The organism is Chitinophaga eiseniae (assembly GCF_900167135.1).
Classification (GTDB): Bacteria; Bacteroidota; Bacteroidia; order Chitinophagales; family Chitinophagaceae; genus Chitinophaga; species Chitinophaga eiseniae.
Window position 1 is genome coordinate 584,651 of record NZ_FUWZ01000002.1, and the last position, 230,686, is coordinate 815,336.

Sequence of the window (230,686 nt, forward strand, 5' to 3'; positions counted from 1 at the left end):
TCATCCTCATCCTCATCCTCATCCTCATCCTCATCCTCATCCTCATCCTCATCCTCATCCTCATCCTCATCCTCATCCTCATCCTCATCGTCGTCGTCATCCAATCCGGCTTCATCATCTTCTGAAGGCACTTCCAGGGCGTCTTCCATTATTCCGTCAGGATCTTCGTCGCCGTGTTCGTCTTCAGTTGTTTCCGTATCTCCGGTGGCTTCATCGTCAATGGCGGGAGTTTCTTCCGGTTCATCCGTTTCCGGGGCTATTTCCTCGTCGGTAGACATATCTGTTTCTTCCCCGGTAATTTGGGCGCCTTCAGCCGCCACGTCTTCGCCGGTGGGTGTTTCGTCCTGTTCCTCATCGGTTACTTCGGGAACGGCGGCATCTTCCGGGACCGGAGCGTCTTCGGTGACCTCTTCTGTGGTATAGGTATTAAAGGCGATGATTTCATCGTCCGGTTCGACTTCTTCGTCTTCCGCTGCGGGCAGTTCTCCGGTGGACTCCAGCTGGTCCAGCTCATGGTCCGGGTCCAGCAGTTCACCGTCTTCGGAGACCATCATAGTGTGAGTAGTTTCCGCTTCAGCCTGGTCTCCGCGGCCGATGGTGGCGGTATCGTCGTTAATCAGCGTGGGCTGCACGAGATCTTCTTCGAAGAGTTCTTTGAGCTTGGGCAAATCGGCAGCGGAATTGATACCGAAATAATCCATAAAAGAACGGGAAACAGTATATAGTAAGGGTTTACCGGGCAGATCTTCACTACGCCCGGAGATAACGATCAGTTCTTTCTCCAGTAGTTTCTGGATGGAATAGTCTGTGCTGACGCCGCGGATATATTCGATTTCCCCTTTGGAAATCGGCTGACGGTAAGCGATGATGGCCAGCGTTTCGAGAGCGGCGGTGGACAGGCGTTTCAGGAATTTATCCCCGTTGAGCTGGGCCACGGTCTGATAATATTCCTTTTTGGTCATGAATTGGTATCCGCCGCCGCTGCTGCGGATCTCGAAGGCGTAGAATTCAGAGCTGTATTTTTCCCTGATGGCTTCCATGGCTGCTTCTACCTGCTCCAGCGTGGCGCGGTCTTCCAGGAATGCCAGCGCGTTATTGAGCAACTCCACTATTTCCAGCAGGGGTAAGGGGCGATCGGCTGCAAAAATAAGTGCTTCCACATGTGGGATGAGCTGTGATATTTCCATGTTGCTATCAGAGGTGTGAATGACAAAAAAAGGTCAAAGACTAAAAATACAGTCTTTGACCCTAATCTGAAAATATTTCAATATTCAGTATTGACGTAGTGTTATCAACCTGCCAGTGCAGCGGCGCCGCTCACGATTTCTGTCAGCTCGGTGGTAATGGCGGCCTGACGGGCACGGTTGTAGGAAATCTTCAGTGTACGCAGCAGTTCCTGGGCGTTTTCAGTAGCCTTGTCCATGGCAGTCATACGAGCGCCGTGTTCAGAAGCGTGGGAGTCCAGTACCGCTTTGAAGAACTGGGTGTTCAGGATTTTCGGCATCAGTTCTGCGATCAGCACTTCTTTTTGTGGTTCAAAGATGAAATCTGCTTTCAGTTTGCTGTTTTCGTCGTTTTCCACTTTGGCGATGGGCAGGAACTGTTCGGAAACATATACCTGTGTGGCAGCGTTTTTGAATTCGCTGTAGATGATTTCCACCGCATCGTAAGTACCATCAACGAAACCGTTCAATGCTACAGAAGCTGCCTCTTTCACGTTTTCGAAGGTGAGGCTGCCGAACAGCTGCCAGTATTTGTCGATTACTCTGTAACCGTTCTGGGCAAAATGCTCATACCCTTTTTTACCGATAGGCAGTATTTCTACTTTACCTTCTTCAAACTGCTCCTGGTACTTCTCGCGGATCACGCGTTTAGCCGTTTTGATCAGATTGGAATTGAAGGCGCCGCACAGGCCTCTGTCTGAAGTGATCACCACAATCAGTACTTTTTCAACCGCACGCTGTGCCGCCAGGGGGGTGCTGATATTGCCTTCGCTGTTGGAAACAATATTCTGCAGCATTTCCTGGAGTTTCAAGGCGTAAGGACGCATCAGTAAAATGGCATCCTGTGCACGTCTTAATTTCGCAGCACTCACCATTTTCATGGCTTTTGTGATCTGCTGACCAGATTGAATAGATTTGATTCGGTTACGAACTTCTTTAAGCTGTCCGGACATATATTTTAATCAATTACGGAATGACAAATTACTTTGACGATCATGCATTCAGGCTGTTGATTTCCTGAATTTGGCTGCAAAGGTAAGCAATGAAGGTATAATTTGAAAATCCGTGAGGAAGATAATTAGACCTTTCTTTTAAGATCTAATTATCAATTATATATAAATATAAAAATATTCGACTAAATATTATAGGGTGATCGTGGTGCCCAGTACCTGCAGAAATGCTGCAATCCACTGGGGATGGGCGGGCCATGCCGGTGCGGTTACCAGTTTACCGTCTACCACCGCTTCGGTCACGTTAACAGACACGTAGGTGCCGCCTGCCGCGGTTACCTCCGGCGCCACCGCTGGGTAAGCCGTCAGTTTCTTGCCGCGCACCACATCGGCAGCGGTCAGGATCTGGATACCATGGCAAACAGCGGCCACCGGCTTATCTTCTGTAAAGAAGTGCCGGGTCAGCTCGATCACGTTCTTATTGAGCCGCAGGTATTCGGGCGCCCGTCCACCGGCAATCACCAGCGCATCATACTCACCGACTGAGATATCGGCAAAAGTAGCGTTCAGCACAAAACCGTGACCGGGCTTCTCGGTATAGGTCTGGTCCCCCTCGAAATCGTGGATAGCTGTTTTTATCTTATCGCCGGCAGCCTTGTCAGGGCATACCGCGTGTACCTCGTGCCCAATCATTTGCAGCATCTGGAAAGGTACCATGGTCTCATAATCTTCCGCAAAATCTCCTGTCAGCAATAAAATCTTCTTCTGTGCCATATGGTTACTTTTTTAAGTGCTTCAAGATACACAAAATAACGGGATAAAAGCAGGCGCTCCGGACGTATTGCCCGGAGCGCCTGTTAAGAAATCATGAAGTGATGGTTAGTAACCTTTGTTCTGCGGGAAGGGGGTAGACGATCTGTCTATCTGGTCCTGCGGAATAGGGCGCAGCAAATGATGTTCATCGATATTGGCGGATGCTTCCGGGTTGTGCTTCCTTACTCTTTCCAGCAGTTTACCGGTCCGTTTCAGGTCAAACCAGGCCAGTTGCTCCCCGATCAGTTCCCGACCTCTTTCGTCCAGCAGGAAATCGATATTGATATCGGTGGCGGCTATTTTCATGGCCAGCTGGTGGGCCTGGGTTTCTGCGGGCGTAGTGCCCTGGCGGGCAGCTCTCATGCGCACGGCATTCACCATATCAGCGGCCCCCTGTGCATTGCCCAGTTTGTACAGGGCTTCGGCTGCAATCAGGTAAGTTTCTGCCAGGCGGAAGGCGATGAAAGGCCTTACGCCGGATGCCTGGTTGTCGGGCCGCAGGGCGTCGGCAAATTTATTGAGCGACGGATACAGCTTCTCCGTGTATTTATCGGAGCCCACCAGCAGGTAATGTTTGCTGGCTACTTCCGCCGGCGTTACCGGACGGCCCGGCATGTATACGGCGGTATCGCCCATTTTCATCATCCATGGGGTGGTGACCGGCTTGTTTACAAACCAAACGGTGGTGAACCATTTTTCGTAGCGGGTATCATGCACTCTTTCCTTGTAGAGGGTATCGATCAGGAAACCGGTTGGCTTAAAGCGTTTCCAGGGCGTACCATTGGGCAGGTCGCGCTGCATACCGGCCAGCACATCGTACTGCATGAGGAAGAAACGGCAGGCGTTATTGTCCGGCGACGCATACAGCGGATCGGTGGTGTATTGCGCAGCGAAGATGGTCTCTGTATTCTTTTCATTACCCTGCGCCCATACTTTTCCGGGATCGTCCAGCAGTTTTAAGTCATAATTTTTGATCACGCCTTCTGCGTATTTGTCGGCATTGGCATAATCATCCGGTTTGGCATCGGGCGAAGATGCACGGGTAAGGTATACCCTTGCCAGCAGATGCTCTGCAGCAGGTTTGGTGGCGCGCCCCCAGTCGCTCTGCGTAGGTGGCAGGTATTGTGCCGCCCTCGTCAGATCAGCGATAATGGCCTCGTATACTTTGGTGGTGGAATCGCGGGTGGCTTCGGTATTGATCACTTTATTTTCGTGCAGCCGTAAGGGTATGTTACCGAAAGTCTGCATCAACAGGAAATGGTACTGCGCTCTGCAGAACAGCGCTTCTCCCACGCCTTTGGTTTTGGTGGCGGAGTCGATGCCCTGTACCAGGTCTGCGCGGTCCACTGCCACGTTACAGTTATTGATCGCCTGGTATAAACCGTTCCACAAGTCCCTCACGTGGTCGTAACGGGCATCCAGCTGTGAGGTATACTGGTTGGCGAACTTGAAGTTCCCGTCGGAGCCGTTGGTGTAAGTGTCTGTTCCGGCAACGGTGAGGGTCATGCCTCTTTCGGTGCTGTAGAAGATGCGCATACCGGCGTAACCCGCATTTACGGCGGTGGTGAAGCCGTTGCGCGTATTATAGAAATCGTCGGTTGCGTTGGAAACCACATCTTCCTCCAGCATTTTGTTACACCCGGTACCGGCGAGTGCGGTTAATGCTAATGCCCACAAGATATTTTTCATGTTGAATGTTTTTGATTGAAAAAATTAGAACCGTGCATTCACACCAAACTGCAGCATCCAGGTGGCGGGAGCGTCAATACCGATAACGTTCACATCTTCAGGATCTACTCCTTTGTATTTCTGCCTGTATGGCGCCAGGATGAGCGGTTGTTTTACGCTTACGTTGAAGCGCAGGCCCTGCATCTGCATCCGTTTAACGGTGGCTTCAGGCAACGCATAGCTGAGGGATATGTTCCTGATTTTAAAGAAGGAGCCGTCGAAATAGCTGAGTGACTGGTAGTTGACCGGGCGTTCCTGGTTGGCGTTGGGCCTCGGGAAGTCGTTGGTCGGATTGGAGGGCGTCCAGTAGTTGATGTTCAGGTTATTGAAACGGCCGAACAGGGTATTGGTATTTTGGTAGAAATCACTTTTCACCATACCGCCTATTCGAGCAAAAGCTACGACGGACAATTCGAAGTTTTTATACGAGAGCCGCTGGGTCATGCCGGCAGTCCAGTCGGGCTGCGGTGTACCGAGTATTTTACGATCGCTGGCGTCGATTTTCTTATCGCCGTTGGTGTCTTCTACTTTGATTTCTCCCGGTTTGGGCTTATAGTTCAAACCATCGTATTTATCACCTGTCTGCCAGATGCCGATTTTGTTATAATCGTAATACACGTAGGTAGGCTGACCAACAAACCAGCCATTGCCGATATCTTCTTTTTTACCGCCCATCAGTTCCAGGATTTTAGACCGGTTGCGGGAGAAGTTCACGTCCATGCTCCAGTTAAATCCATTGGGATTGTCGATGATGATACCGGTCAGTGCAGCTTCCCAGCCGGTGTTGCTGGTAGCGCCTACGTTCTGCAGCACGCTGTTAAACCCGTTGCTGTAGGGCAGCAGGAAAGGCATGAGCAGGTCGGTGGTTTTCTGTTTATAGAAATCGATGGTACCGGTCAACCGGTCTTTAAAGAAGCCGAAATCCAGCCCTGCGTCGAAGGAGGTGGTCGTTTCCCAGGTGAGGTTGGGGTTACGCAGCATTTGCGGCGTATAGCCCAGTACGCCTTTTCCGCCGAAGGAGTATGGGATGCGGGCCAGCAGACCTTGTGTAGCATACGGATCGATACCGGTGTTACCGATGCGGCCGAAGCTGGCGCGCAGCTTCAGGTGGCTGACGTTACGGCTGCTTTTCAGGAATTGTTCGTTGCTCATATTCCAGGCGGCGGCGATGGAGGGGAAATACCCCCATTTCTGTCCGGGAGCGAAGCGGGAGGAACCGTCCGCACGCATGGTGAGGGTAACGAGGTAACGGTCGTCGTAGCCGTAGTTGAGGCGTCCCATGTAAGACAGGATGGTCCAGGTGCCGAGGCTGCTGCCTACGCCGGTCACGTTCATGGCCTGACCAAGGTTGTAATATTCCTGTGCTTCCACCATTACGCCGCGTACATTGGCGGTGGAGCTGTCGCCTCTTTGTCTTTGTACGCTGTATAAACCGGTGAAGCCGATGTTGTGTTTCTTATTAAATGTTTTGTTGTAGGTGACAACGTTTTCCACGGTGTATGCAATCGTTTCGCCGCTGGTTTTGGAGGCGGTAGCATCCCCACCGCCAATGAGGAGGTCGAAGTTATTCTTACCCTGGAACCGGCCGTAGTTGAATTGAGAGATATCCGGGCCAACGTTGAGCCGGTATTTCAGTCCGTCGATAATTTCCACTTCACCATACAGACTGGTAAAAAGGCGAAAACGTTTGCGGTTTTCGACACGGTTACCGTTTTCATAGTCGAGCAACGGGTTGGGCAGGTTGCTGTCATTGTTCGGGAAGGTGATGAGGTTACCGTTGTCATCGTAGGGAGAGGAGATAGGAAGCATACGGATGGCGTTATTGATACCATTGTAGGTTTCTCCTTTGCGGTTGCTGTAGGATGCCAGCATGGTGGCGCCGACTTTCACGCGGGAGCCGATCATCTGATCGAGGCTGATATTGATGTTATAGCGCTCATAGCTTTGCAGTTTCAGAACGCCCTGGTCTTTGAAGTAGCCAAGGCCGACGGCGTATTTGGTTTTCTCCGTGCCACCGTTCACCCCGATGGAGTGGTTGGTTTGGTAGCCGGTAGAGAGGAGCAGTTTTTGCCAGTCGGTGCTGGTCCCTTTCTGGATGCCGGCGTATTCCTGGGGAACAAAGATGGCTTTGTCAGACGAGTCGCGGTTGTTGTCATTATATCTGCCGATGGTGCGGTAGGCTTCGCGGCGCATTTCTGCGAACTGTGCGCCATTCATCAGGTCTGTCTGTCCGAGGTTTTTCACCATGCCGTAAGAGCCGGAATAGGTCACTACCGGCCGGCTGGTTTTACCGCGGGTGGTGGTGATCAGCACTACGCCGTTAGCGCCGCGGGAGCCATAGATGGCGGTAGCGGAGGCGTCTTTGAGGATCTCCATGGACTGGATCGTACCAGGACCGATATCGTTCAGGCTGCCGGAATAGGGGATGCCGTCTATCACGTAGAGCGGATCGTTACCGGCGGAGAGAGAACGGGTACCGCGGATGCGGACGGTGGGTTCATCTCCGGGCTTGGCGCTGTTGCTGACCACGTCCACGCCTGGTGTGCGGCCTTGCAGCGCCTGCTGGGCGTTGGTTACCGGCACTTCCTGTATTGCTTTACTGCTGACAGAGGCGATGGAGCCGGTCACATCTTTTTTCTTTTGCTGTCCGTAGCCTACCACTACAATTTCTTCCAGCTTTTTCTGGTCTTCTTCCAGCACGATGCTGATAACACCGCGGCCGGTGACAGGCTCTTCATGCCGGGTATAGCCGATGAAGGAAAAAACAAGGACCGCACCGGAGGCGTTGGGGACCTGCAATTTAAAGTGTCCATTGGCGTCGGTCTGTGTACCGGAAGTACCGCCTTTAACGGCGACTGTAACGCCTACCAGGGGGGACTTATCTTTTGCCAGTACATTCCCCTCCACTTGTTTGGATTGTGCTTGAGCGAGCTGATGGCATAGCAGCAGGCATAACGCTGCAAAACATAAGCGTGAAATCCTATTCATAACGTTTATCAGTTTTTCAAAAATGGAAATTGGGTACTAACTTATCCAGCCCAAAATAGTAATTATTTGCAGAGATGCAAACGATTGCAATTTTGGAGCAGTATTTTTTTTAGATTGAAAAGTGGAAGGAAGGGAGAGAAATGATTCTCAGTATAGGAGACAGGAAGTTTTTTCGGGCGCAGGATTTTTTAAAAAAATTTTCCGGTAGCGTTTCTGAAACGAGCCTGGTACATGGCATAACAAGCACTAATCCAGTTTAAAACACTTTTTCAATTGCGAAAACAAAGTATCAGGTTTTACGTGCTGCAATCCCATGCTTTTAATCATAGTACTGTCTGGTAAGTCATTCTTTATCAGCTCGATAAAATATTGTAAATCGTCAAAAATGGTGGGAGGAAGTTCAAAATTATCATTGTCCGTCAACAGCGCGCTTAACCGGAAAATATCTGCTTTATGCTTTTTGATATTTTTTGTGTCAATATTTTCGCCTTGCTCCTTCCTTTTTATCATATCCAGGTATGCTCTGGCCTTGAGACATATTAACGCCTCGATATTGGCCCTGTGAAGTTCAGACTCCCTGGAACAATGTTGCAACGTATAATAATAGTAGTCATCATTCATTAAAATAGCCGACAAGCTAGATAGCTCCTTATCGTCAACAGGTATCGCCGTGAGATGGGAGTTCGGTCGGACATCAAGCAAATCCGGCACTCTCGAGAAAAGCTCTATCTGAAAGGGATAGTCTGAGTTTTCAGGTTCCCTGAACCGATAATATTTGCGGTCTGTTTCACTTTTTTCCGCTTTTTTGTAACCAGCCTCCCGGACAAAGAGCCAGAACTGTGCTACAAATTCGGGTGTCAATGCCTCAACGACAAGTATAATATCGATATCCCTCGTTGCCCGGGCAGTAAGTCCGGCGCTACTAATGACAATATCACAAGCGGTGCCACCTATGATGATGTAATTATCTGTATACGCGTTAAAATAGTTTCTAAACGCCGTGATGCCGTCTACCATATAAATTTTTCAATTATTTGATCAAGTGCCATTTCAATACGTTCGTCCTCATTGTCCTTCAAACTGAGAAATAGCGACAGCGGGTCTACATTTGAATCTTCCGTGATACCATATGTGAGTACATACGGATCATACTTCCATACTTCAAGACAAATCTGCCCTTCATCCGGGTTTTCGTTTACCAGTGCTCCGGCTGCCCTCAAATGATAGTAGTGCTTCTTTTCGATGGCATAGTATTGTTGCGCTCCGGGGTTCATGTCGCTATATTCGGGAAGCGCAGAAACATTACTGGCCAGCACTCGTTTATCAGGTATTTTATCTATAAAAACCTCTTTTAACACTGGCGTTACAAGATGTTTCTGTGCCATATGCCAAAGCGCAGGCCTGTCTTCTTTAAAAACGATGTTCTTCTCCTTAGACCCTTTTATATCACACAAATCGAACTTCTTTAGATTTTCTGCTGCCATGGAAATTGCTGTGGGTGTATAATTAAACTTTTTGGCAATTTCCTTCAGGGTCAAATCTGTTAGTTGAATTTTGCTATGCCGATGTAACATATAGTAGAGAAAAAGTTGCTGTGCCGAGGGAATAAGTGTATCCGTCTTATTTCCATAATTCCTGGAAAATCGTTCTCGCAAATCAATTAACAACTCAGGCAGAAACAACTGCTTACCCGGAACAATAAAGTTTATTTTTTTCTCAATAAGGCGGCGCCTGGTATAGCTTTGCATCTCTTCCATTACCAGTACAACTTTCCTTTGGAAAATGTCCGCGATAGTCTGTAAGTGTTTCTCTGTCCGCTGGGTATGGAAGTCCAGGTCCTGTTTTAATGCCATCAATATGACCGGATAGCCCCAAAACTCCCCCTGACTTATGTGATATTCTTCTTTTATATATAAGGGTAGTAAAGCCAGTGCCTCTTTGGGTACATCGGCCAGCGTAAAGTGATTACCCAATATATCTTTTATGTATCTTTCAAGCTCCATTTACAGGCGATAATAAAGTTATTTTTATCTAATAAAGTTACTTACTTTATTACAAAAAACTAACTTTATTGTTCTTTTTTACCCTACCGTGTCATCAAAGTTCGTTAGTTTACCTTCCTGAAGCAGCACAAGCATTTTAGGAAAGATTTATTTTGCAATCGGTTGTAAAAATCATTTTCATTGTTTATTTTGACGTCCTCATTCCAGTATAAAAGTTATGAAAAAGACGATTTTATTATGTGGCAGCCTGCTTTGTATGTACGGCAGCATGTTTGCACAAAAGGGCCAGTGGCAGACACTTTTTAATGGTAAAGATCTGAACGGCTGGAAACAGCTCGGTGGCAAAGCCGTATACAATGTAGAGGACGGGCAGATCGTCGGTACCACGGTTACCGGCACGCCCAACTCCTTCCTGGCTACCAATAAGGAATACGGCGATTTCATCCTCGAGCTGGAATTTAAACTGGGCGCCCCTTTTAACTCCGGCATCCAGTTCCGCAGCCAGAGCCGCGACGACTATCAGAACGGCCGCGTATTTGGCTACCAGATGGAAATAGACCCGTCTGACCGCAAATGGAGCGGCGGCGTCTACGAAGAAGGCCGCCGGGGCTGGCAATACCCGCTGGAATTAAACCCTGCCGGGCAAAATGCCTTCAAACCGACCGACTGGAACAAATACCGCATCGAATGCCGCGGCCATGAAATCCGTACCTGGGTAAACGGCGTTCCGACCGCACACCTGGTAGATACGGCGCTGCCGAAAGGCTTCATCGCACTGCAGGTACATGGCATCGGTAAAAATACGGCCGACGAAAACAAACATATCTACTGGAAAAATATCCGTATCATCGACAAGCCGACGGCTTCCCAATATTCTCCATATGACAATATCTATGTGGTGAATAATGTGGATAACACCGTTTCCGGTCAACAGAAAAAGAACGGTTTCCAGCTGCTGTGGGACGGTAAAACTACCAAAGGCTGGAGAGGCGCCTACCGGAAGGACTTCCCCGCCAAAGGCTGGCATATCCAGGACGGTGTGCTGACCATTATGCACTCTAACGGCGATGAAGAAGGCAGCGGCGGCGATATCGTGACCGAAAAGGAATATGGCGCTTTTGAACTGGAATTTACCTTCAAACTCACGCCTGGCGCAAATAGCGGGGTCAAATATTTCGTAAATGAATCATATGAAACCGGCGGCAAATCGGCGATCGGGCTGGAATACCAGGTCCTGGATGACGAAAAGCACCCGGACGCCAAACTGGGACGTGACGGAAACCGGACGCTGGCCTCACTTTACGACCTCATGACAAGAAAACAGGAAAAACGTGCCCTGCTACCTATTGGAGATTGGAACAAAGGTCGTATTATTGTGTATCCAAATAACCACGTAGAGCACTGGCTGAACGGTTTTAAAGTATTGGAATATGAACGGGGCTCCCAAGCCTTCAAAGACCTGGTGGCGATCAGCAAATACAAAAACTGGAAGAATTTTGGTTTATGGCCGGTAGGACACATCCTGTTACAGGACCATGGTAATGAGGTGTCCTTTAAAAACATCAGAATTAAAGTATTGAAATAAACATATTTTTTATCTTTTTTTTCATTGTTCACTGTTCTAAATAAGCATTCCGATTCTTCGGAATGCTTTTTTGTTTTGGGGATTTGATTAAATTGTTTCCTTAATCCATACACAACATGAAATACGCCTCTTTATTGTTAGCGGGCAGTTTGCTGACGGCCGCCGCCTGTCAGCAGCAAGGTTCCCGCAACAGCCAACAAGCCCCGGGGGACTCCCTTCATCAGCTGGTGGAGCGCTACTACGACAGCAATATGGCCCTGCAACCACTTCAGGCCACTTTCAACGGTGACATGAGATACAATGACCAGCTGCCGGTAGATATTGGCGCAGACTTCCGTCATCGTGCCGATTCCTTTTATGCCGCCTATCAACAGGCTCTGAAAGGCATCGATACCGCTGGGCTGTCGGGCAACGACCGCATTACTTACGATATGCTGCAACGGGAGCTCGGACTCAACCGGGAAGCACTCACGTATCACGACTACCTGATGCCGGTACAGCAGTTCACCTGTCTGCCCATCACCCTGGCGCAACTGGGCTCCGGCTCCGCAGCGCAGCCATTCAAAACAAAGAAGGACTACGAAAACTTCATGCATCGCATGGAAGGCTTTGCTGCCTGGGCGGATACCGCTATAGCCAATATGCGGCAAGGCATCGCCACCGGTTATGTACTGCCGGAGAAACTGGTGATCAAAACACTGCCGCAACTGAAAGACCTGGCAAAAAAAGATACCGCCAACGTTTATTACGCACCACTCAAAACACTGCCGGACTCCCTCGATGCGGCCGCCAAACAGCAGCTGACAACCGATTATACGGCCGCCATCGAAAAATACATCCTCCCCGCATACGGGAAACTATATACTTTCATGCAAACCGAATACCTGCCCAAAGCCCGCAAAACCAGTGGCATTGAAGGTATTCCGGATGGCAGAAAATACTACGAGTATCTCGTGCGGTCCTGGACTTCCACCAACAGAACACCGGATGAAATCTATGCCCTCGGCGAACGCGAAGTAGCCCGCATCCGTGGGGAAATGGAAGAAGTGAAAAACAACGTCGGCTTCAAAGGCGACCTGGCCGCGTTCTTCACGGAAGTACGCAATGATAAAAAACTGCGCATCTTCAAAACACCCGGCGCCATCCTCGATTCCTTCAAGGCCATCGAAAATAAAATCATGCCCGGTGTCAAAAAAATGTATGGTCATCTCCCGAAATCCAAATTCGAGATCAGACAAACTGAAGCCTTCCGCGCCGCCTCTGCTTCCGCAGAATACCAGCCCGGTAATCCCGACGGCTCCCGTCCGGGCATCTTCTATGTGCCGATCCTGAATGCAGCTGAGTTCCCGTACCCCGGTATGGAAAGCCTCTTCCTGCATGAAGCAATTCCCGGTCACCATTTCCAGTTCTCCCTGCAACAGGAAAACGACTCCCTGCCTAAGTTCCGCCGCTTCACCTGGGTGGGCGCCTTCGGCGAAGGATACGCCCTGTACTGCGAAAGCCTCGGCAAAGAACTGGGCCTGTACACCGATCCGTATATGTACTTCGGCCGGCTGACCGACGAAATACATCGCGCTATTCGTTTAGTCGTTGACGTTGGTATGCACCATAAAGGCTGGTCACGCGAACAAGCCATCAAATATATGATGGACAACGAACCGGTGTCTGAACATGACGCCACCGCTGAAATAGAACGTTATATGGCCATCCCCGGCCAGGCACTCTCCTACAAAATAGGAGAACTGAAAATCCGTGAACTGCGGGAAAAATATACTAAGGCGCTGGGCGATAAATTCAGCCTCCCCGCCTTCCATGATGAACTGCTGAAAGACGGTTGCGTGCCGCTTTCTGTACTCGAACAGAAAATGACGCGGTTTTACGGTCAATAGGCATTTCTTTCTTACTGCACGAACGCCGTCCGACTACCTTAGCCGGGCGGCGTTGCTTTTACGATACCCACGGTTTCGTTTGCAACGTTCGTTGAGGACACATTGTTGTCCCGGAACTCGCACGCCGGGCCACAATGTTGTCCAAAGCCGTCAGTAGTTCGTTTTTTCCGTTGTGGGCAGCGCATTCCTCTCTTTTCAATGTTCCTCGACGCTATTTCCGTTTCTCTCAATGCAGGCCATTGACTAAATCAACTACGCGACCCTTCATCAAAATTTTATATCCTCCCTGAAATATTCTTGTTATTTTACCTCTGCAACCGATTGCTAAAAACATATTATTTCAATTGGAGAGATACGTTATGAAAAGAAGAGACTTTATCAAAACCACTTCCATGGCCGGAGTAGGGGCCGGGTTGACGATCCTGAACTTCCCGGTATTTGGCAAACAGGCGCCGAGCAATAAAATAGTATTGGGTGTGATGGGGGTTAACTCCCGCGGCAACTGGCTGGCCCAGGTGGCGGCCAAACTGCCGGGCGCAGCAATCGGCTACATCTGTGATGTGGAAGACGGCGCCATCGAAAAAGGCCTGAAAGCTGTCGCCGGCGCACAGGACCGCAAACCTGCGGTGATAAAAGATATCCGCAAACTGCTGGAACAAAAAGATTTCGACGCGCTGATAGTAGCGGCGCCCGACCACTGGCACGCTCCCGCCGCCATCATGGGCACTGCTGCCGGTAAACACGTATATGTAGAAAAACCCTGCTCCCATAATCCCCATGAAGGTGAATTACTGGTAGCAGCAGCGAAAAAATATAACCGCCTCGTGCAAATGGGCAACCAGCGCCGCTCCTGGCCCAATCTGCAACAGGCCGTCAAAGAAGTAAAAGAACAGGGCATCCTCGGTAAAGTACACTACGGACGCGGATGGTACGTCAACGACCGTCAACCTATCGGCGTGGGCAAAAAAATCCCGGTGCCTTCCACCCTCAACTGGGACTTGTGGCAGGGCCCTGCGCCACGTAAAGACTACCTGGATAACATTGTACACTACAACTGGCACTGGCGCTGGCATTGGGGCACCTCCGAAACCTGTAATAACGCTACCCACGAACTGGACTGTCTTCGCTGGTTCATGGACCTGGAATACCCCACGAAAGTCACCTCCGCCGGCGGCCGTTACTCATTTTCGGGAGACGACTGGGAGACGCCTGATACCCAGACCCTGAACTTCGAATTTGAAGGCAATAAAGCCGTTGCCTGGGAAGGCCGCAGCTGCGACCCCTTCACCCTGGAAGGCAGTGGCCGCGGATTCGCCATCTTCGGCGAACAGGGCGCACTGTACAATTCCGGCGGCGACAGCTATAAAATCGTGGACAATAAAAACAAAGTGGTAAAAGAAGTGAAGCAGGCCGCTAATCCTAACCAAAGCGTGACCAACACGGTAAGTCCTGCCGGCGAATTCTATGACGCCGTTCACATCAACAACTTCCTCGAAAGTATCCGCGGAAAAGCCACCCTCAACTCTGAAATCAATACCGGTTATAAAAGCACGCTCCTTTGCCTGCTGGGCAACATTGCACAGCGCACAGGAAGGGTATTGCACACCGATCCCTCCAATGGCCGCATCCTCAACGATGCCGAAGCCATGAAACTATGGAGCAGGGAATATGAAAAAGGCTGGACGCCTAAAATATAATCAGTGGTCCGCCCCCGTTTTGGGCAGCAGGTATTTGGCGATGTCGAAACTGGGCGGGGGCGGATCTTCTATATAGGCGCTTTCAATGGCTTCCCGGGAAGGATACAGCTTAAACCCCTTCTGCCACACCGGCTGGGTACGGTCTTCTTCTTCCAGTCCCGGTGTCACTTCCAGCTTCAGCTTATGAAATACGGCAGCCAGGCAGTTTTCCAGCCGCGGCGCATTCAGCTCCGCCAGCCCTATCTGCCATTTATAGTTATCTGCATCATCCTGTACCACCGGCACCCAGATGTTTTTGGTGGTAGCGATCTTAAAACTTCTCTCGGTAAACCGCAGGTCTGCCACCTGCACCATGTCTTTCAGCACCGCTTCTTCCCCGTTGGGTAATTTCACGATCCCGTGGCCATAAACAGACAGTTTCTGCTTTACCACCCGGGACCGCACCCATTGCCGTATCTCCGCCACAATATCATCGATACCTGTACCGGAAAACTCAAACTTCCTGGACCGGTTCAGGTTAGTGGGTATTAACAACTGTGCCGTCTGCAATATCTCCAATACACGGTGGATATCCTCAAAAATCCGCTCGTCGGGAACGCCGATCGTGTTGTAATCTTCATAGATATGCTGGTCCGGGTCCTTGTACAACCATTGCAAGGAGTAATCAGCATTGGGGAAATCCACTTTCTTTGTCATATCACAATTTAACTGCTATACGTTAGCGGTATGAAAATAACGAATATTCAGTTCATTAGCTTTATAGACTATCAATAAATATAATATATTGTTATCTCCCATAACTTTTAGTTATCGTTATAATTAATCAATGCCCCCTACTTTTGATGAACCTGTAATTGAGACAAACCAACCACCAACCATTAGTTTGCACGTTCCCGAAGGAGGGATGATTAAATGGAGTATTTACAACAATCCAACTACCTGCCAGTATTGGTCATAGGGGTAGTAGTCGGTTATTTATCGGGCCTTTTAGGCAAAGGCGGCAGTGCCATCAGTACTCCTGCGCTACAGATTTTTGCGGGTGTAAATCCATTTTTTGCCCTCGCATCCCCGTTACCGGCATCTATTTCCAGTACCCTTTCCGCCACGGCGGTATATAGCCGGGAAAAGCTGTTCAACAAACGGGTGGTGGTATTGGGAGCGGCCTTCGGGGTACCGGCCACCATATTGGGCTCCTGGTGCAGCAGCTATCTGCCGGGGAAAACGCTGATGATCATGACGGCGCTTTTCATCGTAACACTGGGTGGTTCTCTGCTATACTCCTACCTTCGCCACAAGGGGGCTTCTGTGGAAACACCGGTCAACAGCAACGATATTAAGGCTTCTCAAATTGTGGGAGCTGCTTTGTTTATAGGGTTTCTTTCGGGCCTGCTGGCCAATGCGGGAGGTATCCTGTTCAGCACTTTCTTTATCCGCCGGCTGAAAATGCCTATCAAACAGGCGCTGGCATGTGCGGTCATCCTTTCTGCGGTGCTTTCCGTTCCCGGCGCCATCACACACTGGTGCCTCGGGCATATCGACTGGAACATTGCACTACTGCTTTCCCTGACCGCCTTCCCGGCCTCCTACCTGGGCGCCAGAACGGCAGTAAAAATGAAGACCCCGCTACTCGAAAAGTTATTTGCGGGCACACTCGTTGTCTTCGGCCTGTACGACATCTTCTTCACACTCTGGAAATAAACCATCAGGCATTCAGCTTGCGGAGCTTTTCAATGGCCTCCTGCTCATACGGCGGTAAAGTCCCAAGGATAAGATCATAGGCATCATGCAGGAAATGCTCCAGCTCCGGGCCCGGCATAATATCCTCCTGTTGCAGCTGCACCCAGTGGTAGCGCGCCAGATACGGCGCCGGCACAATACCCCGTTTCGCTATCAGCTGATGATACTGGTTAGGCGTGCATTTGAAAGAAATGCGGTGCGGCGGGTCGAGAGAAATCATACAAAATAACTTCTCGCCTACAAAAAATCGCAGTTCGTTGTCCCACTTTTTCTCAGTGGTAACGGCCGGTAAAGACTGGCAATAATCAAGGGCATTGTCAAACATAGCAGCAGGTTTAAACATAGTTTATATTCCCGTTTTTGAACGGATACCACAATTAGAATCTCACCACAAACAGGCATAAAAATATGCCAAGTGTGGAATGGGTGTTTGCTGTAAATAGAGATGAAACTGCCTTATAAAAATAACGAATTAATTGCAGAAAATAACGCGTCAAAAGCGTGCAGAAGCAGGGAATTAACCAGATTTTAATACGATTTGCGTCCCGGTGCGGCTACCGTCGTTTGGATGACGGCTGTCCGGTGCGGGTGGAATATCACCGGGGGTAACGGCCCCTGTAGCCTGCTGCTGAATGGTAACAGGCTACAGTTCAGTGTCTTGTCACATTTATACTTACAGAGGGAATTTAGTTCACCAACTGGTTCCATATTACCTCATACACGTCGATCGCCTGCAGCTGGTTTTGCCGGAAGGGTTGTTTGCTGATCACCACAGCGTGATTGGCCGGGTTTTCCTCCAGGCGGCCATGCGAACCCTTGATCAGCGTGGCATCCAGCGGGATCACGTTCATCAGGTACCGGAACCCGAGCTTTTTCTTCAGCAGCTTGGCGGCGGCTTTCAGCTTGATCAGCGGGTCGGCAGGATTCATAAACATCTCCACCGGGTCATATCCCGGTTTACGGTGAATGTCCACAATACGGGCAAAATCGGGCGCCTTATTATCATCCAGCCAGTAGTAGTAGGTAAACCAGCTGTTGGCATCGGCCACCAGCACCAGGTCGCCGCTGCGTTCATGGTGCAAATGGTGCTGCCGTTTCCCTTCCCGGTCCAGCACCAGCTCTACGCCGGGCACTTTTTGAACGAGATCGCGCACCTGCTTGTAACAGGAGGGGTCGTTGACGTAAATATGCGCTATCTGGTGATCTGATACGGCAAAAGCTTTGGAAGCGCCGGCATCCAGCAGTTCCAGCCCCCTCTCCACACGCACGGCAATCAGCCCTGCTTCGCGCAGCACCCGGTTGATATGCACCGGATGACTCACATTGGTGATACCATACTCCGACAAAACGATCGGGTCGCAACCTTTCTGCTGGTAATGGGTGATCAGCTGCCGGCACACGCCATCGATCTCCTGCAGCTCTTTGGCAATGCCTGCCGGGTCCTGCCCGAATTTCTGCAGACAGTAGTCGAGATGCGGCAGGTAAATAAAGGTCAGCGTGGGATCATAACGCTTGTCTGTCAGGATAGTAGCGTCGGCAATCCATTGGGAAGACCTGATATTGGCAGTAGGCCCCCAGTAGTTGAACAACGGGAAAGGCCCCAGTTCCTGCGTCAGGTAATCGCGCAGTGTATCCGGAGTAGTATAGCAGTCGGGGATCTTACGGCCGTCTGACAGGTAATTGGGACGGGGCGTCAGGGAGTAGTCCACATTGGCGTACATGTTGTACCACCAGCACATTTGTGCCACGGTAAAAGAAGGGTCCAGGCGGCGGGCCTTGTCCCATATCTTGGATGCCTCCACCAGCCTGTTGGACTGTTTCCAGAATTTGATCTCACAGTCGGTACGATCATACCATCCATTCCCTACGATACCATGTTCGCTGGGCCACTTACCGGTCAGATAGGTACTCTGCACCGACGTGGTGACGGCCGGTAACATAGGGGCTACAGTAGCCACATGCCTTTGCTCCGCATATGCTTTCAGAAAAGGCATATGTTCCAGCAAGGAGGAAGATAGTCCTACAACATCTAATACGACTGTTTTTCTCATAGATACAACCAACGTTTCTTTTTCCGGTATAAAGCTATTAAAACAATTAGGAATTACGAATTTGCGATGACTTTTTTGATCCAGTTAAGCTCTCTCGACACAGACGCCGCCATTTCTTCTTTCAGGCCTGGCGGCAGCACGTCCCAGGTATAGGTTTCCGCCTCCATATGCGCGGTGAACGGTTGTTGCCGTTGTAATTCCAACACCCTCACAATATCCGGTTGTGTGGAACGCAGTACCTCATAACTTTCGGCAAACAGCGGTACATGGAAATGAGAGCGCCATTCCATTACGGCCGGGTTGTCCGCGTCTTCCAAAGCCTGTGGCAGGTCGGGGTAGCGTACCAGGGCGCCGTCGGCCTTTCTGCCGATCACCTGGTGCAGGTACACAGGCTCGTTGAACTGGCGGAAGGCGTCGATCACTTTTTTACGTTGATCTGCATCCGCAGGCAGGTCGGCCTTCAGCGCGGCGCTGATTTGCAGTTTACCCACTTTAAGGCCGTATTGCCGCAGCTGCTCCAGCACCCGCTCCGGCGCTTCATATTCCAGCGCGAAGTGACAAACATCATAACAAAGCTGCACGTGGTTTTTGATGATGGCGGCTGCTTCGGCTTCGTCCACCCGCAGCTTGTCCATGATAAACGGGATACCGGCCGGCAGCAGGGCCCCCATATACCAGCCGATATATTCGGCGGTATCTTCCAGCAGGCCATCCGGCTCGGGTTCCACATCGAGGTGCATCAGCGGGCCGCCGCCACGATGGATGCGGGCCAGCTGTTCCACCACCAGCAGCATATTCAGGGTGGCGCTTTCGGTGAAGGAATTCTTTTCTTCTTCACAGCGGTTGCACCAGTACTTGTAGGATAAGGGAGAAGTGGAGATACCGCCTTCCATTCCCTCCGGCAGCAACGCCGCCAGCAGGCGAAACAGGCGGATAGTATACGCTACTCTGTCAGCTTGTGTCCAGTCGGGCGCGTGCACCTGGTCTTTCACCACGGTATGGTGAAAACCGCCATAGGGGAAACCATTCATCGTAAATACGTAACAGTTCTCCTGTTGCAGCCACGCTTTGAAAGCCTGCAGGTTTTCTTCCTTTGTCAGCTCCAGGCTGGCAGTATTCGCCAGGCGCAGGCCGATGCCAAAGGGCTGGTCCGGCGCCACCTGTTGCTTAACGGCGGGTATATATTTCCGGAGCTGTGCAAAATGGTCTTCCCATTTCTCTCCGGGATGAATATTGGTACAATAGGTCAGATGTCCGTATGCTGTTTTCATGACTGTAGTTTTTGGCAGATGTCTGCTGCCTTGTACAGCATATCCAGGTCTATATGATGTATTTCCGCGCCTCTTCCGATAGCCCGCAACAAGGAGATCGTGAGCTGTCCGCCGAGATGCTCGCGGAACTCCTCCAGGCCGGCAATCACCGGAGATGGTTCGTTATCCTGCTTTTGCAGCAGCGGGTGCCAGATGGGCAGCTGCATAGCTTTGAGCACATGGATAATACGGAGCATCGCCGCTTCGTCGATCCATCCTAACAGGAAGGAATACACGCTATCGAGTGCAATACCGATAGATACTGCTTCTCCGTGCCGCAGGGAGAACGCTGTGAGCTGTTCCAGCTTGTGTGCGCTCCAGTGGCCGAAGTCCAGCGGGCGGGCGGAGCCGCTTTCAAACGGATCGCCGCCACCACCGATATGGGCCATATGCAATGCGGCACAACGGCAGATCAGTTCTTCCATGGCCGGCATATCGCCGTTGGTAAGGGCTTCCGCTTTTTTCTCCATCCATTCAAAGAAGGGCGCGTCGCGGATAAGCGCCACTTTCACCGCTTCCACCATGCCGGAGCGCCAGTCGCGCCCGTCCAGCGTAGTCAGGAAAGTGCTGTCATTAAACACGGCTGCCGGTGGGGCGAATGAGCCGAGGAAGTTTTTCTTGCCTTTGTAATTGATCCCGTTTTTCACCCCTACGCCGGAATCATTTTGTGATAATACGGTGGTAGGGATACGGATGTGTTTCACGCCCCTGTGGGAGATAGCGGCCGCAAAACCGACAAGGTCCAGCAGGGACCCGCCACCGATGCCGATTACATAGGAATGGCGGTCGATACCATGCTGATCGATGGCATCCACCAGGGAGAACAGCTGTGACAGGTCGTTTTTCACACTTTCTCCGCCGGTGAGCGTAATCATTTCCGGTGCCAGCCGGAAGCCGCGCACCTGCATCAGGTAGCGGGAAATCTTTTCGGCGAGGCCGGGGTGACTGGCAGCTACGCCTCCGTCGAGGACCACCAGTAATTTCTTTTGAAACGCTGCATCCGCTTTAGACTCGAGGAAGGCTGACAAACAGGTGTTGGTCGGATCAAATAAATTTCCTGAAAAAAAGACCCTGAAAGAAAAGTTAACGTCGAATTGTTGTTGAATGTACTCCATGGCTTAGTTCCGCTTGCATCAATCTTAAAAAATTCAATAGCCTTTAAAAGTACACATAAAAATGAGATATTTCCATAAAGAATAAGGCTCCGGGAACGGAGCCTTTTTTGGGGTTCTACCTGTTTGTTGTTATCGGTATGCAATAGAGAAATGGTTCATTACTGGTTGCAAAGAAACCCGCTTTCAAGGGCGTATTTAACGGTACAAACCATTATTTTAAAAATTGCGTATTTCTACGGAGTCGCCCGCTGCCACGGCAAAACCTTACCAGCAGGCCGCTGCCATGCCGTACAGGGGTAAATACGGTCAGCTGCTGTTTCCGCTCATCCAGCTACCTGTTGTGTATGACCGGGGAAATGAAGATATTTACCTTTCGATGCAACCGCCTCCGGGCTTGTTGCTGGCCAACATATTTTGTTTGTTTGGATAGATTTCCGGCGGAAGCCCCCCAATGTTGTTAGCCCTGTAACTCGGATAGTTTTCATACTTCTCTTGTTGCACATAATAGATCTGATTGTTAACAGGTAAGCGCATTAAGCGATGTTTAAAAAAATATTGTTTGCTGTCTGTCTGATGGCCGGGCTTTGCTCATCTGCCCGGGCTTTCAATACAGCAGCGCAGGACAGCCTTTTCAGGGTACTGCAGCACCAAAAAGCTGATACCGGCCGGGTAAATACCCTGATTGCTTACGCCATGAGTTACATGCCGGACAGCATACAGAAGGCGGATGGAATTTTCAAAGAAGCCCTCCGGTTAAGCCGGCAGCTTGGTTATGCCAAAGGCGTAGCCGATTTCGCCTGTTACTATATGTTCATACAGGACATGCAGGGCCGGTATGAAGAATCGTTGTTCATGGTAGACAATGCGGTAAAGATCTATGCAGCCCTCCGGGATACCGTCAGCCTGATGCGTGCGCTCAGCTTCAGCGGCAATGAACATCACCAGCTGGGCCATTTTACGGCGGCGGCCAGCCGTTACCTCGAAGCCCTCAAATTGTCCGACGCCACTAAAGACAGCCTTTTCTCCGGTCTGATGAACAACAATCTGGCGACTGTTTTTATTGTACTGAAAGACTACAACAAAGCATTTCAATATGCCGAAAAGGCTTACCACAACGGGATCTCCATCGGCAACCAGCGCCGCACCACCTCCTCCCTGATCACGATGGGTTCCTGCATGTTAGTCCAGAAACGCTACCAGGAAAGCGAACAGTATTACTTAAAATCGCTGGAAGTTGGACGGGGGCTGGACGACAGCGCCTATGTGCTGAAAGCGTACGTGAACCTGGGCAACCTGTATTTTGAACAGGACAAAAGGCCGCAGGCCTACCAGTACTATACCCGGTCGCTGGAGCTGTCCGGCAAGTACCCCGATCAGGAACTGCTGACCTATATCTACCTGGGTTATAGCCGGGAGTTATTTAACCTCAAAAGATACAGCGAAGCATTGTCTTACGTGGAGCAGGCCATCACGATGGCTCGCCGGTACAAAGCCACCAACGAGCTGAGATGGGGGTATCTGGTGGCTTCCAACCTGAAGGCCACCCTGGGGCATTATGAGCAGGCTTTCGCCCTGCGCGAACAATTTGAAGAGCTCAACGATTCGCTCTCCGGCGAAGCCGCCCGCAACAATGTGGCGCTGCTGGAAATGCAATACCAGTCAGAGAAAAAAGACCGTGAGCTCACGGCCAAAGAACTGCAACTGGCCCGTAAGGACCTGCAGTTACAACAAAAGAACAGATGGATTTTCGTCTTCCTCATTTTTGCCGTGGCGCTGCTGGCGCTGGTGATCGTCATCTGGCAGCGGTTAAGGCACCGCCATCATCTGCAGGAACAGCAGTTGCATACCATGGAAGCGGAGAAAACGGTACAGGTGCTGGAAGCCATGATACAGGGCGAAGAAAAGGAACGCACCCGGCTGTCGAAAGATCTGCATGATGGTGTAGGCGGATTACTGTCTGCCGTAAAAATGCATTTCGGCGCCCTGAAACACGATCGCCCCTCTTTAAAGACAGACACCAGTTTCAGTCATGCCATGGGCATGCTGGACGACGCCATCGGTGAGGTGCGTAAAACAGCCCATAACCTGATGCCGGAACTACTGGCCAGAATGGGACTGGCAGAAGCGGTCCGCTTTTATTGCCGCAACGTTAGCCATTCAAAACATTTGGCTATTTCGTGTTATGCGCCGGATAACATTGGCCGCTTCAAAGCCAACTTTGAACTGTCTGTATACCGGATCGTGCAGGAACTGGTCAATAATATCATCAAACATTCCCAGGCCACCGAAGCGCTTGTGCAGCTCACCCGGCAGGACCAGCTGCTGACCATTACTGTGGAAGACAACGGTATCGGGATGCAGGAAATACAGGAGACACAGCCCGGCATGGGACTCAACAGCCTGCAATCGAGGATCAGGGCGCTGAACGGCAACCTGGAGATTGCGGCCGCGAACGGACAAGGGACTACCGCTTATATAGAATTTAATATCGCGATTATGCAACTGGCAGAAATAGGATAGCTGCCCCAATTACTCTTTATGAAGATAAAATTAGCCATTACAGACGATCATCTGTTGGTCATCAATGGTTTAAAAGCCATGCTGGCGCCTTATCCGCACATTACGATCGTATATGAAAGCAATGCAGCCACCACACTGATGGAAGCATTACCCGCCGCACAACCCGATGTCCTGTTGTTAGACATACAAATGCCTGATATTGACGGACTGGAACTGTGCAAACTGGTGCATAAAAATCACCCGGACATCAAAATCATTGCGCTTACCAACTTCATGGAATCGCATTATATCAAGCAGATGCTGCGCAATGGCGCCAGCGGCTACCTGCTGAAAAACACCGACCAGGAAGCACTGGTAGCCGCTATAGAGCAGGTATACAACGGAGAGCAGTTCCTGGATGCCGGCATCAAACAGCAGTTACTCCATGAAATGCTGACGGGGCAACGGTCTTCCGGTTATGAGATTCCGCTTACCCGCAGGGAGAAAGAGATTTTACAACTGATCGCGGAAGAACATTCCAATCAACAGATAGCAGAGAAACTATTTATCAGTCTCCGTACCGTAGAAACCCACCGGCTTAACCTCACGCAGAAGCTGGCCGTGAAGAACACTGCCGGGCTGGTGAAGGAAGCGATCAAAAGGGGGCTGGTAGATTGATAACGAATCAGCATGTCCCTGACGAGTGGGCGGCTCAGGTAACAGCAAAAGCTTTACCCAGCGACATAGAGATGGGCAGTAGCAGCAGTACCGCCAGTGCATAGCTGAGTGCATCGAACGCCGCCACCCAGGAGGCATTCATGACGATCAGCGCTACTATACCGGCTTTCACTGCCTTTCCGATATTAGGTCCGGCCGGGTTTTTCCAGGCGTTGCGCAGTGGTTTAAAAATCATCCAGGCGAACAAAAGCAGGAAGGGTAGCACTTTCCAGCCGTTGTGGTGGAAGATGGCCACGGTGCCGATGGTCAGCAATACGATGGCATAACAGACGGCTGTAATGCGGATGCTGTTGGCGGTGCCTCCATACACTTCTCCCCGGCTGATGTTGGTCACCGCTGCAATGTAGAGGATAGGTACCAGGCCCACCCACCACCATGTGGCGACAGCTCCCGGCACGATGGAAATACCGAGGAGGAGATTGAGACCACGACACAGGCCCATATTCACGGGGCCCAGGAAACGGTGGTGTTTTCCCCATTTATCATATACGAGTGCAGCTATTCCGGTGGCGATGGCCAGCCAGCCGGTGAGGCCGTTGACACCTCCCACTGAAAAGGCCGCGAGGACACCGACGAGCAGCAGGTAACTGCCCAGGATGATAGCCTGGGTCAGCGAAATAACACCGCTGGGGATGGGCCTTTCCGGCCGTTCTGTACTGTCCAGCTCAGCGTCAAAAACGTCATTGAATACTACGCCGCCGCCGTAAAGGCCGGCAGTGGCAAGACACAGGCATACCACGGGAAGGGTCTGGTCCAGTGTCAGCGTTTCAAAGGTCACTTTCAGGAAATAGCCGGAAATGGCCACGCCCGCCAGGATATCCGCAATAGCGGTGACAATATTGGCCGGGCGCATCAGGCGCAGGTATCCGATTACTTTGCTAACAATATAACTCACCGAATAACAGGTTTTCATGGTTCATTGCCAGCAGTAACGAAACTGCCAGGCTTTTACCGGATGATGGTTGTATTTTTATTGATTCTTGGCTGCTGGCCTCCGCGTAAAACGGTGCTTCCATTAAATTTCTCACTTTGGTCAATATTTCCGGCAATGTCAAAATCCGCTTCATTTATCTGACCGCTCTGCGCAAACGCCTTTACAGCATTTACGTAAGTTACCAAATGAATGTCATTCAAGTCAATACCACTTTCGTGCATCAGGGCTGCTGTCTTCGGCACAGCGAGCGGATCGCTGATGCCCCAGTCGGCCGCTGAATTGACCATAATTCTTTCGCTGCCGTATTGTTTTACCACTTCCACCATTCTTTCATTGCCCATTTTGGTAAAGGGGTAGATGGTGAAGGCCGCCCAGAAGCCACGGTCCAGCACTTCTTTCACGGTTTCTTCGTTGTTGTGGTCTACAATTACCATGTGAGGCGGCAGGCCATGCTCGATGGCGATGTCCATGCTGCGCTGCGTACCTTTTTTCTTGTCACGGTGGGGAGTGTGTATCTGTACCGGCAGACCGGCTTCCTTAGCCAGTTCCAGCTGGGCGCGATAGTATTTTTCCTCCAGGGGTGTCTGGTCGTCGAAGCCGATTTCGCCGACGCCTACTACGCCTTCTTTATAGATAAACTGTGGCATTATTTCCATCACCGCTTCCGCCAGCGCTTCGTTGTTGGCTTCCTTGGAATTGAGGCCGATGGTACAATAATGTTTAATACCGAACTGAGACGCGCGAAAACGTTCCCAGCCGAGGAGGCTATTGAAATAATCGCGGAAGGTATCTATCCCGGTACGGGGTTGTCCCAGCCAGAAAGCCGGTTCAATGAGGGCTACCACGCCTGCATCGGCCATCGCCTGGTAGTCGTCGGTCGTACGGGAGGTCATATGCACATGCGGGTCAAAAAAGCGCATGCCTTTTATTTTATCGAGATAAGCCGGCGTAAAAGTCAGCGGTTGGAGGTCTTTTTCAGTCAGTTCATGAATACCACACATAATTTTCAGATTTAGTTCCGGGTTAATTTAGCAGCGATGACGTCCCAGGAGAGGGCGCCACTTTGTATTTCAGCGGTCAGCGCCGGGTCTGACGCCAGCAGTGTTTTAGCCGGTCCATAAGATGTCCCGGAAAATACGAGGGCGGCGGCGGCTTTTTCCACCTGGTCGGCGGAGTGCCAGACGCGGGTAAGATCGGCCATATTATCATCCGTTACAAAAGCAGTCAGCAGCCGCCATTGCATAGGCGATACTTTTCTGCCGGCGGCCCACCGTTCGTGTGCGAAGTCCGTCAGGATAGCCGCCAATGCAGCATTACTGCGCTGATCGAGGCCGGAAATAAGATGCAGCGGCTTATCCGTAAAAATGGCTTTCATCACCAGCTGGTTCCAGGCGGGCTCGTCCAGGTAGCGGGCCGGATAGGGATTCTGCAGCATAATGGCTTCCTGTACCACCCCGATATTGGACCGAACGCCTTCGGCTGTACGAAATATCCATGCTTCCGGGTAGGCGAGCAACGGCAGGGCGCTGTAAAGCGCTGCCAGTTCGTTCATTTCGGCCGACAGGAACAGCTTTTCCACGGTATCCAGGTAGGCGGTTTTATCGGCAGCATCCAGCTGCAGCAACCACCACACCCTTATCAGGCGGTCTAACGTCCACCCGTGTACGAAGAATCCGGGCACCAGCTGATGCAACACTGCAGCCTGTTCAGGGGATACAGTGATCATATTTTTTCCGGTGAATCTGGGAATCGCGGTAAAGGTTTGGTTAAACTGCGGTATGGAAGCGGCTTTCTCCAGCCGCTGCTGTAGCCATTCTCTGGCTGCCTCACTACTATTGCCGGCAATAATGGCGGTCAGCCCTTCGCTCATTTTCTGCCTGTCATATACATATTGCGCCACTTGAAGATTCCTGTTTAGAATAGGTGAACACTGATTTCTGATTAAAAATAAACAGGATTGTGCAGATTTTCCGTATTACAGGGCTAATATTTGATAGGTGGTTATTAAAATAAAAGAGAGGCATTGCTGCCTCTCCTTCCGCCATTCTAAAACCTGATTATGCATCAGGATATCTTTATACATGCTGCCCGGCGATAGCACCATGAAAATATCTCTTTGTTATAATGAACTGAATTGAAAGAGCAAAGGTACGTTACATCCGTAACAATTAATGCATTTATTTGCAGTGTGACCCGACACATGTAAGTACCCGTTCGTGGAAATATTTACCGGCTGTAATATACATATTATTCTACTTCTTCTCCAAATAAACCATCGATTTTTACGTTACCGTTTTTTACTTCCGTTTATTCTCCAGCACTATAAAGGGTTGATATTCCTTCCAATCAGGCGTATATCCATCCAGTATATTAAATCCCTTTCCATAGTTTCCTAGTATGATATCCTGATCACCATCACCATCCATATCGTTTACGTCCATACAAATCCAGCGCCCTTCCTTTTCCACAGGAGGCGCATGGGGCGTGAAGTTCAGCCGATGGTCCTTTCCTTCAAACAAAATAAATTTTTCTGCAGGATTATTTTTCATGTCTGCGAAAAAAGCAATCGCCGCAATATCTGTTATGCCATCGAGGTTAAAATCCGCTGCTACAGCCTTTGTACAGCCATTCACGGGATAAAACCATGCCTGGCGGTAGCTGTTGTTACCTTCGTTCCTATAGACATACAAACCGTGAAAAGGTTTAAGCACCATCGAAAAATCTGCATTATCTCCGCAGGTATATAGTATGTCGAGTTGACCATCTCCGTTAAAATCTACCAGCTGAAAGCTCGTAGAACCATTGAGCGGCGGGAACCGCAGCAGGTTGGTTGATTTAAAACCACCCTTCCGGTCGTTTTCATACAACCAGATACCTTCGTCTGCCGCTGCGAAAAGCACCATCGCGTCCGGCCATCCGTCGCCGTTGAAATCTCCCACTGCGGCCTGTATGGCACCCGGCACTTCTGTGATGGCCTTTTGTTCGTAACGGTGATCGGGCAATTGTTTCAGCCAGTACAATCCGCCCTGGTTATGCCCGAAGGCGCAAACCAACAGGTCAACAAGACTGTCTTTATCAAAGTCCGCCTGCAGCGTTTGCACGGGGCGCTTCAGGAAAGGCATGAGATCAGTCTGTTTGCTGCGCGGATCGTTAATGTTGAGTCTGCTTATAATGCCCGACGGTTCATCCACGGCCCTCATATTACCGATCTGGGTGATGATAGCAGGTGATGATTTTCCATTGTCCCGGGCGTACAGGATATTTACGACCGGGGAAGGCAGTTTCCACGCGTGTTTTTTACGCAGGGAACTATCCCAGGCGTCGAGGGTACTGGTATAGGTATCGCTGGTAAAAATGCGTGCTGCGGCGGTATCAAAGGAAACCATGGTGGTTCCCGCCACACCGGACGAATCTCCTACCGGACGTTTAATGGAGAATCCGAACCAATCGTGCAGCAGCGGTACCGGTGGTTTTGCCGGTTCCAACTTCACCGGCGCCTGCTGTTCATAATATTTTACCAGTTCCACCCACTCCTGAAAAGATATCTGCCCGGGCTGCCGCTGCCCTTCCACAGGATAATACTGATCGCCGGACCATACCCGGATACCCAGTTTGGGCGCCATAGCCGGCAATACATGTTTTGTCCACGTTTCTTTATCCAGCATGGCAGGATCCACAGGCAGATGACAGGAAGTACAGTATTTGTCGGCCAGCGTCTTCCCCTTCTCCCTGGCCGACGGGGCAAAACAACTGTTAAGCAGGGCAAGACCGATTGATACGATACCTGACGTGGAAAAAACGGATCTCATTGAATGACACATGAAGCGTTACGAATTACGAAGTATAAAATAAATATAAAAGATGAATTACAAATTTTGAATTACCATTTACGCGTCAGGGGCCCCCTGGATGGGAGCCCCTGATACGTTATTCGTCACTCGTATTGTATGTTAGTATCCTGTATTCTGTTTCAATACCGGTTGACCGTTCTTCAGCGTCAGGTCAATCTGGCGTTGGGGAACAGGGAAGTATTCATTTCTGCCTTTTGTAAAGTGACCGCCTTTCACATCGTCGGTAATGGCGCTTTCAAAGGCGAAATAAGCATTCATCACCTGGTCAGCAATGCCCCAGCGGGAAATATCGAAGAAGCGGTGCCCTTCCATTGCCAGTTCCAGCTTCCGCTCAAAGCGGATCGCTTTACGGGCGAAGTTTACGTCACCAAAAGCGGTGTATAAACCTATCTTATAATAAGGCAGTGGTTTGTTGGGATCGAAGCCCTGGATAGGATTAGCCGGGTCTTTGTAATCATGCACCCAGCCTTCCGGATGGTCTTTCATACGGCCGCGCACCGTATTTACATAGGTGAGCGCTGTTCCGAGGTCGCCGGTTTCGGCAGCACATTCCGCGGCCATCAGCAGCACGTCGGAGAAGCGGATCAGCAGTACATTGATCGCGCTGCCGGGCGCCCAGGAGTTATTGTCCATGTATTTGTCCTTGTTATAATTCCAGTATACCATTTTTTTAGTGGCATACGGACCGGCATAACGTTGGGTCTGATCACGGATCCAGGAGGAACCCGCGAAGTAACCCCAGTCATGATAAGGTACACCGCGGCGGCCTACAGTCCAGTCCAGGCGAGGGTCAACCGGTCCGGCATCGGGGGTGAACGGCTGGGTGGCCCTGATACCCATATCGGATTTCACCGCATGCTGGTTGTAATCGTCCAGGTAAGGCAGTCCATTGGCATCTACCCGGTAGGAGTTCACCAGATCGAAAGACGGCTGGTAGAAACCACAGCATTTGAAGTTGGCGGGGAAGTTCAGCATTTCGCCCATGTTAGCGTTACCGATGCCGTTGGTACCATCGTTCGCAGACATCTGGATGGCAAATACAGACTCCGAATTGTTCTTTTTGGACGCGTCGAAGTTATCCTCGAAGTTATCGGTCAGTTTGTATTTGAGGCCATTGGACGTTACACCGTTGGTGATGGCGTCTTTGAAGAGCGGCAGGGCTTCTGCATACTTTTTCTGATAGAGATAGGTTTTCGCCAGATATATCTGCGCCGCCCATTTGTTGGCGCGGGCTACCTGTGGTTGTGTAGGCGGCAGATTCGCCTGGGCATACTTAAAGTCAGCTTCGATATTAGGCCAGATATCCACATCGTTGGGTACCAACGGATCAACGGTCGCTTCAGTGACATAGGGCACGTTATTGAACATTTTCTTCAGTTCAAAGTAATAATGCCCTCTGAGAAACCGTGCTTCCGCCTGTACCTTTGTTCTATCCGCATCAGACATATCTTTGGCCTGCGCCATCAGTCTCAGGGTGTTATTACAACGGGCAACGCCTTCATACACCGCTCTCCATTTAGTGTTGAAGAAAGAGTTGGACACGTTCGGTTGCCAGATGGCAATTTCATTGATAGGGGTCTGGTCAGTTCCTTCACTGCCTTTGTGAGCGTCGCCACCGGCCACACTGCCATATACCCAGTTGGTGGCCGCAGCCTCCCAGGGATTACCGCCGCCGAGCGCACCAATGGGATTACCGCCACCATCGAGCGCTGCATAGGCGCCTACCAGCAGATAATTCACCCCATCCTTGTTGGCCACAATCTCTTCCGACAATGAACTATAGGGCGGCTTTTCGAGGAAGTTTTTTCCGCAGCCACTGCTGAGCAGCGCCGCTACCAGCAATATTCCACTTGTATACCTTAATGTTTTCATTTTTCTCAGTTTAACAATTCAGATAATCAGATCAGAAATTCAGTGTAACGCCTACCAGGTATTGACGCTGGTTAGGATAGGCGCCTTCGTCGATCCCGAAGGAGTCTGTGTTACCGGTGATTTCAGGATCAAGGCCAGTATATTTGGTAATGGTGAATACGTTAGCAGCCTGTACATATACCCTGAATTTTTCTACCCCCACTCTTTTCAGCATATAGGCCGGGAAAGTATATCCCAGCATCATGTTTTTAGCGCGGAGATATGAACCGTTTTCTACATAATAGGATGTTGGAGGATCGGAGGTACTGAAATTAGGTTTCAGCTCCTGGATGGGTGCGGTGGCATTTTTGCGGTCGGGCAGCCAGGAATCGTACAATGCTGTTTTGCTCTTGGCGCCGTTGAAGGAACCGTAGATATCGGTCCACCATCTTACCTGGTTCCAGATCTTGTTACCATGTACACCATAGAGGAACATGGAGAAGTCCCAGTTTTTGTAGGTAAGGCCGATATTAAGGCCGTAGGTAAAGTCCGGATTAGGACTGCCGAGGTAAGTACGGTCCTGTATGTCGATTTTACCATCGCCGTTCACGTCTTTATAGCGGAAGCGGCCGGGGGCAGCGGCCTGCTGATACTCGCTGATATTGGGGTACTTCGCTTTGGCGGCATTGTTAGCCGCATCCACTTCTTCTTTGCTATCCCAAAACTTTTCGATTTGGTAGCCGAAAAACTCACTGATACTGTGCCCCACCGCGTTGCGGATGATCGCTACACCATAGCGGCGGTTTTCTCTTTCGAAATAGGGAGCGGATTCTGATATTTTAAGGATTTCGTTTTTATAGCTGGTAAACGTACCGGTAAGTGTGAGCTTCAGTTTGGAAGCCAGCTGTATGTTACCGGTGGCAGAGAAATCCCATCCATGGTTTTTCATTTCTGCTACGTTGGCAAAGGGGGGAGCTGCAACACCGTATACGCCTGGCAGTTCGGGGTTGAACAGCAGGTCTTTGATACGTTTGCTGTAATAGTCCACTGAGAACTCCAGGGCGCCTTTAAACAGTGTCGCATCGATACCAATGTTGGAATTAGTATTGCTTTCCCACTTGGCGTTGGGGTTGCCGATCCGTCCCTGCATAAAACCGGTGGCAATGGTGCTGGTGCTGCCGGTCAGGTCATAGAAAGAAGTAGCTTTGTTAAATGTAAATGTAGTAAACGCGTTGGCCGGATCAACATTGATCTGATTGCCCATAATCCCCCAGCCGCCACGCAATTTCAGATCGGAGATCCAGGAAATTCCTTTCATGAATTCCTCCTGTGAAATACGCCAGGCGGCGCTCACGGCGGGGAAGTTACCGTAGCGGTTGCTGGCACCGAAACGGGATGAACCGTCACGGCGTATCAGTGCGCCTAACAGGTATTTATCTTTAAAGGAATAATCCAGTCTGGCGAACAGGGAGAACAGCGTATTGGAGCCATAGCCGCTACCATTTACCGGTGTTCCGAAGCCGGAGGTAAGGGTGGTAAAGTTCGGATCGAAAGAAAAATAATTGGTAGTGCTGCCTGTCAGCGTGCGGTCTACCTGCTGGAAGGCTTCCGTACCGATCATCACTTTCAGGTCGTGATCACGGGCTATTTTTTTGTGATAGCTGAGCGTGTTGGTCCAGGTCCAGTCATAACCGTTGCCGGTTGTTTCTGTATAGGTGTTCACGCTGGTATTTTCCTTGTTTTCATATTCCGGATAAGTGAAGCTGTGGTTGTTGAAAGAGTAGATTTCACCGCCGAAGGAGGTACGCAGGGTAAAATCTTTCAGGATGTCAGCTTCCGCGTATACGTTGCCCAGCAACCTGCTGGCCAGCGCTTTGGTGCTGCCGAAGCGGTCCTGGATAGCTACCGGGTTGCGCGCATTGCCCAGGGCGCCGCCCCAGGTACCGGCGTAGTTACCTTTGATATCATATACCGGGATAATGCTTTGCTCACGGAAAGCCATACCGATACCGCTGCCTTCTGTGAGGATACCTATCTGTGGGTTTTGGATGATGGAATACTCCATGTTTTCACCTACGCGGATATGGTCAGTGATATTGAAACTGGAATTAGCCCTTACCGCATAACGTTTGTTATAGGTATTTTTCAGCGTACCCTGCTGATTAAAATAATACATGGAGAAGAAGTAGCTGCCGATATCGCTGCCGCCGGCCACAGAGATATTATGGCTGGTGATGGGCGCAGGTTTGAATATTTCATGGTACCAGTCGGTGCCTTGTTTGTTGGCTTTGTTGATACGATAGAAGCTGTTCAGCATCCCTGCATCTTTATAGTCCGGTATCAGGAAATATTTAGAGGGATCTACGCGGGGATCTCCTTCCATGGCGCCTTCCGGGAAGATATAATCCGGCAGCACTGGTTTATCGCCTTTACCATAGAGCACATCATCGAATACAGGCGTACCGTTGGTGCTGTTGCGGGTAGCCATCCACAGGAGGTCTGCCTGTTCCTGCGGATTCAGGATATGGAAGGGGTTGCCACCCTGCGGCCTTTGTGTACCGTAGTAACCGTCGTACTGTACTTTTACTTTGCCGGTACCTCTTTTGGTGGTGATGATGATAACGCCATTGGCTGCGCGGGCGCCGTAGATAGAGGCGGCGCCTGCATCTTTCAGTACCTGCATGGTCTGTACGTCGTTGGGGTTCACATCGGCGAGGTTGGAAATCGGCACACCGTCCACGATATATAACGGGGTGTTGTTGCCGAAGGTGTTTTTACCACGTACAGACACCTGTGGTTCCTGGCCTGGCTGGCCGGTGCCTACGATGGTGATACCGGAAACCTGTCCCTGCAGCTGATTAGCTATCTGGGACGTGGGTTGCCGGGTGAGGTTTTCCACCTTTACAACAGCGACGGCGCCGGTCAGATCTTTTTTCTTCTGGCTGGCATAACCGGTCACCACCACTTCTTCGAGTGAACCTACTTTTTCGGCCAGCTGTACGTTAACAGTGCCCGAGCTTACGACGGCTTCCTGCGGGTCGTAGCCTACAAAGGAGAACACCAGTGTTTCTCCCGATTTGGCCTGAATGGTAAAACCTCCATTGGGATCGGTAGCGGTACCGCGGTTGGTACCTTTTACATATACCGAAACGCCTGGCAGCGGGTTGCCTGATGCTTTGTCAGACACCTTACCCGTAACTTTCGTTTGTGCGAATACGTTACTACTGCCCAGTAATAGCAGTATGCCGCATAGGAGAACGGCCAGTCCTTGGTAAAAATGTTTTTTCATAACGTGGTTGAAGGGTAACGTTTTAGAAAAATCGATGAAAAAATAGAGTACCTGTCTTGTATGTTCCTTTGTCCGGCAGACAGTTGAAGACATAAGCATCCTGTTGCAGGCGATGAGTGCGGGCGCCGGCAGCAAACAGGTGTCATGTACAGGCATTAGTTACCCCGGCTTCTGTATGATGCATTACAGCAGCGACGGCGCAAACAATAACTGTCTGTTCAACAATTAAAAACCACAAATTTGAAGATGCAAGACATGGATGCGTACATGTTTACACCAATATTCAACTACATGGAATAAAGCAAAGGTTTTTAGTAAACAATTGATTTGCTAACAATGAACTTGTGAGAATCGGCTCAATTTAGTATTACACTTACCTACTTCCAGATTTTGGTTCTCACGTGGAATTTTTCTTACAATAAGTCGAATATATGACAATAAATTAGCTCAGACAAGTGTTCTTTTAACATTTCTCTAAATAAAAAAATTTTGGGGGGCCAGTCTTACAGTAATCCGCACTCGCGGGATAAAAAAGTATAATACTTTATGGATAAAAAAGTACAAGCAGGTGATCTTTTATGTATGTTTAACGTCTCAATTATTCCGGGCCATGAAAGTATTCAACATTATTTTTTGTTTCCTTTTTATTGTTTTCGCGGGGCTGCAGTACAATGATCCTGACCCTTATGTATGGATGCCTATTTACCTGTTTTCCGCCGTATGCTGTGGCATGGCGGCGCGGCAGCGGTTCTATCCCCGTTTGTACCTGACGGGCATAGCCGTTTATTTTGTATATGCGATCTATTTGTTCTTCACCAAAGACGGGGTGGCAGACTGGGTATCGCAGCATCAGGCAGAGAATATTGCACAGACCATGAAAGCGGAGAAGCCATGGATAGAAGACACCCGTGAATTTTTCGGGTTATTTATATGTATCGTAGCTTTGGGCATCAATTATTTTTACGCCAAAAAGAAAACATCACATGAGAAAGCAGGCTATTAATCCTGACCCCGAATATTTCAGCCGGTACATCGACCAGGTGCCGGACGTTCCGATTATGGAAGCGCTGGAACAGTCGCTGCGCGACCTGCAAACACTGGACAAAGGCAAGCTGGCCGAAAAGGGCGACTATGCGTACGCCCCCGGCAAGTGGACCGTCAAAGACGTGTTGCAGCATATTGCTGATACAGAGCGGATTTTTACCTACCGTGCGCTTGTATTTGCACGTAACGACAAAAACGCCACGCCCGGCTTCGATCAGGACCTGTATGCCGACGAGGCGTTTACGGCCCACCGTTCATTTGAAGATGTGCTACAGGAACTGATAGCGATCAGGCAGGCGACCATCGCGTTTTTCCGCAGTCTTCCCGACGAAGCGCTGCTGAGAGTCGGCACCTCCTGGAAATACCAGATGTGTGTGCTGGCCATGGGCTTTACGATGGTAGGCCACCAGATACACCATCTCCGTATTCTCCACGAAAGATATTTATGATGTTGAGGACTAACATTTATGTTAGTCCTTAACAATTACATCTCCTCTTCTTTAATCCCCGCGCCCCATCTAGCTTTGCAGGCATAAAATCAATTTTGTATGAAACGTCTGGAAAACAAGATAGCCCTGGTAACAGGAGGCAGCCGCGGCATGGGCGCCGCCATTGTGCAACAACTGGCTGATGAGGGTGCAACCGTCGCATTTACTTATAACAGGGGCGCTGACAAAGCGGCCGGTGTAGCGGCAGCACTGACCCAAAAAGGACAGCGCAGCCTGGCCATTGCGGCCGACAGTGCAGATCCGTCTGCAGTGGTGGCGGCAGTGGAAAAAACCGCCGCCGAATTTGGCCGTATAGACATACTCGTTAACAACGCCGGTATTGCCGTGATGAAGCCTTTTGAAGATTACACGCTCGAAGAATACAATCAGACCATGGACATCAATACCAGGGCGGTATTTGTAGGAACGCAGGCAGCAGCCAAACATATGGGCAAAGGCGCGCGTATTATCACCATCGGCAGCTGCATGGCGGACCGGGTAACCGGACCGTACGGCACGCTTTACGCCATGAGCAAATCGGCGCTGACCGCCTTTAATAAGGGGCTTTCCCGCGACCTGGGGCCCAGGGGCATTACGGTCAATCTCGTACAACCCGGCCCTGTCGACACCGACATGAACCCCGCTGATGGTGAACATGCCGATGCTCAAAGGAAAAATATTTCACTGGGAGAATATGGTAAGGTAGAAGACATCGCGTCACTGGTCACTTTCCTCGCCTCACCGGAAAGCGGTTATATTACCGGCACCGCCATCACGATAGACGGCGGGACCAACAGTTAATATCTTTTTTCTCCCACCAGCAGGTAAAACATGTAGTCAGTCATGGGAGCATCGGTAAAACCAAGGTGGCGTCCCATGGTTACTACCTGTCCGCGATGATAGGTGGTATGATGCGTGATCTGCGACAACATTTCATAAGCCGGGAGGTTGAAATCGCCGGTGAATGGGATGGTAACGGGATAAGCCTGTTCCAGTTGTTCCGCTGTCATGGCACTCACCAGTTCCATCAGTTCTTCTGCCTGTTTTACTATTCCCTCCAATACCTCCGCGACGGATTCTCTGCACTCCAACGGGCCAAACGTGAGTGACGGATGTTCGCCGCGGAGGTTTTTTGTCCACCAGGCGGAAGTGCTCCACATATGTTTCAGCGTCTCTTTAACAGACCCGAAGCTGGAGGTCACCGGGGCTTCCAGCAGCGCCGCATCTTTCGTTTTTAACCAATCCGCTATCGTTTTGTTAGCCCATAATTCATAAGCAGCAAAGCCTTTAGCGTAGTCAACCAGGTTAGTAGCAGGAGCAATAGTAGTGTTTATCATAGCGTTGTTTGTTTTGTAATACAAAGAAAACACCCTCTTGTGACAACCCTTTGTCAGTAGCTTTTTACTTTTTCTAAAAAAAATTTGCCGGAATGAAAAATACATTTACCTTTGTTGTATATACAACAGTAGTAATTGTAGTTATGAGACTGGAAGATGAAATAAAACAGGTAAAATTTGCTAACGACTATCAGCGGGCCATGTTAAATATTATGTTTACGGCCAACTGGCTGGAAGTGGGCGTTTCGCAGCTACTGAAGAAGTATGACATGTCTTCCCAACAATATAATGTACTGCGTATCCTGAGGGGCAGCCGGCCTAACCCGCTGAACCTGCTGGATATACAGGAGCGGATGATGGATAAGATGAGCAACGCAACGAGGCTGGTGGAAAAACTGCGCCAGAAGGGCTTGCTAACGCGTATCCAATGCCCAACCAATCGACGCAAGGTAGAGATTGAAATTACCGATAAGGGCATGGAAGTGCTGAAAGAGCTGGACCCCGCCATGGACCAGAACGATCAACTGCTGGCCACCAAACTGACGACAGATGAAGTAAAGTTGTTAGGCGATATGCTTGACAGGTTACGCGACTAAACTGTGATGCATATGATGAGTGCAGATTCTCCTGATTCCGGGGATTATTTTTTGCCTTAATAATTGTATATACAATATTTGTTTACACCTATACAAATTTATATACCTAAACACTATAACAACAAAAACACCCTTTTATGTTAAAGCGCTTATTGCAAACAGACGAAAACCTTACTTCGTTTATTATTCGTGTAACAGTAGCCATTGTCATGCTGCCGCACGGCTTACAGAAACTCCTCGGTATGTTTGGCGGTCATGGTTTCAAAGCCACCATGAACTTCTTCACCTCCAACGGCACCCCGGCCTTCCTCGCTTTCCTGGTGATCATTTCTGAAAGCATTGGTTCCCTGCTGATCCTGTTTGGTTTCACCACCCGCCTGTGGGCGCTGATGCTGACCATCATCATGCTGGTAGCTGCTTCCATGCATACCGGCAATGGTTTCTTTATGAACTGGGGCGGTACACAGGCCGGCGAAGGTTTTGAATTCCATATCCTGACGCTGGGCATCCTGGTGGCACTGTTAATCAAAGGTGCAGGCCGCTGGTCCGTAGATCGTCAACTGACTAAATAATTTTAATTTCTTTGCATACAACAACAACAACAAAACATGAAAAAAGCGTTTTTTTCTACCGTCCTCCTGGTATTGGCCAGCATTGCCTCTTTTGCACAGGTGAAATGGAATGCCGACCCGGCCCATACCGCCATCATTTTTAGCGTGAAGCACCTCGGCATCAACTATGTGCAGGGCCATTTCGCTAAATTCAGCGGCGCCATTGAAACCGCCGACAGCACTAACTTCCAGAATGCCAAAGTAGACTTCTCCGCCGACGTGAACAGTATCAATACCGGCATTGAACAACGTGACGGCCACCTGAAAAGCGATGACTTCTTCAACGCCGCACAGTTCCCCGATATCAAGGTAAAAAGCGTGTCTTTCAAAAAAGTGACCGGCAACAAGTACATCATGCTGGCTGATGTGACCATCCGCAACACCACCAAACGTGTACCCTTCGACGTTACCTATAACGGTGTCGTAAGAGACCCATGGGGTCTGTGGAGAGCAGGCTTCACCGCCAAAGCCACCATTAACCGCCTGGACTTCGGCGTGAAATATGCAGACAAGCTGCCTTCCGGCGTATATGCAGTAGCACCGTCCGTTGACATCCTGGTAAACGCAGAAATCGTTAAAAAATAAAGATTTCGGGATTTTGAAATTTCGGGATTTTGTGAAGATATAAAACGGAGACCAAAGCGGGTTTTAAACTGCTATGGTCTCCTTTCTTTTTGATCCCCGACATTCCAAAATCGTAAATCAAAAAATCTCCAAATATTCATAGATTTGTCTGTATCCTTAAAACCCGTTCTTACATGGCCATTGGCAGCATTTTCCTCGGCGCAGTCAAAAAATTCAACCACCAGCAAATAGAAACCAGGTTCACCCTGGTGATCCTTCCCCTGAAGCCGCTTTATTCCATGGTGATCGTGGGGAAGCAGGGGCAGGAAAGAGAAGGTTTCCGGATCAAACTGAACCGGCAAAGCGTTGTTGCCGGATACCTGCGTTCTCCCCTGATCGTTGGCAGCATTGCCGCTATCCTCATCGCGGGCGACCGGCCGGGGCAGGTATCTATAGCCGTTGCCGTTATCCTTACACTGGCGGCTTTATACATGGTCGTGTTTTATGGCCGCTCACGTCCGGAAGAGCAGGAAGAACGCGCCCTTATGGAGGAGCTGACCGGCATAGCCGCCATGGCCGGATGGTTTGACGAAGAGAGTTGCCAGGTACAATATGACGCCATGGAGGCAACCTATAAGGACAACTATGGCGGCAACAACTGGAAAAACGATCTTTCCGGCAATAATATCAACTTCCAGAAGGCGCCGCTGATATACGGCCTGGCTCTTCTGAACACAGCGCTGCATCCCTCTTCGGAGAGCCGGGCCATGCGTAATAAAGCGCAGATGTTCTATCGCGGCATGAAAAAAGTATATGGGTGAGCGTTATTACTTTTTTTTCTTCTTTTTCTTGCCCAGTTTGGCCATTTCTTCGTGATGCTGATCAATCAGCAACTGCCAGTTGTCATTGGGTGCTTCTTCTGAGAAACGGATGGTGTCTTCGTAATCTCCTTTATTGATTTTCATTTCTGTGATTTCCTTGCCCAGGAATTTCTGGATGGCGTCGAGGAGTGGTTTTTCTTCGGTGCTGCAGAAAGAGACTGCGCGGCCTTTCTGTACGCCACGGCCGGTACGGCCTACGCGGTGCACATAGTTTTCCGGCACGTCCGGCAGGTCGTAATTGACTACATAATCCACATTAGGGATATCAATACCGCGGGCGTTCACATCGGTCGTCACCAGTAACCGGACATCGCCTTTTTTGAATTCTTCCATTACCTGCAGTCGGTCGTCCTGTTCTTTGCCACCGTGCATGGCAAGGGCATTGATTTCTACGCGGGCCATGGCAGCCACCACTCTTTCGGCGCGTACTTTCGTCCGTACGAACACCAGTATTTTTTTATCCGGGAATTCCCGTACCAGCCGTTCGAGGAAAAAGCGTTTATCGTCCATTTCCACGTACGCCACGGAGTGGGTCACGTTTTTAGACACCGGGTCTTCGGGGGAGATCTGTATACGGATAGGGTTGTTGACCACGGAGTAAGCGAGATCTTTAATGTCTTTATCGAGTGTGGCGGAGAAAAACAGGGTTTGGTGCTGGCGGGGGATGCGTCTGATCACATCGCGTATATCGCGGATAAAGCCCAGGTCCAGCATATGGTCGGCTTCATCGAGGATCAGCGTTTGTACTTTGCTGAGGTCCAGGTTTTGCTGGTTCAGCTGGTCAAACATACGGCCGGGGGTGGCGATGAGCACGTCCACGCCCTTTTCCAGGAATTTGATCTGCGGCTCCTGGTCTACGCCGCCTACGAGGGCGAGAATACGGAGTTCCGTATACTGACCGATCTGCTGGAACACTTCAGCGATCTGGATGGCCAGTTCGCGGGTAGGTACCATTACCAGGCATTTCACCTCATATTTGTCTTTCCGGTAGCGGCGGTCCTGTTGCTGGAGCCGGTGCAGTACCGGAATGGCAAAAGCGGCCGTTTTGCCCGTACCTGTCTGGGCAATGGCCATTACATCGTCTCCCTTCAGAATGGAGGGGATGGCTTTGAACTGAATGTCCGTAGGACGTTTAAAGCCCAGTTCAGCCAGGCTATCCTTAATTTCAGGAGATATATTGTATTGTTCAAATTTCATTTGCGCTGGTTATCTGCGGCGAAGATAAACCAATTACGGCACGCAAAGAAGAACAGACGCCGGCACGGGGCATATCTGTTGCCCTATACCGTGCGTCTGCCGGAGGATATGATCAGGATTTGACCAATTGTATTTCCATATTGAGTTTTACCTCGTCGCTGAGGACGATGCCGCCGGCTTCGGTGGTGGCGTTCCAGCGCAGGCCATAGTCAGTGCGGTGGAGGCGGCCTTTCAGGGCAAAACCGGCTTTGTGCTGGCCCCAGGGGTCTACGGTGATGCCGCTGTGTTCCACATCCAGTTCAATCGGATGGGTTTGACCTTTAATCGTGAGATTTCCCAGCAGTTTATATTTTTCGCTGTCTATCTTTTTCACTTTGGTAGAGACAAAGCTGATTTTCGGGTGGTTTGTTGAATCGAAGAACTCACCATTACGCAGGTGTTCATCCCTTTGGGAGTTCTGTGTGTCGATACTGTCAGCTGCAGCTTCGAAGGAGATCGTTGCGTCGTGAAAATCCTCGCTTTCTGTCTGGATACTGCCCGAGAAGCGGGTAAAATAACCGCTTACGTTGGTGATCATGAGATGTTTTACTTTGAATCCTATTTCGCTGTGTGATTCATCAATTTTCCAGTTAGTCATAGCACATTGTTTTTTTATGTTTCAAAGACCTGACAAATTTAGTTCCCGTCTTTCTTTTATGCATTGGATTAAATACCGGAAATGATGGACATTTTGTACTTAAGGGATAATTTAACTTTTCGAATTTTAACATAATATCTACATATGCGTTAAATTTAGTCACAACTATGCCGCTATGCCTTTTACGATCTCTCATATAGCCATTGTTTTGCCGCTTGCCTGCAGACAGCGGTCCTTCCTTTCCGTGACCGGCCTGATGATAGGCGCTATGGTACCTGACTTTTTCTATTTTGTGTTGTTTGATCCTTATTTCGACGATGGCCACGAATGGTGGGGTATTTTCGCATATGACCTGCCTCTTGCGCTGCTGCTGGCGTTCTTATATCACGAGGTGGCCAAACCTGCGCTGATCCGTTATCTGCCGGCATGGGCAGCCGCGCGGCTGCATTACTTCCGGTATTTTCACTGGGGCAGTTATTTCCGCAAAAACTATGGGGTGGTGATACTATCTGTTATTGCGGGCACGCTTACCCATTTTTTCCTTGATGCTTTTACGCATGGGAACGGGTATTTCGTACAGTTGTTTTCTTTTTTACAGGGGGAAGTGATGGTTTTGGGTGCGCCGATGGAGACCTGGTACCTGATGCAATATCTTACGTCCGCAGCGGGGCTGTTGCTGCTGTCCTGGTTTTTCCTGCAGTTGCCGCGGCCTTTCCTGCCGCAGGAGGTACAGGGCCGTCATAAGCCCGTTTTCTGGCTGCTAATGATCGTTGCCGCCAGCGCCATCTTACTGTTTTACCGGCAGCAGCCGCATGTTTTCAGGAAAAGCATGGACTATCTCGCCATTGTGATGGGCGCTCTTTTTTATGGATTCTTTGCCGTAGTATTGGGACAAAAACTAACGAGGTTATGACCAGGTACGTTGCATTCCTGCGGGCCGTCAATGTAGGTGGGCGGCAGGTAAAAATGGAGATATTAAGAGCGCTGTTTGAGCAGGCGGGGTTTAAAAATGTGAAGACCTACATTCAAAGCGGCAATGTTATCTTCGATGCCGGCAGTAGCGCCGCCGCGCTGGAGCCCAAAATAGAGCGGCTGCTGGCCCAAAACCTCGGTTTTGAGGTACCGGCCTGTATCCGGAGCGTTGCCGAAATACAGGCCGTGCTGGACAATAATCCTTATCCCCGCGTAGTTCCGGACAAAGACCTGCAGATATACATTGCTTTTCTGCAAACGCTCCCTGGCGAAAAGGCAGCGGTGGTCCTGGAAAGTATGCAAAGCGATATTGAGACCTACCGGATGAACGGGAAAGAGGTGTATGTGCTGATGAAAAAGAATGTGGGCGCCCCGCCTTTCTCCAATAACTACCTCGAAAAGAAGCTGGGCCTTGTGGCCACTACCCGCAATTTAGCGACCGTGCAAAAAGTATCCGTATGTTGATTTTTTAGTTGCCGCGGCCCAACAGCCTTTCCATCATTCAATGCCCGCATCCGAAAAATTTTTACGCGATCTGTAAGTTTTTTTGCTTCCGCAGCAACTAATATCCCCAAACAGCTGCTGTTCATGAACCAGGAAACATTTTTAGGTCTGCTGCGGCAGCATGAGGGCATTCTCCACAAGATATGCCGCTTGTACCGCGACACGCCGGAAGACAGGGAAGACCTTTTTCAGGAAATCGTTTATCAGCTCTGGAAGTCGTATCCGTCGTTCCAGGGCCAGGCGAAGCTGTCTTCCTGGATCTACCGGATTGCGCTGAATACGGCGCTGGCATCCTTCCGTAAAAAGGGGCTTCGGGTGAGTTATCCGGATACGCTGCCCGATCATGTGGCTATTCCTGCCCCGGTGCTGACGGAGCAGCAGGAGCAGCTCTTTCTGGCGCTGCAGCAGCTCTCCGACGCGGAGAAAGCCATTATCACCCTTTACCTTGAAGATCTTACCTATCAGGAGATAGCCGCTATTACCGGTATTGACGTGAATTACGTAGGGGTAAAGCTCAATCGTATTAAAACCAAACTGAAGACCATTCTAAAATCATGACCCATGACAAATGATCCTTTAAAGGCAGCCTGGCAACAGGCAAAGCTACCAGCGCACGACGACCTGTCGGGGCTGATGCGTACCAGGGGCGGGCACCCCGTCATGTCCCGTATCCGCCGGCAGCTGATACTGGAAGGCGGTTGCTACATCCTGTTCCTGCTGGTGTATTATGACTTTTTTGACGGCCACAACAGGCCGCTGTACCTGAATATTATACTGGTACTGTCGGTAGCCTGTATGCTGGTGCAGCATGTCAATGGCTACCTGCTGGCTGCCGGGCAACTGAAAGCACCGGACATCGTACAATCCCTGCAGCAAAAAGTGCGGCAGTTAAAACAATATGCCTGGCTATCGGTAGGTTCACGCATCCTGGGTTGGTGCGGCATACTGCTATTCTTTTGTAGCGGCATCAGGTGGACTACGCCCAAATACTGGCTGCTGGCCGGTGCCGGCATTATTATGGCGATACAAATGGTGCTGTTATGGCAATTGTGGCAGCGGCGGATTAACCGGATCAATGATACCCTACTGGCACTGAAGGAGTAAGTCAGCGGCAATAGCCGGTATCCTTCCGGATGCTGCCGCTACTGCATAAAGAGGTCCACGTCCGGCCACACCAGCTGGCGGTCGTTGACGACCTTCCATACCAGCCCGTCAAGATCATTGAAAAAAGATTTATCAGTGCGGGTATTGCATAGTATTACCCAGTTAAAACCGTTGGCCGCACGTACGATCTCGCTGGCGGTACCGGGCAGAGAGCCGGCATGCCACCAGTTGTTCCAGGCATTCACGGCCCATCCGAGCGCATAGCCGGCATTTGCTTCCGAGCCGGTTGTCATCGCCTTAACAGTCGCGGGAGACAAGATATCCGGGCGGGAGGAGAAACCGTCCACGACAGTGAGGAAACGGGCGAGGCCGGTGGCCGATGCTATCCAGCCGCCATGGGCGTCCATTCTGGAGAGATTGAAACTGTAGGGACGTTGGCCGAGCTGCCCGTAGTATACCACTTCTCCGGGTTTTCTGTCTGCCAGCGTGTTGCCGCCGATCTCCATGTGCCGGATGCCGGCTGGTTGCAACACTGCTTCCTGTACATAGGCAGCGTAGCTTTTGCCCGTTACCCTCTCTATGATACGTCCCAGGACACAGTATCCGAAATTGGAATAGGCATATACCGCACCGGGATCGTTTTCCAGTGGCTGCTGGTCAATCGTGTGGGCCAGCAAGGTATCTGCCGGCCATTCGGGGTGGCTGAACATAGGATCGTTGGCATTATTGGACCAGCCACCGGCGGTATGCTGCAGCAGGTGTTGCACGGTGATAGCCTGTAGCCGGCTGCTGTAGGGCTTGCTGCCGTACGTGGTGCCCAACAGGCCGCCGGGACCAAATACTTTATCCCCCAGGGAGAGCTTTTGGGCTTCTACCAGTTTAAGTATAGCCACTGCCGTTATCGTTTTAGACACACTGGCGATACGGAAACGGCTCTCTGCCGTTACCTGTTCACCGGTACTACGGTCGGCCGTACCAAACCCTCTGGCATACACCAATTTACCCTTGCGGGTAATGGCCACAGCCATCCCCGGCACCTGGTATTGCGCCATAAAAGCCCGGATAATGCTGTCTGCTTTCTGCAGGGTGTGAGGTGATATCATACTGTCTGCCGCAGCGGATGCGCAGATCGCAGGATGTGGCATGATGACCGGCGCACAGCCATTACCGGCCGCCATTGCGACTGTTGCCGGTGAGTATATCAAGAGGCCCGTGGCCAACATTATGCTGCAAAACATCGTTTCTTTTTATCATACCAAGATAATGAAAGCGGGATGTACGGTTAAATTTAGTTTATGATTCCCATCTGTCATGCTGATAGGCTATTATCGGGGAAACGAATATTGTATCTTGGGGCAGATTCAAAAAAATCATGACAGATATGAAACGTATCCTTGTTTTATTGCTGGGAGGAAGTCTTCTCGGAATTCACAGCAACGCCCAACAGAAAACGGATGTACAGGCCCACCGCGGTGGTATGGGACTGATGCCGGAAAATACGATTCCGGCCATGCTCAACGCTGTTAAACTGGGCGCCCGTACCCTGGAGCTGGACTGCGTCATCTCGGCAGACAATAAGGTAGTGGTATCACACGATGCCTACATGTCAGCAGATTTTATGCGGAAGCCCGATGGCAGCGATATCACAAAAGCAGAACAGAAAAAACTGGCGCTGTTTTCCATGACCTACGACAGTATCCGTCAGTACGATGCTGGTACGAAACCGCATCCCCGGTTTCCGCAGCAGCAGAAAATGAATGTGCACCGTCCGCTGCTGGCTGATCTGATTGACAGTGTGGAAACTTATGTAAAACAGCATGGGCTGAAACCAGTGTATTATAACATGGAAACCAAGTCATCCCCCGATGGCGATGGCATATATAATCCGGCGCCGGACGTATTTGTTGAGCAGGTGATGGCAGTACTTCAGCAGAAAAAGATCGCCCGCAGGGTGACTATTCAATCTTTCGACATCAGAACCTTACAGGCATTACATAAAAAATGGCCTAGACAACAAACAGCACTGCTCATTGGCAACCAGCAGTCTTTCGCGGCCAACATCGCCGAACTGGGTTTCGTGCCTGATATCTACAGCCCCAATTTTAAACTGGTGACACCGGAATTAATAAAAGAAGCGCATACAAAAAAAGTAAAGGTGCTGCCATGGACAGTAGACGAAGAAACTGACCTGCTGCAGATGCTATCCCTGGGCGTTGATGGCATCATCACCAACTATCCTGACCGGTTGATTAAAATCGCTGGCAGCTATCAACGCTGATTGTTTTCTTCGGAAACGCGGAAAGCTTCGGGTCCCGATCATAATATAGGCTAATGTCCCGACACGGACATTAGCCTATTGCCATCAGGGGAAGCCATGCTCACTTATCCGGCTCCCGCCGTTGGCGGGTGTGCCTGAAAGCAGGCAATCCCCCCGCTCTGCCGGCCCAACATAAGCAAATGTCCTCCGGAGCGGGCGACCTCAACAGCCTGGTAAACAACGTATGTCTGTTGTAAACACACATGAACGTCTTCCAACGCAAGTATCATCTTCTTACAGCCGCACACCTGGCGGCTGCAAACAAAATGCTCACAAATATTGTTATACCCACACATTTAATACCCAAACCGGGAGCCATCTGCCTGGCACAAGAGAACTTCGAACAAACAGGTTATCCGGAAACCATTCATAAGAACCGGTAAACAATTTGCTTACATATATTTTTATTTAGATATTATAGATAATCATCACAACAAGTTGATAATCTGAAATTTAGATACCTTTGCAGCCAAATAAACAGGATATGAAAAGAATGTTAATGACCTCACGTTACTGGGTATACGCTTTGCTGGCCGTTACTTTTATGGCTTCCTGCGCCTCATCAAAGAAAAGCGCCAGTCCGCATGCATATATGACTAAACAGTACAAGGAACTGAAAAATGTGCTGAACGAAGCGGAAGTAAGCATTATCAGAGACAGCCTGAAAGTAATTTTCCCCAACAACGTACTGTTCGCCTCTTCTTCTGACGAACTGAAACCCGAGATTAAACCCACCTTTGAACATTTTGCCGATGTGTTGAACAAATACAACAAAACCAAGATCCTTATAACGGGGCACACGGACAGCACCGGCTCTTCCAGCTATAACCGTGAACTGTCGGAGAACCGTGCTAAACGTGCCAAAGACCTGCTGAGCGAGTTCAAAGTAAACGACGACCGTATGTTTACCTGGGGCCTGGCAGACCGTCATCCCATTGCCACCAACAACACCGAAGAGGGTAAAGCTAAAAACAGGAGGGTGGAATTTGTGATCCTCTATGAAGTAAAGGAATAAACGATATATCGATCGATACCAGGGCCGTATCCGCAAGGATGCGGCCCTTTTTTATGCCTTTAAGGGAAAGGCAAGAAACGGGTTTCTACGGCAGGCGCAAAGCGCCAACTTTGACGGATAAATGAATTTGCCATGCATGTAGACAGCCATACCGCTATCCTGTATTTCGGTACCCCCGTCGTATTGGTCAGCACTGTTAATGAAGACGGCAGTTACAACCTAGCCCCCATGTCATCCGCCTTCTGGCTGGGATGGCGCTGTATGATCGGATTGGGAAGTACCTCACTGACTGCACAAAACCTGTTACGCACCCGCGAGTGTGTACTGAACCTTCCTTCCGTGGCCGAAGCTGCTGCGGTAGACCGCCTCGCACTGACCACAGGGGCAGATCCGGTACCAGAGAAGAAACAGCAACGGGGCTACCGGTATGTAAAAGATAAATTTGCCTTAGCCGGATTAACCCCCATCGCTCCGGGAACCGTAGCCGCACCCCGTGCAGCAGAATGCCCTGTGCAGCTGGAAGCCACGGTGACGGCCGTTCACCGCCTTGGCCAGGACGACCCGGCGCAATACGGAAGGATTATCACTTTTGAACTGAAAATCCGCCAGGTACACCTCGACACAACCATTCTGCTGGATGGTGATCCCGACCGGGTAGACCCTGACAAATGGCGCCCGCTCATCATGAGCTTTCAGCATTTTTACGGACTGGGCGACAAAGTACACCCGTCCACGCTGGCGCAGATACCCGAGCGTTTATACAAATAAGCGCGAAACAGTACCGGTGTGCCTGCGGTCTGTTGTATTATCTTGGGGAACCATAGCAGACAGCGCTATGGTTCCCTTTTTACAGGGCAACAATATCCGCCGTCCGTCTGTTAAATAAGGGCTCCCTGATCATCTTTAAATAACTGGTCACCATGAAAAAACAATTGCTCCTACTGTTAATGCTAATGCCAGCTTTCAGCATTGCGCAGCAAAATGATAAACTTTTATATGGTTATGCCTACGGCATGATACATGATGGCGCCTTCGGCGGTGGCCTTGCCGGCAATGTGGAACTCTGGAACCTTGTCAACATCGGCCCGGCGGTGGAACTCACGTCCTTTGATGGTCATACCATGATTCCTGTATTCCTCGATCTAAAAATCAAATACCGGCTGGAAAACTGGTCCCCATATGCATCGGGACAATTTGGCTACAACAATTACAACGTAAAAAAAGTACAGAATCTGACGGCTCCGTCCGGCATAGAGCAAATGACCACCTTCAATGAAACCGGCAAACATTTTTATGGGGTGGGAGCCGGTATCATCCGGCATTTCAATAAGTTCGGCATATATGCATCCTATTTATACCGTGGGTACACCTATAAATATCCCCGCGATATTAAAATCAATGATGAGATCGTGAATTTGGACAACAAGCAGGTGAGTACCAACGTGTTCATTCTCGGCGTCACATTTTAATCGATGACAGGCTGTCAACAGGCTGCAATTGATGTCAGATAGCAGTTTTAGTTTGTAGCATTGTGTGATTTTTGAAACCCACTTGCCTGGCCCGTTCAGGCAAGTTTAAAACTTCACCCAAAATCTTACCAATGAGACACACCAAAACCCTGGTTAAGTCAGCTATTGCCCTGCTGTTAACCATCACCATCCAGTATGGTTGTAAAAAAGCAGATCAACCTGCTGTAGCCCCGGAAAAACCCGTCGAGCAACTTGTTGAAGACCACCTTACCATCACACCAGAACGGCAAAAGATTATCGACCTCTTCAACAAAAACAAAAATGCCAAAGGTGAAGCCACCGGCATGGTAGCAGCTGCCAGCTACCGTTCATTTAACGTTAACTATTACGGTACTGTGCCTAATGACATCAAGGCACTGGTCAATGGCGAAATCGATCAACTGTACACCACCAGCACTACTTCCACCACCAAATCCAGGATGACCGGCGCGGTTATCAACGTGTATAACGCCCCGGGGCAGGGAGACCTGTTCTATACTAACGGGAACGTATATATCGTAAACTTCAGTGTTTACCGTAACGTACACACCGGTCCCGGTAATGTTATCTTCCACGAACTGATCCACTATCTGCATGACAGGTGGATATCCGGCGGTTTCAACAATGGCACTATTTACAATCTGTGGCAGAACTGCCGCTACTCTAATGTCTACCCGGCAGGATCTTATGTATTGAGCAACCAGGCAGAATATCTTGCAGTATCAGCAGAAGCTAAATACTGCAATACCAGCCGTCCTCCTTACAACGCCGGTACATTATCCAGCTCCGATCCTAACTGCAATAACTATCTGTCGACTAATTTCTAAGCACACAGTTATTTGCTGGCCCCCGCCGCGGCTCACAGGCAGCAGCCGTGGCGGGGGCCTTTTTTATTACGGTCACCGCCTACCGGCGGCTATATTGCAGATTTACAGGAATCGGCGTTGGATTTTTGGCCTGGATGGCACTCGGAATAACATAACTCAGTCTTAAACCAAAATCTTCGTTTTTATGCAGGTATTCCAGCCGGAACGGATAAAAGCCTTTTTTCAGCGGTAAAATATAAGACGATGTCTTATTGGCGGAAGAACCAACCCATCGTATCAGCAGCTGGTCATTCAGATATAACCTGGAATCTGTGTCAGCATCGAGCACAAAAATGTAGTAACCTTCTTCTTTGGCCTCCAGCCATCCATCGACCAGTAGCGCATAGTTATTTTTCCGGGGAAATTCTCCCGGGTTGAAAGTACTGTCCGTGATACCTGTTCGTTGCGGTGTCAACCCCTTCAGTTGCTCAAACTGAGAAGAGTCTACTTCATAGTAAGCATACCGAAAGCCTCCAGGCTGTATATGGGCAGGCTTCGATACCGGCTGCAGCGTTTTTCCCACCACGAAAGCTCCGGATTTCACCTTGTCATAACGGGCACGGTGGGTGAACTGCTTTATAGTAACCGTAGCGGCATCTGTCAGCAGCATTTCCGGCTGTACTATCTCCGATGCCAGCGTCGGTTCTGATCCATTGAGCGTATACCGAACGTTGGCAGTATCGCCGAAATACCAAAGCTTTATAGTGTCGTTCTTGCGGATGATACCGCTCCGCGGATGGAAGTCAATGTTCCCATTTTGCCATCCGTACGAGAACTTCAGTCCATCGTATATACTTTTCAGCCTCACGGAGCTATGCGTTTCATCCGGATAGGCGATGCTTTTCCAGCTCAGTGCTGCCGGGGCAGCCTGCTGCAGGACAAGATTCATGCTATCGATTTTCATGCCAGCGCCATCCTTTCCTTCCCGACCGCTAATGAACAACGTAGTATTTGAACCTGCCACCGCGGGCAGTTTACCGGGTGCTATCTTTTGGATGTAACAGTGATCCCACCAAAGGCTGGGATCAACAGCGATGTAGGATTTAAATGTCTGCGGGGCATTTAGCAGCGCATTGATTACAAACAAGCCTCCCAACGAATGGCCCCACAGCGTATTATCCCCATTAGAAGGGTAGTTTTTATTGATATGAGGAATCAGTTCGTCCCTGATAAAAGCGAGGAAGTTTGCGGCCCCGCCGGAGGTCCTCCAACCTTCGAGCCGGGTAGGTGTGAGGTCTTTGTTACGGTCTATTCCCATGATACTGACGATAATCATGGGTGGTATATAGCGTTCGTCTTCCAGGAACCGGCGTATTTTCAGGATCAATCCCGTGTTCCAGTTACCGCCATCCAGTACATACAGCACATCATATTTATCAGCGCTACCGGGCTTATAGGCTGGCGGGACAAATACCTGAATCAACCTTTTTTCTTTTAAGATGGTGGAATTCAGTGAATCAAGTCTTCCGCTGTCAAATACTCTCCATACCGTGTCTTGTGCGTGCAGGACAGCCGGGCCAAACATTAATATCAAAAAGGCAGAAAATAAAAACAGTTTACTTTTCATGTGGGTGGTGTTTAATGCCTGTTAAGGCATTCCGTCGCCAACAGGACAAGCTGGTAGGGATTTTGCCTGTCTTATTCGCTTAAACTTAAGCATATCTGTTCAATCATTTATAAGATTTTTTCGATTGCTTTTACCTTATCCGTAGCATTTTCAGCAATTATATTTCTGCTGCTTTCTCTTCCTTCTGCCGGCAAATGTAGCAAAGCATACCGTCTCCTAACGTGATAGTATACACGCTATCTCATCGCGGAACTGTCCGGACGAGGGCGCCGAATCGCTTGCCAGCTTAGCCGCTTTTTCCGCGGCCAGCGCTTCACGGACCACCTGGCTCATGTCCTTCTTACAACCCATCACGCAGCAAATACCCGGTACTACCGCTAAAAAACAAAGGGGATATCTCATGGAAAAGTCGTTTACAAAGGTAAACAGCAGACATCAACAGAAAGGTTGGGTCAACATAGAAAAAAATAAACGTAGATAAGTTGAGACGACAGTAATTACATCAGCTTGTAGATATACTCTTCTATCTCCGCCTGCCGGGCATTGGCAAAACCTTTGTCTTCTCCTATTCTTATAAAACCACATTTCTCCATTACCTTCTGCGATCCCAGGTTATCAAATGCCACACGACCCAAAATAGGCCTGGCCGGCTCATTAGCTAAAAGGGCTTTCAGCGCACTGGTGGCCACTCCTTGTCCCCAGTATTTTTTGTCGATCCAATAGGTTATTTCCGCCTGGCCTTCTATTTCAAACTTGGCGATGCTGCCCACGATAACATCATCCATGAAGATCGTACACATGTTGATCGTTGGGTCTTGTGCATGTTTAGTGTATTTCTGAATGTAAGCGGCTTTGTCTGTCGGATCTTTCGAAGTAAATGCAGCCAGGTGATTGGCTTCCTGGTCGAGCTGAAAGACGAAGAAAATTTCTAAATCAGCAAGAACTGTTTTGCGGAGAGTGATGTTGGGATGCTCTGGCATAATACTTACCTTGATTTGTTTACCACTAATAACAGTATTAAGGTACAGTTTTTCAACAACAATTTCTATTACCAGAAAATGTAATAACAAAGGACAAAAGAAAACATTTCCGCGAAGTTGATAAAACATTTAGCAGCAGCTTTAGAAGACCCGACAAAGGACATTATTTTTCCCTGCATTATACCTTCCTATCCCAATTCCTACTTTTAGTAGGTTGTTTCCTGTTATCCCGGCAATTTTAATCATCGTACAACCCGCTTACCCTAACTATTCATCAATGAGTTAAATCTACATCCCATGAAAAAAACAATACCCGTTCCTTTCTTACTCCTGAAGAGTACAGTCATCACTATATTCATGTCTGTATGCTTTTACATTCCAGCGGTTTCCCAAACTAAAATATACGCCAGTTCACAGACCGTTGAACAGGTGAGCGGCTGCGGAAGCTGCCAGGTACTCAATCCTCAGGGCAGCGTTGGCAGCAATGAAAATGATTATGCGACCATAGTGATCAATACCAGCGCATTGGGAGGTTCCATTACGCAGCTGCTCGGCTTTCCGCAAATGCAGACAGCCCCCTTTTCCAAAATCGTGGTCGGTCTGGGCCGGGGCAAAGGATTTTCCCTAAAGTTACTGGGGCGTGTTAGTATTGCAACATTTCAAGGCGCTAATATCAATGGGGATTCCCGCACCATTGACAGTACCAGTATCGGTTACAATGCAGACTCTACCCGGTTTACCTACACCTTCTTTACCACTAAGAACTTTGACCATGTGGGCATCGAGCTCAATGGTGGCTTGCTATCGCTGGGTGATAGCTTAAGAATATACTACGCCTATTATCAAACGCTCCCCACCAATCACTGTACTACACCTCCCCCCAATCCATTAGCCTATTACCCATTGGACCTGAACACCAATGATGTTTCTCCCAATCGTTTCAATGCTGTTAATCACCGTCTTGCGTATACCGACAATGCTATCTGCAAAATAGCGGTAGCAGATACTAGTCTTACCAACGCCGCCCTTACAATGCCTACCTTGCCAAGAAAGAGTGAGGAATTTACCATTGCCTATTGGACCAAAAGTATACATGACGGATCCTCTATAGAGATAATCTATGATTATTGGCTAATCCAACAACGATCCGATAATAATAAAATAGCAACCGCTGTAATATATCAGCCGCCAGTTACAGGCCATCACGTTGTCATTCCTGATGCCGCGGCACCTCCTCCGAATGCCGATAAATATTATCATACAGTCCTTACGTTCAAAAACGACGTCATGTCATACTACCTTAACGGATCTCTCCGGTTAAATGGCGACAGGCCTCCAAAGGATAGTTTCGAGATCCCGGTCATGGCCTCTGTAACACTCAATAAACAATACCTGGACGATCTGGTTTTTTATGACCGCGCCTTAACAGACCAGGAAGTAGCCACTTACTGGAGCTCCTATCAGGTCCCCGACTCTACAGGCCAGCTATTGTCAAACATTCATCCGGTAGGTTTAACCGCTGGTGTAAAGAAAAAACAGTCGCTCCAACTGTACCCTAATCCAACAACCGGCCTGATCATCATTAAAACCAAACTCGATCCCGGCAGTAATCTCATCACGCTAACGGATATATCCGGAAAAGAAGTCTTCAAAATCAACACGGCCAACCCGGTAATAAACTTGCCGTCTTCCGTATCATCTGGAAATTATATTCTACAGGTAATGACGAAAGATGGAAAAATCTATAAAGAGAAAGTTGTCATACATCGTAATTAACACCCTGCGCCGCGATATACAGGGATACGATTTGGAGGACAAGAAGTCATATCAGCTTAAATAAAAAGAGCCATCTGAATATTCAGATGGCTCTTTTATCCGTCGGGGCGGCAAGATTCGAACTTGCGACCTCCTGCTCCCAAAGCAGGCGCGATAACCGGGCTACGCTACGCCCCGTTCCGACGGAATACCGTTTCCGGTAAATCGGGATGCAAATGTAGGTATAAATTTCACAAAACCAAATTCTTCGAAAAAAAATCCGCTCAGGCCTCTTTTCGCAGGCAGGCTGCAATTGCGATAACGGTAGCTAAAATACCGGCATAGGTACGGATGGTATGCCACATGTTCCACGGCCCTGCAAACTGTTCGCGGGCGGCATGCAGCTGCTCTGCGGAAGCGCCGGACACGGATACTTTCGCCAGCGCGTCGTTCAGCGGCACATTGCAGACGGAGGTGATGCCCAGTACAAAGATGATATATAGCGCAGCGGCGATCCATAACAGCCCCTTCCTCCGGCCCCGTTGCTGAAAAGCAGCTACCGGCAGGAAGATGGCGGCGCCGAGGAAAACGAAGATAAACACCGGGTTAACGATCACATCGTTGATAGCCTGCATAGCGGTGATGTACGCCGCATCATTCAGACGGGCAAATGCCGGGTTAATGGAGACTTCAAATCCGAAAAATATACCGGTCAGCAGTCCGGTGGTCAGCACAGCGAGTACGAGTACGATCTGTTTTGCGTTCATAGCATGAATGATTTATACCCCAAAGCTAGGGCAGGCAGGATTGTTAAAATTGAACAAAACCGACAAGGGGCTATTTAAGCCTCAGCATTTCTTCCCCGGTTTCATCAAGCAACTTCTGGAACTGATAGGGGGAGCAGCCGGTAAATTCTTTAAAAGAGCGGATAAAATGGGATTGGTCGGCATAATCGTTTTCAAAGGCGATGTCTGACAGTTTGTTGTAGTCGCTGCTTTTCAGCTGGTGCAGAGAGGCCTGGTACTGGCAAATACGGGAAAATAATTTGGGGGTGATGCCCACCTGTTCTTTAAACCGCCTTTCAAAAGTACGTTCTGTCAGCTGCAGCTTCTCCTGCAGATCGCGGAGGGAAATGGCGCCGTTGGCAGCGGCTATCTGCGCCACGGCATAGTCTACCTGCGGATCAGTGGACACGCCGTTACCGGTGATCCTGTTGTGCAGCCAGGCGGAAAGGATGTCTACCTGCGTGGTGGTGGAACCAGCAGCCGTCAGCTGTTCCGGCAGGTGGTGATGGCCGGGCAGCAGGTGTACGTCCACACAATCGTTGGTCAGTTCACCTGCGTTGAGGCCGAATACAGACTTCAGGCCGTTAGGCTGAAAGATGACGCCGGTAGCTTTGGCAGCCCCCAACGACGCAAGTTCCACGTTTTTGGTGGTCTGGCCGTACAGGAACATTTCCGGCAATTTTTTACTTTCCCGGATAAAAGCGCCGGCATCAGGGCGCTGAAAAATCAGGCCCGGACAACCATCCACCAGCGAGCCAAATGCTTTGGCCAGCGCCTGCGGATCGTCGCCTTCCAGCGTCCAGAAATAACGGATGTAAGCCTGCAGGTGTGCAGGCGCCGGAATGAGTTCGTACCGGATATGGGTATCTGCGATTTTCATCTCCCTAAAATTACACAAAAAGAAAGATAGCTTAAATGCGCCGGAAAATTATCTGTAAAGCTGATAACATCCTTAACTTTAAGGCATGTATCAACAGGTTATCCAGGCTATCGAAAACATCATACCGCTGGACACGGCGGAAAAGGCTTTTATCACTTCGCTTTTTACGTTCAAAAAGTATAACAAACAGGATTATTTTCTGCGGGAAGGCCAGGTATGCAGGGCCGTGGGCTTTATCAACAGCGGACTCGTACGTTATTATGCCACAGACGCCAACGGAGAGGAACAGCTATATGATTTCGGTAAAGAAAACGACTTCATGTGTAATTACAGCAGCTTCCTGGACCATTCCCCTTCGGCCAGCAATATCCAGTTTATGGAAGACAGCGAAGTGCTCTCTATTTCCCATGAAGACCTGCAACGGCTATACGCCGGCGTAAAACAGGGCGAACGTTTCGGCCGCCTGGTATGCGAGCAGCTCTACGTATATGCCATCAAAAAAATAGCCTCTCTTTACGCAGATTCGCCTGAGCAACGGTACCTGCAGTTCCTGGCCGACTACCCCGGCTTGCAGCATCGTATCCCGCAGTACTACGTTTCCTCTTTTGTAGGTGTAAAACCGCCGTCCCTGAGCCGTATCCGCAAAAGAATGGCTTCCCGGCAGATTTATTAACCCAGGTGAACGGACAGGTTTCAGCGTCGTCATAGCTTTGCTTCAACATTCAACGACAAAGCATATGAAACAGTTATTCTATTACCTTACCCTGCTCACCGGCCTGCTCCTGGTCTTTATCGGCGCCCGTTTCCTGCTGCTGCCCATGCCGGCCGAAACCGCCTTTGGCATCCACACCGCTACCGGCGGCGATTATTCCTTTCATTACATCAAAGGCATCCGTGACCTGTTTACCGGCGTCATCATCGTGATCCTGCTACTGGCGCGGGAATTCCGGGCAGCCGGCTTCCTGTTGCTCGCCGGCAGCATCATTCCCATGGTAGATTTCTCCATCGTAATGAGCCATGCGGACTATGAAACGGCCCGCCTGTACCCGCACGCCATCGCCGTAGTACTCTGCCTGATACTCGGCTTCCATTATATCCGCACGACCGCTAAATCCTGATCCATGCTGCTTTTCAATATCCTGCTGTTAATACACTTCGGCGCTTTCGCCGGCTACCTCTTTATCCTCGCCTCTTTATGGAAAGATGTCACCATTCCGCGGAACAAAACCGGGTTAATACTGGGCATCATAATCCTGCTCACCGGCATCGCGCTGGCGGCGCTGAAATACCCGGCCATCAACTATTACAAGGTAGTGCCCAAGCTGCTGATATTCGGGGTGATCACGGTGCTGAACGGCCGCTACGCAGACAAGCCTTTTACGCGGACGGCCTATTACTGGCTGACAGGCCTCACCTTGCTGGCGGCACTCATTGCAGTCGTCCGGGTGTAAATACCGGTAAAACACCGTATCTATGTAAAACCGGACGTACTACTGTATCAAAACCGGACGTACTACTGTTTTCATAGCGCTGTAACTACCTGACAATCAACAGAACGGCAAAATGGCACCATCCTAGTGGCAGCACTGTCTAAATTTTCCATCATGCTTCGGAGTCATTTCAGGATCGCCACCAGGAATCTGTGGAAACACAAAGGATTTTCCATTATCAATATTGCCGGGCTCACACTGGGCATCGCCTGCAGCCTGCTGATTTTCCTGTGGGTGCAGGACGAAAGGAGCGTTGATGCTTTCCATGCCAACAGCACACAGATCTACAGTGTGTACAAAAGACTATACCACGAGGGTTCCATTGACGGCGGCTACCAGACGCCCGGCCTGCTGGCGGAAGAGCTGAAGCGCACCATGCCGGAAATAGAAAAAGCTTCCGGCCTGGGATGGGCCAGCACCAAAGCTTTTGCCTCCGGCGATAAAATACAGCGGGAAGAAGGACGGGCAGCCGGCGCCGATTTCTTCGAGATATTCAGCTATCCTTTGCTGGAAGGCTCTGCCCGCGAAGCGCTGAACGCCCCGGAAAATATCGCTATCTCCCGGAAAATGGCCACCGCTTTCTTCGGCAGCCCGGAGAAAGCCATGCATCAAACAATCCGGTATGATAACCGTACGGACTTTACCGTGAGCGCAGTATTTGAAGACCTGCCGGCGAATGCGTCGCAGCGGTTTGACTTCCTGCTCAACTGGGAGGCCATGAAAAAGGAAAACAGCTGGTTGCTCGACTGGGGCAACAACGGCCCCGAAACCATCATCATGCTGCGCCCGGGCGCCAGTGCCGCACTGCTGGAGCAAAAGATTGTCAGCTTCCTGCGCACCTATAACCGTGAGAATCCCGGTTACCACGCTGAACTGGGCCTCCAACGCTATGATGAACGTTATCTGCATTCCCGGTTTGAAAACGGGAAAATCAGCGGCGGCCGCATCACCTATGTCAAACTGTTTAGCCTGGTGGCGGTGTTTATCCTGCTGATCGCCTGTATTAATTTTATGAACCTGACCACCGCCCGCTCTGCCAACCGGCTAAAGGAGATAGGTGTGCGCAAAGCGATGGGTGCCGTGCGCGGCCAACTGGTACGCCAGTTCATCGGAGAGGCGGTATTGATCGCTTTTCTGGCAGGCATACTGGCGTTGCTGCTGGTCATACTCGTACTGCCGGCATTCAACCAGCTGACCAGCAAAGCCATTGTGCTACCGCTGCGGCAGCCGCTTTTCTGGATTTCTCTCGCAGGACTCACGCTGTTCACCGGCGTTATTGCCGGCAGCTACCCGGCCCTGTTCCTGTCGTCCTTTAATCCTGTCAAAGTGCTGAAGGGGCAGTTGCAGCAAAAAGGCAGCAGTCTGTGGTTGAGAAAAGGGCTGGTCACCTTTCAGTTTACCCTGTCTATCATCCTCATTATCTCCACCATTCTGGTGTCCCGTCAGATACATTTCATACAGGCCGCCAAGCTGGGATACGACCGGGAAAACCTTGTCTACATTCCTGTAGAAGGCGATCTGGCAGCCCAGAAAACGGTATTTAAACAGGAGGCGCTTCAACTGCCGGGCGTGATGGCCGTCAGCCAGATGCTGGGGAGCCCCACCGATCTGAGCCTTCAGACCAACGGTGTTGAGTGGGAGGGCCGCGACCCCAATGTAAAATCCTATTTCAATCACTCCACCGTGGGATATGATTTTGTGAAGACCATGCATTTGCAATTAACGGCTGGCAGAGATTTCTCCCGGGATTTTGCTACCGATTCCGTGAGTTATGTGCTGAATGAAACCGCCGCCAAAAAAATCGGATTCAAAGAGCCGGTCGGGCAGCAGCTCAGTTTCTGGGGTAAAAAAGGACAGATCATTGGTGTGGTCAAAGACTTCCATTTCCAGTCGCTGCACAAGCAGATAGAACCGCTGATCTTACGGTTGGACCACAGCCGCGTCAGCGGTATTTTCGGCACTTTCCAGGCAGGCAGTTTCCTGGTGCGGATACAACCGGGCAAAACACGGCAGGCATTGAGCGCCCTGGAAAAATTACACCAACAGCTAAACCCAAGGTATCCATTCAGTTATCAGTTTTCCGACCTTGAATATGACCGGCTGTATAAAAGTGAGCAGGTAATTGGCCGGTTGTCCGTTATCTTCGCAGTACTGGCAATTTTTATTTCCTGTCTGGGATTATTGGGATTATCTGTTTTCACCGCCGAACAGAAAACCAAAGAAATCAGTATCCGGAAGGTGCTGGGCGCCAGCAGTCTTTCCCTGTTCCGCGTCCTGTCTGCCGACTTCATGTCGCTGGTGGGTATCGCCTTCCTGATTGCCGTGCCGCTGGCCTGGTATGCCATGCATCAGTGGTTACAGCAATTTGCCTACAAGACCAGCATCAGCTGGTGGACGTTTGCACTGTCGGGCCTGCTGGCCGTGATGATTGCCCTTGGCACTGTGAGTATTCAGGCAATCCGCACCATCAACATCAATCTTATCAAAAGCCTGAGAGGCGAGTAAAAATATTGCGTTAAAAAGCGAACGCAGGTATGTTAGAAGTATTATACAGCAGGGTGTCTTTTACAGGCGCCCTTTTTTATGACGGCCACTGTTGCCGCCAGAGCACTGACAAGCCCGTTAACATTGCGCTTCCCGATCTCTAATGATCATAAAAAAGGCCGGCGCACCGCACCGGCCTTTTTCCGTATATCCTTCAGCGTTAGTTAACGCTGCCCAATATTGTATTACCGCTACCTGCCGGCATGTCATACAGCTTGTTCAGATTCCGGCCGTCGATGTCGCAGGAATAAAGATCTTCCTTATAGGTTTCGTTACTGCCTGATGACACGATGAAAAAAAGTTTTCTGCCATCCGGTGAAAGGCGCACTTCGTCATTGATAGACTGGCCCGCGCTCAGTGCAACATTTACTTTTACCTTTCCGGTGCCGTCATAGTTCATCATCCAGATTTCAGTTCCTACATTATGACGGTACTGTAGGAAAACGACTTTGTTGTTTAACGGTACCACAGGTGTTTCCGCTTCTGCAGACTTTTTACAACTGATCTGGAATATCAGCATGGAAGCTGAAAACATCAACAGGGCGAAAGAACCAAGGATGAGCTTTTTCATATTATAAGTTTGCATTTTAGGTTGAACCCACAATATATATAATGAAAATTTTACATTATAAAATATTTTAAATCAACTTCTCATGTAATCCTTTTACGATTTTTCCGTAAAAATTGTAAGTTCGTTGAAACAGCATTCCCAAGATGGAGACATTGCAAACCGAACGACTATTCATACAACCCATCACGACTCATGAAGCTGCCTTTATATTTGTACTGGTGAATACCCCTGCCTGGAAACAGTTTATCGGCGACCGGCATGTACATCATATCGACGATGCCATTGGTTACATACAACGGGTGATCGACAATCCCGACACGGATTTCAGGGTGGTATGCCGGCAACACGACCAGCAGCCGCTGGGGATTGTTACCGTCATCAAGCGGGCCTACCTGCCGCATCACGATATCGGCTTCGCCTTCCTGCCCGAACATGCCAGCCAGGGTTATGCCTTTGAAGCCGCATCAGCCTTACTGGAGGATTTAAAACAAGACAAGACGCACAGCCATATCCTGGCAACTACTTTGCCGGACAACAAACGTTCTATCCACTTACTTGAAAAGCTGGGATTACATTACAGCGAAACAATTCAGTACAACGGCGAAGAACTGCTGTTGTTTGAAAAGTTGCTGACTTAAGTATGTCTATCACATTGAAAATCTTCTACGCTCATGCTACTCAGGAACAAAAATGCTGTTATTTATGGCGCAGGCGGCTCATTGGGCGGCGCTGTAGCAGCGGCACAGGCCGACGCACGTGTATTTTTAACCGGCCATCGGCTGGCTTCTGTCCAACAAACAGCAGACCGGATAAAAGCCGCAGGCTGATGGAAGACATCACGCAAATGGCCGTATTCCTGGCGTCCGGTATGGCCGGTAAATCAGCGGCGTTGCCATCGATGTGACTTCCGGCACCACCGCCGCGCTCAACTACAGGGTATCACAACAATAATATTCTTCGTCTGACAACTACATAAAAAAAGCAGCCGGTATGGCTGCTTTTCCTGTATGCTATAATTGATATAACGGTTTGTAAAGCCCGTCCGACAGCTGTACCACTTCCTGGTGCAGCGCCTTCAGCCGCTCCACATTTGCTGTGATCGTCGCCCTGGATACGCATAAAGCGGCTTCCACTTTTTCCTGCAAATCAACCGGCAGCTTGCCGGCACCCTGTAATTGCGCCATCACTCTCTTATCTCCCAGCGGATAACGTTCGTTGATCGCAAACAATGCCGCCATTATATTTTTCATCGCACGGGCCAGGCAACCAACCGTATTATACACATCCTGTTTCTCCGCAAAGCCGGCGGTTTGCCAGAGGGTGAAATCGGCCGACCACAGCGATTCCCGGATGATCGTTTCCTTCAACGCCGGCGGGTACACCGATACCATTTCCTTCCACGCCGCCAATACGCCGGCAGGATCATATAAGGGCCGGCAAATATTGACTTCCGCCAGGTAGATGACAGAAGAAAAACCATAAGGAGGCTGCTGCTCAAAATGATTTTCCCACACGCCCCGCAGTGCTTTGTCAATGGTTTCCTGCACCTGCTGTATATTCCGGTATAAAAAATCCACCTTCCCCGCAGTTGTCATCGTCCATGCGCCACCATTCACCCAGGGCCCCCACTCGTAGAAGCCAGTCACCGTGGCAGGACTCACCGCATACCGCGCTACTGTGCTCCTGATATCTTCTATGCTATACGGCTTATCTGCATGATAGTAAATCCCGATATCCAGATCAGACTGATCTGATGCCATCCCTGCGGCATAAGAACCACCCAGCACAATAGCTGCCACCCCCTCCACCTTTTGCAGATCATTGGCGATTTGTGTTAATAGTTGTTGTTTATTTTCCGGTAAATGCATGATTACTGGTTAATTAATTAACTGACCGGACAGCCAACATTCCACCTGGATGATCTCACCAATTACCGGCGGCTTTTCGAAAAATCCGGCATCCGCCACCACATCTATCCCTCCGCCGAGTGTGTCTACCAGCAGCACATAGAAGATTTGCCCCGTCAGGGCATTCCTCCTGCCTTCCACCTGTTGGATAGTACCCGTAAAAAAACCAAACGCCTCCGGAGTGGCAGGTTTTCCTTCGTCAGATCCCGAAAACAATCCGCTGGGAATAAATGACTGTACCGCAAACCTGGGTTCTTTTGTTTGTGCAGCGTCGAAGGCCGCTTCGTCTTCATACAGCTGCACATCCTGTGCAAAAGCAGTCAGCTGAATTTCAACATCGGCAGGAAAGGACACCGGCTCCAGCGCTTTGAAATCAGGCACGTCGAATACAAAAGGATAAAGCCCGCTTTCCGGCTGCTGTTGCTCCGCCGGTGCAGCCCAGGCGTAAAAACCACCGTCCAGCGGGTTCTCCGGCCTTTCTACAGTGGCGGTCAGACAAACCTTCCTCCGGCTGTTTCCTTTGTAGTGCGGATTTGCGCCAATACATTCGTTCGCGTTATTGAGCTGAATCCACAGCTCCGCACCCGATTCATCCGCATACACGGCATAAGTCCCGCCATTCACCCTGATGAGCGTGCTTTCATGATACGTCTTCTCCAGCAAGTCCTGAAATTCTTCTTCCGTGTTAATATCAAAACCGATGTCTGAAAAGTTGCTCATAATAATTTCCGTTTAAAGCGGGAAAGGTACAAAGTAGCACACAATCCCGGAAGACAATTTTGCTGTAACGCTGTTTTAAATTTTTAATTAATTATTGTTTTACAATAATTAATTATTATTTTTGGTGTATCAATTTAAATTCCCGGTAAAATGCGTCGTACCAAAATCATCTCGAAAATATTGTTCTACATCAGCAGGGCGCTGGCCCTGGGCTACCTGTTAATGATCATCTATGCCGTTATTTGTTTGCTGACCGGATGGAATGTACGGCCCACAGCAGGGAGAGCGGCGTTCGTTGACATCCTGTTTCCCTTTACCAGCAGCCCCTTTCTGATCATTGATACCGCCCCCACCTACATCATTTTTTCTTTCCTGTTGCCACTGGTGCTCTACAGCCTTTTTTTCTGGCTGGCATCGGAAGTATTCAAAGTATTTCACCAGCCCAGGCTGTTTTCTTCACAGAACGTCATCCACCTGCGGCGATTTTATATTTTCAATGTGTTCATACCCGGTGCGGCGGCCTTGCTGTCAAGGCCTTTCACAGAAATAGGAAAAGACGTCTGGTTGTTGGTCATCGTTCATTTTTTCCTGGGCATCTTCATCTATTTCCTGGCCGCGATCTTCACACAGGGCTTACAATTACAAAAAGAACAGGACTTATTTATATAGTTATGCCAATTATCGTAAACATCGACGTAATGCTTGCCAAACGAAAAATGCAAAGCAAAGAATTGGCAGAGAGGCTGGGCATCACCCCGGCAAATTTATCGATACTGAAAACCGGAAAGGCCAAAGGCATCCGTTTTGACACCCTCGAAGCGATCTGCCAGATCCTCGACTGTCAGCCCGGCGACATCCTGGAATACAGACCAGAAGCATAATGCATCCATATCATACGCTCAAAAAAGGCAATGAAGTTCATTGCCCGGAATTGTATTGCCCAAACATTTATGTCATGAACAGACTTAATATCGATCAGTTGTCCGTCACCTATGCCAACGGGGTAAAAGCGTTGCAAAACATTTCGCTGGATGTATCCAATGGTATGTTTGGACTGTTGGGCCCCAATGGCGCAGGCAAATCCACCCTGATGAAAACCATTGTGGGCCTGCAACGGCCCCATCACGGAAAAATCACTTTCAATGGTGAAGACGCTGTAGACAACCCGGCTTCCCTCAGAAAACAGACCGGCTTTTTACCGCAGGACTTCGGTGTATATCCCAAAGTGTCCGCCTATGACCTGTTACAGCATCTTGCTGTATTGAAAGGCGTGAACGATGCAAGGCAACGGAAAACACAAATACTGGACCTGCTGGCGAAAGTGAACCTCTATGATATGCGGCACAAAGCCGTACATACTTTTTCCGGCGGCATGAAGCAACGGTTTGGCGTGGCGCAGACGCTGCTCGGTCACCCGCAGATGATCATTGTAGACGAGCCTACGGCGGGCCTGGACCCCGAAGAGCGGAACCGTTTCAATACCCTGCTCAGCGACATCAGCGGGGAGATGATCGTTATTCTCTCCACGCACCTGGTGGAAGATGTGCGGAATCTCTGTTCCCGGATGGCCATCATCCGGCAGGGAAGACTGCTGGCCACCGGCGCGCCGGAAGCCATGATCGCCGACCTGCAGGGAAAAGTATGGACGAAGATCATTCCGGCCGCTACGTTGCCTGCGTACCGGGAACATTACCCGATTATCGGACAACAGCTGATCGCCCGGGAGATGCATATCTCCGTGTACGCAGACCATCAGCCGGCGGGCTTTTCAGCCGCCACCCCCACCCTCGAACATGTTTACTTTCACACCTTATGCCGCTCTGCATGAATGCTGTTTTTTTGTTTGATGTCCTTCGGTCTTTCAAAAGCGTGGCAACCTATGCTGCCACCGCGCTGCTGTTGCTCTCAGGAATATTTGCCGGCTATCATTTCAATCTCTATGCCGGCGAAGGCGTTGGCCCCAACGCCCCCTACAGTATTGGTTTCATATTGGGCATACTCAGCCTCTCCGTCATCTTTATCGCCACCGTATGTGCGTCTGCGTTACTATTCAGGGAATGGGACAACCGTTTCGACACCTTGTTGTTCAGTACCCCTTTGAGCAAAGGGCGCTACCTATCCGGCCGGCTCCTCGCGTTGTATGCCTTTACTGCTACCGGTTTTCTGTGGATAACGATCGGTTTTGCGGCAGGACAGTACCTGCGGACAGGCAGCGTGGTGGCTTTACATTATTACGGTTACGCCTATATTCTTTTTGGAGGGACCAACAGTTTGTTCGTATGCAGTGTGCTTTTTTTTCTGGCATGGCAAACAAAAAACAAGCTGATGATGGCGCTGGGCGGCCTGCTCTTGTATATACTGTATATGGTGGCGTTGCTTTTTTCAGGAGCACCCTTCATGGCCCAGGTATCGCCACAGTCGCTGTCCGCCCAGCAAATATCTGCGCTGGCAGATCCTTTCGGTCTGTCTGCTTACTTTTACATGAGCCGTGATTTCACGGTTATACAGCGCAAAACCCAGCTGGTGCCGCTGTCAGGCTATTTGCTCATCAACAGGATCGGCACGGTGGTTTTATCCGCCCTGTTGATAGTCATCGGTTACAAACGGTTCAGCTACACCTTTCGGCGGCCGCCGAAAGTAAGCACTGTTCCCTATGCAGGCAGTTGCACTACCAGTACCTACGCTCCGGCAGCCACCGAGCACAACCTACGTACACGGGCACACGCCATATGGTCTTTCACCCGCATGGATATCCGGCAGACGCTCAAAAGCATCCCCTTTGCCGCCAGCGTGGCCCTCCTGCTTTTTTATATGGGCATGGAATTTTTCGGCGCCGTAGAAAGCGGGATCCGTTTGCCGCAACAATTCGCCAGTTCCGGGCTGCTGGCCGGCACTATCTTAAAAAACTTCCATCTGCCAGGCGTGATATTGCTGGTGTACTTTATACAGGAGCTGTACTGGAAAAGTAGCATAGTCAGGCTGGCGCCACTGGAACAAACAACTATTCACGGTGCTGTCAAACTATGGGGGCACTGGTGCAGTTGCCTGTTGTTGCTGAGCGGTTACACCGGCATACTCATTTTACAGGCTATCTTATTCCAGCTGGCATATGGTTATCCTCATATCGACGGGGCTGCCTATGGCGGCATCGTATTGTTCAATACCTGTCCGTTGCTGCTGCTTGCAGCCCTGCTACTGCTGCTGCATCAATGGGCCCGCCATTACTATATAGCGTTGGGACTATGCATGTTAACAGCACTCATTCCCGCAGGTCCTTTATCACGTTATGTGCTAACGACACCTTTATTGCGGTTCCTGACAGGATACAGCGGCGCCTACAGTGATTTTAACGGCTATGGCAGTTATACTCTTTTCTTTGCGCAAAGGCTTCTCTTCGGCGCCTGCGTAGTAGCGCTACTATGGTTAGTGAGGGACCTTTCAAAAGGCAGGCGATGGGGCCTGGCCGCCGTGTTGCTGGGGATCGGCGCCTTCTCCGCCGTGAGTTTGATGAAAGCATATCATCCCCGGGACGACAAGACACAGCAGGCAGCAGCGGCCCGCTACGAAAAACAGTACCGTCATTATCAATCCATTCCACAACCGGTAATTACCGCCGTCACAACACAGATCCACCTCTATCCTGCACAACAGCGTTATAGGATAACCGGAAGCTACGTTATAAAAAATAAGGCCAGCGTACCGATTAATAAGGTGTTACTCAATTTTGATGAAGCGCCGGACATTGTACAGGCAGACTACATTTCCGCAGCGGACACCATCCCTATCCTTCCGCACGTAACTGAACTGGCATTAAAACGCCCACTGGCATCAGGCGACAGTGCAGCCATTCATTTTGAGCTATCTTATCACTGGTCAGCCATTAACGGGCATCAGCCGTTTAATGCTATTATTGAAAACGGTTCCTTTATGCGCCTCAGCCGCTATTATCCGGGAATCGGCTACCAGGCAGACCGTGAACTGACCGACACCTTACTGCGGCAACAATATGCATTAGGCGCGGCTACGGCAGTACCGAAGCTGGAAGATACCGTCAGGGCGCCGCAGGACTTTATCCGGTTGGATATGGTTATTTCCACAGACTCCTCCCAAACCGCCATTGGTACCGGCGAGCTGACCTCTCAATGGAAAGCTGGCGGCAGGAATTACTTCCGTTATCAACCCCCGGTACCGGTGCCGTTCCGCTTCGCTGTATCATCGGCGAGGTATCGTATCCAACGGGAACGGCACAACGGCGTTGACATCGTGGTTTGTTACCATCCCCGGCACGCAGAAAATGTGACACGACTGATCACCGGCGCACGGCAAACACTGGACTACTGCCGGGAAAATTTCGGGCCCTATCCTTTTAGCAGCATCACGTTTGCCGAAGTATCCTCTTTTACACGGGGTTTCGCCGGTACTGCTTACCCCGGCGTTATTTACATGACGGAAGACATGCTGTTTCATGCCAGGGTTGGCGCAGACGGGCAGCAGGACGTAGTTCATGAGATCGCTGCGCATGAACTGTCGCACCAGTGGTGGGGTAACAGCCAGATAGACCCGGACTACCGGGAAGGAGCCGTTATGCTCACCGAAACACTGGCCATGTACACGGAAATGATGTTATACAAGAAAAAATATGGGAAAGAAAAGATGCGGGAAAGGCTGAAAATACATCAGCAAATTTATGAGGCGGAGAAAGGATTAACCATTAATCAGCCCTTATATAAGGTATCAGGACAAAACACCCATATCGCTTATTCAAAAGGCGCACTGGTGATGGTCGCACTGAGTGAACTAATCGGGGAAGAGAAGGTAAATCTGGCGTTGAGGCGATTGCTGCAGCAGCACCGGTACCCGCTCCCCAAACCGGTTTCCACGGACCTGATACAGCTATTTCTGGCAGTCAGCGAAACCAGCTATCATACACAGATCAGAAAAATGTTTATGGAGATATAAGAAACGGCCCCCGGCATAATCCCCGGGGGCCGTTTTACTATATTTTTTCAATGAGTGAAATTTTGATACCGCTGAAACAATCATCCGCGCAGTTATCCGGTACAAATCCGCAGCTGGAAATCAAGCCGTTGTTGTTTGCTTCAAAATACACCTTGGCGTCACTTCTTTTCTTCAACCACTCTTCGCGGGCTTTCTCGTATATTTCATCCAGCGTGAGTGAAGTTCCGAAATCCGCGTGGGAATTGAGGCTTGTTTCGTCTTCTTCCCACTGTGCGTATATCTCCAGCTTCGGAGGTTGCGTATTGCGGTTAAGCCGTTTGGCAACATAAGAGCGGTGAACCACCTTCCCGGACTTTACGGTAACAGTTACTTCTGTGCTGGTACCTGTCCAGGAGTCCCAATTTTGTTTGTAACGGTAGGAATTGCCACTGGAAGCCTTGAATTCTTCCCAGGCCCGGTAACTCCTGTTAAAGTCGTTTTTGTATTCAATTTTGTCTTTTTTACATGCTGCAAACAAGATAGCAGTGAGTAACAGAACAAGGGTGTAAATGTTGTTTTTCATGCACGTAGATTTAGAGATAGAACGGGCTGAAAGACAAAAAAGTTACAACACATTATTCTTATCATGTCTGAAGTAATGGGCAAAACCTTCAGGACAGTCGTAGTTGCCAATACTGCGCCAGAGGAGCAGATGTTCCCAATCGTTGTGATGCATGACCAAAATGATGCGAATGTCGTTATCGTATTTTACCGCAACCATCTGTTCATCTATGCCATGTACCGGCGAGGTTAAAAAGAAATAATCTCCGCTTGTTTCTACACAGGCACTGCCTCCCAGGTAAGCCATTCCGGTTAAATGGTTATCAATTTTATCTTCCAGCCAGGAGGGGAAAGGCAGTGGCGGCAGCAGGGCAGGCACCTCCGTCAGTTGCATCCTATGGGTTACGAAAAAAGTGATTATCCAATCCTTCCTTCCGTTGTAACCGGGTTCCCATGAAACGCTGGTAATGTTTCCATAGCAAAGCGACACCTGTTCTATTTGTCCGGCCTCATAATAATTATCAGACTGGTCACATGCAAGCCAGCAGGAGGATGGCGCCGTGGGTTCAGATTCACCAAACCATTCAATGATATAACTCATATTGACTTCCGGCCCCCTTTCCATTTGGGTTCCATCCGCTTTTTTCCAGCGGCCGCGATGAAGATCGATCGTACGGGTATTTTCAGGTATCATCGGTAGTTAATTTAGGTATAGGTGAATCTAAAATAGCCGAAAAAAATGATACCTTTCAATAACTTCCTGCGGTTATTTATTGCGATTATTTATTGCCGTTTTTCATCGTGGTCTGGCGGTGTCCCAGCCCCCAGGTGATCATCGCATCAAACACCGGCTTAATGTCTTTTCCGGATTTTGTCAGTTCATACTCAACAACGACCGGCAAGCTATCATGTACCGTCCGGGAAATGATACCGTTCACTTCCAGCTCCTTTAACTCTTTAGACAACATCCGCGGGTTGATCTCCGGGATAAAACGTTCTATTTCGCTGAAGCGTTTTTTTCCGGTCGTCAGGGCACCGATAACATGAAGCTTCCATTTGCCGGTCAGCACGTTCAGCGCGTCATTTAAAGCGAGCATATACTCTTTGGGGCAGTCCTGCGGCGACAGGCGGAAATCGACCCAGGAATCGTATGGCTTTTTCATATGTAACAATTGAAGGCTCCTATACTAAAGTATAGGGCTATACTACTGTATAGCACTTACTATTTTATAGTAAAGCTACCCTAATTTTATGGCATCAAAAATCAATTTTATGCAACAACAAAAGTCGGTACCTAACATACTGATCTGGACAGTTCAATTACTGCTGGCAGCGCTGTTCCTGCTATCAGGCGTCATGAAGCTGGGTTATCCTATTGCTAAACTGGCGGCGATGTACCCGTGGACCGGACAGGTATCACCGGTATATGTACGTTTACTGGGGATCGTAGACCTTGCAGGAGGATTGGGGCTGCTACTGCCGTCATTACTGCGTATCCGGCCGACACTCACCGTGTGGGCCGCTATTGGTATTATTGTACTGATGGTACTGGCCACCTTATTCCATATTTCACGGGGAGAAGCGTCCGTGACAGGGTTCAATATGATCGTCACCTTACTGGCCGGGGTAGTGGTGTGGGGAAGAACACGCAAATATCCTGTCTATCCCAAAGCACACTGCCGGCAGGCCTGATCACCAGATACGCTGCTACAACTGAATAGGCTTATAGGCCAGCGCCTTATCCACGATCTCTTCCGGCGTTAAATCGTCGCAGAATATATAGTTGGCCACATCCGGGTCCGGAACGTTTTGCATCAACAGGTCCAGCAGGCGGTCCTGCTCCTTTTCGGACCCTTCGGCATTCGCTATCTTTCTGACGATATTTATCAGTTCACTTCTTGTCATAGCATTAAGGTAGCATTTTATTGCTATTTTAGTTTTATGAAGATGACGACCGGATATGAGCCCATCCTGCAGAATGTAGCCAAACATATTGCACTTTCCGAAGGAGAAACCACCTTCTTTTGTTCGCTGTTGCAGGAGCGGCAGTACCACAAAAAGGAATACCTTCTCCGGGAAGGCGGCATCTGTAATCAGCTGGCCTTTCTCACCAGCGGCTGTGTAAAAAGCTATCTGCTCGATCAGAAAAGCAACGAGCATATTTTAACCATCGCCATCGCCGACTGGTGGGTAGCCGACTATCAAAGCCTGGTTTTTGATACGCCTTCGGAATTGTTTATCGAAGCGGTGGAACCCACCACAGCATTGCTGTTGACGAAACCCGACCGGGAAATTCTTTTTACCCGGATACCCCGCTTTGAACAGTACTTCCGGATACTTACCGAAAGGGCGTTTGCTGTGAGCCAGCAACGGATCACCGATATCCTGAGCTTACCGGCGGCAGCACGATATGAACAGTTCCTCCGGCGCTACCAGCGCATTGCGGCTTCCTTCAGCCAGCAACAGATTGCCTCTTTCATAGGTGTAACGCCGGCCTTCTTCAGCCGTATGCTAAAGTCGAAGCGCTCTTCTTAAAATTTTTCCTGCCACTTGACCTATGTCAAGTGGCATTTTTTTGTTTCTCCCCACCTTTGTCCTGTAAAGCGCTTTACTTCTTTTCTGTTATTAAAATTTTCTCAGCTCATGAACATACACCGCCTGCGGGTGTCCGTACTGGCACTCGTTTTACTGTTTCTTACAGGAAACGTATTCGCACAAAACAAAAAATCAGATATGAAAAAACAAGCGCTCCTGATCATCGACGTACAAAATGATTATTTCAAAGGTGGTAAAATGGAGCTGGTGGGCCCCGATGCCGCCGCTGCCAACATCCGCCTGATAGCCGACAAGTGCCGCCAGGAAGGTATCCCGGTGATTTACATTCAACACAAAGCAGATCCCTCCGGCGGTTTCCTCATCGCCAATACGCCCGGCGCGGACATATACTCCGCGGTACAACCGCTCGCAGGTGAGAAAATCGTTGTAAAACATTATCCTAACAGTTTCCGGGAAACGGAGCTGCTGGCACACCTGCAGCAGACCGGCATTACAGACCTGATCATTACCGGTATGATGACCCATGCCTGTGTAGACGCTACCACCCGGGCAGCCAAAGACTACGGGTTTAACTGCACCGTGGTTACCGACGCCTGTGCCACCAGGGACCTGGAAGTTAACCGGCAGACCGTTCCTGCCGCAGAAGTACAGCGGTCCCTGATGGGCGCCCTGGGCTTCTTTTACGCCAGCATCGTCAACACACAGGCTTATTTACAATAAGTCCTCCTTCAAAAAACAAGCAGCGTTATACGGGTATAACGTTGCTTATTTTTACATTTACAGCAGAAATATGCTATTATGATTCCCGATAACTTCACAAACGAACAACGCCCCAGAGAGTTTGATAAGCCCCCTAAAAACCAACAATGCTGCTATCCGGAATATGTTCATGGTGGCCGATCTTGAAAAATGCTTCGATCACATTGGAGAGCAAAGGGGGATCAATGAAATATTCAGCCTGAAGGAGGAACTGGAAAAAATCCTACCTTAAGTTCACTTTTCAAAAATCAGCACCACGGCCGGCCAGGTAAGCACCACCGTGGTACCGTTTTTTGCTGCACTATGTGTTTACATGCTAATGCTGTTATGCATTACCGGCGGCATTGTACTTTTCTTCATCTGTTGTCATCGGTCTTCCGGTTTTATTTGGCTGGCCTTTTCCTGTAGTGATAAGGCTGTGCAGGCTTTCCTGTATATAATGCTTCCAGCCGTTGATGCAAACGTCGTAGCATTCATAGTCAGGTACCAACCCATCGTGTACGAAGTGTAGTTTAGTCTTCCCGTTTTCTTTTGTAATATCGAAGACAATGCGGGTATTCACCCATTCTGCTTTATCGTTTTCGGACCCGTTATGTATAACATGCTCTCCGAAGAGACCGGGCCTGAATTGATTTTCCAGCACCAGCCAGACAACTTTTCTGTCAGGGACCGATTCTATTAACTCCATTCTTGAACGATGGATGTCCTCAAAATGATAATCGAAGACGTCTCCTGCCTTGCTTGTACCTCCTTTTATTTCCTCCGACCACCAGGCGCGGGGATCTGTAACGGCTTTATATACTTCGGAAGGAGATTGATCTACCAGCAGGGTGGTAGCGAAATTCTGATCTGCCATAATGCATGATTTTGTTTTGTTAGACGGATGATGTTACAATTAAGTAACCGATCGGTTACTTAATTTTCGATTCGAAGGTATCATCTTAACAGCATTTACAACCAGTGCGTAATGGACATTCTTACGGGGCAATTTTGACATTCTTTTATTCCTGCTGACATAACGCTGTCACCATCCGTGTTTTTCTTCGCACTACTAAAAACATTGATTATGAATTTTTCTTCAGCCCGTATTATCACCGCTGATATCAAGCGACTCGTTCAGTTTTATGAGCATGTTACCGGAACACCCGCGAACTGGTATACAGATGACTTCGCTGAACTACGCACTTCTTTAGCCACGCTGGCTATCGGAAGCACCAGAACATTACAATTATTCGGGGGAGACGAGGTGGCTACGGCTGCCAGCAACCGATCTGTTATCATCGAATTCAGGGTAACAGATGTTGATAAAAATTATGAAGCGTTGGCTGCCTTCATGGGTAATGCGGTTGTACAGCCACCAACAACGATGCCCTGGGGTAACCGGTCATTGTTATTCAGAGACCCGGATGGCAATCTTATTAACTTTTTTACACCGGTGACAGCAGAAGCGAAGAAAAGGTAGGAGAAGCAGATTAACAGCGATGGGATGAGCAATTTGTATTTGTCCGGAAGCGGCTTGCTGCCATGGGGCGTGATGGCCGCAGCTCGCAAGCCGCTTTTTTTATGCAACAGGTTTTCGAAAATTTACTCTTCTCCTTCAACAACCGGTTGTTTTGTTTTTTTATCAATAGCTATCGTCTTCGAATCCGGCAAGGTAATACGAAGCAGCTCTTCGCTGTTATCAACGACCATTGAGCCTTTGGGGATAATATAGCTCCCAATTACATGTTCAGTGGACAATGTCCCGGAGACAAACCGGCCATCCTTCGTAAGGACGATATATCCTGTACAGGGCCATCCAAGCACCTGCTGGTCACGGGCCAGCAAAATGTCCCATCCATAATAGGCATTTTCTGCTATACGCTTCACCTCCAGATTTAAAAAGCGGGCAGGCTTCGATAAATTGGCTCCCTGAATATCTGTTAGCTGTGCCTGCTGCCTGTTGCCCATATCAAAATCAAAATTATAAAAAACGGTATCTCCTGCCGACAGGGCGATACCGGCAACGGTCTCCGGCTGTTTTAAAATAACCGTGTGTTCCTTTTCCTTTTGCCGGTACTCCCGGTTCGCTATGCTGTCATTGATAGCTTCTTTCACCGATACCCATCCAAATACGAGAAATGGAAACAGGAGTGGCGCCGCGCCAATACCTGACATCCATCTCAGCCAGGGCTTGTTCTTGCGGCGGAGACAGACCCAGAGCAGCAAAAGCCCTGCCGGCAGGGTGATGTACCAGAGGATGAAAGCGGTAAAAATTAAATAGTTGCCGAAAGGCCCAAATTTAAAGTCCATAAGATTTGTTTTACCCGGCTGCTCCCCGGGGAGATGTTAACAGACTATCACCAACACTATCAGGCTGGTATTGTCAGTGCTATAACAAAACCACTGTCTGCCATATATGTTATTTCTACAGGTCTTCCGATCAGCTGCTTATAGTTAGATGGAGTTACACTCGTTATCCCGGCTGGATGTCCCCAGCTATGATATACCATAAAGGTATCCGTTTGTATATAGGACGCAGGTATTTCGTCCGGCGCCAGCATAATCCGGACCGTAGTAGTCTTTGTTCTATGCCCTGAATGCTCCAGCATTGCATTCACCACCGTGTTTCGCCTGATAATTTTCATGTTGCCCTTTATCGCGGCCGTTCGTGGCGGTATGACATTAACAATGAAAAATACAATGGTAACAGAATAGCACCTATTGCTACCTCTATCTGGCCGCATATAAGGCCAAAGACCAACGCTCCCAGCATCATTACAAGGCAGATATCCCGGAAGTTGTTGGCTATTTTTTTCTTTATCTTTTGTAATTCCCTTTCCGTAATTGTTTCAACAACTATCATTTTACAATTTTATCCGTCGATGCACTATAAAAATAGGCAGATTACGCAGGCTGTATATACCTGAATACAGGGATTTTTGCCGTATAGGGCCGACAATACCCCCATAAACGGGGATATTATCGGGATAAAACCTAAACTTTCAGCACTATCTTTCCAAACACCCGGCCAGACTCCAGTCTTTTGTGGGCGTCCGCAGCTGCTGAAAGCGGGTACACATTGTCAATCACCGCGGTGATCTTACCCTGTACTGCCAGGGCAAATATGGCTGCAATAGCTGTCATCAGCTGGTTGTCTGCAACCGCATGGAGGCTGAGGAAGGAAATTGCCAGCGATTTTTGGAACAATGTCACCAGCGGCATCGCAAAATCGGGCAGGGGAAAGCCTCCTGCAACGCCATTGAGCACATACCGGCCATTAGGTTTCAGCCTGTGAAGGAAAGAGGCGACGTCATTCCCGGCAACAGCATCAATGATCAGATCATATTCCTGGTCGCCGTTATCAAAATGCTGCACCCCTAATGCCGACAGCATAGCGCGCTTTTCAGGCGAGGACGTAGCGGCCGTCACCCGTGCGCCGTTCACCATGGCCAGTTGGACCGTCATCGTACCTATTCCGCCGCCGGCGCCTCTCACCAATATTTGTTCTCCTTTCCCATAGTGGCCGCGTAACAGGGAAAAATGCGCTACCAACGCATTAATACCTAATGCCACGGCATCTGCTGAAGACAGCGCATCCGGTATTTCAGCAATGCTGGTCACGTCAGCCACCACCTGCGTTGCATAACCGCCATTATTTACTTTGGCAAATACCCGTTTCCCTATCCATTCCGCCGCTCCGCCAGTAACGGTCCCTGCCACCTCCACACCGGGCACAAACCCTACAGGGGACAATCCAGGTATTACCCCCTTCCTGAGGAGTACGTCCACTAATCCAACACCACAGGCTTCTACGGCAACAAGTACCTGTCCGGCGCCGGCAAGGGGAAGCTCCACGGTTTCAACATGCAGCTCCTCCGGCCCGCCAAACGCGTTAATACTGATTACTTTAACTGACATATAATTGGGTTTTAATGCAGCCAAAGGTATTTCGACGGGTGCTTCGCCAGGGCATTGATTACCTGCAGGCAACTGATTGCCGATTGGTAACCGGTCAGAATAATGAGTAACTTACCTGTTATATGAAGAAGAAAGACAGTATTGAACCCATCGCCGAATGTTCCTACAACCGGCTAGCCATTATGGATGCCGTAGCGATGCTGTCCGGCAAATGGAAAATACCGGTTTTATGTGCGTTGATGCAGCATGGCAACCTTTGTTTCCTGGATATTGTTAGGCATGTCCATGGTATATCCGCCAAAACGCTGACGAAGGAATTACGCGAAATGGAATCCAACCAGCTGGTAACGCGAACAGTATTGAACACACGTCCTGTAACAGTGGAATATGCCCTAACAGATTATGGCAGAACACTGGACAAAACAATCTTCGAACTCCTGGCCTGGGGACTGGTCCACCGTAAACGCCTGATGGGAAAAGATACCCTGGGCGAAAAAAGCGCCCTGAGCTATTTCGCGGAAATGCAGCAGGACTGGCCGGTGAACCGGGGCCGGGAGAAAGTCGTTAAGGTTGGTTAAACCTCGTTATGGTATTACCATCATAACGATACACGCCATCTACAGCACCAAACCAGATATTCCCATTATCATCTTCCAAGATCCCGAAAAACATGGGTTGATATGTTAATTCAGTAGCCGCCGGCTTTTTATCAGACAGCGACTTCTCATCATATCGGGAAAGTGCCCAGGCTCGATTGTACAGGAACTTCCCGTCATACCCGGGAAGCGCCAAAGCCTGACTGCTTTTCCTTTCTGCACTGGTCCAGATATTCCCTTTTTTATCCTCCATTACATAACCAACGAACTTCTGTATGAAATTGGTAAATGTACTGCCATCATAGCGCCAAAGACCATCCGCGCCACCCAGCCAGATATTGCCTTTTTTATCCTCGATAATAGAACGAACATTTTTAAAAGGTTTGCTCTCATGGGCGAAAACGGCAAATGTTTTTCCGTCATAGATGAAGGTATTGCCTCTCGTGGCAAACCAGAACCTGCCCCTTTTGTCTTCAATGATAGCATTCACTTCATAAGCGGGCCTTTTAGAAAAGGTTTTCCCTGACCGGTCCTCATTCATCGCATCTCCATGGATGATATAATTCCTGAAGGACTTCCCGTCGTAACAGCTGACGCCTCCAAAAACACCGAACCAGACATTCCCTTTTTTATCTTCATAAATGCTAACTACATCATTATTAAGCAGTCCGTCGCCGATGGTGAAGTGTTGAAAGGATTTCCCGTCGTAATAATAGACACCTGAACCAATGGAGCCGAACCAATAATTTCCTTTACTATCTTCCAGAACAGAAAAAAAACGGGCCGAACTCACTTTACCGGTAATATTGGTAAAAGATTTTCCGTCATACCGAAAAATACCATCAAAGGCAGCCATCCAAATATTCCCCTTCCTGTCTTGTATAATGTTTCGGGTGATCTTTTGAGGTCCGTGGTTGGTAGTTGCCCCTTGGGTTCCGGCGTTCTTTCCTGCTGGTTGACTTTGGGCACGGGAGAAGGCAAAAACAGTCATTAAGAATAAAACACAAGCATTAATATACCTCATAATATATTTATTTAATATTAATAATTACTGAACGGTTCCTTTAAGTATTTTTGGTAAACACCAGAACATTTTTTTACTTTTCATAGCCTATCAACGTTGATCCATCGAAATTACTTTGAGATCTTCAGCGCGGAGAATCCAGACTGTAAATAGAATTGTAAACTTTGTAAATAAAAGCTTGACACTATGCATCTTAGTCAACATTTCTTCACCGGGAAACGCAAATACCTGTTGGGGCTGGTCCTCTTCCTGGTGAGCGCCGGCATCTGCGTGGCTTTCAGTATGGAGGACAGTGATGATTTTGATATCTCCAGAAGGGAAGTACTACTCCGCAGGATCGGACATGAATTGCTTTTACAGTCGGGTGATAGTACGTCGAGGGTACTCCCGGTAAAAAAGATCACAGCCAATGAATACCAGATCAGGTTTGAAAATGATCTTACATTTCAACCGGACTCGCTGGTAAATACTACCCGGCGTTTATTGGCCCGGGACCCACTGGCACATAATTATGTGGTTAATGTGCTGAACTGCAGCAATGCCAGCGTCGTCTACGGATATGCTATCGCCCAAAACAGGAAAGATGATATTGTGGCCTGCACAGGCAGAAAGCAACCCACAGCCTGTTACATGATTAACATTAAATTTAAGTCGCAGGGCATAAACATCGCCAACAGCCGGTATCTTTTAGGAAGCCTGCCATTTTTAGCACTTCTTGGTTTTCTTTTTTGGAGACCGGTTAAGCCACGGAAAGTGGTACCAGAGAATAGTCAGCCTACAGGCATGATTACTTTAGGTGCAGTTTCGTTTGACGCACCGCACCGCAAGCTGATCATCCATGGAAAGACTATAGATTTAACCGGAACCGAAACCCGTGTGCTGCATATTTTCGCCTTGTCACCCAATGAAATTATCGAGAGAAGTCGTCTGCAAAAAGAGATATGGGAAGATGAAGGCGTTATCGTAGGACGTAGCCTGGATATGTTCATATCAAAACTCAGGAAAAAACTGGAACCAGATCCGGGTGTCAGGATTGTTGTGGTACGTGGGAAAGGGTATAGGCTGGAAGTTGGTGGGGCGTAAACAAATGATTCAAACCAAACCCAAAAGGACAGGATGGTATAACCGTTCTGTCCTTTTTGTTATCGCCCAGCCTCCCCCGGGAGGAGATTTCGGCTATCTTATATTACTGTTTACTATTTATTTACAAAGGTTACATTTCTATTTACAGTCCAAATCCCCGCACCGAAAAATATCAAAGTAATATTGCCGGATCAATTTTGATAGGATATAAAAATTAAAGAAATGATGAAACACGTACACGTATATATTTTTCTATTAATATCTATTTTTCACCCTTCCTGTGGACAAAACCACCCAAACGCACCACAGGATCATGTCAAGTCCGGATTGCTACCGGGGATGGGCCTTGCTTTTATGATGGAAAAACATTTACCGTTTTAAAAAATAAGGATGGCAAAGCATTTAAAAACGTTTGGTCAATCATCGAAGATAAAAAAGGAAATATTTGGTTTGGTGACGTTGATGGTCTTTGGCGCTATGACGGCAGCACCTTTACAAAGGTGTCGCAGCGGGGGGCTTATGCTATTCTCGAAGATAAAAAAGGAAACATCTGGACTTCTGGTGAAGTAAACGTTCACGTCTGGGCACTTTCTCGTTATGACGCAAAATCCTTGTACAATGAAAAGCCTGCCGTAACAGAAATTAAATCAGGAGGAAGAATGGATTTTCTGGGGATATTGGAAGATAACGATGGCAGTATCTGGTTTGGATCCGGCGGCGGGGTGCATCGTTATGATGGAAAGACCTTTACAGACTTCTTTGTTCCCATTGTTATCCACAACATATTTCAGCTGAAATATTGAGCTTTCCGGTTTAGCTAGAAAAACTTACTTTCCTCATAGTTTCCGATCAAGTAGAGTCCTCCCTAGATACTTGATTTTGTTCCAGGTATACATCGTAGAGAATATTTAAAAATACAAAAACAAAAAACCCGCTCATAGAGCGGGTTTCTGAATTTCCGTCGTCCTCCCTGTACAATTTTCGAACTTATTCCTCATGGATCTAAAGCGTTTAGCACACTTAATATTTTGAAAATGAATGGACATTCTAATTCCTGATGCCCCCAACTGGAGTGATTGATAAGTATATCCGGGCAGCAGTCTTAACAGCGCTCGGCCGCGTTAATTGCGCAGGTGTGATAAGGCAGATTGCTTCTCTTACAAAATTTTACATGAAGTAGATTTTTAAATATATTGATACCATCATTCCTTTATTTAATATCAGGAAATTATTCAGTAAATTCATGTAGAAGCATTATCCTTATTTAAGAAAATCTGTTATACCAAAACGTTATCCCATGAATTCTCAAAATGACTTTGTTAGCTATGCCGACCATTTTATTTTTACCCTTCTGTTTAATAAATACTTCTCAAAGCAGGATGATATATTTTCTTCCATTTTCATCTCACGATTATTAGCTAATTCCATTAATACCGCTCACGGACAACCAGGAGCCTGCAACAGGGAAGAACTCACACGCTGCTACTAACATTATGAGCAATAGTATAACAGTATGTTATTACTGAATGCTATTGATTGTACAGTCAAAATCCTTCAAAAAATGTATCTCAAACCTAAAATTTTCATCGACCCCCTGGTGGACAGTTGGTATGCGTGGAGCCAACTGTAAAACTAATACCCTTTGCTAACTACATAATTAACAAGTATAAAATTATGGAACAATTGCCAACACCAATTTCAGATCTGGGCGAAACTTATGATCAGGTTATTTTTGAATGGAATGATACGGACAATGACTATCCTGTAAACAAAACAATACTGGATCTATTTCAGGAGCAAGTAATGAAGACCTCCGATAAAATAGCGTTAGTTTATGAGGATCAACAATTAAGCTATAAGGAGCTAAATGAGAAAAGCAATCAGTTAGCCCGCAATATAAGGTCGCAGTATCTTCAAAAAACCGGTGAGGGCCTTCGGCCAGACACCTTTATCGCATTATTTCTCGATCGGGGATTAGAAATGGTGGTAGGAATACTGGGCGTCCTGAAAGCAGGAGGGGCTTATGTGCCAATAGCCACCGACTATCCACAGGAAAAGGTGAATTATATGTTGGATGATATTCAGGCAGCACTAATACTCAGCCAGCACCATCTCAAAGGAAATAAAAATATTGAGCTTCCAGAAGAAAAAATTATACGGATTGACCTTACGGAAGATCTTTACCAGAAAGAAGATATATCAAATTTACCCAGGTATAATAAAGCCACTGATCTTGTCTATTTGCTATATACATCAGGAACGACTGATAAGCCAAAAGGAGTGATGTTGGAGCATCGATCTGTCTGTAATCGCATTTTATACTGCATCTCCTATTCAGACATTAGTGCATCCGACTATTATCTTTTTAAGACAAACTATATTTTTGATGTGTCGTTCTCCGATATTTTCATGCACCTCTGTGCTGGCGCTACATTGCAGATAACAAAATACGTGTTTGAATTAAATGAACTGAATAGGCTTCTGTTGAGCAATAAATTCACCTCACTGCATTTAGTACCATCTCAGTATGATCTGATTGCCTCAACCATTAATGCGATTCATCTGCGTAAGATCTTTTTCAGTGGTGAAGACCTCACAGCAAAAATACTATCTGGTATTACAAATAAGAATATCAAAATTTACAATTATTATGGACCAACGGAGACAGGAGAAACGACAGTATTTAACCCTTTATCACCGTCTGACGGATCTATAATTGGAAGAGCTTTCCCAAATTGTCGTCTGTATGTCCTGGACGAGAATAGGGTTCCGGTACCCATAGGTGTTGAGGGGGAATTATACGTTGGCGGAGTCTGTCTGTTCCGTGGTTATTTAAACCGCCCGGACTTAACTGAAGATCGGTTTATTATTAATCCATTTGCCACCGAAGCTGATGTCGCAAAAGGTTATAACAGACTATACAAAACAGGTGATCTGGTGCGATGGCTGCCATCTGGTAATCTAAAATATATTGGCAGGAATGATGACCAGATTAAGCTTCGGGGGTACCGTATAGAGCCAGGCGAAATAGAACACGCCTTATCCCAGATTCAAGGCATAAGGCAATCCTTTGTGCTTGCGAAAGAGCGAACGACGGCAAGCGGTACCATTAAATACCTGGCGGCTTACTATGTGTTAGACAGTAGGAGTATGTCGACAGATTACAAGAATATATTAGATGGCTGGAAGGATATTTATGACATTGCAGTGTATGAAGAAAATATTGAAGAAGATAAAATAGCATCCGATTTTTCAGGATGGAATAGTTATATCACCGGAGAGCCAATCCCTTTATCGGAAATGCAACAATGGAGGGATGAGATCCTTAAAATAATAAAAAGTTTAAATCCCAATTGTGTGCTTGATATTGGGGTTGGTTCAGGCTTGCTAATGTATCCATTGCTGGGTCATGTTCAAAAATACGTAGGTTTGGACATATCCCAGTCAATAATTAACAGACATCAAAGATACCTTGAAAACAAGGGGTATAATGTTAATCTTTATAAATTAAATGCAAATGAATTAGATAAACTACCACCCAACGAACTTTACGATACTATTATTATTAATTCTGTTTGTCAGCTGTTTCCCAGCATAAATTATTTTGAAAGTGTACTGGAGAAGGCAATTTCGAAGCTTTCAGAAAAAGGAAATCTGTTTTTGGGAGACATTAGAAATTATGAGCTTCATAAGGCGCTGATCAAAGAAAAATTTGAGTACGACGGAAAAAATTATAGCCAACAGGATATTGACCGTATTGCACTTAAAGAAAACGAATTATTAATAAGCCCGGATTACTTTAGAAGTCTGACTAATACATTTAAGGATATTCAGGTAAATATTCTTGAGAGGGCCATCAGTTATGGCAATGAATTGAATCGGTTTAGATATGATGTGGTTATTTCATTGAATAGAAAAGAACAGGTGGATAGCCAAAACAAGATCCTTCAGGAAAATTTTTCCGGGATCTCAGATCCTGATACCTATATTAATTATAACATACCTTATCTAAATCAAATAGACAGAGAAGAAATCCTTCGGCATCTTTCGGCTGTATTACCATCCTACATGATACCGGATGCACTTGTGCAAATGCGTTCCTTTCCATTAACCATCAATGGAAAACTTGATAAGAGGGCGTTGCCTGATCCTGATTTTAACATTTCATCAGATGATTACGTTGCACCAACGGGTGAAACTGCATTGACCATTTCCAATATCTGGCGGGAATTACTGGGGCTCGATCGTGTTGGTATCAAAGATAATTTTTTCAGAATAGGAGGCAATTCTATTTTAGCCATGCAAGTATCGTATCGCATGAGCAAAGCCCTGAGGTGTGATTTGAAAGTGTCAGATATATTTGAGCATGGGACAATTGAAGAATTATTGAAGCATAGCCTGATTCAGGAGCAAAGTACGATCTCTCAAAGCGAATCCAGACAGGCTCAATTGTCATTCGCCCAGGATCGTTTGTGGTTCATGGAACAATATGAAGAAGGCGCGAGTGCATATCATATTCCGGAGCTCTATGAGCTTGATGAGGATGCCGATATGGAGGGGTTAAAATATGCGCTTCGCGAGATAGTATCCCGGCATGAAGTATTACGAAGCACCATCGAGCAGGATGATTTTCGGGATCATGGCATTCAGATAGTACATGAGGATGCATTACCAGTCCATGAAAAAATACTTACGGATAAAGACGATTATGAAGCATTGATCAAAGAAGACATCAGGGCCCCTTTTAATTTAAGCATGGAATATCCGATCCGGGTAATATTTTACACGATCACTTCGGATACAGCTATTCCAGGTTACCAAAAGGATAAAAGACTATTATTAATTAATACGCACCATATTGCGAGTGATGGATGGTCGGCCGACATATTCCAAAAAGAGTTGGTTGCTTATTATGAAGCTTATATTAACAACAATATAAACTTTCGATTGCCTTCTTTGGAGATCCAGTATAAAGATTATGCAGTATGGCAAAGAGGCTATTTGACTGGTGACATATTGGAAAAGCAGCTCAATTACTGGAAAAAAAAATTATCAGGTTATCAGCCGTTGGAATTTCCAATTGATTATGAAAGGCCTGGTCAAATGAAGTATCAGGGAGCCGGTCACGAATTCATCATCACTAAAGATATCAGTGAAAAACTGAGGGATTTAGCAAAACGCTGTAATACGACTTTGCATACTGTACTGTTAAGCAGTATTAATATCCTGCTTTGTAAATATACCGGATGTCAGGATATTATTACCGGAAGCCCTATTGCCAACCGGCATTACCAGCAAACGCAAGACTTGATTGGTTTTTTTGTAAACATGCAGGTAAACAGGACACAGCTTAATTTATTTCAAACTTATCTGGAATTAGTAGAGCAGGTGCATCAGGATCAGGTAGAAGCTCAACTACACCAGGATTTTCCCTTTGAAAAATTAGTAGAGGAACTAGGTATAGATCGGGATACTTCCCGTCATCCTGTTTTTCAGGTATTCTTTGTTGTGCAGAATTTTGGAAACCAATACAATGCGCCGGATCAACAAAAGAAGTATTGGAAAGTATTTGATCCAAAAAAACTTCACGAGGTGGCAAGATTTGATTTGTCTATTTATATAGACGACAGTCGGGACGAGTTGATGGGATATATAAACTATGCTACCAGCTTATTCCGTGAAGATACGATAACGAAGCTAACTGAATACTATATACATCTGCTTGAGCAGCTTACGGCAGCCCCGGAAAAGTATTACAGCGAATTCAGCTTACTTGACACCAGGACATACAACCAGATTGTTTATGATTGGAATGATACAGAGAAAGCGTACCCCGAAAGCAAGACAATTATAGATATATTCTTACATCAGGTGAAGCAAACACCCGATGCAATAGCATTGAGCTATGGAAATAGTTTGCTGACATATCAGGAACTGGATGAACGTTCCAATCAATTGGCCTATTTTCTGCATAACAGAGGTGTGGTTTCCGGAACACTGGTACCTATTTGTATTGATCGCTCAGTAGAATTACTGGTGGGTATCCTGGGTATACTAAAAGCCGGGGGGGCATATATGCCGATCGATCCGAAATATCCGCAGGAAAGGATATCCCACATGTTGTCAGATACTGATTGCCAGACTCCACTGACAACCAGTGTTCATCGCCACCTTTTTGAGAGTGAAAGATCGATATGCGTGGATATACTAGACGATTTATTACAGGTTTTACCAACGGCATCTATAAATTACACAGTCAGCGTAGAACAACTGGCTTATGTAATGTATACATCTGGTTCCACGGGCCGTCCAAAAGGCGTAGCGGTGACCCATCAGAATGTAACGAGCATCGCCGTCGGCGGTGATTTTGTATCCCTGGGTGCAATAGATGTATTGCTGTCTACAGGCTCCCCGGCTTTTGATGCCAGTACTATAGAATACTGGGGGATGTTGCTGAATGGAGGACATTTGGTGTTGTTGACGGAAGAAGAGCTATTAGACATAGACCGTTTACAATCGACGATTGCTGATAAGGGAGTCTCCAAAATGTGGTTTACCTCAAGTTGGCTTAACCAGTTGGTTGATGCCGATCTGAATATTTTTTCGGGCCTGAAAACAGTATTGGTTGGCGGAGAAAAATTATCTCACATCCATATTGACAAACTACGGCAGACATATCCTGAAATGGAAATTATCAATGGCTATGGTCCAACAGAGAACACCACCTTTTCGCTAACTTATCGCATCGGTCATGAGGTCCCCTCGCCAATTCCAATTGGACGTCCATTAGGCAACCGTACAGCGTATGTTCTGGATGGGGAGCAACAGCTATTACCTGTAGGTGCTGTCGGAGAGTTGTACGTGGGTGGCGCTGGTTTAAGCAGGGGTTATATAAACCGCCCTGATCTGACCGCAGAACGATTTATTCCGAACATGTTTGCTACCGAAAAGGACAAATTAAAAGGCTACACTAAATTATACAAAACAGGGGATCTTGTGCGGTGGTTACCCGATGGAAATTTAGAATACATTGGGAGGAATGATGATCAGGTAAAGATCCGGGGATATAGAATAGAGTTAGGGGAAATAGAAAGTTTCCTGGAACGATCGGGTTTGGTGAAACAAACAGTGGTCACTGTTCGAACGGATGCTTCAGAAACGAAGTCATTGATAGCATATGTAGTACCTGGAACCGGTTACACGGAAGAAGGTCTGCTATCCTATTTATCAGCCCGATTGCCGGGGTACATGATCCCTTCTATGATTGTTGAACAGGAACGTTTGCCACTAACCCCGAACGGGAAGATAGATAAAGATTCATTGCCGAACCCGGATTTTTTTGAAAGAACAGGAATAGACTATTCGGCTCCCCGTACTACTACAGAAGGCATTTTATCGGCTATCTGGAGGGAAGCATTATCGCTCGAACGCATCAGTATCCATGATGATTTTTTCAGATTGGGGGGGGATTCAATTCTTTCCATTGGTGTGATCAGCCGTATCCGCAAAGCATTGAATAAACCGGTTAAATTATATGATCTATATCAGTATACTACCATCTCCTCATTGGGATCATTGATCGATAATATCCCGGTAGTCAACAATGAACAGACTGCACAACAGCTGGTGTCAAAAGAAATAGCCAATCTAAAAGAGGAACTCCTGCCATCACTATTAACTACTATGGAAATAGAGGATATATATCCTATGAGTAGCATTCAGGTTGGTATGGTACATGCTTCTTTATTGGGTACAGATCTGGCAGTGTTCCATGAACAAATAACTTATGCTTTGCCAATTGACCTGGATACAGTATCGTTCAAAAAAGCATTCTCATTATTGGTGCAAAAGCACGAGATTTTCAGAACAGCATTTAACCTGAATTCCCATGAGGATGGTTTGCAAATAGTGTTCAAAACAGTACCGATCGATATTCATTTTCTTGATCAATCGCATTTAAATCTGGAAAATGCAAGAATTTACCTGGACGGATATATGGAATCTGAACGCGGCTTGCCTTTTGATGTAACGCATCCCCCTTTGTGGAGGAGTACCCTAATCCGGTTCCAGGATCAGTATGCCTTTGTCTTTCAGTTCCATCATGCGATACTGGATGGCTGGAGCCTGTCTACTTTTATTATGGAACTGGATAGTCTGTACAGTAAGTTGCAGGCAGGTCTTGATATTCCTCGCCTTGACCGGTTACAATCCTCTTATAAAGATTTTGTGATCAAGGGTATTATTGAGAAACGTCAGGATAGGAGCAAGGCATTCTGGCAACAGGAACTTAGGGGCTACAAAAGGCTTGACATTTTTACCCCGGAAAAAGAGGTTGTGGAATTTGTAAAAGTGTATGACCCTTCTTTTCTGCAACGCATCCAGCAAAAATCCCAGGCGGATCATCTCTCATTAAAAACTGTTTTCCTGGGAGCATACTTGTTTGTTTTGCAGTTACTGACGCATGAAGAAGAAGTTACATTGGGGGTACAGACAAATACTCGTCCATTACTGGATGATGGGGATCGATTGGTGGGATGCTTTCTCAATTCAATCCCTTTTCGTTTTGCCTCTCATAACTCCCGGGATACCTGGCAATCTTACTTTGAAGCCGTGGAACAGAAGATGCTTACACTGAAAGAACATGATCATACTGCATTGTTCGAGATCAAAAGAATGGTGGGTGAAGACTATTCCCATGAGAATGCTTTTTCTGATGTCTTTTTCAACTTTATAAATTTTCATGTTTTGAATGGCCAGGTAAAGGGTTCCCTGGGTTTAGAAGCAAAGGGACCTCTGAGCAAAAGTATTCTGAACGGCTATTATACGCTTACCAATACCTACCTGGACTGTACTGTTGATATAACGAATGGAGATGTTACTGTGATTCTTACGCTAACACGGAAACTGAAGTCTGGTATTGATGTAACAACCTTGCACGAATATTTTAAATCTGTATTAGATAGCTACCTGAACCACTATTCACAACAGATAGATCGACACCAGGTCATCGGGGCTGGAATTCTCGATCAGTTGCTGAATACCGGGGCTGGTACAGCAGTCGATTATCCCAGGGACAAAACAATTGTGCATCTGTTTGAGGAGCAGGTGGAAAAAAACCCGGATAATATTGCCCTGGTGTTTGAATCACAGCAGTTGACATATGCTGAATTGAACAACTCGGCGAACCAAATGGCCCATTATCTTCGGAACTACTATGAGATCCATCCTGACGATCTGATTGGAATAAAATTAGATCGCAATGAATGGATGATCATTACGATCTTTGGAATACTAAAAGCAGGCGCAGCCTACGTGCCCGTAGATCCTGAAGATCCGGAGGAACGAATTAAATACAAGAAAGAAGATAGCAAATGGAAATTGTTGATTGACGATATAGAATTAACAAAATTCAAGGCTGAAAAAGAAACATATAGACAAACAAATCCATCATCGATCAACTGTTCATTGGATTTGGCTTGTATTGTCTATACTTCCGGGTCAACCGGAGATCCGAAAGGGTGCATGTTGGCAAATATTGGAATAGTAAATCATCTTTTTAGCAAAATCCATCTTTTAAAGTTAGATTCGGCAGGAGTTATCTGCCACAACTCACAGTTATATTTTGTAGGTGGAATATGGCAACTATTTGCTCCTCTGGTCGTAGGAGCTAAAGTCATTCTTTGTAACTACGAGGAACTCAGAAACACTACTAAGCTATTGTATAAAGCAACCAATGCAGGTGCAACGATCTTAGAAGTTATCCCATCTCAATTAAATGAGCATATTTTTAACGAAAAGAAAATCGATCTGTCAAAAATAGAAATATTAATTCTGACGGGCGAAAAGCTAAATAGATATTTTGTAGACCGATGCTATTCAGGGAATCCGCATTTGCAAATCATCAATACGTACGGACAAACAGAATGTTCTGATGTTACCACCTTTTATAAAATACCTCGTCAGTATACCGACAACAATGTACTAATTGGACGTCCGATTCAAAACACACAAATCTATATTTCTTCTGCAGGAGGATGGCTATGCCCGATAGGTGTTATTGGCGAGATATGCACGAGTGGTGATGGAGTTTCGAGGGGATATATAAATAAACCAGCGCTAACTGCCGAAAAATTTGTTTCCAGTCCTTTTAAAAAGGACCATGTGTTATATAAAACAGGAGATTTAGGAAGATGGCTACCTGATGGAAATATTGAGATCTTTGGCAGAAAAGATGATCAGATCAAGATCAGAGGTCATCGAATTGAGGTAGCTGAAATTCAGCAATCATTGCTTCAATATGAAGGGATTGACGAGGTAGTATTGCTTTTGCAGGGAGAAAATGAGCATGATAAAGTCCTGACGGCCTATATAGTGAGTAAACAGCAATTTAGTGTTTCCAGTATCAGGTCATATTTGGAAAAGCGGATTCCCCGCTATATGATTCCTTCTCATTACATCCAATTAGACAAAATCCCTCTATTACCAAATGGAAAGATTGATAAAAAAACAATATCACAATTTAAAGGGCTGCATATGCAACTGGGTGTCGAATATGTTGCCCCCAGAAATGATCTGGAAAGTAAGCTCGTAAAAATCTGGGAAGGGATCTTAAAAAAAGAAAGGATAGGTATATATGATGACTTTTTTCATCTTGGCGGGCACTCCTTATTAATGTTCCGCGTGTTGAATGGGGTAAACGCAATGCTTGAAAAGCCAATGATCAGACTCGTTGATTTAATGAAACATACTACCATTGAGCAACTGGCAGGAAAAATTGAAACGTGTACAGATCCTTTTGAAGAATTTAATCCTCACATTATTAAACTACGCGAAGGTGACAACACAATAATTACGTTCATAATACCAGGCATGCCAGGAATTAGTGATGGGTATGTTGAGTTGGCTCAGAAGATATCATCATCAGGGGCTGTGTACGGCCTGCAAATGAGGGGATTCATGAAAGATGATTCGTTGAATAGTATTGAGGAAATGGCCGCCCATAATATTGCCTTGATTAATAGTATTGGATCTGTAAAACGAATTCGTCTTTATGCGCATAGCTATGGGGGAACCGTAGTCTATGAAATGTTAAGGCAATTAAGTGCAACTGCTATTGAAGTAAGAGATATTGTTCTGATCGAAAGCTTTCCATTTAAGAAACAGCTATCTTTTGATAAAGATGCAGTCTGGCTATTTATTAATGCGTTCTTTGTAAAAACATCAATGGCATCACCGCCATTTAACGATGAAATTTTACAACTATTAGAAAAGCCAGCGTCGGAATGGATGGAACTACTGTACAATGTTTTGTATAAGAAAGAACTGGTAAACGAAAGTACAAATTTTAGGTGGCTATGGCAACTGTACGAGAAATCCCTATCTGTTAAATATGATTACACGGAAAAGCTTCCATACTCGATTAAATTAATTGTAACTGATGATACGGAAAAACGTTTTCCGCTTCTGAAACTCACTGACTGGAATAACTATTTCCAGGAAGTCAGGGTGATACATTCCGGAGGCGATCATTTTTCAGTTATAAAAGAGCCATATTGTTCAAAATGGATAACTGAAATGCCAATTTAAATTTTTCAGGAAAAATTTTCATCATTCAATAAAATAAATGCCTTGAAATCACTAATTCGCTCATCGGTAGTATGTCCTGATTATTCCAAAGGATATCCTTTAATTTCATATGGGGAAGGTATATACCTTTATGATGAATCTGGAAAAAAATATATAGATGGTTCCAGCGGCGCTGCGGCCGTTTCAAATATAGGTCATGGAATTACTGAGATCGCAGACATCATGAGGGAGCAAGCTTCGAGAGTCAGCATTCTTCCTACACATGTATTTAGCGCTAGAGTGGTTCAGGATTATTTAGATGTACTTGTTGATTTTGCCCCTGCTGGCTTCGAAAAGGTATGGACGGTAACCAGCGGAACAGAAGCCGTCGAGAATGCAGTTAAACTGGCACTGCAATATCACCAGATCAGAGGGGACAAGCGGCGCCATAAAATAATTTCCAGAAACATTTCTTATCACGGAAATTCCATTTTCATGTTGGACATAGGTGGTATGCCGTTGAGAAAAAAAATGTATAATAATTGGATGAACCATTTTCCTCATATTTCAGCTGCCAATCTTTACAGAAAACCAGCAGAAATAAGTGAAGAAACATATGTTAATAATCTTTTAGCTGAGTTTGAGCAAACTTTACTGGATGAAGATCCATATTCATTTTCGGCATTTGTTGTAGAACCTGTTGTTGCAGCTGCCATGGGTGCTGCTCCAGCCCCATCTGGTTATCTTGAACGAATGCATAGTTTATGCAAGAAGTATGGAATTTTATTTATTTCCGACGAAGTATTAACGGGATTTGGGAGAACCGGAGCCCGTTTTGGAATAAATAAATCTGGGGTAATTCCAGACATTATTGCAACTGGAAAAGGAATTAGTGGAGGTTATTTTCCTTTATCAGCGGTCATTGCATCAAAACAAGTAATGGAGCCTTTTGTAGCTCAAAATAGTTTTTTTTTAGGAGGTCATACTTATGCATGCAATCCTATGGGTGCCGCTGTTGGGCATTTTGTTATTGAGTACATGGAAAAACACAAATTAATTGAGAATGCCAATAATCAGGGCAATTATTTAAAAGAAAAATTAAACCGGCTTTATAATCTTGAAATTGTAGGTGATATCAGAGGTGAGGGGCTACTAATAGGAGTTGAATTTGTAAAAGACAAAAAAACAAAGGAACCTTTTCCTTCTGAAATGAACATTAGTAAGCGAATTGGTGAGTTAACCATGAACGCCGGGGTTATATTATATCCCGGAAAAGGTTCTTGCGATGGTTTTTCCGGAGATCATTTACTAATATGCCCCCCCTTGATAATAAATAATTCTCAATGTGACACAATTGTTGATGTTTTGGAGTCGTGTATAAAAAAGCTACAGGATGAAATATTAAATACCTGATTCAGGCCGGATCTTAGTTCGCCAACCACCTGGTGTGTTTTGCATCAAAATGATATAAAAAAGGCTTATAAAATATGCATTTTATAAGCCTTTGAAATGTTTTACCATCCTTTTTGTCGCCCTCCCTGTACAAATTTCGAACTTATTTTTAATGGATTTAAGACGGCTTGCGAGCATAGCTATTTGATAGCCAATTGCTTGTAAGCCATTTTTTGTTGTGCATAATTAACGTGAACCTGAAAACGTGTGTATGAAAAATTTAATGTGTGCAGAGGCAAAACAAATTGATCTTGTAGATTATTTAGCCTCATTGGGTCACCAACCCCAAAAAGTAAGAAACCACGACTATTGGTATCTCTCCCCATTGCGGGATGAAAAAACACCATCCTTCAAAGTAAACCGGCAGTTAAACGTCTGGTATGATCATGGAACCGGGAAGGGCGGCAATCTGGTAGACTTTGGAACACTTTATTTTAATTGTAGTGTTGCCGACCTGTTACAACGCTTATCGCAGCGACAACCCGCCCCGGCTTTTTCTTTTCACCCGCCTACCACTTTGGGCAGTCAGCATCCGGCCCCCGCTTCTTTTGCTGGTGAAAAGAAAGATACCCCCGACAGCAAAATTGTTATTCTGGACGCCCGCCCGCTTAAAGAACAATCCCTGCTGGACTACCTGCAAAAAAGATGTATCCCGGTGGAAATTGCCAGCCATTTTTGTAAAGAGGTAGATTTTCTTTTGTATGGGAAGAAACATTCCGTTATCGGTTTTCAAAACAACGCCGGGGGATATGAACTGCGGAACGAAAATTTTAAGGGCAGCAGTTCCCCAAAGGACATAACATTTGTAGACAACCGCACAGAACAGATTGTCGTTTTTGAGGGCTTCTTTAGCTTCTTATCTTTTTGCACCATCAACAGAAACCAGCAGGCCCCATTGACAAATTGTCTGGTTTTAAATTCCCTTTCCTTCTTTGAAAAAAGCCGTCAACTAATGGAGCAATACAAGCAGGTACATTTGATTTTAGACAGAGATACAGCCGGTATGAATCACACCCGAAAAGCCTTGCAATGGGATGGAAATAAGTACATAGACCGGAGCGATTTTTACCACGGCAGAAAGGATTTAAACGATTGGCTTATTCATCATCACCACAGCCAAAAAGAAAGCCAGCGGATAGGGAGGCGGCTTTGACTCGCTTAGGTAGCCAGCTATGTTTTGGTAAAACCAAAACTACTGGCTCACCTCATGCTATCGCATTCGGTGAGAAATTTTTTTCATGCTATCGCATTCAAAAAATAAAAGAGAAGGTTGATATGGAGCAGCAGAATGCACAAACCAAGAACAAGGGAGGCCGCCCCAAGAAAGCGGTAAAAAAAGACCAATTATTAGCCGTTAAATGTAGCCTTTATGAAAGACGTATTATAGAAGGAAGGGCGAAAAGTGTTAACCTTTCGGTTTCTGAATACCTACGGGAAATAAGCATGACCGGAAAAATTGACAGGCGGGAAAAAGCATTACCAAAAGAAGTTTTGGAACTAACCGGCACACTTAATCATACGGCTGCAAACCTTAACCAGATCGCCAAAAAGCGAAACGGCATGGAAGAATTAAGCCCGCTTGAACGTGCCAATCTGAAAGTACAATCCGGGGAATTAAAAACATTAGCGTCAAAAATTAAAAGCTATTTCCAATGATTGGGCATGTATCTACAGGAGCGTCTTTTTTCCACTGTATCAGTTATTGTCTGGAAGATAAACAGGGATTATCTGAAGAACAGAAGCTACAACTTTCCCTAAAGGACCACTTGCAGCACAAGGACAGGGCAGAAGTATTATATTATAACAAATGCTTCGGAGACAAATACGAGTTGACAAAAGATTTTAAAGACGTTCGGAAATTGAGTAAACGGGTAGAAAAACCGGTACTTCATTTGTCGCTCCGGCTGGCTCCAGGTGAAAGCCTTTCCAAAGACAAACTAATGGAAATTGGCCGGGAATGTGCAAAAGAATTTGGCGTATCGGATAACCAATATATCTGCGTGTTACATAAAGATACCAATGAACAGCATATCCATATTGCCGCTAACCGGGTTGGTTTTAACGGTAAGGTAGCCAGTGACAGCAATAGTTATAAAAGAATGGCCGCACTTTGCCGCAGACTGGAAAAGCAGTACAAGCTACAGGAAGTATTAAGCCCACGCGCCTTTTTATCACCTAAAGACAGGTTATTACCCCGGCAGGATCAGCGAAAGGAAAAACTGAAAACAGATATTTGGCAAACCCTAAAGAAGGTCCGTAACTATTCTGAATTTGAGCAGCGGATGCAGGCTTTAGGGTACAAGTTGATTAAAGGCCGGGGAATTTCCTTTATTGATGATAAGAAGGTAAAAGTAAAAGGTAGTGAGGTAGGTTTTTCGCTGGCAAAAATAGAAAGAGTTTTAACCCTGAAACAAGAACTGGTGACTAAACAGGCTGAACAAAAGAGATATGAAGCAGCCATCCAACATGATACTACAAATCAACAAACTTTATCCCCCGCTCAAAGGATGCTCCGTGAAACGCAGCGGGCGGCACATATTGAACATTCACCCATTGGTCCTGTAATAAAGGAATTGAGTAGTCTTTTAGAACAGCTTCTACAGCCTGTAGACACATCTAACTATTTGCCTTATGAGCTGACCGAAGAGGGCATCAAGCGAAGAAAGAGGAAACAGAAATCCCACCGGATTTAATCATTAATCAGAAAATTACAATTTTATGGATACCACAAAGAAAACAGGAGATATTGAAAAAGACAGTTTAGAACTGGTACTGGAAGAATTTACGGACGAACAAAAGTTACATACAAAAACCGTTGACGACCTGGTTAAAGCCGTCAACGGTTTATCCGGAAAGTTTATCGAATTTGAAGAAAAACTGGGAAAGCTGAAGGAAATAGACATTTTAACGGATACCAAGCCAATGCAGGAAATTGTGAAAAAAGGCATTATAGATATGAAATTGACGGTTGCCGCGCAACCTAAAAATGTGACACGAAAATTCCAGCTATTGCTTTTTCCGGAACAGGATGCAAAACTGTTTTATAGGGTTGTTTTTGGCCGCTGGTTCCTATGGCTGGTAGTAATGCTGCTCCTTACCAATTTATACAAATTTAGTATCCATTGGAGCGAAAATCGGAAGGAAATAAAACTGCAACAATTAGAAAATAACAGGATAAAAAAGGCGTGGAATACTCTTTACTCCCAACAGGGAAAGGGGATAAAACGTTTAATGGATAGTGCCTACAATAAAAGCGGGCGGCCAGAATAGCCTATCCATTTTCATTTTATTATTGAAATTAATTTCAACACGAACAAGTGCCTTGTTGAACCGGTGGACATTTTACGGTCCCATAGCTGCAATATACACAACAGTCGCCCGCTTTGGGTTTAAGGCGCTGGTGGCAGCTTTCACACTCATAAAAGTATTGACAAGCGTCTGTAGGCATTGTTTCTTCCTTTTTATGTCCACAATGTGGACAGGTAATAACTGATTTCAATTGAACAGTTGTGGTCGTCATTGTATTATTTATTTTCAGATTGCGTTACTTGATACCCCGTTTCAGTTTCCACTGTAGCGGCCAATTGTTTCAGGGATATTTGGGTACTATCAAACTCTACTATTGATATGCCTTTGCCATAAAAAGTATTAACTTTCCGTACACCTTTCTTTTGTAGCAGAGCATTGTTTACATGCCCTTCACAGGCTTCACAGCTCATACCCTGTATGTGAAGTACAGCCTGTTCAGCACCAGCAGAATTATTAACTATTATCTGCGGTCCGGATTGTTGGGGTTGAAAATACTTTGCATAGTAGGGAAAGGTTGAGAGTAAAACGGACATTACAGTAATTACCCAAAGAAACGTTTTGGATTGTAACCCACTTTTCTTTTCTTCACCAGGGCAGCCACACGCATCTTTTTGCCGTGGCTTATATGCTTGATAAAAGGCGAACCCTAGAATCAATACAGTTGCGCCCAGCAAATAAGGTCGCAAAGGTGCTGCCCAGCTAAACGTAGCAACTGCGCCCCCTGTTCCGCCTACTATTGCTAACAGTGGCACTATACAGCAAAGGGATGATGTTACCGCCAGTAAAAGCCCTGAACCAAGCAGCACCTTACCATTTTTCTCGTTACTCATACTGTTTCTGTTTTTAAGTTCACTTGATTGATGATTTTAAAGAACGGGCGTAGTAACTTCAAATGTTCCGTTCTTAGGGAATAGAGAATGGTTTGTCCTACCTTGCGTGAACCGACAATATCCCCGTCCTTCATCTTTCGTAAATGTTGCGAAATGGCCGGGATACTCATTCCAAGAATATCGCTAAGATCACAGGGGCAAAGCTCCTTTTCTTCTTCCAGCAGGTAAAGGATTTTCAACCGTACATCATTACCAGCCAATGATAAGATGGCGGATAGTTGTGTAAACGACTTTTCATTTGCAGCCACTTTTTTCCTGCAATCATTTATCTGTACCGGGTCCGCTAGTTCACGAATGCAAACATTTTTCCCTTCCATAATTATTCCTTTAACCCAAAGATAATAATAGTTTCATTATTTAAGCAAATGCTTAAATAATGAAATGGGCATAAAAAAGCCACCGCTTAATGCAGTGGCCTTATATATTATTTTTAAATCATGTTATTTGCCCTTCTTCTCGCTTAGTAGCTTCTCAAGCATTTCAACCTTTTCTCGCTCCGTCTGCAACAGGCGCTCATATAGTTTTTTATTCTCATCCATAGCCTCCAGCCATTTGTCCATAGGGTTGATCGTGCATTTATAGTTAACTGTTGGGCCGCCGTGTATTACGGAGCCTTCATAGTTATTCTGAATATTATGGATAGCCGTTTCTTCATCAAAATTCTTGATAGCCTCAGCAGGAACTTTTAGAGCCTTTGCCACTTGTTCAAGTATTTCAGGATCTACTGTTTCCTTGCTCTCCAGTAAGGAAATTTTCTTTTGATTCCAGTCCTCACCTAGTTCAAACGCCAAAGCGTCCTGTTTAATTCCTAGCATTTCGCGGAATCGCTTAATATTATGGCCTTCATGAACTTTGTTACTCATATCTGTATAAGTCATAAAACAAATATAATCAATTTTTCGACTACTTAAATATCCTCAAAGATAGAATTAAATACCGGCTAAAACATCTCCAATATCCCGATAAATAATCCCTGTATCAAATTGAATACCATTTCATTATAAAAGAACTTGTATCCATGTTTATAACCTTCAAAAAGTTAAGTCATGGAAGAAACGGACAAAATACATTTAAGCCCCCCATTTGATGAAGACGAATGGCTAAAACTGATTTTTCTATTGAGTGATACACATAGTTGGCTAAATGAGCTAGTAAATGGCGCTATGCTGCGTGTGCCGATGAAGGACAGAAAGAAGCTGTTCCGCAAGTCTTACTACATTACTGTTAACGCGCTGGCACATATCATGGAACGGCATTACTATAAAATCCCACGACACCCGAATGTTAGCAAGTTCACTATTCCAGTAGTTGAAATTTTGTCCTTACTCCGGGATGCCAATACAGAGCCATTTACACCTGTCATTGGCGCCACTTATCTAAAAAGGGTTATAGATACAGGCAGTATAATAGGTCATGACTTTAATCAGCTACCCACCAGCCTTTTAACTGTCTTAACGGATAGCGGGGGCCGCATCCTTACTGCTTTTCCCGGTTGCATGAAGCCACAAACCAGTATTTCAAACCTATAAATCATCCAGCTATGTATTTTACTTCTCCCCGTGCATGGGATAACCTTCCCTTGCGCCTTACTTCCGAGGAAATACGTGATCCCTTCGAGGTTATACACGAATATTATTCGGCACATGATATGCCACGAGCAAGGCAAATATTGAATAGGTGGTTAGCTTCGGCCAGTATGGAAAAACCGGGAAAGCTATCACCCTCCGGATTGCAATTTTTTTATGAAAGAACGGAATCATTAATTGAAGCTGCATTTTTGGTCGAACAATTAGACAACAAGGGGCGAAAAGCGGTCATAATACAAAAGGAGGATGAGGAAGAAATTGACCTGATGAATCCCCGTTTGTTTTGTGCGTGGATTAGACAGAGTAAGGGTGAGCCTGTAGCCCACCGGGAGGTATGGGATGCATTCCCTAGAAGCCTTACCTATAAAGAGTTTCTAAACCCTTATCTGGTTTTAGGAAAATTCTTTTCCTTTCTCACGTTAGGGGAATGGAGAGAATTGCTCCGTGAATTGTTTTCTATGGGCCTATCTCGTAGAACATTCTTTGATGAAACGTTAGATTTTGATATGTTAGGCATAAGAAAATATCTTGAAAAATTGATCGAAGCGGGCCACCTTATTGATGTTCGGGAGTATCGTCAATCATTTTATGATAAAGTAATTAGTGAAGCGAGTTCGAGAAAAGACGAATGATAAGTACTAGAAGGGGTTACACACAAAGGGAACGGCTGAAATTTCAGCCGTTCCCTTTGTGTAAATTTGAAATGGCCGTGACAGGCATTTTCAATGTGTATTCCATTTAGCGTTTATACGCCCATTATTACTTTTACGTTTATAATTTCAATATCCTGAATGCACCCTGTATCACAATACCAAATACAATGGTTCCTATAATCAAATCAGGCAATCTGGATGATGTAAAATACACCAAAGCACCCGCCAGCATTACCCCGATGTTTATAATAACGTCATTTGAAGTAAAAATCCAACTTGCCTTTATGTGGGCCTCATCACTTTTAGCTTTTCGTAATATTACCAACGATAGAGTATTTCCAATAAGAGCAAAGAAAGAAATATAGATCATAGTACTAAAAACCGGCATTTCTCCAAATCCCATAAACCGTCTTACCACTTCTGAAAAGCCGAACAAGGCCAGAGCTAACTGGAAGTATCCACTTACTTTAGCGATCTTCTTTTTCCGCATAATCGTTCCTCCTACTGCAAACAGACTAAGACTGTATACAAGAGCATCTGCCAGCATATCCAGACTATCCGCTACCAAGCCCATCGAATGGGAAATAAAGCCTGTTACTATTTCTAGGATGAAGAAAAACGCATTGATGATAAGTACATAGATCAATAGCTTACGTTCATTTCTTTCTGAAGAAGCGTATGTATGGCCGTCGGCTTGTTCTGAGGAAATATAGTTATCATTAAGATTTAGTTCATGGATGGCTGCTGTTATAGGCTGTACTTCGCCGGTGTGCAGTATTTCCAATTTTCTGTTAGGCAAATCAAAGACTAGCTGCTTGATACCGGCAATGCCCTCCAGCTTCATGCGAATTAGCTGTTCTTCCGCTGAACAGTCCATTTTCTTTATATGAAATGTCGATTTTTGCATAAACTTATAACTTTAGTTTCAGCCCCCCATTTACTACAAAACCATCCAGCGGGGCGTAAATATCCCTGAACGTAGGATGAGTAACCGTACCCGTGTAAATACTATCAAATCTTGTTTGCCGTGTATCGGTAAAGTTTTCAAAATTCACAAACAAAGAAAACCTTTCCCATATCTTTTCTGCCATAAATCCGCAGGTCCAGTAAGATTTACCAGTAGCACCATCATTGAGAGGCTGCTTACTGTAATAATACGCTTCCAGTCCTATTTTCCATTTATCTTCAATTTCATACATCAGCACATTATTAAGGCGATGCTTTGCTGTTAGCGGGTTGGGCCTTTTCTTTCCACCCTCATTCAACCAAGCATCTGTAAAAGTATACCCTATAAACAATTTGAAATCCCCATATCCTAATTTGACATTGGTTTCCCATCCTTTTGTATCAACATAACCATCTGCATTTACAAGCTGGTAAAGGTTTCCCGAGGCATTCTCCATCAACAATGGGTTATTGATGCGAGTATAGAAGAAAAGTTGGTTAATACTAATGCTTACTTTGTCAAACAGCGAGGTACGATAATTCACGTCAAAGTTGGCACCGTAAGATTTTTCCAGCTTGTTAGCATCAGGATTGATCGGAAGTACAGACTGGAATTGTATTCGCTCTGTTTCTTCTGTAAAGATAGTAGGTGTTTTATAGCCAAATCCCCCACCCAAGCGGGAGGTAAACTTAGGAGATATTTTAAAGAGCGCCGAAACCCGCGGCAAAAATACAAAACCGTAATCTATCACATAATCACCCCGAATCCCAGTTTCCATTTGCAGCCAGTCGGTAGCCTTCCAGGTGTTTTGAATGAACCCGCCAATGGTGTTTTGATCGTAGTTCCTTTTCGGAAAGCTATCTTTGGGGTATTCCTTGAAATTATCTGTATAAGCGTTCAAACCGGCCACCCAATCTGCCTTTTCACGGTTTTGATTGTAGGTGATTTCTGAATAGGTAGACCATTGTTTCCCATCAAATGTATAATCGGGTATTGCAATAGTTCTATTAAAGTTATTGACAGAATTTTTAACAGTCAGGCTACTGTTTTCGTTAAACTGATGTTCCAGCGAGAACTGCGTGGAAAGCCGCCTGCTTTTGTTCTTTTCAAAATAGCTATGTGTGCTGTCACCTTTCCCTTTGATGTACTGAATATCCCCGCCAGTACGATCTTCAAAGGTTGTATTTACCCCAATGTTCATTTTTGTTTTTGGGCTGAAATAGACGAACAATTTAGGATTAAATACGTATCGTTCGGTTTTTGGAATAGCAGTAAAGCCTGTATTGGAAGGGTCATAAGGCTTATTACTGTTGCGTGATGCAAATATAGTTAAGCCAACTCTTTCAAATTTTTGACCATAAAAGCCGTTAACGTCTAACCCACCGGCTGAAGTGCCATTGACCAAAAATCGTAGCTCTCTTTCTTCTGTTGGTACTTTGGATATAAGGTTAACTAACCCGGCAATGGCTCCTCCACCGTACAAAGTAGAAGAAGCGCCCTTTATTACCTCGACCTGCTTTAAATCCAGCGGTGGTGTTTGGAGAAGGCCAAGTCCACCAGAAAACCCTGCGTACATGGGAAATCCATCTTTCAATATTTGAGTGTAGCGCCCATCAAGCCCCTGAATACGGATACTTGAATTTGCAGAGGTTGCCGATACCTGCTGCGTTTGAATGCCGGTACTTTCATTCAGCATCATACGTATATCCCCCGGCTTCATGTTGCCTTTTTCTTCCAGTTCTTCACCCCCTATAAATTCCACACGGCTAGGAATGTTCTGTATTGTCCTGGTGCTGCGGGTTGATGATATTACCACTTCATTCAAACCTTCACCCGCTGCTTCTAAAAATACTGTCAAAGTATCATTAGAACGAGGAAAAGTTAAGGTTTCGGTATGTTCTTCGTAGCCGACAAAGCGGAAGGAAAACACCTGCTTACCATTAGGAATACCGGAAAAATTAACTACGCCCTTTTCATCTGCCGTAGCTCCTTTAGTAGTTCCGATTAATAACACAGTAGCGCCTGCCAGCGGTCCTTTGGAATCGGCATCTTTTATAATGGCAGTCAGTATATTTTGAGCTATGCACAGGTTACCCATGCCAAGCAATAGCATTAAGCCTAAAACTTTTCTCATTTTGAATATAAAATATATGATAGAATAGTACAATAATACTACGAAGTAGTATTATTAATTTCAATAATGGAGGATCTTAGGCAGTTTGGGGAGGTTGCCAGATAGAGGGCGGAAAGTCTAGCAATGACTGCTCAGTATAGAAATATTGCAGCTTTGCAACAGGCTGTAAAATTTGGGGGAACTCAACATTAATATTTGGCACTACAACACCATGACAAGTGCCACAGGCAAAGAAAGGAGAACAAGGACAAGCTGGTTTGTGGCCTGCATCACTGTTTTGTTCTGCGGGTGCAGATGTTACGCTAATTTCATCTATACAGTAGTCATCATCCCCATTACAGGGAACGCCGGACAACACCAGTATATAGAGTGAAAATAGATAAACAAACCATTTCATGGGTGCAAATATACAATTCTCACCGTTTATTGTCAATAAACCATTATTTAGCCTCTTTCCTTAAATGATCGAGCCATTTATTTACTTGCTCCGTTATTTCAGCTAAAGCTATATTGGGATAATATTTCTGCACATAGTCCGCGAATTGATCTTTTGTTTTTTCATCTTCCCATTCCATTACTGTAAGGCTTAGCATAGGCCACTTCTTTGTTTGCTGCATGAAGCCATACAAGGGTAAATAAGGCGGAGCATAGTAAAATGAATTTTCTACTAACTCATCATATAATGGCTTATTAAATGCCCTTTTCATATCCCGCACCACGTCATAAACAATACGGAACCGGCTGCCTTGCTGCACAGTGGTAGCAAGGTTGGGCATTCCCTTATCCTGAAAGAAAACATACATATAATCGATAAATCCTTCTTCTGTTACATCACATAGGTCTTTGCTGTAATAGGCATATTCCTTTTTAAATAGGTCTAAAGAAAAATCCGGAAGGTTTTTGTCAATAATGAAATCGATTAAAATATTCTCCTTTTTTATAATATCCTCAATAGAAGGCCCGCCACTCAATCCCGCTACAGATAAAAAATACCGAGGTTTTGAAAACAGTTCAAAGTAATAGCTTTTAAAAAAGATAGTCTTTCTATCAAACGTTACCTGCACATACAGCGGATAGGTAAGTTTTCCGTGAAAGAACACTTGTTTAAGCCGGTCATTGAAATATGTTTTATAGCTAACCTTGTAGGTTTTAGTCATTTTAATCTTTTTAGTATTCGTTTGTATACAAAATGTGTAACAATCATTTCGTAGGCATTGTTTTACAGTGAAAATTGTATCAAAACATATCAAATCGTATCAATACAGGTAAAGTTCAGTAAAATTTGGTACAAGTTATAAAAAAGTTTAGGTAAAACATAAACTAACAAAACATATTTCTTATATTAGCATTCGGAAAGGTATTCCCTTGCACAGGGATTTTGTGAATTTGATTAAAGCGGGAGGTGCAAATGGAGAAAATAAAGCCGGAAAAAGCGGTGGAAATGCTAAAACAAAAGGGAGTTGAAGTAACGGTAGAGCAGGCAACATTTATACTTGAATTTCTACGTAAATTGGCTAATATTATAGTGGCTCAACATCTGGATAGACAGCGCAAACAGTAATTACTGCAGAATTAACTTTTTTGATAACCCAATATTTAGAAGAAATGAAAATAGCTGATTTGTATATTCGGGTAAGCACCGACGAACAAGCGGATAAAGGCTATTCACAGCGTAGCCAGGAAGAACTTTTACGCAGATACTGCGACATCAATAGTATTTCCGTTCGCAAAGTGATTTTTGAAGATCATTCAGCCAAAACCTTTAACCGGCCTGAATGGAAAAAATACTTGTTAGAACTAAAGAAACATAAAGGCAAAGCTGATCTGGTGTTATTTCTTAAATGGGATAGGTTTAGCCGTAATGCTGGGGATGCTTACCAAATGATTAACACCCTTCGCAAATTAGGCGTAGAACCCCAGGCCATAGAACAGCCGCTTGATTTATCCATACCGGAAAATAAAATGATGCTGGCATTTTACTTAGCGGCTCCTGAAGTAGAGAATGACCGGCGGGCGTTAAATGTTATTCATGGTATGCGTAGGGCTAGGAAAGAGGGGCGTTATATGGGTTTAGCCCCAATCGGATATGTGAACAAAACAAATGAAGCCGGCAGAAAGTATATAGAACCCAAAGAGCCGCAAGCGGGAATTATACGTTGGGCGTTTGAACAAATTGCCGAAGGTGTATTTAATACGGAACAGGTTTTTAAGATGGCTAAAGAAAAGGGATTTAAAGGCACTAAAAGCCTTTTCTGGTTTGCTATCCGTAACCCTGTTTATTGTGGAAAAATTTTTATTGCCAAGTACAAAGACGAAGAAGCCCGCTTTGTAAAAAGTCAGCATGAACCTATTATTTCAGAAGCATTATATTATCAGGTGCAGGATGTATTGGATGGCAGAAAAAGGCATTACCGCCTCAAAGTAATGTCAAATGCCACCTTACCTTTACGTGGCTTCCTTATCTGCCCCCAATGCAGCAAATTGCTAACAGGAAGTGCATCTAAAGGTCATACAAAATACTATTCCTACTACCATTGTTTTGATGGCTGTACTTGCCGCTTTAGAGCTGATAATATAAACGACTTGTTTGTGTATGAACTCAAAAAGTATATTCCACGCCCTGAAATGGTAGACCTGTATAAAATAACAATATCTGAAGCATGGTACGACCAAACCAATCATCTCCAAGACGACCGCAAGCAACTACTGGCACAAATACGGGAACAGGAAGAAAAGCTGTCCTATATCAGGGATTTACTTTCTTCCAAACAAATAGAACCTGCGGACTTCCGGGAAATGAAAACGGAGTATAGCGGTAAGTTGGAAAAACTGGAAGCAAAGCTAAGCAGCAGTAACCACAACCAAGTAAATATTAGCGATTTGCTAGACAAAGGGCTGGACAACCTTTTAAAGCTGGATTATGTGTATGAAAAAGGGGATATTGAGAAGAAACGGGAAGTAATTAGTTCGATGTATCCCGAAAAATTGAGTTTTGACGGATTTTCACTTCGAACTACACGCATCAATGAAGCGGTGCGCCTCATATACGCGCTGGACAAGGATTTTGGCCAAAATAAAAACAGGACAAACGAGAATAATTCCCATTTGTCCTGTCTTGTCGGGGCGGCAAGATTCGAACTTGCGACCTCCTGCTCCCAAAGCAGGCGCGATAACCGGGCTACGCTACGCCCCGAAGATTCCACTTTTCAGGACTATTTTCCTGATTAGTGGAGTGCAAAGGTAGGGATATTACAACGATATTCAAACACTTTCCAAACAAAAATCTGATGATTTGCTGAAGATACCCGTCAGCAGGGCATCTTCAGCAAATAATTTTTAGGCGGACGCCGGCATCCGGATGATAATTTTCCCCTGCGCGGTCCCTTTATGCTGGGCGGCGAAGGCGGCTTTCATCTCGGTGAACGGGTACACGCCGGCGATTTTTGTGACGATACTGCCGTCGTGCAACAGCCGAGCGATGTCTTCGATAGCGCTTTCTTCACTGGTCACCATTTTAAAAGCGGCATTGAGTCCCTGTGCCGCATAACGCTGTTGCTGCACTTTGGTCAGGCCGGAAGGCAGGTAAAACAGCGGCGCACCGGGCTTCAGGTGACGGGCAAACCAAGTAGCGTCGTTGCGGCCACCGGCATCCAGGACAAAGTCCAGCTGCAGGGGTGCTGCGGTGGCTGCATCGAAGGTGGCATAGTCCAGTACCTCGTTGGCCCCCAGTTCTGTTGCGAGCGCCGTGTTGCCTCCGCTGGTCAGCGCGATGACATAAGCGCCCAGGTGTTTGGCCATCTGCACGGCATAGTGACCTACACCACCAGTAGGCGCGGTGATGAGGACACGGTCGCCTGCTTTTACGCTGTAATGCCGTGTGAGGCATTGCCAGGCGGTAACGGCTGCCAGCGTGGCGCCGGCGGCGGCATCGAAGCTGATGTGCGCAGGCTTCGCCGCCAGGTGAGCGGCCGGAGCAGCCACATATTCGGCGTAAGCCTTGCCATGCCCGGGGAAACGCACCATCCCAAATACAGCATCACCAGCTTTGAACTTGGTAACGTCGGTGCCGACGGCGGTCACCACGCCGGCAATATCCCAGCCCAAAATAATAGGCGACACGCCATCCAGCAGACTGGCAGCGCTACCGCGTATCGTTTCGCCGTCACGCACGATGGTATAATCCTCCAGCGTTTTTATGTCCACCGGGTTGATGGCCAGCGCATGAGTTTTTACCAGTACCTCATCGGCGGCAATATCGGGAACGGCTGCTTCGGTGACAGCCAACGGAGCGGCAGGGTCGAGTTTTTCTAATACTATAGCTTTCATTTTGCGGCATTTTTTAATACGCACAAAGGTAGCCGGGTCCCCGCCGGCACAACGGTAAACAAAAAGGTAACACCGGTAACGAGATGGGATACCCCCGGGAGGGCAAGTCCCAAATCCGTAATTTAGCGGTATGGAAAAAGCACATGCACCTTTTAGCGTCAGCATAGAAACACTGGACCACTGGGAGAAACGGAACCGCCGCAACAACTTTTTCGAACTGGTATATATTATCGAAGGAAAAGGGGAACAGTGTGTCAACTACAACCAGATACCTTATGGGGAAGGCAGCGTTTTCCTGCTGCCGGCTTCGGACTGCCATACCTATACGATCACGGAGAAAACTACTTTCCTGTTCATCCGCTTTACCGCCACTTATTTTTCCAGCGACGAGGACTGTGTGATCGACTTTGGCAAGTGGTTCTGCCGGCTCAATTTCATCATCGGTAATTACAACCGGCTGCCGGGTGAACTGGTCAGCAACCCGACGGACAAACGTCACCTGGTACACCTGCTGCAGCTGCTGATGACGGAAACAGAACGTAACGACCCGCATACCCGCCGTATCATGCAGAGCTCCATGGTCACCGTACTGGAGCTGATTGCACGCAACATAGCGGCGGTGATGTCACCACAGGCGCTATACGAAGAGAAAAAATTTGCGGACATCCTCCTTCATATCCAGTACCACCTGCTGGACGAGGAGATGGTCTCCCCGCAATACCTCGCGGAAAAGTTTCACATATCAGCGACTTACTTCAGCGAATATTTCAAACGCAATGCGCACGAAACCTACCAGGAGTTCATTTTACGGTCCAAACTGAAACTGGCGGAAGCCAAGGCCCTGTACACCGATATTCCGTTTAAGGAAATAGCATACGACCTCGGCTTCACCGATAGCAGTCACCTCAACAAAATGATGAAACGTTTTTACAACAAAGGGATGTCGGCCATCCGGAAAAGCGCTATAGCCGCCCCTTTGGTTTGAGTAGCTCATACTCCACCACACCCGTACGTTTAGCCCACTCAAAATAAGCAGCCGACAGTTCATTGACCAGCTGTGGATTTTTCGCGGCCACATCGGTGGTTTCACCACGGTCTTCCTCTATATTGTACAGCTCCCACCGGTACTGCGGATAGATAGACACCAGCTTCCACTTGCCTTTGCGTACCGCACGGTTACCGGCCCTGCGTTGCGGGCAGCCCGCTTGCCTCCCCTGTCCGCTACGTCTTCCACCGGCGCACCGTTGTCAGAAATAAAAATGATCAGGGTGTAAGGGAATTTCTGCCCGGCAACGAAAACGAAACTTCCTTCCGCATCCGTGGAAACGCCGTGGGTAGTGCCTTTGATATTAACCACCGCACCCGGTAATGGCTCGCGGGTACGGGTATTTACCACCCGCCCGTGAGATGTGAATTGATCAGCGGCGTAACAGGTACCTGCGCTGCCGCCAATAGCGGCAGGAGATAAAGCATGGATAGCCCTATCCATGCCATTATGTTTCTGCGTAACATTCGTTGCATGTTTTAAAAGTTTGGACGGCTGCCGCTGGTTGCCTGCAGCAGGACATAACAATAGCAGCCCGGAGAAAACGGGCTTCTCAGAGAAATAACAAAAAGGAAAATACCGGAAAGCTGTTACCGTCTGCAACAGGATACGAAACAGCACCGCGCTCCGCATGTACGGTTAAAGTTGTCAGTGGTTGACATCTACTTAAAGTTCAGTATTGAAGCATAAAGTTGCCCTGACATCAGCAATAAACAAACAGGCCCGCCGCCTGATAACCAGGATAGCGGGCCTGTCATCAGCAGGGCACTATATAAAAGCGCTGTTCCGCACCTCCACTACTGCATAGTATTTTCTGCGGCAGGAAAGCTGCCAGGTAAAGCTCTCTCCCTGCTGTAGGCCCATCAGGGCCAGCCCAAACAATGACAGCGCAGATATACCGCCGGCTTGCTCGTCAGCTTCATCCGGCGGCATCAGTTTATATTCCAGGTTGATCCGGTTCACGGTATCCCGGATGATAACGGTGGAGTATAAACGGGAAGCGCCGTTAGGGAAATCGTCGACCGGCAATACGCTGGCGGTTTTGATTTTCTCCAGCTGTTGCTGTTGTACCTGTTTGTCATACATCAGCGGCGGATCGCTTTTCTTCAGGTGGTCGATCAGCAGTTCATAATCTTTCTTCAGTAATAACAGAGGTGTTTTATGGGTGGTCATGATGTGCAGTATTTTTTTTCAGACAAGACACTGCCTGCTGCCGTTATAGACAACGGCAGGCAGCAATAACAATCCGGCTGACAGTGATATTATCATCGTCAACCGCTTACGATCATCCCCGTTCCGCGCTAACAGCCGGAGCGGGGATTAATTATTGAAGTCTTTATAGTTTGAAAAGAAATACAGTCTGCCACCAGCAAATGGCGTAACGCCTGCCAGCTGGAAGAGATTGGCAGGAGAGAAGAAAATGAATATGGAAAAAAGATTTTTCACTTCCGGTAAAGATACTAAAAATAGCGGGAAGGCGGCCGGCAGCTGTAACCCGGCATGAATAAACGAAAACGGCTTCTTCTGCAGGCCGGTGTCAGACCATCAGCGGAGACTTCTGGTCATCAGCGTTTCTTCAAAACCTACGCCGTAATGGTACGCTGTGAAGTCCCTTACCTTCTGCCAGCCATGTTTATAGTAAAACGCCAGTCCTGCCGGCGATGCGGCCAATTGCAGCGTATCCAGTCCTTTGGTACGTGCATAGTCTTCCAGGTGCGTCATCAATTGTTTGCCGATACCCTGGTTTACATGCCGGAGCCTTGTATAAAAACCAAACACCCAGTCATCCTCCAGTGCAACGGTACCCACTATTTCTCCGTTGATTTCCGCACAGAACACTGCCTGCCGCTGCAGCTTTTCGGTCATGACCTGTTCGGAATAATACCTGATAAATATGTCCCACTGTTCCTCGCTGTAGTGAGGTTTTAATAAGGCGAGCGCGTTTTCGCAGATTAAATCACTTAATTGTTTGGCGTCGGCGGGTGAGGCTTTTCTGATAATAACTGTTTCCATGTTAAACTATTTAATGGAAGAAAGAATATACGTGGCAGCACGATCAGCACAAAACTCAATAAACCGGTAATCATAAACTTGTACAAAGTTGCTGATTACCGCGTGGGGATACAAGGGTATATTTAATACAAAAGGGCGCTCTTTTCAGAGCGCCCTTTGCCTGCGGTGAGGGAGGGATTCGAACCCTCGGTACAGGTTTAAGCCCGTACGACGGTTTAGCAAACCGTTCCTTTCGGCCACTCAGGCACCTCACCATTTCCTCCGGAAGGGGCTGCAAAAATAGGAAAAGTTTTATATTCTCCAAAAGCAATTTAATTTTTTTCAGATTTTTTTTGCCCGGCAGTAGAGTTGTGGCGGAGTATTACCAGGTGAGGCCTGTCTTCCCCGGCCTGTTCGGATGGTCTAAGGCCCTTCATGGCAAAGCGTTACAGGGTATTACACCGTAGGCTTCCGTTTTCGGTTGCCAATAGCGGCAGCGCCGGGCAACTGCTTTATCTTTTTATATCCTGGGCTAAAAGGGTCATGATATTTTTGCCGTGCAGCGATGCATGATGTCCATTTCCACATGCCTGCTGTGTACCTGTGTTCCTTCATATGGACCCACTGTTTTCTGTTTACTGCTGTTCCCGGCGATAGCTGATTTATTCAGACAGGCGCCCGGCGTTTCCGGTGTACAGGTGATGGCTTTTTTTCAAGGCGGCCCATGTTTACAACTATCATTGCAACGCATTAAATCATATAAAAATATTACTATATAAATAGTAAAAAATAATGCCGCTCCGGTGTGGGGCGGCATTATTCAAATAGGTTAGGGGAATGGCCTTACATAGCGGCCAGCTGTACTTTTTGCTGTAATTCGATGACGCTGTCGCGAAAATTATTATCAGTATCCATCAGATCTTTAACGGTCTGACAGCTGTGGATCACGGTAGTATGGTCCCTGCCGCCGAAATGTTCACCGATGGTTTTCAGGGAATTTTTTGTAAATGATTTAGCGAGGTACATGGTTATCTGCCGCGCCTGTACGATTTCGCGTTTACGTGTTTTCTGCAGCAGTTTATCGTAGGGAACGTCGAAGTATTCGCAGACCATTTTCTGGATACTTTCGATCGTAATTTCTTTGGAAGAAGTTTTGACGAAAGATTTCAGTACACGTTTGGCGAGTTCCAGGTCTATCTCTTTACGGTTCAGGGAAGACTGTGCCAGCAGGGAGATGAGGGCGCCTTCAAGTTCACGCACATTGGTTTGTATGTTGTAAGCAACATACTTCACCACCTCTTTCGGCATTTCCAGTCCGTCGTTTTTCATTTTGAGTTCCAGTATTTCCATTCTGGTTTCAAAATCCGGGATCTGGATATCCGCGCTGAGGCCCCAGCGGAAGCGGCTCAGCAGTCGCTCCTGTACGCCATCAAGGTCTTTAGGGGCCTTATCCGACGTAAGGATCAGTTGTTTGCCCGACTGGTGCAGATGGTTGAAGATCGCAAAGAATGCGTCCTGCGTTTTCTCTGCACGGGCAAAGAACTGGATATCGTCCACGATCAGCACATCTATCAATTGATAGAAGTGAATGAAATCGTTGATGATATTATTCTTTGAGTGATCAATAAACTGGTTGATGAATTTCTCGGCGCTCACATACAGTACCGCTTTATTCGGATGAATACGCTTTACTTCATTGCCCACTGCCTGCGCGAGGTGTGTTTTTCCCAGTCCAACGCCACCATAGATCACCAGTGGGTTGAAAGACGTACCGCCTGGTTTTTCCGCGACCGTTTTTCCTGCCCGGCGCGCCACACGATTACAGTCTCCCTCTATATACGCATCAAACGTATAGTTTGGATTGAGCTGAGAATCGATCTGTACCCGTTTGATCCCCGGGATCACAAATGGGTTCTTTACCGGGTTATGTATAGTTAACGGAAAGTCCACCTCATTATCTTTCTGGGGCTTGGTGAACTGCGTGGGCATGTTCACAGTTCTGGGATGCTGGTGTGGTGTACCGTTCTCTACTACAATGCGGTATTCCAGCCGGGCTTCTTTACCTAATTCTCTTTTTATTGTTTTCCCTAACAATCCCACATAATGCTCTTCAAGGTATTCATAAAAGAATTGGCTGGGGACCTGGATGGTTAAAACATTGTTTTCAAGTTTAATGGGCTTAATAGGCTCAAACCAGGTTTTAAACGGTTGCCATTCCACAATATCCCTAATTATATTAAGACACCTTTCCCAAACTTGTTCGCAAGTTTTATTCATTGAGATAAAAAAAATTAGTTGTTTCTTAATTAAGGATGCTGCTTAGTTCTCGAATTTTAGAAATCTTCCAACGCAGGATGTTGAAAAATTTTTCAGACAGGACGACGAATATCTGTAGAAAATGTTGAAAAAAAAAATTTATCTACCCTTGTTTATATTCTATTGACAACAGTGTGTTGATACTGCGCCATGCCCTGCTGCCAGCGCTTTACAGCACTAACGTTACACGGATTTAAGTACTATAAACTCCGTTGATTAGCAGCATCTTTGTCTTTCTCATTGTCCTTTTTATCATAAATATGGATATATAACTGATAAAATAATATCGCACCTCCTCATGGCAAAAAAAATGACCGCCGGAAAAGGGTGAGATATTCACAATTTTTTCCGCGAGGGTGCAAAACTATGTTAGTATCTCCATTTAAAAAAATGTGTTTCGAATTAGTTATTACCAGATAAATTCAGTAGATCTCCGCGCGCCCGGTTTAAATAAAAAATATTTGCACGCACTTGGCTGAATACCGTATCTTTGGTGCTTCTGAATTTAAAAAATTTTTCTATGAGTTTTGAAATTACCGGAAAGCTGATTGTGAAGTACAACACGGTACAACGCAGCGAAACTTTTAAAACAAGAGAGTTCGTTATTGAGAAATCTGATGATATCAACGGCCGTGTGATTAACAACTATATCAAATTCCAGTCCGTACAGGACCGTACAGGTATTGTTGACCGGTTCAATGAAGGTGAAAACGTTAAAGTTTATTTCAATATCAAAGGCACCAGATGGGAAAAAGACGGCAAGGTCAACTACATCACCAACCTGGACGCATGGCGTATGGAATCTGTCATGGCAGCTCCTGCTCCCGGCGCAGACCCCATGCCTAACTACAACACTCCGCAGATGCCTGCTGCCGGCGATGGTGGCGACGATCTGCCGTTTTAATGACCACCCGGTCATGTGCAATGACGAGACGAATTTATTGCGAAGAGCTTAGCGTATAATGCCACTTACACATTATCGCTAAGCTCTTCGTTATAAGGTTAAAGCTCAAAATTTATAATTCATAACTCTTTTTAGGATAACTCCCTAACTACGTTTATGCAACAGCAAATCTCCCTGAAGCTGACGCCTGCCGACGCAGCGCATCCCAGCCGTATTACCACACAGGCCGCTGCCACACTCGGCGTAAAACCCGCCGCCATCACCGGCTACCACCTGCTCAAACGCTCTATCGACGCACGCTCCAGGCAACAAGTGTACTTCATCCTCACCCTGCTCGTATTTGTCAATGAACCCTTCCATGAAAGGGTACATGCACACCCCGTTTACCAACCACTCCCCGCCAACGCGCCCGCCGTTATCATCGCTGGTGCAGGCCCCGCCGGCCTCTTCGCCGCCCTGCGCCTCATTGAAGCCGGCATCAAACCCGTCATCCTCGAAAGAGGTAAAGATGTACGCGCACGCCGCCGCGACCTCGCTGCCCTCAATAAAACAGGCATCGTAAACCCCGACTCCAACTACTGCTTCGGGGAAGGCGGCGCAGGTACCTACTCCGACGGTAAACTGTACACCCGCTCCAACAAAAGAGGCGATATCAACCGCATCCTCAACATATTCGTACACTTCGGCGCAGACGAGAAAATCATGATCGACGCACACCCGCATATCGGCACCAACAAACTGCCGCATATCATTACGGCCATGCGCGAACAAATCATCGCCGCCGGCGGAGAAGTACACTTCGAACAGAAAGTCAACAGCCTCCAGATACACAACGGCGCCATCACCGGCGTGGAAACCGCCGCAGGAAACACTTTCAGCGCACGCCACGTTATCCTCGCCACCGGCCACTCCGCCCGCGACATCTTCATCATGCTGCACCGGCAAAATATCCTGCTGGAAGCCAAACCCTTCGCCCTCGGCGTAAGAGTAGAACACCCACAGGAGCTGATCGACAGCGCCCAGTACCATTGCGACCTGCGCGGCGAATACCTCCCGCCTGCCAGCTACAGCCTCGTGGAACAGGTGGAAGGACGCGGCGTATTCTCCTTCTGTATGTGCCCCGGCGGCATCATCGCCCCGGCCGCCACAGATCCTGGCGAACTGGTGGTCAACGGCTGGTCGCCCTCCAAACGTGACAACCCCTACGCCAACTCCGGCATGGTCGTTACGGTAGACGAATCCGACTTCGCGCCATTCGCCCACCATGGCCCGCTCGCAGCCATGTACTACCAGCAGGCGGTGGAACGCCAGGCCTTCCTCGCCGGCGGCGGCCACTTCGTGGCGCCCGCCCAGCGCATGACCGACTTCGTGAAAGGTAAAGTATCCGCCACACTGCCCAACTGCTCCTACATCCCCGGCGTCAACAGCACCGACCTGCGTACCGTACTGCCCGCAGCCGTACACCAACGGCTCGCCGGCGCCTTCAAAGCCTTCGGCCGTAAAATAAAAGGCTACTATACAGATAATGCCATCCTCGTGGCCACAGAATCACGTACTTCCTCTCCCGTTAGAATTCCACGCAACAACGATACCCTCGAACACCCCCAGCTGACAGGCTTATACCCCTGCGGCGAAGGAGCAGGATACGCCGGCGGCATCGTGTCTGCCGCGATGGACGGGGAACGCGTGGCCGCCATGATCGCCACCCGGCTTCACCACTGCCCCTGATGAAAGACACAGCATATTATTCACGAATAATTGCTAAATTTTCATCATGAATCTACTCGAAGTCAAACACCTGAAAAAATACTATGCCACCCACAAAGCTGTGGATGATATCAGCTTCGATATCCGGCAAGGCAGTATCTTCGGTCTGCTCGGCCCCAACGGGGCCGGGAAAACCACCCTGCTGCGCATGATCACCGGCATATTCTATCCCGACGAAGGTTCCATCCGGCTCAACGGCCATCCCTTCGACCCGCAACGGGATACCCCGCTCATCGGCTACATGCCCGAAGAAAGAGGCCTGTACAAAAAAATGAAAGTAGGCGAACAAACCCTTTACCTCGCCCGCCTCAAAGGCCTCAGCGAAAAAGAAGCCACAGCGAAAATCAAAAAATGGTTCGATAAATTTGATATCAACTCCTGGTGGAACAAGCGCGTGGATGAACTCAGTAAAGGCATGCAGCAAAAGGTACAGTTCATCTCTACCATCATGCACGATCCCAAACTGCTCATCCTCGACGAACCCTTCTCCGGCCTGGACCCCATCAACTCCAACCTCATCAAACAGGAGATCTTTAACCTCGCCCGGCAAGGCACTACCATCATCTTCTCTACCCACCGCATGGAACAGGTGGAAGAGATATGCGACCATATTATGCTGGTCAACAAAGGCCATAAAATACTGGACGGCAGCGTTAAACAAATCAAGCAGGATTTCAAACAAGGGCTCTTCCGTATAGGCCTCGGTGTAACGCCCAACGCGGCACAGATGGCCACCTACCACTTCACCATCGTCAGCATGCATGAAAACACCGTGACGGTCAAGATGAATGAAGACAGCACCACCAACGACATCCTGCTGCATTTCATCCATCAGCGTATACCCGTTACCTATTTCGAGGAAATATTACCCTCCATCAACGAAGTATTTATCACCCAGGTACAACAAACGGAGCAAGCACCTGTTGCCACAGCTGCGCAGCAACCCGCCTGATCATCCCCAGCACATCGACTATGAACAAGATATGGCTTATCATTAAAAGAGAATTCCTTACCCGTGTCCGCAAGCGCTCCTTCCTGGTAGTAACCCTGCTGGTGCCCATCGCCTTTGCCGCCATGATCATCATCCCTATCCTCATGGCTGTCAGCGGCAACGAAAGCAAACGCATCGCGGTCATCGATAAAAGCGGCATCTTCAATAACAACCTGCCGGATAAAAAAGGCGTGTACTTCAAATACCTGCCAGACGCTAACCTCGACAGCCTCAAACGGCACTACGAGGCGGCCGACTACTCCGGTATCCTTTATATACCGGATATAGATATTAACCGGCCCGCAGGACTCGAATACTATAGTAAAGGCCAGGCAGGCATCTCCCTGGAAAGCGCGATCAACAACGATATCAATAATGTTATCGAGAAAAAGCGCATGGAGCAGGAAGGCATCGACAAATCCAGGCTGGACGCGCTGCGTTCCAATATCACCGTGGAATTCAAAAGCGGTGATGATGAAAAGAAAGGCAACTCATGGGTGGCCTATGGCGTTGGCTACGCCAGCGGTTTTACCATCTATATTGTCCTGCTGTTGTTTGGTACCTCTGTCATGCGCGGCGTCATGGAAGAGAAAGTAAACCGTATCGCGGAAGTAATGATCTCCAGCGTAAAACCTTTCCAGCTCATGATGGGTAAAATTGTGGGCATCGCCGCCGTAGGCCTGCTGCAGTTCCTGATCTGGGGCGTGCTGATCAGTGTTATCTATACCGTGATCCCGCTGTTCCTGTCGCCCGAAAGTATCCAGGCCGCCAGCCAAAGCAATATGATGGCGCAAAACAACAATGCTGAAGCAGCCGAAGCCTTCCGCCGCGTATCGGACGTGGTAGGCAGCATTAACTGGTCGCTGCTGCTGTCCTGCTTTGTATTTTATTTCCTTGGTGGCTACCTTTTCTACTCCTCCCTGTTTGCCGCTATCGGCAGCCTGGCGAACGAAGACGCCACCGACGTGCAACAACTGACCTTCCCCATTACAGTGCCCATCATCATCGGCATCATGATCATGATGAAAGCCGTACACGATCCGGGCAGCCCGCTGGCGGTATGGGGCAGCATCATTCCTTTCACTTCACCGATGGTAATGATGGCCCGCCTGCCGTATGGCGTGCCGGGAACCGTGCCCTACTGGCAACTCGGTCTGTCTTTCACCCTGCTGATCGGTGGATTTATCGTGACCACCTGGGCAGCCGGAAAAATATACCGCACGGGCATCCTGCTGTATGGCAAAAAAGTAACCTTGAAAGAAGCCCTGAAATGGGTGGTAAAGAAAGGATAAAACATATAGGGATTTTTTGATTTAGGATTTTTTGATTTAGGATTTTTTGATTTTTGGAATAAAAAGCGAAGACCAGAGCGGCTTTTATACCTGCACTGGTCTTCGCTTTTGTCTGTTTTGAAATCAAAAAATCGTAAATCAAAAAATATCTAAATACAGCTGCTTACATACAGACTGGAATTCCTTCCAGATATCTTCCACGATGGCCGCAGCGGGTTTAATATCGTGAATCAGCGCGCTGACCTGCCCGATCTCCAGCTCTCCTTCTTCCAGGTTGCCTTCGAACATGCCCGTTTTGGCGCGGGCGCGTCCCAGCAGTACTTTCAGTGTATCGGGGTCTGCACCGCCGTCTTCCGCGGTTTTTACCGCTTCGTAAAAATGATTTTTAATCAGGCGTACAGGGGTTAATTTCTTGAGGCTTAACATCGTATCTCCCTCTTTAGCGTTAACCACCGCTTCCTTGAAATTAATATGGGAAGATGCTTCGGGGGTTGCCACAAAACGGCTGCCTACCTGTACGCCGGAGGCCCCAAGTGCAAAAGCTGCAGCCATGGCCCTTCCGGAGCCAATACCACCTGCAGCGATCACCGGTATCCGCACTTTTTCACAGACAGCCGGTATCAGCACCATGGTGGTGGTTTCCTCACGACCGTTATGCCCTCCCGCTTCAAAACCTTCTGCCACCACCGCATCTACGCCGGCCACCTCGCTTTTCAGGGCAAAAGCCGAGCTGGACACCACATGCACCACTTTAACGCCGGCCGCTTTTAATACAGGCGTCCAGGTTTTGGGATTACCGGCAGAGGTAAACACCACCTGTACTTTCTCTTCCAGGATGATGTTGATCAATTGTTCGATATCCGGGTACAGCAAGGGCACATTTACCCCAAAAGGCTTGTTGGTAGCTTTTTTACAGCGTTGGATATGATGCTTCAGCACATCGGGGTACATACTGCCGGCTCCGATAAGGCCCAGCCCGCCTGCATTACTCACTGCACTGGCTAAACGCCATCCGCTGGCCCATATCATGCCGGCTTGTACAATCGGGTATTGTATCCCGAACAAAGAGGAAATCCGGTTCATGCAACGAATATAACATTTTAGCCCAGATCGATTTCTGTATTGTCGCCGATGTTAAGGCTCTGGCTAAGGCCGCGGATATTGGCATCGCTGCCTATCAGCGAGGACTTCAGCACCACTTCATACAGGTTGCTGAAAGAACCGATAATGGAGTCTTTCACGATGGAGTAGTTGATCACCGTATTATCGCCTACGGCCACGTTAGGGCCGATGATGGAGTTCTTGATGTTACAGCCTTCCCCGATGCTCACCGGCGGTATGATAATGGTGTTTTCATACGGCAGCACCGGATTATTGGCCAGTTTGTATTTCTTCAGCAGGATAGCGTTGGTTTCCAGCAGGGTGTCCTTACGGCCGCAGTCAAACCAGTTGATTACCTTGAAGGCGTTAAAACGTACGCCATGTTCAATCATGCATTCCAGCGCGTCCGTGAGCTGAAACTCATCATGTGACTTGATATGATTGTCGATATTGGCCTGCAGGCATTCATACAGCTGCGTGCTCTCTTTGATCTTGTAAAGACCTACCAGTGCGAGATTGGATTTGGGGATCTGCGGTTTTTCCACTACCCGGGTGATCTTCCCGCTTTCATCCAGTTCCGCTACGCCAAAGTTGCGCGGATCATCCACCTTCTTTAATCCCAGTACGGAATAAGGAGAAGACACCACTTCTTTGAAGTCACATTCACAGATGGTATCACCCAGTACAATCAGCACTTCATCGTTGCCTACCACTTCGCGGGTCAGCAGGATAGCGTGACCGGTACCTTCGCGGCTGTTTTGCTGCACGAAGTGGCAGGTCAGCTGCGGGTATTTTTTTTCAACGTAGTGCTGGATTTTTTCCCCCAGATACCCTACCACAAAAACGAATTCCGTGATGCCTGCTTCTACCAGCTGGTCCACAATAATGCTCAGTATGGTCCTGCCGGCTAAAGGGATGAGTGCTTTGGGTTGTGTATATGTATGTGGCCTGAGCTTAGTACCTGCCCCGGCCACGGGTATTATTGCCTTCATGTAGTTGTAGTTAGGATAAGCTCCGAATGCCGCGAAAATAGGACAAATTATGAAGATTTGAGGATTTTGACCATAACAGATGTGCGAATTTTAACATTCAAAAACACAAAATTCACCATTCTTAAAATCCCCGAATCTCTGAATTGCATTTGACCGGGAGTTATTCTAAATTTGCAGCAAATTTTAAGGCATCATGCAAAGAGACCAGCAAATATTTGATATTATCCGCCAGGAATTGGAGCGTCAGCGCCATGGCATCGAATTGATCGCATCTGAAAACTTTACCAGCTTGCAGGTAATGCAGGCCATGGGTAATGTGATGACGAATAAATACGCCGAAGGCTACCCTGGCAAAAGATACTACGCAGGCTGCGAAATAGTGGACCAGAGCGAACAACTGGCCATTGACAGAGCTAAACAAATATTTGGGGCTGCTTATGCCAACGTACAACCTCACTCCGGAGCACAGGCCAACGCCGCGGTAATGCTGGCCATCCTGCAACCCGGTGATAAAATCCTCGGTCTGGACCTCAGCATGGGCGGTCACCTCACCCACGGTTCTGCCGTAAACTACTCCGGAAAGCTTTATGAGCCTCATTTCTATGGCGTTAATAAAGAAACCGGCCTCGTGGAATACGACAAAATGGAAGAAATCGCCAACCGCGAAAAACCCAAACTGATCGTATGCGGCGCCTCCGCTTACAGCCGTGACTGGGATTATAAACGTATCCGCGAAATCGCTGACCAGGTAGGCGCTTTCGTACTGGCTGACATTGCGCATCCTGCCGGCCTTATCGCCAAAGGACTGCTCAACTCACCGTTTGAACACTGCCATTTCGTAACCACTACCACCCATAAAACACTGCGTGGCCCCCGCGGCGGCATGATCATGATGGGCAAAGACTTCGAAAATCCTTTCGGCCTCAAAACCCCGAAAGGCGAAATACGCCTCATGAGCTCCCTCATTGACACCGCTGTATTCCCCGGTATCCAGGGCGGTCCGCTCGAACACGTCATCGCTGCCAAAGCCGTGTCCTTCTTCGAAATCCTGTCTGACGAATACGATGTATACGCCAAACAGATCCTGAAAAATGCACAGTCTATGGCTAAAAGCTTCGTGAACAGAGGCTACCAGATCATCAGCGGCGGTACAGACAACCACCTCATGCTGATAGACCTGCGCAATAAAAACATCTCCGGTAAAAAAGCTGAACAAACCCTGGTGAAAGCAGAAATCACTGCTAACAAAAACATGGTGCCGTTCGACGATAAATCTGCCTTCATCACCTCCGGTATCCGTGTAGGCGTTCCCGCCATCACTACCCGTGGACTGAAAGAAGGTCATATGGAGCAGATCGTTGACTGGATCGATCAGCTGCTCATGGACGCTGATAATGAAGCCCTCATCACCAAAGTAAGAGGTGAAGTAAATGGCTTCATGCAGCAGTTCCCACTGTACCCGGAACTCTAAGATGACTACCTCCTCCTGATAAGAGGCTGACCTTACCGGTCAGCCTTTTTTTGTTCCTCACCGCGGCACCAGGATGTTTGGCCCGGGAAGTCACCACCAGATGCTCCTTACCCCATCTCCCGGAGTGAAGCCCGCATTGCATCATTCATTTCTCCGCCATTTTCGCGCTTCGTTTTCAATAACCCATCCATGGGGCCACCAACCACAGAAAAGGTAATCTGTAACGGCGCGCATCCATCTCCACAAAAAAAATTTTGATTTATAAATGAAAATCGTACTTTCACAGTGTACTAGTTAAGTAGTACACTAAATCACACGATATGATTAACATCCAATCCCTGAAATTCAGCTACCGCCCCAACAGGCCCCTGTTCGAGGATCTCAGCCTCCGGCTGGAAGCAGGCCATATATATGGCCTCCTCGGAAAAAACGGCGCTGGCAAGTCCACCCTGCTCAAACAGATAGCCGGTTTGTTATTCCCCGACGGGGGCGCCTGTGAGGTAACGGGTTATAAAACAGCGAAAAGGCAGCCGGCCTTCCTCCGGGAAATATTCCTTGTACCGGAAGAGTTCAATCTGCCTAAAATCAGCATCCGCACCTATGTAAAGGCAAACGCCCCTTTTTACCCCCGCTTCGATGAGCAGGCTTTTTACAGCTACCTGAAAGAATTCGCTATTCCACAGGACCAGCAGCTGACCAATATGTCTTACGGCCAGAAGAAAAAAGTTATTATCAGCTTTGCACTGGCCACCAATACCAAAGTGCTGATCATGGACGAGCCTACCAACGGCCTCGATATCCCGTCCAAAAGCCAGTTCCGCAAAGTAATGGCCGCCGCCGTTACGGACGACAAATGTATGGTGATATCCACGCACCAGGTAAGGGACCTCGACAACCTGATAGACAGCATCGTCATCATCGACGACCACAAAATCATCTTCCACCAGGATGTAGGCACTGTAACGGACAAACTGAGCTTCAAATTATTGGGCCAGCTGGACGACCGCCTGCCGATACTATATGCAGACAGTAGTCTCCGCGGTCATTCCGTGATCATGAAAAATGAAAACATGGAACAAAGCAAGATCGATATGGAACTGCTGTTCAACGCTATCCTCTCCAACCGCCAACCCATTCAAGAACTTTTTAACTGATTAAACCCATGCAATCTAACAACGTACTGGATTTTCGCCGCCTGGGCTACTATTTCCAATACCATATACTCGCATCGTGGAAATCATATTTGCTGGGAGCGCTCTCCATCTTCGGCCTGCTGATGGTGGTCCCTGCCTTTATGCTGCTCACCCGTAACTGCCCGCGCGAACTGAGCGAAGTAGTCGGCTTTTATTATTTTGGCCTTTTCTTCGGAGGCCTGCTGTTTACCAGCATGGCTTTCAGTGAGCTGGCCAGTAAGGAAAAAGGAGCGCAGTTCCTGATGTTGCCCGCCTCGCATTTTGAGAAATTCATCACCATTTTCCTGATCACCACGGTGGGTTTCCTCCTTGTATATCATATCGCTGCCTATGCAGCACTGCTGTTCCTCAACAAAGTATCACTTATCAGCAACGAAGCAGCTTTACAGCTCGACTGGCGTTTTCTGACGAAAGAGGACGGTCATATCTATATCTATTACGCTTATCTTTTCTGCCATGCGCTGTTCTTACTGGGGGCCATATATTTCGCGCGGCTGGCCTTTATCAAAACACTGGTGGCCACGCTCGTTTGCCTCACAGGCCTTTATCTGCTGAACACCCTGTTTGTGTGGATACTGTTTGCCGGTAATATGCAGACGGCTTTCCAGAACGCGCCTTTCATTCTCGTAGGGGTCCACGACGGCATGTATAAATCGAGTGTATACGTGATCTCAGAAAAGATGATCAACAGTTATATATTCATCGCTCAATATCTGCTGGCGCCCGTTCTCTGGACCGTCGCCTATTTCCGGTTAAAAGACAAGGAAATCTAAAACATCGCGACATGGAATTCAAAGACTCTCAAGCCATTTATCTGCAGATTGCAGACTATATATGCGAACAGGTGCTGTTGAACAAGTGGCAGCCGGAAGAACGCATCCCTTCTGTGAGGGAACTGGCGGTTCAACTGGAAGTAAACCCCAACACCGTTATGCGCACCTGTGAACTGCTACAGCAGCAGGAGATCATCTCCAACAAAAGAGGCATCGGCTATTTCATCCACCCGGACGCTGTTAAAAAAATCAGGCAGTTTAAAAAAGATTCGTTTATCTCCAACGAGCTGCCCAGCCTCTTCCGCAGCATGTACCTGCTGGATATTGATGTAGATGAACTGAAACCGTATTACGAAAAATTCAAAAAATCTAATTTCAGATAACATGAAAACCAGCAATAAACTATTACTCGGCTTCCTCGGTGCGCTCGTGTTATTGATGTTAAGCACCGACATTATACTGCGTGCCAATTACAGCAAAGGGATCACCAACGTCAACTCCGGCGGACCGCGGGATTATGGGACTCCCACCACGATAACGCTGCAACCGTTTCAGATAGTGAAAGTGGAAACTGTTTCCGGTCAGCCCCGGCACGATACCATCCGCTCCGTTAAGGTCAAACAAATCAAAACGATGGACGACACCACCACCGCCACCAGCGAAACAACGGTCACCAGTACCTGGCCCGTGGGCTTCCTTCGCATAAAACCGGACGAACACTATACGCTGACCAAATACGGCTCCGACAGCGTATTGGTACGCTACGCCGGAGACACCCTGATCCTCACTGTCATTAACTCCGGCGACCTGGAACTGAAAGCGCCGGCGATCAAACAGATCATTGCACCATCCTCGCACCTGCGGATCAACGATATGAAGTCGCCTTCGCTGACCGTTACCGCCGGACCGAAAGCAGAAACATACTTTTCGAACAGTCAGATAGGAATCCTTTCCTTTTCCGGCGGTCGTGAAAGCAATCTCGTTATTGATGAAGCAACAAAGATCGACAGCGTGAACATCCTCCTGGCCAGGGGCTCCCGGCTTGAATTCCAGGGCTCCTACGAGCGGGGCAATATGCAGCTGGACAGCCTCCGGGAAATCAATCTTTCCCAGAAGGTGCTGCAGCAGATCAAAGAAATAAAATAGATACTAACGTTAAGGATTATACGATTTATGATTTTTACTTCATATTACGGGGAAGACTATTTATTCATCCTCCTGTCATCACAAAAAGAATCGAAATAAAAAAGCGTCCCGATGTTTATCAGGACGCTTTCGTTTTTTATGAGTTTTACCTATCTCAGAATTGGGTGGCCAGGTAAGCCATGGTGCCCATTCCTATTTCGATAGCGCTTTCGTCTACATCGAAAGTAGGTGTGTGCACGCCGGAGGTGATCCCTTTTTCCTTATTGCCGGTACCCAGCCGGAAGAAGCAGGCTGGTACGATTTGCGAATAAAACGCGAAGTCTTCCGCGCCCATGCGCAGTTCTGTATCTTCCACCTGTTCTTTACCGATGTAATCTTCCGCCAGTTGCCTGGCTTTAGCGGTAACAGCTTCGTTGTTATACAGGGTAGGATACCCCACGAGAATATCGATTTCTATATCAGCGCCCGTCGCTTCCGCGATACCGGCCGCCTGTTTGCGGATCAGCTCATGCGCTTTAAAACGCCAGGTTTCGTCCATCGCCCTGAAAGTGCCCATCAGCTTCACTTCACTGGGGATCACATTGGTCGTGAAACCGCCGTTGAAAGCGCAGATAGACAGTACAGACGGAGAAAACGGGTTGTTGTTGCGGGAAATCACCTGTTGCAGGCTTACCACCAGCTGCGAAGCCACCAGGATGGTGTCTATGGTGAGATGCGGCTGGGCGGCGTGTCCGCCTTTGCTTTTTACGGTGATATAAATTTCGTCGGCGCTGGCCATGTATTTACCGGCGCAGAATCCCAGTTTGCCGGTCTCCAGGGAAGGATGCACGTGCAGGCCCAGGATAGCGTCCGGACGGGGATTTTCCAATGCGCCTTCTTCGATCATGATGCTGGCGCCGCCGGGATGTTTTTCTTCACCGGGCTGGAACAGGATTTTGACAGTCCCTTCCAGCTCGTCTTTCAGCTCATGCAATATTTTGGTAGCGCCCAATACCACAGTAGTGTGTACATCGTGGCCGCAGGCGTGCATAATGCCGTTGTTCACAGACTTATAAGATACATCGTTGGCCTCGTTAATAGGCAGCGCATCGATGTCTGCCCGAAGGGCGATCGTTTTGGAAGCAGGATTTTTACCTTCTATGAGTGCGATAACGCCGGTACCGGCGATACCCGCTTTATAGGGCACCCCAAATTTATCCAGCTGCTGCTGAATAAATTCGGAGGTTTTATATTCCTGGAAAGATAGTTCGGGATGGGAGTGAATATGACGCCTGATATCTATAAAAGCAGGTGCATAGGCTTTGGCCAGCTCTTTAATACGGTTCTTCATTCGACAGTTCTTTATCCGGTGACACGTTGATGATGGCTGGCACAACAAATACGCCGCCTGAAAAGAGGCTGGAGAGCTTGTCGCGCAACTCGCTGGCTTCCTCGCGGGATTTGAAATCGCCTACGCGCACTTTAAAATAGGGTGCCTGGTAATCCAGGTAGGTGCGGTAATCGCTGTACAGCTGCATTACCCGGGCTTTGGCTTCATTGGCGTCGCCGCGTTTGTTGGTGGAGATCACCTGTACCCGGAAACCGGATTGGTTGCGGATGGCCAGGGTGTTGATGTAGATCTGTTTTTTGATCAGTACGTCCAGCCGGCTGTCCTTGATCACTTTTACCGAACCATTGCCGGACATGGTATAGTCCTGCGCCATGGCCCAGCTACTTCCCAACAGGCAGCACACCAGGATGAATAATTTTTGCATGAATACTGTATAATTAAAAATTAATAATCTGAATGAGCAGTGTCCTCTCCGCCTTCCTTCACAATCTGAACGCTGGCGCTGGCCCCTATGCGGGTGGCGCCGGCTGCTATCAGCTCCGTTGCAAAAGCAAAGGTACGAATACCGCCGGATGCCTTAATCTGTATATTTTCGGGCAGATTGGCCCTCATCAGCTTCACCGCTTCCACAGTAGCGCCTTTTTCAGCATAACCGGTAGAGGTTTTCACGAAATCCACCCCATATTTACTGTAGAGCTGGCAGCATTTGATGATTTCTTCTTCCAATAATATGCCACTTTCGATGATCACCTTGATCACTTTTTTCTTTTCCCGGACGATATACATCAGGTTGGCGATCTCTTTTTCGAGATATTCCCAGTCATTGTTTTTAATCGCGGAGATATTGATCACCACATCCAGCTCGTCGGCGCCGTCCACAATGGCCAGTACTGTTTCTGCCACTTTCGCTTCAATGGCGGAATAACCGAAAGGAAACCCGATAACGGTGGCCACTTTGGTATTGGTGGCGCCCAGAAACTGTTTGGCTACTTTCACATAGGGCGGGGGTACGCAGGCCGCGGCAAAATCGTATTCCACACATTCCATGCACAGCTTTTTAATATCTTCCAGCGTGGTCGTGGGTTTCAAAATCGTATGGTCAATGTATCCATTTATCATGGGATAAAATTACGAATTACGAATTACGAATTACGAATTTGGGGTGGTTTTATTGTTGCGGCTTTTAATAGATTTTTGGATGGAGCCAATAATGCGGGCTAGTTCTTCACTGTCTTTGAGCATTGACGCTGCTATTTTTTGTTCCAGAATTTGGGTATCTCTCAAGAGTTTTAGCCAAAAAATCGTTTCCCTGGTTTCTCTGCACGATATGTCCAGCTTATAGATAAAATCTCTTTGGGATGATGCCCCTACCGCTTCTTCAATATTTGCTCCTATAGAAGTACCGCTTTTTAATAACTGTCGCATTAAAACCTGTTCAGTCCCTTTCTTTTTCATATATAAGAATAACTTCACCGTTCTAATTCCAAACAAATAGCTTTTTCAAGAATAATATTTGGTTTCATCAAACAATGGTTAAAAAGTTAACAAAAAACAACCCTCTCCCAAAACAACAAAAAAAGCGGACTATGGAAATCAACATCTAAAATGTCCAAATCCATAATCCGCCAATATTTCAAACGAACCCCGAATTCGTAATCCGTAATTCGTAATTGACTACAGGTCTTTACCGTGGCAGTTTTTAAACTTCTTGCCACTACCGCATGGACACAGGTCATTGCGGCCTACTTTGGGGCCTACTCTTACCGGCTCCTGTTTTTCTTCCGGCACCTCATATTCCGGTGCTGTCTGGTGACCGTTATGCTGTTCCACGATATCTTCATGGGAAGCGCGCATGCGGCTCATGTCTGTTTTCTCTTCATGACCTTCGCGGATTTGTTCTTCCTGAGGGCCCTGGTCCTGGCTTACGGGGATACCGCATTTGCAGAGGAAGGACACGATATCGCGGCTGGTTTCGCCGTCCATCTGTTTAAACAATTTGAAGGCTTCCAGTTTATAAATCAGTAACGGATCTTTTTGTTCGTACACGGCGCCCTGAACGGATTGTTTCAGTTCGTCCATGGCACGCAGGTGTTCTTTCCAGGCCTCGTCGATGAGGGCCAGGGTGATGCTGCGTTCCAGTGCGTTCATGGTTTCGTGGCCTTTGGTGTCTACTACTTTTTTCAGGTTGGCCAGTACGTTGATGCCTTTTTTGCCGTCGGTAAACGGAATGGAGATATTCTCAATGTGGTGTCCCTGTTCGTGGTAGATACGTTCGATCACCGGCAGGGTGTTGGAGGTAACGTCCTGCACTTTGCGGTGATAGCTCTCCAGCGCCTGATGGTACAGTTTGGAGGCCAGTGTAGGCACGTCTGTACGGGTCAGTTCATCCTGGGTGATATCAGCATCGATGCCGAAGTTGATGATAGCGTCCATTTTGAAAGCTTCGTAGTCGCCGCTTTCTTTGTGGGTGATCACCATATTTTCAGATACGTCGAAGAAAGCGTTGTCGATATCGATGGCCAGGCGTTCGCCGAACAGGGCGTGGTTACGTTTGGCATAGATAACGGTACGTTGTTTATTCATCACGTCATCGTATTCGAGCAGTCGTTTACGGATGCCGAAATTGTTTTCTTCCACTTTTTTCTGGGCTCTTTCGATGGAGCGGGTGATCATGCTGTGCTGGATCACTTCTCCTTCTTTGTAGCCCATGCGGTCCATCAGGCCGGCGATACGGTCGGAGCCGAACATACGCATCAGGTCATCTTCGAGAGATACGAAGAACTGGGAAGATCCCGGATCACCCTGACGACCGGCACGACCACGCAGCTGTCTGTCCACACGGCGGCTTTCGTGTCTTTCCGTACCGATGATGGCCAGGCCGCCCGCTTCTTTCACGCCGGGCCCCAGTTTGATGTCGGTACCACGACCGGCCATGTTGGTAGCGATGGTCACCGCGCCGGCGAGGCCGGCTTCAGCCACGATCTGGGCTTCACGGGCGTGCTGTTTGGCGTTCAGTACGTTGTGCGGCACTTTTTCGAAAGTCAGCATTTTGCTCAGCAATTCGGACACTTCCACGGAGGTAGTACCTACCAGTACCGGGCGGCCTTTTGATTGCATCTGCCTGATTTCGTCTATAACGGCTTTATACTTGTCTCTTTTGGTTTTGTATACCAGGTCTTCTGCGTCGCCACGGGAAATAGGCAGGTTGGTGGGGATGGTTACCACGTCCAGCTTGTAGATTTCCCAGAACTCGCCTGCTTCTGTGGAAGCCGTACCGGTCATACCGGCCAGCTTGTGATACATACGGAAGTAGTTTTGCAGGGTGATGGTAGCGAAGGTCTGGGTGGCAGCTTCCACTTTCACGTTTTCCTTTGCTTCGATCGCCTGGTGCAGACCATCGGAATAGCGGCGGCCATCGAGAATACGGCCGGTTTGTTCGTCTACGATCTTTACTTTTTCGTCCATCACCACGTATTCCACGTCCTTATCGAACAGGGTATACGCTTTCAGCAGCTGCTGAACGGAGTGGATACGGTCCGACTTCTGGGCGTAGTCTGCCAGCATAGCGTCTTTGCGCTGCAGTTTTTCTTCCGGCGTCACTGCCATTTTTTCTATCTCCGCCAGTTCGGAGCCTACGTCCGGCATGACGAAGAAGTTAGGGTCTTCACCTCCCTGAGTGATCAGGCTGATGCCTTTTTCCGTCAGGTCTACGCTGTTATGTTTTTCTTCTATCGCGAAGAACAGGCCTTCATCTACCTTTGGCATCTCGCGTTGCTGGTCTGCCAGGTAGTAGTTTTCAGCTTTCTGTAGTAATACTTTAACACCGGGTTCGCTGAGGTATTTGATCAGCGCACTGTTTTTCGGCAACCCTCTCCAGGCGCGCATCAGTGCCAGACCACCGGTTTTCGGGTCGTCTTTGCCTTCAGCGATCAGCTTTTTGGCTTCCAGGAGGTATTGGTTCACCGCTTTTTTCTGCATATCCACCAGGTACTGGATACGTGGTTTCAGGGCATGGAACTCCTGTTCTTCTCCGCGGGGGATAGGACCGGAGATGATGAGCGGGGTACGCGCATCGTCGATCAATACGCTGTCCACCTCATCCACCATGGCAAAGTGGTGTTTCCGCTGTACCATTTCGTCGGGGCTGTGCACCATGTTATCACGGAGGTAGTCGAAACCGAATTCGTTGTTGGTACCGTAGGTGATATCTGCCAGGTAGGCGTTGCGGCGTTCTGCCGTGTTAGGCTGGTGTTTATCGATACAGTCCACTGTAATGCCGAGGAATTCGAACAGGGGTCCGTTCCACTCGGAGTCACGGCGGGCCAGGTAATCGTTCACCGTCACGATGTGCACCCCTTCGCCGGCGAGGGCGTTGAGATAGGCGGGGAGGGTAGATACCAGGGTTTTACCTTCACCGGTAGCCATTTCGGCAATTTTACCCTGATGCAGTACGGTACCACCGATCAGCTGTACATCGTAGTGTACCATGTTCCAGGTCACCTCGTTGCCGGCGGCTTTCCAGTTGTTTCTCCAGGTAGCCTTGTCGCCTTCGATGGTCACATAATCTTTCTGAACGGCCAGCTGGCGGTCCATATCGGTAGCTGTGACAACAAGGGTGGGATTGGTGGAAAGACGGCGGGCAGTTTCTTTTACTACGGCAAATGCTTCCGGCAGGATGGCTTTGAGCACCACTTCCAGTTGTTTGTCGCGGTCTTTTTTCAGGGTGTCGATTTCCTGATAGATAGTATCTTTTTCGGTTATATCTTCTACGGCTTCTGCCGCTTCTTTTTTCTCAGCAATTTCTTTATCGATGTCCGCCAGGTGGGTAGCGATACGCTCGCGGAACTCCCGGGTTTTATGACGCAGGTCGTCGATAGGCAGGGATTGCAGCTTTCCATACTCATCGTTGATCTGCTGCACTATTGGAGCGACAGATTTAATGTCTCTGTCTGATTTATTCCCTCCAAAAAGTTTTGTTAAAAAACCTAACATGTTGAATGTTTAATTACGAATTACAATTTTAGTTTCTGTAACATCTCCCCGTCCTGAAGCTATGTCAGTTGGTTTTTCCTTTCTACCAGCCTGTGGCACGGAAGCTGCGGGCGAAGTTGTTGGATAGACGGAGAATACCAGTTACTCAAATATTATGCTTGGAAAAGCAGGGCTGCCAAGCTGTCAGTTTTGTTGTAGCCGCTTTATCAAGGAGGGTAAAATTAGGAATAAATTCGGGGAAATGAAGGGATTTAGGCGGGAATTCCATCGATAGTTGAGAATAACGGACTTACAGGGAGGATATAGTAAAACTCCCTGCAAATCCGTCACATAAAGGGTTTTATCTTTCGCGGTAGGCGAGGTCCACGATTTTACCCAGACCGGCATAACTCCAGGTAAGCTGTAGTTGTTCATTTCTGGCAGGTATGCTGTACACACGGATGGCGCCATTTTCCGTGTCCGGCCGGGACGGGTCATAACTGCCCACTACCAGGGAGTTGGACAGGTTGATGTAAAACTCCTTCCCATAGGAGTTAAAAAGCAGGCATTTCAGCACACTCACCCGCTCTGCCCCCAAATCGGCCATGAGTTTGGCTTTATTGGTAAAAACATCATATTCGTACACGCGGCCGCCGGCGGCATAGAACAAATACCCCAGCTGGTTACTGACAGCAAAGGCGGTCGCCTTGTCCAGTTCGGGTGCGTTGGTCATCTCTGTATAGTAGACCTGTTTTATACCATTGCCGATATTCATACAGTAGGTGTAGAACTTACCGCCCTTGTCTTTCAGAACGGCATATACATCCCCCCAATTGTAGTTGGTATAGCTCATATACACCATGTCCCTGCCGGTACTGTAGGAGAACAGGTTGCCGTCCCGCAGGCTGCTGCAATTGGTGCCAAACATCGGGTCATGGGCTACAAACCGCTGGTGGTCCTGATCATACAGCAAAGTGCCGCCAAAACCACAGGCGATGAAAGGCGCAGCCCTGAAGGGTGTTTTTTCTTCATCCACATAGTTGATCGGCGAACCGAAAGCCCCGCCCATAATCAGGAAGCGGTGGAAAACCCTGTCGCCTGCAATAACATAATCGACAGCAGGATACGATGCCGAATTAAAAAAATAGTCGGGCGCAAAATCCGTCCCTACCGGCGTCATCATCTCATACCGCACATTGTAGGTACTCTTCCAGGTCAGCGACTCCCCGTCGATCTTTTCAAGTCCTTCCCCGGAACGGAGATAAAACTGGTTGTTAATCGAACGGTAGGCAAACACCAGTTGCTTCGGCTGGCGCCGCACCGGTATGCCCGCATTCGTAAAGCTCAGTACATCTGTTATCAGCTTGTCCTTGTCCCCAAGGCGGGCCACCATATCCAGCCGGGTTCCGCCCTTCACGTCACAGAGGGCCACCCAGCCCTGGTAAACGGCAGACTGCACCACCAGCTTAAACTGTTTAAACCATTCCACGCCGGTCTGTTTATCTTTCACCCGGTAGAAAACATCATAAGGAGCGGGCCTTAACTTCACCGGGTATGCCAGGCTATGACCGGTACCAATCAACACGAGGGGCTCATCTCCAATAATGCGGGCGACATTTTCAATAAGCGCCTCCCAGCGGTAACTGTAACGGCCGGTATCCCCGTTTACCTCCGTGGCCAGGATCTGCGGCACAATACGCAATGTGTCGCCATACAATACAGGATAGTTATTGGCGACGCCCGTAATACTGTCTACCTGGTTGATCTCATGGTAGTCATAATTGCCAAGATCTTTATAACAGGCAGTAAAACACAGGCTCAAAAGAAATCCGCCCAGTAATAACTGAATATAATTTGTTTTCATTCTTTTCATTTTTACTGCATGTATTTACCCAGTTTCATCGGGGTGCCGTCGTCTTCCAATACAGGAGTACCGGCAGCTTCCATGTCTTTGAGATATATTTTCAGATAATTGGCGTAAAAATTAGTAGCGCCGGGGTCTGCATTGGTGAGCTTAGTATACAGCTCCTGCACGGAAAGCTCCAGCAATTCGCTCATCAGCAACATTTTTTTTGTGGAGAACGGCCCGTAAAAATCGTCGTACCATCCCCTGGCAGGCTTGTTCAGCTTATTATCCACCATAATCACGTGTTTGACCAGGGAGGTAAACAGATGATTGTTTTTGTCTTTCACCAGCACCTGCAGGCGGGTATGGAACTGATCATTAGGCTCCAGCTGCAGGGTAATGGAAAAAGTCCGTTTAGCCATATCCGGAGTTTTGTGCATCACCACCGGAATATAACAGTTCACACTGTCTGCCGGCACTACCAGCCTGGCAGGCAGCTCATAATGTGTATGGAGTACAGCTGCATTGGCACTGGTATCCACGACCCGGTAGCTGACAATTCGTTCATGCTTCACCGGTACACCCAGCGTAGCTACCTTCAGCACCACTGTAGTGTCTTCGGTGGCCGGCGTATAAGCAAAGGTGACGATGGAGGTATCGTAGGTAACATTATCTCTTACCACTGAGAAATACACATCGTCATCAGTGGAATAGAAAGGTGTATCCGCTTTTTGGCAGGCTGCCAGCAAAAGCAGGAGCAGCGCTGTACCGGCGAGATATCGGAGCGTACTGATCATAACAATAAGTTGAATTAGTTTCTGAATCGGGATTCGTCCAGCGGAATAGGCAGCACGTATTTTTGCCTGTTCATAGCGATAGTACCGCTGCCGGTGCCTCCCGGCAAACTGGCGGTATTGTTCCGCTTATAATAGAAAAACATCTGTCCTTCTCCGTAAAACTCCCGTTTATAATCTTTCAGCAGTTCGGCAGCGAAGTTGGCGTTACCGGCTACATCACTGATACCCCGGTTACGGCGTACCATGTTCAGGTATTCAATGCCGGCGGCCGGGTCGGGTGTGCATTCCGCTGCAATGAAGCACATTTCAGACATCCGTATCATCGGTATCAGGTTATTGAAACGGGCAGCGCTGTTTTCTATGTCTGCATATTTGAAAAAACAACGATAGTTCTTCAGATTAGAACCGGGTATCAACCACGAACTGCCGTAACGGAAATCGTTCGTATTACTTTCATACTCGGAAGTCAGCCGGTTCTGGGCAGCCGTCAGGATCTGGTCATCCTTCAGCGCAGGATCAAAGTACCCCCTATATTTAACCGGCCGACGGCTATCCTGCAAGGTAAACAGCAGCTCACCGGAAAACACGCGGTTGGGATTACGCGGATCACTCAGCACCTCGCTCAGCTTTACAAACGGGAATACGCCACTGCCACCGGTAATCACCTCCGATGCATACTTCAGCGCGCTGACTTTATCCCTTCTGTATAAACATACCCGCGCCTTTAGCGCTTTTACCGCGTAATAGTTCATGCGCATGTTCCGGTAACTCCAGGCAACACCTTCATGGCTCTCTTCTTTGTCCAGCGTAGCGCCCGTGAGTACAGGATCATCTGCCAGCAACGATTCCGCAGCATCCAGATCGGCCAATACCTTTTCTATAAACACGTTGCCATTGAGATAAGCTTCAAAGTTGGTAGTAAAGGAGGTATAATAAGGCAGGCTGGCAGCCGTAGAATCCTGCAGGTACACCGGACCGAACAACCGGAACAGATCAAAGTGTATCAGTGCCCGCAATGCCAGGGCTTCCCCTTTTGCCCAGGAATAATGCTTACCGGCAAACACATTTTTTCTTTCGTCGATAACAGAGAGTATCTTGTTGATATTAGCCACTGTCTTATACATACTCCCCCAGGTATTGCCAAAAAGAGATTGCACTTCTGTCTCCGTATATTGATAAGAGGCCAGTTTGTACAAGCTATGTCCGCCACCGACATTATAGCGCTGTGCCAGTACTTCTGTCATCTGCATGGTCATCTGACCACCGTAGGACTTTTCATCCGTCATATCGAGGTAAACGCCGTTGAGTGCCGTCATGAAGCCGGTCTCATTGTTCAGCAATGTGTTTTCTATGACTTTATCACGGGGTTTTACATCCAGCCATTTTTTGCAGGAGGCGCCTGTAAAAGCCACCAGTATAAGTACGCTGAAGAATATACGTTGTTTCATTTTTTCTTTCATTTAGTGATTAAAATCCGGCACTTACAGAGAAAGAAACCGTATTGGCAAAAGGATAATCGATACCGCGCTCCCGCTTGATGGTCGACAAGCGGAAGATGTCGTTCATGTAAGCATTCACCCGCAGATAGGACATCCGCCAGCGTCTTACCATACCGTTGGTAAATTCATATCCTACATTAATGGATTCTCCGGCCAGTATATTCTCCCGTTGCACGAAGCGGGAAGTCATTGGCGGGATATTGGCGGCAATAGCCTCGGTGTTCAGTGTCATTGAGATAGCCCTGAACCTGGCAATATCGCCGGGTTTTCTCCACCGGTCATACAAAGCGCGGCGGTCCTGGTTCTGCAGGATATCGTTGGAATTGATGTTCTCCACTTTATCATACAGCGCTTCATTGAAAACATCAGCCCCCATGCGGTACCGCAGATAAACACCTACCGTAAATCCTTTGTAACTGAAGTTGGTACCGGCAATGCCTTCCAGCCTGGGACGGGCGTCTCCCACTACCACTTCGTCATCTGCATCATAGTTGAATGTCAGGGAGCCGTCTTTTTTGATCAGCACTTCTCTTCCGGTGCCCGGGTCAATGCCGGCGGAACGCACGGCCCAGATAGCCGTAGGGCTGCCGCCATCGTAGTAACGTTCCAGGTTTTTGGAGCGGTTCTCTTTATTGAGTACATCCAGGCTATTGCCCATATTACCGTAGCGGGCATTCTCATGCTTTGCGGAAAAGTTAATGCTCCAGTTGATCCGCTCCTGCGGCCGGTACCAGGGCGACACGCTGAACATGAAGTTGTAGCCGTTGCCTACCTGTTTTCCAAGGTTGGTAAGGTAGGTGCTGGTACCAACAGAAGACGGCAGGCTGATCTTAGCCACCAGTGGGTCTGTGATACGGTTATATACATCGATGTTCAGACGCAGGCGGTTATTGATCAGAATAATGTCGGCGCCGATGTTTTTGTCCAGGGTTTTCTGCCATAACAGGTTCGGGTTACCAAATGCATCGATAATGGCGCCGATCCCGAAATCATTGACCACCCTGGTATTATAACGGTAAGTAGTAAACGACTGGTAAGTGGAGAAATTCTGGTTGCCCGGCGTACCGATAGAGCCGCGTAATTTCAGAAAATTGATCCAGGCCACTTCCTGTAACATGGGTTCTTTATGCAGGTTCCAGGATAAGCCCACTGACCAGGAGGTGGTAAAGAAATGGTTGGACCCAAATACGGAAGAGCCATCCAGGCGGAAATTCACATCGGCCATATAACGCTCATCCAGCATATAGCCTGCGTTGAGGTAGGCGCTGGTGCTACGGGTAGTAGACTCCGAAGAGGAGGACTTATCGCCCAAAGGATAACCGGTCGCAAAAGCGGGGGAAGATACGCCGGGAGGCAGCCCGATGACCCTGTACCCTTCGCCGGTATTACGAAACTGCTGGAATTTCCAACCGCCTACGGCGTTGATCTGGTGACGGTTGTTGATCAGCTTTCCATATATGGCGGTCAGCTCACCGTCGTAGTTAAAGACGGAGGTCTGTAACCCTTCATAGCTACCTCTTTCTGTGGGTACTTTTTTCAGGAAAGTAGTATGACGGGCATCTGTATATATCTCTTGTTTTCCGTCTTCTTTTGTGATCCCCAGGCGTCCTCTCACACGAAAGTCCCTGTTCAGCTCCCATTCGGCCATAAAATTGTTGACCACACTGAAATTGCGGGTCACATTATAGTTACCCAGGGAAGCATTCCACAACGGGTTGGTAGTAGTATCTGTCCCGTTTCCTCCGTCGGCGCGTTGTTCAAGATAAGGCTGCAGGCTGCCTGTTTCATCCCGTTTCCGGTAATAGGGACTCGCCTGCGCAAAATCCTGGAAAGAGCCATAGGGAGATTCTTTTGCAGTAAAGAAATTAAGGGACAGGTTATTGTTAAAACTGAGTTTTTTTCTGCGATATACCAGTTTGATATTAGCGCCGCCGATATCGCGGCCGGAGCCTTTCATGACGCCATTGATCTTTTTATAGTTGACTCCGGCGCTGTAGCGCATCTGGTTATCACCACCTTCGGCATAGAGCGAATGCCCGGTGGTAAAGCCGGTACGCACCGGCTCGCTGAGCCAGTAGGTATTTACGCCACGTTTTACTTCCGCCAGGCGCTCGCTGTAAGCTTTATCCAGTTCTTTCTGCCGCAGCTGCGAATAATCGGAGACGGACCGGAACCTTCCGGAGATGCGTTCGAATTCCAGTTTCTCCTCTGCATTCATCAGGTTATAATCATGCAGATCAGGGACGGTAACACTGTTATCTGTCGTATAATACACCCGCAGTTCACCGGGTTTCGGTTTCTTCGTTTCGATAACGATCACCCCGTTGGCGGCTTTGGAACCATAGATAGCGGTAGATGCCGCATCTTTCAGGATGGTCACGCTCTCCACACGGTTGATGTCCAGGTCTATGATGGTACGCAGGTTGGTTTCAAAACCATCGAGGATAAACAGTGGTTGGTTAGGATCCGTACCGAACTGCTCTTTCAGGCCCAGCACACTGGTTTTGCCACGTATTTCCAGGTTGGGCATCACGTTGGGATTAGAGCCCATCAGGTTATTTTCGAATACGGTAAAGGCAGGATCGAGCGAGCGAAGGCTCTGCACAATGTTCTGGTTGCCTATCTGTTTCAGTTCTTTGGCGGTGTAGGTAGAAGCAGAACCGGTAAAACTTTCTTTTGTTCGTTCATAGATGCCTGTTACCACTACCTCTTTGATCTTTGACGCGTCTTCATCGAGAATGATGTTGGAAGCGCCTCTTACCGGCACTTCCACGGTTTTATAGCCTACGAAGCTGACTACCAGCACGTCGCTGGCGCTGACAGTGATCTCAAATTTCCCCGAAGGATCGGTATGGGTGCCCTGTGGTTTTCCTTTTACCCGGATAGTGACGCCCGGTATCTGTTGCAGGTTGCCTTTGCTGTCGCGCAGGGACACAGAGCCCCTGACGCGGATGGTCTGGTCCTGTTCCTGGCGGGCCATCACCGCTACCGCCGTTGTGCGGGCAGGCGCGCTTTTTACGATCACCTGGTTTCCCACAACGGTGTACTGTACGTCGTCATGAAAGATGTCATGCAATACATTTTTCAGCACGGCGCCGTTGGCCCGGATGGTGACAGCCTGGGCTTTGTTGATCTGGCTGCCGTCGTACACAAAGTTCAGATTGGTTTGTTTTTCGATTTCTGACAGTACAACAGCTATAGGTTGGTTATTGGCTTTCACAGTTACTTTCCGGTTCAGCGGGGAAGTGTCCTGCGCTCTTGCCGGCGAAGCCGACAGGAGAATGGCAGCCATTGCCAGGGGGTGGTACATACGCATCCCGCAACGGGCAATGCACCGTAGGTAATTTTTTCTCATGGCTAAGGCGTTTTAGCTTCTGGCTAAAGCATTTTGGTTGGTAATAATGGTTCTTATGCGCTATCTCTTTATGGGCAAGTGCACATAGATCGTGTCGTTCAGTTGTTCAAATTGATAATCATATAAAGCAGTCAGTGTTTGTAATATATCCGGTAATGATTTGTTGTTGAAATTGGCATTGAGCTTACGTTCTTTGCTGATGCCCGGATCGAGCACCATGGTAACGCCGTAGGCGTCGGACAGTGCTTCGCATACTGCCTGCAGGGAGGTGTCGGTAAACTGCAGCTCCCGCGTGCGCCATGCCAGCTGGTTGTTACCGGCAGAGGTATCTGCTTTTATTTCTCCGGTGCGGGTATTGCAGGAGGCGCCCTGGCCGGCCTGCAAACGGAGGGAATGCTGCTGATGGGCTACGGCTACGCTGCCTGACAGTACATATACCTGTATAGTGGTATTGGCAGCCTTCACGTTGAAGGAGGTACCCAGCACATGGATCTGTGCCGGGCCACTCACTACGGTAAAGGGATGCACGGGATTAGTGGCAATGTCAAAAAAAGCTTCCCCCGCTATCAATTGCACTTCTCTTCCTTTTCCGGTGAAAGCAGCCGGGTATTTTACCGAGGCGTGTTTGTTCAGGTAGATTTTAGAACCGTCGGCCAACAATACAGAATCCGGCCGGCCGGTGGTGGTTTTGGCGATCCACTGTATACGATGACGGGAATACTGCCACCATCCGGCGGCGGCGATCATCAGCAACACGGCGGCGGCCCACCAGCGGCGACGCACATGCGTGAGCGGCACTACCGGGGCAGCGGCCTTCACCTGGTCCAGCAGCTGCAGGAACCGCGCGGTGGCGGCCGGCGCATCGGCCTCTTCAAAAAAAGCGGCATGCGGCGCCTGCTCCCACAGCAGGTGTACCTGCTGGTACAGCTCCCCGTGCGAGTTATCTTCCGCGAGCCAGGAGGACAGTTGTGCTTGTAATACCTCATCCTCCGGCGACTGCAGGCACAAAAGAATAAAAGAATAATGATCGGTCGGTTTGGTCATCTTACGAAAAAGGATGCGCTTTAAGCTGAGACAAATCAGCCAAAGCCTACCCCCAAGAGAAATTTGAAAATTTTTAAATTTCTAAATTTTTAAATTGAGAAGAGCCACAGCAGGAGCTTCAGGCGGCCGGCGGCTGAGATCGGCTTGTCCGGAGGGTCCAGCAGGGCTGCCTTGAGTTGACGCAGCGCGATGGTCATCTGGTTCTCCACCGTTTTTACAGACAGTTGCAGTTCATGGGCTATTTCAGCGTTCTTCAGGCCGGAGTAGCGGCTTAGTTTGAAGATACGGCGGCATTGCTCCGGCAAACGTTCCACAGCGGCATGTATCCGTTCCCGCAGTTCCTGTTCTTCCAGGAAGGTACAGAGATAACTTTCCTCCTGCAGATGCCGGATGGTATCGTGGTGGCCTTCCAGCAGCCGGTGACGCTGCAGATGGTTGATACACTGGTTGATAACGGCACGGAAAAGGTAGCTTTTAAGCGCAGCAGCATGTTCCAGGGCGAAATCTTTCTCCCACAAACGGAGAAAAACGTCCTGGACGACTTCTTCGGCCTGCTCCCGTTCCCCGAGGTATTTCCGTGCGGTGGCAAAAAGAAGGGGGTAAAAATATTCGTATACCCGGGCAAATACCGCACGGTCTCTGGCCTGCAAGCCCTGCAACACCTCTTGGCTGTATAACCCGCTAATCATAAAAAAGTAAACGTCAGAAAGGCATAAGTGGGAGCTAAGATAACCCATTACCGGGCGAAAAGGAAATTTTCAAAAAAAATGGCATTCTACCGGTCAAAAAATGAAAATATGTAAATACTTTTTATAAATTTAATGGCTTTAAAGCCATTATTCTTAAATTATAAACTTCCACGTTATGACGAACCAGATACAGCCTGAGCGCTGTTTGACCGTGATTGTAATGTCAGGGCTCTCCTCCGGGGCGCTGCCGTTTTCCACACCGACCAGTGAATAGCCGGGAATGCCATGATAACCGCCGCTACGGCCGGTTGTTATATCCCCGCTAATACCTGTTCCGGGAAACATGCACGCAGATTAAATGTTATGGACGGTACCGGAATATTGCCTGTAGCTGTTATCTTGCCTTTTGATCCGGCACAGCCCAGGCGCAACGCGATTTGAAACTAAAAACGAGAACCTAAACAATATTTTGAAGATGAACCGTAAGTTAAGAATGGGAATGATCGGCGGTGGAAAGGATGCCTTTATCGGCGCTATTCACCGTATTGCGGCCAATATGGATGGCCTGATAGAACTGGTAGCCGGTGCCCTCAGCATCAACAATGAAGTAGCGGTAGAATCCGGTAAAATGCTGTTCCTCGATCCGGAACGCACCTACCTCGATTTTAAGACCATGCTGCAGAAAGAAGCCGCTATGCCGGCCGACAAGCGCCTCGATTTCGTGACCATCGTCACGCCTAACTTCGCTCACTTTGAACCAGCTATGATGGCGCTGGACCTGGGCTTCAACGTGGTGATCGAAAAACCGATCACTTTCTCCCTGGAAGAAGCCAAACAACTACAGGCCAAGGTGGAAGCCACCGGCCTCACTTTGCTGCTCACCCACACCTACACCGGTTACCCCATGGTAAAACAGGCGCGCCAGATGGTAAAAGACGGCGCACTCGGCAAGATCCGCAAAGTATGGGTGGAGTATCCCCAGGGATGGCTCAGCAAAATGAGCGAGCGGGAAGGCAATGCGCAGGCAGCCTGGAGAACAGATCCCAAAAAATCCGGTAAGGCAGGCGCTATGGGCGATATCGGTACCCACGCCGCCAACCTGGCAGAATATATCAGCGGCGCCAAAATTGAAAAACTGTGCGCCGACCTGAACATCATGGTCCCCGGCCGTGCCCTTGATGACGACGGCGCTGTGCTGCTGCGCTTCGACAACGGCGCCGCGGGCGTGCTGATGGCCTCCCAGGTGGCTGCCGGTGAAGAAAACGCCCTGAAAATCCGCATATACGGAGAAAAAGGCGGCCTCGAATGGGCACAGCATGAACCCAACACCCTGCTGGTGAAATGGCTCGACAAACCCACAGAGATCTATCGCGCCGGCGGCGGATACTCCTTCCAGTCCAGCTACATGACCCACAACACCCGCACCCCGGGCGGCCATCCGGAAGGATACCTCGAAGCTTTCGGTAACCTGTACCGCAACTTCGCACAGACCCTCTCGGCAAAAATTGACGGCGTACAACCGGCACCGGAGTCGCTCGACTTCCCCAGCGTGGAAGACGGCGTGCGTGGCATGGCGTTCATCGACAACGTGGTACGCTCCTCACAAAGCGACGCCAAATGGACAAATTTCGAAATTTAATATACCACCGCTAACTAGTACGATTATATGAAAACGATCAAAGGTCCTGGTATATTCCTGGCGCAGTTCATGGGAGATGAAGCGCCCTTCAACAGTCTGAAATCCATCTGCGAATGGGCAGCCTCCATCGGTTTCAAAGGCGTACAGATCCCCTCCTGGGACACCCGCCTGATAGACCTGCAAAAGGCGGCAGAGAGTAAGACCTACGCAGACGAAATAAAAGGTATCGTCAACGCCGCAGGCCTGGAAATCACAGAACTGAGCACCCACCTGCAAGGGCAGCTGGTGGCCGTTAACCCGGCTTTCACGGAAATGTTCGATGGCTTCGCACCGGCACAGTACCACAATAATCTGCAGGCCCGCACCGAATGGGCGGTCAACCAGCTGAAATATGCTGCCAAAGCCAGCCGCAACCTGGGCCTCAACGCCCACGCTACCTTCAGCGGCGCGTTGCTGTGGGCGCCCGCCATGTACCCCTGGCCTCAACGGCCGGCAGGACTGGTGGAAGCCGGTTTCGCAGAACTGGCCAAACGCTGGCTGCCTATCCTCAACGAGTTCGATGCCAACGGTGTGGACGTATGCTACGAAATACACCCCGGCGAAGACCTTCACGACGGCGCCAGCTATGAACGTTTCCTTGAGGCAACCGGCAACCACGCCCGGGCCTGCCTCCTGTACGATCCCAGCCACTTCGTGCTGCAATGCCTCAACTACCTGGAATATATCGATATTTACCATGAGAAAATAAAAGCCTTCCATGTAAAAGACGCGGAATTTAATCCCACCGGCCGCTCCGGCGTATACGGCGGATTCCAGTCCTGGATAGACCGTCCCGGCAGATTCCGCTCCCTCGGCGACGGACAGGTGGACTTTAAATCCGTGTTCAGTAAACTCACCCAATACGATTTTGCCGGTTGGGCCGTTATGGAATGGGAATGCTGCATGAAACATCCGGAAGACGGTGCCCGTGAAGGCGCTCCGTTTATCAAAAATCATATCATCCGCGTCACCGAAAAAGCCTTCGACGACTTCGCCGGCGCCGCCACAGATGACGCATTCAACAAACGGGTGTTGGGCATTTAGGAATTTTCGAATTTAGTTATTTAGATATTTTGACTTGGTGAGACAGGTCAAGATCAATAAGGAAGCTATCGGATAAATCAATAAAACATATTCATCCACCTGAAAAATAACACAGGCAGAAACATAAACAACAAACACCAATCAAATAATCAAATAAAAAAATAAAAAAATAACGAAATGAAAAAGAGGTTACTGGCACCGTTGGTATTAACCGCGCTGTTTTTTGCAGCTTGCGGCGGAGGTGAGAAAAAAGCTGATCAACAAACTGACAAACCCGCACAGGAAAACAATGCCGTGGATAACTCAATGGTATCTCCTGGTGCAGACAAGCCGGCCAGCAAAGGCGAACAACTGATGGCGCAAAGCGATTGCAAAACCTGCCACAAAGAAGAAATCAAAGTAATCGGACCCGCCCTGAAAGACATCGCCGGCAAATATCCCAACACACCTGAAAATGTGGATAAACTGTCCGACAAAATCATCAAAGGTGGTTCCGGCAACTGGGGCGAAGTAGCCATGCTCCCGCATCCGAACATCTCCAAAGAAGATGCAAAGGAAATGGTACAGTACATCCTGTCTGTAGGAAAATAATGGCTTTTCCATCATCATTCAATCATAGTAAATGAAAAAAATCATCATCGGAGCCTTTATGCTGGGCGCTATCACCGGCGCCACAGCGGTAAAGGCACAGAAAGTAAATAGCCTCTCTGCCAAAGAGAAAAAGGAAGGATGGCAGCTGCTGTTCGATGGTAAAACCACCAACGGATGGCATACCTACCTGAAAGATGCTGCCAGCCCCGCGTGGAAAGTGGTGGACGGCGCACTCGAATTTGACGTGGACGCCAAAAAAACCGGCGCCCCCGGCGGTGACCTCGTTACCAACGGCGAATACGAAAACTACGAGCTGAGCATCGACTGGAAAATTTCAGAAGGCGGCAACAGCGGCATCATCTTCAGCGTACATGAAGATCCTGAATTCAAAGCTACTTATCTCACCGGCCCTGAAATGCAGGTGCTCGATGATGATAAACACCCGGATGGAAAAATCAACAAACACAACGCCGGCGACCTCTACGACCTCGTAAAATCCTCACAGAAAGCGGTGAAAGCCGTAGGTCAGTGGAACACTGCCAAAATTGTGAAAAAAGATGGCCATCTTTCCCTCTGGCTCAACGGCGTAAAAACCGTGGAAACAACCATGGGCACCCCTGAATGGGACGCACTGGTAGCCAACAGCAAGTTTAAAGACTGGAAAGGCTTTGGAAAATATGCCAAAGGCCACATAGCCCTCCAGGACCACGGCAACAAGGTATGGTACCGTAATATCAAATTAAGAGTGCTGTAATCTTTTTTCGGATACATTTTTTTTGACAAAGGCGCAAGGCAGTAAAGAACAACTTTTCCCTGCCCTGCGTCTTTTGCTTTTGGATGCTAACTACCACGACATGAGAACATTTACCGCGTTTATTACACTCTTGCTGGCCGCCTCCCTCTGCGCGCAGGCCGGCAAAAAACACAAGACCAAAAAAGTACTGGTCTTCTCAAAAACAAAAGGCTTCCGCCACGATTGTATTCCCGTCGCCAAAGCCGCGATCATGCAGCTGGGTAAAGACAACGGCTTCGAAGTGGATACCACAGAAGACGCCAGCGCCTTTACCAGCGCCAACCTGAAGAAATACGCCGCCGTTATCTTCAGTTGCACCACCGGCGACGTGCTGGACAGCGCCCAGCAGGTGGCCTTCCAGCAATATATCCACAAAGGCGGCGGCTGGATGGGCATCCACGCAGCCACCGACACGGAATATGACTGGCCATGGTACAACAAACTGGCCGGCGCCTGGTTTCTCAGCCACCCGAAACAACAACAGGCCACCCTCCGCGTCACAGACCACAACCATCCCGCTACCCGCCACCTGCCGGATGAATGGGTGCGCAAAGACGAATGGTATAACTTCAAAGACCTTAACCCGGACGTGCACGTGCTGATCAAAATAGACGAGTCCACCTATGAAGGCGGCAAAAACGGCGACAATCATCCCATGTGCTGGTACCACGACTTTGAAGGCGGTCGCGCTTTCTATACCGAAATGGGCCATACCAAAGAATCTTACCAGGACACCGTATACCTGCAACACCTGCTGGGTGGCATTCAGTATACCATGGGCAACAAAAAAGCTAACTAAACAACCCAATGAAGCAAACCATTAAACTCTTTCTGCTGCTGGCTTTAGTCGCCACTGCAGGCTGTAACAAATCGCGCCCCGGGCAGCCGAAGGTGCTGGTATTTACCAAAACCACCGCTTTCCGCCACGCCTCCATCCCTGCCGGCATCGCCGCCATGCAGAAGCTCGGAAAAGAAAACGGCTTCGTAGTGGACACCACCGAAAATGCCGACCGTTTTAATGAAGACTCTCTGCAGCAATACGCTGCCGTGATCTTCCTGAACACCACCGGCGACGTGCTCAATACCGCACAGGAAGCGGACTTCGAAAGATATATCCAGGCCGGCGGCGGATACGTAGGCGTACACGCCGCTACCGACACAGAATACGAATGGGGCTGGTACAATCACCTGGCCGGCGCCTATTTCCTCAGCCATCCTCCGGGCACACACAAAGCTACCGTGGAAGTGGTCAACAAATCATTCCCGGCTACCGCCGGACTGCCGGACAAATTCGAACATACAGACGAATGGTACAACTTTAAAAAGAGAGATACCACCACCACTATATTGATGAAGGTAGATGAGAAAACCTACGAAGGCGGCACCATGAACAACGACCACCCGGTGAGCTGGTACCATGAGTACGACGGCGGCCGCGCTTTCTACACAGCGCTCGGCCATACCGAAGAAAGCTATTCCGACAGCCTGTTCCTGAAACATGTGCTCGGTGGTATCCAATACGCCATTGGCAAAAATCTGGTGCTCGACTACAGCAAAGCTACCACGCTGCGCACACCGGATGAAAACCGCTTCACCAAACAAGTGCTCACCTCCGGCCAGTTCTTCGAACCTACGGAGATGACCATCCTGCCCAATCTCGACATCCTCGTGGCACAACGCCGCGGTGAACTGTTGCTCTACAAACAGGCTGATAAAACACTCACGCAGGTAGGCTTTCTGAAAGTGTATCATAAAACAGACGTGCCCAACGTCAACGCAGAAGAAGGTTTCCTCGGCCTCGCCGCCGATCCGGACTACAAAGACAACCACTATATCTATGTGATGTATTCTCCCATAGACACCTCCGTCAACCGCCTGTCCCGCTTTAAGTTTGAAAACAACCAGCTGGACATGTCGTCCGAGAAAGTGGTGCTGCAGTTTTATTCCCAGCGTAACATCTGCTGCCATACCGGCGGTTCCATCGCCTTCGGGCCGGATAAACTGCTGTACGTGTCCACCGGCGACAATACCACTCCCTTCGATGAAGCAGGCCAGAAATACGTGAGTAACGGTTACGGACCTACGGACGACCGCCCCGGCCACGAACAGTATGATGGCCGCCGCTCTTCTGCCAATACCAATGACCTGCGCGGCAAGGTACTGCGTATCAAAGTAGCGCCCGACGGCTCCTACAGCATACCGGAAGGAAACCTGTTCCCCAAAGGCACTGCCGGCACCCGCCCGGAGATATATGCCATGGGCACCCGCAACCCCTACCGTATCTCCATAGACCGGAAAACCGGTTACCTTTATTGGGGAGAAGTAGGTCCGGATGCCAATAACGACGATCCTAACCGCGGCCCCCGCGGCTATGATGAAGTTAACCAGGCCAAAAAGCCGGGCAACTACGGCTATCCCATGTTCATCGCCGATAATAAACCGTACCACGCCTATAATTACGAAACAGGCGAAACCGGTCCGGCGTACGATCCCAAAAAACCTGTCAACAACTCCCGTAACAATACCGGTATCAAAGAACTGCCGCCAGCGGTGCCGGCCTTTATCTGGTACCCCTACGGCAAATCCGATGAATTCCCCATTGTAGGCAGCGGCGGCCGCAATGCCGAAGCCGGTCCGGTATACTACAGCGAATTTTATCCGAAAGAAACCCGTTTCCCGGATTACTATAACGGCAAACTGTTCATCTACGACTGGATACGCGGCTGGATCATGGCCGTGACCATGGACAAAAACGGCGATTTCTCCAAGATGGAACGCTTTATGCCCGGCACTAAACTGAATGCCCCGATAGACATGGAAATGGGCCCTGACGGCCGTTTGTACGTACTGGAATACGGCAATGGCTGGTTCAGCAAAAATCCGGACGCTGCGCTGGCACGTATCGACTACAACGGCGGCAACCGTGCACCGAAAGCAGAGATACATAGCACCCAGCTGACCGGCGCGCTGCCGTTTAAAGTGAAACTGTCTGCCGAAGGCTCCATAGATCCTGACGGAGACAAACTCACTTACCTCTGGTATTTTGGTAACGGTACTAAAAAAGAAACGACCGAACCATTTGTGGAAGTGACCTACACCACCGCCGGCGAATACAATGCCTACGTGGAAGTACAGGACGGTAAAGGCGGCAAAACAAAAAGTAAAGACATCGCACTGTATGCCGGCAACGAAACACCGCAGGTGAACATTACCTTACAAGGCAACCAGATGTTCTACTTCCCGGGCAAACAGGTACGTTATGCCGTGACCGTTAGTGATAAAGAAGATGGCAACAGCGCCGACGGCAAACTCGACGCCAGCAATATTTTCGTAAAAGCGGATTATGTACAGGGCAGCGATAAAGCAGCCATGCCACAGGGCCACCAGATCGTTACCGGCGCCATCGCAGGTAAAAACATCATGGAAGTATCTGACTGTAAAACCTGTCACAAACCGGATGAAAAATCTATCGGTCCTTCTTTCAAACAAATTACAGAGAAGTACCAGAACGATCCCGCAGCACCTGATGCGCTGGCGAAAAAAATCATCAACGGTGGCGGTGGCGTATGGGGCGAAACAGCCATGTCGGCCCACCCGGGCATCTCCAACGGAGAAGCGCACCAGCTGGTGGAATACATCTTCTCTTTAGGCGGCAACGCTCCTAAAATTGCCTCCCTGCCCGTTACCGGCAGCCTGGACCCAACGCTGGGCAACGAACTGAAAGACAACGGCGTGTTACTGCTGCTGGCCAGCTACACCGATAAAGGCGCTGCCGGCATTAAACCCATCACAGGCAGCGCAGCAGCACAACTGCTCAATCCAAGGCTCCCTGCTGCCGGCTACAGCAAAGCAGATGGCGTCTCCACCTTTGAGGTCAACGGAATGAAATTGCTCATCCCCGCCACTGCCAACGGATGGGTAGTGTACAATGACCTCGATCTGACCAACGTTAACGGCCTGGATGTGACCTACATGGTGCAGGACCCGCAACAACAAGGCTTTATCGTAGAGGCCTTCCTGGACAACGCCAACGGTACCCGTTTGGGAGAAACCACCATCGGCCCCGGCGCTCAGGCCAAAGTACCCAACAAAGCCGGTATCAGCTTTACGCCGGTGACAGATGGCAAAAAACATCATCTCTATTTTAAAATCAGACCCACCGATCCGGGTAAACAGGTGCCGCTGGGCATTGTTTCGTTTACGCTGCGCGGTTAACATAAAAGAAAGGAGGTCTCAACGGCCTCCTTTCTTTTTGAGATAGCTATGCCAACTAAAAGGCCCCTGCTAATCGCGCAGGGGCCTTCGCTTTATGCATTCGAACGGGTCACTTGTTCGGTTTGTTGCTCATATAAAACGTCATATTTCCACCCTCCATTATTTCACTATGACGGATGTACAGCCGGTCCAGCGGCTTACCGTTCAACAGCACCTTCTGCACATATACGTTTCTATCACTTTGATTTTTCACATCGATAACAAACGTTTTGCCGTTCTCCAGCTGCAGGGTGGCTTTATCTACCGCCGGGCTTCCCAGCGCATACTGGTCTGATCCCGGGCATACCGGGTAAAATCCGAGGGAGCTGAAGATATACCATGCGCTCATCTGGCCGCAGTCGTCGTTGCCGCCGAGACCATCAGGACCGGGGTGGTACATCTTTTTCAGGATCATGCGCACGCGTTCCTGCGTTTTCCACGGATAGCCGGTCCAGTTATAGAGATAAGCCACATGATGCGAAGGTTCGTTACCATGTACATAGTTACCGATGATACCATCACGGGTGATGTCTTCTGTTTCGGCGAAGTACTTGTCCGGCAGGTGCATGGTGAACAGTGAATCCAGATGTTGCGTGAATTGTTTTTTCCCTCCCATCATGGTGATCATATCGTCGGGATTGTGCGGCACATAGAGGCTGTAGTTCCAGGCATTGCCTTCAATGAAGCCCTGGTCGTGTGTCTGCAAAGGATCGAAGGCCGCCTTGAAAGTGCCGTCGCTCAGGCGGGGACGCATAAAGCCCGAGGCTTTATCATATACATTTTTGTAGTTGGCCGCCCGTTTGATAAACTCATCGTAAAGGTCCGTCCTGCCCAGCTTTTTAGCTACCTGCGCAATGCACCAGTCGTCATAGGCATATTCCAGTGTTTTGGAAACGGAGGAACCATTTTTATCTTCCGGTACATACCCCATGTCCATGTAATAACCCAAGCCGTCGTATGTGCGATGGCGTGCCGTAGTTACGCAGGCTTCCAGCGCCTTGTTCACATCAAAGGGAGCATTGCCTTTCATGATGGCGTCTGCAATGACGGATACGCTGTGATAACCGATCATACACCAGTTTTCGTTGGCATAATGCGACCATACCGGCAGCATGTGCTGTACGCTCTGCTCATAATGATGCAGCATAGACTGTATCATGTCCGCGTTCCGCCGCGGTTGCACCACGTTAAAAAGCGGGTGCAAGGCACGATAGGTATCCCATAAAGAGAAAGTAGTATAATTCGTGTATCCGTTGGCGGTATAATTGTTCTGGTCCAGGCCGCGATATTGTCCATCTACATCCATATAGGTAGTCGGATTCACAAATGCATGGTACATGGCGGTGTAGAAGTTCTCCTTCTCTTCGCGGCTGCGGGAGGCAATCTGTATTTTGTTCAGCTCTTTAGTCCACAGCGCCTGTCCTTCCTGCTTTACCTGGTCAAAGTCCCAGCCGGGGATTTCTGTCTGCAGGTTTTTGAGCGCGCCGGCAGTGCTCACCGGTGAGATAGCGAATTTTATTTTTATTTTTTCTCCCGCTGTTGTGTTGAAGTCGAAGTACGCCCTTATCTGGCGGCCTGCCATTTCAGGGAAATTTTTTGTCTGGTCGAATTTGCGGTAAAAGCCCTTGTATACATCGCTGGTATAATTATGATGGCCATATTCTTTAAAGGGTTTGGAAAACGTCATGGCGAAATAAACGGTGCGGGTACGCGCCCAACCGCTGGTTTGCCGGTAGCCGGTAATCAGCGTATCATTTTCTACCCGTACAAAAGTCCATACGTTTTTATTGGAGTAGTTATAGATACCGGACATCAGGTCCAGGATGATGTGCGATTGATCTGAAGCAGGGAAGGTATACTGATGAAAGCCCACACGGTTGCTGGCAGTAAGTTCGGCAAGGATGTTGTCATCTTCCAGTTTTACTTTGTAATAGGCTGGTTCCGCTACTTCGGTGCTATGAGAAAACCTGCTGCGGTAGCCGTTTTCCGGATGATCTGCCGTTCCGGGGTTTAGCCGCAGGGTGCCGGTAGCAGGCATGATGAGGAAATCGCCCAGGTCGGAGTGACCGGTGCCGCTGAAGTGGGTATGACTGAAACCCACGATGGTTTTATCCTCATATTGATAACCTGCGCAGTATTTGTAGACATCCTTGTTGTATCTGCCGTTCATCTCATAGGAAAGCGTGTCTGTTTCGGGGCTGAGCTGTACAGCGCCGAAAGGTACGGTAGGACCGGGATAGGTATGTCCCATGCGTTGTGTGCCGGTAATCGGCTTCACGTAGGACAGCACATTCTCCTGCGCCCGGAGGGAAGTACCGATACAGCAGAGTATCGATAAGAAAATAATCCTGTTGGTCATGGGTATCAGTTTAAAACGTGTCTGGAAAAATGTTACATCCCGAAGAATCGGGATGAATTATTTACAGTGAACAATGAAATTCTTCTATATCGTTTTACTTATTAGCTGTTGAATAAGAGTACGGGAAAGCCGCTGGCTGCGTACCTCTTGTTTTTTCGGGAGTGGCGCCCATACGGAACACCAGCTTACCGCCTTTCTGCAGGTCCTGGTGGCTGATCCAGTTTTTCGTATAGGGCTGACCGTTTAGTGCCGTCTGTTGCACATACAGGTTTTTAGCACTGTTGCCTGGCGCTTCGATCACCATTTTTTTGCCGTCTTCCAACGTCATGGTGAGTTTGGCGAACAGGGGAGTACCCAATACATATTGTTGTGTGCCGGGGCATACCGGGTAGAAGCCCATCGCAGAGAATACGTACCAGGCGGAAGTTTGCCCGTTGTCTTCGTCGCCGCAATAGCCATCAGGCGTAGCTTTATACAGGCGTTCCATTACCTGACGGATCCAGTACTGGGTTTTCCAGGGCTGGCCGGCATAGTTATAGAGATAGATCATATGCTGGATCGGCTGGTTACCGTGCGCATACTGGCCCATGTTCATGATCTGCATCTCGCGGATTTCGTGGATCACGGTGCCATAGTAGCTTTCATCATATACAGGCGCCATTTTGAAAACGGAATCCAGCATGTTGGCGAAAGATTCGCGGCCTCCCATCAGGTTAGCCAGTCCCTGTACATCGTGGAACACAGACCAGGTGTAATGCCAGCTGTTGCCTTCGGTGAAAGCATCGCCCCATTTGAACGGATTGAACGGTGTCTGGAAACGGCCGTCTTTATTTTTACCGCGCATCAGTTTTGTTTCCGGGTCGAACAGGTTGCGGTAGTTCTGGGAACGTTTGGCAAAACGGGCTATTTCTTCCTTCGGCCTGTTCAGCGCTTTGGCCAGCTCGTAGATGGTAAAGTCGTCGTAGGCGTATTCCAGCGTACGGGCGGCATTTTCGTTCACGTCCACATCGTAGGGAACGTACCCCAGTTCATTGTAGTATTTCACGCCTTTGCGGCCAACGGAAGAGAGCGGGCCTTCGTTTTCCGTGTTTTTCAGGATCGCTTCGTACAGGGTATTGATATCGTAACCACGGATACCTTTTAGGTAAGCGTCAGCAATGAGGGAAGCCGAGTTGGAGCCGATCATACAGTCGCGGTGACCGGGGCTGGCCCATTCGGGCAGCCAGCCGCTTTCCTTGTAGGAATTGGCCAGGCCCTCCATGATATGTGCGCTGAGGGAGGGATACATCAGCGTGAAGAAAGGATGTACCGCGCGGAAGGTATCCCAGAAACCGTTGTCGGTGAACATATAGCCAGGCAGCACCTGTCCGTTGAACGGGCTGTAGTGTACCACTTCGTTTTTCGCATTGATTTCATAAAATTTGCGGGGGAACAGCATGGTCCTGTACAGGGAAGAGTAGAAGGTGCTTACCTGATCGGAAGTACCGCCTTCCACTGACAGGCGGCCCAGCTCCTTGTTCCAGCTGTCTTTTGCTTTCTGACGGGTCACGTCGAAGCCGTCTTTACCTACTTCACGCTGGAGGTTGAGCTCCGCCTGTTCAAAGCTGATAAAGGAGGAGGCTGTTCTGGCCACTACCTGTTCGCCTTTTCGTGTTTTGAAGCCCACTACGGCACCGGCATGGTCTGCCTGCAATTCCAGCTGGTCTTTCAGCAGGGTGGAATCGCGCCATGCGGTGGCCACAGTGAACGGTTTATCAAAATAGATAACAAAATAGTTTTTGAAGTTGGAGGGAACACCACCGCTGTTTTTGGTGGTATACCCCATGATCTTTTGTTCTTTGGGCAGGATCTTAATATAGGATCCCTTATCAAATGCATCCACTACTACAAAAGCGCTGTCAGTGGAAGGGAAGGTAAAACGCAGTTGCGCTGCGCGTTCTGTAGGCGTTATTTCAGTCGTCACGTCCGCATCTGCCAGGTATACGCTATAATAGTAGGGCTTCGCTACTTCTGTTTTATGGGAGAACCAGCTGGCTCTTTTGTGCTGATCAAATTTCAGTTTACCCGTAACCGGCATGATGGCAAACTGGCCATAGTCGTTGATCCACGGAGAAGGCTGGTGCGTTTGTTTAAAGCCCCTGATTTTGTCGGCCGTATATTGATAGGCCCATCCGTTGCCCATGGCGCCTGTTTGCGGCATCCAGAAGTTCATGCCCCAGGGCAGCGCGATAGCAGGATAGGTGTTACCGTTTGACAGGCTTACTTTAGAATCGGTGCCCATCAGGGTATTGACCCATTCCACCGGTTCAGCCACTTTGTATACTGTTTGGCTCTGTGCGCCATGCAGGCACAGTAAAGCAGCGGCCAGCATTCCAACTTTTTTCATATGGTGTTGTTGTTTCTTCGTAAAGCAATATCCGCCAACAGCGGCGCAGGAACTATGATGTTCAGCAGCGGCCGGATATTTTCCCGCTTCGCCAGCCGGTATTGTTTTACGCGCAATTATTAGAAAAATCGATTTAGCATCTGTACAGAAAAAAAAGATTCACAGAATCCTTTGTCTGTTTCCAGGCCTTCCCAACGCACTTTCCTTCCCGGAAACAGTTTTTAAATGTATACATATTTTTGGATCTATCGCAGGTATCGTCCTTTTTTTTACCGGAAAAGGGATAAACGGCGTGGCCCGGCTGTTCCCCGACACCCGGAAGGAGCGTCCCGAGGGGAGCTGCGGCCGGCTATTTCACAAACTGATACAGCAGGCTATTCCCACGCATACAATAAACCCTCAGGGTGATTCCCCTACCGATGCTTAACAGGTATTCTTCATGCGCCACAGGCTAAAGCACGTTTCCGGGAAGCCCGCCATGCCCTGCATCATAATCCGTCATTGCACTACCCGGGCTTCATACGGACCCGGGTTACGCCGATCCCCGCACAATAAACCGTCCCGGCAGCTCTACCGCCGGATTTTTGACAGGCGCCGGCTTTTTGCCCAGTTGCTGCATCAGCATGGCGATCGCGGTTTTAGCGATGCCTTCTATCGGTTGTTCTATCACAGAGATGCCCGGCGGATACAGCCGGAAAATATCATGGTCGTCGAAACAGATCACCGACAGGTCGTCAGGCATGCGGAGGCCCAGACTGGCAATGGCTTCCAGGCCGAGGATACCGAGATAGTTGGTGGCAAAAAATATCGCTTCGAGATCGGGATTGCTCTCAATGAACTGCCGCATCTCGCGGAGGGCGTCCTCCCTGAGTTTATGATATTTCAGGTGCAGCACATGTTTTTTACGCAGGGGCAGCTGATGCTCTTTAAGGGTGGATACATAACCCCGCAGGCGTTCCTGCAACTGTATCAGTTTCACGTCTACCGTTACAAAGGCGATACGGGTGAACCCCTTTTCGATCAGGTGTTTCATGCCCTGCTGTACGCCTCCGAAATTATCAATCAGCACATAAGGCGCTTTGATAGCCGGGAAATAGCTGTCCATCAGCACAACAGGCTTATGATGCTGTACCAGCTGCTGTATTTCTTTTTCCATACCGGGCGCAGGAGTAATCAGATAGCCGTCCACCATCTGCCGGCCGAGCATCCGTATCAGCTCTCCACCTTTCTGGGCGTTGTTTTCCGTGCTGCAGTACACTACGTTATAGCCCATCAGTTCGGCTTCCGTTTCAATGGTTTTAGCCAGGCTGGCGAAGAAACTGCCGGAGATACTTTCCACTATCAGTCCAAGTGTTTTGGATTGTCCGGTGCGCAGATTGACCGCCACCCGGTGGGGCTCGTAACCAGATTTTTCCACTACCTGCATAATTTTGGCCGCCACCTCATCCCGTATCCGCATCTGTTTCCCCTTCCCGTTGAGTACAAAAGATACTGTAGAAGGTGCCACACCGGCCATTTTAGCGACATCCTTGAGCGTAAGTCTCTTCATTCGTGCTTGTTAGTTTGATTGGTTTTCCGTTACATCGCCGCCTAAAATTACAGGTTTGGTTGCCGGGTATGGGAAGGGATGCACGGGGCCGGAAATTACAAAAAACTGTTAAAACATTTCAAACTCTCCCTAAAATGGGTATCTTACAGCAGCACGGCCGGGCATGTGGATACTATCAGCCTGCAATATGCGTTATACAAATATTAGTAAAATATAAGTACCGGCGTATCTGCCAATTACAACTGGTTTGTAGCCAACTTGACCTTTTAATACGCAATATGAAGCAACTCACCCATCTTACTGATCCTGTTTACGTTAAACCTGCACGGGAGACTGTGTTCGACAGGCTTTTCAAGTCTATGATCCGTGACGAGCGTGATCTTCCCTTTGTATACCTTACCTTAAAAATTACTTTCACCCTCTGGCCGCTGGCTATTCTGATGTACTGGCCGGGTGTCAATAACTGGCTTTGGTGGACCGCCGCCATTGCCTACCAGTTCTTTAACAACATTACCTTCAAAGGCCCTTTTGGCCTGATGCTGCACTGCACCAGCCACCGTGCCTTCTTTGAAAAGAAATACGGTTTTCTCAACAACTACCTTCCCTGGGCGATAGGTCCGCTGTTTGGACAAACACCGGAATCCTACTACTCCCATCATATCGGGATGCACCACCCGGAAAACAATATGCCGGACGATGACAGTTGTACCATGATGTACCAACGCGACTCCTTCCGGGGATTCCTGCATTATCTCTGGTCTTTCGTGACTTTCGGCGTTTACGACACTGCCAAATACCATATCCGGAAAAAAAGGAATAAACTGATGGTGAAGCTGGTCCGTGGCGAAATGTTGTTTATCGGCGCCTGTGTAGGCCTCTCCTTCATTAATTTCCCGGCCACCTTTGTGGTGTTCATCCTGCCCTTTATTATCTCCCGTATTATCATGATGGTGGGCAACTGGGCGCAGCACGCTTTTATTGACGCTGAGGATCCTGACAACAGCTACAAAAACAGTATTACCTGCATCAATACCAAATACAACCATAAATGCTGGAATGATGGTTATCATATCAGTCACCACGTAAAACCCAGCATGCACTGGACAGAACATCCGGTGTATTTCCGTAAAACGCTGGATGAATATATTTCCAACGACGCCATCGTATTTGACGGCATCCACTTCCTGCATGTATGGTTATGGCTGATGACCAAACGTTATGACCTGCTGGCCAAACATTTTGTCAACATCGGCGACAGGTTTCAGACAGACGCGGAAATCATCTCATTCCTGAAGCAACGTACCCTGCGCATCAATACCGTACCTGAGACTGCCGCTGCGGCCGCTGCATAAATGCCTGCGCTATTATATTACTGTTGATATAACACAAGTGCCCTGTCCACCAGCAGGGCACTTGCCTTTTCAGGACTGCTAACCGGGCTTTTTCCCCTTGCCGGATGGCAAAAATTAACACTTTATAACATTCTCCCCTTTTCCGGCACTGCTCCATACACCCTAAAAACCGCTACCATACTGAATTTATATCGAAAAAGAGAAAGTTATGCCATATAATCTTAATGAATATGATTATCTATAACAATAAGTAACTAAATTTGCGCTCTAACTTTTTTTATTAAAGTAAAAAATATGCGTACTGTTACACTGAAAAGGGTTGTGGTTACCGGCATGGGAGCGCTAACACCTATCGGGAATGATGTAAACACTTTTTGGAGCAATCTGAAGGCAGGCGTGAGCGGCGCCGGGCCCATCACAAAATTTGACACCACAGCGTTCAAAACCAAATTTGCCTGTGAAGTCAAAGGTTTTGATGTGGAAAAATATATGGAAAAGAAGGAGGCCCGCAAAATGGACAACTTCACGCAGTACGCGATGGCAGCTGCCCATGAAGCGGTAGCAGACGCCGGCCTCGACAAGGAAGGAATTGACAAAACCAAAATAGGCGTGATCTGGGCTTCCGGAAACGGCGGCATGCTCACGTTCGAAGAACAGATCGTTGAATTTACCCAGGCCAACTTTGTGCCTAAGTTCAACCCGTTCTTTATTCCCAAGCTGATCTGCGATATCGCGGCAGGACAGATCGCCATGAAATACGGTTTCATGGGTATCAACTTCTGCACCGTGTCTGCCTGCGCTTCTTCTTCCAGCGGCCTGGTAGACGCTTTCAACTATATCCGGCTCGGTAAGGCCAACGCCATCGTTGCCGGCGGTTCCGAAGCACCCGTAACACGTGCAGGCATCGCAGGCTTTAACGCCCTCAAAGCGCTGTCTACCCGCAATGAAGATCCGGAACACGCTTCCCGCCCGTTCGATACAGAACGTGACGGCTTCGTAATGGGTGAAGGCGCCGGCGCTATCGTCCTCGAAGAATACGAACACGCTATCGCCAGAGGTGCTACCATCTACGGTGAAATGATCGGCGGCGCCATGACCTGCGACGCCTACCACCTCACCGCCACCCACCCTGAAGGCCTCGGTGCCAGACTGGGTATGGAACAGGCACTGGAAGACGCCGGCGTAAGCACTACCGACGTAGACTATATCAACTCCCACACCACCTCCACACCGGTAGGCGACGTGAGCGAGCTGAAAGCCATCGTAGCGGCCTTCGGTGACCACGCTGAAAAAGTAAATATCAGCGCCACCAAGTCCATGACCGGCCACCTGCTGGGCGCTGCCGGCGCTATCGAGGCCATCGCCTGCATCAAAGCCACACAGGAAGATATCGTTCCTCCCACCATCAACACCACCGTGCTGGGCGAAGGTATCCCTACCAACCTGAACCTCACCCTGGGTAAAGCACAAAGCCGTCCGGTAAATATTGCCATGAGCAATACCTTCGGTTTCGGCGGCCACAACGCCATCGTGGTATTTAAAAAATATACCAAATAAGCAGGTAACTGCTCAGAAATAGCTGTCAGCGAAGATCTTCCAAAAAAGGTCTTCGCTGCTCTTTTTTTATGCCCCTTCAATTCGTAATTATGGCGTAGCTTAGTAGTTTAATATTATGGCAAAGAAAAAAGAGAATGTAACCGCCGCTCCCGCTCCGGAAATCATAGCAGATGACCAGATTGAAGTATTTGGCGCACGGGAGCATAACCTGAAAAACCTCGACCTGCAGTTGCCCAAAAATAAGCTGGTTGTCATCACCGGCATCAGCGGAAGTGGAAAATCCTCCCTGGCTTTTGATACAATATATGCTGAAGGACAACGCCGTTACATGGAAAGTTTTTCCGCTTATGCCCGCCAGTTTATCGGCGATATGGAAAGACCTGATGTGGACAAAATCACCGGCCTTTCGCCCGTTATTTCCATAGAACAAAAAACCACCAACAAAAACCCGCGCTCTACAGTAGGCACCATCACGGAAATCTATGACTTCCTCCGCCTGCTCTTCGCCCGCGCCGGCCAGGCATACTCCTACAATACCAACAAGCGCATGACGCGCTTCTCGGAAGAAGAAATACAGGAGCATATTTTCAAACACTATCCCAAAAAGAAACTCGTGATCCTCGCACCTATGGTGCGCGGCCGTAAAGGGCACTACCGCGAACTGTTTGAACAGGTACGCAAACAGGGCTATCTCAAAGTACGGGTGGATGGCGAAATACTCGACCTGAAAGAAAGAATGCAGGTAGACCGCTACAAGATCCACGATATCGAACTGGTGATAGACCGCATACAGGTGCAGGAAGATGCCCGCACCCGCATCAGCCAGAGCGTGCAGAAAGCCCTTACCATGGGCAAAGGCCTCCTGTTTGTCATGGATAACGATACCAACAAGGTAAGCCAGTACAGCAAACAGCTGATGTGTGAAGAAACCGGTCTCTCCTACGAAGAGCCATCGCCCAACACCTTCTCCTTTAACTCACCCTATGGCGCCTGCCCGCGCTGTAAAGGCCTCGGCACCATCTATCAGATCGATATGGACGCCATCATCCCCGATGAAAGCGCCTCCATCGAAAGCGGCGGCCTTAAACCACTGGGCGAAGCCAGAGATACCTTCACCTACAAACAGGTGCAGCAGCTGGCAAAAAAATATAAATTCTCCCTCACCGGACCTATCTCCGCCATCCCCGAAAAAGCCCGCAACGTACTGCTGTACGGCGACGAAAACGGGAAGCTGGAAGTAGACCTCTCTTTCGATGAGAGCTCCGATACCACCAAATATTCCACTGAATTTGAAGGCGTGGTCAACACCGTTCGCCGCTACTTCAACGACAGCAGCTCCGACCACGTGCGCTCCTGGGCCGAAAGCTTCATGGCGCTCAGCACCTGCCCGGAATGCAACGGCGCCCGCCTGAAAAAAGAAAGCCTCTACTTCAAAATAGATGAGAAAAATATTTCCGAGCTGGGTAACATGGACCTGGACCACCTGTTGAACTGGTTCAGCAACATCGAAGACCGCCTTGAGAAAAAACAAAACGCCATCGCCAAAGATATCCTCAAGGAAATACGCGAACGTCTCGGGTTTCTGCTCAACGTCGGCCTTAACTACCTGACGCTCAACAGGCCCACCCGCACGCTCAGCGGCGGCGAATCACAGCGCATCCGCCTCGCTACCCAGATAGGGTCCCAGCTGATGGGCATCACCTATATCCTCGACGAACCCAGCATCGGCCTGCACCAACGTGATAATATGCAGCTGATCGATGCCCTCCGCAACCTCCGCGAAATGGGCAACACCGTGATCGTAGTAGAACATGACAAAGACATCATGCTCCATGCCGACCACCTGGTAGACATCGGTCCGGGCGCCGGCAAACACGGCGGCCAGATCATCGCGCAGGGCACGCCCAACCAGATACTCAAACTCAACACGCCCACCGCCGGATATCTCAACGGTAAACGCGCGATGGAAATACCCGCCGAACGCCGCAAAGGCAATGGCAACAGCCTGGAACTGAAAGGCGCTACCGGCAACAACCTGAAAAACGTCAACCTGAAACTGCCCCTCGGCACTTTTATCTGCGTGACCGGCGTTTCCGGCAGCGGTAAATCCACGCTGATCAATGAAACACTGTACCCGATACTCTCCAAACATGCCTATGACTCCAAAGCGGTACCAATGCCGTATAAAAGCGTCAAAGGCCTGGAACATATCGATAAGGTGATCGAAATAGACCAGTCACCCATCGGCCGTACCCCCCGCAGCAACCCTGCCACCTACTGCGGTTTCTTCACCGACATCCGTACGCTCTTCGCCTCCGTGCCGGAAGCCAAGATCCGCGGATATAACGCAGGCCGTTTCTCTTTCAACGTGAAAACAGGCCGCTGTGATGTTTGTGAAGGCGGCGGCATGCGCGTTATCGAAATGAACTTCCTGCCGGACGTATATGTGCACTGCGAAAAATGTAACGGCCGCCGTTACAACCGTGAAACACTGGAGATCCGCTACAAAGGAAAATCTATCTCCGACGTGCTGGACATGACGGTGGATGAAGCCGTCGAATTCTTCCAGGCCGTGCCCTGGATACACCGCAAAATCAAGACGCTACAGGACGTGGGACTGGGATACATCACCCTGGGCCAGTCTGCCGTGACCCTCTCCGGCGGTGAAGCGCAACGCGTGAAACTGGCGACGGAGCTGTCCAAGAAAGATACCGGCAAAACCATCTATATCCTCGATGAACCCACCACAGGGCTGCATTTCCAGGATATCGTGCTGCTGCTCAAAGTGCTGAATAAACTGGTGGACCGCGGCAATACCGTACTGGTGATAGAACATAACCTGGACGTCATCAAAATGGCTGACTACATCGTAGACCTGGGCCCCGAAGGCGGCGCCGGCGGTGGTACCATCCTCTGTACCGGTACCCCCGAACAGATCATCACCTGTAAAGACAGCCATACCGCCCGCTTCCTCAAAAAGGAGCTGGGAATTTAATATCTTGCCAACCGTAAACCAAGGAATGAGAACGTTATACCAGATATTACTTACCTGCGCCGTGCTTGCCGGCATGATCGCCTGTGAGAATGAAACCAAGGTGTGCGACCAGGCACTCCGGGCAGATTTCCGCGTGCGTTTTCAGCGTGATTCCGTCCGCCGGATAAACGATACCACCTTCCTGCATAATGTACGCGACACCATTATGCCCAAAGTATCCGTTTATGCCATCAACAACGGCGTCAACATGGACTCCCTCTACAGAAGGCAGCCGCAGAAAGAAATCTTTCTGCCCTTCTCGCCGGTGGCGGACAGCTGTATTTTCGCGCTGCGCGTAGACTCCACCCTTACGCCGGATACGCTCAGGTTTAAATACTCCCGGACCAAAAAATTCATATCCGCCGGCTGTGGATTCGGTACCACCTTTACGCTGGATACCGTTATCGCTACCCGGCATACCATCGATTCTGTAGTTATTAATTCAAAGGTAGTCAACAGCAGTAATGATACGCACCTTACTTTGTTTTTCTTTAATCTGTAGTATCCTGTTGAGCCTCGCCGCACAGGCGCAAACACCGGCCAAACCGGCAGCCGCTAAAGCCGCTGCCGCCAAAACAGATACTACCCGTCAACCGGCGAAGGACACCACGGCCATCATCCCCGTGAAAGACAGCGTCGTACACATGCAGGGAGGTCTCCGCGTGGGACTGGACCTGAGCCGCATCGTGACTTCCATCTATTATCCCTACCGGAAAGAAGGAACTGCCGTGGCAGATGTCCGCCTGAACAGCAACCTGTATGCTGCGGCGGAAATAGGGTATACCAATACTCCCCACAGCGATAGCAACTACACCTACAAAGGCAGTGGCATGTTCATCTCCCTCGGAATAGATTATAACTTCCTGAAAAGACTGTACCCCTCCGAAAAAAATATGTTCTTTGGCGGTATCCGCTATGGGTTCTCTCACCTCACCTACGAGGTGCCGACCTATAAAATAAATGACCGTTACTGGGGAAACAACCTCACCGGCTCCATTCCCAAAACCAATGTCAATGCCCACTGGGTGGAACTGGTACTGGGACTTAAAGCGGAAGTGCTCAAAAACTTCTTCCTGAGCTGGAGCCTGCACGAACGCATCATGATCAACAACGTCAAGTCTGATGAATTTACCCCACTGGTGATCCCCGGCTTCGGCAGCGGCTCCAAAAAAGCGGTGTTCGACATGCGGTACACCGTATCCTACCTGTTCCCGCTTTATAAAATAACGGAACATATAAAACTGCCGAACGATAAAGACAAAAAGAAGAAAAAATAAATGCTGGTAATAAACAACAAGGAGGGCTTTCCTGTAAGCGACGTAGGTTACTTACACGAAAGCCCTCCCTGTATGATGGCAGTTAAGGTTTTACCATCTCGATATGAGGGATGCCATCTTCCATATACGTATCACTGGTCTGCTCAAAGCCCAGTGAGGTATAAAAGCGGTGCAGATATTGCTGCGCGCCTATTTTTATGGGCCCTTTACCATAAGCTGCTTCCACAGTTGCAATAGACTTTTCCATCAGCTGTCTGCCCGCGCCGGTACCCCTCGCCAGCTGCGAGGTGATTACCCTCCCGATAGAGGCCTCAGGATATTTAATACCCGGCCCGAACAAGCGGGTATACGCCACCAGTCGCCCTTCCGCATTACGTCCCATGAGATGCAACGCTTTCTGGTCGGAGTAATCCAGGTCCTGATAAGCACACTGTTGCTCCACCACAAATACCTCATTGCGTAAATGCAGTACGTCATACAATTCCTGTACCGTCAGTTCATCAAATGCTTTAATTGTCCAGATCATCATTAGCCGGTTTATCATAAAAATACTGGAAGCTTTCAATATTCCTGTTAATTTTATAGACGATACAAAGCCTCTTTAGCCCAATCAGGAAATCATGGAAGAAACAAAGCGCCCGTTCCTCTCCCTGGAACATATCACTGTAAGATATCTCGATAAAACACTTTTCGACACCCTCAACTGGGACATACAGCAAAACGAGCAATGGGCCATCACAGGCCCCAGCGGTGCCGGCAAAACAGCACTGCTTAATACAGTCCTTGGCAAGTTCAATATTATCAACGGCGGCATCCACTATCATTTTTACGATGACTGGAGAAAAGAAAACACCGTCACCGACCCTTACTTCAACTACCGCAACCTGATAGCGCTGGTAGGCCATCATCATACTTTCCGTAATTTATCCAATACCACCACCGACTTCTACTACCAGCAGCGGTTCAATAGTATGGACGCCGACAATTCCCCTACCGTCAGCGAATACCTTGATATCACCACGGTCCCCGACCTGGTGAGGCCGCTGAAAATAGCGCCGCTCATGGAAAAACGGCTGATCAAACTGTCCAACGGGGAAACGCGCCGCGTGATGATCGCCCGGGCCCTGCTGCAAAAACCACAGCTGCTCATGCTCGACAACCCCTACATCGGGCTGGACGTACAAACGCGGAAGGACTTCTCCGAAATGATCAATGAAATCATCCGCAACGGCTCTACTGTGCTGCTGGCCACTTCCCCACAGGAAATACCGGAACACATCACCCACGTGCTGACACTGGAAAACGGCGCCATCACCGGAAAATATACCCGTAGTGAATTTGTACAACTACCGCTTCCACAGGTGCCGGACCTGCCGCTGCCAGCCATGGAGACGCAGAAAATAGCCGCTATCCTGCAACAGCACCAGCCAGCCACCTTCGAAACCATCGTAAAGATGGAAGACGTGCGTGTGAAATATGGCGAAAACACCATCCTCGATCAAATCAACTGGACGGTAAAACCCAACGAAAAATGGGCGCTGCTGGGACATAACGGCGCCGGTAAATCCACGCTGCTGAGCCTCATCAATGGCGATAATCCACAGGCATATGCCAACAAACTCTGGTTGTTCGACCGCCGCAGGGGTAGCGGCGAAAGCATCTGGGATATCAAGAAAAAAACAGGATTCGTGTCGCCGGAGCTGCACCAGTACTTCACCTCCCGCGATAACTGCCTGCAGGTGGTCTGCTCCGGTTTCACCGACATCATCGGCAGCACTAAACCAGCCACTCCGGAACAAACAGACATTGCCAGGGCATGGATGGAAATACTGGAAATAGACGGGCATCAGAAAGCACCCTTCAAACAAGTGCCCGAAAGCGCCCAGCGCCTTTGCCTGCTCGCCAGGGCCCTCGTCAAAAATCCGCCGCTGCTCATCTTCGACGAACCTTGCCAGGGGCTGGACCAACAACAGAAACAGCATTTCAAAAAAGTCATCGAAATGCTCTGTGACCATATGCCGGTAACACTGATCTATGTAACGCATTACGAAGAAGAACTGCCCAACTGTGTAGATAAGTTCATGCGCCTCGCCAACGGCAGGATGATATAATTATTTACGGATTTGGGGATTTTTTGATTTTGGAATTTGGGGAATAAAAACCATGTATCCTTAAATTCCAAAATCAAAAAATCCCCAAATCCGTAAATCAAATAACCAAATATATAAATGTATAAATGAAAAAATAGTCGGATCTTCGCCAGGAATCGTTAATCACCATAATCCTTTCCTGATGCACCCAACAAAACGGCTATTTGCTGTAGTAGCATTATTTGTTTCCCTGGTGGCACTGTCGCTGATCAGCGGCTGCCGAACCACCAAAAAAGAGATGAACCCCGGATTCGCGAAGTATATTGACGCCTATACAGCCGGTATCATCTCCAAACAAAGCCCCATCCGCATTCAACTGGCCGGGCAGGTAAACGTGACACATACCCAGAACGAACCACTTGATAAAGAGGTGTTCGACTTTTCCCCTTCCATCAAAGGGAAATCCTACTGGGTAGACGCCACCACCATCGAATTCAGGCCCGACGAGAACCTGCAACCCGGCAAAACCTATCAGGCCAATTTTAAACTGGGCAAGATCATGGACGTGCCCTCAGACCTGAAATCTTTCGATTTCGAGTTTAAGGTTATCAAACCTTCCTTCTCGCTCGATATGTCGGGACTGAAAGCCAGTACCAACACCACACTGGATAAGATGACCTACACCGGCGCCGTGTATACCGCCGATGTGGAAACGCCGCAGGCCATCGAAAAACTGATCACCGCCCGCTATGGCGGCAAAACACTGCCGGTCACCTGGCAGCATAACGCCGGCGAACGTACGTCGAAATTCACCATCGCCAATATAGACCGCGCCAATATCGCCCGGAACCTGGAACTCAGCTGGGACGGCTCCGCCCTCAAAGTGGACAACAGCGGTAAAAAAACCGTGGAGGTCCCAGCCGTAGGTGATTTCAAAGTACTGGACGTAAAAGCCATGTCTGACCCGGAACAACACCTGCTGGTGCAATTCTCTGATCCTGTCAGCGTAGCGCAAAGCCTTGAAGGCCTCATCGGCATCAGTGGTCAGGGTGACCTCCGCTACACTATCGACGGCAGCGAAGTAAAAGTGTATTCGCCCGTTCGCCTCGAAGGCACCTATAACGCCGTGATCAATGAAGGTGTTATCAACATCACCGACAAACGCCTCGGTAAATCCTACAGCGCCAACGTGAATTTCGAGAACACCATGCCGGCCGTAACGATTCCCGGCAAAGGCGTGATCCTCCCCGAAAGCAATAAACTGGTGATGCCGTTCGAAGCCGTCAACCTCAACGCGGTAGACGTCACCATCATCAAAATATACGAAAACAATGTACCGCAATACCTGCAGACCAATAACCTCGACGGCGATGCGGAACTGCGACGTGTAGGCAAGCCCGTGGTAGAAAAAACCATCCGGCTGGATACCGATAAATCCGTTAACCTTCACAAGAAAAACCGCTTCTTCCTCGATCTCGATAAATTGCTCCGCACCGAACCCGGCGCTATTTACCGCATCACCATCGGTTTCCGCAAAGCTTATGCACTCACCGCCTGCACGGAAGTGAAGAAAGCAGACAGCACCAGCGAAGATGGTGAAGAAGCCGGCGAAGAAGATGAAAGTGAATACTACGGTTACAATGACAGTGGAAAATTCGACGAGGACGACGACTTCTGGAACCGCTATGACAGCTACTATCCATACGGATACAACTGGAACCGCCGTAACGACGCCTGCTCCAATTCCTACTACAACAAAGACAAATGGGCATCCCGTAACGTGATCTGCTCCAACATTGGCCTTATTGCCAAAAGAGGCAATAACAACAGCATGTTGGTAGCGGTAACGGATATACGCGACACCAAACCGCTCACCGGCGTTGAACTGGAACTCCTCGATTACCAGCACCAGGTGATCTTCAAAACCAAGAGCGACGGCGAAGGTATGGCTACCTTCGATCTGAAACGCAAGCCCTACCTGCTGATCGCGAAAAAAGACAATGAAAGAGGTTACCTCAAACTGGATGACGGCAACTCCCTGCCACTGAGCCGCTTTGATGTACAGGGCGAGGAAGTACAGAGCGGCATCAAAGGATTCCTCTATGGTGAAAGAGGCGTGTGGCGCCCCGGTGATTCCATCTACCTGACGTTTATGCTGGAAGACAAAGACAAAAAGCTTCCGGCAGACCACCCTGTCACCCTGGAACTGTACAATCCTAAAGGCCAGCTGTACAAGCGCATCAACCAGCATGAGAACCTGAACGGTTTTTATAGCTTCGCCACCGCTACCCAACCGGAAGACCCTACCGGCAGCTGGGTAGCTAAAGTAAAAGTAGGCGGCGCTACCTTCCAGAAAAATGTACGCATAGAAACCGTGAAGCCTAACAGGCTGAAGATAAAAATCGACTTTGGCAGCAATACCGCGCTGTCCAAAACCGGTACCACCGGTAATCTCTCGGCCATGTGGATGTTTGGCGCTACTGCCCAGCACCTGAAAGCCAAGGTAGATGTGACATTGATACAGGCGTCTACCAGCTTTAAAAATTTCTCCGGTTTCACCTTTGATGACCCGGTAACCCATTTTGAAACAGAAAACAAAACCATCTTCGAAGGACCGCTGAGCGAAACAGGTTCCGCGCCCATCAAAACCGATATTCAACTCGGTAAACTGGCGCCCGGGCAGCTGAAAGCCAACTTCGAAGTAAAAGTATTTGAGCCGGGTGGCGATTTCAGCATCGACCACTTCTCCATGCCCTACAATCCATTCACTTCCTACGTGGGATTGCGGTTACCGGAGGGCGACCGTACCACCGGTATGCTGCTCACAGACAAATCTCATACCGTTGAAATTGTGGATGTAGACGACAACGGCCGCCTTACCACCGGCACCCGCGAGGTACAGGTAGAACTGTATAAAGTACGCTGGAGATGGTGGTGGGACCAGGGAGAATCCGAATATTCCAACTTCACACAGGACAGCTACAACCAGCTCCTGAGCAAGGAAACCGTCACCCTGAACAACGGTAAAGGTCAATGGTCGCTGCGTATCAATCAGCCTGACTGGGGCCGTTACCTTGTGCGTGTAAAAGACCTGCAGAGCGGTCATACTTCCGGTAAGTCCGTATACATAGACTGGCCCGGATGGGCAGAACGTATGCAGAAAGAAAATCCTGCAGAAGCTGCCATGCTGGTATTTACTTCCGATAAACAGCACTACAAGGCCGGAGAGGACGTCAACCTCACCATCCCGAGCAGCGCTGGCGGCAGGGGCCTGATCAGCATTGAATCCGGCAGCAAGGTGCTCAAAACTTTCTGGATCAATACCCAGCAGGGACAAACCACTTTCCGCTTCAAGGCAGAAAAGAACATGACGCCCAATATATACGTCAACGTTACCCTGCTGCAACCACATGCGCAAACCATCAACGACCTGCCGATCCGTATGTATGGCACTATTCCCATTACAGTGGAAGATCCCGGTACCATCCTCAAACCAGTGATCAGCATGGCCGACAAGCTGAAGCCGGAATCAGAGGCCACCATCAGTGTCAGTGAAAGTAACGGCAAGCCGATGACTTATACCATCGCCATCGTGGATGAAGGACTGCTGGACCTGACACGCTTCAAAACTCCGGACCCGCATAGTTCCTTCTATGCCCGCGAAGCGCTCGGCGTGAAAACCTGGGACCTGTTCGACTTTGTGGTGGGCGCTTACGGCTCCGACCTCGAACGTATCCTGAGCATCGGTGGTGACGAGGGCCTGAATAAAAACGCCGGCGCTGCCAAAGCCAACCGCTTTAAACCGGTCGTTAAATTCATGGGACCTTTCTACCTCAAAGGAGGCCAGAAACAAACGCATAAATTCAAACTACCGCCGTATATCGGCTCCGTAAAAGCCATGGTGGTGGCCGGTCAGGAAGGCGCCTATGGTTTCGCCGAGAAAGCAGTGGCGGTGAAAAAGCCGCTCATGCTGCTGACCACTGCGCCGCGTGTACTGGGACCGTCTGAAACTATACAGGTGCCAGTGACTGTGTTCGGCCTTGAGCCGAATATCCGCTCCGCCAATGTGACCATCAGCACCAGCCCCCTGCTGGAAGTGGTAGGCGAAAGCACCAAAACCGTTACGTTCCCGCAACCGGGCGAACAAATGGTGTACTTCGATGTGAAAGTGAAACCACAGACCGGTATCGCGAAAATCAAGGTGACCGCCAGCAGCGGCGCCGAAAAAGCGGAAGAAGCCATTGAAATGGACGTCCGTAACCCCAATCCAACGATCACTAACGTAATCGACTATACGCTGGAAGCAGGCAAAGGCTGGAATACCGCCTTCAGCCCTGTAGGCATGGCAGGCACCAACACCGGCGTGCTGGAAGTCTCCACCATTCCGTCGCTTAACCTCGGCAAACGCCTGCAGTACCTGATCAGCTATCCGCACGGCTGCGTTGAACAGATTACTTCCGGCGTATTCCCGCAGCTGACGCTCAATCAGTTGATGGACCTGAAAGAAACCCAGCTGGCAGAGATAGACCGCAACGTAAAAGCCGGCATCAACAGGCTCAAAGGCTTCCAGGCTTCAGATGGCGGTCTCAGCTACTGGCCAGGTTATGCACAGTCCGATGAATGGGGCACCAACTACGCCGGCCACTTCCTTCTGGAAGCACAGGCCAAAGGATATACCCTGCCTCCGGGCCTGCTGGACCAGTGGAAAAAATACCAGCGCAATAAAGCCACTACCTGGGCGCCCAACACCCAGAACTTCTATGGCGGCGATCTCACTCAGGCCTATCGCCTGTACCTGCTGGCACTGGCCAAAGTGCCGGAAGTAGGCGCCATGAACCGGCTGAAAGAATTCAAATATCTCTCTACACCAGGCAAATGGAGACTGGCAGCCGCCTACAAACTGGCCGGCCAGCCGGAAGTAGCCAATTCACTGGTACAAAACCTGAATACAGAAGTGAAACCGTACAGCCAGCTCGGAGGCACCTTCGGCTCCGACCTGCGCGATAAAGCCATGATCCTTGAAACGCTCACGATCCTGGGCCAGCGTAACCGCGCCAACGAACTGGTGAAACAAATTGCCATGCACCTGTCCCAACACGACCAGTGGTACAGCACACAAACCACCGCTTATGCGCTGATCGCCATCGCCAAATTCTGCGGCAGCAACAAAGACGGCAGCAAGATGAACTTCAGCTATACGCTCAACGGCGCTAAAGGCAACGTCAACGGCAAGTCATTTGTAACACAGGTACCTGTTACCTTCAACGGCTCACAAGGCAATGTAACCCTGCAGAACAACGGGCAGAACTTACTGTATGTACGCCTCATTCTGCGCGGCCAGCCGGAAGCCGGACAGGAACCGGTGGCCAGCAATAACCCTGACGTACTGGACCTCCAGGTACGCTACAGCACCCGCGACGGCAAACCGCTCGATCCTGCTACCCTGAAACAGGGCAGCGACTTCATGGCGACCGTCACGATCAAAAATCCGGGGAAACGCGGCTACTACGAGCAGATGGCGCTGTCACAGATATTCCCGTCAGGCTGGGAAATACTCAATACCCGCCTTATGGAAAACGACAGTACCTTCCATACCTCACCGCTTACGTATATGGATATACGCGATGACAGGGTGTATACTTACTTTAACATTGAGGAAAACAAAACCCACACCTACAATGTGCTGCTCAATGCCGCATACCTGGGACGGTACTACCTCCCGGCCGTTTCCTGCGAAGCGATGTATGATAATACCATCAGCGCTTTCGCAACAGGCAAATGGGTAGAAGTGGTAAAATAAGACGATATTTCTTTTTAACGCAAAAGCGGCCATCTCGTTTCAGGAGATGGCCGCTTTTTTATGTTTAATAGTTAACGAAGCTGCAAAACATTATGATTATTTTTAAATTGTGCCATCAGTGATGGCACAATTTCTTACTGATTTTCAGCGCTTTGCTCGAACAGTTCGTGCATTTTTTCTTCTAATATCTTCTTGTCCGGCAAAAAAGTCTGGTATTCCGAAATGATCGTAGGCGATAAATTTCTGTTCATAGCATACTCTACCACTTCCTTGTTTTGGTCCCTGCATAACAAAATTCCTACGCTGGGTCTTTCATGTTCTCTTTTCACTTTTCTATCCAGGGCTTCCAGGTAAAAATTCAGCTTACCCAGATACTCCGGCATGAAGTCGGTGGTTTTTAATTCAAAGGCTACGAGGCACTGCAGGTCGCGATGGAAAAATAAGAGATCGATATAAAAGTCCGTGCCTCCGACCGTTACCCGGTATTCTTCCCCGATGAAAGTAAAGCCATCTCCTAACTCAAGGATAAAGTCTTTGATTTTACTGATGAGCGCGTGTTGCAAGTCTTTCTCACTATGGTTTTCCGGGAGATTTAAAAATTCGAACACATATTTGTCTCTAAAGAGAAGGCTTTCATCACCTTTAATGTTGGTGCCTGATACTGGTGACTGGTGCTCTCCTAACTTCACTCGCTCGTACAGGCAGCTTTTGATTTGCCTTTCCAATTCGCGGACAGAGTAATTTTCCTGCACGCTTAAACGCAGATAAAATTCTGACTCCTCCCTGGATTTTGTTTTAGCCATAAGCGTTAAATGATGCGTCCAGGAAACTTTCACAAGCATTGTATTACGAATATCTGTAAATTGTCTCATCAGTGATGAGACAATTTCTTGTTGATTTTCAATATTTTTCGCAGATGCATTTTCAATATATGACAAATAAAATCCATAAAACTGTAACATCCTGTAAAGACCAACACGATTGAATCCTTTCAATTCGGGGTGTTTCTTGGTAATGTAATATGCTAACTCAATAACCATCCCTTCACCCCAACTAGCATTTTCTATCTTCTTATGTATATATTCTCCCACCTGCCAGTAAAGGTTAATCATTTCAATGTTTACATTTTTTTGCGTGTTATACTGCGACCGCTTAATAAGCGTCACTATTTCCGTAAATTGCTCCGTCATAGAAAAAGATTTTTCGGGTTAATTGGATATGGTTTTCAAAAAGAAGCTTCGAATTTAAGTATCCGGAAACACAATCTCCTGTTCATTTTGCAGGTGATAATGAACGGATCAGCGCAAATGAATTCGAACCGATCAAAATGAACAAACTAAATATCTTGAAACATTAACCCCAACGACAATACGTTTAACTCGGATGAAATTTCAACGCTTCAGGCAATGGTGTAAAAAAAGAAAATGGTGGCTTACCGCTGCCGGTGTATTACTGATTGCCTACTATTTTTGTTTGCCCCGCCAACTGTTTACCAGCCCGACCTCCTTTGTATTGGAAGATGTAAACGGCGATTTACTCAACGCCGGTATCGCGCCTGACGGGCAATGGCGCTTCCCGTACAACCCGCACGTGCCGGAGAAATTTGCAAAATGTATCGTTGCTTACGAGGATAAACGGTTCTATTATCACTGGGGGATAGACCCGCTGGCGGTAAGCCGTGCCATCCGGCAAAACCTGCGGGGCAAGAAAGTCATCAGCGGCGGCAGCACCCTCACCATGCAGGTCATCCGTATCTCCCGCAATCAGCCCCGTACTTTCTGGCAGAAAATGGTGGAAGCGGTACTTGCCACCCGTCTTGAGTTTGCAGCCTCTAAAAAGAAAATCATCGCCCTGTACGCTGCCAACGCACCGTTCGGCGGCAACGTGGTAGGACTGGAAGCCGCTTCCTGGCGCTACTACGGCCGTAAGGCCGACCAGCTCTCATGGGGAGAAATGGCGGCGCTGGCGGTACTGCCCAACAGCCCCGCGCTGGTGCATCCCGGCCGTAACCGGAACACGCTGCTCAGCAAACGGAACCAGCTGCTGGATAAGTTGTGTCGCAACGAAGCCATCGACAGCCTCACCTGTCAGCTGGCCAAACTGGAACCGCTGCCGGCGCAACCGCTGGCATTGCCGCAGGATGCGCCACACCTGCTGGACCGATTCCGGCTCGACTATCAGCAGCAAAAGTCAGATGGCCCCACCCGCATTAAAAGCACCGTGGAAGCACCGCTACAAAAGAACGTCACGGCCATCGCGGAAAGATACCACAACGCCTACAAGGCCAACGGCATCAACAACGCCGCCGTACTGGTGCTGGATGTGGAAACAGGCAACACGCTCGCTTATGTGGGCAATATTTACAATCCCTCCAATCCAGAACTGGAGAGCCATGTGGACATTATACAGGCCAGGAGAAGTCCCGGCAGCACGCTTAAACCGGTGCTGTACGCAGCCATGCTCAACGACGGACTGATACTGCCCAATACCCTGATACCGGATATCCCCACACAGATAGCCGGCTATTCGCCGCAGAACTTCGACCTCGGCTACGATGGCGCCGTGCCTGCTTCCCGCGCGCTGGCGCGCTCACTCAATATCCCGGCGGTGCGAATGCTGCAGATGTACCGCTACGAACGCTTTCACACGCTGCTGCAGAAAATGGGCATCACCACGCTCACGAAACCCGCCGATCACTACGGCCTGTCGCTAATCCTCGGCGGCGGAGAAACCACGCTATGGGAGATGTGCGGCATGTACGCCAGCATGGCCCGTACGCTCATTCACCTCGACCAGTACCACGGCAAATATGATATGGACGACATCCATCCGCCCAACTATCAGGCAGACATGCAACGTCCTTCACAACATGGATTGAGCAAAGATGGCGTACTCGATGCCGGCTCCATCTGGTATGCCTTTGAAGCGATGACAGAAGTGATGCGCCCTGGCGAGGAACTGCTGTGGCAACAGTTTTCTTCCTCACAGCGCATTGCCTGGAAAACAGGCACCAGCTTCGGTTTCCGCGATGGATGGGCCATCGGCGTCACTCCCAAATATGTGGTCGGCGTATGGGTTGGCAATGCGGACGGGGAGGGCCGCCCCGGCCTCATCGGCGTGTCCACCGCAGCGCCCATCCTCTTCGATGTATTCAGGCTGCTACGCACCGGCAGCTGGTTCACCACACCTACCGCCCACCTGCGGAAAGTAGAGGTGTGCCGCAAAAGCGGCTATCGCGCCAATGAACTCTGCGATGAAAAAGACTCCATCTATGTGCCGGCCGCCGGCATCCGTTCAGGCGTATGTCCTTATCACCAGCTGGTACACCTGGACCGCACCGGTCAATGGCGGGTAACGGAAAACTGTGAATCGCCGCAATACATGCAGCATAAGTCATGGTTCATCCTGCCGCCGTCACAAGAGTTTTACTACCGCAGCAAAAACTATTACGCGCCGCTGCCGCCTTACAAGCCGGATTGCATCGCCTCCCTGGGGCAGGACCGCGCACCGATAGAACTGATCTATCCGCGGCCCAATGCCCGCATCTTTGTGCCGACAGAACTGAACGGACAACCCGGTCAAACTATCTTCACCGCCACACACCGCAACAGTACCGCCAAAATATTCTGGCACCTCGACAACAACTTCATCGGAGAAACGGTGGAATTCCACCAGATGGCGCTGCATCCGCCGGCAGGAAAACATACCATCACCCTGGTGGATGAAAACGGGGAAAGGATTGAACAGACATTCGAAATACTGGAAAAAGAAAAAGAACAATAAGTACATAAAAAAAGCGAAGACAATGTCCTCGCTTTTTTGTTATGATCAGTAGTTATACTTGTCTTTCCACAATTGCTTCAGATGCCGCCGTAGCTCGTCTTCCCGCGCATTCTTTCCCGGATCATACAGCTTGGTGCCCTTGATGGCGTCCGGCAGGAATTCCTGCATCACAAAATTATTGTCATAGTCATGCGCATAAGCATAGCCTTTGCCATAATCCATTTCCTTCATCATTTTCGTAGGGGCGTTACGGATATGCATGGGCACCGGCAGGTCGCCGGTTTTCGCTACCAGCGACTGCGCTGCGTTGATCGCCATGTAAGACGCGTTACTCTTGGCAGAAGAAGCGAGATATGTCACACATTGCGACAGGATGATCCGCGACTCGGGATAGCCGATCAGGTTCACTGCCTGAAAGCAACTGGTCGCCAGCAGCAACGCATTCGGATTGGCATTGCCAATATCTTCAGAGGCCAGTATCACCAAACGGCGCGCAATGAATTTCACATCTTCACCACCCTCTATCATACGGGCCAGGTAATACACGGCAGCATTGGGATCGCTGCCACGGATGCTTTTGATAAAAGCAGAGATGATATCGTAATGCTGTTCCCCTGTTTTATCGTAGATGGCTACACGCTGCTGCGCGATGTCCATCACTTTCTGATCGGTGATAATAACAGGATCTTCCTGCAGCGTGCCTACCACCAGCTCAAACAGGTTGAGCAGCTTACGGGCATCACCGCCGGAGATATTGAACAGCGCGGCCGTTTCCTTTAATTCGATGTTTTTTGTCTTCAGCCACTCGTCGCGCTCCATCGCCTGCTGCAGCAGTTGCATCAGCTGATCGTTGCCCAGCGGCCGCAGTACATATACCTGGCTGCGCGACAACACCGCCGCATTTACTTCAAAGGAAGGATTTTCGGTGGTAGCGCCGATGAGCGTCACGATGCCTTTCTCCACAGCCCCCAGCAACGCGTCCTGCTGGGATTTGTTGAACCGGTGGATCTCATCGATGAAGAGTACGGCATGCCGCTGGCGCCTGGCCATTTCTATCACTTCCCTTACTTCCTTTACACCGGCAGAAATGGCGCTCAGCGTGTAAAAAGGGACCTGAAGGGTATGTGCAATGATATTGGCGATGGTTGTTTTGCCTACGCCGGGAGGGCCCCACAGGATCATGGAAGGTATTTTCCCCTGCTCAATGGCTTTTCTGAGGATACTGTCTTTTCCGGTAAGATGTTCCTGCCCCACCAGTTCGTCTAACGTCACAGGTCTTAACCGTTCTGCTAATGGTTGCATACACTTTTATTCTACAGGATGATTATTTGGATTGATTGATCTGCTGCATTTTGAACTGGCATAATATCTCTGATAGAGCGGGCGCGGCTGATAGCCAGTTCCGCTTTTTCACCGGTAAACAGCTCGTTTACCGTCGTTTCAAACAGGGAGATCCAACGGTCAAAATGTGCCGGTTGAAGCGGTACTTTCTGGTTCACCGCAAAATGCGGCGCCATGGTATTTCGGCCATAACGGTTACTGTCGAGCAACAGCTGTTCCCAGAAGTCGTACATAATGGGCAGATGTTTGTCCCAGTCCACCCGGGCAACATCCTGAAAGATATAGCCGATAACATCGTCCACCTTCACTTTCTCATAAAAGCGGTCTACCAACAACTGGATATCCGCCCTGCTGGTTATCAGCTTCCTTTCCATCGTCAAATGGTCGTTTACTGCTTCCCTTCATTCCGTTGTGTCCATTCCCGCAGGAACCGGAAAGAGAGGTTGGCATTGAATGTCAGGATAAAACTGATGAGCAGGAACATCACGCTCATCGGTGTCAATATAGCCGTATTATCAGCCCCCAATTGCTGTACCACCTCTTTTTTCACTTCCGGTGGCAATGCCAGCAGGCCGACACCGAGTAAAAACAGCAACGCCCCGAAAAGCAGGGTGATCACTCCCATGATCCGGATACCGCTGGGCGTATTCTCCTTTAAGGGAATCTCGGGCAACAAGAGGCTACGCTGAAGATATAATGACAAAACGCTATGTATAAAACAGGCGCCCCAGATCATGACAGACACCAGCATCATAGGGTTGAAGCCGGCAGAGATGACCATAAACACCCCCAAAAAAGTAAAAAGACCTGTTATCATCAAGGCAAGGGCGGTGAAAATCCTGTATAATTTAAACATCAAACTCATCAAAAGCTTTTTTTAACGACACAAACCTACCTAATTCCTACCTATTTTAGAGAGAAAATCGGGCTTCTTATCTAGCAATACTTAACATAAACCTTGCCGCTCATACAAAAGCCCTGTTTTTTGCTGCCCGCTTTTCCATAACTTTAAACACTAAACCTGTTTTACATATGAAGAAAAACAATGCGGTAAAACTACCGTTACTGGCTGCCATGGTCACCTTCGCAGCCTGTAACTCCGGTTCCACGCAGCAACACCAGGAGGCATCCACCGACACAGCCAAAGTCCCGGCCTTTAACCTCGCAGACATCGACACTGCTTACAAAGCCTGCGATGATTTCGACAACTACGTTAACGGAGGCTGGAAAAAGAACAATCCTATCCCGTCTACCGAAAGCCGCTGGGGTGCCTTCGGTATCCTCGACAAACAGAACAAGGAAGTTCGCCTCAAAAGCATTATCGCTGAACTCACCAGCAAAACTGACCTGAAAAAAGGCACTGAAGAGCAACAGATCGCAGACTACTACACCTCATTCCTGGACACCGCTACCATTGAAAAAAGAGGTATCACCCCCCTGAAACCTTACCTGGACAAAATTGACGCCATCAAAACGCTGGCTGACTGGGCCGCTGTAACCGGTGAGCTCCAGAAAATAGGCGTGTCTACCTTTACCGGATTCGGCGCTGACGCTGACGCCAAAGACAGCAAAATGAATGTCCTCTACCAGGGACAAAGCGGTCTGAGCCTTGGTGAAAAAAGCTACTACATGCAACAGGATTCCGCCACCAAAAATGTGCGGGACGAATTTGTTAAACACGTAGACAAAATGTTCACCCTTGCGGGCTTCCCCGAAAAAAATGCCGGTACCACCATCCTCGGCCTCGAAACCGGGCTGGCTAAAATCCAGCTGACGAACGTAGAGCTGCGCGACCCGGTTAAAACCTATAACAGGGCGGCTTTCAGCGAACTGAAGACACTGGCGCCTGACTTTGACTGGGATGCTTTCGCTCAAAAGCAGGACATCAAAACAGATACCCTCGTTCTCCAGAACAAAGGTTATCTCACCAATGCCGGCAAACTGCTCAAAGCAACGCCTATCGACATACTGAAAACATATACCAAATGGCAGCTCCTCTCCAGCTTCGCCGGCTACCTGCCGAAAGCCTTTGATGAAGAGAACTTCCATTTCTTCGGTACCGTGATGACCGGTAAAAAAGCACAGAAAACCCGCGCTGAAAGAGCTATCCGTTCTACAGACGGCAAACTGGGCATGCCACTGGGCAAACTGTTCGCTAAAAAATATTTCCCGGAAAGCAGCAAAGAGAAAGTATCCCAGATGATCGAAAACGTTCGTTCCGTATATGGTGAACGTATCGACAAACTCACCTGGATGAGCGACTCCACCAAACAGATGGCCCACAAAAAACTGGCCTCTTTCACTTATAAAATCGGTTACCCCGACAAATGGAAAGACTACTCCTCTATCCAGGTCGATAAAGGTACCCTGTTGGAAAACGCCATCTCCGCTATACTCTACGACCACCATGAGAACATCGCCAAAATTGGTAAACCCGTGGATAAAAGCGAATGGGGCATGACACCACAAACCGTTAACGCGTACTACAATCCACTGAACAACGAAGTGGTGTTCCCTGCCGGTATCCTCCAGCCGCCGTTCTACAACCCTAACGCCGACGACGCTATCAACTACGGTGGCATCATCGCGGTGATCGGCCACGAATTCACACACGGCTTCGATGACCAGGGCTCCCAGTTCGACGCTGATGGCAACCTCAAAAACTGGTGGACCAAAACCGACCGCGAGAACTTCGATAAACTGACCAAACGTTATATCAACTACTTCAGCAACATCGAAGCACTGCCCGGCGTGAAAATCAACGGCGCACTCACCATCGGTGAAAACGTAGCCGATCTCGGTGGCCTCACCCTCGCTTACTACGCACTGAAAAAATCTTTCGAAGGTAAAGAGGAGCCCAAACCAATTGATGGCTTCACCTGGCAGCAACGTTTCTTCCTCGGATGGGGACAGGTATGGCACGGCAACATCACCGACGCTGCTCTCCGCCAGCAAATCCAGACAGACCCGCACTCTCCGGCCAGAGACCGTATCAATGGCCCCTTACCGCACCTGAAAGAATTCCAGGAAGCATGGGGATGCCAGCCCGGTAGCAAAATGTCATTACCGGATGCTGAAAGAGTGGTCATCTGGTAACTTTGATGTACATGATTATTGCTGATTTCCCTGATTCACGGAGATAAAAGCGAAGATCAATATAATTAATAACCAGTGCAAACGCCTGCTGTTGCTCACAGCAGGCGTTTGTATTATTACAGAAGATGTTACCACATTGAAATCAAATAAATAGAACAATAGAAAATCAGATCAACAGCCGAAATCAAAAAATTGTAAATCAAAAAATCCCTAAATATCAATAGCCAAATAACAAAATAGCCAAATGAACAAATAGTATGATTTATATCAGTTTTGCTAAATGGACGAATGTTTTACCATGAAAATATCTATTTTTGCAGCGCGTGAAAAAACTCTTCTGCATATTATTATGTTTCATCATCCTGCTGCAAAACTTCGGCACGGCAGTGGTCTTTATCAGCTACAAGATAAACCAGGCCTACATTGCCGCCAATCTTTGCGAAAACAGGAGCAACCCGGCCATGCACTGTAATGGTAAATGCCAGTTGCGCAAACAGCTACAACGGGAAGAACAACAGGAACAAAAAAATCCCTACGCGCAAAAAGAAAACAAAGAAGTTACCTTATTCTGTGAACAGGTCGTTTTCTCCAGCGGGGAACCCAGCTTCGATATCACCACCGAACTTACGGCATTCTATCTGATGAAACCCACGCATAGTCCAGCCAACAGCATCTTCCACCCGCCCCTCTGCTAATTCCGTCTGTGTAATTATTTTCAGTAAACCGATAGCCGGCGCTATCCGTTATCCTGCTGTTTTCAATGATTGATTGTTACCTGGCACGCGCCATACACGCGGTTGTCAATGTTATCGCTATCACTTACGTGTAGCCGATACCGCTATTACTTTGTCGATTAAACCCTTGCAATGAAAAAATTATTTTTCATCATGGCTATTCTCATGCCTGTATCCGTCATGGCCTGCGACATCTGTGGATGTTCCGCCAGCGGCTACCAGCTGGGCATTCTGCCACAGTACCATAAAAATTTTATCGGTCTCCGGTACGGATACCGGCAGTTCAAATCTACCCACCCCATGGAGCTGGGCAATACCTCCAACCATGAATCCCGTGAATTCTACCATACTACAGAATTGTGGGGAAGATGGTACGCTACCAAAAGACTACAGTTCTTTGCTTTCGTACCGTTTCAGTATTTCAGGAGAGAGGAAGGAAAAAGCATTACCACGGTCTCCGGCCTCGGCGACATCACCCTGATGGCCAACTACACCTTCATCGATAATAACTGGGACCTGGGCAAAAAATGGCACCATGTATTCCAGGCCGGCGGTGGAATCAAACTCCCTACGGGCAGGACCGGCATCCCTGACGAAGGCGGTAACATCTACCAGAACTTCCAGCCCGGCAGCCGCAGCACCGACTTCGTGGTGAACGCCGTATACACTGTAAGACGCGGTAAATGGGGCATCAATACAGACGCCAGCTACCGCATCAACACCACCAACAAAGAAGAATACCGGTTCGGGAACCGTTTTAATACCTCCCTGCGTGGATTTCTCTATCAGCCTGTCAGCAAAACAGTGGCCGTGCAACCTTACGCCGGTCTGATGTACGAGCATGCCTCCGGTGACCACGAGCTGCATAAAACAAAGGAATATACCGGTGGCGATATGCTGCATACCAGCATAGGCGCTGATGTATACTTCAAACGCTTTTCCGCCGGCGTGCAGGCCCAGCTACCCGTGTACCAGCACCTGTCAGCCGGTTATAATAAAACATACACCCGATTATCCGCCACCGTTAACTTCTTCTTTTAAAACAAACTCATTATGAAGCAAAATATTTTACTCTTTAGCCTGATCGCTGTACTGGCCTCCTGTTCCAAAGACAGCACCACGCCCGTTACAGACCCCAACGAGAAAGGTGTCGTGGTCCTGGAATTCGACAACCGCGCCGGAACAGATGACCTGATCCTGAATAATCAGCAGTACCGCAACGCCGCCGGGGAACAGCTTACCATCAGCGCTTTCAATTACTATGTCAGCAATTTCCGGTTTATCACTGCAACCGGCAAAGTGTACACCGTACCGCAGGATAGTTCCTATTTCCTGATCCGGGAAGATGTAAAAAGTACCGCTTTCCGAACCCTTTACAATGTACCGGCTGGTGATTACACACAGGTAAAATTCATGATTGGCGTGGACAGCGCCCGGAATGTGATGGATATCAAAAAACGCCCGGGAGACCTTGATCCGGCAGAAGGTGGATATGGTATGTACTGGAGCTGGAACAGTGGCTACATCTTCGCCAAACTCGAAGGCAGTTCCCCGGCATCTACAGATGCACAAAAACAATTCCGTTACCATATTGGTCTTTATGGTGGCACTTTCAACAACGGACCACGTACGCTCAATAATACCCGGGAGGTAACCCTCACCATTCCCAACAACGGAAAAGCCATCGTCCGCCGCGACCGCAAAGCCCAAATCCATTTCTTTGCCGATGCGCTGAAAATGCTGAACGGCACCACCAACGTGAGCATCGCCGCTAATCCGGATGTAATGGTATCGCCATTTTCCGCAAAAATCGCGGATAATTACACACAAATGTTTAACATTGATCACGTGCATAACGAATAACATTAACTAATTCTATCATGAAACAATTGATCTTAACCTGTAGCGTCCTCCTGGCTCTCGCCTGCAATCAGAACAGCAAACCAGCTGAAACAAAAGATGCACCCATGCCCGAAGTACCCGCTGCAACAGCAACCGTAGTCAGCGATAAATTGCCCGACCCTGTATGCGAAATGCCTTACGACACCGCCTACAAGGAGTGGACCGTTTATCAGAAAGACACCATTCACTTTTGTTCCATCACCTGTAAGGAAGTCTTCCTCAAAGCGCCGGATAAATACATGGCCAAGCTGAAGAAGTAAGCATTCCTTATCAATTATTCGTTTATGCGTCATCGTTACAGGTGGGGTAGCGGCATTGTATTGCCTTTACTCTCCTTTCTTATCCTCACCGCCTGCAGTAAAAACAATACCGAAACAAAACCGGAACCGGCTAAAAACATCTCTTTTGTGAAGCCGGCCGGATTCCCCGAACCCGCCTACCGCCTGGCCGATAATCCCGTTACCACGGATGGCTTTGCCCTCGGCAAAGTCCTCTTCTACGACGGCCTCCTGAGCCGCGACGGCACCATCAGCTGCGCCAGCTGCCATATACAGGCCAACGCCTTTACGCATCACGGCCACGATGTCAGTCACGGCATAGACGACCGCCTCGGCACCCGTAACTCGCCTCCCATCCAGAACATGGCCTGGTCCACTACCTTCTTCTGGGACGGCGGCGTGCATGATCTCGATCTCCAGCCCATCGCCCCCATCGAAAACCCGGTGGAGATGGACGACAAAATGAACAATGTGATTGGGAAGCTACAACGGAATACACGTTACCAGCAACTGTTTGAAAAAGCCTTCGGATCGCCCGGCATCAACAGTACGCGTACGCTCAAAGCATTGTCGCAGTTCATGGTCATGCTGGTGAGCGCAGATTCCCGGTACGACCGCTTCATGGCCGGTAAAGAGACCTTCAGCGAAGAAGAAAAGAAAGGGCTTGCGCTGTTTGAACAACGCTGCGCCAGTTGTCATCAGCCACCGTTATTCACTGACAACAGCTTCCGCAATAACGGCGTGGCGCCGCGGCCTTTCGGCACCGACTCCGGACGCTACAAAATAACCCTGCTCGACGAAGACCTATACAAATTCAAAGTACCATCGCTGCGCAATGTGGCCCTGACGGCGCCGTATATGCACGACGGCCGCTTTGGCAGCCTGGAAAGCGTGATGAACCACTATGACAACGGTTTTTACGCCACCGCCACGCTGGACCCGCTCTTTAAAAACGGTTTTTCACTGGGAGATAATGATAAAAAGGCATTGATAGCATTTCTGAAAACCCTCAGTGACAAAGGATTTATCACCGATGAACGGTTTGCGCCGCCGCCGGGGTTTGTGCAGGGAGACTAAAACACACGGGCGTATCGATTGATACGCCCGCGTGTTTTATAAAAAAAACCGTCCCGGTATAAACCAGGACGGTGTAAATACAGCTTATGAAATCTAAAAAAAATACTACTGTGTTACTACGATTCTGTCCCAGGCAACCCATTTGGCTTTGGTCCAGTCGTTAGCCGGATCAACAGCACCCAGGAATTTCACTTTCTCGAAGAAAGCGTCCGCCAGTTTGCCGTCGAATTTGGCAGGATCATTAGCGATCGCCGGAGAACCGGTCTGAGGCGCCAGATCAGGAGTTTTGTTATTGAAAGGATCTTTCAGTTTGATATCGCCAGCGTTAGCAGCAGCAAAAACTTTGGTAGCGTCACGGCCGGTCACCAGGTTCTGCAGACCTGCAGCGTCCAGTACCACGGTACCGGAACCGTCAGCAGTGGCGAACAGGTCGGTAGTACCGTGCAGCAGGCTGTTTTTCAGACCGCTGGTAGCGTCAGCATAAAAGCCCAGGGTTACGTTATCGTCTATACGTAAAGCTGCTTTTTTCGCACCCATGATGATAGAGTTACCCAGCACGAACTTGGCACCTCTTCTCCAACGCATGCCATAACCATAGTCAGCGCTGGTACCGGCAGCATTGTTAGGGCCGATAGCGGTGAAGTTGGACAGGATCGGGAAAGTGGTAGGCGTAGTAGTGATGGGCAGGTTCTTCGGGTTGGTGTTGTCTACTTCAAAGTTGTTGGACACGTCACCGTCAGATTTTTTGTCAGTGAAAGAAGGTTGTTTCACAGACACGGCGAACTGGATCATACCGTGATAAGCATCATCCATATCAAAGTCGTCGTCAGCGCAGTTGTAGGCGATCAGGTATTTGGCGTTTACGCTGCCACCAAAGAATTCGTAGGCATCATCCAGACCATTCACGACCTGAATGTGGTTCAGGGTTGTTTTATTACCAACGCAGTACAATGACAGACCGTTGATTTCATCATTGGCCGCTACTGCTTTACCAGCGTATTCAATTCTTACGTACTGCATGCTACCGGAATTGTCATCGTCCTGGGTACCGCCGAACGCAGAATAAGCCGCGTCAATATTACCTTCCAGCTTAGCGTGGTTACCGTTGCCGATAGCTTTACCCACCAGGATCACACCACCCAGGTCGCCCGGTTTTTTCTCTGTATGACCGGAAGTAAATACGATCGGATTTTCAGCGGTACCGTTAGCCTGGATCTGTGCACCTTTATATATCAATAACACACCGGCAGAATCACGCATGCTGATGATTTTTGTACCAGCTTCGATGTTCAGGGTGGCATTATCTACATATACATAACCACGCAGTACATAAGTCTTGTTTTTAGACCATGTTTGGTTGGCAGTGATTTTACCTCTTACCATTACAGTGTCGCTGTTGCCGGAGGGAGGCGGAGTTGTATTGTTGTCATCATTTTTACTGCAGGCTGCAAAAGTAGTGGCAGCAGCCATTAAAGCCAATACATAATTTTTGTTCATACTGCTTAATTATTTGATTTACAAATATCAATAGTCACCTTTACGGGAATATGACACCCGCGTTATTTAATTGTTACTTTACTTTGGACAGAAAATTATACTTGAACGTAATCGTGAAAGTGGTGCCCGGCTTGAGTGAGCTGATGATGTAATCCTTACCGGCTACGTATGCTGTTTTGTTGTTTCCGGGAAACTTGTAATAGAGTGCTATAGGCTGGGCAAAAATGTCTGAGATATTCAGTTTTAATTCCCCTGCGTTTTTGAACACTTTTTTGCTGATCTGCAGGTCCAGGATATCTCTCGGCTTTTCATAAGTGTCAAGGCCGGCGTTGGTACCTCTGAAGCGTAACCGCTGTCCGATCCTGTTGTACAGCAGGTTGAGCGAGAAATTATTATCAGCAGGAGCATAGGAGATACCGCCATTGATCAGATAGGGAGACTGTCCCTGCAGCGGTGTTTTTTTATCGGGGTCAACAGCGCCCGGCAAATCTACTTTGGAGTAAATGTAGGCAGCGTTGGCATAGAACACCAGGTTATCAAACACCTTTGCACCGGAGATAAAATTCAGGCGTTTTCTCAGTTCAATCTCTGCGCCGTAGTCAGTAGCACTATTGGCGTTGTTGTAGGAAAGAATATTATTCCCGTCATTGGTCTGTTCGATCGGGTTCTTGAATTTTTTATAGAACACGGAAGCAGAGATCACTTCGCCTGCGCCCGGGAACATTTCCCAGCGCAAGTCAGCGTTAGTGGCAGTGCTGCGTTTCAGGTATTCGTTACCCTGTATCAGGAATTCATTATCATAATCATAATACCTGAAGTTAGCCAGTTCTCTGAACTCGGGCCTGTTAACCGTTTGAGAGAAAGACAGGCGCAGGTTGCTCTTTTCGGTCACACCATAAGTGAGGTTGGCGGAAGGCAATACGTCCACGTTATCATAACGCTGCGTAGCCTGACCGGCAGTTTTCAGTTCCTGTACATATGATTCTACGCGGGCGCCCCACACCAGCCGCAATGCGTCTGTAAACTTGTTGTCAAACATCAGGTAACCGGCGGTCAGGTCGGCAGTGCCTTTGTAGTCTTTATTGTTGGCATCGATCTTTGCCAGCAGGATGCTGTATTTGTCAATGTCTTCGTTGCTGAAGATATTGTCCACCGTAACGCCTTTGTCCAGCGGAATCTCTGCTCTTGAAGCAGCGGTGGCGTATCCGAGCGCAACAGCGGAAAAATCACGGCTACGGTATGATTTCATGCCGCCGAATTTGAACTTCTGGTTCTCTCCGAATAATTTAAACGGTACAGAAAAGTTCAGATTGGCGCCGAGGATATTTTCAGTCAGTTTGGTGTAAACACGTCCTGCATCTCTGATGGCAGGGTTGTTCTCTCCGGAAAGCGTGAGTGAATAATAATCGTTGCCATCGTATTTCTGAAAAGAGAGGATACGCTGGTCAGGCTGATTACGGGAAGAACGTGCATAGGAGAGGTTCCAGTCCATGTTCAGCTTATCGTTGCCAATTACGTGTTGCCCTTCGAGGGTGGAGTTATACAGGCTGTTCTGGGTGGTTTCGTTGTTATAGCTCAACCGCGGCTGGCCAGCATTGTTATCAAACACCAATCCTGTTCTGCGGGTAAACACCGTATTGAAATCATTATTATAAAAGTTCTTCAACGCGATCTTGCTCTTTCTGAAATTGTAGGCAAAATTCAGTACCGCGCCCAGGTTGCTGGACTGCGTGTATACGTCGTCGTTAAAATCGAACAGGTGCTCGCTGACGTTTTTTTCGCTGCGTTCCCGCACGTTTCTTTTATTGCTGTTGCCATAGTTGACAGCAAAAATATAGCCGAACCGGTTCTTTTCTTTCACCTGCCAGGCGTTGCCCATGGAGAGTTGCACGCCGATGGGAGGGCGGCTTTTGCCATTGCGTTTACCGCTGCTGTAGGTATTGGGGAACTGTTTGGCGATAGCGATTTTCTCTGCATCATCCAGCAGGGTATAGTTGCCTTTGGCCGCATTTTTATATGCGTCCGGCAATGCGCGGGAACCGTCGTCGAAGCCCAGGAAATCATATTTTCCTTTTGGAGGCGCAGTATAGAAATCTTTGAAAGTCGTCTGGGTATTGTAACCGGTGCTGAGCGACAGGTCCAGGAAACGTTGGTCCGGGAAGTCTTTGGTGCTCACTTTCACCGCGCCGCCGGCAAAATCGCCTGGCAGATCGGGGGAAGCAGTTTTATAGATGGTGATATTATCGATCAGTCCGGAGGGGATGATATCAAAGGAGAATGCTTTTTTGTCCGGCTCGGTGCTGGGCATCTGGGCGTTGTTCATGAGCGTGGTGTTGTACCGCTCGCTCAGTCCGCGTACTACTACAAATTTATTATCCTGGATACTGGTGCCGCTCACACGTTTCAGGACTTCACCGGTATTTTTATCGGGAGATTTTTTAATGAGGTCGGCGGAGATACCATCAGATACGACCGCATTATTTTTCTGTGCGGCGTAAAGCGCGTTGATGGTTTCCTGTTTAAAGGACCCTCTGATCACTACTTCCTGCAGTTCTTTGGATTTGGGTTCATCCATAATAATGTCCAGGGAGGTAGGTTGACCCGCTTTCACGATTACATCGGAGATCGATTTGGTCTGATATCCCATGTATTTGAAGTCGAGGGTGTAGGTGCCCGGCTCCATATTAAAGGAGTAGCGTCCTTCCACGTCGGTGACGGCGCCTTTGCCGGTGCCTTGCACCACGATGGTAACGCCGATGAGCGCCTCACCGGTTTTTTTGTCCGTCACTTTCCCGGTCAGCTTTGCAGGATCTCCCGCCAGTGCTGTTTCCGTAAAAATAAATTGAAATAAAGTCAGCAATAACAGAGGTACAGATAAGAAGCCCTTCACGATATTTGGTTTTGTTTTATACGGTTTTAATCTTGTTCTAATCCCGTTTTAATATCGGTGGCAAAATTATCGGCGATGCATTAACGCAGTATTAAGCTGACGTTACCAGTATGTTAATTGTTAAGAAATGTTTATGGTATTGTTAACAGGAACGAATATACGAAACAGGCATAGGACAGGGTATTGTCAACAAGGGATCTGGAAAGGCCGGAACAGCGGACGGGTGCTACATCAGATAAGAAGGCGGCGTGGGTCTGTTGTTGTTCATCAACATGTCCAGTGAGATATCCAGCTGGTAGTTGCGCTCTTCTCTTTTATCCTGTATAGCGGAGGATATCTGAAAAAGATGCTGACTTTTGTTGGTGAATGGCTTGTTGTCTTTATTGCAGAGCTCGAGGCTGAAGTTGAAACGTTCTTCCAGGTCTTCTTCAAATTCACGCAGACTGAGCGTTTCATCGATAGGGTATTCTACCAGGGTTTCATCTTCAAAACCGGCTTCTCTCAGGGTGTCAAAGGCATTGGCCAGGGAGTGGCGTACATATACCGCTACATTACAGGATAACAAACGTTGAATTTGCATCTGTAAGAGGGATATTGTCATTAATGGGTGTAGTTTAAGTACTTTCATTGCTGATCAATCTTCATTTACTGCGCTTCCAAATAGGTTTTCTGAATAGTTTATAAGCAAACTTAGAAGTCTACTTTTAATTTAATATTAAGCACTTGTTATGATTATGTGAAAATCCCAATAAATATATAAATATTTTATTATTTGATTATTTTAAAATTTAAACGATCAAATAATAAAATAACAAAATATCAAAATAGCTAAATAGCTAAATAGCTAAATAACAAAATGTCTAAATGGCTAAATCCGAAAATGTTTTGGGGTCCCAGTCGGGGGAGGCGTCATCTTCATCTTCGGGGAGAACGGTTTTGGCTTTGGTAACAGGGTGCTGGTACAGGGTCCATTGCTGATGGGCATATTCGAGGGCGGTAAGGCTCTCCACCCAGTCGCCCGAGTTCAGGTAGGTCACGGTTTTATCGCCTACGGGCATCTCTTTGATCAGTGGCTGGTGGATATGGCCACAGCAGACTACATCAAATCCTTTGTCCACTGCTATTTCGGCAACCGTCTGCTCAAAATCGGAGATAAATTTCACGGCAGATTTCACTCCTTGTTTGACTTTTTTGGAGAAAGACATCTTTTCGCGGCCCATGCTTTCCAGGATGTTATTGACCAGGCGGTTGATGATGATCAGCAGATCATAACCTTTCCCTCCCAGTTTGGCCAGCCATTTGGAGTTTTTCATGGTCACGTCGTATACATCGCCATGGAAGAACCAGTGTCTTTTACCGTCTACGTCCAGTATCAGCTTGTTATCGATGGAGAAGTTGCTCAGCTCAAAGCCGGCGTACTTGCGGAGGGCTTCATCGTGGTTGCCGGTCAGGTAGTACACCTCCGTTCCTTTGCCGATCATCTTCAGTATCTTTCGGATCACCTTGGTGTGGGCTTTGGGGAAGTAACGTTTGCTGAACTGCCAGATATCGATGATGTCTCCGTTGAGCACCATAATGCGGGGATCTATGCTGTCCAGGTACTGGACCAGCTCTTTAGCGTGGCAGCCGTATATCCCGAGGTGGACGTCGGAGATAACGACTATATCTAATGCGCGTTTGTCAGACATCTATGTGAAAATGTAACAGGGTTGCAGGTACCTGTTTATGATTATAATTTCTTATACAAAGGAAAAATTGCTATATTACTTTTATATTAATCCAGTGTTAAGGAATTATTAATTCACGTTTTTTTCTGGCTCCGATTGATTCTGAAAGCTATTTTTGCGGCAAATTTTTAAACTCAAACGTATGGGAGGCTTCAATTCCTTTGTTAAACTATTCATGCCGAAAGACCGGGTATTCTATTCTTTATTTGAAGACGTGGCTTCCAACCTCGTGGAAATGGCCCAGGTACTCAACGAACTGGTAGCGACCAATGATGCGGCCGTACGTAAGGACAAAGTGCACCTGATCGAGAGGCTGGAGCATAAAAACGATGATTATACCCACCGTATATTTGTAGAGCTGGGCCAGAACTTCATCACGCCGTTTGACCGGGAAGATATCCACTATCTGGCTGCCACACTGGACGACGTTGCCGACTACATTCACGGTTCTGCCAAAAGGATCGACCTGTACAAGGTGAGCGTACTGAACGAGAGCATCCGCAAACTCGCTGAGCTGATCCACCTCGGCGTGCTGGAGCTGCACAAAGCCATCCCTGAGCTGCGTAACATGCAGAATATGCGCGTTATCACCGATGCCTGCGTAAAAATCAACAGTCTCGAGAATCATGCCGACGATATCTATGACCGCGCTATTGCCGACCTGTTTGACACTGAACAAAATGCCGCAGAGCTGATTAAAATGCGTGAAATATACCAGGCGCTGGAAATCGCTACCGACAAGTGCGAAGACTGCGCTAACGTTATTGAAACCATTATAATCAAATATTCCTGAGAAAGGGTATATCGCCCTGACCGCATAATCCTCGTGTTACCATGACTTTATTAGTAATAATTGTAATACTGGCATTTGTATTTGACTATATCAATGGTTTCCATGATGCAGCCAACTCTATAGCCACTATCGTGTCGACCAAGGTGCTGACGCCTTTTCAGGCAGTGCTTTGGGCCGCAGTTTTTAACTTTGCGGCTTTTTTTATCGCCAAGTACGTTATTGGCGAGTTTAAAGTGGCCAACTCCGTGGCCAGTTCCGTATTTGAACAGTTCATCACCCTCAAGGTGATCTTCTCCGGGCTGGTAGCCGCTATCACCTGGAACCTGTTCACCTGGTGGCTGGGTATTCCTTCCAGCTCCTCCCACACCCTCATCGGTGGCTTCATTGGCGCCGCTGTTACCAGCGCCGGCACCCTCGATGTGATCAATTACCACAAGGTGCTGCCTATCGTGTACTTTATCGTACTGGCGCCCCTCATCGGTATGGTGGTGGCTTTTATCATTACCATTATTATTGTGAATATCTGCCGCAAGGCCAATCCCTTCCGGGCAGAAAACTGGTTCAAACGCCTGCAGCTGGCTTCTTCCGCCGCCCTGAGCCTGGGCCACGGCAGTAACGACGCCCAGAAAGTAATGGGTATCATTGCAGCAGCCATGGTGGCCGCCGGCTATATTCCCAATATCAAGGCGATGCCCGACTGGATCCCGCTGGCCTGCTTCACCTGTATCGCCCTCGGTACCATGAGCGGCGGCTGGAAAATCGTGAAGACCATGGGTACCCGTATCACCAAGGTAACCCCGCTCGAAGGTGTGGCTGCTGAAACTTCCGGCGCCATAACCCTGTTCCTGACCGAACACCTCGGTATCCCTGCCAGCACCACCCACGTTATCACCGGTGCGATCATGGGGGTAGGCGCCACCAAAAGGCTGTCAGCCGTTCGTTGGGGCGTTACCGTCAGCCTCCTCTGGGCCTGGGTGCTGACCATCCCGATCAGTGGCCTGCTGGCAGCAGTGACCTATCTCATCGCCAGCATCTTTATCTAACATAATGTTATATAATAATATTAAAAAGCTCTCCGTTCGTAACGGAGAGCTTTTTTTGCATAAAAATGCCGTCATGTGGATTAGAGCGACTATTTTTGTGCGGTTTTCTAAAGAAGCCTATAACATCCAATCAAAACTGATCTACGCATGAAAGGAATTATCCTGGCCGGCGGCTCCGGTACCCGATTACATCCCATCACTTACGCTATCAGCAAGCAGATAATGCCGGTATACGATAAACCCATGATCTACTACCCGCTGTCTACCCTGATGCTGGCAGGCATAAAAGATATCCTGATCATCTCCACGCCGCACGACCTGCCCTTCTTTCAGCGCCTCTTCGGCAACGGCAGCCAGCTGGGACTGAACCTGTCCTACGCGGAACAGCCACAGCCCAACGGACTGGCACAGGCTTTCGTTATCGGGGAACAGTTTATCGGAAAAGACAGCGTGGCATTGGTACTGGGCGACAACATCTTCTATGGCGCCGGCCTCGGCTCACAACTGGCTGATAATACGGAACCCAACGGCGGCATCGTATACGCCTACCAGGTGTCTGACCCCGAAAGATACGGCGTGGTGGAGTTCTCCGAAGACATGCGTGTATTGTCCATCGAAGAAAAACCCACGAAGCCCAAATCCAACTTCGCAGTGCCCGGCCTCTATTTCTACGATAACGAAGTCGTGGAGATCGCCAAAAACCTGCAACCCAGCGCACGCGGCGAATACGAAATCACAGATGTGAATAAAGAATATTTGAAGCGCGGCAAGTTAAAAGTTTCTATCTTACCCCGCGGAACAGCATGGCTGGACACCGGCACCTTCGATTCCCTGATGCAGGCCTCCCAGTTTGTACAGGTGATCGAACAACGACAGGGCATCAAAATAGCCTGCATCGAGGAAATCGCCTACCGCAAAGGCTTTATCTCCGCCGGCCAGCTGAAGGAACTGGCCAAACCATTGCTGAAAAGCGGCTATGGTCAGTATCTCGAAAGAGTACTGGAACAAAAAATGATCTGACATCTCATTAAAACGTAAATCTGATATTATCATGAAGGTTCTTGTTACGGGTGGTTGTGGCTACATTGGCTCCCATACTATAGTAGATTTAATCAATCATGGCTTCGACGTAGTTTCTGTTGACAGCAACATCAGAAGCTCCACACAGCTGTTGGATGGCGTGGAAAAAATTACCGGTAAAAAAGTACGTAACTACAAAGTGGACCTCTGCAACCTGGAAGATACCCACGCGGTTTTCCATGAAAACAGGGACATTGTAGGCGTTATCCATTTCGCCGCCCTCAAAACCGTCCCTGAATCTGTAGCAGATCCCCTGTTATACTTTCATAATAACCTCACTTCCCTCATCAACGTGCTGAAATGCATCAAGGAATTTAATATTCCCCATTTCGTGTTCTCCTCCTCCTGCTCTGTATATGGCAATACCAACGCCCTGCCGGTAGTGGAAGAAACACCACTGGGTGAAGCACAATCTCCTTATGCCCGCACCAAACAAATGGGTGAACAGATGATCGAGGATTACAGCCGGGTAAATGAAACCCAGTCCATCCTCCTGCGCTATTTTAACCCCGTTGGCGCCCACCCGTCCGGTCTCATCGGCGAATTGCCTCTCGGCAAGCCTGATAACCTGGTACCGGTGATCACGCAGACCGCCATCGGCAAAATCCCGAAAATGGTGGTGTATGGTACAGATTACGATACCCGGGACGGCTCCTGCGTACGCGACTATATCCACGTAACGGATATCGCCAACGCACATACCCGGGCCCTGCAATATCTCATTGAACACAGAAACACCTCCAACTGCGAAATCTTTAACCTCGGCACCGGTAACGGCGTAACCGTACTGGAAGCCATCAAAGCTTTCGAAAAAATATCCGGTGTGAAACTCAACTATACTACAGGCCCACGCCGCCCGGGCGACGTGATCGCCATCTATGCCAATAACTCCCGCGCCAAGGAAAAACTCGGCTGGACACCGGAAATTGGTATAGAAGACTGTATGCGCACCGCATGGCAGTGGGAAGTAAGCCTCCGCAATAAAGTACTGAGCAACTAACATCCTGACATTAAATGTTTACTTTTACGCCTCAATTTTAAACAGACCGCAATGGTAAAAGATATTCAACCGCTGAACGAAAAAGAAACCCGCGCCGGATTCGGTGAGGGCATACTGGAAGTGGGCCGCAAAAACCCCAATGTAGTAGCACTGACCGCCGACCTGCTCGGTTCCATGAAGCTGAACGCTTTTGTGAAAGAATTCCCCGACCGCTTCGTACAGGTAGGCATCGCAGAAGCCAATATGATCGGCATCGCCGCAGGCATGACCATCGGTGGAAAAATACCATATACCACCACTTTCGCCAATTTCTCCACCGGCAGGGTATATGACCAGATCCGCCAGTCTGTGGCCTATTCCAATAAAAACGTGAAAATATGCGCCTCCCACGCAGGCCTCACCCTCGGTGAAGACGGCGCTACCCACCAGATACTCGAAGATATCGGCCTGATGAAAATGCTGCCCGGCATGACCGTGATCGTGCCCTGCGATTTTAATCAGACCAAAGCCGCTACCATCGCGATCGCCGATCACGAAGGACCGGTATATCTCCGCTTTGGCCGTCCAAAATGGCCGAACTTCACTGCAGAAAACCAGGACTTCCAGATCGGTAAAGCCCAGGTCCTGCACGAAGGCACCGATGTAACCCTCTTCGCCTGCGGCCACCTCGTATGGATAGCCGTTGAAGCCGGTAAAATACTGGAAGAAAAAGGCTATAGCGTGGAAATCATCAACATCCACACCATCAAACCGCTGGACGAAGCCGCTGTGATCAAATCCCTCAGCAAAACCCGCTGCGCAGTCACTGCCGAAGAACACAACGTACTCGGCGGCCTCGGCGACAGCATCGCCCAGGTAGCTGCCCGCCATATCCCTGTGCCCATCGAATATATCGGCACCAACGATACCTTCGGCGAAAGCGGCAAACCAGTGGAACTGCTGAAAAAATACGGCCTCGATGCAGAACATATCGTTGCCGCCGCTGAAAAAGCCATGCAACGGAAAAAACAATAATGCACGCGCATAAATAACTGACAACAGCCCATGAACCCCGCGTTCATGGGCTGTTCTATTAACCGGCTTCCTGCAAGACCACTAAATCCCGGACCTTCCCGGAAATACCCCACCCCCCGGTTAAACCTTTTCATTTTATAGATATCATAGAAGCAACAATACTTTATACCATCATTAAAGTACCTGACAGCGAGTTTTTTCTTTATATTCAGGAAAATAAAACCTGTCCAAGAACCATTTAACCTATGGCCGTTACACAGGACGATAAAACACTCCTGGCGCTATACCGGATGCCGGAAACCCGTGAACAGGGTTTCACCCAGATCATCCGGAAGTACCAGGAAAGACTTTACTGGCACATCCGGCGGCTCGTCATCTCTCACGATGACGCCAATGATGTGCTGCAAAATGTTTTCATCAAGGTCTGGAAAAACCTGGAAAACTTCCGGGAAGACGCCCAGCTTTTTACCTGGCTATATAAAATAGCCACCAACGAATGCCTGACGTTTCTCGAACAACAAAAACGTAAATTCGCCGTATCCCTCTCCGAAGTGGAAGACGGTCTCAATAATAAACTGAAAGCCGATACCCAGTTTGATGCCAACAAACTGGAGTGGAAATTACAACAGGCAATATTGCAACTACCTGAAAAGCAGAGAATTGTGTTTAACCTAAGATATTACGATGAAATGCCCTACGAAGAAATGAGCAGAGTGCTGGACACGTCGGAAGGCGCACTAAAAGCATCTTATCACCATGCAGTCAAAAAAATCGAGGATTTTATCAAAGGATCAGATGTCTGACAACCCGCCACTCCCGGTTTTAAGCTGTCTTTAAAGTTTTTTGACAAAAGATTAAAATCTCATTAAACTATTGAAGCAGTGACCTGTCTAAAATTTGTATATGAACAAGCACGAACATATCAGCAATGAATTAAAACAACTGGCGCCGGATGCCAACTGGCCCGCCGATGCACCCTTTACGGTGCCGGCCGGTTATTTTGACCGGCTGCCGGATGTAGTGCTGCAGCAGGTTCATTTACTGCAACCCGACCACATAGGCGCACCCACGCCTCATCATCCTTTTTCAGTACCCACAGGCTATTTTGAGGAACTCCCGCAAACCATCCTCCGGCGGATACATACTACCAGAGAAAACCCGGTCCATGCCGAACTGGAGGAGATATCCCCGCTGCTGGCGGCGATACCCAAACAGGTTCCCTTTACTGTGCCCGCAACATACTTCGGTACCCTGGCTGCCATACCGCCCGTTCCTGTAACGCCATCACTACGCGCTGTACATCGGAATCCGGTAAAAAAATGGCTGAAATACGCCGTGGCCGCCTGCCTGATCACCTTCACCAGTACCACCGCCATTCTCTTCCTGCAACGGGACAGCAGCTTCAACGTGGAAAAACAACTGGAAAGAATAGACACCCAGGACATTGAATACTATCTCCAAAACCATACGGATGCTTTTGATAACGATGCTATCTTTGCCGGCTTTGCCGATGACGCTGCCCCGGAATCCCTGCAACAACAACTGAATGAAGAGATTCCGCCCGCAGCCATCGAACAATACCTGCAACATTCATCCTTCAAAGAGGTATTACCTAACCAGTAGTGATGCATGAAACGCTTTAATTTTATAACCATAGGGATTGTCCTGCTTATGTTGACCAGTGCCATAACCCAGGCACAAAAGCCGACATCTGATGAAGCATCTGAAAAAATAAAAAGCCTTCAGATGCAGTACCTGTCCCAGAAACTGAACCTCTCCGCCGAAGAAGCAGAGAAGTTTTGGCCGGTATACAAAAACTATACGAAAGAAGTGGAAACACTCATCGCTGATCGCCATAACAAAAGGCAGCAGGACAAACAACTGTCAGACCCCGATGACGTTGCCAGGAGAAATATGGACAATGACCTCGGCTATGAAAAAAGGATGTACGACATCAAATCCAGGTATACCAACGAATTTCAGCGCGTACTGCCAGCCCGCAAAGCCGGCGCAGTTTTCAAAAGCGAGCGGGAATTCAGGAACATCATGATCAATCACCTGAACAATCAACGCCTCAACAGAATTAATCAACGCGGTAATTTCAGAAAAAGACCTTAATCCATCATAAAAAAGGGAGATCAATCTGATCTCCCTTTTTGTATGCTAACCCGCCATCGTTACTGCGCTTTATAGTGAGCCCTTACCTCCACCACCTTGCCGTCTTTCAGCACCATCATTTCCGCGCTCAGTAAATTATTCACGCTTTTATAATACAGCACAACGGAATTCACGCCTTCCAGTATGTGATACAATTCAAAATGCAGGTCAGGATAAGCCGTCAGCGCCCTGCTGAAATAAGCGCGCAGCTGCTCAATACCCCGGATACAACCTTCCGGATCTTGATTGATTTTCTGTATAAAAGGAGAGTAAAAGGTAATGTCCGGTGAATAGTGCGACATCACTTCATCAAGGTTATGGCTGTTCCAGGCTGCTACCCAGGCATGCCCAAAGGAGGTCATGTTTTCCATTATGATCACTTTTTTGAAAGAACAAGGTAGGGGTTTTACTACCGGGAGGATTGGCTGAGAAGCTCAATTTCTCCGCGACGCCACTGTACAGGCGTTACACCGAAACACCGGCGAAACTGCCGGTAAAAATGGGAAAGGTCCTCAAACCCGGTGCTATAGGCCACCTCCGGTACAGGCAGGTCTGAAGTGCGCAATAACAACGCCGACATCTGCAACCGCCTGGCCCATATCCACTGCATAGGGCTGCATTGATAAGTCTCCCGGAAACGTCGCTTCAGGGTAGCCAGGCTCATATTTCCCATCGCGGCCACCTCTTCCAGCAACCGCACTTCCTGCATGTTTTTATGCAGCCGGTCCATCACCTGCTGCATGGAAACAGACGGCCGGCCGGCCAGCGCCGCTTTCACCACGGCAGTCTCCTGCTGCAATAAATGCAATACCCGGTCCATCATATTCTCATACGCGGGCATAGCGCCGTCTTCCCGGAAATCGCGCAGCAACGCCTGTGTCAGCTGTTGCCACTGCAAAGAAGCGGAAAGGGTCTGCGTAGCCCCCGCTACATACTTGCCGGTAGCCGCAGAAGCATAATGTGTTGCCAGCAGGTCCGGCGGCAGGAAAAAATTGATACTGGCATAGTCTTCCGATGGCTGCAGTATCTCTGAACAGATAACACTGCCCGACGGTATCAGGAAAACATCGCCGGCCCGCAGGCGATGCACCTGCAAGCCGTCGTATATTCTTTTCTCACCACGTACCACCAGGTTGAGCACCGGGTGCGGTATGTACAGCCCATGAGCGGCCGGTTGCCGGTAATTGCTGTAAGCAGCCCAGCTGTGGCCCTGCTGCTCCCATGTCCTGATATGGTGTTGCCCTGTTAAAGTAAAGCGGTCATACAAGGTGTACATAGGGGTATGCTCCTGTTCCTTTTTCTCAGAATTTGGCAAAAGGCTCTTTGGTATCGTGATAGAAGAGGAAAGTCCATCCTTCCTGCTTACCACGCTCCATAAACTCCTGGCGCAGTTCCATACTGCGTTTGCCATCGTAATCATATTTAGCTACAAAGCGGCTCCGCATCTGGGAAATCTGTGGAGCCACATCGCCGCCAAAAAATACTTTGTCCTCGCCGTCATCCACCAGGAATACCTGGTGATAAGGACAGTGACCGCCCGTCAGCTCATAGTGAATATACCCGTCGATAGTGCCGTTGCCGGTGGTGAACACCACATTATCACGCTGTTGCAGCAATGCGATATCTTCTGCCAGATAGGATTTGCCGGCATGCTCCATGGCATACAGCATTTCTTCATTGTTGACATAATAGGTGGCGTTGGGAAAAGTGAGGGTACGCTCCCCGGTAATAGGATCTGCGGCGGATACGCCCCCGGAATGGTCTTTATGCAGATGGCTCATGAGCACCTTGGTGATCTCCATGGGATTAATGCCGTGGTCTATCAGATGCTGATGGATCTGCAATACGCCGTCTTCGTTGCGGAAACCCAACCCGGCGTCAAACAATATATAGTCACGGTCAGTGATCACCAGAAAAGGCTGTATCTCTACCAACAGGGAACCGTGCGGACGGTCCTGCAGATTATCTGTGCCCAGTCTGAAAGGAGAAAACCGTTTGGTAGCGTCTACCGTAAATGAACCTTCTGATAATGGAATAATTCGTGCCATGATGCAAAGATAGCCCATTCACCATTAGGTTGCAGCCCCGGTTACCGCAACACCATCTGCCGGTCGGCGTCCAGGCGCAGCATAATAAATATCAGCATGGTGAAAGTCATCAGCGATGAACCGCCATAGCTTACCAATGGCAACGGGATACCGATCACCGGCGCCAGGCCGATGGTCATGGAGACATTAATGGCGAGGTGGAAGAAGATAATACTGGCCACCCCATAGGCATACACGCGCGAGTAGGTCGATCGCTGTCGCTCCGCCACAAATATGATCCGGAAAAGCAACGCCACATACAGCCCGATGAAAATCACGCTGCCGATGAAGCCGAAGTCTTCCCCGATAGTACAAAAGATAAAGTCGGTGCTCTGTTCCGGTACAAAGTCAAAGCGGGTCTGTGTGCCTTTCAGATAACCTTTGCCCCAGAAGCCGCCGGAACCGATGGCGATCATACTCTGCCGGGTGTTGTAGGTCGCCTTGGGATCATTTTCTTTGCCCAGCATTACCTCGATACGACGCACCTGGTAGTCCTTCAGCACTTTGGTGAAAGCAAAAGGTACCACGAACATCACGAATATGGAACAAAAGGCGTACACACCCAGGATTACGAGCAGGCGCGACCGCTTCCGTTTGATTTCCCGTCGCATGAAATAAATGACCAGCGCGGTAATCACGGAAAAGATGGAGAACAGCACGTACTTGTCTACCAGCAGGGCCGAAAGCACCAGCACAATACCGGAGAAAGCGATCACCAGCAGGATGCCCGGTAACCCTTCGCGGAACATGACGAGGAAAAAGGCGAAATACACCAGCGCCAGCCCTGTTTCATCCTGTAAAATGATGATAGCTGCCGGTATCAGGGCAATGGCAGCGGCAATCAGCCGCGACCGCAGCTTGGTGAAGTCCGTCTCCTGCGACGACAGGTATTTGGCCAGCGCCAGGTTGGTACAGAGCTTCGTCAGCTCGGCCGGCTGGAATTGAAAACCACCGATGACCAGCCAGGAGTGAGAACCTTTTACATCTTTACCGATCCCCAGCACCAATAGCAACAATAGCAAGCCTCCCGCGTACAACAGGTTGGAGGTGGCGGTAAAAAATTTACTGTCCGTCAGCCAGATAATCGACGCCAGGACCAAAGACACACCAAACCACATGATCTGGCGCGAATAGTTTTTATTCAGGTGGATAATATTCTGCCAGACATTATCATCGCCCCGGTATTCCGCAGCAAAGATGGACATGATGCCGATGATCACCAGCGCCAGGTACAGGCCTACAATTGGCCAGTCAATCCCTTGTGTCAGTTTGGCTTGCGAGCGGTTCATGAGCGGTTTCGTTTCTTTATTTCGTTATAGTTATTTAGTTCCGTTTTTCTTGAAAAGGGCGCTGGCGTTCAGTGAGTCCAGCTTGGATTTAGCCACCATGGCCGGGTCCAGTGTTACTGTTTCCATTACTGTTTTCATCAGGGCCTGTCTTTTGGTGGAGATGGAGTCCTTCAGGTATTTCTCCATCATGAGACTGGCGATAGGTGCCGCGTAGCGGGCGCCGAAACCGGAGTTCTCCACAATAACGGCAATGGCTATACGTGCACTTTCCGCCGGGGCGAATGCCACAAAGACAGCGTGGTTTTTCAGTTTGGTACGTTTACCGTCCACGATGCCGTAGTTTTCTGCCGTACCGGTTTTACCGCCGATAGAGATCCCTTCGATCTGGGCCACGCGGCCGGTACCGCTGGCCACCACGTCTGTCATCCCGTGAATTACCGCGCTATAGGCCGTATCGGAGATATGGGCCACTACATGTTTTTCCTTGTATTTGTCGAGTAAATGCGCGTCATCACCGTCGATGCTTTGTACAAAGTGCGGGATATAGTAAGAACCGCGGTTGGCCACGATACACATGGCGTTGGCCATCTGCAGCGGCGTCAGGGTCAGCTCACCCTGACCAATACCGAGGAACACGGAAGTACAGGAGTTCCAGCTGCCTTTATACATTTTATCGTAGAACGCCGGCGTAGGCACAATACCACGGGCCTCGCTGGGCACGTCTACCCCGATGCGGTGACCAAAGCCGAAGCTGTTCATATAATCGGACCATTTCTGGAGGCCGCCTGAGCGGATACCGCCGAACTTGCCCGCATCCACACAAAGGCGATAAACGTGCGAGAAGTAGGAGTTACAGGAGTGGGAAAGCGCCAGCCGCAGGTTGGCAGCGTGACCGGCATCATGGTGTTCGCACTTGATGGGCCTGCTACAACCGTAATAAGCGCCGCCGCAGGGATAACCGAAGCTGGGCGTGATCACGCCTTCGTCCAGTCCTACCAGTGCAATCATCGGTTTAAAAGTGGAACCTGGCGGATAAGTAGCCTGGATGGCGCGGTTGAACGTCGGTTTGGTCGTATCGCGGTTGAGCAGCACCGAGTTGGTACTGCGGTAAGAACCGGTAAGCAGGTTGGGATCGAAAGTAGGTGCGCTGACCATGGCCAGGATACCGCCCGTTTGCGGATCGATCGCCACGATGCTGCCCATTTTACCCTTCATGAGTTTTTCTCCGAACTGCTGCAGTTCAATATCGAGTGACAAACGCAGGTTTTTGCCGGCGATGGCAGCGCTGTCAAATTCACCATTTTCGTAAGCGCCCTGTGGCCTGTTGAGATTGTCTTTCACAAGGTACTGGATACCGCGTGTACCCATCAGCACCGCTTCGTAAGTCCTTTCAAGACCGGCCAGACCGAGATAGTCGCCGGAATTGTACGAAGCGTAGGCGGAGTCTTTGAGGCGTTCCGGCGAAATTTCCCCGATATAACCGAGGATATTGGCCGCGGCGGAAAAAGGATAGGAGCGGATCTGGCGGGGCACCAGTTCAAATCCCGGCTGGAAGAGGTACATGCTTTCCTGCAGCTGGCCGAATACTTCTGCCGGCAGCAGGGCGGCGAACACCGATTGTCTTACGCGGCCGTTTCTCACGATGGCGTTGACAATCCGTTTCCGGAATTCCTCTTTATCGATGTTTAATATTTTACAGAGGTAAGCCGTATCAATAGCTTTAACGCTGGCAGGGGTTACCACCAGGTCGTACAGCACGTCGTTACTGAGGATAGCTTTGTTCTTCCGGTCATAGATAATACCGCGGCTGGGGTACACCACTTTTCTGAGTACGGCGTTGGCATCCGCCAGCTTCGCGTACTTCTTCTCCACGATCTGCAGGAAAAACAACCTGGTAATGATCAGCACCACCATCCCAAGTATAATCGCCTGTATAACTCTTTTTCTGGGCTGATTAAAAACTGACATGCTATTGAGGACGGATAAATTTTAAAATGCTTGTTGTTGGCATTGACTGCTGACAACATCCTTTTTCCGATGTATAAATTTAATAGTAATATTTGGCAAACGCCTATTGCTGACTGCTATTTCTTTGTGAAAAAAAGCAATTCATATAACACGATCAGAATAAGGCTGGCAGCAGTAGAAAGCAGGATTTTCAGCATCAGGTACAATGGGTTGCCGAAACCAAAAACTTCCAGGGTAAAAAAGACCACATGATGCAGGAATACCAGTACTGCCGCATAGATCAGAAACTGCGAGACGCCCATACTGGTCATGGACGGCGTTTTCTGGGTGGTTTCAAAGCCGCCCTGTGGCGACAGGATATTGATAATAAACGGCCGCAGGTAAGCGATGAACACGCAGGCTGCCGCATGTATCCCCATGGTGTTGGAAAACATATCAAGGGAAACGCCCATCAGGAATCCCAGCAGCATCACCACCGGGCGCGGCAGGTTAAAAGGCAGCGCCAGGATGAAGAGCATATACAGATAAGGGCTCACCAGCTGGTGAATCAGTATCTTGTTGAGCACAAACACCTGTATCAGCAACAGGAATACAAAACGGATAATATTTCTTAACAGTATACTCATTTGATCAACTTGTAAGTTGAGTCTTCTAGTCGTTGTTGTTCATCTTTCAGCAGATTTTCTATCACGTACACATATTGTACGTTATAGAAATTGGTGGCCAGTCTCAGGCGGATATTATAGGAAGTACCGGCTTTATCAGACATCATCACCGAATCTACATAGCCAATGGGGATATTTTCGGGAAACAGGGCAGAAAAGCCGCTGGTAACCACCGTATCTCCTTTATGTACTTTGGCGCTCTTGGGAATATCTTTCAGCTGGGCGAAAGTGGCGTTGCCGCCGTCCCAGTGTACGGACCCCATTTCCTTGCCCTGGGCCAGCCTGGCGCTGATGGACACGGAGTTGGATTTGGAGAGCATGGAAAGCACTACGGCATAGTTGTCGCTCACACTTCTGACCACGCCTACTACGCCGCTGCTGCTGATAACGCCCATATTGGGACGGATACCCTGCAGGCTGCCGCGGTGGATGGTGAGATAGTTGATCGGCTTGTTAATGGAGTTGTTGATCACCTTGGCCTCAAAGTACTTGTAGCGGCGTATCTGGGTGCCAATCACCCGGTGAAGGGTATCGTCGCTGTACTGGCGGATAGTATCTATTTTGAGGCCGGTGCCTGTCACCACAGAATCGAAGCTGGTATGAACGGCATTGTGCAGGCGGGTATTTTCCGCTACCAGGCTGTCGTTGGTAGCTTTCAGGTGAAAGTAGTATTGTACGTTGTTGTATTTGTCGTACAGCTTCCCACTAATATCATTGGCGGAGTTAAGGTAGGCAGATCGCTGCAGGTTATTGTTCTGGAATACCAATACAATACAAATCACTTCCAGCAGCAGAAATAAGAAGAAGTTGAAATATCGCCTAAAGAAAATGATTAAATTCCGCACAAGCGCGAGTCATTTAGAGATTTGATCATTTGGATATTTGGTTATTTACAGGGTTCTTTCTCCGAAAGAAATCTGTAAATAACCAAATATCCAAATATCTAAATAGGTTTATTGCATCAGGAACGGATATTTACCCACATGTTTCAGGGCGATGCCAGTGCCTCTCACTACGGCGCGCAGCGGATCATCTGCTACATGAACCGGCAGTTTGATTTTCTGGGCAAGGCGTTTGTCCAGCCCGCGCAGCAGCGCACCGCCACCGGTCAGGTACAAGCCTCTGCGGTAAATATCTGATGCCAGCTCCGGCGGCGTTGTTTCCAGCGCTTTCAGGATGGCTTCTTCGATTTTAAAGATAGATTTGTCCAGTGCTTCGGCGATCTCCTGGTAAGATACCATGATCTGCTTGGGGATGCCTGTCACCAGGTCACGACCGTTAACCGGGATGTCATCCGGTGGGTTATCCAGTTCTTTCAGGGCTGATCCGATATGGATCTTGATCTGCTCGGCGGTCCTTTCACCGATCAGCAGGCTATGATAGCGGCGCAGGGCTTCCATGATATCGGCGGTGAACTCGTCACCCGCGATACGGATACTCTGGTCGCATACTATACCTGCCAGGGCAATCACAGAGATACCGGTGGTACCACCTCCGATATCGATGATCATGTTACCTACCGGTTCTTCCACGTCGATGCCGATACCCAGGGCAGCGGCCATCGGTTCGTGCAGCAGATACACTTCCTTGGCGCCCGCCTGCTCGGCAGAGTCACGTACCGCTCTCTTCTCCACTTCCGTAATGCTGGAAGGGATACAGATCACCATACGCCAGCTGGGAGCAAACAGTGGCTTTTTAGGATAAACCATTTTTATCAGTTCCCTGAGCATACCCTCTGCGGCGTTAAAGTCCGCGATCACACCATCCTTCAGGGGACGTATCGTACGAAGATATTCGTGTGTTTTTTCGTGCATCATCATGGCCTTCTTACCGACTGCCACAATTTTACCGCTAGCCCGTTCTATCGCTACAATGGAAGGCTCGTCCACAACCACTTGGTCATTATGTATTATCAGCGTGTTCGCTGTACCCAGATCAATCGCGATTTCCTGCGTTAAAAAATTAAAAAATCCCATTGTTGATACGGTCAAAAATTAGAATGCAAAAATGAATAATTCTAACGAATATACGATGCAAAAAGTGGATATTCTTGCAATAATACGGCTAAATATTAAAAAAAGTTATTTGTTGTTCAAACGGCAACCCGACATGATTATTTTGCCATTTTAATATTTAGTCATTTGATCATTTAGAAAGCCTGTTTTCTGAAAAATTCCTAAATACTTAAATAACCAAATGACTAAATGAACTCGTAGCCTATATCCCGACGATACGTTTTGCCTTCAAACGAAATTTGTTCTGCGGTCTGCACCGAGTGGGCCAGCGCCAGCGGCAGACTGGCTGCCAGCGAGGTAATGGCCAGCACACGACCGCCATTGCTCACGATGGTTGCTCCCGACTGTTTGGTACCGGCATGAAACACCACCTGGTCATTAGTAGGCGCCGGTATACCGCTGATAGCCTTGTTTTTCTCATACGCTTCCGGATAACCCGCAGACACCAGCATAACAGTGGCGGCGGCACGCGGATCAGCGTAAATGGTTTGCTCCGACAGTTTACCGGTTGTAACAGCGGTAAACAGGTCCAGTAAATCGTTTTGTAAACGGGGCATTACGACTTCCGTTTCCGGATCGCCCATGCGGCAGTTATACTCAATGACAAAAGGCTCTCCCTCTACATTAATCAAGCCAAAAAAGATGAACCCGTTATATTTAATGCCTTCTGTTGACAAGCCCGCTACTGTAGGACGAATTACCTGGTCTTCCACTTTTTTCATGAAAGCAGCATCGGCGAAAGGTACCGGAGATACCGCACCCATACCGCCGGTGTTCAGGCCCTTGTCGCCTTCCCCGATCCGCTTGTAGTCTTTGGCTTCCGGCAGGATCTTATAAGTGTGACCATCCGTCAGCACAAACACAGACAATTCAATACCGGTCAGGAACTGCTCTATCACCACGGTTTTGCTGGCATCGCCAAATTTAGCGGCCCGGATCATCTGCTCAAACTCGGCCACCGCCTCGTCATGCGAACTGGTGATCACCACACCTTTACCGGCAGCCAGCCCATCAGCCTTCAATACAATTGGTAAGGAATGCTGCTGAAGATACGCCACCCCTTCCTCGAAATTGCCGGCGTTGAACTCGCGGTAAGCAGCGGTAGGTATCTGATGCCGCTGCATGAACAGTTTGGCGAAAGCCTTACTACCTTCCAGGCGGGCGCCCTCCTGTGACGGACCCATTACAGGAATATGCTGCAGTGCAGCATCTGCGGCAAAGAAATCATAGATACCATTTACCAGGGCCTCTTCTGACCCCGGCACTACCAGGTCGATGGCGTTTTCAAGGCAAAAAGCCCTGATCTTCTCAAATTCACTCACGCCCATGTCGACGTTCGTGCCACATTGCGATGTGCCGGCATTACCCGGCGCGATAAATAACTGGCCACACTGTGGACTCTGGGACATTTTCCGGGCCAGGGCGTGTTCCCGGCCACCACTACCTAGTAATAAAATGTTCATATGAATTGCCTAATAAATGCAGGTGCGAAAGAAAATGCAAAGAAAGATGAAAAAAGCACAAAAACCCACAAAAACTGCCCATTTCCACCATTTTTTTACGTAATTATCTATTTTACTTTAAATTGCCCCCTCTGAGACTTAACAGAACCTTAAAACAACTATTGCTAAAACTAACCATTTATGATGCAAACTGCTGTTGCACAGAAGTCTGTCGATGCCTCGTCTGAGGGGCACCCGAAGGGACTGGCTGTGCTCTTTACCACGGAGATGTGGGAACGATTTAACTTTTATGGCATGAGGGCGCTGCTGACGCTCTTCCTGGTAAATGCGCTGGCTTTCTCTGAAGCCGAATCCTCCTATGTCTATGGCGGCTTTCTGGGCCTTTGTTATCTCACCCCTATGCTTGGCGGTTATATTTCCGACCGCTACCTTGGAAACAGAAACTGTATCTTATTAGGTGGTTTTGTGATGGGTATCGGGCAGCTGCTCATGGTACTCAGCGCCACCATCTACGCCTCCAACGTGGATACCGCCAAACTGATCGTATGGCTGGCACTGCTGGTGATCATCATGGGCAACGGGTTCTTTAAACCCAACATCTCCTCTATGGTAGGCCAGCTGTATCCTAAAAACGACAGCCGTCTGGATGCCGCTTTCACCATCTTCTACATGGGTATCAACGTAGGCGCCTTCCTCGGCATGCTGATCTGCCCTATCCTGGGAGACGTGAAAGTAGACAACGTCAGAATGGTAAGCGCTTTCAAATGGGGCTTCCTCGCCGCCGGCCTGGCCATGTTCCTCGGTTCCATCCTTTTTTATTTCCTGAAAGACAAATACGTGGTAACGCCCGACGGTAAAGCCATCGGCGGCAAACCAGACTTCAGCAAACCAGCCGCTAACCTGGCGGAAGGAGAAGCTGACAAAGCCAAATTCTCCAGCGGCGCTATCCTGGGCGTTCTGGGCCTCATGGTGGCACTGTTCTTCATCATCCACTACCTCTCCCTCGATGCCAACCCGATCAAATCCTGGCTATATCCCTTCATCTATGCGGCAGGTATCAGCCTCGCGGTATTGATCCTCACCGATAAAAGCATTACCAAAGTAGAAAGACAACGTATCCTCGTGATCTACTTTGTAGCATTCTTTGTGATCTTCTTCTGGGCCTGTTTTGAACAAGCCGGTTCTTCCCTCACTTTCGTGGCCGACTACCAGACAGACCGTCGCCTGCTGGGCTGGGACATGCCACCGAGCTTTGTACAGAACGCCAACTCCATCTTCATCATCGTATTTGCACTGCCTTTCAGCTGGTTGTGGATGAAACTCCAGAAACGTAACCTGGAGCCTATCTCTCCCGTGAAACAGTCCATCGGCCTGGCTTTGCTGGCACTGGGCTTCTTCATCATCGCCCTGCAGGTGAAAAACCTGGGCGCCGGCCAGAAACTCGGCGTGATCTGGCTGATCGTCATGTACCTGTTCCACACCCTCGGTGAACTTTGCCTGTCACCTATAGGCCTGTCACTGGTATCCAAACTGGCGCCCCATCGCTTCTCCTCCCTGCTGATGGGCGTATGGTTCCTCGCTAACGCCGCCGGCTATGCGCTGGCAGGTACGCTGGGCGCCTTGCTGCCACCCACACAGGATAAGTTTGACCTGGCGGCTAAAAACAATATCAACCTGCAGGCCATCCTGGACGGCACTGTCACCGCCACCGCACAACAGCTGGAAAAATTACAGGAACTGAAACTGGCCGCCCACTACCCAACCTTCGCCGGTTTCACCATCCATAACCTCTATGAGTTCTTTATGGTATTCGTAATCCTGCCGGGTGCAGCAGCAGTGCTCCTGTTCCTCTCCACCGGCTTCCTGAAAAAATGGATGCACGGGGTTAGATAATAAACATACCTTCTATGTATAAAAAGGAAGACCGGAACAAGGAAATTTGTTCCGGTCTTCCTTTTTATACGCGGCCGGTAATGCTGTAATTCGTAAATTTCACCCTTAACACCTTACCTCCTTAATCATATGGCTGACAACAATTTCAAACCTTTTGTGCCACCAGGCGCACAAATGAAAGAATTTACCCTCAAATCCATTTTACTGGGCTGTATCTTCGGAATCATCTTTGGCGCTGCCACCGTATACCTCGCCCTGAAAGCCGGTCTGACCGTTTCCGCGTCTATCCCGATTGCCGTTATCGCCATCACCCTCGGCAGAAAATTCTTCAACACCACCATCCTGGAAAACAACATTATCCAGACCACCGGCTCCGCCGGTGAATCCATCGCTGCCGGCGTAGTCTTCACACTGCCGGGCTTTCTGTTCCTCAGCGACGGCGGTGGCGCCCAGTTCTTTAACTACTTCACCATCCTCATTCTGGCTATCTTCGGTGGTATCCTCGGTACCCTCATGATGATACCCCTCCGCCGGTCGCTGATCGTGAAAGAACACAAAACACTCCCTTACCCGGAAGGCACCGCCTGCGGCGATGTGCTCATTGCCGGTGAAAAAGGAGGCGATTTTGCCCGTACTGCCTTCTACGGCCTCGGCTTCGCCTTCGCCTATGCTATCTTCCAGAAGATATTGCATGTTATCGCCGAAACACCGGCCTACATGACCAAACAAACCAGCAAATTCTTCCCCTCCGCTAAAATCAGCGCAGACATCACCCCGGAGTATATGGGGGTGGGTTATATCATCGGCCCCCGCATTGCGGGCGTACTGGTAGCCGGCGGCGTACTGTCCTGGCTGGCCCTCATTCCCCTGCTGGCATCCCTGCTGCCAGGTGAAGTGATCGCCGCCCAGCTGGTGAAAATAGGCTACCTTGCCAGCCTGCAAACACCCGGCGGACAAGGGAACTGGGACCCTGTGACCCATACCTTCTCCGACTACTCTGCGGCAGTATACTACGCCTACGTACGCCAGATCGGCGCAGGTGCAGTGGCAGCCGGCGGTTTCATCACCCTGCTGAAAACCATTCCCACGATCATCTCTTCCTTTAAAGGCAGCATCGGCGCTATCAAAGACCGTAAAAGCGATGGCGGCGCACCTGCCGGCGTGGTAAGAACAGAGAAAGACCTGAGCCTGAAAGTAGTACTGTTCGGCAGCATCGCCCTCGTACTGCTCATGGCCTTCCTGCCACAGCTCCCGGGCGACTCTATCGGTAAAAAAATGCTGGTAGGCCTGCTGGTAGTGGTCTTCGGCGCTTTCTTCGTAACCGTGTCCAGCCGTATCGTAGGCCTCATCGGCTCCTCCAATAACCCCATCTCCGGTATGACCATCGCCACGCTGATGGGCACCTGCCTCGTGTTCATCGCCGTCGGCTGGACCGGCAAGGTATATGAACCGATGGCGCTGGTGGTAGGCGGTATGATCTGTATCGCCGCAGCCAACGCAGGCGGTACCTCACAAGACCTGAAGTCCGGCTACATCGTAGGCGCCACGCCCATGTATCAGCAGCTGGCCCTGTTCATCGGCGCCATTGTATCTTCCGTGGTCATCGGCCTGACCGTAAAATTCCTCGACAAACCCACGGCGGAAATGATCAGCAAAGGCATTACCGAACACGCTATCGGCAGCGCCTACTACCCGGCGCCACAGGGAACCCTCATGGCTACCCTGGCTAAAGGCATCCTGTCCTTTAACCTCGACTGGCAGTTCGTACTGGTAGGCGTTTTCCTCGCCATCGTAATGGAACTGTGTAATATCAATTCACTCTCCTTCGCGGTAGGCGCTTACCTGCCATTATCCACCACACTGCCCATCTTCATCGGTGGCGCCATCCGTGGCGTGGTAGACCATAAAAACAAAAAAGCCAATAAACACACTTCCGCAGCGGAGGAAGAACTCGGCAAAGGCAACCTGTTCGCTACCGGCCTGGTGGCCGGAGGCGCCGTAGCCGGCGTTATCATTGCCGTGCTTGCCGGATTCGACAGCTCTGCGGCCGTACTGGCCAAACTCAATATGGAAGGAGGACTCGCCGGCGCATTGGGCCATGGCGGCTACTACGTACTGGGATGCGCGTTCTTCGCCTTTATGGGCTGGTATCTCTATCGTACCGCCCGCAAAGCATAACATCCAACTTATCAGGATATTTTAAGATGCCGGCACCGGAATGTAACAATACCGGGCCGGCATCCGTTTTTCTATTCTGAAAATGATTATTTTTATCGGAATTTTTATTACATCTTTCTATAATAAGTACCTATGCGCATACTTGTAACCGCATTACTCAGTGCCGTTGTTATCCTCGGTAACTCCTGCGGAAAAGATAAAGACGATAGCAAAGACCGTAAGTTTGTTTCCGTAAAGCTGGATACCAAAATCTATCTCAGCGAAAATCCAAAAGGCATAGCCTATGTGCCTGACTTCCAGGACGACGATCCTACCAACGATTACTACAGGTTGGAAATTACCGGAAAAACCAATAACAACGATATCATCAGCGTCACGATGGCCGGATTGAAAATCCCTTTCCCTCCCGGTACATATCCCTGCACCAGGGCAGGTAACAGCATCCTCGTAGTCATCAACAGCGGCGGATATCCCGCCACCTACAGCTCACAGGGCAGCACCGATTGTTACCTCACCATCACCCGCAGCGATAATATCATGGTGGAAGGCACCTTCTCCGGTACTGTGAAAGATCTCAGCGGCATGGCCGGCACAAGGGCCATCAAAAACGCAGCTTTCAGAGCGATCTACACCGTTACGGCCCAATAAACTTTTTCCGCATAAAAAACCCCCGGGCGCACGCCCGGGGCTACGATCTTCTTCAGGTCCTTTAAATGGTGAATGCTCTACTGTCCTTATATAGCCTGACAAACATTGTTGCCCAGGGCCTGAGCCCTGGATGCTATGCTGAATTCCGGATCAGATAAAATCCAGTTTTGCATAGTCCGCTTTCAGAATCATTTTATCGTTGGCGCCCAGCCATTTGTCCAACAGGGTGGCATATACGCTTTTAAAATCCACCTTATACTGTAAATCCCCGTCTTTCAGGTTCATCAGGTCCGGCCCTTCATTCAGCACGCCCTGCCGCTTCAGCCCTCCACCTATCAGGAACATATTGTTGGCCGTTCCGTGGTCTGTGCCGCCGCTTGCATTCTGGCTTACCCGGCGCCCGAACTCGGAAAAAGTCATCACCACCACATCCTGAAAGCGGTTGTTCTTTTTAAGATCGCCGGTAAATACGGTCAGCGCATCGCTCAGTTGCCTGAAAAGCCGCGCCTGTTGGTCCTGCTGGTTCACATGCGTATCAAAGCTGCCATGAGACACATAATACACCTTGGTGTTGATATCGGACATGATCAGGTTGGCGATGGTGCGCATATTACGTCCCAGCTCCGTAGCAGGATAGCTTTCTTTGGATTGATAGGTCTTAAACTGTTGCTGGATATAGGCAGCAGAGGAAATGGTCTCGCCCATGGTCTTGTAGAGATATTCTACATTGTGATGCCCGTCTTCTGCTGTATGCTGTTGCAATAGCTCTTTGAAAAACCGGTCATTGCTGGTATTGGAAAGACGGCCAGGATCAGTAAGTGCGAGGCCTTTATTACGTTCGCCTTTCAAAGCAAGACTTAAGGTATCATCTATCTCCAGCGCCTGTGTGGGTTTATCACAGCCATTACACTGCGCATCGAGGTAACGGCCTACCCAGCCGTCATTCCATATTTCTGCCGACTGGCTGGCGGAATGCCAGATATCCATGGAGCGAAAATGCGAGCGGTCAGGGTTAGGGTAGCCTACGTTGTTGAGAATACCCATTGCACCATCGTCGTACAAGGCTTTCAGCCCCTGCAGCGCAGGGTGGATGCCCAGGTCATCATTGAGCGACAGGGCCGCTTCCCGCCGGATGCCCAGTGCAGGCCGGGAACGGTAATAAATATCGTTACGGTAGGGGATAATGGTATTCAGACCATCATTACCACCCGACAACTGTACAATCACCAGCACTTTATTTCCCGGAGGCACGAGCGCACCGGTCTCAAAAGCTTTCAGGAATTTGGGCATCAGCATGGTGGCGGAAGCCAGAGAACCTACCTGTAAAAAACGACGCCTGTTAAGTATATACATAACCTATAGCTTTCTGGAGATGATTAACAAAGTTGATATTCCGGTGTGCTCATCACATCGATGGTCACTGTTTTGATATAGCCTTCGCGGGAGCTGGTGTCTGCATATTTCTCCAGCAGATTTTTTCTGACATTGCCCGATTGTTGCAGCAGGGCGCCGGCGATGGCATCGGCGAGGTTTTCGCGGGGAACTTCTTTAAAGCCCTGCACATAAGGGTCCCAGTTTATCCGTGCATTCACTTTTTTCGCGAATTGCCTTTTAAGAAAATCGTTGATCTGCAATGTCATTTTATAGTTGCCACCGTCACCCATTTCCGGCGTCAGTTCCTTGGGCCGTATGTTCAGCACCTGCGAATACAGGATCACCTGCGGTACCCGCAGGCGGAACATCAGACTGGAACTGTCTATCCAGTTACGGCCGCCGGGCCAGCCGGCCACATTGGGCGGGTAAAACAATACCTGGCCGAGGATACGCTGGAACACCAGCATGGTTTCTTCCTGCTCAAAGGCCATGGGAATGGTGCGGCGTATGCCTACCAGCAGTTCCACAGGCGATTTGATACGGTTACCAATGTATTTGCTGTCATAAAACCAGTCGGCCATAAAGATCTCCCGCATCAGTGTTTTGATATCATAGCCGGAATGGTAGAATTTTTCGGAGAGTGACTGGATAAGGGTATCGTCCGGGGTGTCATCCACAAAATACCGGAATATTTTAGTGGTGATAAAAGTGGCGGTCTGTCGCTGTTCCAGCAACAGCTTCAGCACGTCGTCGCCGTTGTAGCGGCCGCTTTTGCCGAAGATATTTTTGACGCCGTCATCATGTTGTTTTTCCCGGAACACGAACTGGCCGTTTCCATCGAAGCCCCATCCGGTGAAGGCCCGGGCAGCTTCTTTGATATCTGTTTCCGCGTAATGTCCGCGGCCCATGGTAAACAGCTCCATGACTTCACGGGCGAAGTTTTCGTTGGGACGTTGTTTACGGTTTTGCTGATTATTGAGGAACTGCAACATCGCCGGTGATTTGGAAACAGCGGTCAGCAGGTCGCCGAAGTTGCCCAATGCATTTTCCCGTATTACGCCGATCAGTTGCTGGTTGAATAATACGTTCTGCGTGCGGCAGGCGAAGTGGCCATGCCAGAAGAGGCTCATTTTCTCACGTAGCGGGTGTTCGCTTTTCTGCATCATGTTCATCCAGGCCACGTTAAGGTCTTTGATGCCCTGGGTGTTCATTTGGCGGACGGTTTTCCGTTGCTCCTCCGTCATGTCTTTAGCACGTTTGTAGTCTGGCAGGTCGGTGGCGTTGATCACGTCTACCGATTCCAGTTCCGCGTGTTTGGGGCCGTTCAGCACTTTATTCACGATTTCTTTCCGTCGTCTTTTTTCCCAGTCGGAGATGACAGGCAGCGTTTCACCGAAGCCGGCGCGCCAGGCGAGATGTTGCATTTCCAGTTTTTTGGCAACTACAGGCATACGTAAATAATTTAATGTAAGACTGTGTTTTGGCGCCGGGGTTTAACGAAACTTCCAGACGGGATAACAACTTCCTTTCTCAAAGACATGTTTATCCTGCGGAAGGGCCATAAAGGCGTCAGCAGAAAGCAGGCTGGCAAGGTCTCCCGAGCCGTGGTAGGGCTGCGGAACGGCAGCCGTTGTGCCATCGGGCAGGGACTGCAATTTAACAGGAAGGTAATATTCCAGCGATGGGTTAAATGTCACCTTTTCCTGCAGCACTGCGTAGGCAGGTGCTGTTTCCTGTGCGCCCATGGCAGCTTTCAGCCAGGGCAGCACGTAGCGGTAAAAACACATAAAGCCCGACACCGGGTTACCCGGCAGGGCAAATACTACCGGCCCGCCGGTGAAAGTGCCGAACAGGAAAGGCTTTCCCGGTCTTTGCTGCACCTTGTGAAAAATCTGCTGCATGCCCAGCCGCTGCAGTACTGCCGGCAGATGATCAAATTTACCGGCAGACACAGCCCCCGAGCTGATCCACACGTCTGTTTCCTGCAATAATGGTTCCAGCCGTTCGCGCATAACAGCCTCTTCATCGCTCAGGTGTATATATACTGCGGTAATACCGCACTGTTGCAAAGAAGCCATCAGGCTGTATATATTGGAGATGCGCACCTGGTGTTCTTCCGGCGTGGCGGCTACGGGCACCAGTTCATCTCCGGTAGCAATAACGGCTACGCGCGGCAGCCGCGCCACCTGCACCTGCGTTTTACCGACGGTGGCCAGTACACCCGCTTCCGCAGGACCAATCAGCATTCCGGGCGACAAGAGTACCGTGTCTTCCGCTACGTCTGAACCTTTGCGATGCACATTTTGCCCCAGTGTTACATCACCGGCGATGGCAAATCGGCGGAAACCTCCATGGTCAGAGGCTTCCAGCTGCTCGTACGGGATCACGGTGTCCGTGAGTTCCGGCAGGATGGCGCCGGTCATCACCTCTATGCAATTGGCTGTGTTGGACAGTTGCAGTCGCGGAGCGCCCGCAGCCTGAATATCTTCCACCCCGAAAATCTGTTGCCCGCGGGCAAAGCTGTCGTACAGGATGGCGATACCATCCATGGTAACCCGGTCAAAAGGCGGAAACGGCCTGTCTGCCCTGACGGGCTCACGCAACACACGGCCGGTAGCCGCCTCAAAAGGCAACACTTCCGTGCCCATGTCCCGCACGGTCTGTAATACGGCAGTATATGCAGCAGCAACAGTCAGCATCATTTTGTATTATTTTTGTACAGGTGAAGATGATTAAATTTATGATATTATGACCAATCCATCAAGCAGCGATTTTACCCACCTCGATTCTTCCGGTCAGCCGGCCATGGTAGATGTAAGCGGCAAAGGCAGCACTTATCGTGTAGCCGTGGCCGAAAGCCGGGTGTATTTACCGTCACTGGTAAGAGAGCAGTTCCGCGGCAATGACATTCAAACCCGTAAGGGCGCCGTATTCCAGACCGCCATCGTCGCCGGTATCATGGCAGCGAAAAAAACGCCGGACCTCATCCCGCTTTGTCATACCCTGCTGCTGGACGGTTGCGATGTACAGATACATCTCGAGGAAGAAGAAGCCGTTATCCGCTGCACAGTGAAAACAACAGGCAAAACAGGCGTGGAAATGGAAGCCCTCACCGGCGCCAGCGTGGCAGCACTCACCATCTACGACATGTGCAAAGCCTTCACCCAGGAAATGGTCATCCGCCAGACGCGACTGGTCAGCAAAACCGGCGGGAAACAGGATTACGCTGAAGGTTCAAAGTAAGCGGTTGTGCGCAAAAGAGCGGAGATGAAACCGGAGATCATTCCGGGAAGCGAAGATTAACGGAAAAGATCAATACGGAGGTTAACGACAATGGATACGGAGGAGCACGCAAAGGCGCAAAGCAGCAAAGAGCGCAAAGAAATAATTTGGGTTTTAAAAGATGGATATGACGGAAAATAACAACGCACCATTGAAAGGGCTCGTCCTTTGCGGCGGGCAAAGTACCCGGATGCAGGAAAACAAAAGCAGGATCAATTACCATGGCATGCCCCAGTGGCAGTATCTGGCGAATTTATTAACGTCCTGCGGAATGGAGACTTACCTGTCCTGCCGGACTGATCAACAACCAGATTTTAACGGTTATCCCCGGTTGATACCTGACAGTGTGCCTTATGGCGGCCCTTCTGCCGGACTGCTCAGCGCCCACCTGCTGCAACCGGACGCCGCCTGGCTGGTACTGGCCTGCGACCTGCCGCTGATTGGCCCCAAAAGCCTGGAAATACTCCTGCAGGAAAGAGACGCGCAACAATCCGCCACCGCCTTCATCAGCCCGGTCAATGACCTGCCGGAACCGCTGATAGCCATCTGGGAGCCCGCAGGGCTGCGCGCCTTACATCAAAATGTGGAGGCAGGCAAAAACTGTCCGCGTAAAACCTTGCTCAATACGAACATCCGGTTATTGCATAATCCTTATGCAGCCGAACAATACAATGCCAACACGCCCGAGGAAAAGGCAGCAGCGATACAACAGGTCACTGACCAATCCCTCCGTCGGTAAAAAATTCTTTCTTCCAGATAGGCACCGTTTCTTTCAGGGTATCGATCGTAAACTCACAGGCGTCGAAGGCGATGCCTCTGTGGGCGGAGGCTACGGCAATCACCACGGCAATATCTCCGGGATATTTGTCGCCGATGGCGTGCAACATCGCCAGTTTTTTGATGTCCCACCGGGCCTGCACCTGGTCCGCGATTTTCTGCATTTCGCTGAGGGCCATCGCCTCATAGCATTCGTAAAATAATTTCGTTACCCCGCGGCCGCGGGTATCGTTCCGTACCGTACCGGTGAAAATCACCTCTCCTCCGCATTCCGGCGACTGGATGAAGTCCAGCGCCTCCTGTACCGTGATGGTGTCTCTGATGGCTATTAATGTCTCCATAGTTGTCTTTTAATTATCCTCCACTCACGGGCGGTATCACCGCCACCTCGTCGCCCGCACCGATTGCCTGCGTATCGCCCGCATATTCGCGGTTGACCGCCACCATCAGGGAGCTGAGCTGCTGCATGGCCGGGTAACGGTCATACAGCCACTGTTTCAATTCCGCCACGTTGGTCACCGTTTCCGGAATACCTACCAGCGCCGCACCGGCAATATCTTTTGCCACACCAAAAAGCAGAAGGCCCATATATGAAATTTGTTGGTTAAAACTACAATATAGCAGCGATAAAATAGTACTTTTAATACCGGAGAAAATCACATTCTATGAAGATCAGGATAAGAGGGAACAGCATCCGTTACCGGCTGGACAAAACAGATGTGGAACTGCTGGAAATGACCGGCAAAGTGGAGTCTATCACCCATATCGGCGCCGGTGTGCTTCATTTCTGCGTACGGTCCAAAAACATTACCGACCCGGTGATCAAAATGGAACACGACGGCGTGCACCTGTTGCTGCCCGCTGAGCGGCTGCAGGGTTGGTATGCGCCGGACCAGACAGGCTTTGAACTGATACTCCCCAACCCCGACGGCTCTGAGCTGAAAGTACTGGTGGAAAAGGACTTCCAGTGCCTTTCCCCGAGGAATGAAGACGACAGCCAGGCTTTCGAGAACCCGAATGCAGGCAAAAATTGCTGATCATGCTGACGGACGCCCATCATCGTATAATCGATTACGTTAGACTGTCGGTAACAGACCGCTGTAATCTCCGCTGCACCTACTGTATGCCGGAACAGATGCGTTTTGTGAAATCGTCCGCCCTGCTCACCGATACAGAAATTATTACGCTGCTTGAAACGCTGGCCGCTGCCGGCATCTCCAAAGTCAGGATTACCGGGGGAGAACCATTTCTCCGTCCGGGGCTGGTGCCGCTGCTGGCAAAGATCAAAGCCATTCCTGGCGTACGGCAGATCGCCATCACCACCAACGGCGTACTCACCCATCGTCATATCCCGGAGCTTAAAGCGCTGGGCATCACCCATATTAACCTCAGCCTCGATACCCTTCAACCGGCGCGTTTTCAGGAGATCACCCGCCGGGACCAGTTTGCGGCCGTCATGCAAACGCTGGACAGCCTCCTGGCATATCAGCTGCAGGTGAAGCTCAACGTGGTAGTGATGGACCAGGTAAACACCGATGAACTGGTGCGTTTCGCCGCCCTCACACGGGAGCAGCCCATCGGCGTAAGGTTTATCGAAGAAATGCCGTTCAACGGCCAGGGGCATGGTTTTTCAGGTATCCGCTGGAACTATGAGGCCATCCTGCAAACGCTTCGCGAAACATATACCCTGCACAAATTACCCGATGCGCCGCACTCCACCGCACTCCACTACAGTATCCCCGGCCACCTCGGCAACATCGGGGTAATACCTGCCTATAGCCGCACCTTCTGCGGCACCTGCAATAGACTTCGTATATCCGCTACCGGTAGTATGAAGACCTGCCTCTACGGCCTGGATGTATTAAACGTAAAAGACCTGATACGGTCTGGAGAGGAATTGTTGCCCGCTATTCAGCAGGCGCTGCATCACCGCGCCGCCAACGGGTTTGAGGCCGAACGGCTGCACACCTCCGCACTGGAAAGCATGTCCCTCATCGGAGGTTAATTACGGATTACGAATTGAGGGCTCCTTTATAGCGCGGTTACTTAGCAACCTTTCCAACGGAGGTGCCCTCAATTCGTAATTCGTAATCCGTAATTCGTAATTATTTAACAAGCATCCTCACACCGGCATACAAAATCAGCACTGCCGTAGCACCTGCTACCCACCTGGGTTTCAGCACACGGGCGCTCAGCCGCGCACCGATTTGTCCGCCGATAATCACCGCCAGCAACAGCGGCCCGGCAAAAGCAGGTTCGAATACAATGACCTTTTTAGCGGCCTGCCCCATCAGGCCGGCAATGGAATTGACGAGGATAAAAAAACTGCTCAGTCCCGCTACATTCTTGGCGGTATCATATTTTCCCAACCGCAGTACCGGCGCCAGGTAAATACCGCCGCCGATGCCGGTCATACCGGAGAGCAGCCCGATAGCCCCACCGATAAAGCCGTACAGCACGCCGTTGCCTTCCCGCAGCGTCTCCGTTTCCTGGTTTCGCTCAAAAAAGAGCCGGTAGCACATAAACACTGCAGCCAGTGTGAGGGCTATGCCAAGCAACAGAAAAAAGGTTTCCTGTTTAAGCGGCAGATAGCTGCCCGCAAAAGCCAGCGGCACGCTGACGAAAGACAGCAACAGCGCCTTCTTCATCGGCAGGTGGCCGCTTTTATAGAAATGGTATACACCTCCGGCCACCACCGCCACATTGCAAAGCAGCGCCGTAGATTTCATGAGCTGAAAATCGATGCCCCACAGGGCCAGGATAGCCAGGTAGCTGGAGCCGCCGCCGAAGCCGGCTGCTGAATACACCAGCGCTACCACAAAAAAGAGGATACAGAGTTCTATGGTCACATTAATAAGTTTGCATCTGGTCATCGATGGCACAGGCCCAGGCATGAATACCGCCTTCAACATTATACACCTGTTTGAAGCCCATCTCCACCAAACGCTGCCCTACCGCGCGGCTGCGCATACCATGATGACAGAGCACCGCCAGCGGCGCTTCCGGCTGTAAGGCGCTCACGCGGCCCAATACCTGTCCCATAGGGATGTGGATGGCCTGTGGCAAATGACAGATCTCCCATTCGTCATCTTCTCTCACATCCAGCAGCTGCAGGGCTTTCCCTTGTTGCAGCCATTCCTGTAGCTCCTCTACCGAGAGAGATTGCAGATTATTCACTTCACAAACAGTTTGCTGGTAGTTGCCGGCCAAACGCGTTATCTGCTGGTTGGCCGCTACCGGTGTAATATTAAAAGTCAGGTGTGTATTGTTCAGGGTATCGATCGTCAGCAACTGATTTCTCAACGGTGTGCCGATCCCCGTGATCACTTTCACCGTTTCATTGGCCTGGTAACAACCAATGATGCCTGGCAGTACGCCCAGCACGCCAATCTCGCTGCAGTTCAGCATTTCGCCGGACTCCGGTGCTTCCGGGAAAATACAACGGTAGGTAGCGCCGTCCTGGTAGTTAAACACGCTCAGTTGTCCTTCGTATTTATAAATGGCGCCGTATACCAGTGGTTTGCCGGTAATTACACAGGCATCGTTCACAAGGTAACGGGTACCGAAATTATCGGAGCAGTCTACCACCACGTCGTAAGCACCGATGATTTCCAACGCATTGTCTGTTGTAAGCCAGGTATCGTGCGGTACAATCGTTACTTCCGGGTTGAGCTGCCGGAGGCGGGCGGCGGCCAGCGCCAGCTTGGATTCTCCCTGATCGGCCGTACGGTACAGCACCTGCCGTTGCAGGTTGGTCACTGATACGGTGTCGTGCTCTACGATACCTATTTTCCCTATACCCATGGCCGTTAGATACTGTAATACAGGAACGCCAAGGCCCCCGGCGCCAATCACCAGCACGGAAGCGGCCTGTAATAAACGTTGTTTCTCCGGGCCGAAGCCTTCCAGTCTTGTCTGCCGGTCATATCGTTGCATAACAAATCGTCTTTTGAGATCATGGTTTCACCCGGCGGTACATGGTCACCAGGTCTGTAAATTGTCCGTCTTTCTGCTGTATGCCATAAGGCAGGCGGCCGCACTCGAGAAAACCGAAGTTACGGTAAAGATGTATGGCCTTATCGTTGGACGCAAACACCTGCAGGTATATCAGCTGTATTTTTTGATGCTCCTCAGCCCATCGCAGCATAGCGGTCATCAGCCGGCGGCCTATGCCCAGGCTGCTCCAGGCCCGTTCTACGGCGATACCCATTTCGACCGTATGGCCTCTTTTATGGTATCCGCTGTGGTTGACAGTAATGGACCCTACCAGCGTATCGTTGGCAATAGCCACCAGCATCAGCTGATCGGGATTCTTCAGGTAAGTTTTAATAAAATCCTCTTCTGACTTTTCGCTCATTTCAAGCGCTTCTCCGGGGGTGAACAACAGGAAATCCGTTTCCTGCGTCATCCGTTGAAAATTACGCAGCAGCCCGAGCGCGTCTTCTATCACAGGCGGCCGGATGATCAGTTCTGCTCCGTTCGGCAAAAAGTGTCTCATAATAGTACGAAAATAAAAAAAAGCAGCCGGTTTAGGGCTGCTCTTTATCATCAAAAGCTGATTGTATTTATGCGATCTTGTCTGCTCCGAAATAACGATGCAGTACGGCCGGCAATTGGATACCTGCTTCGGTCTGGTTGTTTTCCAGCACGCAAGCCATGATACGGGGCAGCGCCAAAGAGCTGCCATTCAGGGAATGTGTCAGCTGCGGCTTACCGTTGGCTTCTTTGAAACGGATCTTCATGCGGTTGGTCTGGTAGGTCTCGAAATTAGATACAGAGCTCACTTCCAGCCATTTCTGCTGCGCGGCGCTGTATACTTCAAAATCGTAGGTGATGGCAGAAGCAAAGCTCATGTCGCCACCGCACAACCGCAGGATGCGGTATGGCAGCTGGAGGCTGTTGAGCAGCTTTTCCACATGCGCCACCATCTCGTCCAGCGCTTCGAAAGATTTCTCCGGGTGAACAATCTGTACCAGCTCTACTTTGTCAAACTGGTGTACCCTGTTGAGGCCACGTACGTCTTTTCCGTAGGAGCCGGCTTCACGGCGGAAGCAGGGGGTGTAACCGGTCATTCTGATCGGCAGATCTGTATCTTTCACGATTTCATCGCGGTAGATGTTGGTCAGCGGTACTTCTGCCGTGGGGATCAGGAAGTAGTTGTCTTCCGTGGCGTGGTACATCTGTCCTTCTTTATCGGGCAGCTGACCGGTACCGAAAGCGGAAGTTTCGTTGACCAGGTAAGGCGGCGCATATTCAGTATAACCATTATCGAGGTTAAAATCGAGGAAATACTGTATCATGGCGCGTTGCAGGCGGGCGCCCTGTTTCTGGAAAACAGGAAATCCGCTGCCGGTGATTTTATTACCCAGTTCAAAATCTATCAGCTGGTACTTTTTGGCGAGGTCCCAGTGAGGCACTGCATCGGCAGCCAGTGTGGGGATATCGCCGCCACGGCGCACTTCCACGTTCTCTTCCGGCGTATGGCCGGGAGGCACGATGGCAGCAGGCAGGTTGGGCAGTTTTACCAGGGTATCATGCAACGCTTTTTCAGTGGCGTTCAGCGCTTCGTTCACCGGTCCCAGTTTCTCTTTCAGGGCGTTAACGGCGGCACGTTGCTGTTCACCTTCTTCTTTTTTACCCTGTGCCATCAGTTTACCGATCTCTTTGGAGAGACTATTGACCTGCGCTTGTGTTTCATCGTATTCCTGGGTGAGGCGCTTACGCTTGTCGTCCAGTGCCAGTACTTCGTCTACCAGGCCCGGTTCCTTGAAGTTTTTTAAGGCGAGGCGCTCTAATACCAGTTCTTTATTTTGACGTATAAACGGTACTTGTAACATGTTGTATTATTAAAAAATTTGCTCAAAGATAGAAAAATAGCATTTAGCTGAGATATTTACCTACTATCGGTATCCTGCGGCCCACACCAAAGGCCTTGGACGATACCCGGATGATAGGGCAGAATTGATTCCTTTTGTATTCATTGGTGTTGACCATCTTTAAGGCCCGCGAAACCAAAGCGGAATCAAATCCCTGAGCAATAATTTCTTTAGGTCCCTGGCGGCGTTCGATGTACTGGTACAGCAGTCTGTCCAGCACCGCGTAGTCCGGCAGGCTGTCGCTGTCCTTTTGGTTGGGGCGCAGCTCTGCAGAAGGGGCTTTGTCAATGATGTTTACCGGGATGATCTCTTTGTCCCGGTTGATATACCGTGCAAGGGCGTATACCTGCATTTTGTACACATCGCCCAGTACGGACAGGCCACCGGCCATATCGCCGTAAAGCGTGCCGTAGCCGGTAGACAGCTCACTTTTGTTGGAGGTATTCAGCAGGATATATCCAAATTTGTTGGACAGTCCCATCAGCAGGTTACCGCGGATACGGGACTGGGTGTTTTCTTCTGCCACATTGAAGGGCAGCCCCTGGAAATACGGCTCCAGCGTGGCCAGGAAGCTTTCGTAGATATCGTTGATGCGGATGATGTCGTAAGGGTTGTTCAGGTTTTTGGACAACGCTACGGCGTCATCTACAGAGTGTTCAGTAGAATAAGGGGAAGGCATCAGCACAGCGCGTACGTTCTCACTGCCCAGCGCATCGCAGGCAATGGCGAGGGTCACCGCGCTGTCGATACCGCCGGAAGAGCCCAGGATGGCCTTTTTGAAACCCATTTTACCGAAATAATCACGGATGCCCATTACCAATGCATCATATATCCGGTTGATGTTATGATCATATACCAGTTCCGTGAGCGGCGTGAAGGTAACCATTTCGGCAGGCGCTTCTCCTTTAGACACGAGGTCTTCCAGGTCCATACCGCCCATGGCTTCTTCAAAATAAGGCAGCACTTTCGCTACATTGCCGGCAGCGTCGTAAATGAGGGAGCCGCCGTCGAATACAATCTCTGTCTGGGAGCCCACCGTATTGCAGTAATACATGGGCAGCCGGTATTTGAGCACGTTGGCGCGGATGATTTCTTTACGGTCTTCATCATGATCATAGTCAAACGGAGAGGCAGACAGGTTGATCATTACATCCGGTTCCTGGCCCATCAGCATGTCCATGGGGCATACACGGTACAACGGATTATCGCCCAGGTTCCAGATATCTTCGCAGATGGTCACTGCCAGCTTCTTTCCTTTAAACGGAATGATGTTCCATTCGTAGGAGGGCTCGAAGTAACGGTATTCATCAAAAACGTCGTAAGTGGGAAGCAGGGTTTTATGCACCACCTGTTTTACTTCGCCTTCATGGAGGAACCAGGCGGCGTTGAACAGGTCCTTGCCTTCCCGCTGAGGATTACGGGCGGGGCAGCCCACCAGCACGGCGATGTCCTGTGTATGGGCTTTGATCACGTCTATGGCGTGATAACACTGCCGGATGAAGTCTTCAAATTCGAGGAAGTCGCGCGGGGGATAACCACAGATGCACAGTTCGGAAAACACCACCAGGTCAGCGCCCTGCCTTTTGGCAGCGGCTATGCCCTCGATGATCTTCTGCGTATTGTGTTCGAAGTTCCCTATATGGTAATTCTGTTGTGCCAGTATAATTTTCATACCCTTGAAAAAAGTTTAGATTGGCTGTTACTAAAAATATACGCCCAGCCGCAGCGCAAAGCTATTCATATTTACCTTACCATCGTTCCATTTACCGTTCCGGGTCACGTCCACGAAACCGTTCTGGTAGGTAAGGCCTACAATACCGGTCAGCGTTTCACCCAGGGGATATTCCACGCCGGCGCCGATCAGCAAACCAATATTGATACGGTTCATTTCACGCAGGATGTTTACCCTGTCGTGGGTTTGATTCAGGGAGATGACGTCCGCCCTTCCGCTGACCGGGAACGCGAAATAGGTACCGAACTGTCCCCAGAAATTGAGCGCGTCGGGCGATGTCGTTTTCAGTTTCAGCGCCACTGGTATCTCAATATAGGTGAGTTTCATGTTGTACTCCGAGGGGTTGGCTTTAAAATCGCTCAGCCCCTTGTCCGCGTCATATTTCAGTTTACTGCCGCCCAACACCACGTTAAAACCCGATGCCAGGGCGTAGTTACCGGCTTCATTCAGGTTAAAATCGGCCATCAGCCCGAAATTCAGGCCTGCTTTGGCGCTGTTGCGGTTAACGCCCGATTCCAGCGGTTTCAGTATTGAGATCATAGGATCTAACTTAAAACCCAGCCGTACCTTGCGGGTAAAATTACCATACCCGCTCTGTGCCATCCCTGCTGTAGCTATCCCTAATGTTAATGCCAGCAAAAAAAACCGCTTCATATGATTCATTTTAGCGATGAAATTACGAATTTGAATTACTTTATTCATCAATGGCGCCGATAAGCGCTCTGCAATAATATCTCCCATATATTCGTTTACCGTAATTCGTAATTCATAATTTTCCAATAATTTTACCTGAATGCGAAACAACACTACATACTCCCTGCTGACCGGCTGCCTTGCGGCGCTGTTTCTCTATGCCTGCCACACCGGCAATAAAGCGCCGGATGTAAGTCATATACCCATGAACGTTAGTATCCAGCGGTTCGACTCGGCGCTGTTTACCATCGATACCAATGATATTCAACCGGGGATGACCCGTCTGCATCAGTCTTATCCGCTTTTCATGCCGATCTATATCTCGGAGATCATGAACTTTGGCGCTTTTACGGACAGCAGTAAGGAAGTACAGCGTCAGCTGCGGCTTTTCCTCACCAACCGCGATTTCCGGCAACTGGAAACGGCGGTGTCCCAAAAGTATGCTAATGCCGGTACCCTGCAAAAAGAGCTGGAAGAGGCGTTTCGTTATACCCAATATTATATTCCCGCTTTCCGGGCGCCTAAAGTGGTTACGTTCACTTCCGGTATTGCCAATTATGGTGCCATTACGATCGACTCTATTTTAGGGATAGGGCTGGATATGTATATGGGGGCTGATTTCCCGCCATATGCCCAGATCCCGGACTATCCTGATTATATGATCCGCCGTTTTGCGCCGGAGTATATCACCACCAATTGTATGCAGGTGCTGCAGCAGCAGCTGTATCCCGCGCCCCGTAACAGCGGCGGTCTGCTGGAGCAGATGATCGAGGCCGGCAAACAACAGTATTTCCTGTCCAAAGTACTTCCCCATACGCCGGATTCTATCCGTCTCGGCTACACGAAAGAGCAACTGCAGTGGTGCCGTGAAAATGAAAAAATGATCTGGCAGTTTTTTGTACAGAACAACCTGTTATATACAACAGACTGGCAGCAGATCAACCTCTTCATGAACGATGCGCCGGCTACCCAGGGCATGCCGGAAGGCTCTCCCGGAAAAATCGGCTACTTCGTGGGCTACGAAATCGTGAACAAATACATGGAAAAACATGCTGACGTAAGCGTACAGCAATTGATGGAGTCGAAAAATCTGCTGGAAATATTTAAGGCGTCTAAGTACAGACCGTAAAGGCTAGTTGAGCTTGAAAGGAACAACCATCTGGAATTCAGGAATCCTCACTTCGAAGATTTTCTTATCCAGTTGGTTTTCCATCTGGTAGGTACCGTACATCTTTCCTATTTCAGTGCGGAGGTTGGATCCCGAGACGTATTGATAAGTCTCGCCGGGGGCCAGTAACGGCTGTACGCCTACAACGCCTTCTCCCTCCACTTCGCGGTGGGTGCCGTTGGAATCGATGATATACCAGTGGCGGCGCAGCAATTTGATGGGGAAAGTATTGTTGTTTTCAATGGTGATACGGTAAGCAAACATGAATTCGCTTCCAATAGGATTAGAATAATCCGGCTGGTAGAATGTTTCCACGCTGATAGTGATTCCCTCTGTTACCTTCTTAACCATAAAATCAACCTTTGACGTAAAAATAAGAAAAATAAAGCCAGTGGGTATAAAAATTATATTTTCCGCAACACTTTAACGATTTTTTAAATAATTTCTATCCCCTCAAGGATGCCCGGGTCTGCTTCCGCCTTTCTGGCGGCCACTTCCAGCGGATTGTCGTAATAACCCCACCGGGCACACTGGAACAGATACCGGACCAGAAAACCTATCATGCCGTATTCCCTGTACTGTTTCACATGGCAAGCCTCATGCCGGACCCAGGCAGTATTGGACAGAAACTCCAACCGGGACGCTCCATGCAGATGAATGGTGCGTCCCAGTACCATGGCCACTCCCTTCACCCGCATCACCCTGGCGGCAATGCGGGCAAGCCCTGAATCAACGTGTATACGGCATCTTATTTTTTCCAATCCTTTTTCCCGAATAACGTAAATCTACGGGAAATATTGAAACCCCAGCGGAACTGGCCCTGCAACCACGAGGTGGTGGTTTCGGGAAGAAACTGGCTCTCCTGGATGGCGCTGGAATTGGTGAAGTTAAGGTGGAACACGTGCCCTCCGGTTTCTATCTCCAGTCCTACCCCCAGCGGGTTATAGAAGGTGATGCCCTGCGCTTTGTAGTAATCCCGGCTTGCCTGGGAGCGGAACGGGTAAAAATATTCCGCCACGATGCCTATCCTTTTGGACAACTTCAGCCGGCCGCCCACGCCAAGGGCAAACATATTGTTCATGTCCATGTAACCCACGCGGTTACGGTGCACGTAGGTGGGCGAAAGGGAGAAAGCCAGCCTGTCGCCGAACTTACGGGACACGATGCCCTGGGCCACATAGCTCAACCGGTCGGACGCATCGCCGAACCAGGCCGCATGATGCGGGTCTTCCTCCGAGCTCATCATCGACATTACTGCTGTGCCCAATACGGCTACGGACACCGGCACATAGTTATCCTGCGTTTGCTCCACCAGTCTGTATTTCACCAGCAGGTCCAACAGCTGATGCTGTATCCCGGAGCCTTTGGAGCGGCCAATGCCTGCCATCAACCGGTCGGTGATGCCATATTCCAGCCCGATACGGATATCGGTGGAGTTGTCGATGCCGTAAAATGTTTTGGCGCCGCCGAACTCGCCGCCCAGGTCGCCAAAGCGGTGATCTACGCGGACATCCAGCTCATGTTTGCGCAACATGTCTGTAGAATGCCCCATAATGATACGGGTGCCTTTGTAGGTGTACAGCACTTTAGGGTGCGCCGGGCCTGTAGAGTCGAACAGCTGGCTCAGGTCCTGCCGGGCCTGCGCATAAACGCTGATGCTGGTACACAGCATCAGAAAAGCAATAATTTTCATGGGTATGTTTAAATGATTTTACAATGATTACCTGTTTACCACGGTATACACGGCGTTGACAGTTACCGCCACCACTTCCGCAATGTTTTTCACCACCATGGTGGGCACATCGATGCGATGGTCTGCAATATGGATGTTGAAGGTGGAGCCGGCCATGATACTACCGTCTTTCACCGTGATAGTGCCTTTTTCGCGATAGGGTTTGTCCACCCCGTGCAGGTTAAGCGTACCTTCCACGGTCACATTGTAGGTACCGTTGCGGTTGAGGTCTGCATTTTCCAGCACTTTCCCTTTGAATTCGGCAAACGGATACTTGTCGCTCTCCAGATAATTTTGGTTGAAATGGTCCTGCATCAGCTTTTTCCTGAACTGGAAAGAGGCGATGGGCACTTTAAAATAAATAGCGCCGGTTTTTACATTGATGGCAGACACGCCTTTGTCGGTTTTAGCCTCTATATCTTCCAGCGGCGCCGAAGAGAAGAAAGAGAACCGGGTATTCTTACAGGAGAAAACGTCCTGCGCTGATACCGCACTGGTGATGATCACCATGGAGAAAAGAAGGAACAGGTTTTTCATGAGCAAAAAAGATTTGGGTTTACTGATCAGGCATACCATGTTCTATCCAACAGGCGATGGAGTCCTTCATACCTTTCGACAATGCGGGGAACCGTGAGGGTGGCATATCTGCCTGTGCACTGGTGACCCGTTGTACAAAAACTGCCCGGGAAGCTGTAATGTAGGCCTTCAGCTTATCCGGGGAAGAGAAGTCAGCGCGGCCCCGCGGGATATTGCCGGTATGGCATCCGCGGGAGGTACAGTTGGCCTGGACGGCTTGTTCGGCATAACTGGTGACAATACGGGCTACTTTACAGTCAAGGCCCTCGTTCGGGATCACCGGTGCCGGCGCCTGTTCATTTTTACAGGCTGCCAGCAGGATACATCCCGCTAACAAAAGATGGGTTTTCTTTTTCATAATAGCTTATTAACCTGTATCTGATACGAAAGATGCAGTGAATGGGTTGCCAGGGTTATACTATTTGGATTTAGTTGTTATTTTGCAGAAAATATTCCACCCGTGACCATAGAACAAATCTATCATATCTATCTGCAGCATTTCAGCATTCAGACAGACACCCGCAAGTTGCAACCGAATGATATTTTCTTTGCCCTGAAAGGAGATAATTTCAACGGCAACGAATTTGCCGCTAAAGCGCTGGAGATGGGCGCCGCCTTCGCCGTTGTGGACGAAGCCGCCTATTATACGCAGCCGGATAAAATGGCGCTGGTAGACAATGTGTTGGAGACGTTACAGGCGCTGGCCCTGTGGCACCGGAAACAATTAAATATTCCTTTTCTGGCAATTACCGGCACTAACGGTAAAACCACTACGAAAGAATTGGTGAACGCCGCCCTGTCGGCCGGCTTCAAAACATACGCCACCGTCGGCAATCTCAACAACCACATCGGCGTGCCGCTGACCATCCTGGCCATCAGACCGGACGTGCAAATTGCAGTGATTGAAATGGGCGCCAACCATCAGAAAGAAATTGCGGGTTACTGCAAAATCGCGTTGCCCACCCACGGCATCATCACCAATATCGGGAAAGCCCACCTGGAAGGCTTCGGCAGCGAAGAAGGCGTACGCATCGCCAAAGGGGAACTGTACGACTATCTGCGCGACAACAACGGCACCGTGTTCGTTTGCAACGATTATCCTTATCTTCTCGAAATGAGCAAAGGCATTCCACACGTGGTGACCTATGGCAGCAAAGAAGCCGATTATACCGGTACTCCCGCAGCCGATAAGGCTTTGCTGGGCGTACAGGTCAACAACCATAACATCGGTTTTATACAAACCAGGCTCACCGGCGCTTACAACTTCCCGAACGTAATGGCCGCCGTGGCCGTAGCCAGCCACTTTAATGTGCCGGCAGAAAAAATCGGTCCGGCCATCGCCGCCTATACGCCGTCCAACAACCGCTCGCAGGTGATGCAACAAGGCACCAACACAATCATCATGGACGCCTATAACGCCAACCCTTCCAGCATGAAAGCCGCCATCGACAACTTCCTCGGCATCGAAGCGCCGAAGAAAGTACTGATGCTCGGCGCCATGATGGAGCTGGGTGCTGACAGCGTTAAAGAACATGAAGCACTGGTGGAGCAACTGCAACGCCACCACTGGGAAGCAGTTGTATTGGTAGGCGGTGATTTCAAGAAGGTTAATCATCCGTACATCTACCTCGACAGTTCTGCCGAAGCTGCCAAATGGCTGCAGCAGCAACAGTTCCGGGACACGCACATACTCATTAAAGGCTCCCGCAGTACAGGTATGGAAAAAGTACTGTGAAACGATGATGGCCATCACAGTTTCGTTACAATATTTTGAAAACAAACGCGTTTAATACCCTAAACGCATATATGCGGACCATAGGTACACTGAATTCTAAACGCATCAGGTACCAGCAACAACGATAGTAAACCAGTAATGCAGTGATGATACATGTAGTTAATGCGAACTGATCTTATCAGCTGCTTTCATTGCCATCTTAGGTATCCTATAGACTATCCGCCCTTTTTGATACTTTGTTTCTTTAAAAATGCTGAAGAAACGAAATGGAAGAGGTGTGGAGTTAGCTAAAAAAAAAAGACCTGCAAGCTAAAAAACCCGCAGGTGTTCATAACCTATGCCAACTTTAGAGTAATCGTGAAAGCTTAATGTTTATATTAACTATAAAAATCAAGCTTTATAATATCTTGAGTTTATAAGGATCTGTCTTTTTAATTTTTGTTTTTGATTGTCTTTTATTGAGATAACATATCAGAAAATATATTTGTTCAAAAAAACTGAAAAATTTTTGGGCAATTATTCTCTCTGATTTTGGTTTTTGGGATCCCTTTCGAGGTCGCTCTATTTATCTACGTATCACAGGATCTCTTTGGATTGCTAAAATGGAAAAAAAATTAAAATAAATTTAATTATTAAAATTCATTATGTCTAACTAATTCGTTATTTGATATCTTGACAAATTTCAATCAAAACTCCGTTCGTATTTTTAGGGTGCAGAAAACAAATCAGCTTATTATCAGCCCCTTTTTTAGGTGTTTCCTGTAGTAAAACAAACCCTTCCTGCTGTAATCTGCCCATCTCCGCGTAGATATCCGCCACTTCAAAAGCGATGTGATGCATGCCTTCTCCCTTTTTAGCCAAAAATTTAGCAATGGCACTGTCAGGGCCGGTAGCCTCCAGTAATTCAATCTTGGTTTCCCCTTGCCGGAAAAACGCTGTCAGCACCTGTTCACTAACAACCTCCTCCTTTTTATAACAAGGAGTATTTAATAGTTTCTCAAATAACGGAACAGACACGTCCAGGGATGTCACCGCAATCCCAATATGTTCTACTTTTAACATGAAAAAATTCTTTTGTCGGTATGATAAATGGCCGCTTGCCTAACCCGGTAAAAATAGAACTTATGTCGTAGATTTGGATTGTTTGGGAGATGATATAAAAAATAAAGAGAATATGTTAGAGCTGCCTGTTTACCTGGACAATAATGCCAGCACCCCCTGCGACCCGCGGGTGCTGGAGACCATGCTGCCATATTTCAGCAGCATGTTTGGCAATGCGGCGAGCCGTAGCCATGCTTTTGGCTGGGCGGCAGAAGCGGCGGTAGACCAGGCCCGCGAACAGGTAGCCCGGCTGATAGGAGCGCAACCACAGGAAATTGTATTTACCTCCGGCGCCACAGAGGCCGTCAACCTCGCCATCAAGGGCGTGTTCGAAACCTATACCGCCAAAGGCAATCATATTATCACCTGTCAGACAGAGCACAAAGCGGTGCTCGACACGTGTAAGCACCTGGAGAGAAAAGGGGCCTTAGTAACTTACCTGCCGGTGAACAGTGACGGCCTTCCCGACCTGGCGGCCCTGGAAGCTGCTATCACCCCGCAGACCATCCTTCTCGCTTTTATGTACGCCAACAATGAAACCGGCGTCATCAACCCGGTGCAGGCCATAGGCGCTATCGCCAAAAAGCACGGTGTCATCTATCTCTGTGATGCTTCCCAAGCGGCGGGTAAAATACCTGTCAACGTACTCAGCGACCACATTGACCTGCTTACCCTCAGCGCCCATAAAATGTACGGGCCCAAAGGGGTAGGGGCTCTCTACGTACGGCGCCGCGATCCCCGGGTGAAGCTCACCGCGCAGATGGACGGCGGCGGCCATGAAAGAGGTATGCGCTCCGGCACGCTCAACGTGCCCGGTATCGTGGGACTGGGCAAGGCCTGCGAGATCGCCCAACAGGAAATGGCCGCCGACGCAAAAAGATTATCGCTCATGCGAAATCGCCTCCAGGAAGCGTTATTACAAATAGAACATGCTTATGTGAATGGTTCTGTAGAACATCGGCTGCCGCATGTGATGAATATTTCCTTTAAATATATAGAAGGCACTACCTTACTGATGGGATTTAATAAAACAATTGCACTTTCTTCCGGCTCCGCCTGCACGGCGGCCTCTATGGAGCCCAGCTACGTGCTGAAAGCCCTCGGTATCGGCGACGACCTCGCCCATGCCTCCCTGCGCTTCGCGCTGGGCCGGTTCACCACGGATGAACAGATCGAGTATGCTATCCGTACCGTTACCAGTACCGTTCAACAGCTACGGGCAGTAAGCCCGCTCTGGGAAATGTACCGGGAAGGGCACCTCGCCGATAGCGCTTCCTGGGCACATCCATGATTTTCTTGCCGGCAACCATAATCTTATATATTTGTATTTTTATGTATCCTAATCCTTACAAAACTGTCCATGCTTGCCATCTTTAAGAAAGAGATCAACCAGTTTTTCAGCAGCGTCACCGGCTATGTGGCCATCGTGCTGTTTTTACTGGCAAACGGCCTGTTCCTCTTCGTATTCCCCGATACCAGCCTGCTCGACACCGGTTACGCCAACCTGGACCCGCTGTTCGACCTTGCTCCGCTGATCTATCTGTTGCTGATACCCGCCATCACCATGCGCTGTTTTGCCGATGAATTCAAAACCGGTACGATGGAACTGCTAAGCACCAAGCCGCTCAGCTGGTGGCAGATCGTGATGGGGAAATTCTGGGGCAGCCTGCTCATTGTAGGCATCTCCCTGATACCAACCGTGGTATATTATATCGCCGTGCGGCAGCTGAGCGTAAATCCGCAGCAACTCGATAACGGCGGCATGCTGGGCGCCTATACCGGCCTGTTCCTGCTGGGCGCCGTTTTCACCGCTATCGGCCTGTGGGCGTCTTCCCTGACAGCCAACGCCATGATCGCCTTCCTGATCGCCGTTTTCACCTGCTATATCTTTTACAATGGCTTCGATGCGCTCAGTAAAATCCCTGCTCTCAGCGGCGGGGCTGACTACTATCTGCAGATGGCCGGCATCCGGTTCCACTACACAGCTGTCAGCCGCGGGGTCATCGACAGCCGCGATATCATCTACTTCATCAGCGTTATCGGCCTGATGCTGTATCTCACCAAATTATCCCTGCAAAGAAAACTCTGGCAGAACGGTTAACATAAACAGTATGGCTAAACGAAAAAAATATCTACAGCAGGCGTTGGTTATTATCCTCGTACTGATTGGCGTAAACATTGCCGCGGCCTACTTCCACGGCAGATGGGACCTGACTGCGGAGAAAAGATATACGCTCACCGGCAGCACCAAACAGCTGCTGCGACAGCTCAACAGCCCGGTAGATATAGAAGTGTTCCTCAAAGGGGACTATCCGGCGTCCTTTAAACAGCTGGCCCAGTCCACACAGGAGCTGCTGGAGGAATTCCGCGAATACGGCAAACAAAATATCCGCTTTACTTTCATCAATCCAGGCCAGGGCCTTTCTGACTCCGCCCGCATGAAGTTTTTCGGCGAGCTCACTGCACAGGGCATCATGCCGTTTAACATGAAAGTACAGGAAGACGCGAACGACAGTTACTCCGAAAAGCTCATCTTTCCCGGCGCCCTGGTGCATTACAAGGGGAAAACCATCGGCGTTAACCTGCTGAAAAATCAGGGCGGCCAGGACCCGATGCAAACCATGACCAACTCCGAAGCTCTGCTGGAGTACCAGTTCGCCAATGCCATCAGCAAACTGCAGGAAGAGAAAAAGCCGCTGGTAGGCTATATGCTGGGCCATGGCGAATCGCTGGGCGTAGAAGTATACGATGCGCTCACCACACTGCAAGCCGGCTATGGGTTGGACACGCTCACACTGCAATCTGTTCCGGTGATTCCGCACGATTTTGACATCATCCTGTTTGCCAAGCCTGCAGCGGCTTTCAGCGATCAGGATAAATTGAAGATCGACCAGTATGTGATGAATGGCGGAAAAGTGTTCTGGTGCCTCGATGAAACCAACGCCGCCATGGACAGTCTGCATCAGCGGTCCGGGTTTCTCGCCTTCGACCGGGGATTGAACCTGGAAGACCTGTTGTTCCGCTACGGTGTGCGCATCAACCAGGACCTGGTACAGGACCTGCAATGTGATATTGTGCCGCTGGTGGTAGGCAATGTGGGCAACCGCCCGCAGATACAGCCGGTGCCGTTCCCGTATTTTCCCATGCTGACGCCCACAGGAGCACATCCTATTGTAAAAAATATGGATATGGTATTGAGCCGCTTTGTCAGTTCTCTCGACACCGTAAAAGCGGAAGGCGTGAAAAAAACCATTTTGCTCACCACTTCCCGCAGCAGCCGCCGTGTACGCATACCGGCGCAGGTGAGCTGGGATATTGTAAAAACCAAACCCAATGTCCGGGAGTACCGTGAGCATCATATTCCTGCAGCCGTAT

Annotated in this window: 203 protein-coding genes, 3 tRNA genes and 2 pseudogenes (1 of these 208 only partly in view); 102 read left to right on the forward strand and 106 right to left on the reverse strand. The window is 48.9% G+C overall.

Annotated features, from left to right (window positions below; translation table 11 throughout):
• From scpB to B5D63_RS11920, 7 genes are all read right to left on the reverse strand, one after another.
• Positions 1-1,187: SMC-Scp complex subunit ScpB (gene scpB / locus B5D63_RS11890; protein ID WP_235021518.1), on the reverse strand; the 1,187-nt coding region annotated here is incomplete at its 3' end.
• A gap of 104 nt (positions 1,188-1,291) precedes the next feature.
• Positions 1,292-2,176, reverse strand: a complete 885-nt coding sequence (gene atpG / locus B5D63_RS11895; RefSeq protein WP_078669024.1) for an ATP synthase F1 subunit gamma — start codon at positions 2,174-2,176, stop codon at positions 1,292-1,294.
• Between the two features lie 189 nt (positions 2,177-2,365).
• Positions 2,366-2,947 carry a DJ-1/PfpI family protein gene (locus tag B5D63_RS11900; RefSeq protein WP_078669025.1) on the reverse strand — a complete coding sequence of 194 codons (582 nt, stop codon included), beginning with the start codon at positions 2,945-2,947 and terminating at the stop codon, positions 2,366-2,368.
• Positions 2,948-3,052: 105 nt separating this feature from the next.
• A complete protein-coding gene (locus B5D63_RS11905) occupies positions 3,053-4,675 on the reverse strand; it encodes a RagB/SusD family nutrient uptake outer membrane protein (RefSeq protein WP_078669026.1) in 1,623 nt (540 codons plus the stop codon).
• Between the two features lie 24 nt (positions 4,676-4,699).
• Complete coding sequence (locus tag B5D63_RS11910) at positions 4,700-7,702, reverse strand: SusC/RagA family TonB-linked outer membrane protein (RefSeq protein WP_078669027.1); 3,003 nt, start codon at positions 7,700-7,702, stop codon at positions 4,700-4,702.
• 246 nt (positions 7,703-7,948) lie between these two features.
• A complete protein-coding gene (locus B5D63_RS11915; protein ID WP_078669028.1) occupies positions 7,949-8,719 on the reverse strand; it encodes a hypothetical protein in 771 nt (256 codons plus the stop codon).
• Entirely contained in the window at positions 8,713-9,705 is a 993-nt protein-coding gene (locus tag B5D63_RS11920; RefSeq protein WP_078669029.1) for a hypothetical protein, read from the reverse strand. The genes B5D63_RS11915 and B5D63_RS11920 overlap by 7 nt, the downstream gene beginning before the upstream one ends.
• A gap of 217 nt (positions 9,706-9,922) precedes the next feature.
• On the opposite strand from B5D63_RS11920, the gene B5D63_RS11925 reads away from it, so the two are divergent.
• From B5D63_RS11925 to B5D63_RS11935, 3 genes are all read left to right on the forward strand, one after another.
• Positions 9,923-11,290, forward strand: a complete 1,368-nt coding sequence (locus B5D63_RS11925; RefSeq protein ID WP_078669030.1) for a 3-keto-disaccharide hydrolase — start codon at positions 9,923-9,925, stop codon at positions 11,288-11,290.
• 116 nt (positions 11,291-11,406) lie between these two features.
• A complete protein-coding gene (locus tag B5D63_RS11930) occupies positions 11,407-13,179 on the forward strand; it encodes a DUF885 domain-containing protein (RefSeq protein WP_078669031.1) in 1,773 nt (590 codons plus the stop codon).
• Between the two features lie 359 nt (positions 13,180-13,538).
• Entirely contained in the window at positions 13,539-14,876 is a 1,338-nt protein-coding gene (locus B5D63_RS11935; protein ID WP_078669032.1) for a Gfo/Idh/MocA family protein, read from the forward strand.
• On the opposite strand, the gene B5D63_RS11940 is transcribed toward B5D63_RS11935, so the two are convergent.
• Positions 14,877-15,572: a hypothetical protein gene (locus B5D63_RS11940; protein ID WP_078669033.1), complete on the reverse strand. Its 696-nt coding sequence runs from the start codon at positions 15,570-15,572 to the stop codon at positions 14,877-14,879. It abuts the gene before it with no gap.
• Positions 15,573-15,788: 216 nt separating this feature from the next.
• Here B5D63_RS11940 and B5D63_RS11945 point away from each other — a divergent pair, with 216 nt between their 5' ends.
• Entirely contained in the window at positions 15,789-16,574 is a 786-nt protein-coding gene (locus tag B5D63_RS11945; RefSeq protein WP_078669034.1) for a sulfite exporter TauE/SafE family protein, read from the forward strand.
• A gap of 4 nt (positions 16,575-16,578) precedes the next feature.
• On the opposite strand, the gene B5D63_RS11950 is transcribed toward B5D63_RS11945, so the two are convergent.
• The 4 genes from B5D63_RS11950 to B5D63_RS11965 form a co-directional block, all read right to left on the reverse strand.
• Positions 16,579-16,938 (reverse strand): MmcQ/YjbR family DNA-binding protein, encoded by a 360-nt coding sequence (locus B5D63_RS11950; RefSeq protein WP_159455994.1) that lies wholly within the window; start codon positions 16,936-16,938, stop codon positions 16,579-16,581.
• Between the two features lie 361 nt (positions 16,939-17,299).
• Positions 17,300-18,664, reverse strand: coding sequence for an alkaline phosphatase family protein (locus B5D63_RS11955; RefSeq protein WP_078669036.1), 1,365 nt, complete (start codon positions 18,662-18,664; stop codon positions 17,300-17,302).
• Positions 18,665-18,717: 53 nt separating this feature from the next.
• Positions 18,718-19,935: a metabolite traffic protein EboE gene (gene eboE / locus B5D63_RS11960; RefSeq protein ID WP_078669037.1), complete on the reverse strand. Its 1,218-nt coding sequence runs from the start codon at positions 19,933-19,935 to the stop codon at positions 18,718-18,720.
• The gene (locus B5D63_RS11965; protein ID WP_078669038.1) at positions 19,932-21,089 is read right to left on the reverse strand and encodes a 3-dehydroquinate synthase; all 1,158 of its coding nucleotides are present in this window, start codon (positions 21,087-21,089) and stop codon (positions 19,932-19,934) included. The genes eboE and B5D63_RS11965 overlap by 4 nt, the downstream gene beginning before the upstream one ends.
• Before the next feature lie 223 nt (positions 21,090-21,312).
• Between B5D63_RS11965 and B5D63_RS11970 the strand changes: the two genes are divergently transcribed.
• The 3 genes from B5D63_RS11970 (at position 21,313) to B5D63_RS11980 (ending at position 24,266) form a co-directional block, all read left to right on the forward strand.
• Positions 21,313-21,519, forward strand: coding sequence for a hypothetical protein (locus B5D63_RS11970; protein ID WP_078669039.1), 207 nt, complete (start codon positions 21,313-21,315; stop codon positions 21,517-21,519).
• Positions 21,520-21,629: 110 nt separating this feature from the next.
• Positions 21,630-23,609: a tetratricopeptide repeat-containing sensor histidine kinase gene (locus B5D63_RS11975; protein WP_078669040.1), complete on the forward strand. Its 1,980-nt coding sequence runs from the start codon at positions 21,630-21,632 to the stop codon at positions 23,607-23,609.
• Between the two features lie 18 nt (positions 23,610-23,627).
• On the forward strand, positions 23,628-24,266 hold the full coding sequence (locus B5D63_RS11980) for a response regulator (RefSeq protein WP_078669041.1): 639 nt from the start codon (positions 23,628-23,630) through the stop codon (positions 24,264-24,266).
• A gap of 34 nt (positions 24,267-24,300) precedes the next feature.
• Here the strand turns inward: B5D63_RS11980 and eboC are convergent, their stop codons facing one another.
• From eboC to B5D63_RS12010, 6 genes are all read right to left on the reverse strand, one after another.
• Complete coding sequence (gene eboC, locus B5D63_RS11985) at positions 24,301-25,221, reverse strand: UbiA-like protein EboC (protein WP_235021519.1); 921 nt, start codon at positions 25,219-25,221, stop codon at positions 24,301-24,303.
• Between the two features lie 53 nt (positions 25,222-25,274).
• Positions 25,275-26,261 (reverse strand): TatD family hydrolase, encoded by a 987-nt coding sequence (locus tag B5D63_RS11990; protein WP_078669042.1) that lies wholly within the window; start codon positions 26,259-26,261, stop codon positions 25,275-25,277.
• Positions 26,262-26,272: 11 nt separating this feature from the next.
• Positions 26,273-27,160, reverse strand: coding sequence for an EboA domain-containing protein (locus B5D63_RS11995; protein ID WP_235021520.1), 888 nt, complete (start codon positions 27,158-27,160; stop codon positions 26,273-26,275).
• 397 nt (positions 27,161-27,557) lie between these two features.
• The gene (locus tag B5D63_RS12000; RefSeq protein ID WP_078669043.1) at positions 27,558-29,069 is read right to left on the reverse strand and encodes an FG-GAP repeat domain-containing protein; all 1,512 of its coding nucleotides are present in this window, start codon (positions 29,067-29,069) and stop codon (positions 27,558-27,560) included.
• A 141-nt stretch (positions 29,070-29,210) separates the two neighbouring features.
• On the reverse strand, positions 29,211-30,983 hold the full coding sequence (locus B5D63_RS12005) for a RagB/SusD family nutrient uptake outer membrane protein (RefSeq protein ID WP_078669044.1): 1,773 nt from the start codon (positions 30,981-30,983) through the stop codon (positions 29,211-29,213).
• Positions 30,984-31,014: 31 nt separating this feature from the next.
• Complete coding sequence (locus B5D63_RS12010; protein ID WP_078669045.1) at positions 31,015-34,251, reverse strand: SusC/RagA family TonB-linked outer membrane protein; 3,237 nt, start codon at positions 34,249-34,251, stop codon at positions 31,015-31,017.
• A 610-nt stretch (positions 34,252-34,861) separates the two neighbouring features.
• On the opposite strand from B5D63_RS12010, the gene B5D63_RS12015 reads away from it, so the two are divergent.
• The 3 genes from B5D63_RS12015 to B5D63_RS12025 all read left to right on the forward strand — a co-directional run bounded on the left by B5D63_RS12015 (position 34,862) and on the right by B5D63_RS12025 (position 36,584).
• A complete protein-coding gene (locus B5D63_RS12015) occupies positions 34,862-35,254 on the forward strand; it encodes a transmembrane 220 family protein (RefSeq protein WP_078669046.1) in 393 nt (130 codons plus the stop codon).
• Positions 35,235-35,744 carry a DinB family protein gene (locus B5D63_RS12020; protein ID WP_078669047.1) on the forward strand — a complete coding sequence of 170 codons (510 nt, stop codon included), beginning with the start codon at positions 35,235-35,237 and terminating at the stop codon, positions 35,742-35,744. Before B5D63_RS12015 ends, B5D63_RS12020 begins: the two co-directional genes overlap by 20 nt.
• A 99-nt stretch (positions 35,745-35,843) precedes the next feature.
• Positions 35,844-36,584, forward strand: coding sequence for a 3-oxoacyl-ACP reductase family protein (locus B5D63_RS12025; RefSeq protein WP_078669048.1), 741 nt, complete (start codon positions 35,844-35,846; stop codon positions 36,582-36,584).
• Here the strand turns inward: B5D63_RS12025 and B5D63_RS12030 are convergent.
• Positions 36,581-37,120 carry a DinB family protein gene (locus tag B5D63_RS12030; RefSeq protein WP_159455995.1) on the reverse strand — a complete coding sequence of 180 codons (540 nt, stop codon included), beginning with the start codon at positions 37,118-37,120 and terminating at the stop codon, positions 36,581-36,583. The two genes, B5D63_RS12025 and B5D63_RS12030, sit on opposite strands and share 4 nt — an antisense overlap.
• Positions 37,121-37,212: 92 nt before the next feature.
• On the opposite strand from B5D63_RS12030, the gene B5D63_RS12035 reads away from it, so the two are divergent.
• The 4 genes from B5D63_RS12035 (at position 37,213) to B5D63_RS12050 (ending at position 39,712) form a co-directional block, all read left to right on the forward strand.
• Positions 37,213-37,716: a MarR family winged helix-turn-helix transcriptional regulator gene (locus B5D63_RS12035; RefSeq protein ID WP_200816992.1), complete on the forward strand. Its 504-nt coding sequence runs from the start codon at positions 37,213-37,215 to the stop codon at positions 37,714-37,716.
• A 137-nt stretch (positions 37,717-37,853) separates the two neighbouring features.
• Positions 37,854-38,288: a DoxX family protein gene (locus tag B5D63_RS12040; protein WP_078669050.1), complete on the forward strand. Its 435-nt coding sequence runs from the start codon at positions 37,854-37,856 to the stop codon at positions 38,286-38,288.
• Positions 38,289-38,324: 36 nt separating this feature from the next.
• Positions 38,325-38,912 (forward strand): YceI family protein, encoded by a 588-nt coding sequence (locus tag B5D63_RS12045; RefSeq protein WP_078669051.1) that lies wholly within the window; start codon positions 38,325-38,327, stop codon positions 38,910-38,912.
• Positions 38,913-39,085: 173 nt separating this feature from the next.
• Entirely contained in the window at positions 39,086-39,712 is a 627-nt protein-coding gene (locus tag B5D63_RS12050) for a hypothetical protein (protein ID WP_078669052.1), read from the forward strand.
• A 6-nt stretch (positions 39,713-39,718) separates the two neighbouring features.
• Here B5D63_RS12050 and B5D63_RS12055 read toward each other — a convergent pair whose 3' ends face one another.
• Together B5D63_RS12055 and B5D63_RS12060 are read right to left on the reverse strand one after the other, a co-directional pair.
• On the reverse strand, positions 39,719-40,969 hold the full coding sequence (locus B5D63_RS12055; RefSeq protein WP_078669053.1) for a DEAD/DEAH box helicase: 1,251 nt from the start codon (positions 40,967-40,969) through the stop codon (positions 39,719-39,721).
• 112 nt (positions 40,970-41,081) lie between these two features.
• Positions 41,082-41,606, reverse strand: coding sequence for a YceI family protein (locus B5D63_RS12060; protein ID WP_078669054.1), 525 nt, complete (start codon positions 41,604-41,606; stop codon positions 41,082-41,084).
• 175 nt (positions 41,607-41,781) lie between these two features.
• On the opposite strand from B5D63_RS12060, the gene B5D63_RS12065 reads away from it, so the two are divergent.
• The 4 genes from B5D63_RS12065 to B5D63_RS12080 all read left to right on the forward strand — a co-directional run bounded on the left by B5D63_RS12065 (position 41,782) and on the right by B5D63_RS12080 (position 44,186).
• On the forward strand, positions 41,782-42,519 hold the full coding sequence (locus B5D63_RS12065) for a DUF4184 family protein (RefSeq protein WP_078669055.1): 738 nt from the start codon (positions 41,782-41,784) through the stop codon (positions 42,517-42,519).
• The gene (locus B5D63_RS12070) at positions 42,516-43,043 is read left to right on the forward strand and encodes a DUF1697 domain-containing protein (RefSeq protein ID WP_078669056.1); all 528 of its coding nucleotides are present in this window, start codon (positions 42,516-42,518) and stop codon (positions 43,041-43,043) included. Before B5D63_RS12065 ends, B5D63_RS12070 begins: the two co-directional genes overlap by 4 nt.
• 123 nt (positions 43,044-43,166) lie before the next feature.
• Positions 43,167-43,640, forward strand: coding sequence for an RNA polymerase sigma factor (locus B5D63_RS12075; protein ID WP_078669057.1), 474 nt, complete (start codon positions 43,167-43,169; stop codon positions 43,638-43,640).
• A gap of 3 nt (positions 43,641-43,643) precedes the next feature.
• Entirely contained in the window at positions 43,644-44,186 is a 543-nt protein-coding gene (locus B5D63_RS12080; RefSeq protein ID WP_078669058.1) for a hypothetical protein, read from the forward strand.
• A 38-nt stretch (positions 44,187-44,224) separates the two neighbouring features.
• On the opposite strand, the gene B5D63_RS12085 is transcribed toward B5D63_RS12080, so the two are convergent.
• Positions 44,225-45,424 carry a serine hydrolase domain-containing protein gene (locus tag B5D63_RS12085; RefSeq protein WP_078669059.1) on the reverse strand — a complete coding sequence of 400 codons (1,200 nt, stop codon included), beginning with the start codon at positions 45,422-45,424 and terminating at the stop codon, positions 44,225-44,227.
• Between the two features lie 143 nt (positions 45,425-45,567).
• Here B5D63_RS12085 and B5D63_RS12090 point away from each other — a divergent pair, with 143 nt between their 5' ends.
• The 5 genes from B5D63_RS12090 to B5D63_RS12115 all read left to right on the forward strand — a co-directional run bounded on the left by B5D63_RS12090 (position 45,568) and on the right by B5D63_RS12115 (position 49,853).
• Positions 45,568-46,464, forward strand: coding sequence for a glycerophosphodiester phosphodiesterase family protein (locus B5D63_RS12090; RefSeq protein ID WP_078670293.1), 897 nt, complete (start codon positions 45,568-45,570; stop codon positions 46,462-46,464).
• 523 nt (positions 46,465-46,987) lie between these two features.
• Entirely contained in the window at positions 46,988-47,518 is a 531-nt protein-coding gene (locus B5D63_RS12100) for an OmpA family protein (RefSeq protein ID WP_078669061.1), read from the forward strand.
• 132 nt (positions 47,519-47,650) lie between these two features.
• Complete coding sequence (locus B5D63_RS12105) at positions 47,651-48,286, forward strand: flavin reductase family protein (RefSeq protein WP_078669062.1); 636 nt, start codon at positions 47,651-47,653, stop codon at positions 48,284-48,286.
• 152 nt (positions 48,287-48,438) lie between these two features.
• Positions 48,439-48,987 carry a hypothetical protein gene (locus B5D63_RS12110; RefSeq protein WP_143312883.1) on the forward strand — a complete coding sequence of 183 codons (549 nt, stop codon included), beginning with the start codon at positions 48,439-48,441 and terminating at the stop codon, positions 48,985-48,987.
• A 131-nt stretch (positions 48,988-49,118) separates the two neighbouring features.
• Positions 49,119-49,853 carry a hypothetical protein gene (locus tag B5D63_RS12115; RefSeq protein WP_078669064.1) on the forward strand — a complete coding sequence of 245 codons (735 nt, stop codon included), beginning with the start codon at positions 49,119-49,121 and terminating at the stop codon, positions 49,851-49,853.
• Between the two features lie 79 nt (positions 49,854-49,932).
• On the opposite strand, the gene B5D63_RS12120 is transcribed toward B5D63_RS12115, so the two are convergent.
• The 3 genes from B5D63_RS12120 to B5D63_RS12125 form a co-directional block, all read right to left on the reverse strand.
• On the reverse strand, positions 49,933-51,459 hold the full coding sequence (locus tag B5D63_RS12120) for an alpha/beta hydrolase-fold protein (protein ID WP_078669065.1): 1,527 nt from the start codon (positions 51,457-51,459) through the stop codon (positions 49,933-49,935).
• A gap of 216 nt (positions 51,460-51,675) precedes the next feature.
• Positions 51,676-51,861, reverse strand: coding sequence for a hypothetical protein (locus B5D63_RS34640; protein WP_143312884.1), 186 nt, complete (start codon positions 51,859-51,861; stop codon positions 51,676-51,678).
• A gap of 95 nt (positions 51,862-51,956) precedes the next feature.
• Positions 51,957-52,568, reverse strand: a complete 612-nt coding sequence (locus B5D63_RS12125; protein ID WP_235021521.1) for a GNAT family N-acetyltransferase — start codon at positions 52,566-52,568, stop codon at positions 51,957-51,959.
• Between the two features lie 168 nt (positions 52,569-52,736).
• Here B5D63_RS12125 and B5D63_RS12130 point away from each other — a divergent pair, with 168 nt between their 5' ends.
• Complete coding sequence (locus tag B5D63_RS12130; protein WP_078669067.1) at positions 52,737-54,215, forward strand: T9SS type A sorting domain-containing protein; 1,479 nt, start codon at positions 52,737-52,739, stop codon at positions 54,213-54,215.
• A 102-nt stretch (positions 54,216-54,317) separates the two neighbouring features.
• Here B5D63_RS12130 and B5D63_RS12135 read toward each other — a convergent pair.
• The 3 genes from B5D63_RS12135 to B5D63_RS12145 form a co-directional block, all read right to left on the reverse strand.
• Positions 54,318-54,392 (reverse strand) — tRNA-Pro (locus B5D63_RS12135).
• Between the two features lie 86 nt (positions 54,393-54,478).
• Positions 54,479-54,961 (reverse strand): anthrone oxygenase family protein, encoded by a 483-nt coding sequence (locus tag B5D63_RS12140; RefSeq protein ID WP_078669068.1) that lies wholly within the window; start codon positions 54,959-54,961, stop codon positions 54,479-54,481.
• A gap of 70 nt (positions 54,962-55,031) precedes the next feature.
• Complete coding sequence (locus tag B5D63_RS12145; protein WP_078669069.1) at positions 55,032-55,859, reverse strand: helix-turn-helix domain-containing protein; 828 nt, start codon at positions 55,857-55,859, stop codon at positions 55,032-55,034.
• Positions 55,860-55,944: 85 nt separating this feature from the next.
• Between B5D63_RS12145 and B5D63_RS12150 the strand changes: the two genes are divergently transcribed.
• The 4 genes from B5D63_RS12150 (at position 55,945) to B5D63_RS12165 (ending at position 59,854) form a co-directional block, all read left to right on the forward strand.
• Positions 55,945-56,532 (forward strand): Crp/Fnr family transcriptional regulator, encoded by a 588-nt coding sequence (locus tag B5D63_RS12150; protein ID WP_078669070.1) that lies wholly within the window; start codon positions 55,945-55,947, stop codon positions 56,530-56,532.
• 64 nt (positions 56,533-56,596) lie between these two features.
• Positions 56,597-56,977 carry a DUF4267 domain-containing protein gene (locus tag B5D63_RS12155; RefSeq protein ID WP_078669071.1) on the forward strand — a complete coding sequence of 127 codons (381 nt, stop codon included), beginning with the start codon at positions 56,597-56,599 and terminating at the stop codon, positions 56,975-56,977.
• A 3-nt stretch (positions 56,978-56,980) separates the two neighbouring features.
• Positions 56,981-57,310 carry a hypothetical protein gene (locus B5D63_RS12160; protein ID WP_078669072.1) on the forward strand — a complete coding sequence of 110 codons (330 nt, stop codon included), beginning with the start codon at positions 56,981-56,983 and terminating at the stop codon, positions 57,308-57,310.
• 153 nt (positions 57,311-57,463) lie between these two features.
• Positions 57,464-59,854, forward strand: coding sequence for an ABC transporter permease (locus B5D63_RS12165; RefSeq protein WP_078670294.1), 2,391 nt, complete (start codon positions 57,464-57,466; stop codon positions 59,852-59,854).
• A gap of 199 nt (positions 59,855-60,053) precedes the next feature.
• Here B5D63_RS12165 and B5D63_RS12170 read toward each other — a convergent pair whose 3' ends face one another.
• Complete coding sequence (locus B5D63_RS12170; protein ID WP_143312885.1) at positions 60,054-60,464, reverse strand: TolB family protein; 411 nt, start codon at positions 60,462-60,464, stop codon at positions 60,054-60,056.
• 143 nt (positions 60,465-60,607) lie between these two features.
• Between B5D63_RS12170 and B5D63_RS12175 the strand changes: the two genes are divergently transcribed.
• Both B5D63_RS12175 and B5D63_RS12180 read left to right on the forward strand, forming a co-directional pair.
• A complete protein-coding gene (locus tag B5D63_RS12175; RefSeq protein ID WP_078669074.1) occupies positions 60,608-61,102 on the forward strand; it encodes a GNAT family N-acetyltransferase in 495 nt (164 codons plus the stop codon).
• A gap of 33 nt (positions 61,103-61,135) precedes the next feature.
• Positions 61,136-61,291, forward strand: a complete 156-nt coding sequence (locus B5D63_RS12180) for a hypothetical protein (protein WP_200816993.1) — start codon at positions 61,136-61,138, stop codon at positions 61,289-61,291.
• A gap of 183 nt (positions 61,292-61,474) precedes the next feature.
• Here B5D63_RS12180 and B5D63_RS12185 read toward each other — a convergent pair whose 3' ends face one another.
• Together B5D63_RS12185 and B5D63_RS12190 are read right to left on the reverse strand one after the other, a co-directional pair.
• Positions 61,475-62,332 (reverse strand): nucleotidyltransferase domain-containing protein, encoded by an 858-nt coding sequence (locus tag B5D63_RS12185; RefSeq protein WP_078669075.1) that lies wholly within the window; start codon positions 62,330-62,332, stop codon positions 61,475-61,477.
• A 9-nt stretch (positions 62,333-62,341) separates the two neighbouring features.
• A complete protein-coding gene (locus B5D63_RS12190; protein WP_078669076.1) occupies positions 62,342-63,091 on the reverse strand; it encodes a hypothetical protein in 750 nt (249 codons plus the stop codon).
• Positions 63,092-63,241: 150 nt separating this feature from the next.
• Between B5D63_RS12190 and B5D63_RS12195 the strand changes: the two genes are divergently transcribed.
• From B5D63_RS12195 to B5D63_RS12210, 4 genes are all read left to right on the forward strand, one after another.
• On the forward strand, positions 63,242-63,760 hold the full coding sequence (locus B5D63_RS12195; protein ID WP_078669077.1) for a DUF2975 domain-containing protein: 519 nt from the start codon (positions 63,242-63,244) through the stop codon (positions 63,758-63,760).
• 2 nt (positions 63,761-63,762) lie between these two features.
• Positions 63,763-63,972, forward strand: a complete 210-nt coding sequence (locus tag B5D63_RS12200; RefSeq protein WP_078669078.1) for a helix-turn-helix domain-containing protein — start codon at positions 63,763-63,765, stop codon at positions 63,970-63,972.
• Between the two features lie 74 nt (positions 63,973-64,046).
• Positions 64,047-64,919 carry an ABC transporter ATP-binding protein gene (locus B5D63_RS12205; protein WP_078669079.1) on the forward strand — a complete coding sequence of 291 codons (873 nt, stop codon included), beginning with the start codon at positions 64,047-64,049 and terminating at the stop codon, positions 64,917-64,919.
• On the forward strand, positions 64,916-68,050 hold the full coding sequence (locus B5D63_RS12210) for an ABC transporter permease/M1 family aminopeptidase (RefSeq protein ID WP_159455996.1): 3,135 nt from the start codon (positions 64,916-64,918) through the stop codon (positions 68,048-68,050). The genes B5D63_RS12205 and B5D63_RS12210 overlap by 4 nt, the downstream gene beginning before the upstream one ends.
• Before the next feature lie 37 nt (positions 68,051-68,087).
• Here the strand turns inward: B5D63_RS12210 and B5D63_RS12215 are convergent, their stop codons facing one another.
• The 3 genes from B5D63_RS12215 to B5D63_RS12225 all read right to left on the reverse strand — a co-directional run bounded on the left by B5D63_RS12215 (position 68,088) and on the right by B5D63_RS12225 (position 69,753).
• Positions 68,088-68,612, reverse strand: a complete 525-nt coding sequence (locus B5D63_RS12215; protein WP_078669081.1) for a hypothetical protein — start codon at positions 68,610-68,612, stop codon at positions 68,088-68,090.
• A 42-nt stretch (positions 68,613-68,654) separates the two neighbouring features.
• On the reverse strand, positions 68,655-69,284 hold the full coding sequence (locus B5D63_RS12220; protein WP_078669082.1) for a hypothetical protein: 630 nt from the start codon (positions 69,282-69,284) through the stop codon (positions 68,655-68,657).
• Between the two features lie 85 nt (positions 69,285-69,369).
• The gene (locus B5D63_RS12225; protein WP_078669083.1) at positions 69,370-69,753 is read right to left on the reverse strand and encodes a winged helix-turn-helix transcriptional regulator; all 384 of its coding nucleotides are present in this window, start codon (positions 69,751-69,753) and stop codon (positions 69,370-69,372) included.
• A 109-nt stretch (positions 69,754-69,862) separates the two neighbouring features.
• Between B5D63_RS12225 and B5D63_RS12230 the strand changes: the two genes are divergently transcribed.
• Positions 69,863-70,282, forward strand: coding sequence for a DoxX family protein (locus B5D63_RS12230; protein WP_078669084.1), 420 nt, complete (start codon positions 69,863-69,865; stop codon positions 70,280-70,282).
• Positions 70,283-70,297: 15 nt separating this feature from the next.
• Here the strand turns inward: B5D63_RS12230 and B5D63_RS12235 are convergent, their stop codons facing one another.
• Positions 70,298-70,495, reverse strand: coding sequence for a hypothetical protein (locus B5D63_RS12235; protein ID WP_078669085.1), 198 nt, complete (start codon positions 70,493-70,495; stop codon positions 70,298-70,300).
• Positions 70,496-70,531: 36 nt separating this feature from the next.
• Here B5D63_RS12235 and B5D63_RS12240 point away from each other — a divergent pair, with 36 nt between their 5' ends.
• Positions 70,532-71,125, forward strand: a complete 594-nt coding sequence (locus B5D63_RS12240) for a Crp/Fnr family transcriptional regulator (RefSeq protein ID WP_078669086.1) — start codon at positions 70,532-70,534, stop codon at positions 71,123-71,125.
• A gap of 108 nt (positions 71,126-71,233) precedes the next feature.
• The gene (locus tag B5D63_RS12245; RefSeq protein ID WP_200816994.1) at positions 71,234-71,866 is read left to right on the forward strand and encodes a cysteine hydrolase family protein; all 633 of its coding nucleotides are present in this window, start codon (positions 71,234-71,236) and stop codon (positions 71,864-71,866) included.
• A gap of 364 nt (positions 71,867-72,230) precedes the next feature.
• On the opposite strand, the gene B5D63_RS12250 is transcribed toward B5D63_RS12245, so the two are convergent.
• Positions 72,231-72,761 carry an SRPBCC family protein gene (locus tag B5D63_RS12250; protein ID WP_078669087.1) on the reverse strand — a complete coding sequence of 177 codons (531 nt, stop codon included), beginning with the start codon at positions 72,759-72,761 and terminating at the stop codon, positions 72,231-72,233.
• A gap of 210 nt (positions 72,762-72,971) precedes the next feature.
• On the opposite strand from B5D63_RS12250, the gene B5D63_RS12255 reads away from it, so the two are divergent.
• Entirely contained in the window at positions 72,972-73,367 is a 396-nt protein-coding gene (locus tag B5D63_RS12255; protein WP_078669088.1) for a VOC family protein, read from the forward strand.
• Between the two features lie 122 nt (positions 73,368-73,489).
• Here the strand turns inward: B5D63_RS12255 and B5D63_RS12260 are convergent, their stop codons facing one another.
• Both B5D63_RS12260 and B5D63_RS12270 read right to left on the reverse strand, forming a co-directional pair.
• Entirely contained in the window at positions 73,490-74,197 is a 708-nt protein-coding gene (locus B5D63_RS12260) for a hypothetical protein (protein WP_078669089.1), read from the reverse strand.
• A gap of 684 nt (positions 74,198-74,881) precedes the next feature.
• Positions 74,882-75,805, reverse strand: coding sequence for a quinone oxidoreductase family protein (locus B5D63_RS12270; protein WP_078669091.1), 924 nt, complete (start codon positions 75,803-75,805; stop codon positions 74,882-74,884).
• Between the two features lie 122 nt (positions 75,806-75,927).
• Here B5D63_RS12270 and B5D63_RS12275 point away from each other — a divergent pair, with 122 nt between their 5' ends.
• Positions 75,928-76,383: a winged helix-turn-helix transcriptional regulator gene (locus tag B5D63_RS12275; protein WP_078669092.1), complete on the forward strand. Its 456-nt coding sequence runs from the start codon at positions 75,928-75,930 to the stop codon at positions 76,381-76,383.
• On the opposite strand, the gene B5D63_RS12280 is transcribed toward B5D63_RS12275, so the two are convergent.
• Positions 76,370-77,425, reverse strand: a complete 1,056-nt coding sequence (locus tag B5D63_RS12280; protein ID WP_078669093.1) for a ligand-binding sensor domain-containing protein — start codon at positions 77,423-77,425, stop codon at positions 76,370-76,372. The genes B5D63_RS12275 and B5D63_RS12280 overlap by 14 nt on opposite strands.
• Before the next feature lie 186 nt (positions 77,426-77,611).
• On the opposite strand from B5D63_RS12280, the gene B5D63_RS12285 reads away from it, so the two are divergent.
• The 9 genes and pseudogenes from B5D63_RS12285 to B5D63_RS12320 all read left to right on the forward strand — a co-directional run bounded on the left by B5D63_RS12285 (position 77,612) and on the right by B5D63_RS12320 (position 94,795).
• On the forward strand, positions 77,612-78,508 hold the full coding sequence (locus B5D63_RS12285; RefSeq protein WP_078669094.1) for a winged helix-turn-helix domain-containing protein: 897 nt from the start codon (positions 77,612-77,614) through the stop codon (positions 78,506-78,508).
• Positions 78,509-78,834: 326 nt separating this feature from the next.
• Positions 78,835-78,963: pseudogene (locus B5D63_RS35585) on the forward strand (two-component regulator propeller domain-containing protein); the annotation flags it as partial.
• A gap of 45 nt (positions 78,964-79,008) precedes the next feature.
• Positions 79,009-79,311: a two-component regulator propeller domain-containing protein gene (locus B5D63_RS35420; protein ID WP_235021522.1), complete on the forward strand. Its 303-nt coding sequence runs from the start codon at positions 79,009-79,011 to the stop codon at positions 79,309-79,311.
• 871 nt (positions 79,312-80,182) lie between these two features.
• Positions 80,183-90,094 (forward strand): non-ribosomal peptide synthetase, encoded by a 9,912-nt coding sequence (locus B5D63_RS12295; RefSeq protein ID WP_078669096.1) that lies wholly within the window; start codon positions 80,183-80,185, stop codon positions 90,092-90,094.
• Between the two features lie 42 nt (positions 90,095-90,136).
• Complete coding sequence (locus tag B5D63_RS12300; protein ID WP_078669097.1) at positions 90,137-91,486, forward strand: aminotransferase family protein; 1,350 nt, start codon at positions 90,137-90,139, stop codon at positions 91,484-91,486.
• Positions 91,487-91,736: 250 nt separating this feature from the next.
• Positions 91,737-92,678, forward strand: coding sequence for a toprim domain-containing protein (locus B5D63_RS12305; RefSeq protein ID WP_078669098.1), 942 nt, complete (start codon positions 91,737-91,739; stop codon positions 92,676-92,678).
• Entirely contained in the window at positions 92,618-93,181 is a 564-nt protein-coding gene (locus B5D63_RS12310; RefSeq protein WP_235021523.1) for a plasmid mobilization protein, read from the forward strand. The genes B5D63_RS12305 and B5D63_RS12310 overlap by 61 nt, the downstream gene beginning before the upstream one ends.
• Positions 93,178-94,218: a relaxase/mobilization nuclease domain-containing protein gene (locus B5D63_RS12315; protein WP_078669099.1), complete on the forward strand. Its 1,041-nt coding sequence runs from the start codon at positions 93,178-93,180 to the stop codon at positions 94,216-94,218. The genes B5D63_RS12310 and B5D63_RS12315 overlap by 4 nt, the downstream gene beginning before the upstream one ends.
• A 25-nt stretch (positions 94,219-94,243) precedes the next feature.
• Positions 94,244-94,795, forward strand: a complete 552-nt coding sequence (locus B5D63_RS12320; protein ID WP_078669100.1) for a hypothetical protein — start codon at positions 94,244-94,246, stop codon at positions 94,793-94,795.
• Between the two features lie 34 nt (positions 94,796-94,829).
• Here B5D63_RS12320 and B5D63_RS35660 read toward each other — a convergent pair whose 3' ends face one another.
• The 4 genes from B5D63_RS35660 to B5D63_RS12340 all read right to left on the reverse strand — a co-directional run bounded on the left by B5D63_RS35660 (position 94,830) and on the right by B5D63_RS12340 (position 96,602).
• The gene (locus B5D63_RS35660; RefSeq protein WP_078669101.1) at positions 94,830-95,045 is read right to left on the reverse strand and encodes a GDCCVxC domain-containing (seleno)protein; all 216 of its coding nucleotides are present in this window, start codon (positions 95,043-95,045) and stop codon (positions 94,830-94,832) included.
• A 4-nt stretch (positions 95,046-95,049) separates the two neighbouring features.
• The gene (merTP, locus tag B5D63_RS12330) at positions 95,050-95,664 is read right to left on the reverse strand and encodes a mercuric transport protein MerTP (protein WP_078669102.1); all 615 of its coding nucleotides are present in this window, start codon (positions 95,662-95,664) and stop codon (positions 95,050-95,052) included.
• Positions 95,661-96,041: an ArsR/SmtB family transcription factor gene (locus tag B5D63_RS12335; protein WP_078669103.1), complete on the reverse strand. Its 381-nt coding sequence runs from the start codon at positions 96,039-96,041 to the stop codon at positions 95,661-95,663. The genes merTP and B5D63_RS12335 overlap by 4 nt, the downstream gene beginning before the upstream one ends.
• A 123-nt stretch (positions 96,042-96,164) precedes the next feature.
• On the reverse strand, positions 96,165-96,602 hold the full coding sequence (locus tag B5D63_RS12340; protein ID WP_078669104.1) for a helix-turn-helix transcriptional regulator: 438 nt from the start codon (positions 96,600-96,602) through the stop codon (positions 96,165-96,167).
• Positions 96,603-96,770: 168 nt separating this feature from the next.
• On the opposite strand from B5D63_RS12340, the gene B5D63_RS12345 reads away from it, so the two are divergent.
• Both B5D63_RS12345 and B5D63_RS12350 read left to right on the forward strand, forming a co-directional pair.
• Complete coding sequence (locus B5D63_RS12345) at positions 96,771-97,253, forward strand: hypothetical protein (RefSeq protein ID WP_078669105.1); 483 nt, start codon at positions 96,771-96,773, stop codon at positions 97,251-97,253.
• Between the two features lie 11 nt (positions 97,254-97,264).
• Positions 97,265-97,942 (forward strand): hypothetical protein, encoded by a 678-nt coding sequence (locus tag B5D63_RS12350; RefSeq protein ID WP_078669106.1) that lies wholly within the window; start codon positions 97,265-97,267, stop codon positions 97,940-97,942.
• A 139-nt stretch (positions 97,943-98,081) separates the two neighbouring features.
• Here the strand turns inward: B5D63_RS12350 and B5D63_RS12355 are convergent, their stop codons facing one another.
• The 4 genes from B5D63_RS12355 to B5D63_RS12365 form a co-directional block, all read right to left on the reverse strand.
• Complete coding sequence (locus B5D63_RS12355; RefSeq protein ID WP_078669107.1) at positions 98,082-98,870, reverse strand: cation efflux transmembrane domain-containing protein; 789 nt, start codon at positions 98,868-98,870, stop codon at positions 98,082-98,084.
• A gap of 4 nt (positions 98,871-98,874) precedes the next feature.
• On the reverse strand, positions 98,875-101,043 hold the full coding sequence (locus tag B5D63_RS12360; protein ID WP_078670297.1) for a TonB-dependent receptor: 2,169 nt from the start codon (positions 101,041-101,043) through the stop codon (positions 98,875-98,877).
• Between the two features lie 76 nt (positions 101,044-101,119).
• Complete coding sequence (locus B5D63_RS34645) at positions 101,120-101,440, reverse strand: DUF6660 family protein (RefSeq protein ID WP_143312886.1); 321 nt, start codon at positions 101,438-101,440, stop codon at positions 101,120-101,122.
• A 43-nt stretch (positions 101,441-101,483) separates the two neighbouring features.
• Positions 101,484-102,200, reverse strand: coding sequence for a hypothetical protein (locus B5D63_RS12365; RefSeq protein ID WP_078669108.1), 717 nt, complete (start codon positions 102,198-102,200; stop codon positions 101,484-101,486).
• A 251-nt stretch (positions 102,201-102,451) separates the two neighbouring features.
• On the opposite strand from B5D63_RS12365, the gene B5D63_RS35285 reads away from it, so the two are divergent.
• Positions 102,452-102,604, forward strand: coding sequence for a hypothetical protein (locus B5D63_RS35285; protein WP_200816995.1), 153 nt, complete (start codon positions 102,452-102,454; stop codon positions 102,602-102,604).
• A 44-nt stretch (positions 102,605-102,648) separates the two neighbouring features.
• Positions 102,649-103,431: pseudogene (locus B5D63_RS35750) on the forward strand (recombinase family protein); the annotation flags it as partial.
• A gap of 730 nt (positions 103,432-104,161) precedes the next feature.
• On the opposite strand, the gene B5D63_RS12375 reads toward B5D63_RS35750, so the two are convergent.
• Positions 104,162-104,236 (reverse strand) — tRNA-Pro (locus B5D63_RS12375).
• A 143-nt stretch (positions 104,237-104,379) separates the two neighbouring features.
• Positions 104,380-105,369, reverse strand: a complete 990-nt coding sequence (locus B5D63_RS34650) for an NADP-dependent oxidoreductase (RefSeq protein WP_159455997.1) — start codon at positions 105,367-105,369, stop codon at positions 104,380-104,382.
• A 130-nt stretch (positions 105,370-105,499) separates the two neighbouring features.
• Between B5D63_RS34650 and B5D63_RS12385 the strand changes: the two genes are divergently transcribed.
• A complete protein-coding gene (locus tag B5D63_RS12385) occupies positions 105,500-106,354 on the forward strand; it encodes an AraC family transcriptional regulator (protein WP_078669109.1) in 855 nt (284 codons plus the stop codon).
• Here the strand turns inward: B5D63_RS12385 and B5D63_RS12390 are convergent.
• The 6 genes from B5D63_RS12390 to dnaA all read right to left on the reverse strand — a co-directional run bounded on the left by B5D63_RS12390 (position 106,332) and on the right by dnaA (position 110,683).
• The gene (locus B5D63_RS12390) at positions 106,332-106,514 is read right to left on the reverse strand and encodes a hypothetical protein (protein WP_200816996.1); all 183 of its coding nucleotides are present in this window, start codon (positions 106,512-106,514) and stop codon (positions 106,332-106,334) included. The genes B5D63_RS12385 and B5D63_RS12390 overlap by 23 nt on opposite strands.
• The gene (locus B5D63_RS12395) at positions 106,472-107,047 is read right to left on the reverse strand and encodes a carboxypeptidase-like regulatory domain-containing protein (protein WP_078669110.1); all 576 of its coding nucleotides are present in this window, start codon (positions 107,045-107,047) and stop codon (positions 106,472-106,474) included. The genes B5D63_RS12390 and B5D63_RS12395 overlap by 43 nt, the downstream gene beginning before the upstream one ends.
• A 135-nt stretch (positions 107,048-107,182) precedes the next feature.
• A complete protein-coding gene (locus B5D63_RS12400) occupies positions 107,183-107,587 on the reverse strand; it encodes a GreA/GreB family elongation factor (protein WP_078669111.1) in 405 nt (134 codons plus the stop codon).
• A 372-nt stretch (positions 107,588-107,959) separates the two neighbouring features.
• Complete coding sequence (locus B5D63_RS12405; protein ID WP_078669112.1) at positions 107,960-108,427, reverse strand: GNAT family N-acetyltransferase; 468 nt, start codon at positions 108,425-108,427, stop codon at positions 107,960-107,962.
• A 163-nt stretch (positions 108,428-108,590) separates the two neighbouring features.
• Positions 108,591-108,681, reverse strand: a tRNA-Ser gene (locus B5D63_RS12410).
• Between the two features lie 568 nt (positions 108,682-109,249).
• Positions 109,250-110,683, reverse strand: a complete 1,434-nt coding sequence (dnaA, locus tag B5D63_RS12415; RefSeq protein ID WP_078669113.1) for a chromosomal replication initiator protein DnaA — start codon at positions 110,681-110,683, stop codon at positions 109,250-109,252.
• A 559-nt stretch (positions 110,684-111,242) separates the two neighbouring features.
• Between dnaA and B5D63_RS12420 the strand changes: the two genes are divergently transcribed.
• From B5D63_RS12420 to B5D63_RS12435, 4 genes are all read left to right on the forward strand, one after another.
• Complete coding sequence (locus tag B5D63_RS12420; RefSeq protein WP_078669114.1) at positions 111,243-111,626, forward strand: DUF3127 domain-containing protein; 384 nt, start codon at positions 111,243-111,245, stop codon at positions 111,624-111,626.
• A 156-nt stretch (positions 111,627-111,782) separates the two neighbouring features.
• Positions 111,783-113,354, forward strand: a complete 1,572-nt coding sequence (locus tag B5D63_RS12425; protein ID WP_078669115.1) for an NAD(P)/FAD-dependent oxidoreductase — start codon at positions 111,783-111,785, stop codon at positions 113,352-113,354.
• A 46-nt stretch (positions 113,355-113,400) separates the two neighbouring features.
• Positions 113,401-114,345, forward strand: a complete 945-nt coding sequence (locus B5D63_RS12430; protein WP_078669116.1) for an ABC transporter ATP-binding protein — start codon at positions 113,401-113,403, stop codon at positions 114,343-114,345.
• 20 nt (positions 114,346-114,365) lie between these two features.
• Positions 114,366-115,676 (forward strand): ABC transporter permease, encoded by a 1,311-nt coding sequence (locus B5D63_RS12435; protein WP_078669117.1) that lies wholly within the window; start codon positions 114,366-114,368, stop codon positions 115,674-115,676.
• A 138-nt stretch (positions 115,677-115,814) separates the two neighbouring features.
• Here the strand turns inward: B5D63_RS12435 and B5D63_RS12440 are convergent, their stop codons facing one another.
• Together B5D63_RS12440 and B5D63_RS12445 are read right to left on the reverse strand one after the other, a co-directional pair.
• On the reverse strand, positions 115,815-116,759 hold the full coding sequence (locus tag B5D63_RS12440) for an NAD(P)H-dependent flavin oxidoreductase (RefSeq protein ID WP_078669118.1): 945 nt from the start codon (positions 116,757-116,759) through the stop codon (positions 115,815-115,817).
• A gap of 17 nt (positions 116,760-116,776) precedes the next feature.
• On the reverse strand, positions 116,777-117,769 hold the full coding sequence (locus tag B5D63_RS12445) for a sugar phosphate nucleotidyltransferase (RefSeq protein WP_078669119.1): 993 nt from the start codon (positions 117,767-117,769) through the stop codon (positions 116,777-116,779).
• Positions 117,770-117,962: 193 nt separating this feature from the next.
• On the opposite strand from B5D63_RS12445, the gene B5D63_RS12450 reads away from it, so the two are divergent.
• The 5 genes from B5D63_RS12450 to B5D63_RS12470 all read left to right on the forward strand — a co-directional run bounded on the left by B5D63_RS12450 (position 117,963) and on the right by B5D63_RS12470 (position 122,352).
• Positions 117,963-119,240 (forward strand): serine hydroxymethyltransferase, encoded by a 1,278-nt coding sequence (locus B5D63_RS12450; RefSeq protein WP_078669120.1) that lies wholly within the window; start codon positions 117,963-117,965, stop codon positions 119,238-119,240.
• A gap of 320 nt (positions 119,241-119,560) precedes the next feature.
• Positions 119,561-120,394, forward strand: coding sequence for an ABC transporter ATP-binding protein (locus B5D63_RS12455; protein WP_078669121.1), 834 nt, complete (start codon positions 119,561-119,563; stop codon positions 120,392-120,394).
• 8 nt (positions 120,395-120,402) lie between these two features.
• Positions 120,403-121,206 (forward strand): hypothetical protein, encoded by an 804-nt coding sequence (locus B5D63_RS12460; protein ID WP_078669122.1) that lies wholly within the window; start codon positions 120,403-120,405, stop codon positions 121,204-121,206.
• Between the two features lie 11 nt (positions 121,207-121,217).
• Positions 121,218-121,589: a GntR family transcriptional regulator gene (locus tag B5D63_RS12465; RefSeq protein WP_078669123.1), complete on the forward strand. Its 372-nt coding sequence runs from the start codon at positions 121,218-121,220 to the stop codon at positions 121,587-121,589.
• Position 121,590: 1 nt separating this feature from the next.
• Positions 121,591-122,352, forward strand: coding sequence for a hypothetical protein (locus B5D63_RS12470; RefSeq protein WP_078669124.1), 762 nt, complete (start codon positions 121,591-121,593; stop codon positions 122,350-122,352).
• Between the two features lie 154 nt (positions 122,353-122,506).
• Here B5D63_RS12470 and B5D63_RS12475 read toward each other — a convergent pair whose 3' ends face one another.
• The 11 genes from B5D63_RS12475 to B5D63_RS12525 all read right to left on the reverse strand — a co-directional run bounded on the left by B5D63_RS12475 (position 122,507) and on the right by B5D63_RS12525 (position 137,883).
• Positions 122,507-123,682, reverse strand: coding sequence for a M20 metallopeptidase family protein (locus B5D63_RS12475; protein ID WP_078669125.1), 1,176 nt, complete (start codon positions 123,680-123,682; stop codon positions 122,507-122,509).
• The gene (locus tag B5D63_RS12480) at positions 123,666-124,106 is read right to left on the reverse strand and encodes an SPOR domain-containing protein (RefSeq protein WP_078669126.1); all 441 of its coding nucleotides are present in this window, start codon (positions 124,104-124,106) and stop codon (positions 123,666-123,668) included. The genes B5D63_RS12475 and B5D63_RS12480 overlap by 17 nt, the downstream gene beginning before the upstream one ends.
• Positions 124,107-124,126: 20 nt before the next feature.
• Positions 124,127-124,801 carry a deoxyribose-phosphate aldolase gene (gene deoC, locus B5D63_RS12485; RefSeq protein ID WP_078669127.1) on the reverse strand — a complete coding sequence of 225 codons (675 nt, stop codon included), beginning with the start codon at positions 124,799-124,801 and terminating at the stop codon, positions 124,127-124,129.
• 30 nt (positions 124,802-124,831) lie between these two features.
• Entirely contained in the window at positions 124,832-125,173 is a 342-nt protein-coding gene (locus tag B5D63_RS12490; protein WP_262488142.1) for a four helix bundle protein, read from the reverse strand.
• 183 nt (positions 125,174-125,356) lie between these two features.
• Positions 125,357-128,674, reverse strand: coding sequence for a preprotein translocase subunit SecA (gene secA / locus B5D63_RS12495; RefSeq protein WP_078669128.1), 3,318 nt, complete (start codon positions 128,672-128,674; stop codon positions 125,357-125,359).
• A 340-nt stretch (positions 128,675-129,014) separates the two neighbouring features.
• Complete coding sequence (locus B5D63_RS12500) at positions 129,015-130,517, reverse strand: PKD-like family lipoprotein (protein ID WP_159455998.1); 1,503 nt, start codon at positions 130,515-130,517, stop codon at positions 129,015-129,017.
• Positions 130,518-130,528: 11 nt separating this feature from the next.
• Positions 130,529-131,296 (reverse strand): DUF4843 domain-containing protein, encoded by a 768-nt coding sequence (locus tag B5D63_RS12505; RefSeq protein WP_078669130.1) that lies wholly within the window; start codon positions 131,294-131,296, stop codon positions 130,529-130,531.
• Between the two features lie 14 nt (positions 131,297-131,310).
• Positions 131,311-132,744 carry a RagB/SusD family nutrient uptake outer membrane protein gene (locus B5D63_RS12510; protein WP_159455999.1) on the reverse strand — a complete coding sequence of 478 codons (1,434 nt, stop codon included), beginning with the start codon at positions 132,742-132,744 and terminating at the stop codon, positions 131,311-131,313.
• A 19-nt stretch (positions 132,745-132,763) separates the two neighbouring features.
• Positions 132,764-136,150: a SusC/RagA family TonB-linked outer membrane protein gene (locus B5D63_RS12515; protein WP_078669132.1), complete on the reverse strand. Its 3,387-nt coding sequence runs from the start codon at positions 136,148-136,150 to the stop codon at positions 132,764-132,766.
• 60 nt (positions 136,151-136,210) lie between these two features.
• Entirely contained in the window at positions 136,211-137,194 is a 984-nt protein-coding gene (locus B5D63_RS12520; RefSeq protein WP_078669133.1) for a FecR family protein, read from the reverse strand.
• An 89-nt stretch (positions 137,195-137,283) separates the two neighbouring features.
• The gene (locus B5D63_RS12525; RefSeq protein WP_159456000.1) at positions 137,284-137,883 is read right to left on the reverse strand and encodes an RNA polymerase sigma-70 factor; all 600 of its coding nucleotides are present in this window, start codon (positions 137,881-137,883) and stop codon (positions 137,284-137,286) included.
• 475 nt (positions 137,884-138,358) lie between these two features.
• Here B5D63_RS12525 and B5D63_RS12535 point away from each other — a divergent pair, with 475 nt between their 5' ends.
• From B5D63_RS12535 to B5D63_RS12560, 6 genes are all read left to right on the forward strand, one after another.
• The gene (locus B5D63_RS12535) at positions 138,359-139,522 is read left to right on the forward strand and encodes a Gfo/Idh/MocA family protein (protein WP_078669136.1); all 1,164 of its coding nucleotides are present in this window, start codon (positions 138,359-138,361) and stop codon (positions 139,520-139,522) included.
• A 27-nt stretch (positions 139,523-139,549) separates the two neighbouring features.
• Positions 139,550-140,605 carry a sugar phosphate isomerase/epimerase family protein gene (locus tag B5D63_RS12540; RefSeq protein WP_078669137.1) on the forward strand — a complete coding sequence of 352 codons (1,056 nt, stop codon included), beginning with the start codon at positions 139,550-139,552 and terminating at the stop codon, positions 140,603-140,605.
• A 177-nt stretch (positions 140,606-140,782) separates the two neighbouring features.
• The gene (locus tag B5D63_RS12545) at positions 140,783-141,196 is read left to right on the forward strand and encodes a c-type cytochrome (RefSeq protein WP_078669138.1); all 414 of its coding nucleotides are present in this window, start codon (positions 140,783-140,785) and stop codon (positions 141,194-141,196) included.
• A gap of 31 nt (positions 141,197-141,227) precedes the next feature.
• The gene (locus B5D63_RS12550) at positions 141,228-141,950 is read left to right on the forward strand and encodes a 3-keto-disaccharide hydrolase (RefSeq protein WP_078669139.1); all 723 of its coding nucleotides are present in this window, start codon (positions 141,228-141,230) and stop codon (positions 141,948-141,950) included.
• Between the two features lie 100 nt (positions 141,951-142,050).
• On the forward strand, positions 142,051-142,788 hold the full coding sequence (locus B5D63_RS12555) for a ThuA domain-containing protein (RefSeq protein ID WP_078669140.1): 738 nt from the start codon (positions 142,051-142,053) through the stop codon (positions 142,786-142,788).
• Between the two features lie 8 nt (positions 142,789-142,796).
• On the forward strand, positions 142,797-146,204 hold the full coding sequence (locus tag B5D63_RS12560) for a ThuA domain-containing protein (protein ID WP_078669141.1): 3,408 nt from the start codon (positions 142,797-142,799) through the stop codon (positions 146,202-146,204).
• A 109-nt stretch (positions 146,205-146,313) separates the two neighbouring features.
• Here B5D63_RS12560 and B5D63_RS12565 read toward each other — a convergent pair whose 3' ends face one another.
• From B5D63_RS12565 to B5D63_RS12575, 3 genes are all read right to left on the reverse strand, one after another.
• Positions 146,314-148,602, reverse strand: coding sequence for a GH92 family glycosyl hydrolase (locus B5D63_RS12565; RefSeq protein WP_078669142.1), 2,289 nt, complete (start codon positions 148,600-148,602; stop codon positions 146,314-146,316).
• A gap of 94 nt (positions 148,603-148,696) precedes the next feature.
• Positions 148,697-150,988, reverse strand: coding sequence for a GH92 family glycosyl hydrolase (locus B5D63_RS12570; protein ID WP_078669143.1), 2,292 nt, complete (start codon positions 150,986-150,988; stop codon positions 148,697-148,699).
• A gap of 532 nt (positions 150,989-151,520) precedes the next feature.
• Entirely contained in the window at positions 151,521-152,537 is a 1,017-nt protein-coding gene (locus B5D63_RS12575) for a LacI family DNA-binding transcriptional regulator (RefSeq protein WP_078669144.1), read from the reverse strand.
• 278 nt (positions 152,538-152,815) lie between these two features.
• Between B5D63_RS12575 and B5D63_RS12580 the strand changes: the two genes are divergently transcribed.
• The 5 genes from B5D63_RS12580 to B5D63_RS12600 all read left to right on the forward strand — a co-directional run bounded on the left by B5D63_RS12580 (position 152,816) and on the right by B5D63_RS12600 (position 159,757).
• A complete protein-coding gene (locus B5D63_RS12580; RefSeq protein WP_078669145.1) occupies positions 152,816-153,889 on the forward strand; it encodes a fatty acid desaturase family protein in 1,074 nt (357 codons plus the stop codon).
• Between the two features lie 294 nt (positions 153,890-154,183).
• The gene (gene fabF / locus B5D63_RS12585; protein WP_078669146.1) at positions 154,184-155,446 is read left to right on the forward strand and encodes a beta-ketoacyl-ACP synthase II; all 1,263 of its coding nucleotides are present in this window, start codon (positions 154,184-154,186) and stop codon (positions 155,444-155,446) included.
• Positions 155,447-155,561: 115 nt separating this feature from the next.
• Positions 155,562-158,441, forward strand: coding sequence for an excinuclease ABC subunit UvrA (gene uvrA / locus B5D63_RS12590; RefSeq protein WP_078669147.1), 2,880 nt, complete (start codon positions 155,562-155,564; stop codon positions 158,439-158,441).
• 25 nt (positions 158,442-158,466) lie between these two features.
• Positions 158,467-158,982 carry a DUF6452 family protein gene (locus B5D63_RS12595; RefSeq protein WP_078669148.1) on the forward strand — a complete coding sequence of 172 codons (516 nt, stop codon included), beginning with the start codon at positions 158,467-158,469 and terminating at the stop codon, positions 158,980-158,982.
• Positions 158,945-159,757 carry a DUF6048 family protein gene (locus B5D63_RS12600; protein WP_143312888.1) on the forward strand — a complete coding sequence of 271 codons (813 nt, stop codon included), beginning with the start codon at positions 158,945-158,947 and terminating at the stop codon, positions 159,755-159,757. The genes B5D63_RS12595 and B5D63_RS12600 overlap by 38 nt, the downstream gene beginning before the upstream one ends.
• Positions 159,758-159,839: 82 nt before the next feature.
• Here B5D63_RS12600 and B5D63_RS12605 read toward each other — a convergent pair whose 3' ends face one another.
• Positions 159,840-160,283 carry a GNAT family N-acetyltransferase gene (locus B5D63_RS12605; protein ID WP_235021525.1) on the reverse strand — a complete coding sequence of 148 codons (444 nt, stop codon included), beginning with the start codon at positions 160,281-160,283 and terminating at the stop codon, positions 159,840-159,842.
• Between the two features lie 94 nt (positions 160,284-160,377).
• Between B5D63_RS12605 and B5D63_RS12610 the strand changes: the two genes are divergently transcribed.
• Positions 160,378-161,868 carry an ATP-binding cassette domain-containing protein gene (locus B5D63_RS12610; protein WP_078669150.1) on the forward strand — a complete coding sequence of 497 codons (1,491 nt, stop codon included), beginning with the start codon at positions 160,378-160,380 and terminating at the stop codon, positions 161,866-161,868.
• A gap of 181 nt (positions 161,869-162,049) precedes the next feature.
• Positions 162,050-167,647 carry an alpha-2-macroglobulin family protein gene (locus tag B5D63_RS12615; RefSeq protein WP_078669151.1) on the forward strand — a complete coding sequence of 1,866 codons (5,598 nt, stop codon included), beginning with the start codon at positions 162,050-162,052 and terminating at the stop codon, positions 167,645-167,647.
• Between the two features lie 134 nt (positions 167,648-167,781).
• Here B5D63_RS12615 and B5D63_RS12620 read toward each other — a convergent pair whose 3' ends face one another.
• Positions 167,782-168,837, reverse strand: a complete 1,056-nt coding sequence (locus B5D63_RS12620; protein ID WP_078669152.1) for a PDDEXK nuclease domain-containing protein — start codon at positions 168,835-168,837, stop codon at positions 167,782-167,784.
• A 193-nt stretch (positions 168,838-169,030) separates the two neighbouring features.
• Here B5D63_RS12620 and pbpC point away from each other — a divergent pair, with 193 nt between their 5' ends.
• A complete protein-coding gene (pbpC, locus tag B5D63_RS12625) occupies positions 169,031-171,430 on the forward strand; it encodes a penicillin-binding protein 1C (protein ID WP_078669153.1) in 2,400 nt (799 codons plus the stop codon).
• Positions 171,431-171,475: 45 nt separating this feature from the next.
• Here the strand turns inward: pbpC and B5D63_RS12630 are convergent, their stop codons facing one another.
• From B5D63_RS12630 to B5D63_RS12640, 3 genes are read right to left on the reverse strand one after another with little or no spacing between them, the layout of a single operon-like run.
• Positions 171,476-172,732, reverse strand: coding sequence for a replication-associated recombination protein A (locus tag B5D63_RS12630; RefSeq protein ID WP_078669154.1), 1,257 nt, complete (start codon positions 172,730-172,732; stop codon positions 171,476-171,478).
• Between the two features lie 11 nt (positions 172,733-172,743).
• Positions 172,744-173,145, reverse strand: coding sequence for a group III truncated hemoglobin (locus tag B5D63_RS12635; protein WP_078669155.1), 402 nt, complete (start codon positions 173,143-173,145; stop codon positions 172,744-172,746).
• A 14-nt stretch (positions 173,146-173,159) separates the two neighbouring features.
• Positions 173,160-173,636: a hypothetical protein gene (locus B5D63_RS12640; RefSeq protein WP_143312889.1), complete on the reverse strand. Its 477-nt coding sequence runs from the start codon at positions 173,634-173,636 to the stop codon at positions 173,160-173,162.
• A 167-nt stretch (positions 173,637-173,803) separates the two neighbouring features.
• On the opposite strand from B5D63_RS12640, the gene B5D63_RS12645 reads away from it, so the two are divergent.
• The 6 genes from B5D63_RS12645 (at position 173,804) to B5D63_RS12670 (ending at position 179,858) form a co-directional block, all read left to right on the forward strand.
• Complete coding sequence (locus B5D63_RS12645; RefSeq protein ID WP_078669157.1) at positions 173,804-175,867, forward strand: M13 family metallopeptidase; 2,064 nt, start codon at positions 173,804-173,806, stop codon at positions 175,865-175,867.
• Positions 175,868-176,190: 323 nt separating this feature from the next.
• Complete coding sequence (locus B5D63_RS12650; protein WP_143312890.1) at positions 176,191-176,562, forward strand: hypothetical protein; 372 nt, start codon at positions 176,191-176,193, stop codon at positions 176,560-176,562.
• Between the two features lie 171 nt (positions 176,563-176,733).
• The gene (locus B5D63_RS12655) at positions 176,734-177,642 is read left to right on the forward strand and encodes a transporter family protein (protein WP_078669159.1); all 909 of its coding nucleotides are present in this window, start codon (positions 176,734-176,736) and stop codon (positions 177,640-177,642) included.
• Between the two features lie 12 nt (positions 177,643-177,654).
• Complete coding sequence (locus tag B5D63_RS12660) at positions 177,655-178,464, forward strand: MbnP family protein (protein ID WP_200816997.1); 810 nt, start codon at positions 177,655-177,657, stop codon at positions 178,462-178,464.
• A gap of 17 nt (positions 178,465-178,481) precedes the next feature.
• The gene (locus B5D63_RS12665; protein WP_078669160.1) at positions 178,482-178,763 is read left to right on the forward strand and encodes a YHS domain-containing protein; all 282 of its coding nucleotides are present in this window, start codon (positions 178,482-178,484) and stop codon (positions 178,761-178,763) included.
• Positions 178,764-178,787: 24 nt separating this feature from the next.
• Positions 178,788-179,858, forward strand: a complete 1,071-nt coding sequence (locus B5D63_RS12670; RefSeq protein ID WP_078669161.1) for a cytochrome-c peroxidase — start codon at positions 178,788-178,790, stop codon at positions 179,856-179,858.
• Positions 179,859-179,963: 105 nt separating this feature from the next.
• Here B5D63_RS12670 and B5D63_RS12675 read toward each other — a convergent pair whose 3' ends face one another.
• From B5D63_RS12675 to B5D63_RS12690, 4 genes are all read right to left on the reverse strand, one after another.
• Positions 179,964-181,355: a hypothetical protein gene (locus B5D63_RS12675; RefSeq protein WP_078669162.1), complete on the reverse strand. Its 1,392-nt coding sequence runs from the start codon at positions 181,353-181,355 to the stop codon at positions 179,964-179,966.
• Positions 181,356-181,428: 73 nt separating this feature from the next.
• The gene (locus B5D63_RS12680) at positions 181,429-184,245 is read right to left on the reverse strand and encodes a TonB-dependent receptor (protein WP_078669163.1); all 2,817 of its coding nucleotides are present in this window, start codon (positions 184,243-184,245) and stop codon (positions 181,429-181,431) included.
• Positions 184,246-184,471: 226 nt separating this feature from the next.
• Positions 184,472-184,846 carry a hypothetical protein gene (locus B5D63_RS12685; protein ID WP_143312891.1) on the reverse strand — a complete coding sequence of 125 codons (375 nt, stop codon included), beginning with the start codon at positions 184,844-184,846 and terminating at the stop codon, positions 184,472-184,474.
• Positions 184,847-185,105: 259 nt separating this feature from the next.
• Positions 185,106-185,933: a UDP-2,3-diacylglucosamine diphosphatase gene (locus B5D63_RS12690; protein WP_078669165.1), complete on the reverse strand. Its 828-nt coding sequence runs from the start codon at positions 185,931-185,933 to the stop codon at positions 185,106-185,108.
• Between the two features lie 181 nt (positions 185,934-186,114).
• Between B5D63_RS12690 and B5D63_RS12695 the strand changes: the two genes are divergently transcribed.
• From B5D63_RS12695 to B5D63_RS12730, 8 genes are all read left to right on the forward strand, one after another.
• Positions 186,115-186,765 (forward strand): DUF47 domain-containing protein, encoded by a 651-nt coding sequence (locus B5D63_RS12695; RefSeq protein WP_078669166.1) that lies wholly within the window; start codon positions 186,115-186,117, stop codon positions 186,763-186,765.
• 41 nt (positions 186,766-186,806) lie between these two features.
• Complete coding sequence (locus B5D63_RS12700) at positions 186,807-187,808, forward strand: inorganic phosphate transporter (RefSeq protein WP_078669167.1); 1,002 nt, start codon at positions 186,807-186,809, stop codon at positions 187,806-187,808.
• Between the two features lie 147 nt (positions 187,809-187,955).
• The gene (gene rfbA / locus B5D63_RS12705) at positions 187,956-188,828 is read left to right on the forward strand and encodes a glucose-1-phosphate thymidylyltransferase RfbA (RefSeq protein ID WP_078669168.1); all 873 of its coding nucleotides are present in this window, start codon (positions 187,956-187,958) and stop codon (positions 188,826-188,828) included.
• Between the two features lie 31 nt (positions 188,829-188,859).
• Complete coding sequence (gene galE, locus B5D63_RS12710) at positions 188,860-189,888, forward strand: UDP-glucose 4-epimerase GalE (RefSeq protein ID WP_078669169.1); 1,029 nt, start codon at positions 188,860-188,862, stop codon at positions 189,886-189,888.
• A gap of 51 nt (positions 189,889-189,939) precedes the next feature.
• Positions 189,940-190,902, forward strand: coding sequence for a transketolase family protein (locus B5D63_RS12715; protein WP_078669170.1), 963 nt, complete (start codon positions 189,940-189,942; stop codon positions 190,900-190,902).
• A 245-nt stretch (positions 190,903-191,147) separates the two neighbouring features.
• A complete protein-coding gene (locus B5D63_RS12720; protein WP_078669171.1) occupies positions 191,148-191,705 on the forward strand; it encodes an RNA polymerase sigma factor in 558 nt (185 codons plus the stop codon).
• Positions 191,706-191,805: 100 nt separating this feature from the next.
• Positions 191,806-192,525 (forward strand): hypothetical protein, encoded by a 720-nt coding sequence (locus B5D63_RS12725; protein ID WP_078669172.1) that lies wholly within the window; start codon positions 191,806-191,808, stop codon positions 192,523-192,525.
• A 123-nt stretch (positions 192,526-192,648) separates the two neighbouring features.
• On the forward strand, positions 192,649-193,020 hold the full coding sequence (locus tag B5D63_RS12730; RefSeq protein ID WP_143312892.1) for a hypothetical protein: 372 nt from the start codon (positions 192,649-192,651) through the stop codon (positions 193,018-193,020).
• Between the two features lie 59 nt (positions 193,021-193,079).
• Here the strand turns inward: B5D63_RS12730 and B5D63_RS12735 are convergent, their stop codons facing one another.
• The 9 genes from B5D63_RS12735 to purD form a co-directional block, all read right to left on the reverse strand.
• Positions 193,080-193,430, reverse strand: a complete 351-nt coding sequence (locus B5D63_RS12735) for a nuclear transport factor 2 family protein (protein WP_235021526.1) — start codon at positions 193,428-193,430, stop codon at positions 193,080-193,082.
• A gap of 38 nt (positions 193,431-193,468) precedes the next feature.
• Positions 193,469-194,374: a helix-turn-helix domain-containing protein gene (locus B5D63_RS12740; protein WP_235021527.1), complete on the reverse strand. Its 906-nt coding sequence runs from the start codon at positions 194,372-194,374 to the stop codon at positions 193,469-193,471.
• Positions 194,361-195,107 (reverse strand): MBL fold metallo-hydrolase, encoded by a 747-nt coding sequence (locus B5D63_RS12745; protein ID WP_200816998.1) that lies wholly within the window; start codon positions 195,105-195,107, stop codon positions 194,361-194,363. Before B5D63_RS12745 ends, B5D63_RS12740 begins: the two co-directional genes overlap by 14 nt.
• A gap of 41 nt (positions 195,108-195,148) precedes the next feature.
• On the reverse strand, positions 195,149-196,435 hold the full coding sequence (gene rodA / locus B5D63_RS12750) for a rod shape-determining protein RodA (protein ID WP_078669175.1): 1,287 nt from the start codon (positions 196,433-196,435) through the stop codon (positions 195,149-195,151).
• A gap of 30 nt (positions 196,436-196,465) precedes the next feature.
• Positions 196,466-198,403 carry a penicillin-binding protein 2 gene (gene mrdA, locus B5D63_RS12755; protein ID WP_078669176.1) on the reverse strand — a complete coding sequence of 646 codons (1,938 nt, stop codon included), beginning with the start codon at positions 198,401-198,403 and terminating at the stop codon, positions 196,466-196,468.
• A 116-nt stretch (positions 198,404-198,519) separates the two neighbouring features.
• A complete protein-coding gene (gene mreD, locus B5D63_RS12760) occupies positions 198,520-199,029 on the reverse strand; it encodes a rod shape-determining protein MreD (RefSeq protein WP_078669177.1) in 510 nt (169 codons plus the stop codon).
• Entirely contained in the window at positions 199,026-199,913 is an 888-nt protein-coding gene (gene mreC, locus B5D63_RS12765) for a rod shape-determining protein MreC (protein ID WP_078669178.1), read from the reverse strand. The genes mreD and mreC overlap by 4 nt, the downstream gene beginning before the upstream one ends.
• 108 nt (positions 199,914-200,021) lie before the next feature.
• Positions 200,022-201,044 carry a rod shape-determining protein gene (locus tag B5D63_RS12770; protein ID WP_078669179.1) on the reverse strand — a complete coding sequence of 341 codons (1,023 nt, stop codon included), beginning with the start codon at positions 201,042-201,044 and terminating at the stop codon, positions 200,022-200,024.
• A 224-nt stretch (positions 201,045-201,268) separates the two neighbouring features.
• The gene (purD, locus tag B5D63_RS12775) at positions 201,269-202,546 is read right to left on the reverse strand and encodes a phosphoribosylamine--glycine ligase (RefSeq protein WP_078669180.1); all 1,278 of its coding nucleotides are present in this window, start codon (positions 202,544-202,546) and stop codon (positions 201,269-201,271) included.
• Positions 202,547-202,726: 180 nt separating this feature from the next.
• On the opposite strand from purD, the gene B5D63_RS12780 reads away from it, so the two are divergent.
• The 3 genes from B5D63_RS12780 (at position 202,727) to B5D63_RS12790 (ending at position 207,265) form a co-directional block, all read left to right on the forward strand.
• On the forward strand, positions 202,727-204,439 hold the full coding sequence (locus tag B5D63_RS12780) for a peptide MFS transporter (protein ID WP_078669181.1): 1,713 nt from the start codon (positions 202,727-202,729) through the stop codon (positions 204,437-204,439).
• 129 nt (positions 204,440-204,568) lie between these two features.
• The gene (locus B5D63_RS12785) at positions 204,569-206,617 is read left to right on the forward strand and encodes an OPT family oligopeptide transporter (protein WP_078669182.1); all 2,049 of its coding nucleotides are present in this window, start codon (positions 204,569-204,571) and stop codon (positions 206,615-206,617) included.
• A 132-nt stretch (positions 206,618-206,749) separates the two neighbouring features.
• Entirely contained in the window at positions 206,750-207,265 is a 516-nt protein-coding gene (locus B5D63_RS12790; RefSeq protein WP_078669183.1) for a hypothetical protein, read from the forward strand.
• 150 nt (positions 207,266-207,415) lie between these two features.
• Here B5D63_RS12790 and B5D63_RS12795 read toward each other — a convergent pair whose 3' ends face one another.
• The 3 genes from B5D63_RS12795 to B5D63_RS12805 are packed head-to-tail and all read right to left on the reverse strand — an operon-like array spanning position 207,416 to position 211,341.
• Positions 207,416-208,618 carry a DUF1501 domain-containing protein gene (locus B5D63_RS12795; RefSeq protein ID WP_078669184.1) on the reverse strand — a complete coding sequence of 401 codons (1,203 nt, stop codon included), beginning with the start codon at positions 208,616-208,618 and terminating at the stop codon, positions 207,416-207,418.
• A 23-nt stretch (positions 208,619-208,641) separates the two neighbouring features.
• Positions 208,642-210,090: a DUF1800 domain-containing protein gene (locus B5D63_RS12800; RefSeq protein ID WP_235021528.1), complete on the reverse strand. Its 1,449-nt coding sequence runs from the start codon at positions 210,088-210,090 to the stop codon at positions 208,642-208,644.
• A gap of 42 nt (positions 210,091-210,132) precedes the next feature.
• Positions 210,133-211,341: a molybdopterin molybdotransferase MoeA gene (locus B5D63_RS12805; RefSeq protein ID WP_078669185.1), complete on the reverse strand. Its 1,209-nt coding sequence runs from the start codon at positions 211,339-211,341 to the stop codon at positions 210,133-210,135.
• Between the two features lie 46 nt (positions 211,342-211,387).
• Here B5D63_RS12805 and moaC point away from each other — a divergent pair, with 46 nt between their 5' ends.
• Both moaC and B5D63_RS12815 read left to right on the forward strand, forming a co-directional pair.
• Positions 211,388-211,882, forward strand: coding sequence for a cyclic pyranopterin monophosphate synthase MoaC (moaC, locus tag B5D63_RS12810; protein WP_078669186.1), 495 nt, complete (start codon positions 211,388-211,390; stop codon positions 211,880-211,882).
• 166 nt (positions 211,883-212,048) lie between these two features.
• The gene (locus B5D63_RS12815) at positions 212,049-212,660 is read left to right on the forward strand and encodes an NTP transferase domain-containing protein (protein ID WP_078670305.1); all 612 of its coding nucleotides are present in this window, start codon (positions 212,049-212,051) and stop codon (positions 212,658-212,660) included.
• Here the strand turns inward: B5D63_RS12815 and B5D63_RS12820 are convergent.
• On the reverse strand, positions 212,635-213,039 hold the full coding sequence (locus tag B5D63_RS12820) for a molybdopterin synthase catalytic subunit (protein WP_078669187.1): 405 nt from the start codon (positions 213,037-213,039) through the stop codon (positions 212,635-212,637). The genes B5D63_RS12815 and B5D63_RS12820 overlap by 26 nt on opposite strands.
• Before the next feature lie 13 nt (positions 213,040-213,052).
• The gene (gene moaD / locus B5D63_RS12825; RefSeq protein WP_078669188.1) at positions 213,053-213,286 is read right to left on the reverse strand and encodes a molybdopterin converting factor subunit 1; all 234 of its coding nucleotides are present in this window, start codon (positions 213,284-213,286) and stop codon (positions 213,053-213,055) included.
• Between the two features lie 77 nt (positions 213,287-213,363).
• On the opposite strand from moaD, the gene B5D63_RS12830 reads away from it, so the two are divergent.
• Positions 213,364-213,735 (forward strand): DUF7009 family protein, encoded by a 372-nt coding sequence (locus tag B5D63_RS12830; protein WP_078669189.1) that lies wholly within the window; start codon positions 213,364-213,366, stop codon positions 213,733-213,735.
• A 2-nt stretch (positions 213,736-213,737) separates the two neighbouring features.
• Entirely contained in the window at positions 213,738-214,703 is a 966-nt protein-coding gene (gene moaA, locus B5D63_RS12835) for a GTP 3',8-cyclase MoaA (protein ID WP_078669190.1), read from the forward strand.
• 100 nt (positions 214,704-214,803) lie between these two features.
• On the opposite strand, the gene B5D63_RS12840 is transcribed toward moaA, so the two are convergent.
• The 6 genes from B5D63_RS12840 to B5D63_RS12865 all read right to left on the reverse strand — a co-directional run bounded on the left by B5D63_RS12840 (position 214,804) and on the right by B5D63_RS12865 (position 220,960).
• Entirely contained in the window at positions 214,804-215,547 is a 744-nt protein-coding gene (locus B5D63_RS12840) for a sulfite exporter TauE/SafE family protein (protein WP_159456001.1), read from the reverse strand.
• A gap of 1 nt (position 215,548) precedes the next feature.
• A complete protein-coding gene (locus B5D63_RS12845) occupies positions 215,549-216,634 on the reverse strand; it encodes a HesA/MoeB/ThiF family protein (RefSeq protein ID WP_078669192.1) in 1,086 nt (361 codons plus the stop codon).
• A gap of 19 nt (positions 216,635-216,653) precedes the next feature.
• Positions 216,654-217,196: a GNAT family N-acetyltransferase gene (locus B5D63_RS12850; protein WP_159456002.1), complete on the reverse strand. Its 543-nt coding sequence runs from the start codon at positions 217,194-217,196 to the stop codon at positions 216,654-216,656.
• Between the two features lie 67 nt (positions 217,197-217,263).
• Complete coding sequence (serS, locus tag B5D63_RS12855) at positions 217,264-218,535, reverse strand: serine--tRNA ligase (protein ID WP_078669194.1); 1,272 nt, start codon at positions 218,533-218,535, stop codon at positions 217,264-217,266.
• Positions 218,536-218,578: 43 nt separating this feature from the next.
• A complete protein-coding gene (locus B5D63_RS12860; protein WP_078669195.1) occupies positions 218,579-220,246 on the reverse strand; it encodes an NAD+ synthase in 1,668 nt (555 codons plus the stop codon).
• Between the two features lie 30 nt (positions 220,247-220,276).
• Positions 220,277-220,960 carry a porin family protein gene (locus tag B5D63_RS12865; RefSeq protein WP_159456003.1) on the reverse strand — a complete coding sequence of 228 codons (684 nt, stop codon included), beginning with the start codon at positions 220,958-220,960 and terminating at the stop codon, positions 220,277-220,279.
• Positions 220,961-221,099: 139 nt separating this feature from the next.
• Here B5D63_RS12865 and gldB point away from each other — a divergent pair, with 139 nt between their 5' ends.
• On the forward strand, positions 221,100-222,128 hold the full coding sequence (gene gldB, locus B5D63_RS12870; RefSeq protein WP_078669197.1) for a gliding motility lipoprotein GldB: 1,029 nt from the start codon (positions 221,100-221,102) through the stop codon (positions 222,126-222,128).
• A 3-nt stretch (positions 222,129-222,131) separates the two neighbouring features.
• Here gldB and apaG read toward each other — a convergent pair whose 3' ends face one another.
• The 5 genes from apaG to B5D63_RS12895 all read right to left on the reverse strand — a co-directional run bounded on the left by apaG (position 222,132) and on the right by B5D63_RS12895 (position 224,833).
• Positions 222,132-222,518, reverse strand: coding sequence for a Co2+/Mg2+ efflux protein ApaG (gene apaG, locus B5D63_RS12875; protein ID WP_078669198.1), 387 nt, complete (start codon positions 222,516-222,518; stop codon positions 222,132-222,134).
• Positions 222,519-222,601: 83 nt separating this feature from the next.
• On the reverse strand, positions 222,602-222,928 hold the full coding sequence (locus B5D63_RS12880; protein ID WP_078669199.1) for an eCIS core domain-containing protein: 327 nt from the start codon (positions 222,926-222,928) through the stop codon (positions 222,602-222,604).
• Positions 222,916-223,860: a DUF5777 family beta-barrel protein gene (locus tag B5D63_RS12885; protein ID WP_078669200.1), complete on the reverse strand. Its 945-nt coding sequence runs from the start codon at positions 223,858-223,860 to the stop codon at positions 222,916-222,918. Before B5D63_RS12885 ends, B5D63_RS12880 begins: the two co-directional genes overlap by 13 nt.
• Before the next feature lie 27 nt (positions 223,861-223,887).
• Complete coding sequence (locus B5D63_RS12890) at positions 223,888-224,436, reverse strand: YceI family protein (protein WP_078670306.1); 549 nt, start codon at positions 224,434-224,436, stop codon at positions 223,888-223,890.
• A gap of 19 nt (positions 224,437-224,455) precedes the next feature.
• The gene (locus tag B5D63_RS12895; RefSeq protein WP_078669201.1) at positions 224,456-224,833 is read right to left on the reverse strand and encodes a hypothetical protein; all 378 of its coding nucleotides are present in this window, start codon (positions 224,831-224,833) and stop codon (positions 224,456-224,458) included.
• 102 nt (positions 224,834-224,935) lie between these two features.
• Between B5D63_RS12895 and B5D63_RS12900 the strand changes: the two genes are divergently transcribed.
• The gene (locus B5D63_RS12900) at positions 224,936-226,210 is read left to right on the forward strand and encodes a UDP-N-acetylmuramoyl-tripeptide--D-alanyl-D-alanine ligase (protein ID WP_078669202.1); all 1,275 of its coding nucleotides are present in this window, start codon (positions 224,936-224,938) and stop codon (positions 226,208-226,210) included.
• A 660-nt stretch (positions 226,211-226,870) separates the two neighbouring features.
• Here the strand turns inward: B5D63_RS12900 and mce are convergent.
• On the reverse strand, positions 226,871-227,272 hold the full coding sequence (gene mce / locus B5D63_RS12905; protein WP_078669203.1) for a methylmalonyl-CoA epimerase: 402 nt from the start codon (positions 227,270-227,272) through the stop codon (positions 226,871-226,873).
• Between the two features lie 112 nt (positions 227,273-227,384).
• Between mce and B5D63_RS12910 the strand changes: the two genes are divergently transcribed.
• The 3 genes from B5D63_RS12910 to gldG form a co-directional block, all read left to right on the forward strand.
• Positions 227,385-228,602: an IscS subfamily cysteine desulfurase gene (locus B5D63_RS12910; protein ID WP_078670307.1), complete on the forward strand. Its 1,218-nt coding sequence runs from the start codon at positions 227,385-227,387 to the stop codon at positions 228,600-228,602.
• A gap of 69 nt (positions 228,603-228,671) precedes the next feature.
• Positions 228,672-229,412 (forward strand): gliding motility-associated ABC transporter permease subunit GldF, encoded by a 741-nt coding sequence (gene gldF / locus B5D63_RS12915; RefSeq protein ID WP_078669204.1) that lies wholly within the window; start codon positions 228,672-228,674, stop codon positions 229,410-229,412.
• Positions 229,413-229,422: 10 nt separating this feature from the next.
• A protein-coding gene (gldG, locus tag B5D63_RS12920) for a gliding motility-associated ABC transporter substrate-binding protein GldG (RefSeq protein ID WP_078669205.1) crosses the window boundary here: on the forward strand, positions 229,423-230,686 show its 5' portion. The gene runs 440 nt beyond the window's last position; only the first 1,264 of its 1,704 coding nucleotides appear in the window; it begins with the start codon at positions 229,423-229,425; its stop codon lies beyond the right edge, outside the window.

Coding starts and splice junctions, on each gene's coding strand:
- atpG (WP_078669024.1), bottom strand. CDS start 2,176: ATGTCCGGACAGCTTAAAGAAGTTCGTAACCGAATCAAATCTATTCAA.
- B5D63_RS11900 (WP_078669025.1), bottom strand. CDS start 2,947: ATGGCACAGAAGAAGATTTTATTGCTGACAGGAGATTTTGCGGAAGAT.
- B5D63_RS11905 (WP_078669026.1), bottom strand. CDS start 4,675: ATGAAAAATATCTTGTGGGCATTAGCATTAACCGCACTCGCCGGTACC.
- B5D63_RS11910 (WP_078669027.1), bottom strand. CDS start 7,702: ATGAATAGGATTTCACGCTTATGTTTTGCAGCGTTATGCCTGCTGCTA.
- B5D63_RS11915 (WP_078669028.1), bottom strand. CDS start 8,719: ATGGTAGACGGCATCACGGCGTTTAGAAACTATTTTAACGCGTATACA.
- B5D63_RS11920 (WP_078669029.1), bottom strand. CDS start 9,705: ATGGAGCTTGAAAGATACATAAAAGATATATTGGGTAATCACTTTACG.
- B5D63_RS11925 (WP_078669030.1), top strand. CDS start 9,923: ATGAAAAAGACGATTTTATTATGTGGCAGCCTGCTTTGTATGTACGGC.
- B5D63_RS11930 (WP_078669031.1), top strand. CDS start 11,407: ATGAAATACGCCTCTTTATTGTTAGCGGGCAGTTTGCTGACGGCCGCC.
- B5D63_RS11935 (WP_078669032.1), top strand. CDS start 13,539: ATGAAAAGAAGAGACTTTATCAAAACCACTTCCATGGCCGGAGTAGGG.
- B5D63_RS11940 (WP_078669033.1), bottom strand. CDS start 15,572: ATGACAAAGAAAGTGGATTTCCCCAATGCTGATTACTCCTTGCAATGG.
- B5D63_RS11945 (WP_078669034.1), top strand. CDS start 15,789: ATGGAGTATTTACAACAATCCAACTACCTGCCAGTATTGGTCATAGGG.
- B5D63_RS11950 (WP_159455994.1), bottom strand. CDS start 16,938: ATGTTTGACAATGCCCTTGATTATTGCCAGTCTTTACCGGCCGTTACC.
- B5D63_RS11955 (WP_078669036.1), bottom strand. CDS start 18,664: ATGAGAAAAACAGTCGTATTAGATGTTGTAGGACTATCTTCCTCCTTG.
- eboE (WP_078669037.1), bottom strand. CDS start 19,935: ATGAAAACAGCATACGGACATCTGACCTATTGTACCAATATTCATCCC.
- B5D63_RS11965 (WP_078669038.1), bottom strand. CDS start 21,089: ATGGAGTACATTCAACAACAATTCGACGTTAACTTTTCTTTCAGGGTC.
- B5D63_RS11975 (WP_078669040.1), top strand. CDS start 21,630: ATGTTTAAAAAAATATTGTTTGCTGTCTGTCTGATGGCCGGGCTTTGC.
- B5D63_RS11980 (WP_078669041.1), top strand. CDS start 23,628: ATGAAGATAAAATTAGCCATTACAGACGATCATCTGTTGGTCATCAAT.
- B5D63_RS11990 (WP_078669042.1), bottom strand. CDS start 26,261: ATGTGTGGTATTCATGAACTGACTGAAAAAGACCTCCAACCGCTGACT.
- B5D63_RS12000 (WP_078669043.1), bottom strand. CDS start 29,069: ATGAGATCCGTTTTTTCCACGTCAGGTATCGTATCAATCGGTCTTGCC.
- B5D63_RS12005 (WP_078669044.1), bottom strand. CDS start 30,983: ATGAAAACATTAAGGTATACAAGTGGAATATTGCTGGTAGCGGCGCTG.
- B5D63_RS12010 (WP_078669045.1), bottom strand. CDS start 34,251: ATGAAAAAACATTTTTACCAAGGACTGGCCGTTCTCCTATGCGGCATA.
- B5D63_RS12015 (WP_078669046.1), top strand. CDS start 34,862: ATGAAAGTATTCAACATTATTTTTTGTTTCCTTTTTATTGTTTTCGCG.
- B5D63_RS12020 (WP_078669047.1), top strand. CDS start 35,235: ATGAGAAAGCAGGCTATTAATCCTGACCCCGAATATTTCAGCCGGTAC.
- B5D63_RS12025 (WP_078669048.1), top strand. CDS start 35,844: ATGAAACGTCTGGAAAACAAGATAGCCCTGGTAACAGGAGGCAGCCGC.
- B5D63_RS12030 (WP_159455995.1), bottom strand. CDS start 37,120: ATGATAAACACTACTATTGCTCCTGCTACTAACCTGGTTGACTACGCT.
- B5D63_RS12035 (WP_200816992.1), top strand. CDS start 37,213: ATGAAAAATACATTTACCTTTGTTGTATATACAACAGTAGTAATTGTA.
- B5D63_RS12040 (WP_078669050.1), top strand. CDS start 37,854: ATGTTAAAGCGCTTATTGCAAACAGACGAAAACCTTACTTCGTTTATT.
- B5D63_RS12045 (WP_078669051.1), top strand. CDS start 38,325: ATGAAAAAAGCGTTTTTTTCTACCGTCCTCCTGGTATTGGCCAGCATT.
- B5D63_RS12050 (WP_078669052.1), top strand. CDS start 39,086: ATGGCCATTGGCAGCATTTTCCTCGGCGCAGTCAAAAAATTCAACCAC.
- B5D63_RS12055 (WP_078669053.1), bottom strand. CDS start 40,969: ATGAAATTTGAACAATACAATATATCTCCTGAAATTAAGGATAGCCTG.
- B5D63_RS12060 (WP_078669054.1), bottom strand. CDS start 41,606: ATGACTAACTGGAAAATTGATGAATCACACAGCGAAATAGGATTCAAA.
- B5D63_RS12065 (WP_078669055.1), top strand. CDS start 41,782: ATGCCTTTTACGATCTCTCATATAGCCATTGTTTTGCCGCTTGCCTGC.
- B5D63_RS12070 (WP_078669056.1), top strand. CDS start 42,516: ATGACCAGGTACGTTGCATTCCTGCGGGCCGTCAATGTAGGTGGGCGG.
- B5D63_RS12075 (WP_078669057.1), top strand. CDS start 43,167: ATGAACCAGGAAACATTTTTAGGTCTGCTGCGGCAGCATGAGGGCATT.
- B5D63_RS12080 (WP_078669058.1), top strand. CDS start 43,644: ATGACAAATGATCCTTTAAAGGCAGCCTGGCAACAGGCAAAGCTACCA.
- B5D63_RS12085 (WP_078669059.1), bottom strand. CDS start 45,424: ATGTTTTGCAGCATAATGTTGGCCACGGGCCTCTTGATATACTCACCG.
- B5D63_RS12090 (WP_078670293.1), top strand. CDS start 45,568: ATGAAACGTATCCTTGTTTTATTGCTGGGAGGAAGTCTTCTCGGAATT.
- B5D63_RS12100 (WP_078669061.1), top strand. CDS start 46,988: ATGAAAAGAATGTTAATGACCTCACGTTACTGGGTATACGCTTTGCTG.
- B5D63_RS12105 (WP_078669062.1), top strand. CDS start 47,651: ATGCATGTAGACAGCCATACCGCTATCCTGTATTTCGGTACCCCCGTC.
- B5D63_RS12110 (WP_143312883.1), top strand. CDS start 48,439: ATGAAAAAACAATTGCTCCTACTGTTAATGCTAATGCCAGCTTTCAGC.
- B5D63_RS12115 (WP_078669064.1), top strand. CDS start 49,119: ATGAGACACACCAAAACCCTGGTTAAGTCAGCTATTGCCCTGCTGTTA.
- B5D63_RS12120 (WP_078669065.1), bottom strand. CDS start 51,459: ATGAAAAGTAAACTGTTTTTATTTTCTGCCTTTTTGATATTAATGTTT.
- B5D63_RS34640 (WP_143312884.1), bottom strand. CDS start 51,861: ATGAGATATCCCCTTTGTTTTTTAGCGGTAGTACCGGGTATTTGCTGC.
- B5D63_RS12125 (WP_235021521.1), bottom strand. CDS start 52,568: ATGTTTTATCAACTTCGCGGAAATGTTTTCTTTTGTCCTTTGTTATTA.
- B5D63_RS12130 (WP_078669067.1), top strand. CDS start 52,737: ATGAAAAAAACAATACCCGTTCCTTTCTTACTCCTGAAGAGTACAGTC.
- B5D63_RS12140 (WP_078669068.1), bottom strand. CDS start 54,961: ATGAACGCAAAACAGATCGTACTCGTACTCGCTGTGCTGACCACCGGA.
- B5D63_RS12145 (WP_078669069.1), bottom strand. CDS start 55,859: ATGAAAATCGCAGATACCCATATCCGGTACGAACTCATTCCGGCGCCT.
- B5D63_RS12150 (WP_078669070.1), top strand. CDS start 55,945: ATGTATCAACAGGTTATCCAGGCTATCGAAAACATCATACCGCTGGAC.
- B5D63_RS12155 (WP_078669071.1), top strand. CDS start 56,597: ATGAAACAGTTATTCTATTACCTTACCCTGCTCACCGGCCTGCTCCTG.
- B5D63_RS12160 (WP_078669072.1), top strand. CDS start 56,981: ATGCTGCTTTTCAATATCCTGCTGTTAATACACTTCGGCGCTTTCGCC.
- B5D63_RS12165 (WP_078670294.1), top strand. CDS start 57,464: ATGCTTCGGAGTCATTTCAGGATCGCCACCAGGAATCTGTGGAAACAC.
- B5D63_RS12170 (WP_143312885.1), bottom strand. CDS start 60,464: ATGAAAAAGCTCATCCTTGGTTCTTTCGCCCTGTTGATGTTTTCAGCT.
- B5D63_RS12175 (WP_078669074.1), top strand. CDS start 60,608: ATGGAGACATTGCAAACCGAACGACTATTCATACAACCCATCACGACT.
- B5D63_RS12180 (WP_200816993.1), top strand. CDS start 61,136: ATGCTACTCAGGAACAAAAATGCTGTTATTTATGGCGCAGGCGGCTCA.
- B5D63_RS12185 (WP_078669075.1), bottom strand. CDS start 62,332: ATGCATTTACCGGAAAATAAACAACAACTATTAACACAAATCGCCAAT.
- B5D63_RS12190 (WP_078669076.1), bottom strand. CDS start 63,091: ATGAGCAACTTTTCAGACATCGGTTTTGATATTAACACGGAAGAAGAA.
- B5D63_RS12195 (WP_078669077.1), top strand. CDS start 63,242: ATGCGTCGTACCAAAATCATCTCGAAAATATTGTTCTACATCAGCAGG.
- B5D63_RS12200 (WP_078669078.1), top strand. CDS start 63,763: ATGCCAATTATCGTAAACATCGACGTAATGCTTGCCAAACGAAAAATG.
- B5D63_RS12205 (WP_078669079.1), top strand. CDS start 64,047: ATGAACAGACTTAATATCGATCAGTTGTCCGTCACCTATGCCAACGGG.
- B5D63_RS12210 (WP_159455996.1), top strand. CDS start 64,916: ATGAATGCTGTTTTTTTGTTTGATGTCCTTCGGTCTTTCAAAAGCGTG.
- B5D63_RS12215 (WP_078669081.1), bottom strand. CDS start 68,612: ATGAAAAACAACATTTACACCCTTGTTCTGTTACTCACTGCTATCTTG.
- B5D63_RS12220 (WP_078669082.1), bottom strand. CDS start 69,284: ATGATACCTGAAAATACCCGTACGATCGATCTTCATCGCGGCCGCTGG.
- B5D63_RS12225 (WP_078669083.1), bottom strand. CDS start 69,753: ATGAAAAAGCCATACGATTCCTGGGTCGATTTCCGCCTGTCGCCGCAG.
- B5D63_RS12230 (WP_078669084.1), top strand. CDS start 69,863: ATGCAACAACAAAAGTCGGTACCTAACATACTGATCTGGACAGTTCAA.
- B5D63_RS12235 (WP_078669085.1), bottom strand. CDS start 70,495: ATGACAAGAAGTGAACTGATAAATATCGTCAGAAAGATAGCGAATGCC.
- B5D63_RS12240 (WP_078669086.1), top strand. CDS start 70,532: ATGAAGATGACGACCGGATATGAGCCCATCCTGCAGAATGTAGCCAAA.
- B5D63_RS12245 (WP_200816994.1), top strand. CDS start 71,234: ATGAACATACACCGCCTGCGGGTGTCCGTACTGGCACTCGTTTTACTG.
- B5D63_RS12250 (WP_078669087.1), bottom strand. CDS start 72,761: ATGGCAGATCAGAATTTCGCTACCACCCTGCTGGTAGATCAATCTCCT.
- B5D63_RS12255 (WP_078669088.1), top strand. CDS start 72,972: ATGAATTTTTCTTCAGCCCGTATTATCACCGCTGATATCAAGCGACTC.
- B5D63_RS12260 (WP_078669089.1), bottom strand. CDS start 74,197: ATGGACTTTAAATTTGGGCCTTTCGGCAACTATTTAATTTTTACCGCT.
- B5D63_RS12270 (WP_078669091.1), bottom strand. CDS start 75,805: ATGTCAGTTAAAGTAATCAGTATTAACGCGTTTGGCGGGCCGGAGGAG.
- B5D63_RS12275 (WP_078669092.1), top strand. CDS start 75,928: ATGAAGAAGAAAGACAGTATTGAACCCATCGCCGAATGTTCCTACAAC.
- B5D63_RS12280 (WP_078669093.1), bottom strand. CDS start 77,425: ATGAGGTATATTAATGCTTGTGTTTTATTCTTAATGACTGTTTTTGCC.
- B5D63_RS12285 (WP_078669094.1), top strand. CDS start 77,612: ATGCATCTTAGTCAACATTTCTTCACCGGGAAACGCAAATACCTGTTG.
- B5D63_RS12295 (WP_078669096.1), top strand. CDS start 80,183: ATGGAACAATTGCCAACACCAATTTCAGATCTGGGCGAAACTTATGAT.
- B5D63_RS12305 (WP_078669098.1), top strand. CDS start 91,737: ATGAAAAATTTAATGTGTGCAGAGGCAAAACAAATTGATCTTGTAGAT.
- B5D63_RS12315 (WP_078669099.1), top strand. CDS start 93,178: ATGATTGGGCATGTATCTACAGGAGCGTCTTTTTTCCACTGTATCAGT.
- B5D63_RS12320 (WP_078669100.1), top strand. CDS start 94,244: ATGGATACCACAAAGAAAACAGGAGATATTGAAAAAGACAGTTTAGAA.
- B5D63_RS35660 (WP_078669101.1), bottom strand. CDS start 95,045: ATGACGACCACAACTGTTCAATTGAAATCAGTTATTACCTGTCCACAT.
- merTP (WP_078669102.1), bottom strand. CDS start 95,664: ATGAGTAACGAGAAAAATGGTAAGGTGCTGCTTGGTTCAGGGCTTTTA.
- B5D63_RS12335 (WP_078669103.1), bottom strand. CDS start 96,041: ATGGAAGGGAAAAATGTTTGCATTCGTGAACTAGCGGACCCGGTACAG.
- B5D63_RS12340 (WP_078669104.1), bottom strand. CDS start 96,602: ATGACTTATACAGATATGAGTAACAAAGTTCATGAAGGCCATAATATT.
- B5D63_RS12345 (WP_078669105.1), top strand. CDS start 96,771: ATGGAAGAAACGGACAAAATACATTTAAGCCCCCCATTTGATGAAGAC.
- B5D63_RS12350 (WP_078669106.1), top strand. CDS start 97,265: ATGTATTTTACTTCTCCCCGTGCATGGGATAACCTTCCCTTGCGCCTT.
- B5D63_RS12355 (WP_078669107.1), bottom strand. CDS start 98,870: ATGCAAAAATCGACATTTCATATAAAGAAAATGGACTGTTCAGCGGAA.
- B5D63_RS12360 (WP_078670297.1), bottom strand. CDS start 101,043: ATGAGAAAAGTTTTAGGCTTAATGCTATTGCTTGGCATGGGTAACCTG.
- B5D63_RS34645 (WP_143312886.1), bottom strand. CDS start 101,440: ATGAAATGGTTTGTTTATCTATTTTCACTCTATATACTGGTGTTGTCC.
- B5D63_RS12365 (WP_078669108.1), bottom strand. CDS start 102,200: ATGACTAAAACCTACAAGGTTAGCTATAAAACATATTTCAATGACCGG.
- B5D63_RS35285 (WP_200816995.1), top strand. CDS start 102,452: ATGGAGAAAATAAAGCCGGAAAAAGCGGTGGAAATGCTAAAACAAAAG.
- B5D63_RS34650 (WP_159455997.1), bottom strand. CDS start 105,369: ATGAAAGCTATAGTATTAGAAAAACTCGACCCTGCCGCTCCGTTGGCT.
- B5D63_RS12385 (WP_078669109.1), top strand. CDS start 105,500: ATGGAAAAAGCACATGCACCTTTTAGCGTCAGCATAGAAACACTGGAC.
- B5D63_RS12395 (WP_078669110.1), bottom strand. CDS start 107,047: ATGCGGAGCGCGGTGCTGTTTCGTATCCTGTTGCAGACGGTAACAGCT.
- B5D63_RS12400 (WP_078669111.1), bottom strand. CDS start 107,587: ATGACCACCCATAAAACACCTCTGTTATTACTGAAGAAAGATTATGAA.
- B5D63_RS12405 (WP_078669112.1), bottom strand. CDS start 108,427: ATGGAAACAGTTATTATCAGAAAAGCCTCACCCGCCGACGCCAAACAA.
- dnaA (WP_078669113.1), bottom strand. CDS start 110,683: ATGAATAAAACTTGCGAACAAGTTTGGGAAAGGTGTCTTAATATAATT.
- B5D63_RS12420 (WP_078669114.1), top strand. CDS start 111,243: ATGAGTTTTGAAATTACCGGAAAGCTGATTGTGAAGTACAACACGGTA.
- B5D63_RS12425 (WP_078669115.1), top strand. CDS start 111,783: ATGCAACAGCAAATCTCCCTGAAGCTGACGCCTGCCGACGCAGCGCAT.
- B5D63_RS12430 (WP_078669116.1), top strand. CDS start 113,401: ATGAATCTACTCGAAGTCAAACACCTGAAAAAATACTATGCCACCCAC.
- B5D63_RS12435 (WP_078669117.1), top strand. CDS start 114,366: ATGAACAAGATATGGCTTATCATTAAAAGAGAATTCCTTACCCGTGTC.
- B5D63_RS12440 (WP_078669118.1), bottom strand. CDS start 116,759: ATGAACCGGATTTCCTCTTTGTTCGGGATACAATACCCGATTGTACAA.
- B5D63_RS12445 (WP_078669119.1), bottom strand. CDS start 117,769: ATGAAGGCAATAATACCCGTGGCCGGGGCAGGTACTAAGCTCAGGCCA.
- B5D63_RS12450 (WP_078669120.1), top strand. CDS start 117,963: ATGCAAAGAGACCAGCAAATATTTGATATTATCCGCCAGGAATTGGAG.
- B5D63_RS12455 (WP_078669121.1), top strand. CDS start 119,561: ATGATTAACATCCAATCCCTGAAATTCAGCTACCGCCCCAACAGGCCC.
- B5D63_RS12460 (WP_078669122.1), top strand. CDS start 120,403: ATGCAATCTAACAACGTACTGGATTTTCGCCGCCTGGGCTACTATTTC.
- B5D63_RS12465 (WP_078669123.1), top strand. CDS start 121,218: ATGGAATTCAAAGACTCTCAAGCCATTTATCTGCAGATTGCAGACTAT.
- B5D63_RS12470 (WP_078669124.1), top strand. CDS start 121,591: ATGAAAACCAGCAATAAACTATTACTCGGCTTCCTCGGTGCGCTCGTG.
- B5D63_RS12475 (WP_078669125.1), bottom strand. CDS start 123,682: ATGAAGAACCGTATTAAAGAGCTGGCCAAAGCCTATGCACCTGCTTTT.
- B5D63_RS12480 (WP_078669126.1), bottom strand. CDS start 124,106: ATGCAAAAATTATTCATCCTGGTGTGCTGCCTGTTGGGAAGTAGCTGG.
- deoC (WP_078669127.1), bottom strand. CDS start 124,801: ATGATAAATGGATACATTGACCATACGATTTTGAAACCCACGACCACG.
- secA (WP_078669128.1), bottom strand. CDS start 128,674: ATGTTAGGTTTTTTAACAAAACTTTTTGGAGGGAATAAATCAGACAGA.
- B5D63_RS12500 (WP_159455998.1), bottom strand. CDS start 130,517: ATGAAAACAAATTATATTCAGTTATTACTGGGCGGATTTCTTTTGAGC.
- B5D63_RS12505 (WP_078669130.1), bottom strand. CDS start 131,296: ATGATCAGTACGCTCCGATATCTCGCCGGTACAGCGCTGCTCCTGCTT.
- B5D63_RS12510 (WP_159455999.1), bottom strand. CDS start 132,744: ATGAAACAACGTATATTCTTCAGCGTACTTATACTGGTGGCTTTTACA.
- B5D63_RS12515 (WP_078669132.1), bottom strand. CDS start 136,150: ATGAGAAAAAATTACCTACGGTGCATTGCCCGTTGCGGGATGCGTATG.
- B5D63_RS12520 (WP_078669133.1), bottom strand. CDS start 137,194: ATGACCAAACCGACCGATCATTATTCTTTTATTCTTTTGTGCCTGCAG.
- B5D63_RS12525 (WP_159456000.1), bottom strand. CDS start 137,883: ATGATTAGCGGGTTATACAGCCAAGAGGTGTTGCAGGGCTTGCAGGCC.
- B5D63_RS12535 (WP_078669136.1), top strand. CDS start 138,359: ATGAACCGTAAGTTAAGAATGGGAATGATCGGCGGTGGAAAGGATGCC.
- B5D63_RS12540 (WP_078669137.1), top strand. CDS start 139,550: ATGAAAACGATCAAAGGTCCTGGTATATTCCTGGCGCAGTTCATGGGA.
- B5D63_RS12545 (WP_078669138.1), top strand. CDS start 140,783: ATGAAAAAGAGGTTACTGGCACCGTTGGTATTAACCGCGCTGTTTTTT.
- B5D63_RS12550 (WP_078669139.1), top strand. CDS start 141,228: ATGAAAAAAATCATCATCGGAGCCTTTATGCTGGGCGCTATCACCGGC.
- B5D63_RS12555 (WP_078669140.1), top strand. CDS start 142,051: ATGAGAACATTTACCGCGTTTATTACACTCTTGCTGGCCGCCTCCCTC.
- B5D63_RS12560 (WP_078669141.1), top strand. CDS start 142,797: ATGAAGCAAACCATTAAACTCTTTCTGCTGCTGGCTTTAGTCGCCACT.
- B5D63_RS12565 (WP_078669142.1), bottom strand. CDS start 148,602: ATGACCAACAGGATTATTTTCTTATCGATACTCTGCTGTATCGGTACT.
- B5D63_RS12570 (WP_078669143.1), bottom strand. CDS start 150,988: ATGAAAAAAGTTGGAATGCTGGCCGCTGCTTTACTGTGCCTGCATGGC.
- B5D63_RS12575 (WP_078669144.1), bottom strand. CDS start 152,537: ATGAAGAGACTTACGCTCAAGGATGTCGCTAAAATGGCCGGTGTGGCA.
- B5D63_RS12580 (WP_078669145.1), top strand. CDS start 152,816: ATGAAGCAACTCACCCATCTTACTGATCCTGTTTACGTTAAACCTGCA.
- fabF (WP_078669146.1), top strand. CDS start 154,184: ATGCGTACTGTTACACTGAAAAGGGTTGTGGTTACCGGCATGGGAGCG.
- uvrA (WP_078669147.1), top strand. CDS start 155,562: ATGGCAAAGAAAAAAGAGAATGTAACCGCCGCTCCCGCTCCGGAAATC.
- B5D63_RS12595 (WP_078669148.1), top strand. CDS start 158,467: ATGAGAACGTTATACCAGATATTACTTACCTGCGCCGTGCTTGCCGGC.
- B5D63_RS12600 (WP_143312888.1), top strand. CDS start 158,945: ATGATACGCACCTTACTTTGTTTTTCTTTAATCTGTAGTATCCTGTTG.
- B5D63_RS12605 (WP_235021525.1), bottom strand. CDS start 160,283: ATGATCTGGACAATTAAAGCATTTGATGAACTGACGGTACAGGAATTG.
- B5D63_RS12610 (WP_078669150.1), top strand. CDS start 160,378: ATGGAAGAAACAAAGCGCCCGTTCCTCTCCCTGGAACATATCACTGTA.
- B5D63_RS12615 (WP_078669151.1), top strand. CDS start 162,050: ATGCACCCAACAAAACGGCTATTTGCTGTAGTAGCATTATTTGTTTCC.
- B5D63_RS12620 (WP_078669152.1), bottom strand. CDS start 168,837: ATGACGGAGCAATTTACGGAAATAGTGACGCTTATTAAGCGGTCGCAG.
- pbpC (WP_078669153.1), top strand. CDS start 169,031: ATGAAATTTCAACGCTTCAGGCAATGGTGTAAAAAAAGAAAATGGTGG.
- B5D63_RS12630 (WP_078669154.1), bottom strand. CDS start 172,732: ATGCAACCATTAGCAGAACGGTTAAGACCTGTGACGTTAGACGAACTG.
- B5D63_RS12635 (WP_078669155.1), bottom strand. CDS start 173,145: ATGGAAAGGAAGCTGATAACCAGCAGGGCGGATATCCAGTTGTTGGTA.
- B5D63_RS12640 (WP_143312889.1), bottom strand. CDS start 173,636: ATGAGTTTGATGTTTAAATTATACAGGATTTTCACCGCCCTTGCCTTG.
- B5D63_RS12645 (WP_078669157.1), top strand. CDS start 173,804: ATGAAGAAAAACAATGCGGTAAAACTACCGTTACTGGCTGCCATGGTC.
- B5D63_RS12655 (WP_078669159.1), top strand. CDS start 176,734: ATGAAAAAATTATTTTTCATCATGGCTATTCTCATGCCTGTATCCGTC.
- B5D63_RS12660 (WP_200816997.1), top strand. CDS start 177,655: ATGAAGCAAAATATTTTACTCTTTAGCCTGATCGCTGTACTGGCCTCC.
- B5D63_RS12665 (WP_078669160.1), top strand. CDS start 178,482: ATGAAACAATTGATCTTAACCTGTAGCGTCCTCCTGGCTCTCGCCTGC.
- B5D63_RS12670 (WP_078669161.1), top strand. CDS start 178,788: ATGCGTCATCGTTACAGGTGGGGTAGCGGCATTGTATTGCCTTTACTC.
- B5D63_RS12675 (WP_078669162.1), bottom strand. CDS start 181,355: ATGAACAAAAATTATGTATTGGCTTTAATGGCTGCTGCCACTACTTTT.
- B5D63_RS12685 (WP_143312891.1), bottom strand. CDS start 184,846: ATGACAATATCCCTCTTACAGATGCAAATTCAACGTTTGTTATCCTGT.
- B5D63_RS12690 (WP_078669165.1), bottom strand. CDS start 185,933: ATGTCTGACAAACGCGCATTAGATATAGTCGTTATCTCCGACGTCCAC.
- B5D63_RS12695 (WP_078669166.1), top strand. CDS start 186,115: ATGGGAGGCTTCAATTCCTTTGTTAAACTATTCATGCCGAAAGACCGG.
- B5D63_RS12700 (WP_078669167.1), top strand. CDS start 186,807: ATGACTTTATTAGTAATAATTGTAATACTGGCATTTGTATTTGACTAT.
- rfbA (WP_078669168.1), top strand. CDS start 187,956: ATGAAAGGAATTATCCTGGCCGGCGGCTCCGGTACCCGATTACATCCC.
- galE (WP_078669169.1), top strand. CDS start 188,860: ATGAAGGTTCTTGTTACGGGTGGTTGTGGCTACATTGGCTCCCATACT.
- B5D63_RS12715 (WP_078669170.1), top strand. CDS start 189,940: ATGGTAAAAGATATTCAACCGCTGAACGAAAAAGAAACCCGCGCCGGA.
- B5D63_RS12720 (WP_078669171.1), top strand. CDS start 191,148: ATGGCCGTTACACAGGACGATAAAACACTCCTGGCGCTATACCGGATG.
- B5D63_RS12725 (WP_078669172.1), top strand. CDS start 191,806: ATGAACAAGCACGAACATATCAGCAATGAATTAAAACAACTGGCGCCG.
- B5D63_RS12730 (WP_143312892.1), top strand. CDS start 192,649: ATGCAGTACCTGTCCCAGAAACTGAACCTCTCCGCCGAAGAAGCAGAG.
- B5D63_RS12735 (WP_235021526.1), bottom strand. CDS start 193,430: ATGGAAAACATGACCTCCTTTGGGCATGCCTGGGTAGCAGCCTGGAAC.
- B5D63_RS12745 (WP_200816998.1), bottom strand. CDS start 195,107: ATGGCACGAATTATTCCATTATCAGAAGGTTCATTTACGGTAGACGCT.
- rodA (WP_078669175.1), bottom strand. CDS start 196,435: ATGAACCGCTCGCAAGCCAAACTGACACAAGGGATTGACTGGCCAATT.
- mrdA (WP_078669176.1), bottom strand. CDS start 198,403: ATGTCAGTTTTTAATCAGCCCAGAAAAAGAGTTATACAGGCGATTATA.
- mreD (WP_078669177.1), bottom strand. CDS start 199,029: ATGAGTATACTGTTAAGAAATATTATCCGTTTTGTATTCCTGTTGCTG.
- B5D63_RS12770 (WP_078669179.1), bottom strand. CDS start 201,044: ATGGGATTTTTTAATTTTTTAACGCAGGAAATCGCGATTGATCTGGGT.
- purD (WP_078669180.1), bottom strand. CDS start 202,546: ATGAACATTTTATTACTAGGTAGTGGTGGCCGGGAACACGCCCTGGCC.
- B5D63_RS12780 (WP_078669181.1), top strand. CDS start 202,727: ATGATGCAAACTGCTGTTGCACAGAAGTCTGTCGATGCCTCGTCTGAG.
- B5D63_RS12785 (WP_078669182.1), top strand. CDS start 204,569: ATGGCTGACAACAATTTCAAACCTTTTGTGCCACCAGGCGCACAAATG.
- B5D63_RS12790 (WP_078669183.1), top strand. CDS start 206,750: ATGCGCATACTTGTAACCGCATTACTCAGTGCCGTTGTTATCCTCGGT.
- B5D63_RS12795 (WP_078669184.1), bottom strand. CDS start 208,618: ATGTATATACTTAACAGGCGTCGTTTTTTACAGGTAGGTTCTCTGGCT.
- B5D63_RS12800 (WP_235021528.1), bottom strand. CDS start 210,090: ATGCCTGTAGTTGCCAAAAAACTGGAAATGCAACATCTCGCCTGGCGC.
- B5D63_RS12805 (WP_078669185.1), bottom strand. CDS start 211,341: ATGATGCTGACTGTTGCTGCTGCATATACTGCCGTATTACAGACCGTG.
- moaC (WP_078669186.1), top strand. CDS start 211,388: ATGACCAATCCATCAAGCAGCGATTTTACCCACCTCGATTCTTCCGGT.
- B5D63_RS12815 (WP_078670305.1), top strand. CDS start 212,049: ATGACGGAAAATAACAACGCACCATTGAAAGGGCTCGTCCTTTGCGGC.
- B5D63_RS12820 (WP_078669187.1), bottom strand. CDS start 213,039: ATGGAGACATTAATAGCCATCAGAGACACCATCACGGTACAGGAGGCG.
- moaD (WP_078669188.1), bottom strand. CDS start 213,286: ATGGGCCTTCTGCTTTTTGGTGTGGCAAAAGATATTGCCGGTGCGGCG.
- B5D63_RS12830 (WP_078669189.1), top strand. CDS start 213,364: ATGAAGATCAGGATAAGAGGGAACAGCATCCGTTACCGGCTGGACAAA.
- moaA (WP_078669190.1), top strand. CDS start 213,738: ATGCTGACGGACGCCCATCATCGTATAATCGATTACGTTAGACTGTCG.
- B5D63_RS12845 (WP_078669192.1), bottom strand. CDS start 216,634: ATGCAACGATATGACCGGCAGACAAGACTGGAAGGCTTCGGCCCGGAG.
- B5D63_RS12850 (WP_159456002.1), bottom strand. CDS start 217,196: ATGAGACACTTTTTGCCGAACGGAGCAGAACTGATCATCCGGCCGCCT.
- serS (WP_078669194.1), bottom strand. CDS start 218,535: ATGTTACAAGTACCGTTTATACGTCAAAATAAAGAACTGGTATTAGAG.
- B5D63_RS12860 (WP_078669195.1), bottom strand. CDS start 220,246: ATGAAAATTATACTGGCACAACAGAATTACCATATAGGGAACTTCGAA.
- B5D63_RS12865 (WP_159456003.1), bottom strand. CDS start 220,960: ATGAAGCGGTTTTTTTTGCTGGCATTAACATTAGGGATAGCTACAGCA.
- gldB (WP_078669197.1), top strand. CDS start 221,100: ATGCGAAACAACACTACATACTCCCTGCTGACCGGCTGCCTTGCGGCG.
- apaG (WP_078669198.1), bottom strand. CDS start 222,518: ATGGTTAAGAAGGTAACAGAGGGAATCACTATCAGCGTGGAAACATTC.
- B5D63_RS12885 (WP_078669200.1), bottom strand. CDS start 223,860: ATGAAAATTATTGCTTTTCTGATGCTGTGTACCAGCATCAGCGTTTAT.
- B5D63_RS12890 (WP_078670306.1), bottom strand. CDS start 224,436: ATGAAAAACCTGTTCCTTCTTTTCTCCATGGTGATCATCACCAGTGCG.
- B5D63_RS12895 (WP_078669201.1), bottom strand. CDS start 224,833: ATGAAAAAGAAAACCCATCTTTTGTTAGCGGGATGTATCCTGCTGGCA.
- mce (WP_078669203.1), bottom strand. CDS start 227,272: ATGTTAAAAGTAGAACATATTGGGATTGCGGTGACATCCCTGGACGTG.
- B5D63_RS12910 (WP_078670307.1), top strand. CDS start 227,385: ATGTTAGAGCTGCCTGTTTACCTGGACAATAATGCCAGCACCCCCTGC.
- gldF (WP_078669204.1), top strand. CDS start 228,672: ATGCTTGCCATCTTTAAGAAAGAGATCAACCAGTTTTTCAGCAGCGTC.